We start from the raw sequence: 195,618 nt of genomic DNA on the forward strand, positions 1-195,618 counted from the left end.
CGTCGGCTACGAGATGGCCCTGCTCGTCGACCGCGCCGGCGCCGTCCTCACCCCCGCACTCCGCGCGGAACTCCAGGGCAGTCTCCTGCACTGACCTGGGCCCGAGCGGCATCCATCCCCCGTCCCACCTCCCCCGCCGGGTCCGACCCGACCGGTCCCGGCGTCTCACCCTCAGCTACCCTCAGGCAGCTGATCCCGCCTCAGCTGGCACCGCCCCAGCTGGAACCGGCTGCCCAAGGCTGCAGCACAAGGAGGACCCATGACCCCGCCCTCGACACCCGCCGGCTACGGCAACGGGTACGGCAGCGGCTACGGCGGGCAGCAGTCCGACGGCTACGAGCAGCAGCCGCTGGTCCGCCCGTACGCGATGACCGGCGGCCGCACCCGACCGCGGTACCAGCTCGCCATCGAGGCCCTGATCTCGACGACCGGCTCGGCCGAGCGGACCGGCGGCCTGCTGCCCGAGCACGCCCGGATCGTCAACCTCTGCCGTGAGGTCAAGTCCATCGCGGAGATCTCCGCACTGGCCGGTGTGCCGCTCGGTGTGGCCCGCATCCTCGTGGCCGACCTGGCCGAGGCCGGTCTCGTCGCCATCCACCAGCCCGCCGCCGCGGGCGAGTCGGGCGGAACGCCCGATGTCACGCTGCTCGAAAGGGTCCTCAGTGGACTTCGCAAGCTCTAACGGACCCGCCCGTGCCACGACGTCGGCCAAGATCGTCGTGGCGGGCGGCTTCGGTGTCGGCAAGACCACGCTCGTCGGCGCCGTCTCCGAGATCAACCCCCTGCGCACCGAAGCCGTCATGACCTCGGCCTCCGCCGGGATCGACGACATCAGCCACGTCTCCGGCAAGACGACCACCACCGTCGCCATGGACTTCGGCCGCATCACCCTCGACGAGGACCTCATCCTCTACCTGTTCGGCACCCCCGGACAGGACCGCTTCTGGTTCATGTGGGACGACCTCGTCCGCGGAGCCATCGGCGCCGTCGTCCTCGTCGACACCCGCCGCCTCGCCGACTGCTTCCCCGCCCTCGACTACTTCGAGAACAGCGGACTCCCCTTCGTCGTCGCCCTCAACGGCTTCGACGGACACCAGCCCCACACCCCCGACGAGGTCCGCGAGGCCCTCCAGCTCAGCGCCGACACCCCGGTCGTCACCCTCGACGCCCGCCGGCGCGACAGCGCCAAGAGCGCCCTCATCACCCTCGTCGAACACGCCCTCCTCGCCCGCCTCCGCTGAGGCCGACGAGGGGTGCGGAGCAGGCCGCACGCCCCGGGGGTCCGTCACCGCGACGGACCCCCGGGGTGGCCGCGCTTACCGGGCGGTGTCGTCCGGGGGCACCGCGCAAGACCCGTGTATAAGCAGCGGATAACAGTTCGGTAGGCATTTTGTGATCAACAGTGACTCTCCGTGGTGAATTAGCGTCACTCAGCGCCAGATGACCACGGTTTTGCTCCGTCATGTCGGTGAATGTCCAGATTGTGCCGACGCGGGTGCCATCCGACGGCTGTTTGTCCCCCATCCCTGCACGTGCTGAAATTCCAGCTACCCCTGATTGCTCTCGTGCCGGCCCACCCGGTGACGGGCCAGGGCCCGGGGGTAGCGCTGGATTGATCCATGGCCGGCAGTCGGCCGAGAGGTAGTTGTCGAGTGAGGCGTAAGCAGCAACCCGCCCCGCAGCGGCGCTCCGAGCCCCGCCAGAGCGAGCCGAACGGTACCGCAAAGGACCCGGCCGGATTCTCCGCGTTCACGCCCACCGAGGAGCGCTCACCCGCCTCCCCGGTGCTGCAGCCCGCGGCCGCGTCCAAGGAACCGCCGGGCGGCGGCCAGGACGGCGACGGCGGCTCCGGTCGCTACGACTTCCTCCGCCCGCGGAACTGGCGCGTGCCGACCCGCCTGATCGCGATCCTGCTGATCCCCGTGATCATCAGTCTCGTCTTCGGCGGCCTCCGCGTGAACACCTCGGTCGACGGCTACATCAAGGCCTCCCGCGCCGAGAAGACCGCCGAGCTCGCCAAGGCGGCCACCGAACTCGCCGAGGCGCTCGAGAACGAGCGCGACAAGACGCTGATACCCCTGCTCACCAAGCAGGACCCGGCCGGCCTGGTCGCCAAGGCCCGGTCCGACACGGACACGGCGCTGAAGGCGTACAACGCGGCCTACGCGGCCTCCGACAAGTCCGGTGAGCTGCCGCGCCGCCACGAGGCCTTCGAGAACCTCGTGGTCAACCTGCCGCACCTGCGCGCCAACGCGTACGGCCCCGAGCTGTTCGCCAGCGCCACCGCCAGCGCCTACTCGGTGATGTTCGCCCCGCTGCTGTCCTACGACAACTCGGTCGGCATGGGCTCCACCAACGCCACCAGCAAGGGCCGCGCGATCTACGCGATGTCGCTGGCCAAGGCCTCCGCGTCGACGCAGCGCGCGCTGATGCTGCACCTGCTCGTCGGCATCTCCGCCGGGACCACCACCCGGTACGAGAACTCCGACATGATCCAGCAGATCCTCGTCGCCGAGAAGCTGGAGCAGGTGTCGCTCACCGAGTTCAACACCGGTAGCGCCCCCGAGGACGCCAAGAAGTACTCCGACGCGCAGGTCGCCCAGGCCGCCGCGCAGGAGCGCTCGGCGTACAAGATGCCCAACGGCTCCGCGCCCACCATGCAGAGCCTGCTCGCCCTGGGCGCCGCCTACAGCCAGGCCGCCGCCGAGGGCCAGAGCAAGGGCAAGGCCGCCGCCGACGCCGCCTACGCCGAGGCCAAGGGCGCCGGTCTGACCCCGGACAACTGGAACCAGGCCGCCAACACCCACATCCAGGCCCTGCGGAGCACCGAAGTCGTCCTGCTGGACGACGTCCTCACCGACTCCCGCAACCTGAAGGACAACGCGCTCTACGACGCCGTCCTCAACACGATCATCGTCGTCGCGGCGCTGATCCTGGCCGGTCTGCTCACCGGCTACGTCGCCCGCTCGATGATCCTCGGCATGCGCACCCTGCGCAGCGCGGCCCTGGAGATCGCCGACCACCGCCTGCCGGACCTGGTCGAGAAGCTCTCCAAGACCGACCCCGACCGGGTCGACACCTCCGTCGCCGCGATCCCGCTGCACGGCAAGGACGAGATCGGCGAGGTCGCCCGGGCCTTCGACCAGGTCCACCAGCAGGCCGTGGCGCTCGCCGCCGAGCAGGCCCTGCTGCGAGGGAACGTCAACGCGATCTTCACCAACCTGTCGCGCCGCAGCCAGGGCCTGATCCAGCGCCAGCTGGCGCTGATCACCGACCTGGAGAACAACGAGGCCGACCCGGACCAGCTGGAGAACCTCTTCAAGCTGGACCACCTCGCCACCCGTATGCGCCGCAACGGTGAGAACCTGCTCGTCCTCGCGGGCGAGGAGGCCGGCCGCCGCTGGAACACCCCGGTCCCGCTGGTCGACGTGCTCCGCGCCGCCGCCTCCGAGGTGGAGCAGTACGAGCGCGTCGAGCTGTCCGGCATCCCGGAGGTCGAGGTCGTCGGCGCCGCCGTGACCGACCTCGTCCACCTGCTCGCCGAGCTGCTCGAGAACGCCACCTCGTTCTCCAGCCCGCAGACCCGGGTCCTGGTCAACGCGACCCGCCTGCCGGACGGCCGCGTGCTGGTCGAGATCCACGACAAGGGCATCGGCCTCACCGCCGACGACTTCGCCGAGATCAACGAGAAGCTGGCCGAGCCGCCGACCGTCGACGCCACCATCTCCCGCCGCATGGGCCTCTTCGTGGTCGGCCGGCTCTCCCAGCGGCACGACGTCCGCGTCCAGCTCCGCCCCTCCGGCGAGTCCGCCGGGACCACCTCGCTGGTCATGCTCCCGCCGTTCGTCACCCAGTCGAACGCCGCCCCGGAGCCCGAGGAGCAGTTCACCGTCTCCCGGATCTTCGCCGAGCAGGAGCCGACCTCCGAGTGGGCGCCCGACGGCCGCCCGCGCAGCGCCGCCGAGCTGGGCTTCGACGACCACCTGACCGGCACCGGCCAGGCCGGCTCCTCCGGCTTCAGCCCGGCGCTGGAGGCCGTCCAGCGCTCGCAGCGCCTGGACCAGGTGCGCCGCGCCGCGGCCCTGGAGGGCGGCCCGAACACCTCCGAGATGCCGGTGCTCGACGCCGAGGTCGAGGAGGAGTACCAGCAGGGCTACGACCAGTACGCCCCGCAGGGCTACGAGCAGTCCGGCTACGCCGACGACCAGTACGGCTACCAGCAGGGCTACGACCAGCAGGACGAGTACGGCCAGGACCAGTACGGCCAGTACCCGCAGCAGGGCTACGAGCAGTCCGGCTACGCCGACGACCAGTACGGCCGCCAGGACTACCAGGGCCAGGACTACCAGGGCTACCAGGACGGCTACGGCGGCGACCAGTACGGCCAGCAGGCCGCGGAGGCCCCCGCCGGCCACCCGTACGCCCCGGAGCCCCCGGCCCTGCCCGCCGCCGAACCCGCCGCCACCCTGCCGTCCGGGCTGCCGCAGCGCCGCCCCGGCCAGCAGCTGGCCGGCGGCAGCTTCACCGCCCCGGCCACCCCGGCGGACGGCGGAGCCGGTGGCGAGACCCCGAACTGGTTCGCCGGTGCCAAGGACACCTCGTCGGTCGACGAACCGCGCGGCCACGACGTGTCGGGGCTCGGCGGGTACGGCCCGACCGGCCCGACGACCTCCCCCTGGCAGTCGCCCAATGACGGCGCCTGGCAGCGGGCCGAGCAGACCCGCGAGCCCGCCTCCGGCGGCACCACCGGGGCAGGCCTGCCCCGGCGCGTGCCCAAGCAGAACCTGGTGGCGGGCAACGCCAAGCCCACTCCGCAGGAAGGGCCGCAGGTCTCCCGCAGCCCCGAGGAGGTCCGCGGGCGGCTCACCAACCTGCGCCGCGGCGTGGAGCAGGGCCGCAGCGCGGGAAACACCGGAAGCTTCCGGATCGACCCCGATCAGGTAGACCCGTCCGGCAACGGACAGCAGAACCGAAGCACCGATCTCTTCGGCGGCTCGAACCACCAGGAGCGTTGAGTTGACTCAGATGAGCCAGGCCGCACAGAACCTGAACTGGCTGATCACCAATTTCGTGGACAACACCCCCGGGGTGTCCCACACCGTGGTGGTCTCCGCCGACGGCCTCCTGCTGTGCATGTCCGAGGGCTTCCCCCGTGACCGCGCCGACCAGCTCGCCGCCGTGGCCTCCGGCCTCACCTCCCTCACCTCCGGCGCCAGCCGGATCTTCGAGGGCGGCGAGGTCAACCAGACCGTCGTCGAGATGGAACGGGGCTTCCTCTTCCTCATGGCCATCAGCGACGGCTCCGCCCTCGCCGTCCTGGCCTCCCCCGACTCCGACATCGGCCTCGTCGGCTACGAGATGGCCCTGCTCGTCGACCGCGCCGGCGCCGTCCTCACCCCCGCACTCCGCGCGGAACTCCAGGGCAGTCTCCTGCACTGACGGTTCGTCGGATACCGTCCAGGTATTCGAAGTACCTCCGCGTCCCTCCCGGGCCCGCTTCGGCGGGCTCGGGTTCGGACGTTGTACGGCCTTCGCACCACCGGCTCCGGACCTGCGCCGAAGCTCGCACCGCACCGCCGCACCCTGTGAGGAGAGGAACCGTGACACCGCCCGACGACCGTAGCGGCCAGTACGGCGTTCCGTACCCCGGCACAGGCCATGACGCCTTCGGAGCACCTGGCGTCGGCCACGGTCAGCAGTACGGCCGGCCGCAGCACGCCGAGCAGTACGACCAGCACCAGTACGGGCAGCCCCAGCACCCGTACGGCCGGCAGGAACAGTACGACCCGCAGGGCCGGCAGGGGCCGTGGGGCCAGCCCGGCCCCTACGGACAGCCGCAGCCCTCCTACGGCACGCCGCAGCCCGGCCCGCCGGTCCCGACGCCCGAACCGGCCCCCGGCTACCAGCCGGCCCAGGAGCCCGGGCACGTCGAGGAGTTCGAGGACGAGACCGACTCCGGCCCGCTGATCCGGCCCTTCGCGATGACCGGCGGCCGCACCAGACCGCGCTACGAACTCGCGCTGGAGGCCCTCGTCTCCGCCGACGTCGACCCGCAGCGGCTGGCCACCCTGCTCCCCGAGCACCAGCGGATCTGCACGCTGTGCACGGAGGTCAAATCCGTCGCGGAGGTGTCGGCGCTGCTCTCGCTTCCCCTGGGAGTGGCCCGCATCCTCGTGGCCGACCTGGCCGAGGCCGGCCTGGTCGCCATCCACCAGCCCGCTTCCGGCGGCGAATCCGGAAACCAGCCCGACGTCACGCTGCTCGAAAGGGTCCTCAGTGGACTTCGCAAGCTCTAACGCGGCCGCCCCCACCCGCGCCACCACCTCCGCGAAGATCGTCGTCGCGGGCGGCTTCGGTGTCGGCAAGACCACGCTCGTCGGCGCCGTCTCCGAGATCAACCCCCTGCGCACCGAAGCCGTCATGACCTCGGCCTCCGCCGGCATCGACGACATCAGCCACGTCTCCGGCAAGACGACCACCACCGTCGCCATGGACTTCGGCCGCATCACCCTCGACGAGGACCTCATCCTCTACCTGTTCGGCACCCCCGGACAGGACCGCTTCTGGTTCATGTGGGACGACCTCGTCCGCGGAGCCATCGGCGCCGTCGTCCTCGTCGACACCCGCCGCCTCGCCGACTGCTTCCCCGCCCTCGACTACTTCGAGAACAGCGGACTCCCCTTCGTCGTCGCCCTCAACGGCTTCGACGGACACCAGCCCCACACCCCCGACGAGGTCCGCGAGGCCCTCCAGCTCAGCGCCGACACCCCTGTCATCACCCTCGACGCCCGCCGGCGCGACAGCGCCAAGAGCGCCCTCATCACCCTCGTCGAACACGCCCTCCTCGCCCGCCTCCGCTGAGGCCGGTGAACGGTGCCCGTGGACCCTCCGGCGGAGGGTCCACGGGCCGGGGGCGCGTGGCGCGGGGGCGCGCTACTCGGCCGGGTCCAGGCCGGCCCTGATCAGGCCGTAGGTGTAGGCGTCCTCCAGGGCCAGCCAGGAGGCCGCCACCACGTTGTCGGCCACCCCGACGGTGGACCAGGTGGTGGTGCCGTCGGTGGACTCGATCAGCACCCGGGTCTTCGAGCCGGTGCCGTGCTGGCCCTCCAGGATGCGGACCTTGTAGTCCACCAGCTCGAACCTGGCGAGCTGCGGGAAGGTCCGCTCCAGCGCGGCACGCAACGCCTGGTCGAGGGCGTTCACCGGGCCGTTGCCCTCACCGGTGGCGATCCGGCGCTCGCCCTTCGCCCACAGCTTCACCGTGGCCTCGTTCCCGGTGAAGCCGTTCGGGCCCTGCTCGCTGATGGTCCGCCAGGACTCCAGGGTGTAGAAGCGGTCGCGGCTGCCGCGCACCTCGTCGCGCAGCAGCAGTTCGAAGGAGGCGTCCGCGGACTCGTAGGTGTAGCCGAGGTTCTCCTGCTCCTTCACCCGGGCGACCACCCGGCCGGCGAGGTCCCGGTCGGAGGAGAGGTCGTAGCCGAGCTCCTTGCCCTTGAGCTCGACCGAGGCCCGGCCGGCCATGTCGGAGACCAGCATCCGCATGGTGTTGCCGACCCGCTCGGGGTCGATGTGCTGGTAGAGGTCCGGGTCGACCTTGATCGCGGAGGCGTGCAGGCCCGCCTTGTGCGCGAAGGCCGAGTAGCCCACGTACGGCTGGTGGGTGGAGGGGGTCAGGTTGACCACCTCGGCGATCGCGTGCGAGATCCGGGTCATCTCGGCCAGCCGGCCCTCCGGCAGCACCCGCCGGTCGTGCTTGATCTCCAGCGCCCCGACCACCGGGAACAGGTTGGCGTTGCCGACCCGCTCGCCGTAGCCGTTGGCGGTGCACTGCACGTGGGTCGCGCCGGCGTCCACCGCGGCCAGGGTGTTGGCCACCGCGCAGCCGGTGTCGTCCTGGGCGTGGATGCCCAGCCGGGCCCCGGTGACGGCCAGCACGTCGGCGACGATCTCCCGGACGTCCGAGGGCAGCATCCCGCCGTTGGTGTCGCAGAGCACCACCACGTCCGCCCCGGCCCGGTGCGCGGTGCGGACCACGTCCAGCGCGTAGTCGCGGTTCGCCCGGTAGCCGTCGAAGAAGTGCTCGCAGTCGATGAACACCCGCCGCCCCTGGGCCCGCAGGAACTCCACGCTGTCCCGGACCATCTCCAGGTTCTCGTCCAGGGTGGTGCGCAGCGCCAGCTCCACGTGCCGGTCGTGCGACTTGGCGACCAGCGTGATCACGGGGGCGCCGGAGGCGACCAGTGCGGCCAGCTGCGGGTCCTCCGCGGCCCTGCCGCCGGCCCGACGGGTGGCCCCGAAGGCGACCAGCTGGGCGTGCCGCAGGTCCAGCTCCGCGGCGGCACGGGCGAAGAACTCGGTGTCGCGCGGGTTCGCCCCGGGCCACCCGCCCTCGATGAAGCCCACCCCGAACTCGTCCAGGTACCGGGCGATGGCCAGCTTGTCCGCCACCGTCAGGTTGATGCCCTCCCGCTGCGCGCCGTCGCGCAGGGTGGTGTCGAACACGTGGAAACTGTCGTCGGTACGGCTGACCTCGGTCATGACCCCTGGTTCTCCGTTTCGGGGAGGTTGTACTGCTCTGCCGGATCTCGAGTCCCGGCTCCACTGTCCAGCATCCCGCGCGCGCCCCGGTGTCCCCGAGCCCCTTGTGGGGGCTCCCGGCCGGTCCGGGGTAAACAAAAAGACCCCTCGCGGGTGCGAGAGGTCTGCGCGCGGGTCTGGACGCTGGTGGTCGCTCCGCATCGGGTCCTGCGGGAGCGGTCACTGCGGACCGGCGCGCCTGCTGCTAATAATCAGCGACAGCGAGGACACGCTGGCAGTCTGGCACAGCCCCCGCGGTCCGGCCCGCCCGTCTCGCGATGCGAAACGCGGCAGGCCGGCGCGGGTGCGGAATCAGACGATCTTGTGCAGCCAGCCGTGGGTGTCGGGGGCCTGGCCGCCCTGGATCGCCAGCAGCGCCCGGCGCAGCTCCATGGTGACCGGGCCGGGCTCGCCGGCGCCGACCGTCCAGTCGGCGGCGGCCGACTTCACCGAGCCGACCGGGGTGATCACGGCGGCGGTGCCGCAGGCGAACACCTCGGTGAGGGTGCCGTCGGCGTTGGCCCGCTGCCACTCGTCGGTGGAGATCTTGCGCTCCTCGACGGCGTAGCCGAGGTCGGCGGCGAGCTGCAGCAGCGAGTCGCGGGTGATGCCGGGCAGCAGGGCGCCGGACAGCTCCGGGGTGACGATCTTCGCGTCCGCGCCCTCGCCGAAGACGAAGTACAGGTTCATGCCGCCCATCTCCTCGACCCACCGGTGCTCGGCGGCGTCGAGCCAGACCACCTGGTCGCAGCCCTTGGCGGCGGCCTCCGCCTGGGCGATCAGCGAGGCGGCGTAGTTGCCGGCGCACTTGGCGGCGCCGGTGCCGCCGGGCGCGGCCCGGACGTACTCCTTGGACAGCCACACCGAGACCGGCTTGACGCCGCCCGGGAAGTAGGCGCCGGCCGGCGAGGCGATGATCATGAACAGGTAGGAGTTGGCCGGCCGGACACCCAGACCGACCTCGGTGGCGAACATGAACGGGCGCAGGTACAGGCTCTGCTCGGGCTCGTTCGGCACCCAGGCCTGCTCCTGCTGGACGAGCAGCTCGACGGCCTCGACGAAGGTCTCCACCGGCAGCTCCGGCATCGCCAGGCGGCGGGCCGAGGCCTGGAAGCGGGCGGCGTTGGCCTCCGGGCGGAAGGTCGCGATGGAGCCGTCGGCCTGGCGGTAGGCCTTGAGGCCCTCGAAGATCGCCTGGCCGTAGTGCAGCGTCATGTTCGCCGGGTCGATCTCCAGCGGCGCGTACGGCGCCAGCTGGGCGTCGTGCCAGCCCACGCCCTCGGTCCAGCGGATGGTGACCATGTGATCGGTGAAGACCCGGCCGAAACCGGGGTTGGCCAGCCGGGCCTCGCGCTCCGCGGCGGGCAGCGGGTGGGCGGAAGGCTTGAGGTCGAACGAGATGGGCGCCTGGGTGGGCGTGCTCATGGCTGTTTCCTTCACCGTGGGGTTGGTTCGGGTCGCCACCGCCGGTGGACGTCACGGCGAACGATCACCGGAACGAACGCACGGCGGCACGACCCACTGTCGATACTCGCATCCAGAGGGCCGTGCCGAACAGTCGCCCGCTCCTTGGGGAGCTGCAAGCTGCGGTTATGCGGTCGGGCCCACCGGGCCGGACCTTGTCGGACCCGGCTCGTCGGCCGGACTCCGTCCTTCGGATCCGGCCCGTCAGCCGGCTACTCGGTCGGCGAGCGCGTCGCCGACCTCGGAGGTGCTGCGGGTGCCGGTGCGCTCGGCCAGGTCCGCGGCGACGGCGGCCTCCACGCGGGCCGCCTCCGCGGCGAAGCCCAGGTGCTCCAGCAGCATGGCGACCGACAGCACGGTGGCCGTCGGGTCGGCCTTGCCCTGGCCGGCGATGTCCGGCGCCGAACCGTGCACCGGCTCGAACATCGACGGGAACTCGCCGCTCGGGTTGATGTTGCCGCTCGCGGCCAGGCCGATCCCGCCGGTCACGGCGGCGGCCAGGTCGGTCAGGATGTCGCCGAACAGGTTGTCGGTGACGATGACGTCGAAGCGCTCCGGCTGGGTGACGAAGAAGATCGTCGCCGCGTCGACGTGCAGGTAGTCGGTGGTGACCTCGGGGAACTCCTCGCCGACCGCGGCGAAGATCCGCGACCACAGGTGCCCGGCGTGCACCAGCACGTTGTTCTTGTGCACCAGGGTGAGCTTCTTGCGCGGCCGCGCCTGGGCCCGGCGGTAGGCGTCGCGCACCACGCGCTCGATGCCGAAGGCGGTGTTGAGGCTGACCTCGGTGGCCACCTCCTGCTCCGTCCCGGTGCGCAGCGAACCGCCGTTGCCCACGTACGGGCCCTCGGTGCCCTCGCGGACCACCACGAAGTCGATGTCCGGCTCGCCCGCCAGCGGGGACTTCACCCCGGGGAACAGGCGGCCGGGGCGCAGGTTGATGTGGTGGTCGAAGGCGAAGCGCAGCTTCAGCAGCAGCCCCCGCTCCAGCACGCCCGACGGCACGCTCGGGTCGCCGATGGCGCCCAGCAGGATCGCGTCGTGGGACTTCAGCTCCGCCAGCACGGAGTCCGGCAGCGTCTCCCCGGTCCGGTGGTAGCGCCGGGCCCCGAGGTCGTACTCGGTGGTCTCCAGCTTGACGTCGGCGGGAAGCACCGCGCCCAGGACCTTCAGACCTTCGGCCACCACTTCCTGGCCGATGCCGTCACCCGGGACTACTGCGAGACGAATCGTGCGAGACATGCTCGGACCCTACTCCGCCGTCCCAGGGGCTGACACCTGGCGTCCACCATCCGGACGCGCCGGGCCGGGACGGGCCGGCTCAGGTCAGGTCGACCTCGACCGGGAACGGGCGCTCGACCTTCAGCTGCTTGTGGTGGATGCCGGTCAGCCCGTAGCCCCTGGTCGCCGGGTCCAGCTCGTACGTGTGGACGACCGGGCGGCCCTCGTCGCACTCGACGCGCCAGAAGTGGCGGATGCCGGCTGCCGCGTACTTGCGCGGCTTGGTCTCACGGTCACGCTCGCGAGACTCCTCCGAAACGACCTCGACCGCCAGCAGGACGTGCTCGGCGGAGAAGCCCGTCTGGCGGTAACCGGTGTCCGAGTCCTCGTGGACCACGAGGATGTCCGGCTCCGGCCGGTTCCTCCGGTCCAGGGTGACCGTCATTTCCGGCCACACCTCCCAACCCGCCGGAACCGCCTTCTCCAGCCCACGCTCCAGCATGCGCTTCGCCCGGACATGGAATTTCGTCTGCGGACTCACGAAGACCAGGCTCCCGTCGAGCAGTTCGGTGTGCGGCGGGAGATCAGGCAGCCGGTCGAGATCCTCTGCGGTGTAGCCGCCGACCGGAGGCCGGATCCAGTCGGGGTACGGCGAGATGCTCATGGTTCCTCCCATACGGGCATCCTGGCGGCGCTCCCAGGCTACTGGGCAAGGCCGTCCGGAACGCCACCCCTTCGAAGGAGCGCGTACGTCGTTTTCCGCGCCGGGGGCGCAATGATGGTGGCGGATCCGGGGTCACTGGCAGAACGGGGCGCGTGCGTGAGGGCCGAGCGGCGGCGGGAGGTGCTGGTCTGCGGGGGTGCGGCGGGGCTGGCGGCGGGCGGGTACGCGCTCGCCGCAGGACTGCACGGGGCGTGGCCGACCGGAGCCGGCGAGGTCGCCGTGCCGTACCACGCGCACCTGTGGGACCTGCTGCACGGCCGGGCCGCCGGGGACCTGCTGTTCAACTGGAACAGCGGCTACGGCGTGCCGTTCCTGGCCGACTTCTTCGCCTACCTGATGAACCCGTTCTCCTGGCCCACGGCGCTCCTCCCCCGCGACCAGGGGCGGCTCGCCGTGTTCCTGGTCGTGCTGGCCAGCATCGGCCTGGGCACCGCCCTGATGGCCCACCTGCTGGGCCGGCTGCACACCGGCCCGCACTGGCTGCGGGCGCTCGCCGCCGTCGGCTACGGGCTCTGCGCCTGGGTGCTGGACGTGGGCGGGGCGGCGCCGATGTGGCTCTGGGGGCTGGTCTCGCTGCCGCTGCTGGGCCTGGCCGCAGACTGGTGCCTGCACGAGCGGCGCTGGGTGGCCGGCTCGCTGTGCGTCACCCTCGCCTGGGCCGGCAACCTGTACACCGCCGCGCTGGCCACCCTGGCGGCCGGCCTGTTGCTGGCCGTCCGGCTGTTCACCGCCCCGCGGCCGCTGCGGCAGCGGGTCCGGGTCACCGGGCGCGCGGTCACCGTGGCCACCGTCGGGATCCTGCTCGCCGCGCCCGTGCTGTTCGTCGCCGTCCGCGCCGCGCACACCGCCCAGCCGGAGTCCCCGGTGCAGCCGCTCGGCCCGTCGGGGCTCGGCGGGCGCCTGGCGCAGCTGCTGCCGGCCGCCCACGGCGGTCTGCCGCTGCCGGACGTCGCGATCGGCGTGCTGGGGCTGCTGCTGGTGTGCGGGCTGCCGTTCAACCGGCGGGTCCGGGTGCGGGAGCGGGCGGTGTGGTGCGGGGCGCTGGTGCTGGTGGGGCTCGGCTTCGTGTGGACCCCGACGGTGCTGGTCTGGCACGGCCTGGCGATCCCGGCCGGCGGGCCGTACCGGGTGGCGTTCGTGCTGAGCGGCCTGCTGGTGCTTGCGGGCTGGGTGTCGCTGGCGCACCGGCCGGACGGGGTGACCCTGCTGGGCGGCGCCGCGGTGGTCGCGCTGATCGCCGGGCTGGCGGCGGGCCGGCACTCGGTGCGCGCCTCGACCTGGCTGCTGCTGGCCGTCGGCGGTGCCGTGGTGCTGGCCGCGCTCCGGGTCCTCGACCGCCGGCACGCCGACCGCCGGGCGGGCGCCGTGGCCACCTGGGTGCTGGGCGGCGCGGTGCTCGGCAACGCGGTCTGGTCCGGGTACGCGGCGCTGGGCGCCGTCCCGCCCGGGGGCGCCCCGGAGTCCGCCGTCCGGGCCGGGTACGCGGCGGTGCGGGGCGCCGCCGACTGGCCGCTGGGCCGCAGCGACCCGGGGCCGCACGCCTTCACCACCAACGACCCGCTGCTGCTCGACGGGCAGGGCGGCGGCTACTTCAGCGGCTACCTGCCGACGGTCGTCGCCCTGCTGCTGCACGACCTGGGCGCGGGCTGGACGGCCGGCGGCCGGCAGACGGCCAGCGTCACCGACCCGGTCGGGCAGGCGCTGTTCGCCGTCCGCGCGCACCTCGACGACGGGCCGCCCCCGGACGGCTTCGTCCAGGGCCGGGCCGCCGCGCCGCCGCTGGTCACGGTGCTGCCGCCGGGCGCCCGGACGGACACCGGCTCGGTCTGGTCCCGGCAGGAGTCGCTGCTCGGGGAGCGGGTGTACGAGGCCCCGCTGCCCGTCCCGGCGGGCGGCCCGGCACCCACCCTGCACGGCAGCAGCGGCTGGTCGCTGCCCGGCGGCGCCGAGGGCACGGTCCTCACCGTGGCCTGCACCCCGGGCGGGACGGCCTACTTCCACGGCGTCTGGTACCGAGGCACGGTCAGCGGCCTCGGGACGACCTTCGAGAGCGACGGCGAGCAGCCCACCACCGCCGTCGCCGTCCACCGGCTGGGGCCGGTCCCGGCCGACGGGACGGTCCGGGTGACGCTGCGCTCCGACACGGTGAGCCAGCTCCCCGCCCGGCCGGTCGGCTGCCTGCGGGCCGGCGCCCTGGAGGCGGCCGTCGCCCGGCAGACCGCCACCGGTGCCACCCGGGTGACGGCGGGCGGGCACACGCTGTCCGCGGCCCTCCCGGCCGGGTCGACGGGCACCGCGCTGGTCTCCGTCGCGGCCACCGACGGGTGGGGCTGCGCGGCCGGCGGCGGTCCGCGGGTGGCACCGACGCCGGTCCTCGGCATGATCGGCGTCCCGCTGGGCGGCGGCGCCGACCGGGTGGACTGCTCCTTCCGCCCGCCCGGTCTCACCGAGGGCCTCACCGTGGCCTCCGGCACCGCCGGCCTGCTGGCGCTGGTGCTCGTCTTCGCCCGTCTGACGCACCGGCCCGCGCGCCCGTCCCGCGGCGCCCGGCGGCGGGCCGCCGCGGACTGACCGGACGGCCTGGGCGAACGTCCGACGGGCCGCGGCGGCGGGGGACCACACGGAGGGGCGGTCCCGCCGCCCGGCGGGACCGCCCCTCCACGGTGTCCGGTCGTCAGGGGAGGGCGATCACCTGCGCGCGGCGGTCCGCCGGGTTGAGGTGGTGCAGCAGGAGCAGCCGGGACCGGTCGCCCACGGCGCGGTGGACGGCGAGCACGGTGCCGGAGTGGACGGGGGCGGCGAGGGCGACCGGTCCGGTGGTGCCGACGTGGACGTCCAGCGCGGGGTGCAGGACGTCGATGGCCACGGTGGGGCGGGTGCCGCGCAGCCCGACGGCCGAGTAGGCCTCCGCCGGGTCGGGCTTCCCGGGGCCGGCGGCGCCCGTCCAGACGCCGTAGTGGACGGTGCTGTGGCCCTCCCGGACGCCGGGGAGCACGCTCAGCCGGACGGGGAGCACCAGGACGTCGCTGTCCAGCAGGTCGGTGTCGGTGTCGCCCCAGTGGGCGTCGAGCGGCTGGACGTCGAGTTCGGCACCGGTGCGGGCGTCCAGGGCGCGGGAGACCAGGACGTCGCTGCCGCGCTGCCGGTCGGCCTTGAGGATGACGTCGGTGGTGCCGTCCCCGTCGGTGTCGAGGGAGGCCCGGACGCCGAAGAGCCCGACCGGGGTGGCGGCGGGGGCCCAGAGCCTGGCGCCGACGTAGAACAGGTCGGCGGTGGCGCCGGCCCCGACGGCCCGCAGGTTGGCGACCCGTTCGCCGGGGTGTTCGACGCAGACGTCCTGCGCCGGGTCGGCCGCCTCGGTGGCCTCCTCCGGCCCGATGCCGGCGCCCGGTCCGGCGGCCGCGCCGCTGCCGGACGGGCAGTCGGCCCAGCGGGCTCCCTCGCCGCCGAGGGCGAGCGCGGTGACGAGTCCGGGCCGGTTCCCGGGGGCGTCGCTGCCGGCGACCGCGAGCAGGGTGCCGTCCCGGGTGGTGCGGGCGGCGGTGGTGGCCGCGTGGTCGGTGGCGGCGCGCGGCGCGGCGAGCACCGGGACCCGCAGTTCCGGCAGGGCCCGGTCGGTGACGGGGGTGAGCAGGACGCGGCCGGAGAGCTCGCCGCGGTAGCTGCGGGCCAGGCCGCCCTGCACGGTGTCCAGGGTGGGGTCGGGGGTTCGGCCCAGCTCGCCCGGGACGGCCAGCGTCACCCGGATCCGCGCCGTCCCGCCGGCCGGGACGTCCACCCGGGCGGGCGTCACCTCGAAGGCGGCGCCGGGCAGTTCGGTGGCGGCCGCGTAGCCGGTGCGGTAGCTCAGCGGCCGGTCGGCGTGGTTGCTGACCTCGATCTCGCGGTCGAGGGCGGTCGGCCCGCCGATCTCGACCGGTCCGAAGGAGACGCCGACGGCGCCCTCGGGCGCCCCCTCGCCGGTCGCGTAGGCGACGACGGGGGTCCGCACGGCGCGGTCGGCCTGGGCGCGCCCGGCGCCGGTGCGCTCGGGGCCGTACACCGGCCCGCCGTGGTCGTCGCCGAGCCAGGTGTCGACGCTGGTGTTCATCAGCGCGGCCTTGAGCTGCTCGACCGGCCAGTCGGGGTGCACCGCGCGGACCAGCGCGGCGAGGCCGGCGACGTGGGGGGTGGCCATCGAGGTGCCGTCCTCGCGCTGACCGCCGCTGCCGCTGCCGACGAGGGCGGACCAGATGGTCTCGCCGGGGGCGGCGAGGTCCGGCTTGACCAGGCCGGGCACGCCGATGCCGCGGGAGGTGAAGTCGGTCAGGGTGTCGGTGCGGCCCGGCTGGTCCTGGGAGACGGAGCCGTGCAGCGGGTTGCCGGGAGCGGCGAGCCGGATCCGGACGGGGCCCGCGGCGGCGGCCTGCCGGAGCCGTTCGCCGTCGGCGCGGGCCAGCAGGGCGGCCGGGATCCGCTCGTTCCCGGCGATCTCGGCGAGGTGGTCGGTGTCGGCGGCGTAGAGGACGCCGATGGCGCCGGCGTCGGCGGCGTGGTCGGCGCGCGGGCCGGAGTTGCAGGCCCGGTCGGGCTCGCGGGTGCGCCAGGTGAGGACGGCGACGCGGCCCTCCAGGCGCTGCCGGTCGGCCTCGCTGAAGGCGGCGCAGCCGTCGGACTGGTCGGCGGGCAGCCCGAGCAGGCCGCTGACGTCGGCGGTGGCCCAGCCCTGGTAGCGCTCGCTCCAGTGGGCGGGGACGACGCCGGCGAGGTCGGCGGGGGCGAGCACGGTGAGGCCGTCGGCGTCGCTGTGCGGGTCGACGGAGGCGGCGACGGTGACGGCCCGGGCGGCGGTGCCGGGGCTGCCGCCGACGCCGTAGACGTCGCCGTCGTTGCCGGCCGCGGCCACCACGACGGTGCCGAGGGCGGCGAGCCGGTCGACGGCGAGGGCGTCGGTGTCGTCGGGGTTGCCGAAGTGGCTGCCCAGGGAGAGGTTGACGACGTCGAGGCGGTCGGTGAGGTCGCCGTCGCCGTTCGGGTCGGCGGCGAGGTCGAGGGCCTGGGCGAGGCGGTCGGTGGAGCCCGCGCAGCCGAAGACCCGGATCGCGTAGAGCTGGGCGCCGGGGGCGGTGCCCGGGCCGATCCTGAAGCCGGCCGGGTCGAGCCCCGGCCGGTAGGGGCCGGTGTACGGGCGGCCGTCGGCGGTGACGCCGTACCCGGCGGCGGTGCCGGCGACGTGGGTGCCGTGCCCGTTGCGGTCGCAGTCGATCGGGTTGTCGCTGGGGTGCGGGACGGGCTGGTGGTTCGGGGAGGACGGGTCGGGGTCGTAGTCGTCGCCGACGAGGTCCTTGCCGCCGATCACCTTGGCGTTGGGGAAGAGCTCGGGCGGCGCGGGCTTCCCGCGTTCGACGGAGCGGAAGGCGGCCTCGGTGCCGGGGCCGCCGAAGTCGGCGTGGGTGTAGTCGATGCCGCTGTCGACGATCCCGATCCGCACCCCCCGGCCGGTGGTCCCGGCGGCGCCGGCCTGGTCACCGCCGGCTCCGGCCCAGACCTGCGGGGCGCCGGTGAGCGGCACGGAGTGCGCGTTGTCCCGCTGCTTGCGGACGATCGGGTGGACGGCCAGCACGCCGGGCAGCGCGCGCAGGGCGGGCAGCCGGCCGGCGGGCACGTCGACGGCGAGGCCGGTGAGCAGGGTGCGGGTGCGGTAGAGCTCCCGGGTGGCGGGTGCCGCGCGGTGCACGGCGGCGGCGGCGCGGTCGAGGGCCTCGGCGGCCCTGGCCTGCTGGGCGGCTCCGGCGTCGGCGGCCTCGCGGCGGACGGCCTCCGGGGAGCGCCGGGCCCGGCGGGCTCCGTCGGCGGCGCGCCGCCAGGCGGGGCCGGCCGCCTCGGTGGTGAGTTCGAGCAGGACGGAGGCGGTTCGCCCGGCTCCGGCGGGCGCCGTCGGGGGGTGCGGCGGGCCGCCGGAGGCCGGGGCGGCGGCGAGCGCCGCGGTCCCGGCCAGCAGGGCGAGGGTGAGGCCGATCCTGGCGACGGTTCGGCGGACGGGTGGCAGGCGCACTGGGCCCTCTCCCCCGGGAGGGGGACTGATCCGCACACCGTGTCGCTGACGCCCGCCCGCGCGGCCGTCGATCACCCTTCCGGGGGCCCCAAATTAGGATGATCGCGCCGGGCAGGGCGAGCAACTTCCCCCGGACGGAGGCCGGTTGCACTCGACCGGGTGAACCGGCGTCAGCCCGGGCGGCCCATTAGGCGGATGAACGCCGACGGCCGCCCGGCCCGGCGGGGCGATCCCGCCGGAGGGCCGGCCCGACCCGTCAGAGGTGGCCGGTCACGCCGCCGTTGTCGCGGCGGTCCAGCGAGCGCTGCAGCGCGGCGGCGGCGAAGGAGTTCCGCTCGGCGGTCCGGCGGCGGCGCGGGGCGCGGACGGGGGTGGCGGCGGGGGCGGGGGTGGCGTGGCGGTCTGCGGTGGTAGGCATACCGGGCTCCTTGGGGGCATGCGTGCAGGGGCACGCAGAGGGTTGGGGAGGGGTACGCGCGGAGCAGGGGTCTCCTGCCGTGGGGGCGCACGCTCACACGGGCCGCGCGCCCTGGCTACAGGGGCGGCACATCGTGTGGCTCTTCCACGGTACGACCAGGTCGGGGCCGTGTCTGCACGAATACTTGGATTTCCTAGTATCTGAGACGCGGCTCACCCCGAGGAACGCAGCGGGGCCCGGACCGCCGGCGAACGGCGGTCCGGGCCCCGTGGGCCTTCGGGCTCAGGCGCCCAGGTCGACCGAGCGGGCGAAGCGGGCGCCGATCTCGGCGGCGATCGCCGACAGCACGTCCTGCGGGATCTGGCTGTCCACGGTGATGGAGGCGAGCGCGCCGCCGCCGTCCCGCGCCACCTGCATGCCGGCGATGTTCACGCCGGCGTCGCCGAGGTGGCGGCCGAGCACGCCGACCACGCCCGGGCGGTCCTCGTACTTGAAGAACGCCATGTGGTCGGTGAGCGCGACGTCCACGTCGAAGGCGTCCACGCCGACGATCTTCTGGGTCTGCTTCGGGCCCGCCAGCGTGCCGGAGATGGCGATCTCCTCGCCGTTCGCGAGCGTGCCGCGGACGGTGATCACGTTGCGGTGCTCGGGGCTCTCGCTGGAGGTGGTCAGGCGGACCTCGACGCCGCGCTCCTGGGCGAACAGCGGGGCGTTGACGTAGGACACCGTCTCCGCCACCACGTCCTCGAACACGCCCTTCAGCGCCGACAGTTCGAGCACCTTGACGTCGTGCTGGGTGATCTCGCCGCGGACCTCGACGTCGAGCCGGACGGCCACCTCGCCGGCCAGCGCGGTGAAGATCCGGCCGAGCTTCTCGGCGAGCGGCAGGCCCGGGCGCACGTCCTCGGCGATCACGCCGCCCTGGACGTTGACGGCGTCCGGTACCAGCTCGCCGGCGAGCGCGAGGCGCACCGACTTGGCGACGGCGATGCCGGCCTTCTCCTGGGCCTCGTCGGTGGAGGCGCCCAGGTGCGGGGTGGCGACCACGTTGTCGAAGGCGAACAGCGGGGAGTCGGTGCACGGCTCCTTGGCGTACACGTCCAGGCCGGCGCCGGCCACCCGGCCGTCGCGCAGGGCGCTGGCGAGCGCCTCCTCGTCGACGATGCCGCCGCGGGCGGCGTTGACGATGCGCACGGTCGGCTTGACCTTGTGCAGCGCCTCGTCGCCGATCAGGCCGATCGTCTCGGGGGTCTTGGGGAGGTGGACGGTGATGAAGTCCGAGACCTCGAGCAGCTCCTCGAGGGTGACCAGCTTGACGCCCATCTGAGCGGCGCGGGCGGCCTGGATGTAGGGGTCGTACGCGACGATCTTCATGCCGAAGGCCGACATCCGCTGCGCGACCAGGACGCCGATCCGGCCGAGGCCGACCACGCCGAGGGTCTTCTCGCTCAGCTCGACGCCGGTGTACTTGTTGCGCTTCCACTCGCCCTGCTTCAGCGCGGCGTTGGCCGGGGCGATGTTGCGGGCGACGGAGATCAGCAGGCCGCAGGCGAGCTCGGCGGCGGTGACGATGTTGGAGGTCGGCGCGTTGACGACCATCACGCCGGCCTTGGTGGCGGCGGAGACGTCCACGTTGTCCAGGCCGACGCCGGCCCGGGCGACCACCTTGAGCTTGCGGGCGGCGGCCAGCGCCTCGGCGTCGACCTTCGTCGCGGAGCGGATCAGGATCGCGTCGACGTCGGCGATCGCGGTGAGCAGCTCGGTGCGGTCGGCACCGTTGCAGTGGCGGATCTCGAAGTCGGGACCGAGGGCGTCGACGGTGGCGGGCGACAGCTCTTCGGCGATCAGAACGACGGATTTGCTCACGACAGTGTGTCCTTAACTGTCCGGTTCTCCCCGGCACGGAGGTGGCGTGGAGGCGGGGGGAAGGTGGCATGCCGCGTAGGTAGACGCACGACGCTGTGGGCCTGACGCGCACTCGGAAGTGTATCGACGGGCTGGGTACCAGGCTGCTCCCGTCCGGCGAAATCACCCGGACGGGAGCAGCCTACTTGTACAAGGGAGTTGCGGAACGGGAGCGGACTCCCGCGCGGGGTCAGGCCTTCTCGTTGACCCAGCTCATCAGCGAGCGCAGCTTCTTGCCGGTGGTCTCCAGCAGGTGGTCCTCGTCGGCCTTCTTGTACTCGTTGTACTTGGGCAGACCGGCCTTGTACTCGGCGATCCAGGTGTTGGCGAAGGTGCCGTCCTGGATCTCGGCGAGGACCTTCTTCATCTCGGCCTTGGTGTCGGCGGTGATGATCCGCGGGCCGGTGACGTAGTCGCCCCACTCGGCGGTCTCGGAGACCGACCAGCGCATCTTCTCCAGGCCGCCCTCGTACATCAGGTCGACGATGAGCTTCAGCTCGTGCAGGCACTCGAAGTAGGCGATCTCCGGCTGGTAGCCGGCCTCGACCAGGGTCTCGAACCCGGCCTTCACCAGGGCGGCGGTGCCACCGCAGAGGACGGCCTGCTCACCGAACAGGTCGGTCTCGGTCTCCTCGGTGAAGGTGGTCTTGATGACGCCGGCCTTGGTGGCGCCCAGGCCCTTGGCGTAGGACAGCGCGAGGGCGAAGGCGTTGCCCGAGGCGTCCTGCTCGACGGCGACGATCGCGGGGACGCCGCGGCCCTCCTCGTACTGGCGGCGGACCAGGTGGCCCGGGCCCTTCGGGGCGACCATGCAGACGTCGACGTCCGCCGGGGGCTTGATGAAGCCGAAGCGGATGTTCAGGCCGTGACCGAAGAACAGGGCGTCGCCGGACTTCAGGTGCGGGGCGATGTCCGCCTCGTAGACGTCGGCCTGGATCGGGTCCGGCACCAGGATCATGATGACGTCGGCCTCGGCGGCGGCCTCGGCCGGGGTGACGACGCGCAGGCCGGCCTCCTCCGCCTTGGCGCGGGACTTGGACTCGGGCTTCAGGCCGACGCGGACGTCGGCGCCGGAGTCGCGCAGGGACAGCGCGTGGGCGTGGCCCTGGCTCCCGTAGCCGATGACCGCGACCTTGCGGCCCTGGATGATGGACAGGTCGGCGTCGTCTTCGTAGAACAGCTCGGCCACGGGGGCACATCTCCTTGCGTGGTGGTTGCCGGGTGCGCACTACCTACGGTAGGCGCACCGGCGGGGGTGTGGGGTTGCGCTTCAGCTGGTGAGACGGCCCGCGTCTCGGGGGTTTCAGGCGCTGCGGTCGAGGGCGCGCAGCGAGCGGTCCGTGATCGAACGGGCGCCGCGCCCGATGGCGACCAGGCCGGACTGGACCAACTCCTTGATGCCGTACGGCTCCAGCATCCGGAGCATGGCCTCCAGCTTGTCCGAGCTGCCGGTGGCCTCGATGGTCACCGCGTCGGGGGACACGTCGACGGTCTTGGCACGGAACAGCTGGACGATCTCGACGATCTGCGACCGGGTCTCGTTGTCGGCGCGGACCTTCACCAGGACCAGTTCCCGCTGGATCGCAGCGGACTGGTCGAGCTCGACGATCTTTATCACGTTCACGAGCTTGTTGAGCTGCTTGGTGACCTGTTCCAGCGGGAGGTCCTCGACGTTGACCACGATGGTCATCCGGGACACGTCCGGGTGCTCGGTCGGGCCGACGGCGAGGGAGTCGATGTTGAAGCCCCGACGGGAGAACAGCGCGGCGATGCGGGCGAGCACGCCTGGCTTGTTCTCGACCAGGACGGAGAGGGTGTGCTTGGACATGGGGTTCCTCAGTCGTTCCCAGAGGGGCCCGGCGTAGCCGGACGAACGAAGGGTGGGGTCGGGTGGCGGGGCGGGCTCAGTCGAGGTCGTCGCCGAAGTCGGGCCTCACGCCCTTGGCGAACTGGATCTCGTCGTTGCTGGTGCCCGCCGCGACCATCGGCCAGACCATGGCGTCCTGGTGGACGATGAAGTCGATGACGACCGGGCGGTCGTTGATCTCCATCGCCTGCTTGATCACCGCGTCCAGGTCCTCGGGGCGCTCGCAGCGCAGACCGACGCACCCCATCGCCTCGGACAGCAGGACGAAGTCGGGGATCCGGGTGCCCTGGGCCGGCGGCTCGATGCCGTCGTGGTCGGGGCCGGAGTGCAGCACGGTGTTGGAGTAGCGCTGGTTGTAGAACAGCGTCTGCCACTGGCGGACCATGCCGAGCGAGCCGTTGTTGATGACCGCGACCTTGATCGGGATGCCGTTCAGGGCGCAGGTGACCAGCTCCTGGTTGGTCATCTGGAAGCAGCCGTCGCCGTCGATGGCCCAGACCGTGGCCTCCGGCCGGCCGGCCTTGGCGCCCATCGCCGCCGGGACGGCGTAGCCCATGGTTCCCGCGCCGCCCGAGTTCAGCCAGGTGCCCGGCTTCTCGAACCGGATGAACTGCGAGCTCCACATCTGGTGCTGGCCGACGCCCGCCGCGTAGATCGCGTCCGGGCCGACCAGCCGGCCGATCCGCTCGATGACCTGCTGCGGGGAGAGCTGGCCGCCGGGGGCCTCCTCGTAGCCCAGCGGGTAGGTCTTCTTCCACTCGTCGAGCTTCTCCCACCACTCGGCGTAGTCGCCCTTGTGGCCGGCGTCGAACTCGGCCTGGACGGCCACGATCAGGTCGGCCAGCACCTCGCGGGCGTCGCCGACGATCGGCACGTCGGCCGGGCGGTTCTTGCCGATCTCGGCCGGGTCGATGTCCGCGTGGACGACCTTGGCGTACGGGGCGAAGCTGTCCAGCTTGCCGGTGACGCGGTCGTCGAAGCGGGCGCCGAGGGTGAACAGCAGGTCGGCCTTCTGCAGCGCGGTGACCGCCGGGACGGTGCCGTGCATGCCGGGCATGCCGAGGTGCTGCGGGTGGCTGTCGGGGAAGGCGCCGAGGGCCATCAGGGTGGTGACCACGGGGGCGCCGGTCAGCTCGGCGAGGATCCGCAGCTCGGCGGTGGCCTGCGCCTTGATGACGCCGCCGCCGACGTACAGCACCGGGCGCTTGGCGCTCACCAGCATCTTCGCGGCCTCGCGGATCTGCTTGGCGTGCGGCTTGGTGACCGGGCGGTAGCCGGGCAGCGAGGTCTCCACCGGCCAGCGGAAGGTGGTGGTGGCCTGCAGCGCGTCCTTGGCGATGTCGACCAGGACCGGCCCGGGGCGGCCGGTGGCGGCGATGTGGAACGCCTCGGCGATCACCCGGGGGATCTCGGCCGGGTCGGTGACCAGGTAGTTGTGCTTGGTGATCGGCATCGTGATGCCGCAGATGTCCGCCTCCTGGAAGGCGTCGGTGCCGATCGCCTTGGAGGCGACCTGGCCGGTGATCGCGACGACGGGCACCGAGTCCATGTAGGCGTCGGCGATCGGGGTCACCAGGTTGGTCGCCCCGGGGCCGGAGGTCGCCATGCAGACCCCGACCCGGCCGGTGGCCTGGGCGTATCCGGTGGCGGCGTGCCCGGCACCCTGCTCGTGCCGGACCAGGATGTGGCGCACCTTGGCGGAGTCCATCAGCGGGTCGTACGCGGGAAGGATGGCCCCGCCCGGGATGCCGAAGACGGTGTCCGCGCCCACGGCCTCCAGCGAGCGGATGAGCGACTGGGCGCCGGTCATGGTCTCGACGACGTGCTGGGGAGCGGGAGCGTGGGCGGCCGGGTTGTCCCCGCGGCGGGGGGATGCGGCGTGCTCGGTCATCTGCCTGTCTCTTCTCGGGTTTTTGCCGGCCCGGTGGCTGCGGGCCCCGGTGGTACGAGGGTGGGGTCCCGGTTCCGGGCCGATCGCCGGCTCTGCCTCAATCGTCCCGCGCTCCCCGGTGGATCGGGGTGGTCCGGAGCGTTTGGGGCCAGGGTTTTGCGGTGGTGGAACAGCGTCAGTGCAACAAAAAACCCCTCGTGCCCAGGGCATGCGAGGGGTGGCGCGTCGGTCTGTCACGAGCAGGGCCTACGAGCCCGCTCAGCCGACGCGCCCGCCAAGTACGAGAATTCGGGTGCGCATGGCAACGACCCTCCTCCTGCACGGGGGCGCATGTCAAGCAGGTGGGATCGCCGTCTCACCATGCGAGCCGGAGCCCGGGCCGGTCACCGCGCGGTGTTCGGGCAGGTCGGGGGCCCCGTGGCGGTGCGCGACCCGCCCGGCACCGCCCTCCCCGCGGACACCCGGACGGGTGTCCGCGGCCAGGTACGCCCGCCGGGCCGAGACCGAGCCCAGCGGTCTCGGCAGCGGGTAGCCGCGGCGCACCAGCGCCCGGCGCAGCCGGGTCTCGTCCAGCGGGGGCGCGAAGGCCGAGCCCTGGCCCTGCCGACAGCCCAGCTCCTGCAGCGCGGCGACCTGCCGGGGCAGGTCCACCCCCTCCGCGGCGGTGACCAGCCCGAGGTCGCGGCCGAGCCGCAGGGCGTGCCCGGCGAGGGTGCGGCTGAGCGCGGACTCGCCGAGGTCCCGGACCAGCGAGCGGTCCAGCTTGAGACCGTCCAGGGGCAGCCGGGCCAGCGCCCCGAGCGAGCCGCTGCCGGCGCCGTAGCCGGCCAGCACGGTGGTGACCCCGAGGCGGCGGAGCGCGGCCAGCCGGCGGCCCAGCTCGTCGGCGAGCGGGTCCGGGCCCATCCGGGCCACCTCGATCACCAGCTCGCCGGCCGGCAGCCGGCTGTCGCGCAGGGCCGCGGCCACCGTCTCGTACAGGCCGGGTGAGCAGAGCCGCTCGGTGGAGAGCCGGACGGCCACCGGGACGCAGGCCGGCCCGGTGCGGCTGCGGCCCGGCCCCCCGCGCCGGGCCGCGGCGGCCGTCACGGCCTCCTGGACCAGCCAGCGGGAGAACCGGGTGGCCGCGTCGCCGTACTCCGCCGAGCGCAGGAACTCGGCCGGGGTGAGCAGCAGGCCGCCCGCCGAGCGCCAGCGGGCCTGCGCCTCGACCCCGGTCACCGCACCGCTGGCGAGGTCCACCACGGGCTGGTGGAGCAGGGTGAAGCCGCCCTCCCGGACGGCGACCCGCAGCCGCTCCTCCAGCTCGGTGCGGCGCTCCAGGTCGGCCCGCATGGCGGGGGCGTAGAGCACCACGCGCCCCTTGCCCTCGGACTTGGCGCGGTACATCGCGAGGTCGGCGTTGCGCATCAGCTCGTCGGTGGCGGCCTTCGGGTCGGCGGCCGGGCCCCGCTCGGGGGTGCCGAAGGCGATGCCGATGCTGGCGGCGACCCCGAGTTCGGCGCCGCCGATCCAGTACGGCGCCGAGAGCGCGACCCGCAGCCGCTCGGCGAGCTCCTGGACCTGGAGGCGGCCGAGCGGGCCGCAGACCAGGGCGGCGAACTCGTCGCCGCCGAACCTGGCCACGGTGTCCCCGCAGCGGACGGCCCCCTGGAGGCGGCGGGCGGCCTGCACCAGCAGCTCGTCGCCGACCTGGTGGCCGGCCGTGTCGTTGACGGCCTTGAAGCCGTCCAGGTCGAGGAAGAGCACCGCGACCCCGGCGCCGGCCTCGCCCTGCTGCCCGCGGGCGGCCAGGGCGGCCCGCAGCCGCTGCGCGAACAGCGCCCGGTTGGGCAGGTCGGTCAGCGGGTCGTGGAAGGCGTTGTGCTGCAACTGCGCCTGGAGCATGACCCGTTCGGTGACGTCCCGGCTGTTGAGGATCAGGCCGTCGCGGTGCCGGCTGACCGTCGACTCGACGTGCAGCCACTCGCCGCCGCCGGAGCTGATCCGGCACTCCACCCGGGCGGACGGCTCGGCGGTGCCCGGGCAGCGGTGGGCGGTGAGCCGGACCCGCGCCAGGTAGCGGCGGACCTCGGCGAGCACCCGGTCGACGTCCTCGGGGTGGACCAGGTCCAGCAGGTTGCCGCCGACCAGCTCCTCCGGGTCCCGGCCGTAGACGCCGAGCGCGGCCGGGGAGACGTAGGAGAGCACCCCGTTGGCGCCGGCGATCATGATGACGTCGCTGGAGCCCTGCACCAGGGAGCGGAAGTGCGCCTCCTTGTGGCCGAGCTCCTGGGCGAGCGACAGGTTGTCCAGCAGCATCACCCCCTGGCGCAGGATGAGCGCCAGCCCCACGGTGCAGGCGGCCGCGGCCACCACCCGGTCCAACTGCCGCCCGCCGAGGGCGTTGTAGAGGATCCCGGCGGTGCAGACCGCGGCGGCCGCGTACGGGGTCAGCGCGCTGAAGGTGGTGGCCACCCGGCGGCGCGGCGGGCCGCCGGCCGAGGGGTGCTCGCGCAGCGGACGGCGCCAGCGCTGCGACCACGGCGCCCAGGCCAGCAGCAGGCTGCCGGAGAACCAGCCGGCGTCCAGCAGTCCGCCCGAGTGGTAGGTGCTGCGCAGCTCCGGGGAGGTGAACAGGGCGTCGCACAGCACGGTGACGGCGAGCGCCACCATCGCGGTGTGCACCGCGGCCCGGTTTCCGTCCCGGCCGCCGAAGCGCAGCCCGACCACGAGGCTGACCAGCAGGATGTCCAGCACCGGGTAGGCGAGGTTGAGCGCCAGGCGAAGCGGCGAGCCGTCCTCGCCGGCGGCGATCCGGCCGAGCGCCAGGCTCCAGCTGAGGGTGAACAGCGAGCCGGCGATCAACCAGCCGTCGAGCAGCAGGCAGAGCCAGCCGGCGGCGGAGCGCGGGCGCTGGGCGAGCACCAGGAGGCCGGTGATGGCGAGCGGGGCGAACATCAGGAAGGCGTACTCGGCGAGCGAGTCCTTCGGCAGGTCCGTCCCGGCGACCAGTTCGTACCAGCCCCAGGTGCCGTTGCCGAAGGCGACCATCAGCGAGGAGAGGCCGAACAGCAGCCAGGCCGGGCGGGCGTGCCCGCCGACGGTGCAGCCGTACACGAGACAGGACAGCGCGGCCGCGAGGGCTGCCGCGGCCAGTCCGAAGTCCCCCATGAAGTTGGAGACTTGGCGGGATCCCCAGCCGGCCGCCGCGCCCAGGGCGTAGGCCAGGCAGAGGGCGCCGAGGGCGAGCCCGGGCAGCGCCCGGCTCTCCCGGAGCCGGCGCAGCGGGCGGCTGCGGGCCGGTCCGGCCGGGTCGGTGCCGGACGCGTCGGCGGGCGGCGCACCCGACCGTCCGGCTCCGGGCAGCACCGTATCGGTGGAGCTCACTCGGCCTCTCCCCCTCCGGCGCGGGGCCTGGCGCCCCGGCCACGGGCCACCGGCCGCGCACCTCTCGGCCGTACGCGGCGGCCTGGCGCCCCGTCAGGACGGTGGCCCAGGGGGCGGGCGGCCTTCCGGCCGCCGCACCGCACCGATGTTCCCAGTCGGGACCCTACACCAAATCCGTCACTCAATGACACGCACACTCAACTTAGAGTAATGGCGAGGAGGAGGGGTAAAGCACCTTAATCCGGCGGATCGGCCCGGTTGGCGGCGGCGCGCGGGGAGGGGCTCACGCGGCGCGCACGGGAGCACGTGACGGCGCCCGGCCGCCGGACCGCCCGGACCGCGGCGGTCGGGGGCCCGGCGGCCGGGCGTGGATCAGCGGCCGGCCGGGGTCAGGTCGTCCGGGAACAACCGCAACCGGTGCGCCAGCGCGGCCGCCTCGCCCCGGCCGCCGACCGCGAGCTTGCCCAGGATGTTGGACACGTGCACGCTCGCGGTCTTCGGAGATATGTACAGCTCCTCGGCGATCTGCCGGTTCGTCCAGCCGCGCGCGAGCAACCGGAGCACGTCCCGCTCACGGGGGGTGAGCCCGAAGGACTCCCCGGGCACGGGCACCGCCACCGATGCCGCCGGGGCCGCTCCCCCGGCCGCGGCCGGCGCCAGCGCCAGCCCGGCCCGGTCGGCCAGCCCGGTGATCTCCGCCAGCAGCGGGCGGTCCCCCCGGGCCGCCGCCAGCTCCCGCGCCTCGCGCAGCAGTTCGGCCCCGGCCTCGCGCCGCCCGGCCTGCACCTCCGCCTCGCCGGCCCGCAGCAGGGCCGCCGCGAGCGGGTACGGCAGACCGGTCGGCCGCAGCACGGCGACCGCGGCCGCCCAGTGCTCCGGGGTGTCGGCGCCCTCCGCACGGGCCAGCTCACCCGCCAGCAGCAGCGCCCAGCCGTCGTGCAGCGGTGCCCGCGGGCGCAGCCGGGCCGCCGCGGCGGCGATCGCGGCCAGCACCCCGGCCCGGCCGGGCCCGGCCTCCGGCAGGCCCCGGCTGTCCGCCTCCACGGCGGCGGCCTCCACCAGCAGCGGGTAGACGTCGGACTCGTACCCTGGCCGGGCGTCCTCGGCCAGCGCCGCGAGCAGTTCGGCCCGGGCCTCCAGCGGCCGCCCGCCGAGCGCGGCGACCCGCACCGCCAGCCGGCTGATCGGCACGCTGTGCTGCAGCTGGCCGACCCGGTTGGCCGCCCGGGCCTGCGCCAGCATGGTCGCCGCCCCGGCGAGGTCCCCGCGCAGCAGGGCGAGCTCGCCGCGCATCCGGTCCAGGAACTCGGCGTGGGTGCCGCTCAGGCTGGTCAGCTCGCAGGCCGACAGCACCTCGTCGGCCTCCTTCACCCGGCCCAGGTCGGTGAGCGCCTCGGCCAGGTTGCCGGTGAGGATGGTGCCGATGTTGCGCAGCAGCCCGCTGCCGTCCGCGTAGTCCAGGCCCTCGCGGGCCAGCGCCACCGCCTCCTCGGACCGGCCCAGCCCGCGCTGCAGACTGGCCAGGTTGTTGATGCCGCGCAGCAGCAGGTCGGGCACGCCCAGCAGGCGGGCCCGCTCGACCGCGCCGGCCAGCTCGGCCAGCCCGCCCTCGGCGTCGCCCTCGACGTCGTAGCGCAGGCCGCCGAGCGTCATCCGGGCGTGCACCTCGACCGAGTGCGCGCCGACCTCCTCGGCGATCCGGATCGCCCGCCGGGCGAGCTCGATGTGCTCGGGGCCGGGCTTCTTGAGCATCGCCACCCCGGCGCCGAGCGCGAACACCTCGGCCTGGACGGCGGACGGCGGCAGGTGCTCGACCAGCCGGTGCGCGTGCAGGATCTCCTCGTCGTCGCCGGAGCGGCGCAGGTTGCCCAGCATCCGGGCCCGGTTGATCCGGAACCAGGCCGCGCGCACCGGGTGCACCGACTCGTCGACCAGCCGCAGCCCGCGTTTGGCCAGGCTCAGGCCGCGCTCGCGGTCACCGCAGCGCCGGGCCGCGACCACCGCCTCGGCCAGCACGTCGATCAGCTGGATCCGGTCGCACTCCGGGTCGGCGGCCCCGTGGTCGCAGGAGCCGGGCGGGTACGTCTCGGCCCAGTCGTACGGGCGCAGGGTGTGCGCCAGCACGTCCTCGGAGACCATGTCCCACAGCTCCAGCGCCCGCTCCAGCATGCCCAGCTGCTCGGCGAAGGCGTTGCGGCGGCGGGCGGCCCGGGCCGCGTCCAGCGCGGTGGGCAGCGCCTTCGCCGGGTCGTGCGCGTGGTACCAGTAGTTGGCCAGCCGGGCCGGCAGCGCGTCGCAGGAGACCAGGTGCCGCTGCGCCTCGACGGCGAGCGCGAACTTGCGGTTGATCCGGTGCCGCTCGCCCGGCAGCAGGTCGTCCGAGACCGCCTCGCGGACCAGCGCGTGCCGGAAGCGGTAGCCCTCGCCGTCGCCGTCCGGGCGCAGGATGTTGGCCCCGACGGCCGCCCGCAGCGCCTCGATCAGCGCCTCCTCGTCGTCGTCCAGGACGGCGGCCAGCAGGGCGTGTTCGACGTGCGAGCCGCCCTCGGCGGCGATCCGCACCACCCGCTGGGCCTCCTCGTCCAGGGTCTCCACCCGGACCAGCAGGATGTCCCGCAGCGAGTCGGTGAGCCCGGCGCCGCAGCCGTCCTCGAAGGCGGTGGCCAACTCCTCGACGAAGAACGGGTTCCCCTCGGAGCGGCGGTGGATGCGGTCCACCAGCTGCCGGTCGGGGACGGCGGTGCCGAGGATGCCGGCCAGCTGGGCGGCGACCTCGCGGCGGCCGAACCGGGCCAGCTCCAGGCGCTGGACGGTGCGCAGCCGTTCCAGCTCGGCGAGGAAGGGCCGCAGCGGGTGCCGGCGGTGCAGGTCGTCGGTGCGGTAGGTGGCGATCAGCAGGACCCGGGACCGGTGCAGGGTACGGACCAGGAAGGCGAGCAGCTCGCGGGTGGAGCGGTCGGACCAGTGCAGGTCCTCGACGGCGAGCACGAGGGTACGCTCCGCGCCGAGCCGCTCGAACAGCCTCGCGGTGTGCTCGAACAGCCGGGCCCGGCCGTACTCGTCGTTGGGTTCGCCGTCGGCCTCGCCGAACTCGGGCAGCAGCCGCGCCAGGTGGCCCTCGCTGCCGGCCGCCGCGGCCTCCAACTCGGCGCCCAGCGCACGGTGCAGCCGGCGCAGCGCGGTGGCCAGCGGGGCGTAGGGCAGGCCTTCGGCCCCGACCTCCAGACAGCTGCCGAGCGTGGTGAGCGCCCCGCCGTCCGCGGCCCGCTGCAGGAACTCCTCCAGCAGCCTGGTCTTGCCGACGCCTGCCTCGCCGCCGATCAGGACGGCCTGCGGGCTGCCGGTGCCGGCCCTGCGCAGGGCGACGGTCAGTTCGGTGATCTCGCTGCCGCGACCGACGAAGACGGGACTCACCGATATCTGCTGCATGGAGGCGAGCATGCCATAGCCGGACCCGGCGGGCCGAGGGGATATCCCGCCCGCTGGAAGCCCGGAGGGGGAGGCGCTCGTCTGCGGCGCCTCCCCCTCCGGAATCCCTTCGGCACCGACGTGGTGCCGGTCCGTCAGCATTCGCGCTGGCGCACGGCGCGCCGCTGGAAGCGGGCGGCCACCGGACGCTGCCGCAGACGGCGCGCCTCCTTGGCCTCGCGTACCAGGCGCTGGTGCTCGGCGCGGGCGGCAAGCTCGAGGCCCTGCTGCTGGATGAGCTCGTACTCGATCACTTCGGTTCCCCACTTCGGGTTTCGCACTGCGTTTCGCTGTCGAGTAAGAGCTTCCTCCCCCAGCGGGGGTCGCCACATCGGAAGCCTGACCGATCTTCCGGGCCCCGGATGCCTTAGACGGGCCCCTGGAACACGGCAAAGGCCCGGCCTCACTCCGATTCGGAGGTGAAACCGGGCCTTAGACCCTACTTAGGGGGCCTTAGACGCCTTAGATGCCTTAGGAAGTCCCTAGGGTCCTCTAGGCGGAGACGCCGAGGCGCTCCAGACAGTGCCTACTGACCTTCCACGCCGAGGCGCTCCAGACAGTGCCTACTGACCTTCCACGCCGAGGCGCTCCAGGATCAGGTCCTTCACGCGGGCGGCGTCGGCCTGGCCGCGGGTGGCCTTCATGACCGCGCCGACCAGCGCGCCGACGGCCGCGACCTTGCCGTCGCGGATCTTGGCGGCGATCGCCTCGTTCTCGGCGATGGCCTGGTCGACCGCGGCGCCGAGCGCCGAGTCGTCCGAGACGACGGCCAGGCCGCGCTTCTCGACGACCTCGTCCGGCTCGCCCTCGCCGGCCAGCACGGCCTCGATGACCTGACGGGCCAGCTTGTCGTTCAGCTTGCCCTCGGCGACGAGCGCGGTGACCCGGGCGACCTGCGCCGGGGTGATCGGCTGCTCGCTGAGCTCCGTCCCGGTCTCGTTGGCGCGGCGGGCCAGCTCGCCCATCCACCACTTGCGGGCCTGGTCGGCCGGGGCGCCGGCGGCGATGGTCTCCTGGATCGGCTCGACGGCGCCGGCGTTCAGCACCGCCTGCATGTCCTTGTCGGACAGGTCCCACTCGGCCTGCAGCCGGGCGCGGCGCACCCGCGGCAGCTCGGGCAGGCCCGCCCGCAGCTCCTCGACCCACGCCCGGGCGGGCGCGACCGGCACCAGGTCCGGCTCGGGGAAGTAGCGGTAGTCCTCGGCGTTGTCCTTGATCCGGCCGGAGGTGGTGCTGCCGTCCTCCTCGTGGAAGTGACGGGTCTCCTGGACGATGGTGCCGCCGTCGGTCAGCACCGTGGCGTGCCGCTGGATCTCGAAGCGGGCCGCCCGCTCCACGCTGCGCAGCGAGTTGACGTTCTTGGTCTCCGAGCGGGTGCCGAAGGTCTCGGTGCCGTTCGGGCGCAGCGACAGGTTGACGTCGCAGCGCATCTGGCCCTTGTCCATCCGGGCCTCGGAGACGCCGAGCGCCTTGATCAGCTCGCGCAGCTCGGCGACGTACGCCCGGGCGACCTCGGGGGCGCGCTCGCCGGCGCCGACGATCGGCTTGGTGACGATCTCGATCAGCGGGATGCCGGCCCGGTTGTAGTCCAGCAGCGAGTGGGTCGCGCCGTGGATGCGGCCGGTGGCGCCGCCGACGTGGCTGGACTTGCCGGTGTCCTCCTCCATGTGGGCGCGCTCGATCTCCACGCGGAAGGTCGAACCGTCCTCCAGCTGCACGTCGAGGTAGCCGTTGAAGGCGATCGGCTCGTCGTACTGCGAGGTCTGGAAGTTCTTGGGCATGTCCGGGTAGAAGTAGTTCTTCCGCGCGAACCGGCACCACTCGGCGATCTCGCAGTTCAGCGCCAGGCCGATCTTGACGGCCGACTCCACGCCGATCGCGTTGACCACCGGCAGCGAGCCGGGCAGGCCCAGGCAGGTCGGGCAGGTCTGGCTGTTCGGCTCGGCGCCCAGCTCGGTCGAGCAACCGCAGAACATCTTGGTCTTGGTGCCCAGCTCGACGTGGACCTCAAGGCCCATCACCGGGTCGTACGACGCGAGAGCGTCCTCATAGGAGACCAGGTTCATGACGCTCACAGCGTCCCCTTCACTAAAAGTCTTGGGAGGTACGGGCCCGGCCGCCGCTCGCGCGGGGCCGGGCCGGGGCGCTCAGCTCAGCCCAGCAGCACGTCGTCGGAGCCCAGCCGGCGCAGCTCGCGCACCAGCAGGGCGGTGCCGGTGATCAGCGCGGCGGCGCCGACCAGGGCGTTGACCAGCTTGAGGGTGTCGCTCTCCTCGCGGGCCTTCCGGACGTCCTTGGCCACGGAGATCGCGCCGAAGGCGCTGGTGCCGATGGACAGCCACAGACCGGGCTTCGAGTGCTTGAAGCCCTTGGCCTTCTCGATCTTGCTCACAGTGCCGGTGCCTCCTCCAGCAGGGGGTGCCCCCACTTGTCGTTGAGTGCGGCCTCGACGGCGCCGCCCACGCGGTACAGGCGGTCGTCCGCCATCGCGGGTGCGATGATCTGCAGGCCGACCGGGAGATTGTCCTCCGGCGCCAGGCCGACCGGCAGCGACATGGCCGCGTTGCCCGCCAGGTTCGACGGGATCGTGCACAGGTCGGCCAGGTACATCGCCATCGGGTCGTCGGCGCGCTCGCCGATCGGGAAGGCGGTGGTCGGCGTGGTCGGCGAGACCAGCACGTCCACGCCGGCGAAGGCCGCGTCGAAGTCGCGCGAGATGAGCGTGCGGACCTTCTGCGCCGAGCCGTAGTAGGCGTCGTAGTAGCCCGAGGACAGCGCGTAGGTGCCCAGGATGATGCGGCGCTTGACCTCGTCGCCGAAGCCGGCCTCGCGGGTCAGCGCGGTGACCTCCTCGGCCGAGCGGGAGCCGTCGTCGCCGACCCGCAGGCCGTAGCGCATCGCGTCGAAGCGGGCCAGGTTGGAGGAGCACTCGCTGGGCGCGATCAGGTAGTACGCCGGCAGCGCCAGAGTGAAGGACGGGCAGGAGACCTCGACGACCTCGGCACCCAGCTCGCGCAGCAGCTCCACCGACTCGTCGAAGCGCTGCATCACGCCGGACTGGTAGCCCTCGCCGGAGAACTCCTTGACGACGCCGATCCGCATGCCGCGGACGTCGCGCATCCTCGCGGCCTCGACCACGGCCGGGACGGGCGCGTCGATCGAGGTGGAGTCCAGCGGGTCGTGCCCGGCGATGGCCTCGTGCAGCAGCGCCGCGTCCAGCACGGTGCGGGCGCACGGGCCGCCCTGGTCCAGCGAGGACGAGAAGGCGACCAGGCCGTAGCGGGACACCGCGCCGTAGGTCGGCTTGACGCCGACGGTGCCGGTGACGGCGCCCGGCTGGCGGATCGAGCCGCCGGTGTCGGTGCCGATCGCCAGCGGGGCCTCGAAGGCGGCCAGCGCGGCGGCCGAACCGCCGCCGGAGCCGCCGGGGATCCGGGAGAGGTCCCACGGGTTGCCGGTCGGGCCGTAGGCCGAGTTCTCGGTGGAGGAGCCCATCGCGAACTCGTCCATGTTGGTCTTGCCGAGGATGACGACGCCGGCGTCCTTGAGACGGCTGGTCAGCGTGGCGTCGTAGGGCGGGATCCAGCCCTCGAGCATCTTGGAGCCGCAGGTGGTCGGCACGCCCTTGGTGGTGAAGACGTCCTTCAGGGCGAGCGGGACACCGGCCAGCGGGCCCAGCTCCTCGCCCCTGGCGCGCTTCTCGTCGACGGCCCGGGCCGCGCTCAGCGCACCCTCGGTGTCGACGTGCAGGAAGGCGTTGACCTTCTTGTCGACGGCGTCGATGCGGTCCAGGTGCGCCTGCGCGACCTCGACCGCGGACACCTCGCCGGTGGCGATGGCGGCGGCCGTCTCGGCGGCCGTCCACCTGATGATCGGAGTGGGGGTCATCTCGGTCATCTCGGTCAGTCCTCCCCGAGGATCTGCGGCACACGGAAACGCTGCTCCTCGGCGGCCGGGGCGCCGGACAGCGCCTCGTCCGGGGTGAGCGACGGGCGCACCTCGTCCGCGCGCATGACGTTGGTCAGCGGGAGCGGGTGGGAGGTCGGCGGGACGTCCTGTCCGGCGACCTCGGAAACGCGGGCGACCGCGCCGATGATCACGTCGAGCTGCTCGGCGAAGTGGTCCAGCTCTTCGGGCTTCAGCTCAAGACGCGACAGCCGGGCGAGGTGGGCGACCTCCTCGCGCGTGATGCCAGGCATGCAGCGATCCTCAGGGTGAGTTCTGGTGAGGCCCGCCGCCACCCTCAGGCGGCACCGGGCCCGGGCAGGAGCAGCCGGTCCCGGCGCTCCTTCCTCATGGTCTTGGGACCCCATCCTATGGGGCCCGGCCCGGCCACCGGCCAACGAGTGAGCCGCGCGGCCGTCACTGCGGCCCGCTGCGGGCCCAACTCTGCGCCCCCGGCGCCTTGATCTCCCGCGGTGCGCCGGGCATCTGGTGCGGCACGGGCGCGGTCTGGACGGCCTGCGCGGCGGGCATCGGATGGACGACGGGCACCGGATGGACGGCGGCCGCGCCCTGGACCGCCTGCGCGGCCGGCGGCAGCACCGGGGGGAGGGCCGGCGGCAGCACCGGCGGCACGGCGGGCTGGACGGCCGGCGGCACGACCGGGACGGCCTGCGCGACCGGGACGCCCTGGACCGCGGGGACGCCCTGCACGACCGGCACCGGGTGGACGGCCTTGCGGGCCGGCGGCAGCACCGACTGGCCGGGCAGCGCGGACCCGCCCTGGACCGCCTTCAGTCCGGACGGCAGCTGACCCGACGGGGTGGCCAGCCGCTCCACCGGCGGGGCCCCGGTGCGGTGCACCCGCAGCCAGGCGGTGGCCTGCTCGGCCGGCAGCGCGGCCGACACCAGCCAGCCCTGGACGGCGTCCACGCCCATGCAGTGCAGCCGCTCCCAGGTCTCGTCGTCCTCGACGCCCTCGGCGACCACCGTCAGGCCCAGCGAGTGCGCCAGCTCCACCGAGCAGCGGACCACCGCCGCGTCGTGGTCGTCGGCGACCATCCGGGAGACGAACGAGCGGTCGATCTTCAGCTCGCCGACCGGCAGGCTGCGCAGCCGCACCAACGAGGAGTGGCCGGTGCCGAAGTCGTCCAGGGACATCCCGACGCCGTAGCCGCGCAGTTCGGCGAGGGTGTCGGCGGCCCGCCGGGAGTCGTCCAGCAGCAGCCGCTCGGTGATCTCCAACTGGAGCGCGTGGGCCGGCACCTGGTGGCGGACGAGGTGGCCGGCCACCCGCTGGGCGAAGCCCGGGTTGAGCACGTCGCGCGGCGAGACGTTGACCGCGACCTGCACCTGCAGGCCCTGGTCCCGCCAGTAGGCGAGCTGGCCGACCGCCGCCTCCAGCACGTAGTCGGTGAGCCGCGGCATCAGGCCGCTGGACTCGGCGAGCCCGACGAACTCGTCCGGCGAGACCCGCCCCTGGCCGGGGCGCTCCCAGCGCAGCAGCGCCTCCAGGCCGACCACCCGGCCGTCGAAGGCCACCTTCGGCTGGTAGTGCAGCTGCACCTCGCCGGTCTCCAGGGCCCGGCGCAGGTCCCCCAGCAGCCCTATCCGGTAGGGCGTGTCGGCGTCCTGGGTCTCGTCGTACTGGGCGACGCCGCTGCAGCCGCGCTGGGCGTGGCCCATCGCCACGTCGGCCCGGCGCAGCAGCGACTCGGCGTCCTGGGCGTGCTGCGGGTAGACGCAGACCCCGGCGCTGGCCTCCAGCACCAGCAGCAGCCCGTCCAGTCGGATCGGTGCGGCGAGTTCGGCGATCAGCGCCTTGGCGACCCGCTCCAGGCTGTCCGGGCAGTTGATGCCGGGCAGCAGCACGGCGAACTCGTCGCCGCCCATCCGGGCCACCATCGGGCGGCCGCGCCGGTAGTGCCGGGGCAGGCCGGCGAAGACGTCGTCGATGGACTCCCGGGTGGCGCTGCCGGCCGGGCCGCCGGAGCGCAGCGCGCGGTGCAGCCGGCGGGCGATGTGCACCAGCAGCCGGTCCCCGGCGGTGTGGCCGAGGGTGTCGTTGAGCGACCGGAACCGATCGAGGTCGAGCAGGATGAGACCGACGCTGTAGCCGTCCTCGCGCTCCGCGATCGCCTCCTGTGCCGCCATCAGCAGGGCCTGACGGTTGGGCAGGTCCGTCAGCGGGTCGGTCAGCTGGTCGCGGGCGCGGTCGCGGGCGATCCGCCAGGCGGCGACCAGCACCGCCAGCGGCACCGCGAACAGCGGCAGCAGTTCGGGTTCGTACCGGTAGACCAGGACGGCCAGCGGGATGAGCGGCGCAGCACCGGCCAGCAGCACGCCGAGCAGCAGGACCGCACCCGCCACCCCCTGCGGCGGGCGTGTGGGCGCACCGCCGGTCGTACGATCCATAAGCCCTGTCCTCCGTCGGGCCCGCCCCGTCAGGCCGCCTTACGGTGAGGCACCGTGCCGGTACCGACAGCTGCCGGGCATGGAGCGACCCCGCGGAGTACCGGCTCAGCCGGTGCCCCCACCCCTGCTGACACTCTGTTGCGCTCCAGGGTATGCCGGGGCCCACCCGGTGGGCAGACTTTCGGACAACCGGAAACGCGCCACCGCGCCTGGATGTCGCACAGTGACACAATGCCCGCTTTCACGGCGCGACACCCGGTGACGTTGCATCAGGACGATAACAAGACGGATTCGGTCACCCGGCGCTCGGGGCGGCCTCCTCCGCGGCCCCGGCGGGGGCCTCCCCGGCCTCGGGCAGGCCCAGGTGGGCGCGGGCCGCGGCCGGGCCGTCGGCGAGCAGCACCGCGAAGCCCGCGTCGTCCAGGACGGGCAGGCCGAGCTGAACGGCCTTGTCGAACTTGGACCCGGGGTTGTCACCGGCGACGACAAAATCGGTCTTCTTCGACACCGAGCCGGTCACCTTCGCACCACGCGAGGTCAGCGCCTCCTTGGCGCCGTCCCGGGTGTGCCCGGCCAGGGTGCCGGTGACCACCACCGTCAGCCCCTCCAGCGGGCGCTCCGCCTCCTCCTCGTCCGCGAACTCCTCGGTGAAGCGGACGCCGGCGGCACGCCACTTCTCCAGGATCTCCCGGTGCCAGTCCTCCTGGAACCACTCGACCACCGAACGGGCGATGATCGGCCCGACGCCCTCGACCGCGGCCAGCTCCTCCTCGGTGGCCGAGAAGATCCGGTCCAGGTCGCGGAACTCGCGGGCCAGCTCCTGGGCCGCGACCGGGCCCACGTGCCGGATCGAGAGGCCGTTGAGGAACCGCCAGAGCGGACGGTCCTTCACCCGCTCCAGGTTCTCCAGCAGGATCCCGGCCGTCTTCTTGGGCTCGCCCTTCTGGTTGGCGAAGAAGGTGGCCCGCTTCTCCTCGCCGGTGCGGTCGTCCAGCTTGGGCATGCCCGTCTTCTGGTCCCGCACCAGCACCTGGATCGGCAGCAGCTGCTCCATCGACAGCCCGAAGATGTCGCCCTCGTCCTTCACCGGCGCCTCGGCCGGCTCCAGCGGCTGGGTCAGCGCGGTGGCCGCGACGTAGCCGAGGCCCTCGACGTCCAGCGAGGAGCGCCCGCCCAGGAAGGCGATCCGCTCGCGGATCTGGGCCGGGCAGAACTGGGCGTTGGGGCAGCGCAGGTCGATGTCCCCCTCGGCCATCGGGCGCAGCTCGGCCCCGCACTCGTGGCAGTGCGAGGGCATCACGAACTCCCGCTCGGTGCCGTCCCGCAGGCTCTCCACCGGGCCGAGGATCTCCGGGATGACGTCACCGGCCTTGCGCAGCACGATCGTGTCGCCCAGCAGCACGCCCTTGGCCTTCACCACCTCCTGGTTGTGCAGCGTCGCGTACTGCACCATCGAGCCGGCCACCTTCACCGGCTCGGCCAGCACCGCGTACGGGGTGGCCCGGCCCGTCCGGCCGATGCCGACCTTGATCTCGGCGAGCTTGCCGGTGACCTCCTCCGGCGGGTACTTCCAGGCGATCGCCCAGCGCGGGGACTTGGAGGTGGCGCCGAGCCGGCCCTGCAGGGCGATCTCGTCCACCTTGACGACCACGCCGTCGATCTCGTGCTCGACCGAGTGCCGCTGCTCGCCGAAGTGCTTGATGAACGCCCGCACCTCGTCGAGCGTCCCCACCACCTCGTTGTGCCGGGCGGTGGGCAGGCCCCAGTCGTGCAGCAGCCGGTAGGCGTGCGACTGGTCGTCGATGTCGAAGCCGACCCGGGCGCCGATGCCGTGCACCACCATGTGCAGCGGGCGGGAGGCGGTGACCAGCGGGTCCTTCTGGCGCAGCGAGCCGGCGGCGGCGTTGCGCGGGTTCATGAACAGCCGGATCAGGGCCCGGGGCCGCTTGCCCTCCCGGGCGCGCTCCTCGTTCTCCAGGCGCCGGCGCTCGTTCTCCGCCACGAAGGAGGCGTTCAGCGCCTCGAAGGCCTCGGTCGGGAAGTAGACCTCGCCGCGGATCTCCACCAGCTCGGGGACGTTCTCGCCCTTCAGCTGCTGCGGGATCTCCTTGATGGTCCGGACGTTCGCGGTGATGTCCTCGCCCACCCGGCCGTCGCCGCGGGTCGCCGCCTGCACCAACTGGCCGTTCTCGTAGGTGAGGTTGACGGCCAGGCCGTCCACCTTGAGCTCGCACAGGTAGTGGTAGTCGATGCCGTGCAGCTCGGTGGCGACGCGCTCGGCCCAGGCCGCGAGCTCCTCGTCGTCCATCGCGTTGTCGAGGCTGAGGAGGCGCTCGCGGTGCTCGACCGCGGCGAACAGCCCGGTGGGCGCGCCGCCGACCCGCTGCGTCGGGGACTCCGGGGTGACCAGGGCCGGGTGCTCCGCCTCCAGCGCCTCCAGCTCGCGCATCAGGACGTCGAACTCGGAGTCGCTGACGACCGGGGCGTCCTGCTCGTAGTAGCGGACCCGGTGGTCGGTGATCTCCTGCGCCAGCTCGGCGTGCCGGCGGCGCACCTCCGCCGCGACGTCCTCCCAGCCCTCGACAGCCTCCACCGCAAGCCCTCCTACGATCTCATTCCGGGTTGTCCACCAGGCTCTGCGCCGCCCGCACGCTCTGCGACAGCGCACTGCGCGCGTACGCCGGGGAGGCCCCGGCCAGCCCGCAGGTCGGCGTCACCAGCACGCGGCGGCCCAGGAGCTCCGGGGCGAACCCGAGCCTGCGCCACAAGGTCCTGACACCCTGGACACTACCGGCCGGGTCGGACACTCCCTGGTCAGTGGAGGGGACGACACCGGCGAGGAAGGTCGTGCCCGCCTCCACGGCCTCGCCCAGGTCGTCGTCCGAGCGCTCGGTGAGGAGGGAGAAGTCCAGCGAGATCCCGGCCACTCCGGCGCGGCGCAGCAGCGGGATCGGGACGTCGGGCGCGCAGCTGTGCACGACGACCGGTGCGTCCAGGGCGCGGACCACCTCGCGCAGCACCTCCTCGGCGACCTGCCGGTCCACCGAGCGCAGCCGCTGGAACCCGCTGGCCGTCCTCACCGAACCGGCCAGCACGGCCGGCAGCGACGGCTCGTCGAGCTGGAGGACGACCTCAGCGCCCGGGATCCGCTTGCGGACGTCGGCCAGGTGGCGGCGCAGGCCCTCGGTCAGCGATCCGGCGACGTCCCGGCAGGCGCCGTGGTCGGAGAGCGCCTTCTCGCCGTGCTTCAGCTCGATGCTCGCCGCCAGCGTCCACGGGCCGACGGCCTGCACCTTGAGCGCGCCCCGGTAGCCCTGGGTGAACTCCTCCAGGGCGTCCAGGTCCTCGCCCAGCCAGGAGTGGGCCCGCCGGGTGTCCCGGCCGGGGCGGTCGGTGAACCGCCAGCCACTGGGCTCGGTCTGCGCGAACAGCTCGACCAGGAAGCCGGCGCCGCGGCCGATCATGTCGGCGCCCGGGCCGCGCGCCGGCAGCTCGGGCAGGAACGGCAGGTGCTCCAGCGCCCCGGTGGAGGTCTTGGCGGCCTCCCGGGCGTCGGTGCCGGGCAGCGAACCGACGCCGGTGGCGGCGCCGCGCAGGTCGGGGAAGGGGTGTGGGGTGCTCACCCGTCCGAGCCTAGGGCGTGTCTTTCGGATCACGCCAGGCGGTCGCCGCCGGGGCACGCACCTCGCCGGCTTCTCGTCAGTCGCCGATGCTCCGCATGGACTCCCTCCTCGGCGCCGCCGATGCACGCACCCCAACGACGCCCGCTGATCCGACGTGATCCGAAAGACACGCCCTAGTGCGCGGCGCCGGCCCCGCGGTCAGCGCCCGGGGCGGACGGTGATGTCGGTGATCTCCGCGTCCCGGGAGGCGTCCAGGGCGGCCAGCACCGCCCTGGCGACGGACTCCGGCTCGATCCAGCGGCCGGCGTCGTACTCCCGGCCCTCCTGCTGGTGCACCTTCACCTGCATCGCGGTCGCGGTGCGGCCCGGGTAGACGGAGGTGACCCGGACACCGCCCGCGTGCTCCTCCTGGCGCAGCGCGTCGGCCAGCGCCTTCAGGCCGTGCTTGCTCGCCGCGTACGCCGACCACTCCGCGTGGGCGTTCAGGCCGGCGCCGGAGTTGACGAAGACGACGTGGCCCTTGGCCAGCCGGAGCGAGGGCAGCAGCAGCCTGGTCAGCTCGGCGGGGGCGACCAGGTTGACGTTCAGCGTCTCCTGCCAGGCCTTCACCGGCAGGTCCCCCACCGTGCCCAGCTCGACGACGCCCGCCACGTGCAGCAGCGAGTCCAGCTCGCCGGGCAGCGCCTGGTGGCCGAAGGCCCAGGACAGCTTCGCCGGGTCGCCGAGGTCGCCGACCAGGGTCCGCGCCCCGGGGAAGCGCTCCCGCAGTTCGGCGGCCCGCCGTGCGTCACGGGCCAGCAGCCAGAGGTCGTCCCCGCGCTCGGCGAGCTTCCCGGCCAGGACGGCGCCGATGCCGGAGCCGGCGCCGGTGATCAGATGTGCAGCCATGGCCCGATCCTCTCAGGCCTTGAGCTGCTCGAAGACCTGCGCCGGGGTGTCGGCGAAGCCGATCAGCTCGGCGAGCGGGCGGGGCAGGAAGCCCTCGGCGTCCATCCGCTCCAGCTGGGTCCGCAGGCCCGTGTAGAAGCCCTCGGTGTCCAGGACGACCACCGGCTTCTCGAACATGCCGTGCTTCTTGAGCTCCAGCACCTCGGTGACCTCGTCCAGCGTGCCCAGCCCGCCCACCAGGACGACGATCGCGTCCGCCCGCGCGGCCAGCTCCGCCTTCCGCGCGGCGAGGTCGGCGGTCATCACCAGCTCGTCCGCACCGACGTAGCCCTTGTGCTTCAGCATCTCGACCATCACGCCGACCAGCCGGCCGCCGGCCGCCTTCACCTCGTCGGCGAGCAGCCCCATCAGCCCGGCGTTCGACCCTCCCCAGACGAGGGTGTGCCCGCCCTCCCCCAGGAGCCGGGCGAACTCGGCGGCGGGGGCCGAGTAGCGGTCGTCGAGCGAGTACGCGGAGCAGAAGACGGTGATGTTCATAGTGCTCCCTGGTCTATCACGGCCCGCGGCCGGGGCTCACCGGCATTACCCGCCGACGGCGGCCCACCCGCCCTGCCGGTCGGCGCGACCGCCGGTGCACCGCCGCTGGGCGAGGTGCGCTGGCGGCCGCGGCCGGAGGTCAGTCCTCGTGCGCGACGCGGGTGAACGCCCGGCGGTAGGTGCGGGGCGGGACTCCGCGGCGGCGGACGAACTGCTCGCGCAGGACGGCCGCGCTGCCGTAGCCGACCCGGCGGGCGACCTCCTCGACCGGCAGGCCCGTCGTCTCCAGGAGTTCCTCGGCGGCGCCCAGCCGCAGCTCCCGCAGCCAGGCATGCGGGGTGGTGCCGGTGGCCGCGGCGAATCGGCGGGCGAAGGAACGCTTGCTCATCATCGCCCGCCGGGCCAACTCCGCCACCGGCAGCGGCTCGTGGAGGTGCTCCCGGGCCCAGGCCAGCACCCCGGCCAGGCGTTCGTCCTCGCCGTCCTCCGGGACGGGGGCCGCCAGGTACTGGGCCTGCCCGCCGTCCCGGTGCGAGGGCAGCACCATGTCGCGGGCGATGCGGTTCGTCCCCGGCCACGGCGCCCCGTTCACGGCCGACGCCAACCCGCCGCTCTGACCGTGCCGCCCCGGAGGGGAACCCCCGCGCCCGGGAGGCCCGCCTACGCGGTGACGGCCGGGCGTTCGGTGGTGGCGATGGTGGCGGAGCCGACGACGCGGGTGCCGTCGTAGAGCACCACGGCCTGGCCGGGGGCGATGCCGCGCACGGCGGTGTCGAGGCTGACCCGGAGTTCGCCGTCGACCACCGAGGCCGAGACCGGCACCTCCTCGCCGTGGGCGCGCAGCTGGGCGGTGTAACGCCCGTCCGCGAGCGGCTCGGTGCCGCACCAGCGGGGGCGGATGGCGGTGAGGCCGGTGACGTCGAGCCCCTCGACCGGGCCGACGGTCACGGTGTTGTTCACCGGGGAGATGTCGAGGACGTAGCGCGGCTTGCCGTCGGCGGCCGGGCGGCCGATCCGCAGGCCCTTGCGCTGGCCGATGGTGAAGCCGTACGCGCCGTCGTGCTCGCCGAGCTTGGTGCCGTCGGTGTCCAGGATGTCGCCGGTGGCGGTGCCGAGGTGCTTGGCCAGGAAGCCCTGGGTGTCTCCGTCGGCGATGAAGCAGATGTCGTGGCTGTCGGGCTTCTTCGCCACCGCGAGGCCCCGGCGCTCGGCCTCGGCCCGGATCTCCTCCTTGGTGGTGTCACCGAGCGGGAAGAGCGAGTGGGCGAGCTGGTCCGCGTCCAGCACGCCGAGGACGTAGGACTGGTCCTTGGCGCCGTCGACCGCCCGGTGCAGCTCGCGGGAGCCGTCCGGCAGGTCGACGATCCGGGCGTAGTGGCCGGTGCAGACGGCGTCGAAGCCCAGGGCCACGGCCTTGTCCAGCAGCGCGGCGAACTTGATCTTCTCGTTGCAGCGCAGGCACGGGTTCGGGGTCCGCCCGGCCGCGTACTCGGCGACGAAGTCGTCGATGACGTCCTCGCGGAAGCGCTCCGCGAGGTCCCAGACGTAGAACGGGATGCCGATGACGTCGGCGGCCCGCCAGGCGTCCCGGGAGTCCTCGATGGTGCAGCAGCCGCGGGCGCCCGTCCGGAAGGACTGCGGGTTGGCGGAGAGCGCCAGGTGGACGCCGGTCACCTCGTGACCCGCTTCGACGGCGCGGGCGGCGGCGACGGCGGAGTCGACTCCGCCGGACATCGCCGCGAGCACGCGCAGGCGGCCGGTGGACGGTGTGGTCGGGGCACCCGGGAAGTCAGTCATGGTGACTACAAGAGTACGGGGCCGCCGAACATGCCCGGCCGGGAACGCCCGCCCGGGAACGCCTACCTGCGCACCGACGCCAGCCCGGCGTTGCGCGCCCGCTGGACGACCGGCCCGATGGCCTCCGCCAGTGCCGTCACGTCCTCCCGCACCGAGGTGTGCCCGAGCGAGAAGCGCAGCGAGGCGCGGGCGAGCAGCGGGTCGACGCCCATGGCGAGCAGCACGTGGCTGGGCTGGGGCACCCCGGCCGAGCAGGCGGAGCCGGTGGAGCACTCGATGCCCTGGGCGTCGAGGAGCATCAGCAGCGCGTCGCCCTCGCAGCCGGGGAAGGAGAAGTGGGCGTTGGCGGGCAGCCTGCCGCCGGCCGACGGGTCGCCGTTGAGGACGGCGTCCGGCACGGCGGCGAGCACCTCGGCGACGAGTTCGTCGCGCAGCGCGCCGAGCGTCGCCGCGTGCTCCTCGCGGTGCTTCACGACCGAGACCGCGGCCGCGGCGAAGCCGGCCGCGCCGGGCGCGTCCAGGGTGCCGGAGCGGACGTCGCGTTCCTGGCCGCCGCCGTGCAGCAGCGGGACGGGCGAGGCGCCGCGGGAGAGCAGCAGCGCGCCGATGCCGAACGGGCCGCCGATCTTGTGCCCGGTGACGGTGAGCGCGGTGAGCCCCGACTCGGCGAAGGAGACCGGGACCTGACCGAGCGCCTGCACCGCGTCGGCGTGCATCGGGATGCCGTACTCGCTTGCGACGGCGGCGAGTTCGCGCACCGGCTGGACGGTGCCGACCTCGTTGTTCGCCCACATCACGGTGACCAGGGCGACGGACGCCGGGTCGCGCTCGATCGAGGCGCGCAGCACCTCGGGGTGCACCCGGCCGTACGCGTCGACCGGCAGGTACTCGACGTCGGCGCCCTCGTGCTCGGAGAGCCAGTGCACCGCGTCCAGCACCGCGTGGTGCTCGACCGGGCTGCACAGCACCCGGGTTCGGCCCGGGTCGGCGTCGCGGCGGGCCCAGTACAGGCCCTTGACGGCCAGGTTGTCGGACTCGGTGCCGCCACCGGTGAGGACGATCTCGCTCGGGCGGGCGCCGAGCGAGTCGGCCAGCGACTCGCGGGCCTCCTCGACCACCCGGCGGGCGCGGCGGCCGGCCGCGTGCAGGGCCGAGGCGTTGCCGACCACCCCCAGGTGCGCCGTCATCGCGGCGAACGCCTCGGGCAGCATCGGCGTGGTCGCCGCATGGTCCAGGTATGGCATAACCCCCCGATTGTAGTGGGCCCGCCCGCGGGCCCGTCCCGGTGTGCGCACCTATCGGCCACCCGCGTGCGCACCGATCCGGCCACCTCCGCGCCGGCCCGGGCGGCCGCGGCCAGCGGACGGTGGCGTCCGGTCCCCGTTTGACCCGTTGTGTGCCCGAGCGGTTAGCCTGACGGACACCTCCCGCGGACGGTCCGACGGACGCGTCGCGGGGCACTTCACCATCGGCGCGGAACCATCGGCGCGGACAGGAGCGGGGGCGCCATGTCGCAGTCGGTCGATCGCGCCCTGACGCTGCTCGGGTCGCTCGGCGACGGCCCGGTCACCCTGGAGCAGGCGGCGACCAGCATCGGGGTGCACAAGTCCACGGCGCTGCGGCTGCTGCGCACCCTGGAGGAGCACGGCTTCGCCCAGCGCCTGCCGGACCTGCGCTACCGGGTCGGCGGCCGGGTGCTCTCGCTGGCGCACCGGGCGCTGGAGGAGATCGACGTCCGGCAGGTCGCCGCGCCGTACCTGGCCGCGCTCAACGCGCGCTGCGGGGTCACCGTCCAGCTGGCCGTGCTGCAGGACGGCGAGGTGCTGTACCTGGACGAGGTGGCCGGTGACTGGGCGGCCCCCGGCGCCGGGTGGACGTCCCGGATCGGGCGCCGGGCGCCGGCCGGCGGGACGGCGATCGGCCGGGTGCTGCTGGCCGGGCTGCCGGAGGACGGCACCCCCGAGGAGGAGCTGCCGGCCGAGCTGGCGGCGGTCCGCCGGCGGGGCTGGGCGGCCGAGTCGGCCGAGCACCGGGAGCCGGTGACGTGCGTGGCCGCGCCGGTGGCGGGCAGCGGCGGCCGGACGGTCGCGGCCTGCGCGCTGAGCGCCCCAGCCAGCCGGGTGCCGCCGGCCGAGCTGGCCCGGATGGTGCCGGAGCTGCTCTGCACGGCGGAGGCGATCTCGCTCGCGTACGGCGGCTCGCCTACTCCTCGCTGGTGCGAGAACCGTTGCGGTGCCACGCCCGCGGGGCGCGCCAGCCGTACTTCAGGGCGAGCATCCGCAGCACGAAGGCGGTGAGCGCGGCGGCCGTGCCGGTGAGGCCGGTGAGCCGGTCGGCGCCGATCAGCACCGCGACGAGGGCGGCGCCGACGAGGGCGGGGACGGCGTAGATCTCGCGGTCCCAGCGCAGCAGCGAGGGGATCTCGCCGGCCAGCACGTCGCGGATGACGCCGCCGCCGGCCGCGGTGACCATGCCGAGGGCGACGGCCGCGACGGCGCCGAGGCCGTAGTCGTGGGCCTTGGCGGTGCCGGTGACGCAGAACAGGCCGAGGCCGAGGGCGTCGAGGGTCTGGACGGCCCGGTTGATCCGCTCGACCTCGGGGTGCAGGAAGAACACCACGGACGCGGCCACCAGCGGCGTGACGAAGTAGCCGAAGTTGCTGAAGGCGGCGACCGGCGTCGCGCCGATCACCAGGTCGCGCATCACGCCGCCGCCGAGGGCCGTGACCTCGGCCAGGACACAGATGCCGAAGATGTCCATGTTCTTGCGGACGGCGAGCAGCCCTCCGGAGAGGGCGAAGACGAAGATGCCGGCGAGGTCGAGCGACTGCTGCACGTCGGAGGGGAAGATCTGCGAGGTCACGGGAACAACTATGACCTGTGCGGAACCCTCCCCTCCGCGGGCGGGTGCGGGAACGGCCGGCAGGGGGGGGCGGGCCCCGGCCGGCCGTTCCCCTCGCCCTGCTCGGGACCCCGCTACTCGTTCCCCTCGCCCTGCTCGGGACCCCCGCTAGTCGTTCCCCTCGCCCTGCTCGGGACCCCCGCTAGTCGTTCCCCTCGCCCTGCTCGGGGAAGTGACACGCCACCTGGTGCCCGGTCTTCAGCGCGGTCAGCGGCGGTTCCTGGCTGGCGCAGACGTCCTGCGCCTTCCAGCAGCGGGTGCGGAAGCGGCAGCCGCTGGGCGGGTTGATCGGGGAGGGGACGTCGCCCGTGAGCAGGATCCGCTCGCGGCCGGCGCGCTGGCGGCGGCGCGGGTCGGGGACCGGCACCGCGGACATCAGCGCGTTGGTGTACGGGTGCATCGGGCTGCGGTAGAGCGAGTCCCGGTCGGCGATCTCCACGACCTTGCCGAGGTACATCACGGCGACCCGGTCGGAGACGTGCCGGACCACCGAGAGGTCGTGCGCGATGATCAGGTAGGTCAGGCCGAGCTCCTGCTGGAGGTCGTCCAGCAGGTTGACCACCTGGGCCTGGATGGAGACGTCGAGGGCGGAGACCGGCTCGTCCGCGACGATCATCTTCGGCTTGAGGGCGAGCGCCCGGGCGATGCCGATGCGCTGGCGCTGGCCGCCGGAGAACTCGTGCGGGTAGCGGTTGTAGTGCTCGGGGCTGAGGCCGCACAGCTCCAGCAGCTCCTGGACGGCCTTCTTGAGCCCGCCCGCGGGCACCGCGTTCTGCAGCTTGAACGGGGCGCCGACGATGGTGCCGACCGTGTGCCGCGGGTTCAGCGAGGAGTACGGGTCCTGGAAGATCATCTGGATGTCGCGGCGCAGCGGCCGCATCGCCCCGACGCTCAGGTGGGTGATGTCGGTGCCCTCGAACTCGATCTTCCCACCGGTCGGTTCGTCGAGCCGGGTGACCAGTCGGCCCATGGTCGACTTGCCGCAGCCGGACTCGCCGACGACGCCGAGCGTCTCGCCGGCGTTGACGGTGAAGTCGATGCCGTCGACGGCCCGGACCGCACCGGTCTGGCGCCGCATCAGCCCGCTGCGGATCGGGAAGTGCCGGGTCAGGCCGGTCACCCGGAGCAGCGGCTCGCGGTCGGGGGCGGGGGCCGGCGACGGGATCGGCGCCGTCTGGGTGTCCGTCATCGGTTCTCTCCAGAAAGGTGGTACGAGGCCGGGCTCACAGCCGGGGCGCGATCTCTTCGGCGAAGATGCGGTGCCGCTCGGCGGCCGGCAGGTGGCAGGCCGCGTAGTGCCCGGGCGCGGCCTCGGCCAGCACCGGGAGCTCGCTGCCGGAGCGCCCGTCGGTCAGGGCGGCGTACGGGCAGCGCGGGTGGAAGGCGCAGCCCGTCGGCACGTTGATCAGGCTGGGCGGGGTGCCCTTGACCGGGACGAGCCGGTCCTGCAGCTCCCGGTCCAGGCGCGGCATCGAGCCCAGCAGGCCCCAGGTGTAGGGGTGTTCGGGCGCGTCGAAGAGGGTTTCCGCCGGTCCGCGCTCGACGCACTTGCCGCCGTACATGACCAGGATGTCGTCGGCCAGTTCGGCGACGACCCCGAGGTCGTGGGTGATGATGATGACGGCGGAGCCGAACTCCTCCTGGAGGTCGCGGATGAGGTCCAGGATCTGCGCCTGGACGGTGACGTCCAGGGCGGTGGTGGGCTCGTCGGCGATCAGCAGCGAGGGGTCGTTGACCAGGGCCATGGCGATCATCGCGCGCTGGCGCATGCCGCCGGAGAACTGGTGCGGGTAGTCGTCGACCCGGCGGTCGGGCTGCGGGATGCCGACCCGGTCGAGCATCTCGATCGCGCGGGCCCGGGCCTGCCTCTTGCTGGCCTCGGGGTGGTGCACCCGGTAGGCCTCGACGATCTGCTGCCCCACCGTGTAGTAGGGGTGCATCGCGGTCAGCGGGTCCTGGAAGATCATCGCCAGTTCGCGGCCGCGCAGTTGGCGCACCCGGTCCGGGCCGGCGGCGATCAGGTCCTCGCCGTTGAGCAGGATCTCGCCGCTGATCCGGGCCCGCTTGGAGCGGTGCAGGCCCATGATGCCGAGCGAGGTGACGGACTTGCCGGAGCCGGACTCGCCGACGATGCCGAGGGTGCGCCCCTTGTGCAGGTCGAAGCTGACCCCGTCGACCGAGCGGACCAGGCCGTCGTCGGTGTCGAAGTGGATCCGCAGGTCGCGCACGGACAGGAACGGGTCGCCGGTCGGTGCCGACTGCGGGGCGGCGGCTGCCGTGGTCTTCTGGAGCTCGGTCACGAGAGCCTCACCCGGGGGTCGACGAGGGCGTACAGGAGGTCGACCACGAGGTTGCAGGCGACGATGAAGAAGGCGGCCAGCAGGGTGACGCCGAGGATCTTGGGCAGGTCGTTGTCGGAGATCGCCTGGACGGCGAACTGGCCGACGCCCTGGAGCGAGAAGACCTGCTCGGTGATCAGCGCGCCGCCGAGCAGCAGCCCGAGGTCCATGCCGAAGATGGTGACGATCGGGGTGAGCGCGGCGCGCAGCCCGTGCCGGGTGACGACCTTGCGCTCGGCCAGACCCTTGGCCCGGGCGGTGCGGATGTAGTCCTCGCTCATGGTCTCCAGCATTCCGGCGCGGGTGAGCCGGGCGTAGAGCGCGGAGTAGAGGAAGGCCAGCGAGATCCAGGGGAGGATCAGGTTGCGGGCCCACATCAGCGGGTTGTCGGTGAAGTCGACGTACTGCAGGTTGTCCAGGATCGGCCACTCGTAGCTGAACAGCGTGAGCAGCAGCGCGCCGGTGAAGAAGACCGGCAGCGAGACGCCCGCGAGGGCGACGCCCATGGAGAGCCGGTCGAAGATCGACCGCGGCTTGAGGGCGGAGACGACACCGGTGGCGACGCCGGAGACCAGCCACAGCACGGCCGCGCCGGTGGCGAGCGAGATGGTGACCGGGATCCGCTTGGACAGCTCGGGCCAGACCTCCAGGTGGTTCTTGAAGGAGTAGCCGAAGCAGGGGACGTGGCAGGTGGCCGGTTCCGGCCCGAACTTGTACTCGGCGCCGCTGACGAGGCCCTTGAGGAAGTTCCAGTACTGGGTGTACAGCGGCTGGTCGAGGCCGAGGTTCTGCTTGACCGCCGCGATCGCCTCCGGGGAGGGGTTCTTCCCGATGTACTGGGCGGCCAGTTGGTCGGCCGTCTCGCCGGCGATGCGCGGGAGCAGGAAGAAGATCGCGAAGGTGACGGCGCTGACGACCAGCAGCAGAATCACCGCCGCGAGGATCCTGCGGATGATGTAGGCAAACACAGTTGGGCGGCTCCGGCGGCCCGCCGCCGTCCGGGATCCTCCGGACGGCGGCGGGCGCCGCTGCCTTCACCTGCCTTCAGGGATGCGGAGCCAGGCTCTTACTTGGTGGTGCCGATGTTCAGGTAGTCGTACTCACCCGAGAACGCCGGGGTGGAGGCGATGTTGGTGGCGTTGTCCGGGCGGTACAGGAAGACCTTGAAGTAGGTCAGCGGGACGATGACCGCCTGCTCCATGACCTTCTTGTCGATGTCGCCGTAGATCTTCTCGCGGGCGTTCTTGTCCGGGTTGATCGCGGCGTCGTCGATCATCTTGTTGACGGCCGGGTCGTCCAGCTGGGACAGGTTGCTGTTGCCGGACGGCTTGATCGCGCGGCCGTCGACGACCTGCTGCAGGAAGCCGTAGCCGGTCGGCCAGTCCGCACCCCACTGCATCATCATCAGACCGATGTTGTGGTCCTGGGTGAACTGCGGGGCACCGGCGCTGTCGGTGAGGTACTTGCCCTGCGGGTACTGCTGGATCTCGGCGTTGATGCCGACCTTCTTCAGCGCGGCCTGGATCGAGGTGGCGGCGGCGACCTCGGTGGCGCGCTCGGTGCGGGCCGAGATGACGGTGTTGATGCCGTCCTTGCCGCAGGCCTTCAGGGCGTCCTTGGCCTTGGCCTCGTCACCCTTGTTGTCCTTGGTCTCGTACAGGTTGAAGTCCTGGTGGCCCGGGATGTCCGGCGGGAGCACCGTGTTGGCGATCTGGCCGCGGATCGGGCCGCCCTCGGCGGTCTGGACCGAGACCTTGTCGATCGCGAACTGGACGGCCTTGCGGCAGTCGACGTTGTCGAACGGCGCGACCTTGGAGTTGATCGCCAGGTAGACCAGACGGCCGCCGTAGGCGTTGTCGGTGCTGGCCTTCAGCTTCGGGTTCTGCAGGATCTGCGCCTGGGTCTGCGGGTCGACGCCGCCGCCCACCAGGTCGACCTGGGCGTTGCCGGCCAGCAGGTCCTTGTCGATGGTGGCCTGGTCGATGTTCATCTTGAGCTGGATCTTGTCCGGCAGCTGCTTCCGGATCGGGTCCGTGCTCTTGTCCCAGTTGGTGTTCGGGACCAGGACGGCCTGCTTGCCGTCCTCGTAGGACTCGAACTTGAAGGAGCCCGAGGACACGATGTGCTTGACGTAGTCGGCACCGGTGTCCTTGGCCTGCGGGACCGGAGCGGTCTGCGGGGCGCTCACCAGGTAGTCGAAGTCCGCGAACGGGTGCTTCAGGTGGAAGACGATGGTGGTGTCGTCCGGCGTCTCGATCGACTTCAGGTCGCCGGTCTTGTCCTTGTACGGGCCGGCGTACGGCGTGTCGTTGTCGACCAGCAGGTCGTGGAAGTACGTCGGGCCGTTGGAGTTCACGTCCGGCGCGAAGTTGGAGCGCTCGACGGCGTACTTGACGTCCTTCGAGGTGATCGGGGTGCCGTCGTCGTACTTCAGACCCTTGCGGATCTTGTACGTCCAGCTCAGGCCGTCCGCGCTGGGCGCGCCGAGCGACTCGGCGAGGTCCGGGACGAGCTTGTTGCCCTCCTCGCCGGCGGCCGGGTTGAAGGTGGTGAGCGGACGGGCGTACAGGCGCGAGAAGTTGTAGATGTACGCGTAGTACGTGTTGCCCGGGTCGAGCGAGTCCGGGGTGCCCTTCATCTCGAAGGTGACCGTCCCGCCCTTCTTGTCCGAGGCGTTGACGATGTTCTTGGTGGCCGCGTTGGCTCCGCCGCCACCGGAGGAGGAGGACGAGGAGGAGGAGTCGCCGCTCTTGGAGGAGCTGGAGCAACCGGTGACCACCAGGACCGCGGCGGCGGCCGCCGCGGTCAGGGCGACGGTACGGGACCTACGCATGGGTGAGATCAACCCCTTGAGGATGTGGAGGAGGGAGGGTCCTGACGCAACGTCAGTTGCTCTTGGGATCGAGGGCGTCGCGCAGCCCGTCGCCGAGCAGGTTGAAGGCGAGCACGGTGATGAAGATCGCCAGACCGGGGACCACCATGTACTGGGGGTCCACCTGGTAGTACCGGATCGCGTCCTGGAGCATCCCGCCCCAGGAGGCTTGCGGAGGCTGGATGCCGACACCGAGGAAGCTCAGCCCCGCCTCGAAGAGGATGTTGGTCGGGATCAGCAGGGTCGAGTAGACCAGGATCGGACCGACCAGGTTCGGCAGCAGCTCCTTGAACAGGATGAACGGGCCGCGGGCGCCGAGGCTGCGGGCCGCGTGGACGAACTCCCGCTCGCGCAGCGAGAGCGTCTGTCCGCGCACGATCCGGCCCATGTAGGGCCAGTTGAAGAAGCCGATCACGAAGATCAGCACCAGGATGTGCAGCGGCAGGCCGTGCAGGCCGAACGCGCCGCCCTGGAGCGAGGTCGAGATCGCGATGGCGAACAGCAGCAGCGGGAAGGCGAGGAAGACGTCCATGACGCGGCTGATCAGCGTGTCCACCCAGCCGCCGTAGTAGCCGGCCATGATGCCGAGCACGGTGCCGATGGTGTTGGACAGCACGGTCGCGCCGAAGGCGACCAGCAGGGAGACCCAGGAGCCCTCGATGACGCGGGTGAGCAGGTCACGGCCCTGCAGGGGGTCGACGCCGAGCGGGTGGTCCCAGCTCATGCCGCCCCAGTCGCCGAACGGCAGACCGCCGAGGTCGGCGTCCAGGAGGTCCTGGTGGAGGGCGTCCGGGTCGAGCCCGAACAGCGACTCGATCGGCTTGGCCAGTACGGCGAGGAGGATGAGCAGGATCACCACGACGCCGCCGACGACGGCGGCCTTGTCCCGCTTGAAGCGGGTCCAGGCGATCTGACCGAGGGAGCGGCCCTCGATCTTCTTGGCCGGGCCGGCGGGGGCTGCTGCCTCCGGTTCGTTCCCGGCGGTGGTCACGGATGCGGTCATGGTCAGTTGGTCCCCTCGCCGACGGTGGCCGGCCCACGGGTGCCGGTCGCCGGCTTCGGCGGTGCGGCTGCGGACGTGCGAAAGGTGCTAGCAGGAGCGGGTGTTCGCGGCAGTGCGTCGTGCACAGGCACTGCCACCACGCGGGATGGGCTTCGCGTGGACGAGCGGGTCGGCGTACGCGCTCACCTTTGTGGGGTTCCAATGCGCGGTGCGTTGCGCAGAACTCTCTGCCATGCGACTTGGCTTACGCCAGACCTGACAACCGACAGATGCCCAACTGTGATCTGCTGGCATGCACGTCATCGATCTGCGGCATATCGCTCTTCACACGACTGCAGCAGGCATGTCAAGATGACCGGACGGCCGAATCGGAAATTCGTCCGGAAAGCATCGAAGCCGACTTGACGGACAATCAAGTCGGCTTCGCGGAAATGACTTCGACCGGAGTCGCTGACCGCAGTCGCTCCGGCAATCAGCGCCCGGGGTAGCCCGGCCACGGCTGCTGCGGCTGCCCGTGCCAGCCCGGCCCGGGCGGCTGGGTGCCGTAGCCGTAGCCCGGCGCCTGCTGCGAGTGGTACGCCGGGGGCGGCACCGGCGGGTACGGCCCGGTCGCCGCCGGCGGCCGGCCGCCCTCGCGGTCGTAGAACGGGCGGGCGTTGGCCCGCATCCAGAGCGCCACCGGGTCGTACTCGTCCGCCATCGCCACGGTGGACACCGCCAGCCCCTCCGGGGCCACCGCGATCGCCCGCTGCATCAGCGCGCGCACCGCCTCCACCGCCGGCGGCGAACTCTCGTACAGGTCCAGACCGATCGCCAGGTACGGCTCCCCCACCGCCGGCTGCACCCAGGCCCGGCGCAGCGCGCGCACCGCGCGCACCTCACCCGCCTGGCGCTCCAGCAGCGCGAAGAACGGCTGGGCGTTCACCTGCGGCTCGCTCAGCTTCAGCGGACCGGCCGGCAGCCGGTCCAGGCCCGCCGCGATCCGGCGCAGGTCCGCCCACGGCACGCCCACCCCGCCGCCGGGCGCGTGCGGGTTCAGCCACAGACCCCAGCGCGTCCGGTACAGCGAGGCCGCGATCTCCCGCCCGGAGATGACCTCGTGGGCCCGGGCCCAGCCGGAGGCCGCCAGCTGCTCGGGCGAGGTGACGGCCGGCGCGTAGCCGTGGCCGCTGATCTCCATGTTCCCGTACTGGGCGTCCGGGCTGCCCGGCGTGCCGTGCCAGAGCAGCATCCACACCTGCCCGTCGGCCAGCGCGTGCAGCAGCTGCTCGTACGCGTCGTAGCGCTCCGGCACGACCTCGCGCAGGGCACGCTCCAGCGCGCCCGGATCCGCCCCGGGGCGCCCGGCGGACGCCTGGCCCCAGGGCCCCGGTGCACCGCCCGCTACCGCTCCCGCACTCATGCGCCCACCTCGCCGCGCCTCTTTCCTCAACCCAGCCGGCCCGTCGGCCGTCTGCACGCACCCTATGGCGCGGCACCGGCCACCGCCACGGCGACGTGCCTACGAACGAACGCCGCTCACACCCGCGCGTAGAAAGGCAGTACCCGGGCGAGCAGCCACTCGACCACCGGATCGTCGGCGAGATCGAGCAGTACGAGGTGGACGCCCCCCGGCAGCGGTGCGGTTCCCAGGGCCCGGCCGAGCGCCTCGTTGACCGCGGCCGGGTCGGCCGGGGCCGCCGGATCCAACTGGACGCCCACGAACATCACGGTCGGCTCGCCCTCGATGCTGGCCAGCGCCCGGCGGGCGGTCAACACTCCGGGGAGGAGCGACAGTTCCGCGCGGCAGGCGGCCAGGAAGTGCTCCGGGTCCTCGCCCGGCACCGGCTCGCGCAGCGCCACCCGGCCGCCGGTGGGGGCCAGGGCCTCGCCGGCGGCGTCCCAGCGGTCCTCCCGCGGACCGCGGCGCAGCTCCGCCACGCCCTGCGGCGGCACCGGGATGCCCACCGCGGCCTCCGGGTTGACGGCGATGCCGACGCCCAGCGGCAGGCCGCGGGCGAACTCCCAGGCCGGTGCCACCGCGAACGCCATCCCCGGCGCCTGCTGCAGGAACACCTCCTGCGAGGAGAAGACCGGGACGTACGGGTCACCGGCCAGCTCGACGGTCGGCAGGTCCAGCGACTGCCCCTGCGGGTCGCCGCCGGCCGGCAGCGGGATCCACACCTGGCTGCGGGCCAGCACCTCGATCACCCGGGGCGTCGCACCCGGGTCGCCCAGCGCGGCGGTCAGCACCTGCTCCAGCTCGTTGGCCGGCCACCCGCCGCCCGGCGGCGCCGACTCCGGCCCGCCCCACCCCTGCTGCTGCTCCACCGGGTACCCCATGCGCGCCTGATCCGCCCTCTGCCGCTCGGCCGCCCTGTGCTACGCCGACGCGGAGCAGTTTAGGGCCCGTGTTCGGTATCACGCGGCGTGACCGGGGCCCCTCTCCCGCCCGCGGCCCGGACGTGCCATGATGTGCGCGTTCGACGGCGCAGTGGGCCGCCGGGCCCCACAACTCCATACCGGCCGCTCGAACCCGCGCGGGAGAGCCCGGAGTACCCCCTCAGGTGGTACAGCCGGCGCCGAAGGAGCAAGTCCTCCCCGGAATCTCTCAGGCCCCCCTACCGCACGGGTTAGGCACATCTGGAAAGCGGCGCACGGCCCTGTCGCGCGCCCACCCACGGTGCAAGCCGCCATGCTGTCCTGGATGCTGGAAACAGCTGCGGGCAGGTGGGCGGTGAAGCTCTCAGGTTCGACGACAGATGGGGAGACCCACGCCGCCGCATGCCCGCGCGCAGGGGTCGGTCCCCGAGCGGGCCCGGTTCCGGCGCGTGCACCCCTGAGTGCCCCGACCGAGGAGTTCCTGGCCATGTCGTCCCTCCGCCTGACCGCGCTCGACGCGCTGCACCGCGCCCTCGGCGCGACCATGACCGACTTCGCCGGCTGGGACATGCCGCTGCGCTACGGCAGCGAGCGCGAGGAGCACCTCGCCGTCCGCAACCGCGCCGGTCTGTTCGACCTCTCCCACATGGGCGAGATCACCGTCACCGGCCCGCAGGCCGGCGAGATGCTGGACCACGCGCTGGTCGGCTTCGTCTCCGCGCTGGGCGTGCTGCGCGCCCGCTACACCATGATCTGCGCCGAGGACGGCGGCATCCTGGACGACCTGATCGTCTACCGCCTGCGCGAGGACGCCTTCCTGGTCGTCGCCAACGCCTCCAACGCCCAGCTGGTGCTGGACGAGCTGATCGCCCGCGCCAAGGGCTTCGACGCCGTCGTCACCGACGACCGCGACACCTACGCGCTGATCGCCGTCCAGGGCCCGGAGTCCACCGCGATCCTGGCGAAGACCACCGAGGCCGACCTGCCCGGCCTGAAGTACTACGCGATCCTCCCGGCCCAGGTCGCCGGCCGCGACGTGCTGCTCGCCCGCACCGGCTACACCGGCGAGGACGGCTTCGAGATCTTCTGCAACCCGGGCGACGCCGAGGCCGTCTGGCAGGCGCTGACCGCCGCCGGCGAGGGCCACGGCCTGGTCCCCTGCGGCCTGTCCTGCCGGGACACGCTGCGCCTGGAGGCGGGCATGCCGCTGTACGGGCACGAGCTCTCCACCGACCTGACCCCGTTCGACGCCGGCCTGGGCCGGGTCGTCCGCTTCGACAAGACCACCAACGAGGGCGCCTTCGTCGGCCGCAAGGCCCTGGAGAAGGCCGCCGCCGAGGCCGAGGCCAACCCGCCGCGGGTGCTGGTCGGCCTGGTCTCCGAGGGCAAGCGGGTGCCGCGCGCCGAGTACACCGTGGTCTCCGCCGACGGTGCGCCGATCGGCCGGATCACCTCGGGCGCGCCGTCCCCCACCCTGGGACAGCCGATCGCGATCGCCTACGTGGACGCGGCCCACGCCGCCCCGGGCACCACCGTCGCGGTGGACGTGCGCGGCAAGCACGAGCCGGTCCAGGTCGTGGCGCTGCCGTTCTACAAGCGCGCCCGCTGAACCCCCACTCCCCCGAAGACCCACGTCGAAGCCGTCCGCGCGGCGGCCCGCTTCGTCGTACCCGCTTCCCATCCTGGAGAATGACGCCATGAGCAACCCCCAGCACCTGCAGTACACCGAGGAGCACGAGTGGCTGACCGCCGCCGAGGACGGTGTCTCCACGATCGGCATCACCCAGCACGCCGCCGACGCGCTCGGTGACATCGTCTACGTGCAGCTGCCCGAGGTCGGCGACGAGGTGACCGCCGGCGAGACCTGCGGCGAGCTGGAGTCCACCAAGTCGGTCAGCGACCTGTACTCCCCGGTGACCGGCGAGGTCGTCGAGACCAACCAGGACGTCCTGGACGACAACGGCCTGGTCAACAGCGCCCCCTTCGAGGGCGGCTGGCTGTTCAAGGTGCGCGTCGCGTCCACCGGCAAGCTGCTCACCGCGGACGAGTACAACGCCTTCATCAAGGCCTGACCCGCTCGTGACCGGGCGGGCCGCAGCGCGGCGGCCCGCCCGCGCCGACCACCCGTCGCCCGCCACCCTTCCGAGGGCGCGCTCCGCACGGCACCCCTGATCCTCCTCCACCGGGAAGACCACACCATGACGGTTCTCAACCAGTCCCTGCACTCCCTCGACCCGGAGATCGCCGCCGCGGTCGACGCCGAGCTGCACCGCCAGCAGACCACGCTGGAGATGATCGCCTCCGAGAACTTCGCCCCGGTGGCGGTCATGGAGGCCCAGGGCTCGGTGCTCACCAACAAGTACGCCGAGGGCTACCCCGGCCGCCGCTACTACGGCGGTTGCGAGCACGTCGACGTGGTCGAGCAGATCGCGATCGACCGGATCAAGGCCCTGTTCGGCGCCGAGCACGCCAACGTCCAGCCGCACTCGGGCGCGCAGGCCAACGCCGCCGCGATGTTCGCGCTGATCCAGCCGGGCGACACCATCCTGGGCCTGAGCCTGGCCCACGGCGGTCACCTGACCCACGGCATGAAGATCAACTTCTCCGGCAAGCTCTACAACGTGGCCGCGTACCACGTGGACGAGAAGACCGGCCAGGTCGACATGGCCGAGGTCGAGCGCCTCGCCAAGGAGCACCAGCCGAAGCTGATCATCGCCGGCTGGTCCGCCTACCCGCGCCAGCTCGACTTCGCCGAGTTCCGCCGGATCGCCGACGCCGTCGGCGCCCTGCTCATGGTGGACATGGCGCACTTCGCCGGCCTGGTGGCCGCCGGGCTGCACCCCAACCCGGTGCCCTACGCGGACGTGGTCACCACCACCACCCACAAGACCCTGGGCGGCCCGCGCGGCGGCGTCATCCTGTCCAAGGCCGAGTGGGCCAAGAAGATCAACTCCGCGGTCTTCCCCGGCCAGCAGGGCGGCCCGCTGGAGCACGTGATCGCCGGCAAGGCCGTCGCCTTCAAGGTCGCCGCGTCCGAGGAGTTCAAGGAGCGCCAGCAGCGCACCCTGGACGGCGCCCGGATCCTCGCCGAGCGCCTGCTCCAGGCCGACGTCGCCGAGGCCGGCGCCTCGGTGCTGTCCGGCGGCACCGAGGTCCACCTCGTCCTGGTCGACCTGCGCAACAGCCAGCTCGACGGCCAGCAGGCCGAGGACCGGCTGCACGAGGTCGGCATCACGGTCAACCGCAACGCCATCCCGAACGACCCGCGCCCGCCGATGGTTACCTCCGGCCTGCGCATCGGCACCCCGGCCCTCGCCACCCGCGGCTTCCAGGCCGAGGACTTCCGCGAGGTCGCCGACATCATCGCCGAGGCGCTCAAGCCCGCCTTCGACGAGACCGTCGCCGCCGCGCTCAAGGCCCGCGTCACCGCGCTGGCCGAGAAGTACCCGCTGTACCCGAACCTCTGATCACTCCGGTGATCGCCCGGGCGGGGTGACCGGCCTCACCCCGCCACGGCACCTGGGACCCCGGGGCACCGCGCACACTGGTAGGTGCGCGCGGTGCCCCGACCCGTGTCGTCCCCCGCCCGCCCGTACTTCCACGAGACCAGACAAGGACGTCCCCCGTGGCCATCAGCGTCTTCGACCTCTTCTCCATCGGCATCGGCCCGTCGAGTTCCCACACCGTCGGCCCGATGCGCGCGGCCCGGATGTTCGCCCGCCGCCTGCGGTCCGAGGGCATGCTGGACGGGGTGACGAGCGTGCGTGCCGAGCTGTACGGCTCGCTGGGCGCCACCGGCCACGGACACGGCACGCCGAAGGCCGTCCTGCTGGGCCTGGAGAACAACTCCCCCCGCACGGTCGACGTCGACCAGGCGGACAAGGACGTCGAGCGGATCACCGCCGAGAAGCGGATCAACCTGCTCGGCGACCACCCGATCGACTTCGACCCCGACACCCAGCTCGTGCTGCACCGCCGCCGCTCGCTGCCCTACCACGCCAACGGCATGACCCTCTGGGCCTTCGCGGCGGACGGCACCACCCTGCTGGAGAAGACCTACTACTCGGTCGGCGGCGGCTTCGTCGTCGACGAGGACGCCATCGGCGCGGAGCGGGTCAAGCCCGACGACACCGCGCTGCGCTACCCCTTCCGCACCGGCGAGGAGCTGCTGCGGCTCACCCGGGAGACCGGGCTGTCGATCTCCGGCCTGATGCTGGAGAACGAGAAGGCCTGGCGCTCCGAGGAGGAGATCCGGACCGGCCTGCTGGAGATCTGGCAGGTCATGCAGGAGTGCGTGCGGGCCGGCATGTCCCGCGAGGGCATCCTGCCCGGCGGCCTCAAGGTCCGCCGCCGGGCCGCCGCGGCCGCCCGGGCGCTGCGCGCCGAGGGCATCGGGCCGGCCAACGCGATGGAGTGGGTGACCCTCTACGCGATGGCGGTCAACGAGGAGAACGCCTCCGGCCGCCGGGTCGTCACCGCGCCGACCAACGGCGCGGCCGGGATCATCCCCGCCGTCCTGCACTACTACCTGAACTTCATCCCGGGCGCCGACGAGGACGGCATCGTCCGCTTCCTCCTCGCGGCCGGTGCCATCGGCATGCTGTTCAAGGAGAACGCCTCCATCTCCGGTGCCGAGGTCGGCTGCCAGGGCGAGGTCGGCTCCGCCTGCTCGATGGCCGCCGGCGGCCTCGCCGAGGTCCTCGGCGGCACCCCCGAGCAGGTCGAGAACGCCGCCGAGATCGGCATCGAGCACAACCTCGGCCTCACCTGCGACCCGGTCGGCGGCCTGGTCCAGATCCCCTGCATCGAGCGCAACGGCATGGCCTCGGTCAAGGCCGTCACCGCGGCCCGGATGGCGCTGCGCGGCGACGGCCGCCACCACGTCTCGCTCGACAAGGCGATCAAGACCATGAAGGAGACCGGCGCCGACATGAAGATCAAGTACAAGGAGACCTCGCGCGGCGGCCTCGCCGTCAACGTCATCGAGTGCTGAGCGGCTTACCACCGCAGCGCCGAGCCCCCGGACGGGAACCGTCCGGGGGCTCGGGCGTTCCGGGGGCTCCCTCGCCCTCTCTCTTGCCAGAGTCTCTCGTGGGCTCCTCGTGGGCTCCTCGTGGGCTCCTCGTGGGCCGCTCACGGGTGTCTCGCCGGTTCTCGCGGGCCTCTGGTGCGCTGCCGGAAATACCGCCGTACCGCTGGCCGGCCGAGGACAACTGGGCCATAATCTGCGCGAGTTGGTTCACCACCGGGGGGAGTGGATGACCTACCAGCCGTACCACGCCGCCGCGCAGGCCACCGCGACCGCACCGGCCACCACAGCCGCGCAAGCCGCCACAGCCACGCAGGGGCCGCCCGGCCACGCAGGGGCCGCCCGGCCACGCCTTCTCCGAGGCCACCAGACTGCTGTCCGCCGGGGTGTACCTGGCCCCGGAGCTGCGCCGGCGCGTCGTCTCCGAACTGGTCGAGCACGAGGAGCGCTCCGTCCCGCCTTCGCTGGGCTTCGACCTCGTCACCGTCCTCGCCCACGCGCTCCGGGCCCGGGCGCTGGAGTTCCGCACCGGCGCCGTCCTGGCGGCCGTCTGGGCCGGCTTCTTCGTCACCGCCTACCTGCCGCTGCTCACCCACCCGCCGTCCTCCGGCTACGGCTCCTCCCGCCCGTACCGCGTCGTCGGCGACTCCTCCGCGGGCAACACCTTCGACGACCTCACCCGGTACGCGACGCCCTACCTGGCGAACACCGCCCTGCTGTACGCCCTCGCCTGCCTGCTGTCCTGGTACGCCAAGTCCCCGGACGTCCGCGAGGACGCCCTGTACGCGCCCGCCGCCCCCGCCGTCGCCCGGCCCGCCGCCCGGCGCCCCGCCAACGGGCTGCTGTCGCTGGCCGCCGGCGTCGCCCACGCCCTCTACTGGGTGGTGGCCCTGCTCGCGCTGCGGGACTCCCACCTCCTCGGCGTGCTCTTCCCGCTGGCGCTCGCCGCCACCGTCTGGGTGCACCGGCTGCTCGTCGCCGGCACCGTGCGCCGGGAGCTCAACCGCGAGGACTTCCTCCGGCTCCGGCCACGACAACTACCCGCCGGACCGCGCTACGCCCGGATCGGCGCCGCGATCGGCGCCGAGCAGTACTCGCCGCTCGTCGTCTACGACCCCGCCGACCCGTTCCTCGGCGCGGGGACCCCGTACCAGCCCTGGTCGTTCGTCCTGGAGCTGAAGCGCCGCAGGACCGGGCCCGCCGCCGCCCCGACCGCTCCCGCCACGGCCGCTCCCGCCCCGACCGCTGCCGCCGCGGCCTCCCCGGCCGGGGAGCTCACCGCCCGCGCCGTCCTCGACCTGATCGTCCCGCGGCTGCTCGCCCTGCGGCAGGCCGCCGCCTCGACCAGCCTGGACCGGCTGCGGGACATGGAGGTCCAGGAACTGGTCTTCCTGCCGTACGGCCCGCGCCGCGCCGACGTCCCGCGCGACCAGGAGACCGTCGCCCGGCACCTGGCCGCGGCGGTCGACGAGGGCGCCGAACGGCGCCGGCACTTCCTTCGGGTGCGGGTCGGCGCCTGGGACGAACAGGTCGTGCTGTCCGTCCTGCTCCGGGTGCACACCCAGGGCCGGCTGCTGGTGCTGGAGGTCGTGCCGCACGTCCTCGGCCCCGTCCGCCGCGACTACGAGCTGCTCGCCGACGCGGCCGCCCTGCGCGGCACCCGGCTGAACGGCGGACGCCCCGCCGTGTCGGCGTTCACCGCGGGGCCCGCCGCACTGCGCGCGCTCCGGCACCCGGGCGGCGCGGCCGGCGGGGACGGCGAGGCCGTGGTGGCCGCCCGGCCGGTCGTCTCCGTGCGTGAGCTCGCCGCCGAGCCGACGGTCTCGCTCTTCCAGGAACTGGACGTCAACCGGTACGTGAAGACCATCGAGGAACGGATCATCGACGGCGTCCGCGAGGCACTGCACTCCGAGGGCTACGAGACCGGACGCTTCGAACAGACCGTCGTCCAGGTCCTGGACGGCGGGATCCACATCGGGTCGATGAGCGGCGGCGCGGTCGCCTCCGGCCCCGGCGCCACCGCCCGGCACAGCCCCACGCCCGAGGCACCGCACGGGGAGAAGACCGCGTGACGCGTGGACAGCGTGACGAGGGAACGGCTTGACGAGTGGACGGCTTGACGAGGGAGCGGGGAGACTGGCGATGAACGGTGGAACGGACGGGGGACAGCCCGGGCAGGCCGAGCAGGGCGGGGTGAGCGGCGGGGTGTCGATCGGGCACCTGTCCGGCGGGGCCGTCGCGGCCGGCGACCGGGCGAGTGCGGAGGACCGGTCCCAGCACTCCGGAGCGGCCGCACCCGCAGCCGGGCCTCCGGCGGGCGTGGAGGTGCCGACCGCGGTCCCCGGCGGGATCGCGGTCGGCGCGATGAGCGGCGGCGCGGTCGCCTCCGGCCCCGGCGCGCGGGCCGTCGACTCCTCCGTCCACCTCGACCCGCAGACCCGCCTGCTGCTCACCTCCGTCCGGCAACTGAGCGCCCAACTCCCCCTGCTCGCACGGGCCGAGGGCGACGGCGTGGACGAAGTGGCACACGAGCTCGACGCCGTCCGCACGGCCGTCGAGGAGACGGGCACCGCCCCCCGCACCCGCCTGGAACGGCTGCGGGACCTCCTTCGGGGCTCGGCCACCGTGGTGTCCGGCCTCGCCTCGGCGCTCGCCGTCGTGCAGGCGATCGAGGGACTGCTGGGCTGAACCGGGACGAGGGACGACGGGGGGAGCGGGCGTGGGGATCCACTGGGACGCGGACCGGCAGCAGTGGGTGACGGTGCCCGACGGGGGTGCGCCATCGCCACCGCCACCACCACCACCGCCACTGCCTCCGCAGGCGCCGGCCGAGCCTCCCCCGCTGACGACGTCCGGGCCTTCGAAGTCGCCGACCGTGCCGAAGCCGCCGAAACGCCGTCCGCGCGCCGAGGGCGGCGGGCCCCCGGGGCTGCGGAAGCGGCGGACGATCGTGCTGGCGGCCGTCCTCGGGGTGCTGATCGGAGCGCTCGGGGGCGGCGCCGGGTACCTGTTGACGCGGCACGAGGGTTCGGGCGCGGCTGCCGGGCCGGGCTCGGCCACGACCGCGGCACCGGCGGCGCCCGCCCCGTCCACGCCCTCCCCGTCGGCAGCCTCCCCGTCGGCGGCCTCCCCGTCGGCGGCGCCGACCGACCCGGCCACCGCCACACCAGCTCCCACGCCGACCCCCACCGGACCGCAGCTCAGACTCGTCCAGGACCCGGCGGGCTTCGACCTCCTCGTACCGGACGGCTGGAAGCGGCGCACGAAGGACCCCTCGGTCTTCTACGACTCCCCCGACGGCACCGGCCTGATCCAGGTGTTCCCGATGGGCGAGTTCACCCCGTACGACCGGGCCGTGGCCACCGACGCCGACCTCGCCCGGAACCCGTCCGGCTTCCCGGGCTACCACCGGATCCGGCTGGAGCAGACGCCCGGCGGCGGGGCCGAACTCGAGTACGCCTACAACCTGGGCGGCGGAGTGCGCCGCGTGGTCGACCACATCCTGGTCGGCCCGGACGGGCAGGCCCACGCCCTGCTGGTGGCCGGGCCTGAGGCGAGCTGGCCCAGCCCCTCCGGGGACCTCCTACACTCCGTGGTCGGCTCCTTCTGCCTCACGGGGCACTGCCCGTCGGGCTGACTCCCACCGCCGTCAGGTGCCCGAAGAAGGCCCTGATATCGGCGATCACCAGGTCCGGCTCCTCCACCGCAGCGAAGTGGCCGCCCCGGTCCGGCCCCGTCCAGCGCGTCCGGTCGAGGCGGTGGAGGCCGTGGAGGCGGTGGAGGCGGTGGAGGCGGTGGAGCGGGTCCCCCGGAACGGCGTCCGGAACGGCGATGCGAAACGGGTGGGTGCCCGCGGACACGCCCCCGAGTCCCGGCGCCGCCGAAAACTATGTAGACCGGTCGACATATTCCCCCTCAGCCACCCCAGGCCCACCATGCGGCACCACGCCCCGCCCCACACGTAGACGGCCTACACATCACCCTCGCAGCGCAGGAAGTCGGCCGGCCCGACTTCCTGCGCACCGAACCCGCCGCCCGGGAGCTTTTCTCTAGACCGGTCTACATATTCCTCCCACCAAGCCGCCGGGCAACCGCACGGAAAGTCGACCTGACCGACTTCCCGCACAGGACGGCCGGGCCAAGACGCCGAGACCACAGACCCAGGCGCCGGCGCGCCCGACGCCTCGACGAGACATCGGCACACGCCGACAGCGCCAGAAGTCGGCCCGCCCGACTTCCTGCGCACCGCCCTTCCGCCCAGACGGTCCTCTCTAGACCGGTCTACATATTCCCCCCACCCTCCCACCAAGCCGCCAGGCGGCCACACGGGAAGTCGACCCGGCCGACTTCCCATGCAGAGCGGGCGGGCCACGACCTCACGGACGCCGGGGCCATGGGCCCAGGCGCCGGCACGCCCGATGCCTCGGCCGACGACGCGGCCGAGGCCCGTCGGCGCGCGCCGACCGTGCAGGAAGTCGGCCGGGCCGACTTCCTGTGCGGCGCCGCGACCTGCCGCACAAGGCCCCACCCCACATGTAGACCGGTCTGCATATTTCACCCCTGGCGTGCACGGGAAGTCGGCTGGGCCGACTTGCCGTGCACGTCGATCTCCGCTGGCGGCAGTCTTTCTCTAGACCGGTCTACATATTCTTTCCGCCCTGCCCGCCTGAGCCGACAGGCGGCCGCATGGGAAGTCGATCAGTCCGACTTCCCATGCTGGGGCCTCACGGGCGGGGCGGGGTCACGGCCGGGGGCGCGCCGGGACCGGCGGCGGAGGCGGGGAGGAGGTCACGGCCAGGCGCGCGCCAGCGGCGGGAGGCGGTCAGGTGGTGGGTGAGCGGTCGGGGCTGCGCCGGCGGCCGGAGGTGGGGAGGGTGAGGACGGTGATGGCGACGGCGAGGATGGCGAGGCCGGCCCAGGAGGCGGCGGGGAGGCGTTCGCCGAGCGCGACGACGCCGAGGAGCGCGGCGACCGCGGGTTCGGCGAGGGTGAGGGTGGTGGCGGTCCGGGCGGAGGTGTGGCGCAGGCCGTGACCGAAGAGCCGGTAGGCGAGGAAGGTGGTGACGACGCCGAGGTGGAGCACCACCGCCGCACCCCGAGCCGTGGCGAGCCACCCCAGGTCACCGAGCAGCAGCACCGGCAGGACCAGCAGCGCCGCCCCGCCGAACATCGCCCCCATCACACCGGCGGACGGGTGGCCGCGGGTGATGAGCTCGCTGCCGACGAGCGAGTAGGCGGCGTAGGAGAGCCCGGCGAGTGCGGCCAGCAGCACGCCGACGAGGTCCACGGTCGTTGCGCCGCCGTCGAGTTGGGGCCCGAGGACGAGGACGGCGCAGCCCAGGACGGCGGTGGCCGTGGCGCCGGCCCAGCGGCCGCTCGGCCGCCCCTGCCGGGCGAGCCAGCCGAGGAGGCCCGCGAAGACGGGTGCGCTGCCGAGGGCGATCACGGTGGCCACGGCGACGCCGGTCCGGGTCACCGCCGGGTAGAAGCCGACCGGGTACCCGACGACGGCCACCGCACCGAGCGCGAGCAGCCGGCGTTCGCGGCGGTCGCACGCCCGGGGCAGGTTCCTGGCGCTGCGAGTGGAGAGGAGGAGCAGCAGTCCGCCGAGGACGAGCGCGGCGGCGCCGATGCCGACCGCCGAGGCGCCCGCGGGGGCCAGCGAGGCGGCGGTGCCGGTGGTGCCCCAGATCAGGGCGGCGGTCAGGATCGGCAGCGGCCCGTCGAGGGGCCGGTTCCGGCGGGTGGCGCCGGTGCGGGAGGTGCGGGAGGTGCGGGAGGTGCGGGAGGTGCGGGAGGTGCGGGAAACGAGGCGCGCGGGAGCGCTGGTGCGGTTCGGCACGATCGTGAACTTCCGTCGTCGGAATCCGTCAGGAGGAGTCGGATGCGGAACGGGCGCACGTCGTCGACCCGGCGCCGGCGGAGGCCGGGCACGGGGTTTCGTCGGGCTGGGACCACCAGCGCGGGCGCCCGCTCAGGCGGACAGCGGTGGCAGCGAGACGCGCCAGTACGGGTTCACGGGCCCGATGCTACCCAGTCGACGGTCGCCGGGCGGCAGGAGTGGGTCGATCATGAATATTCACAGGTAACAGCGTTAACCTATGCAAAATCCAAAGGTGAACTAGGTTACAAACCTTGTAATCCAAGACGCCCGGTTTGCCCACATGCTGAGATCCGTGCGATAGTCAGGGCATCGAACTTCGACTGGCCCGACCTGGCGCAGTCGACGCCCATCGCGCGGCACGCACCCCCTTGGCCGGCGCGATGACTTGCAGGGGCCCCCACACGCCGGACCACGGCGACGCAGGGGGCCCCGCGTGTTTTCCGGCTCGAGCGCTCCGCCCCACGCGCCCTCGCGCAGCCCCCGCACGCCCGTCCGGCCGTGCCGGACACGGGACCAGGACCAGGACCGGCTCAGTGCCGCTCGCGGACCTTCAGCTCGAACCAGACGCCCTTGCCACGCGGCAGCAGGTCGGCGCCCCAGCGGTCGGCGAGGTCGTCGATGACTCGTAGCCCCCGCCCCCGCTCGTTCACCGGCCGCGGCTCGGCGAGGATCATGCAGGGCAGGGCCCGGGAGGAGTCGCGGACCTCGACGCGCAGCCAGCCCGGCTTGCGGCTGACCTGGAGGCCGATGGTGCGGCCGGCGGCGTGCCGGACGGCGTTGGAGACGAGTTCGCTGGTGAGTAACTCACCGGCTTCCAGGTGCTGGTGGAGGTCCCAGGCCTCCAGGGCCGAGAGCACCAGCCGGCGGGCCACCGGGCCGGACTCGGGCCGGGACGGCAGCCGCACCTCGTTCGGCGCGGACGGGTCGCACAGCCTGCCGCAGTACATCTCCTCGAGCTCCTCGGAGCTGAGCCGCTCGAGTGCCGCCAGCGCGCCCTGGACATCGATCCACGACGTCTCGGCGACCAAGCCGGCCCCGGGAACCGATGACTGATCTGTTTCGCCCCAACCCGCCATGCGGTCCATCATTGCGGAACGCAAGCAGCCGCGTACGGACAATGAGCAAACGATCTCCCCCGCGTCGGCATATGCCGGGTGCAAGCCGACGGCCGGACGGGGGGCGCCGCACCGCCGGGAGGAGACCCGCGGCCCCTGGCCGCCCCGGCCGCCCCGGGCCGGTGGAGCGGGCGACCCGGGCCGCTCGCGCGTCAAGCCCGGGTTGCCACGAACGCACTCCGGCCAGGCAGTTCCGACCGGGACGTTGCCCACCGGCGGGTTCCTGCCGGCGCTGCTACCAGGCGCTCCAGGCGAGGTTCCAGCCGCTCAGGCCGTTCGCCGGGTCGAGCGTCTCCTTCTTGGTGGAGTTCTTGACGATCACCACGTCGCCGACGATCGAGCTGTCGTAGAACTTGCCCATCGACGTGGAGTCCCCGCCGCCCTTGACGTCCTTGAGGCCGACGCAGCCGTGGCTGACGTTGTCCTCGCCGAAGGCGTCGCTCCAGTAGTTGCCGTGCACGTAGGTGCCGGAGGTGGTCAGCCGCATGGAGTGCGGGACCTGGAGGTCGTAGGGGGCGCCGGTCATGCCGGGGAGGGTGCTGGACTGCATCCGCACCACGCCCTCCTTGGCCATGACGACCATGGTCCCGTTCCAGGTGGGGTGGTCGGGCGAGCCGGAGGTGATGTCGATCCGGGACGGCTGGCCGTCGCCGTGGTCGACGGTCATCGTGTGCGCGGCGGCGTCAACCGTCGAGACCTGGGATCGCCCGATCGTGAAGGGCTCGTCCCGGTCGGTGCCGTACACCCCGGGGGCGATCTCGACGTTCTTGAGCCGGTAGTGCACGACCACCTTGGTGCCGGGCTTCCAGTACTTCTCGGGGCGGAAGTCCAGTCGGCGGTCGTCGAACCAGTGGCCCTTCACCTCGGTGCCGTTGTCGGTCTCGAAGGTGATGCCCTTGGCGACGTCGGCCTTGTTCTTGACGTCCTTGCTGAAGTCCACCGAGACGATCATGCCGACGCCGTACGTCGCGTTGTCGTCGACGTTGTCGGAGGCCTTGGCGAGGGCCGTCGGCGTCAGCGTGGTGAAGCTGCTGTCCGCGGTGGCGACCGCGCCGTCGGTGTCCGCGGCCATCGCGCTCACCTGGTAGGCGGTGCCGACCGCCAGGGCGGCCGACGGGGTCCAGCTGGAGCCGTCGGCGGCGATGGTGCCGGGCACCTCCTTGCCGGACTTGTCGCTGACCTTGACGGTGGTGAGCTTGCCGCCGGTCGCCCCGATCTTCAGCGCGTTCGGCGCGACGTCCACCGAGCCGGCCTTGGGCTGGATGTCCACCACGGCCCTGGACACCTTCGGCACGGTGCTGGTGGGCGCCGCCGCGGACGGGGAGGCGGCCGCGCCGGCCCCCAGGTCGGCCTTGGCCGCGCTGCCCGCGGCGTTCCCGCCGCCCCCGCCGCCGCACGCGGCCGTCAGGGCCATCGCCCCGCCGACCAGACCGACGGCGGCCACCCTGCGCATTCTGCGTATCGACCTCAACGTCGATCCCTCCCTCTGAAACCCCGCGATGAAGACCCCGCACCCGGAGCCACGGCCCGGGAGACCCCGGAGCCACCGGCCCCGGAGACCCCGGGCCGGAAGGCCCCGAGCCTGACACCCCGTACGCACGGCGGAAGCCGCGCGAACACGACGGACCTGACCACTACACGCACCGGCCACCGGAAAGGTTGCGCCATCCGGGGGCCGGTGCGCCCCGGGAACGCGAGCGGCCCGACCCCAACGGGTGAGGATCGGGCCGCTCGTCCGAACTGTGCTGACGAACCGGGACTACCCGGCCCGCCGGCGGGCAGGAGTTACCAGTTCGCCCAGCTGACGTTCCAGCCGCCCAGCCCGTTGGAGGGCGAGACGGTCTTCTCCTTGGTGTTCACGATCTTGACGACGTCGCCGACCATCGAGTCGTTGAAGAACTTGCCCGCGACGGAGGCGTCGCTGCCGCCCTTCTCGTCCGCCATCGAGACGCAGCCGTGGCTGGCGTTGGTCTTGCCGAACGGGTTGGCCCAGTAGTTGCCGTGCACGAAGGTGCCGGAGGTGGTCAGCCGCATGGCGTGCGGGACGTCCTGGATGTCGTACTCGCCGCCGAGACCGACGGTCTGCGAGTTCATCCGGGTGACCTTCTCCTTGGACATGATCACCATCGTCCCGCCCCAGGACGGCGTGGCGTCCGCGCCCAGGGTGACCGGGACGGTGGTGGACTTGCCGTCCCGCTCCACGGTCATCTGGTGCGACTTGGCGTCCGCGGTGGAGATCTGGGAGCGGCCGATGGTGAACGGCTCGTCCTTGTCCACGTCGCCGTAGACGCCCGGGGCGACCTCGACGCTCTTCAGCCGGTACTTGATGGTGACCTTGGTGCCCGGCTTCCAGTACTCGGCCGGACGGAAGTCCAGCCGGTTGTCGCCGAACCAGTGGCCCTTCACCTCGGTGCCGTTGTTGGTCTCGAACGTGATGCCCTTGAGGACGGCGTCCTTGTTCTTCACGTTCTTGCTGAAGTTCACCGAGACGATCATGCCGACGCCGTAGGTGGAGCCGTCGCTGATGTTGTCGTTGGTGGAGACCTTCTTGTCCGGCGTCAGCGTGGTGAACGAGGTGGTGGACGCGGCCACCAGGCCCTCGGCGTCCTTGGCCTGCGCGTTCACCTTGTACGCCATGCCGACGGCGAGCGTCGCGGCGGGCTTCCAGCCGGTGCCGTCCGGGGTGATCGCGCCCTCGACCGGCTTGCCGTTCTTGTCGGTCACCTCGACCGTGGTGAGCTTTCCGTTCGAGACGGAGACCTGCAGGGCGTTGCTCGGGGCGACGTCCTGGGCACCGTCCTTCGGCTCCACGGCGAGCACCGCGGCCGAGGTCTTGGGCTCCGCGGAGGAGCCGGCCGGCGCCGCCGTCCCGTTCGCGCCCGCGGTCGCCGCGGGCGCGGCGTTGTCGCCGCCGCCCCCCGAACCGCCCGAGCCGCCCTTGTCGTCGTTGCAGGCCGCGGTGAGCAGCAGCACCCCGCCCATGACCAGCGCCATCGCCCCCCTGCGCCCGTAGCGGCTGGCGGTGCGTATCGCGGCGTCGGCCGTCTTACCCGTCTTCACGGTTTCTCCCCTCCCGGTGTCCACTCTCTTGACGCGCTGAGTGCCCCCATGAGTTGCACCGGACGCCGATCTTTCGCACCGGTGTGCGGTGCGCCGGAGCAGGATAGCCGGGCCGTATGAGGGAATCCCGAGCGGAGGTGGGTGGAGACGCGGTGAACCGGCGGTGACGATCGTCCGAAGCCACCGGCACGGCGCCGTGCCCGGCCGCGGCACCCGGGCGCCCGCAGGCCCACAAGCCCGCAGGCCCGACAGCCGGACCACCGAGGGCGCCACCGGGCGGACACGCGCATCCCGACCGCCATCCGCCGGTAAGCCGCCGTTCAGCTGCTTCCGATCAGCGCAATCCGGGAAAGAGGAAGTGCACGGGGTCCGGGACACCCCGCCAGGGAGGGTACGGCCATGGCGTCAGGGCAGGAGCTGGAAGCCGGTGCGCGGCCGTCCGGCGGGGTCGCCGCCGAACCACCGTGGCCCGGCAGCTGGCAGCCGCTCGGCGCCCGCCACCGCACCGACCACCTCGGCCGCCGCGGCACCAACTTCGCGCTCTGGGCGGCCGGCGCCGAGGCGGTCGACCTCTGCCTGTTCGACGAGGAGGGCCGGGAGAGCCGCCACCGCCTGGCCGAGCAGGACTTCCAGATCTGGCACGGCTTCCTGCCCGGCGTGCTCCCCGGCGCCCGGTACGGCTTCCGCGTGCACGGCCGGTGGGACCCGTGGACGGGCGCCCGCTGGAACCCGGCCAAGCTGCTGCTCGACCCGTACGCCCGCGCCGTCGACGGCTGTTACACCAGTCACGACGCGGTCTGCGCGGCGGTGCGCAACTGGCCCGAGCGGGACGTCGCCGACACCGTCCGGGACAACCGCGACTCGGCCCGCTACGTGCCCAGATCCGTGGTCGTCCACGACGACGACGACTGGTACGACGACCACCGCCCCAAGACGCCCTGGGCCGAGACGGTGCTCTACGAGCTGCACGTGCGCGGCTTCACCATGCGCCACCCCGACGTCCCGCCGCAGCTGCGCGGCACCTACGCGGGCCTGGCCCACCCCGCCGCGATCGCCCACCTGACCGGACTCGGCGTGACGGCCGTCGAGCTGCTGCCGGTGCACCAGTTCGCCAGCGAGGACCACCTGCAGTCCCGCGGCCTGGTCAACTACTGGGGTTACAACACGGTCGGCTACTTCGCCCCGCACGCCGGCTACTCCGCCTCGGGCTCGCGCGGCGGCCAGGTCGGCGAGTTCAAGCGGATGGTGCGCGCGCTGCACGCCGCCGGGATCGAGGTGATCCTCGACGTGGTGTTCAACCACACCGCCGAGGGCGCCGAGCTCGGCCCGACGCTCTCGCTGCGCGGCATCGACAACGCCGCCTACTACCGGACGGCCCCGCACCGGCCGCGCGGCTACGCCGACTACACCGGCTGCGGCAACACCCTGGACACCCGCCGACCGCAGGTGGTCCGGCTGGTCACCGACTCGCTGCGGTACTGGGTCACCGAGATGGGCGTGGACGGCTTCCGCTTCGACCTGGCGGCGGCCCTCGTCCGCGGCACCGACGGGGTGGACATGGACCACCCGTTCCTCGCCGCCGTCTCCCAGGACCCGTTGCTCAGCCGGGTGAAGCTGATCGCCGAGCCGTGGGACGTCGGCCCGGGCGGGTACCAGGTCGGCGGTTTCCCGCCGCTGTGGGCCGAGTGGAACGACAAGTACCGGGACACCGTCCGGGACTTCTGGCGCGGCGCCCGCCCGGACGTGCGCGAGCTGGGCTACCGGCTGTCCGGCTCCTCCGACCTCTACCAGCGCGGCGGGCGCCGCCCGTACGCCTCCGTCAACTACGTGACCGCGCACGACGGCTTCACCCTGCGGGACCTGGTCAGCTACGACCGCAAGCACAACGAGGCCAACGGCGAGGCCAACCGGGACGGCACCGACGACAACCGCTCCTGGAACCACGGCGCCGAGGGCGAGACCACCGATCCCGAGGTCAACGCCCTGCGGCTGCGCCAGTTGCGCAACCTGATGGCCACCCTGCTGCTCTCCACCGGCGTCCCGATGATCACGGCGGGGGACGAGCTGGGCCGCACCCAGGGCGGCAACAACAACGCCTACTGCCAGGACAACCCGACGAGCTGGCTGGACTGGTCGCTGCTCGCCGAGGACGCCGATCCCGGCTGGCGGGAGCTGTGCGGGCTGACGGCCCGGCTGATCCGGCTCCGCCGGGCCCACCCCGTCCTGCGGCAGCGGGCGTTCTTCTCCGGCCGGGCCACCGCCCCGGGCGGCCAGCCCGACCTCGCCTGGTTCACCCCGCTCGGCAAGGAGATGACCGAGGCCGACTGGTTCTCCCCGACGGCCTGCCTGGGCATGCTGCTGTCCGGCGCCGCGATGTCGGAGCGGGACGGCACCGGGTGCCCGGCCCGGGACGACAGCTTCCTGCTGCTGCTCAACGCCGGCCACGAACCGGTGGTGTTCACGCTGCCCGGGGAGCCCTGGGCCGCCCCGGAGGAGGCGTACGAGACGGTGGTCGACACGGCCGCCGCGGGCTCCGGCGAGCCGTTCCCGCGGGGCGCGGTGGTGCTGGGCGGGCGCTCGCTGCACCTGCTGCGCGCCCCCGCCCCGCACGCGTAGCGCCGGTCGTCGGCGTCCGGCGCCCCGTGCCCGCGGGCACGGGTGGCCGGTTCTCGCCGCACCGCCCTGACAGGGGTGAAAAACCGGATGAGAAATGACGCCGCCTCGTCCTACCCTCACGACGATGGCCGAGAACAGACAAGACGACGACACCACGACCGGGCGCCGCCGCTCCACGGTCCGTTCCCTGCTGCGCCTGTGGCCCTACGCGCGGGCCGTGCGGCGCCGGTTGGCCTTCTCGGTGGGCTCCGCCGTGCTGGCCATGCTGAGCGTCCTCGCCGTCCCGCTGGTCCTCGGCCGGATCGTCGACGGACCGCTCGCCCACCACGACCTCGCCGGGCTCTGGCCCCTGGTCGGCCTGCTGCTGCTCCTCGGCCTGGTCGAGGCCGCGCTGTTCTACACCCGCAGGGTGGTCCTGGCCCGCCCGCTGGCCGGGTTGGAGACGGCCATGCGCGGCGACCTCTTCGCCAAGCTCCAGCGGCTGCCGATCTCCTTCCACGACCGGTGGGGATCCGGCCAGCTGCTCTCCCGGGCCACCGCCGACATGTACACCATGCGGCTGTTCCTGGCCTTCCCGCTGGTCTTCCTGATCGTCAACTCGGTGATGTTCCTGGCCGGCACGGCGGTGATGTTCACCCAGGACTGGCGCCTGGCCCTGATCACCCTGCTGCCCGCCGTCCCGCTGTTCCTGCTGACCCGGCGCTTCGAGCACGGCTACTCCGGCGCCTCCCGGCTCGCCCAGGACCAGAACGGCGACCTCGCCACCGTCGTCGAGGAGTCCGTCCTCGGCATCCGCATCCTCAAGGCCTTCGGCCGGCACCGCTCGATGGCCGAGCGCTTCCGCGCGCAGTCCCACGAGCTGCGCCGCACCGAGCTGCGCAAGGCGGGGCTGCTGGCCAACCTGTGGGCGGTCATCGTCGGCCTGCCGGAGCTCGCCCTCGGCTGCGCCCTCGCCGCCGGCGCCTACCTGGTCGCCCACGACGAGCTGAGCGCCGGCACCCTGGTCGCCTTCCTCTCCACCGCGCTCGCGCTGCGCTGGCCGGTCGAGTCGCTCGGCTGGCTGCTCGCCTACGCCAACGAGGCCGCCACCGCCACCGACCGCTTCTTCGAGGTGCTGGACGAGCCCGAGGACGCCGACCGCCACACCGCCGACGGCCCCGGCCCGACCTCCGGACAGGGCTCCGGCCCCACCGCCGACGGCATCCGGTTCAGCGGCGTCCGCTTCCGCTACCCCGACGCCCCGGACGACACCCCCGACCTGCTGGCCGGCATCGACCTGCACGTCCGCAGCGGCGAGACGATGGCCCTGGTCGGCGCCACCGGCAGCGGCAAGACCACGCTCACCGCACTGCTCCCCCGCCTCTACGAGGCCACCGGCGGCACCATCACCCTGGACGGCCGGGACATCCGCGAGCTGTCCCGGGAGCGGCTGCGCGAGCTGGTCGCCGTCGCCTTCGAGGAGCCCACCCTGTTCTCCGCCACCGTCCGGGAGAACGTCCTGATGGGCGCTCCCGGCGCCGGCGAGGAACGGCTGCGCTCCGCCCTGTCCACCGCCCAGGCCGGCTTCGTCGACAAGCTCCCGGCCGGGGTGGACACCGAGGTCGGCGAGCAGGGCCTGAGCCTGTCCGGCGGGCAGCGCCAGCGGCTGGCGCTGGCCCGCGCCGTGGTCGGCGACCCGGCCTTCCTGGTGCTGGACGACCCGCTCTCCGCGCTCGACGTGCACACCGAGGCGCTGGTCGAGCGGGCGCTGCGCGAGGTCCTCGGCTCCACCACCGCCCTGGTGGTCGCCCACCGCCCGAGCACCGTGCTGCTCGCCGACCGGGTCGCGGTGCTCGCCGACGGCCGGATCGAGGCCGTCGGCACCCACCAGGACCTGCTGCGCGACTGCGCGCACTACCGCGAACTGATGTCGGGCGAGGCCGCCCTCCTGCCGGACGGCCCCCTCGTGCTGGAGAAGGGGCCTGCCCGATGACCACCACCGTCGAGCCCGCGCCGGTCGCGGAGGAGGAGCTGCCGCCTCCCCCGGCCGACGAGGAGGACATCCCCGTCCCGCCCGGCGCGCCGGGGGCACTGCTGCGCTCGCTGCTGGGCCCGCACCGGGCCCGGATCGCCGTCGCGATGGTGGTGATCCTGGTCCAGCAGGCCGCCCTGCAGTCCGGCCCGCTGCTGGTCGCCGTCGCGATGGACCGCGGCATCCCGGCGCTGCGCGGCCACGACGCCGGGCCGCTGGTCGCGGTGGTCTGCGCCTACCTGGGCTGCGCGCTGCTCAGCCCGCTGCTGCAGTGGGCGTTCATCAAGATCAGCGCCCGGGTCAACCAGGACATCCTGCTGGAGCTGCGCGGCCGGATCTTCCGGCACGCCCAGCGGCTCAGCCTGGACTTCCACGAGCGCTACACCTCGGGCCGGATCATCTCGCGCGCCACCAGCGACGTGGACGCGCTGCGGGAGCTGCTCTCGGAGGGCCTGCAGGAGCTGCTGACCGTCTTCCTGTCGCTCTGCTACATCTCGGTGCTGCTGCTGGTGCTGGACTGGCGCCTCGGTCTGGTGTCCCTGGTGTCGATCCTGCCGCTGGCCCTGATCGCCCGGTCCTTCCGCCGCCGCTCCCGCCGGGTCTACCGCCGCTCGCGCACCTCGGCGGCCTCGCTGATCGTCCGCTTCACCGAGACCATGAACGGCATCCGCCCGGTGCAGGCCTTCCGCCGCGAGCGGGCGAACGACGCGGCCTTCGCCGTGGTCAACGAGCGCTCCGCCACCGCGACCGCGGACGGCCTGCTGGAGATCGCCCGGTACGTCGGCCTCTCCCGCGCCACCGCCAACGTGTGGACCGCCGGCATGGTGCTGCTCGGCGCCTACCTGGTCACCGACGGCACGCTGGAGCTGGGCGTGCTCACCGCCTTCGTGCTCTACCTGCGCCGGCTCTACGACCCGATCGACCAGCTGGCGATGTTCCTGAACAGCTACCAGTCGGCCGCCGCCGCGCTGGAGAAGATCGCCGGTCTGCTCGCCCACGAGCCGACGGTGGCCGAGCCCGCCGAGCCCGCCGACCTGCCGCCGGCCGCCGGCAAGGGCCGCGAGGTCCGCTTCGAGCGGGCCCGCTTCGCCTACCGCACCGGCAAGGAGGTGCTGCCGCCCTTCGACCTGCTGATCCCGGCCGGACAGACGGTGGCGGTGGTCGGCGCGACGGGCGCCGGCAAGTCGACGGTCGCCAAGCTGCTGGCCCGCTTCTACGACCCGACGGACGGCCGGATCCGGCTGGACGGCGTCGACCTGCGCGACCTCGCCACCCCCGAGCTGCGGCGCGGGGTGGTGATGGTGACCCAGGAGTCCTTCCTGTTCTCCGGCACCGTCGCCGAGAACATCGCGATCGGCCGCCCCGGCGCGACCCGCGAGGAGGTCGAGCAGGCCGCCCGGGACATCGGCGCGCACGAGTTCGTCGCCGCGCTCCCGGACGGCTTCGACACCGACGTGCGCAAGCGCGGCGGCCGGATCTCCGCCGGCCAGCGCCAGCTCGTCGCCTTCGCCCGCGCCCTGCTCGCCGATCCCGCCGTGCTGATCCTCGACGAGGCGACCAGCTCGCTGGACGTCCCCGGCGAGCAGGCCGTCCAGCGGGCCATGCGCACGGTGCTGGCCGGGCGGACGGCCGTGATCATCGCGCACCGGCTCTCCACGGTGGAGATCGCCGACCGCGTCCTGGTGATGGACCAGGGCCGGATCGTCGAGGACGGCTCCCCGCAGGAGCTGGTCGACGGATCCGGCCGCTTCGCCGCCCTCCACCGGGCCTGGCGGGACAGCCTCGTCTGAGGTGTGCCCGGTGCCGCCGGACGCACCGGGGGCGTGCCCCGTGCGCGTCCGCGGCGCCGGGGCACGCCCTCGGGCGGCTCGCTAGCGCAGCACGCCCGCGTCCATGCCCACCGACTCGGCGGGCAGCGCGACCAGTCCCGGCTCGGCCGGGGAGGCGAGCCGGGGGTGGGTCGGCAGCACCCGGACGGTGTAGCCGAACGGGCCGGTCCGGCAGAGCTCCAGCGAGCCCTCGTAGCGGGTCCGCCCGTCCAGGTCGGGCCCGCCGACCGGCTTGAGGGCGAGCACGCAGGCGTCCGAGATGCCGTCCGACTCGTCGACCCGCCCGGAGACCGCCTGCACCTCGACGTCGCCCGGCGCGAGCGCCCCGAGCGCGACCTGCACCCGCAGCGCCAGCGAGCTGCCGAGCTCCTGCGCCTCGTCCGGGCAGTCCGCCTCGACGTGCTCGACCCGCACGGCCGGCCAGGCCTCGCGGACCCTGGCCTTCCAGGCGGCCAGTTCCTGGGCGCCGCGGTGGGCCGAGCCCGCCAGCTCCCGCTGGGCCAGCGCCGCCGGGGTGTACAGCCGGTCGACGTACTCGCGGACCATCCGCCCGGCCAGCACCTTGGGCCCGAGGGTCACCAGGGTGTGCCGGACCATCGCGATCCAGCGGTGCGGCAGCCCGTCCGCGCCGCGGTCGTAGAAGCGGCCGGCGACCTGCTCCTCGATCAGGTCGTACAGCGCGGCGGCCTCGATGTCGTCGCGCCGCTCGGCCTCGCCGCTGTCCGGGTCGAGCACGCCGCCGGTCTCGTCGGCGGTCGGGATCGCCCAGCCGTTCTGGCCGTCGTACCACTCGTCCCACCAGCCGTCCAGGACGGACAGGTTGAGGCAGCCGTTCAGCGCGGCCTTCATCCCGGAGGTGCCGCAGGCCTCCAGCGGGCGCAGCGGGTTGTTCAGCCAGACGTCGCAGCCCGGGTAGAGGAGCCTCGCCATCGCCATGTCGTAGTCCGGCAGGAAGACGATCCGGTGCCGGACGGCCGGGTCGTCGGCGAAGGCCACCATCTGCTGGATGAGCCGCTTGCCGCCGTCGTCGGCCGGGTGGGCCTTGCCGGCGACCACGATCTGAACCGGCCGGGTGGGGTGCAGCAGCAGCGCCCGCAGCCGGTCCGGGTCGCGCAGCATCAGGGTGAGCCGCTTGTAGGAGGGCACCCGGCGGGCGAAGCCGATGGTGAGCACGTCGGGGTCGAGCACCGAGGAGACCCAGCCGAGCTCGGCCTCGCCGGCGCCGCGCTGGCGCCAGGAGGCGCGCAGCCGGCGGCGGGCCTCCTCGACGAGCTGGGCCCGCAGGCTGCGGCGCAGGTCCCAGATCTCGGTGTTGCCGATCCGCTCCAGGCCCGTCCAGCGCTTGGCGTCGCCGGTGGTCATGGCGTCCTCGGCGCGCTCGGCGCCGATCTCGGCCGCGCCGAGCCGGACGACCGCCGGGTCGATCCAGGTGGCGGCGTGGACGCCGTTGGTGACCGAGGTGATCGGCACCTCGGCGGCGTCGAAGCCGGGCCAGAGTCCGTTGAACATGGAGCGGCTGACCTCGCCGTGCAGGGTGGAGACCCCGTTGGCGCGCTGGGCGAGCCGCAGGCCCATGGCGGCCATGTTGAAGAGCTTCGGGTCCCCGCCGCGCCAGGTCTCGGCGCCGAGCGCGAGCACCGGGTCGACCGGGACGCCGGGGAGCGCGGCGTCGCCGCTGAAGTGCCGGGCGACGAGCTCGCGGTCGAAGCGGTCGATGCCCGCCGGGACGGGCGTGTGGGTGGTGAAGAGGGTGCCGGCCCGGACGGACTCCAGGGCGGCGGCGAAGTCGAGGCCGGCGCCCTCGGGGGCGGCCGGGCCGGCGGCGACCAGCTCGCGGATCCGTTCGACGCCGAGGAATCCGGCGTGGCCCTCGTTGGTGTGGAAGACCTCGGGGGCGGGGTGCCCGGTGAGCCGGCAGTAGGTGCGGACGGCGCGGACGCCGCCGATGCCGAGGAGCATCTCCTGGAGCAGCCGGTGCTCACTGCCGCCGCCGTAGAGGCGGTCGGTGACGTCGCGTTCGGCGGGCGAGTTGGCCTCGATGTCGGAGTCGAGGAGCAGCAGCGGGACGCGCCCGACCTGGGCCTTCCAGACGTGCGCGGCCAGGGTGCGGCCGCCGGGCAGGGCGAGGTCGACCCGGGCGGGCGTGCCGTCGGCCTCCCGGAGCAGGCTGACCGCGAGTTCGTCCGGGTCGAGCAGCGGGTAGCGCTCCTGCTGCCAGCCGTCCCGGTTGAGGGACTGCCGGAAGTAGCCGTGCCGGTAGAACAGTCCGACGCCGATGATCGGGACGCCGAGGTCGCTGGCGGCCTTGAGGTGGTCCCCGGCCAGGATGCCGAGCCCGCCGGAGTACTGGGGCAGCGCGGCGGCGATGCCGTACTCGGGCGAGAAGTAGGCGATCGCGGCGGGCGGCGGGGTGGGGCCGGCCTCCTGTTGGGCCTGGTACCAGCGCGGGCCGGTGAGGTACTCGCGCAGGTCCTCGGCGAGGTCGCCGAGTCTGCGCAGGAAGCGCCGGTCGGCGGCGAGCGCGGCGAGCCTGGCGGCCGGGACCTCCCCGAGCAGCCGCACCGGGTCCTCGCCGGTCGCGGCCCAGACCTCCGGGTCCACGGACCGGAAGAGGTCCCTGGTCTCGGGGTGCCAGGACCAGCGCAGGTTGAGGGCCAGCTCGTGCAGCGGCTGGAGTTGTTCGGGCAGGACGGTGCGGACGGTGAATCTGCGGATTGCCTTCACGGCGTGAAGCGTAGCCGTGACGGCCGTCGCGGCAGTGCGTCAAGTGGCCTATTGGGCATCCGTTCGGGCTATTGATGAGATCGCATTCGGCGCATTGGTCTGCACAGGGGGCGCGCGAGGCGCACATTCCGGGGGTCCGCGCTACCAATGCGTGAACACTGCGGAACAGGTCCATTTCCGATGGCGCATCCACTCAGGACAAAGCCCGAAACTACTGTCGTACCGCTGCAAAAGTCTTGTCGCCGGTGCGAGGATGACCCAGGGTCGTAGCTGCTGCGGGGAGTACGGCGACGGGTGGCGTCCCCCTCGAAGCAGCACGTCCGAATCCTTTTCGCGTTGATCGTTCCCCTTCCCTCTTAGCCCGTTCGGCGCTCACCGCGCACCGACGCGTGTCCTCGTGCTCGGGCTGCTCGTTCACGGGTGGACCGGGTCGCCCAGGGGCGTGCCCCTGGAGGCGTGCGCCGGGACGCGCGCGGGCTCCGGGGCCTCCCGCCGCGGGCTCGGCGGGCGCCGGGCGGTTGCCGGGGACGGCGGCGCGGGCAGGCTTCCGGTCGCACGTCCTCCCCACCCAGCAGTCCTCCGGTACTCCCCTGGCCCAGCCCGGCCCGCGGGAGTTGCCGCCGATCTCGGGCAGGAGTTTGGCATGCACGGCGACACGCGGGACCAGTCCACACCGGTGGCCGAAACCATCGACGCAGCGGTCGCGGAATCCGCCGGACGGACGGATTCTGACACTCGGACAGACCCGGCGATGCCGGCGCCCCGGGCCGGGGCGGTCCGGACCGAGCCGGCCGACGCGGCCCGACAACCCGGGGCCGAGGACGGCCGGACGGCGGCTCCGCGCAGGCGCACCACCACGACGCGCCGCACCGCCGCCACCGCGAGGAGCGCGGCGGAGCCCGCCGCCACGGCGGCCGTCACCCCGAAGGCCGCCACCCCGAAGGCCGAGGCTGTGCCGCGCAAGGCCGAGGCCGCGCCGCGCAAGGCACCCGCCCGCAAGCCAGCCGCCCGCAAGACGACAGAGAGCGACACCGTGATCGGCCGCATCCCCGTCCTGGACGTCAGCCCCCTCGTCGACTCCGGCCGCCGCCCGGCCAAGGCCGTCGTCGGCGAGACCTTCCTGGTCACCGCCACCGTGTTCCGCGAGGGCCACGACGCCGTCAACGCCAACGTGGTGCTGCGCGACCCGCGCGGCCGCAGCGGCCCCTGGACACCGATGCGCGAGCTCGCCGAGGGCACCGACCGCTGGGGCGCCCACGTCACGCCGACCGCGCCCGGCCGCTGGTCGTACCTGGTCGAGGCATGGAGCGACCCGATCGCGACCTGGCGGAAGACCGCGGCGGTGAAGCTGCCCGCCGGCATCGACACCGCGCTGGTCCTGGAGGACGGCGCCCGGCTGATGGAGCAGGCCGCGGCCGGGGTGCCGAAGAAGGAGGGCCGCGCGCACGTGCTGGCCGCCGCCGACGCGCTGCGCGACCCGGGCCTGCCGCCGCTGTCCCGGCTGGCCGCCGCGCTCGCCCCCGAGGTGCTGGACCTGCTGGCCCGCCACCCGCTGCGCGAGCTGCTCAGCGCCTCCCGCCCGCTGCCGCTCCAGGTGGACCGCGAACGCGCCCTGTTCGGCTCCTGGTACGAGTTCTTCCCCCGCTCGGAGGGGGCGGTGGTGGACCCGAACGGGGTCGAGCCGCCGCGCTCGGGCACCCTGCGCACCGCCGCGGAGCGGCTGCCGGCCGTCGCCGCGATGGACTTCGACGTGGTCTACCTGCCCCCGGTCCACCCGATCGGACGAGCCTTCCGCAAGGGCCCCGACAACACCCTGACGGCCGGTCCGCACGACGTCGGCTCGCCCTGGGCGATCGGCTCCCCGGAGGGCGGCCACGACGCCGTCCACCCGGACCTCGGCACCATCGAGGACTTCGACCACTTCGTCGCCGAGGCCCGCGCGCTGCACCTGGAGGTGGCGCTGGACTTCGCCCTGCAGTGCTCCCCCGACCACCCGTGGGTGAACAAGCACCCGGAATGGTTCAGCCACCGCTCGGACGGCACCATCGCGTACGCCGAGAACCCGCCGAAGAAGTACCAGGACATCTATCCGATCAACTTCGACCAGGACATGGACGGAATCGTCAAGGAAACCGTCCGCCTCCTCCGGTTCTGGATGTCCCACGGCGTCCGGATCTTCCGCGTCGACAACCCGCACACCAAACCGGTCGTGTTCTGGGAGAAGGTGCTCGGCGACATCGCCCGCACCGACCCGGACGTCGTCTTCCTGGCCGAGGCCTTCACCCGCCCCGCGATGATGCACACCCTGGCGAAGATCGGATTCCACCAGTCGTACACGTACTTCACCTGGCGCACCACCAAACCGGAACTCACCGACTACCTCACCGAACTCACCGGTGACGCCGCCGCCTACATGCGGCCCAACTTCTTCGCCAACACCCCGGACATCCTGCACGGCTACCTGCAGCACGGCGGCCGGGCCGCCTTCGCCGTCCGCGCCGTGCTCGCCGCCACCCTCGCCCCCAGCTACGGCGTCTACGCCGGCTACGAGCTGTTCGAGAACGAGCCGGCCCACCCCGGGTCGGAGGAGTACCTGCACTCGGAGAAGTACGAGCTGCGCCCGCGCGACTGGACCCGCGGCGACTCCCTCGCCCCGCTGCTCACCGTGCTGAACCGGCTGCGCCGGCGCCACCCCGCCCTGCAGCAGCTGCGCGACCTGCGCTTCCACCCCACCGACAACGACCAGGTGCTCGCCTACTCCAAGACCGCGACCACCCCCGAGGGCATCACCGACCAGGTCATCACCGTGGTCAACCTCGACCCGCACCACGTGCAGGAGGCCACCGTCACGCTCGACGGCGACGGCCCGTTCGCGGTGCACGACGAGCTCACCGGCGCCGTCTACACCTGGGGCCGGCACAACTACGTCCGGCTCGATCCCTCAGCCGAGCCGGCTCACCTCCTCACGGTTCGGAGGAACCCAGCGTGACAGTGAACGAGCCCGTCCCCGACACCTTCCCGGAGACCTCGAAGAAGAACCTGGACCCGGAGTGGTTCAAGCGTGCGGTCTTCTACGAGGTGCTGGTGCGGTCCTTCCAGGACAGCAACGGCGACGGGGTCGGGGACCTCAAGGGGCTCACGGCCAAGCTCGACTACCTGCAGTGGCTCGGGGTCGACTGCCTCTGGCTCCCGCCGTTCTTCGCCTCGCCGCTGCGCGACGGCGGGTACGACGTGGCCGACTACAAGTCGGTGCTGCCGGAGTTCGGCGACATCGCCGACTTCATGGAGTTCGTCGACGCCGCGCACGCCCGCGGCATGCGCGTGATCATCGACTTCGTGATGAACCACACCAGCGACCAGCACCCGTGGTTCCAGGCCTCCCGGGCGGACCCGGACGGCCCGTACGGCGACTTCTACATGTGGGCCGACGACGACAAGCAGTACCCGGACGCCCGGATCATCTTCGTCGACACCGAGACCTCCAACTGGACCTACGACCCCGTCCGCAAGCAGTACTTCTGGCACCGCTTCTTCTCCCACCAACCGGACCTCAACTACGACAACCCCCGGGTCCAGGACGAGATGATCGCCGGGCTGCGGTTCTGGCTGGACCTCGGCATCGACGGCTTCCGGCTGGACGCGGTGCCGTACCTCTTCGCCCGCGAGGGCACCAACTGCGAGAACCTCCCGGAGACCCACGAGTTCCTCAAGCGGGTCCGCAAGGAGATCGACGCCGACTACCCCGACACCGTGCTGCTCGCCGAGGCCAACCAGTGGCCCGAGGACGTCGTCGACTACTTCGGCGACTTCACCGCGGGCGGCGACGAGTGCCACATGGCGTTCCACTTCCCGGTGATGCCGCGGATCTTCATGGCGGTGCGGCGGGAGTCGCGCTACCCGGTCTCGGAGATCCTCGCCAAGACCCCGCAGATCCCCAACGGCTGCCAGTGGGGCATCTTCCTGCGCAACCACGACGAGCTGACCCTGGAGATGGTCACCGACGAGGAGCGCGACTACATGTACGCGGAGTACGCCAAGGACCCGCGGATGCGCGCCAACGTGGGCATCCGCCGCCGGCTCGCCCCGCTGCTGGAGAACGACCGCAACCAGATCGAGCTGTTCACCGCCCTGCTGCTCTCCCTCCCCGGCTCGCCGGTGCTCTACTACGGGGACGAGATCGGCATGGGCGACAACATCTGGCTGGGCGACCGGGACGGCGTGCGCACGCCGATGCAGTGGACCCCGGACCGCAACGCGGGTTTCTCCTCCGCCGACCCGGGCAGGCTCAGTCTGCCGCCCATCATGGACCCGGTGTACGGCTACCAGGTGACCAACGTCGAAGCGCAGCAGAGCAGTTCGAGTTCGCTGCTGCACTGGACGCGTCGCATGATCGAGATCCGCAAGCTCAACCCGGCGTTCGGCCTCGGCACCTACACCGAACTGCCCTCCAGCAACCCCGCCGTGCTCGCCTTCGTGCGCGAGCACGAGGGGGACCTGGTCATGTGCGTGAACAACTTCTCGCGGTTCGCGCAACCGACCGAACTGGACCTGCGGCAGTACGGCGGACGGTACCCGGTCGAACTGATCGGCGGGGTGCGCTTCCCCTCGATCGGCGAGTGGCCCTACCTGCTCACCCTGGCCGGCCACGGCTTCTACTGGTTCCAGCTCCGGCAGCCCCCGCGCCTGAGCGGGACCAGGCGCTCGAAGTAACGATCCGCCGCACCCGGCCCGCACCGCACCACCAGACCCTCCGGGGGCGCGAGTTGAACCCCCGCGCCCCCGGAGTTCTCTGCACCACCGCGTACGGAGAACAGCCCAACGGCCACCCACACGAAGGCGTGACACCTGAGCCCCGCTCGCGTGCCGTCGCCGCCGCGCCGCCGAAATCCGGAAGACTGACGGACCCGGCCAGACCCGTCGGGCAGTCCGCCCGCTTCCGGGGAAAGGGAGTCATGTCCGAAACCTCCCGTTCTCAAGCCCACGTGCAGCACGACGCCCCGGCCGGCTCCGCCGCGCCGGCCGCCGCGCGGAGCACCGGGGCCCGGAGAACCGCCCTGGGGGTCAGCGAACTCGTCCAGGCGGCCCTGCCGCTGATCGCCGAGTGGCTCCCCACCCAGCGCTGGTACGCCGGGAAGGGACGGCCCATCACCGGCCTCACCCCCGTGGTCGGCACCCCGCTGCAGGTCGGCGACCCGGCCCTGCTGCACCTGCTGCTGCGGGTCGAACACGCCACCACGGCCGGCGCCCCGCACGGCGACATCTACCAACTACTGCTCGGCATCCGCTCCCACGGCTCCGCGGACATCGACCCCGGCGCCGTGCTCGGCCGGCTCAGCCAGGGCCCGTACGACGGCGCGGCGCTCTACGACGCGGTGCACGACCCGGAGCTCACCGGACGGCTGCTGGAGCACCTCGCCACCGGCGACCGCTTCGGCTCCCTCGCCTTCCGCCGCACCCCCGGCTCCGGGCTCCCCGCCAACCTCCCCGGCCGCGCCTCCACCGCCGAGCAGTCCAACAGCTCCGTCATCTACGGCACCTCCTACATCCTCAAGCTGTTCCGGCGCATCCACCCCGGCACCAACCCCGACCTCGAACTCTCCCTCGCCCTCTCCCGGGCCGGCTCCACCCGGATCCCCCGGGTCGCCGCCTGGTTCGAGAGCCGGATGGAACGCGCCGAACCCGCCACCCTCGGCCTGCTGCAGCGCTACCTGCCGGACGCCGAGGACGGCTGGGAGCTCGCCCTCGACCAGGTCGGCCGGCTCAAGGGCGACCCGTCCCCCGGCAACTTCGCCATCGAGGCCCACCGGCTCGGCCGCGCCACCGCCGAGGTCCACCGGGTACTGGCCCGCTCCATGCCGGTCGCCCGCCTCGACCGCACCCAGACCCGCATGCTCGCCACCACCATGGCCGACCGGCTGGACAGCGCCGTCGCCGCCGTCCCTGGCCTGCTGCGCTACCGGGCCGCGCTGCGCAGCGCCTTCCAACAGCTCGCCGACGCCCACCCCGACGGCCTGCCCGTCCAGCGCATCCACGGCGACCTGCACCTGGGCCAGGCCATGCGCACCCCGCACGGCTGGGTGCTGCTGGACTTCGAGGGCGAACCCGCCAAGTCCGTCAACGAACGTCGCGAACCGCAGCCCGCGCTGCGCGACGTCGCCGCCATGCTCCGCTCCTTCGACTACGCCGCCGCCCACCTGCTGGCCGGCGGCCCCGTCGACCCGGAGCTCGCCCACCTGGCCGCCGCCTGGGCCCAGCGCAACCGCACCGCCTTCTGCGCCGGCTACACCGCCGGCGGCGGCGCCGACCCGGCCGCCTCCCCCGAGCTGATGCGGGCGCTCGAGATCGACAAGGCCGTGTACGAGGTGGTGTACGAGGCCCGGCACCGCCCGAGCTGGCTGCCGATCCCGCTCGCCGCGATCAACCGGCTCGCCCTCACCGTCTGACCCGCCCGACCCCGGTTCCGCCGCCCAGGAGCTCAGCCCACCCCCGCCGCAGGAGGACCCAGCCGTGACGCCGCTCGACCCGCCCGGCCGCACCACCCGCCCCGTACCGGCCACCTTCCTGGCCGGCCCGCCCCGTGCCGGGGCGCGCAGCGCCGCCGACGAAGACGGCGACGGCGAGCGACGCACCGACGGCGCAGACCCGGCCGGCGCGGATCCGGGCTGCGCGGATCCGGGCGGCCCGGAGCGCGCCGACGCGGTGGCGGCGCCCGCCGGGCCCGGCGGGCGCGCCGCGGTGCTGCGGCTGCCCGAGGCGCCCCTGCCCCCGTCCGAGGTGGACCGGCTGGTCGGCGGACAGCACCACGACCCGCACGCCCTGCTCGGTGCCCACCCGGTGCACGGCGGCACCGCGATCCGGGTGCTGCGCCCCTTCGCCGACCGGGTGGTCGTCGAGACCGACCAGGGCCCGGCCGAACTCACCCACCAGCAGGGCGGCCTGTTCACCGGCCTGGTGACCGGCGGCAGCGTCCCGGACTACCGGCTGCTGGTCGGCTACCCCGGCGGCGAACCGCTGCTCCAGCACGACGGCTACCGCTGCCCGCCCACCCTCGGCGAGCTCGACCTGCACCTGATCTCCGAGGGCCGGCACGAGCAGCTCTGGCAGGCCCTCGGCTCGCACCTGCGCACCGTCGACGGCGTCGCCGGCACCGCCTTCGCGGTCTGGGCCCCGAACGCCGTCGGGGTCCGGCTGATCGGCGACTTCAACCACTGGAACGGCACCGGGCACCCGATGCGCTCGCTCGGCTCCTCCGGCGTCTGGGAACTCTTCGTCCCCGGCCTCGGCGAGGGTGCCGCCTACAAGTACGAGATCCACACCCGGCAGGGCTGGGTGCTCGACAAGGCCGACCCGCTGGCCCGCGCCGCCCAGTGCCCGCCCGGCACCGCCTCGGTGGTCACCGCCTCCCGCCACACCTGGCAGGACGGCGAGTGGATGGCCCGGCGGGCCCGCGCCGCGCACCACCGGGCGCCGATGTCCGTCTACGAGCTGCACCTGGCCTCCTGGCGGCCCGACCTCACCGGCTACCGCGAGATCGCCGAGGAGCTGCCGCGCTACCTCAAGGAGCTGAACTTCACCCACGTGGAGTTCATGCCGGTCATGGAACACCCCTTCGGCGGCTCCTGGGGCTACCAGGTGTCCGGCTACTACGCCCCCACCGCCCGGCTCGGCAGCCCCGACGACTTCCGGTACCTGGTCGACACCCTGCACCAGCACGGCATCGGCGTGATCGTCGACTGGGTGCCCGCCCACTTCCCCAAGGACGGCTTCGCGCTCGCCCGCTTCGACGGCGAGCCGCTCTACGAGCCCGCCGACCCGCTGCGCGCCGAACACCCCGACTGGGGCACCCTGGAGTTCGACTACGGCCGCACCGAGGTGCGCAACTTCCTCGTCGCCAACGCGGTCTACTGGTGCGAGGAGTTCCACATCGACGGCCTGCGGGTCGACGCCGTCGCCTCGATGCTCTACCTCGACTACTCCCGCGAGGGCGGCGCCTGGACGCCCAACCAGTACGGCGGCCGGGAGAACCTGGACGCGGCCGCGTTCCTGCAGGAGATGAACGCCACCGTCTACCGGCGCTGCCCCGGGGTCGTCACCATCGCCGAGGAGTCCACCGCCTGGGACGGCGTCACCCGCCCCACCGACGGCGGCGGCCTCGGCTTCGGCCTCAAGTGGAACATGGGCTGGATGCACGACTCGCTGGTCTACATGTCCAAGGAGCCGGTGCACCGCAAGTACCACCACAACGAGATCACCTTCTCGATGGTGTACGCCTACTCGGAGAACTACGTCCTGCCGATCTCCCACGACGAGGTGGTGCACGGCAAGCAGTCCCTCGTCTCCAAGATGCCCGGCGACTGGTGGCAGCAGCGCGCCAACCACCGCGCCTACCTGGGCTTCATGTGGTCCCACCCGGGCAAGCAGCTCCTCTTCATGGGCCAGGAGTTCGCCCAGGGCGCGGAGTGGGACCACGAGCAGGGCCCGCAGTGGTGGGTGCTCGACGAGCAGTGGCCGGCCCACCGGGAACACCTGGGCGTGCGTCGCCTGGTCCGCGACCTCAACCGGCACTACCTCGACACCCCCGCCCTCTGGGAGCGCGACACCACCCCGGACGGCTTCCGCTGGCTCGACGGCGGCGCCGCCGAGGACAACCTGCTGTCCTTCGTCCGCTACGCCGCCGACGGCTCCCCGCTCGTCGCGGTCTGCAACTTCTCCCCCGTCGTCCGGCACGGCCACCGGGTCGGCCTGCCCGCCCTGGACGGCCGCGACCAGCTCTGGGAGGAGCTGCTCAACACCGACGACGAGGCCTACGGCGGCAGCGGCATCGGCAACTCCCACCCGGTCAAGGCCGAACCCGTCGCCCGCGACGGCCAGCCCCGCTCCGCCGAACTCGTCCTCCCCCCGCTCGCCACCCTCTGGCTCCGCCCGGCGTGATCGCCTAGGCTCCCCGCCTGGGACAGATCGTCAGCAGGCGGGGGGCTTGCAGGTGTTGCTGGTACTGGAACTGCTCTATCTTCTGTTGCCCACGGTCTGCTGGGCGTTCCTGGTCCGCACCCGGACGGTCGGGGTGGCCGTCTTCGCCATCCTCGCCGGTCTGGCCCTCGCGCTCGTCGGCCTGGCGCAGGACTGGTACTTCACCCGCGCCGCCGCCGAGGTCGAGGCCGGCTATCCGATCGCCGCCGGCCTGGTGGTCCTCGCGGGCGGGCTGGCCGAGCGGCGTCTGCGCGGCCCCCGGCCCGCGAAGGAGTACGACCACCCGGTGGCCGGATCGGCCGTCGCGATCACCGCCCACGCCCTGGCGGGCTCGGCGATCGCGTTCGGATACGGGGCTTTCGCCCCAACCGCCTTCCTCCCGAGCGCCGCCGAGATGCCGCTGCCACCCGGGGTGACCGTCGAGCACGACGACGGGGGCTACTGCGGCTCGAACTTCTGCTCCCGGACCCTCACCATCGGCAGCCCCGCAGGCGTGACGGCCGACCAGGTGGAGGCCCGCCTGCGGGCCGCGCTCGCCGCCGACGGCTGGACCCCGGGCCGCAACGGCGCCCTCGTGCACCCGCACGGCTGGCTGGTGGACCGGCGCGTGTCGGAGGCCTTCGTCAGCGGGCGGACGGTGGAGCTGGGCGGCTCGGAAATCACCAACGCCGGGTACTGACCACCGGCGCCCCCTGCAGGACCTTCGTCCCTTGCCGCTCCGGCCCGCCTCTGCTCGCGGGCGGGTGTTCGTGGTGCGAAGGTATGGTCGACATGACCACCAGCTGAGACGACGGGACGGAGAATCCGGCGTGGCGCGCAGCGTGTACGTGACCGGGATCGACCGGGGGGACGGCCGCCAGGCCGTCGAACTCGGGGTCATGGAACTGCTCACCCGCCAGGTGGACCGGGTCGGGGTGTTCCGGCCGCTGGTGCACGCGCACGCGCCCGGGGCGGTGGGCTCGGACCACGTGGTGGAGCTGCTGCGCGGGCGCTACCGGATCGACCTGCCGGCGGCCGAGCTGTACGGGCTGACGTACGAGGAGGCGGCCGCCCTGCAGGCCGCGCAGGGGCAGGACGAGCTGGTGTCCACGCTGGTGGACCGGTTCCGCGCGCTGGAGCGGCGCTGCCAGGCGGTGCTGGTGCTCGGCACCGACTTCGCCGACACCAACATCCCGGACGAGCTGGCCTTCAACGCCCGGCTGGCGAACGAGTTCGGCGCGGCCGTGCTGCCGGTGGTCGGCGGGCACGCCGAGGACCCGGAGGCCGTGGTCGCCGAGGTCCGCAACGCCCACCGGGCGTACACCGACCTGGGCTGCGAGACGCTGGCGATGGTCGCCAACCGGGTCGCCCCGGGCGCCAAGCAGCGGATCCAGCGCAAGCTGACCGAGAAGCTGCCGATCCCCGCCTACGTCATCCCGGAGGAGCCCGCGCTGGCGGCGCCGACCGTCGCCCAGCTGGTCGAGGCGACCGGCGCCGAGGTGCTGCTCGGGGACGCGGCCGGCCTGGCCCGCGACGTCCGCGGCTTCGTCTTCGGCGGCGCCATGCTGCCGACCTTCCTGGACGCGCTGACCGAGGGCGCCCTGGTCGTCACCCCCGGGGACCGCGCCGACCTGGTGATCGGCTCGCTGGCCGCGCACGCCGCCGGGGCACCGCCGATCGCCGGCGTGCTGCTGACGCTCGGCCAGCACCCCGGCCCGAACGTGATGGCGCTGGCCGCGCGGCTCGCCCCGGGCACCCCGGTGGCGGTCGTCCCGGAGGGCAGCTGGCCGACCGCCGCCACGCTGACCCACCTGGAGGGCAAGCTCACCGCGGCCAGTCCGCGGAAGGCCGAGATCGCCCTGGGCCTGTTCGAACTGCACGTCGACACCGTCGAGCTGACCAGCCGGATCGAGGTCGGCCGGTCCGAGCGGGTCACCCCGATGATGTTCGAGCACGAGCTGCTGGAGCGGGCCCGGGCCGGCCGGCGGCACGTCGTCCTGCCGGAGGGCACCGAGGAGCGGGTGCTGCGCGCGGCGGAGATCCTGCTGCGGCGCAACATCTGCGACCTCACCCTGCTCGGCGAGGTCGACGCGGTGCGCCGCAAGGCCGCGGGGCTCGGGATCAACCTCCCGCAGGAGCAGCCGGACGCCGACCGGGCGCAGGTCCGGGTCGTCGACCCGACCACCAGCCCGCTGCGCCGCCAGTTCGCCGAGCTGTACGCCCGGCTGCGCGCGCACAAGGGGATGACCGTCGAGCTGGCGCTGGACGTCGTGACGGACGTCTCCTACTTCGGCACCCTGATGGTGCAGGAGGGCATCGCGGACGGGATGGTCTCCGGCGCGGTGCACTCCACCGCGGCCACCATCCGGCCCGCGTTCGAGGTGATCAAGACCTCGCCGGGCGCGGCGATCGTGTCGAGCGTCTTCTTCATGTGCCTGGCGGACCGGGTGCTGGTGTACGGCGACTGCGCCGTCAACCCGGATCCGGACGCCCAGCAGCTGGCGGACATCGCGATCCAGTCCGCCGCCACGGCCGCGCAGTTCGGGGTGGAGCCGCGGGTCGCGATGCTCTCGTACTCGACCGGCACGTCCGGCTCCGGCGCCGACGTCGACAAGGTCCGCAAGGCCACCGAGCTCGTCCGCGAGCTTCGGCCGGACATCCTGGTCGAGGGCCCGATCCAGTACGACGCGGCGGTGGACGAGCACGTCGCGGCGACCAAGCTGCCCGGCTCGCCGGTGGCCGGCCGGGCCACCGTGCTGATCTTCCCGGACCTCAACACCGGCAACAACACCTACAAGGCGGTCCAGCGCTCGGCGGGCGCGGTGGCGGTCGGGCCGGTGCTGCAGGGCCTGCGCAAGCCCGTCAACGACCTCTCCCGCGGCGCACTGGTCGAGGACATCGTCAACACCGTCGCGATCACCGCCATCCAGTCCCAGGACCGCAAGGAGCCGCAGGCATGACCGAAGGTACCCGCGTCCTCGTGCTGAACGCCGGCTCCTCGTCGGTGAAGTACCAGCTGATCGACATGCTGGACGGCGCCCGGCTCGCCTCCGGGCTGGTCGAGCGGATCGGTGAGCCGAGCGGCCGGCTGGTGCACACCCCGCGCTCGGGCGGGCCGCGCGAGGCCGTGCAGGTCTTCCCGGACCACTCGGCCGCGCTGAAGGCCGTCGCCGAGGAGCTCGCCGCCGACGGGGTCGGGCTGGACTCCCCGGAGCTGGCCGCGATCGGCCACCGGGTGGTGCACGGCGGCAAGCGGTTCACCGAGCCGACCGTGATCACCGACGAGGTGCTCCGGGAGGTCCGCCGGCTGATCCCGGTCGCCCCGCTGCACAACCCGGCCAACATCACCGGCATCGAGGTGGCGCGGGCGCTGCGCCCGGACCTCCCCCAGGTGGCCGTCTTCGACACCGCCTTCCACGCCTCGATGCCCGAGTACGCGGCCCGGTACGCGATCGACCGTGGCGTCGCGGACGAGCACCGGGTGCGCCGGTACGGCTTCCACGGCACCTCGCACCAGTACGTCTCGCGGGCCACCGCCCGGCTGCTCGGCAAGGACCCGGCCGAGGTGAACGTGATCGTGCTGCACCTGGGCAACGGCGCCTCCGCCTCGGCAGTCGCCGGCGGCCGGTGCGTGGACACCTCGATGGGCCTCACCCCGCTGGAGGGCCTGGTGATGGGCACCCGTTCGGGTGACATCGACGCGGGCGTGGTGTTCCACCTGCACCGGGTCGGCGGACTGTCCGTCGACGAGATCGACGACCTGCTCAACCGCCGCAGCGGCCTGCGCGGCCTGTGCGGCGACAACGACATGCGCGAGATCATGCGCCGGGCCGAGGCCGGGGACGCGGACGCCCGGCTGGCCTTCGACGCGTACGTGCACCGGCTGCGCAAGTACGTCGGCGGCTACTACGCGGTGCTCGGCCGGGTGGACGCGATCGCGTTCACCGCGGGTGTCGGGGAGAATGCGGCGCCGGTGCGCGCGGCGGCCACCGCAGGGCTGGACGAGCTGGGCATCGCGGTCGACCCCGAGCTGAACTCGGTGCGCTCCGCGGAGCCCAGGATCATCTCGCCGGCGTACTCCCGGGTGGCGGTCGCCGTGGTGCCCACCGACGAGGAACTGGAGATCGCCCGCCAGGCCTTCGCCCTGGTGCACCAACGGTCCGAGGGGTGAGACGGTCCGGGGACTGACACACCGTCGTCTCGCTCCGCGGAATCCTTCGTCGGCGATTCCTCGCGATTCGTGCCGAATGCACCTATAACACGAACGGATAGACTGACCCATATGCGCCGAGCGAAAATTGTCTGCACCCTGGGTCCGGCGACGGACTCCTACGAACAGCTGAAGGCCATCGTCGAGGCGGGCATGAACGTCGCCCGACTGAACATGAGCCACGGCAACCACGCGGACCACGAGGAGCGGTTCCGCAAGGTCCGCCAGGTCTCGGAGGACACCGGCAAGGCCATCGGCGTCCTGGCCGACCTCCAGGGTCCCAAGATCCGTCTGGCGACCTTCGCCAACGGCCCGGTGACCGTCGACAACGGCGACGAGTTCACCATCACCACCGAGGACGTCCCCGGTGACCAGCACATCTGCGGCACCACCTACAAGGGCCTGCCCGGCGACGTGAAGCCCGGCGACCCGATCCTGATCAACGACGGCGTCATCGCCCTGGAGGTCGTCAGCGTCGACGGCCCGCGGGTGAGGACCGTGGTGGTCGAGGGCGGCGTGCTCTCGAACAACAAGGGCATCAACCTGCCCGGCGCGGCCGTGAACGTGCCCGCCCTGTCCGAGAAGGACAAGGACGACCTGCGCTTCGCGCTCCGCCTGGGCGTCGACATGGTCGCCCTGTCCTTCGTCCGCAACGCGGCCGACATCAAGGACGTCCACGAGGTCATGGACGAGGTCGGCATCCGGGTGCCGGTCATCGCCAAGATCGAGAAGCCGCAGGCCGTCGAGGCCATGGAGGAGATCGTCCTCGCCTTCGACGCCATCATGGTCGCCCGCGGCGACCTGGCGGTCGAGTACCCGCTGGAGCGGGTGCCGCTGGTCCAGAAGCAGCTGATCACCCTGGCCCGCCGCAACGCCAAGCCGGTCATCGTCGCCACCCAGATGATGGAGTCGATGATCCACGCCTCGCGCCCGACCCGCGCCGAGGTCTCGGACGTCGCCAACGCCATCCTGGACGGCACCGACGCGGTGATGCTCTCCGCCGAGTCCAGCGTGGGCAAGTACCCGGTCGAGACCGTCCGCACCATGAGCCGGATCTGCGAGAAGGCCGAGGAGGAGCTCGTCTCCCAGGGCCTGCAGCCGCTCAACCCGGGCCGCAAGCCGCGCACCCAGGGCGGCTCCATCGCCCGCGCCGCGTGCGAGCTCGGCGACTTCCTGAACGGCCAGGCACTGGTGGCGTTCACCAAGTCCGGTGACACCGCCCGCCGCCTGTCCCGCTACCGCTCGCCGATCCCGGTGATCGCGTTCACCCCGGACGCCGCCACCCGCAGCCAGCTCTCGCTGAGCTGGGGCGTCGAGGCGCACGTCACCGAGCAGGTCGAGACCACCGACGAGATGGTCGCCCAGGTCGACCGCGAGCTGCTGAAGATGGGCCGGCTCGCCGAGGGCGCGACGGTCATCGTCACCGCCGGCTCCCCGCCCGGCATCCCCGGCAACACCAACATGGTCCAGGTGCACCACCTGGGCACCCGGAGCGAGTGAGCACCCGGTAGCGGAAAACGCCCGTGGGGCGGCCCTCCCGTGCGGGAGGGCCGCCCCACGGGCGTGTCCGGGCCCTACTTGTCGCTGTACGGCGCGTTGTCGTTGAACAGGTGCATCCCGGGGATGGTCAGCGTGCCGCCGAACTGGCCGGCCTGCTTGGCGGTGACCCCGGTGAGCTCCAGGTCCAGCGGGATCGGGATCGAGCCGATCAGGTCGTACAGCCAGCGCGGCAGGGTGTCCGGGGTGAGGGTGATCTCGCCCAGGTCGATCGGGAGCGGCAGGCCGAGCACCTTGGCGAGGTGGCCGGACAGCCGCTCCACGTACATGGTGACCGGGCCGTTGCGCATGGTCGAGGTCGAGCCCGGGGCGCCCTGGACGTGGAAGGTGACGCCGTTGCCCTCCAGGGTCGACATGTCGAGGTTGTCGATGTCGACGCTCGACACCACGAACTTCAGGACCCGCTTGCTGCCGGTCGGCGTCCTCACGTCGTAGACGCCGTGGAAGGCCGCGCCGTGCAGCGCCAGCCGGCTGGTCAGCAGCGTCCAGTTCTGCTCCGGGACGACCTGCCCGCCGGCCGGTGCACCGGCCGTCAGACCCCGGGTGTCCACCGCGCAGTTGGGGTTGGCGGACGGCGAGCCGGACGGCGTCGCGGAGGCCCCGGCGGACGGCGCGGCCGTGCCGGAGGCGCCCGCGGAGGGCGCCGCCTTCGGGCTCGCCTTCCCGGTGGCCCTGCCGGTGGCCCCGGCGCCCGCGGACGGCGCGGCGGCGGGCGAGGGCCGGCCGCCCGGGCCGCCGGAGGACGAGGCGACGGGCGGCTGCGCGGCGGGCGCCGGGTCCGTCGCCGCACCGGAGGCCGGGGTCTGCGGCGGGGTGGGCTGGGCCGGCGTCCCGATCCGCGGGGCGGCCGGGGCGGGGGCCTGGGTGGTGGCCGGCGCCGGGGTGGTCGGCTGGGCGCTCGGCGTCGCGCTCGGCGAACTGCTCGGGTTCAGCAGGTGGTTGATGCCACCCACGATGTCGTCGATCAGCCCGGCCTGACTGGCCGTGCCGGTGCCGGCACCGGTGCCCTGGTAGACCGCGCTCACCGCGCCCGGGCCGCCGCCGGTGGCGGCGGTGCGGGCGGCCGGCGGCGTCACCGGGGTGGTGGCGCTCGGCGTGGCGCTCGCGCTCGGCGTGCCGGCCGGCGCGGAGGGCTGCGGGGCGGGCGTGCCGCTCGGCGTCGTGGTCGGGAGCGCGCTCGGACCGGTCGAGGGCGGCGTCGACGGCGGTGCCGCGGGCGTCGTCGCGGGCGCGGAGGGCGCCGTGGACGGGCCGGGCGGCGGCTCGGGCAGCTCGCTCTTGGGGACGGGTGTCTCCACCGGCGCGACGTCCGGCACGGCGGCGGGCGCGGTGCCGCAGGGCTTGCCCGCCGACGACTCGGCGACCGCCGGATTGGGGGTGTACGCGGCGGCCATCAGCAGCGCCGTCGGCACCGCGGCCATCGCCAGCGCCCGGCCTCTCAGCCGGACCCGGACCGGGGTGCGCGGCGCCGCGTGCCGGCCGGAGCGCTGCGCGGGGACGGCCTGGCCGCCCGGCTGCTCCTCCGACGTGGTCACCGCGCCTCCTCGGAGTCCCCGGCGGCCTGGCGCGGGACGGTGGCCGTGGCGGGGCCGGCGGCCGGCCCGGGCGCCCCGCCCTGGACGGGCAGCTCGGCGGTGGGCGCCGCGGTGGCGCTCTCGGCCGCCGCCTCGGCCTCGGCCGTGCCGGCGGGGCCGGCGGTGGTGGTCCCCGCGGGCCCGGCGGTGGTCGCCGCCGCGTTCCCGGTCCCGGTCTCGGGCGCGGTCTCGGTGGCGACGCTCTCCGCGACGGCGTTCCCGGCGGCCTCGGCGCCCTTGCCCCGGCGCCGGCGCGAGCCCTTGGCCGACTCGGCCGTCGGCTCCGGAAGGGGCGCCCAGGAGACCAGCAGCCCGCCGCCGATCAGGCCCGGCAGCAGCGCCAGGCCGAAACCCGCCAGGTTGGAGACGGGGATGGAGACCAGGGTGAGCAGGATCGTCGCGATGCCCGCGAAGACCCGCACGGCGGGCTGGAACCAGCCGGTCAGGCCGAGGATGATCATCAGGACCCCGATGATCAGCGACCCGGCGCCCGCGGTGGTGGACATCGCGATGGTCACGCCGCCGAGCGACAGGTGGGCGTACGGGAAGTAGAGGATCGGAGCGCCGGCGATCATGGCCAGCAGGCCGCCCCAGAAGGGCCTGGTGCGGCGGAATTCTCGGAAGTGCCGCCAGAGCCAGGCGATCGGGTTCTGGTGGCCGGTCCGGGGTTCGACCGTTGCGCTGGACATGGTGCAGCTCCTCGACGTCTCTACGAGGGGGAAAACAAATGGGGGTGAGGCCGGGAACGGCGGTCGCCCGCCGCCCCCGGCCCCGGGAGGACCCGTCGATCGGGTGCGCCGCCCGGCGCACCGTCAGTCAGGGCTCAGAAGCACTCGTTGCCCGCACCGTCACCGTGCTTGAGCGACAGGTTCAGGCCGCTGAGCACGAAGTTGCCGGCCGAGGTGGCGCGCGCGGTCTGCTGGACGTTGTCCAGGATGGCCGAGTCGGCGGCCTGGGCGAAGCCGGTGGCGCCGGTCGGCAGACCCTTGCCCCCGCCCGCCTTGGTGACGGCGCCGTGCGGGGCCCAGCCCTGGGTCGCCGAGCCCGAGAGGGTGGAGGCGTCCTGGCCGATGTTGATGTTCTTGAAGGTCGCGTCGGCCTTCAGCTGCTCCAGGTCGATGAGCAGGTTGTCGGCGTGCACCGGCTTGCTGCCCGCGCCACCGGCGTTCAGCTGGAGGGTGATCTTGCCGAGGCCGAAGGCCGACAGGTCGGTCACCACCGACTGGCACAGGTTGGTGATGTCGGCCGAGTCGAAGGCCGAGACGGCGACCGGGTGCGGCGTGCCGTTGGCCTCGATGTCGACGGTGCCGAACTGGGCGAAGTGGGTGCCCTCGAGGTGAGTGGTGCTCACCTTGAACTGCTGGCCGGAGATGCTGAACGAGGCGGCGAGCGCGCTGTTGGCGATCGAGACGCCGACCATCGCGGTGGCCGCGACGCTCGGCACCATCACCAGTGCGAAGCGCTTCCAGCGGGTCTTGCCGTGGGTCTGGGACATGCGAGTCCTCCTTCTAGGACGTACATCTCCGGCTCCCCGGCGGCGCGTCCCGCGCCGGTGGGGGCCTGGGATGGGAGAGAGCTACGTCCTCGGTAGCGGAGAGCGCCTTGGGCGTCGTCGGACGCGGGAGCGGCCTGCGTGCTGCGGCACTCCCGTCCCTTCACCGACCGTCCTTGTGGGGCGGCGGGCAGGACCGACGACATCGGCGATCACCCCCGAGCGACAACCAGCGACCGCGCAGGGCCGCGCGGCCGGAAAAAGGACAGGAACCGCCGTGGGACCGCGGATACCCCCCTGCCCTCCCTACCGCCGGCCGGGGCCGGCGGATCACCCGGTGGGGATCCCGCGCTCCTCGTGACCGACCGGTGTGTCGGGGGCCGTGGAGTCTGGGACCGGGCGTCGCCGATCGTGCTCGAATCCCGGGCGAAGCACAAGAGGTTCCTTACTGACGGGTAATGCAACACCCGGCGGCGTCGATCATGGAATCGGCGCCTCGCGCACCGTGCGTGACGCCTTGAAGGAAACGTGACGGTGAAATCTGCCGGAAACAGCAGTGAAACACCCGTGGACGGTCACCAGCTGTGACCATCCACGGGTGTTGTCAAGATTTGGTAAACCTCTGTCCGGTTGACCGGATTGTCGCCAAATCACCAGGCGACACCGCAGGTCATCCGACGTGCCACGGCACGCCCGGGGCGGGCCCGGAACCGGCCGGGGCGGGCCCCCGCGAACCACCCGGGGCGAACCCCGGAACCGGCGTCAGAACAGCACGCGCGCCAGCGCCGTCCGGGCCGCGGTGACCCGCGGGTCCTCCGGGCCGATCACCTCGAAGAGCTCCAGCAGGCGCACCCGCGCGGTGTCCCGGTCCTCGCCCGCGGTCCGGCCGACGGTGTCCACCAGCCGTCCGAACGCGTCCTCGACGTGACCGCCCACCAGGTCCAGGTCGGCCGCCCGCAGCTGGGCCGCGACGTCCTTCGGGTCGGCCGCGGCCGCCGAGCGCACGGCCTGCGGGTCCAGGCCCTCGATCCGCTGCAGCAGTTCGGCCTGGGCCAGGCCCAGCACGGCCTCGGTGTTGCCCGGCTGGTCGGCCAGCACGTTCCGGTAGGCCTGGATGGCGCCGCCCAGGTCGCCGCTGTCCAGCGCGTCGTGCGCGGCGGCCAGCGCCGGGTCCTCGGGGCGCTGCGGGGCGGCGGCCGGGGCCTCGCCCGGGGCCGCGGCGCCGCCGACCACGCCGAAGCGCTGCTCGGCGACGAGGATCAGCTGGTCCAGCACCTTGCGGACGTTGGCCGCGCTCTCGGCGCCCTGGAACAGCGGCACCAGCTGGCCGGCCACCACGGCCATCACGGCCGGGATGCCCTGGATGCCGAACTGCTGGGACAGCAGCGGGTTGGCGTCCACGTCGATCTTGGCGAGCACGAAGCGGCCGGCGTACTCCTCGGCCAGGCCCTCCAGGACGGGGCTGAGCTGCTTACAGGGGCCGCACCACTCGGCCCAGAAGTCGATGACGACCGGCACCTCGGTGGACCGCTGGACGACCTCGGCCTCGAAGGTGTCCTCGGTGACGTCGATGACGAGCGCGTGGGCGGGCTGGGCGGGGGCGACTCCGGCCGCCTCGGCGGCGGCCGCCTGACGGGCCCGCTCGACCCGGGCCTGCTCGGCCTTCTGGGCAGCCTCGCCGGCTGCCTTCACTGCGGCGAGGTCGACCGCACCGCGCAGGGCGGAGCTGTTGAGACGCGAATTCCGTGGCTGCATGGCACCATCCTCCCCCGTCCGCGCTGCTCGCGGGCACCAACCTCCGGAAAGTCGCCCCGCGCGGGCCGCGCGGCGCGGGTTCCCGGGCGCCGTGCCCCTCCCCCGGTAGCCTGAACCGTTCGGCGCGGATCCCCACCCGCGCCCGCGCCGCCCCGTCCCACGGGTGCGGCGCCTGGTTGTCACTGCTTTCGCTACGAGTCGTAGCGTAACTGGAGCCCGACCCCCGCCCGCAAGCCCCTCCGGCGGTTCGGGGACGTGACCTGCCCCACTTTCGCGGGCGGCCCGACTGCCCGAATCGGCCGACAGCCGCTACCGTTACCAGCCCCGCCCAAGTTACTCACCAGTAAAGCGCAAGGAGGCCCGGTGCCGGCCGCCCAGCCCCCCGCCAGCCCGGACGTCGCCGCCCCGGAGCCCGCGGACGACCCCGCCCCCGCGGCCGGCGCCGCGGCCAGGGCCAAGGGGAGACCGCGCAGCGCCGCCGCCGACCGCGCCATCCTCGACGCCACCCGCGAGGCCCTCGCCGAACTCGGCTGGGGCGGGCTGACCATGGGCCACGTCGCGACCCGGGCCAAGGTCGCCAAGACCACGCTCTACCGCCGCTGGCCGTCCAAGAACGAGCTGGTGGTCGACGCCGTCGCCAGCCTCTTCGACGACCTGGTGATGCCCGACCTCGGGAGCCTGCGAGCCGACATCGAGGCCGTGGTCGCCCAGTTCGCCGACCTGCTGGCCCGCCCCGAGACCCAGGCCGCGCTGCTCGCGCTCTTCGCCGAGGGCACCCGGGACCCACAGCTGCGCCGCCGGATCCGGGAGGCCATCGTCGACCCGCAGAAGCGGCTGGTCCGGCAGGGCCGGGCGGCCGCCCAGACCCGCGGCGAACTCGCCCCGGACACCGACCCGGAGACGGCCTGCGAGGAGATCGACATCATCTTCGACACCATCGCCGGGACGGTCGAGCACCGCGTCCTGGTGAGCGGCGAGCCGATCACCGCCGACTGGACCCGCCGGTTCACCAACCTGCTGCTCGGGCCGTTCCCGAGCCTGGTGACCGACTGAGGACCGGCTGAGGACCGACTCGAGACAGGCTCGGGACCGACCGGGGGAGGACACGGCGGAGCCGCCCCGCACCGGGGTGCGTGCGGGGCGGCTCCGCCGGCGTCCGAGGGGCGCCGGGCCCGGTGGCCGTCAGAAGGCGGCGTTCTCCTGGTAGGTGCCCCACTCCTGGCGCAGCGCGTTGCAGATCTCGCCCAGGGTCGCCTCGGCGCGCACCGCGTCCAGCATCGGCGGGATCATCGACTCGCCCGAGCGCGCGGCCGCCAGCATGGCGTCCAGCCCGGCCCGCACCGCCGCGTCGTCCCGGCCCGCCTTGCGCTCCCGCAGCACCCGCACCTGCTCGCGCTCGACCTCGTGGCTGACCCGCAGGATCTCCAGCTCGGGGGTGACGCTGCGCGGGTGGCAGTTGACGCCGACGACGCGCTTGTCGCCCTTCTCCACCGACTGCTGGTACTGGAAGGCCGCCTCGGCGATCTCGCCGGTGAACCAGCCCTCCTCGATCCCGCGCAGGATGCCGGCGGTGATCGGGCCGATCCCGTGGTCCTCGTGCCCCTTGTCCAGGATCCGCTGGAAGATCGCCTCGGCCTGCTGCTCGATCCGGTCGGTGAGCGCCTCGACGTACCAGGAGCCCCCCAGCGGGTCGGCCACGTTGGCGACGCCGGTCTCCTCCATCAGCACCTGCTGGGTGCGCAGGGCGATCTCGGCGGCCTGCTCCGAGGGCAGCGCCAGGGTCTCGTCCAGGGCGTTGGTGTGCAGCGAGTTGGTGCCGCCCAGCACGGCCGACAGCGCCTCGACGGCGGTGCGGACCACGTTGTTGTACGGCTGCTGCGCGGTGAGCGAGACGCCGGCGGTCTGGGTGTGGAAGCGCAGCCACTGCGCCTTGTCGGTCTTGGCGCCGAAGCGGTCGCGCATCCAGCGGGCCCAGATCCGGCGCGCGGCGCGGAACTTGGCGATCTCCTCGAAGAAGTCGAGGTGCGCGTCGAAGAAGAAGGACAGGCCGGGCGCGAAGACGTCCACGTCCAGGCCGCGGGAGAGGCCCAGCTCGACGTAGGCGAAGCCGTCGGCGAGGGTGTACGCCAGCTCCTGCGCGGCCGTCGCCCCGGCCTCCCGGATGTGGTACCCGGAGACAGACAGCGGCTTGTAGGCGGGGATGCCCTGGGCGCAGTAGGCCATCAGGTCGCCGATCAGCCGCAGGTGCGGCTCGGGGGCGAAGAGCCACTCCTTCTGGGCGATGTACTCCTTGAAGATGTCCGTCTGCAGGGTGCCGTTGAGCACCGCCGGGTCGACGCCCTGGCGCTCGGCGGCGACCAGGTACATGCAGAAGATCGGGACGGCCGGGCCGCTGATCGTCATCGAGGTGGTGACCTCGCCGAGCGGGATGCCGTCGAACAGCACCTCCATGTCGGCGGCCGAGTCGATGGCCACGCCGCAGTGGCCGACCTCGCCGAGCGACTTCGGGTCGTCGGAGTCGTAGCCCATCAGGGTGGGCATGTCGAAGGCGACCGAGAGGCCTCCGCCGCCGGCCTCCAGGATCATCCGGTAGCGCTCGTTGGTCTGCTGCGCGTTGCCGAAGCCGGCGAACTGGCGGATGGTCCAGGTGCGGCCCCGGTAGCCCGTGGGGTGCAGCCCGCGGGTGAACGGGTACTCGCCCGGCCAGCCGATCCGCTCGAAGCCCTCGACGGCCTGCCCGGGGGCGGGCCCGTAGACCGGCTCGACCTCGTCGCCGGACAGGGTGGTGAAGTCGGCGTCCCGCGTGCGGGCCTTGTCGTACCGCTGCTGCCAGCGCTGCCGTCCGCGCTCGATCTCCTCGGCGTCCATGACCCCGAACTCCGCTCCGTACGGCCGCCACGGCACCGGGGCGGCACAGCTATTAGGACGTCCTACTAATTTACTCGGACGTCCTACCACCTGTCGACGGCCACCGGGGCCGAACGGCGGATCCCCGCCCCGGAACGCCGAGAGCGCCCCTCCCCGGGCGGGGAGGGGCGCTCTCGGCGGACGAACGCGCGGGTCAGACTCCGGCGGGCTGGCGGGCCCCGGTGCCCGGCTCGAGCAGCTCGGCGGCCTCGCGCGCCACCTTGCGCTCGAAGACGAACGAGGCGAACGGGATGCAGCCGGCGGCCAGGGTCAGGACCATCCGGCCGAGCGGCCACTTCAGCTTCTGCCCGAGCAGGAAGGTCACCACGAAGTACCCGATGTACAGGTAGCCGTGCAGCATCGCGACGTAGGTGGTCAGGTCCTCGGCGGTGTCGAAGCCGTACTTCGCGACCATGAAGCCGCAGAACACCAGCAGCGCCGTACCGGTCGCCACGGCCAGGGCCCGGTACCAGCCCAGCAGGGGGGTCGCCTTCATACTTCGCATCGCCTCGCTCGGCAGGATCGGAGGGCACGCCCGGATCCGCGCACCGCTCCCACGAGGGTAGCCGCCCTCACGGCCTGGCCCGCGCAGCCCCCTCGCCGCCCTCCTCGGCGAAGTCGCCGGCGGCGACCCGCAGCGGCCTGAGCAGCTCGAAGACCTGGCGGCACTGGTCGGCGCCGTACTCCTCCAGCCCGAACTCCATCGCCATGAGCTCCCGGGTGGCCTCCTCGACCACCTCGCGGCCGCGGTCCGTGATCGCGGCGAGCACGCCGCGGCCGTCCAGCGGGTTGGGGCGGCGGGCGACGAGTCCGGCCCGCTCCAGCCGGTCGACGGTGTTGGTGACGCTCGTCGGGTGCACCATCAGGCGCTCGCCGATCTTGGAGAGCGAGAGCTCGCCGGTACGGCTGAAGGTCAGCAGCACCAGCGCCTCGTACCGGGCGAAGGTCAGTCCGTACGGCTTGAGCACCGCGTCGACCCGGGAGAGCAGGATCTGGTGGGCCCGCATGATCGAGGTGATCGCCGCCATCGAGGGCACTCCGCCCCAGCGGCGGGTCCAGAGTTCGTCGGCGCGGGCGATCGGGTCGAAGTCGAGCGCGAGGGGCTTGGGCACCTCCTTACCGTACCGGCGGAAGGGACGTGTGCTACCAGCTGTCCTGATGGTGGACAAGCGCAACACGTGGCGGGATCCCGCCAGTCGGGCGCCCAGGTCCGGACCAGGACGTTGCACGGGTGTGAACGCGGGGCAACGAACCCCCGTCCGGACGGAGTTGGGGAGGCGTTCGCCCACCGCCGCACCAGCAGGCCTCGGTTCGGGCGGTAACCCGCCGCACGTCGGGGTGTTTCACCCCTTTTGTCGGCCTGTTCACATTCACCACCACTGGCGGGACCTGGCCAATTCCTGAGCAAGACCTGTCATTTGACGTGATCGATTGTCATGCTTTCCGCCAACCCAGTCCGGCAGCCACCACCCCCACCCACCGGTGGCCAGCCGCTCGATCGGGCCCCCGCACGCCAGTGCCCGTTCCGCCCCAAGGTGCCGACCCCGGCCCCCGGAGCGAGGTGCGCCCGCGCCCACACGCGGTTTCCCGGAAGGACCCGTCCGTGAAGCGAAAGCTCGCAGCAGTCGCCGTCATCTCCGCCACCGCCCTGCTCTCCGGTGTCGTCCAGGCGAGCGCCGCCCAGGCCGGCCCGGCCCCCGTCCCGCCGGGGCAGGCCGCCGACCAGCAGGCCGCGGCGATCGCCCTGGCCGGCGGTCAGTCCGGTCCGCTGGCGGGCGCGCTGGCGCTCGGCGGCCAGGAGAAGCTGGTCGCGAAGGACGCCGTGGTCGACCAGGACGGCACCCGCCACCTGCGCTTCGAGCGCACCTACGCCGGCCTGCCGGTGCTCGGCGGCGACCTGGTCGTCCACGAGAGCGCGGGCGGCTCGGTGAAGTCGGTCGACAAGGCCGTCACCGCGCAGCTGAGCCTGTCGAGCCTCACCCCGCAGATCCCGGCCGACAAGGCGGCCGCGCAGGCCACCGGCGCGGTCCAGGCCACCGTCGGCGTGGCCGCCGACAAGGACGAGTCCCCGCTGAGCGCCGTGCACCAGACCGGCAAGGCCGAGCTGGTGGTCTGGGCGAGCGACGGCAACCCGCGCCTGGCCTACCGCACCACCGTCGAGGGCGTGCGCGCCGACGGCACCCCGAGCAGCCAGCTGCTGGTGACCGACGCCGCCTCCGGCGAGGTGCTCTCCACCCACGAGCAGGTGCAGACCGCCGCCGGCACCGGCAAGGGCGTCTTCGTCGGCACCGTGCCGCTGACCACCACCCAGAGCGGCAGCTCGTACACGCTGAAGGACGCCACCCGCGGCGGCCAGTCGACGGTCAACATGAAGAACCGGACCTCCGGCTCAGGCACCCTCTACAGCAAGTCGTCCAACACCTGGGGCACCGGCTCGGTCTCCAGCGGCGAGTCCGCCGCCGTCGACGCCCAGTTCGGCGCGGCCGCCACCTGGGACTTCTACAAGAACACCTTCGGCCGCAACGGCATCAAGAACAACGGCGTCGGCGCCACCAGCCGCGTGCACTACGGCTCCAACTACGTGAACGCGTTCTGGAACGACTCCTGCTTCTGCATGTCCTACGGCGACGGCTCGGGCAACACCCACCCGCTGACCGAGATCGACGTGGCCGGCCACGAGATGAGCCACGGCGTCACCTCCGCCACCGCCAACCTCAACTACTCGGGCGAGTCCGGCGGCCTCAACGAGGCCACCTCGGACATCTTCGGCACCATGGTCGAGTTCTCCGCCAACCTGCCCTCCAACCCGCCGAACTACTGGATCGGCGAGCTGATCGACCTCAACGGCGACGGCACCCCGCTGCGCTACATGGACAAGCCCTCCAAGGACGGCGGCTCGGCCGACTCCTGGTACTCGGGCGTCGGCAACCTGGACGTCCACTACTCCTCCGGCGTGGCCAACCACTTCTTCTACCTGCTCTCCGAGGGCAGCGGCGCGAAGAGCATCAACGGCTTCAGCTACAACAGCCCGACCTCCAACGGCTCGACGCTCAGCGGCATCGGCCGGGACAAGGCCGCGCAGATCTGGTACCGCGCGCTGACCGTGTACTTCACCTCCACCACCAACTACGCGGGCGCCCGCACCGGCACCCTGAAGGCCGCGGCGGACCTGTACGGCGCCACCAGCGCCGAGTACAAGGCGGTCGCGGCGGCGTGGAGCGGCGTCAACGTCAACTGACGCACACCGCACGGTGAACAGGACGCCCGGGGCCTCCGTGGAGGGCAGGCCCCGGGCGTCCGGCACGTCCGGGGCCCGGCGCGCGGAGGGCCGGCCCCGGGCGCGCGCCGCGTCCGGGGCCCCCGGCGCGGTGGGTAGCAGCGCTCCCGCAACCCGGCAAGACCGCCCGCTGGCGAGGTCCCGCCAGGGGGACGAACCCGCCCGTACCGGGGCACGGATCGGCAGCCGAACCACCCGCACCAGCGCTGGCGGTTCCTGGCCAATCCCGGTGGGCGGCCTGTCATTTCCTGCCACCGATTGTCATGCTTCTGACCAAGCCCCGTCCGACGGCCCGTCACACCCCCACCCATCGACGGACCGCCAGTGACCGCACGGGAGCGGCACGTCCGCGCCCTACCGCCCCCAAGGCGCCAACCCCGGCGCCCCGGTACGCGGCGCAACCGCGCGCACACCGCGGTTTCGTGGAAGGAACCCCCGCACGTGAAGCGAAAGCTGACAGCCGGCGCCGTACTCTCCGCCACCGCCCTGCTCGCCGGCGTGATCCAGATCGCCGTCGTCCCCGCCGCCCAGGCCGCCGCCCCCGCGCCGGAGCAGCGCGCCGAGCTGCTCGCCCTGGCCGCCGGGCAGAGCGCCCCGGTCGCCCACGCCCTGGCCCTCGGCGGCCAGGAGCAGCTCGTCGTGAAGGACGTCATCGCGGACCGGGACGGCACCCGCCACCTGCGCTACGAGCGGACCTACGCCGGCCTCCCGGTGCTCGGCGGCGACCTGGTCGTCCACCAGAAGGCCGACGGCTCGGTGAAGTCCGTCGACCGGGCCTTCGACGGCCGGCTGTCGGTGCCGAGCCTGACCCCGGGCATAGCCGCCGGGCAGGCGGCCGAGCGCGCCACCGCCGCCGTGCGGGCCACCGTCGGGCTCGCCGCCGACGAGGACGAGGCGGCGCTCGCCAGGGTCGACGGCGCCGGCGCGGCCGAGCTGGTGGTCTGGGCCGCCGACGGCGCCCCGCGGCTGGCCCACCGCACGGTGGTCACGGGCGAGCGGGCCGACGGCACCCCGAGCCGCCAGGAGGTCGTCACCGACGCCGCCACCGGCCAGGTGCTCTCCAGCCAGGAGCAGGTGCAGACCGCGACCGGCACCGGCAAGGGCGTCAACGTCGGCACCGTCACGCTGACCACCACCCAGAGCGGTTCGACCTACCAGCTCAAGGACGCCTCCCGGGGCAACCAGTCCACCACCGACCTCAAGGGCGGCACCTCCGGCAGCGGCACGCTGTTCAGCAACACCACCAACTCCTGGGGCAACGGCTCGCCGTCCAACCGCGAGTCGGCCGCCGTGGACGCCCAGTACGGCGCCGCGGCCACCTGGGACTACTACAAGAACACCTTCGGCCGCAGCGGCATCAAGAACAACGGCGTCGGCGCCGCCAGCCGGGTCCACTACAGCACCAACTACGTGAACGCGTTCTGGGACGACTCCTGCTTCTGCATGACCTACGGCGACGGCTCCGGCAACACCCACCCGCTGACCGCGATCGACGTCTCCGGCCACGAGATGAGCCACGGCGTCACCTCGGCCACCGCGAAGCTGAACTACTCGGGCGAGTCCGGCGGCCTCAACGAAGCCACCTCGGACATCTTCGGGACGATGGTCGAGTGGTCGGCCAACCTGCCCTCCGACCCGCCGGACTACCTGATCGGCGAGAAGCTCAACATCAACGGCAACGGCACCCCGCTGCGCTACATGGACAAGCCCTCCAAGGACGGCGCCTCGGCCGACTACTGGTCCTCCACCGTCGGCAACAAGGACGTCCACTACTCCTCCGGCGTCGCCAACCACTTCTTCTACCTGCTCGCCGAGGGCAGCGGCGCCAAGGTCATCAACGGGGTCAGCTACAACAGCCCGACCTCCAACGGCTCGACGGTCACCGGCATCGGCCGGACCAAGGCGGCCGCCATCTGGTACCGCGCGCTGACCGTCTACATGACCTCCACCACCAACTACAAGGCCGCCCGCACGGCGACCCTGAAGGCCGCGACCGACCTGTACGGCGCCACCAGCACCGAGTACAAGGCGGTCGCCGCGGCCTGGAGCGGGGTCAACGTCAACTGAGCGCGCCCGACGCGCCCCGACCACCCGGTAGGACCTGACCACCCCCGGTAAGAACGGCGACAGGCTGCCGCGGCCCTTTGGGAGAGGAGGCCGCGGCAGCCTGTCGACCGTCGCGTTCGGGGGGAGCGGCTCAGGCGGCGGCCGGCTCCAGCTCGCCGCGCTCCTCCTTGCCGAGCATCCGCTCGGCGACCAGGCCGCCGAGCGGGATCACCGAGAGGACGAACAGCAGGGCGCCGCGCTTGACGTCCCACTTCTGCGCCTGCCACGCCTGGATCCAGAAGACCACGTAGAGCACGAACAGCACGCCGTGGACCATGCCCATCACCGGGACGGCGTCGAAGGACGTGGTCCGCTTCAGCACGGAGCAGATCAGCAGCAGGACGAAGGAGACCCCTTCGGGGCCGGAGACCAGGCGCAGGCGGTGGACGGCGCTGCTGTTCACGTTGGGTACCTCAATACGGGGGTCGGAGGCGCGGACACGCTTGTGAAGCGACGCACAAGCCTTGGCCATTATCACCGAGCACACGTCCGGAGCCCGGCCCGGGGTGCCCCCCGTGAGCGGTCTCACACCGGCCGGCCCGATGTCACAGCTGTGCGCCAGAACCCGCCTGGCGCGGGCGGCCCGTCACCCGCTGCCCCTATCCTGCTGCCCGCGCGCCCACCGGACCGGGGGCCGCACGCATCGGACGACCGGGGGTAGCCACTCATGTTCAAGCGGGACTGGGACCGAAGGACCTGCGCCAAGCGCGGCCACGTCACCTACGCGCCGACCGAGCCCGAGCTGGCCGCCCGGCTGCACGCCGCCACCGCCCTCGGCGACGCCTGGCGCTGCCTGCGCTGCGGCGACTTCGCGCTCGGCGCCCCGCACGGCTCCGGCCCCGCGCAGGACGCCCCGCTGGTGCCCCGCGGCAAGGCGCTGCGCGACCTCTTCATCCTGCGCTTCCTGGCCGTCGAGCGGGTGCTGCGCGGGCTGCTGATCATCGTGGTCGCCTGGGCCGTCTGGAAGTTCTCCAACAGCCAGGACGCGGTGCACCGGATCTTCGACGAGAACCTGACGGTCTTCCGGCCGGTCACCGACCACTTCCACTGGGACCTCGAGCACTCCCCGATCGTCGACACGATCCGGAAGACCTTCGACTACCACAAGAACACCCTGCTGATCGTCGCCGGCGCCCTGCTGGCCTACGCGCTGATCGAGATCGTCGAGGCGGTCGGCCTCTGGCTGGGCCGGCGCTGGGCCGAGTACCTGACGGTGGTCGCCACCGCGGCCTTCCTGCCGCTGGAGGGCTACGAGCTGAGCGAGCACGTCAGCGCGGTGAAGATCTGCACCCTGCTGCTGAACATCGCGGCCGTCCTGTGGATCATGCTCTCCAAGCGGCTGTTCGGGCTGCGCGGCGGCGTGGTGGCCTTCGAGGCGGAGCGCCACTCGGCCTCGCTGCTGGAGGTCGAGGAGGCCGCCGGCACCGTCGCGCCCGCGCACGGGGCGCACGCGCGCGCGTGACCGGCGCGAATGTCGCAGACCGGTACCAGTTCCCACCCCGCCCCTCCCCCTGCCACGGCCGCTGCCAGTAGATTGCGGCCGTGGCACAGTTCAGACTCCAGGGAACCCGGGTACTCGCGGTCGAGTTGGCCGGCGAGGCCGTCAAGGCCAGACACGGCTCGATGGTCGCCTACACCGGCCAGATGAGCTTCAAGAAGCTGACCGGCGGCGGGGACGGCCTGCGCGGCATGGTCGCCCGCCGACTGACCGGCGAACAGATGACCGTCATGGAGGTCAAGGGACAGGGCACCTGTTACTTCGCCGACAAGGCGACCGAGATCAACCTGGTCAGACTGAACGGCGAGACGCTGTTCGTCGAGGCGGACAACCTGCTCTGCACCGAGGGCTCGCTGCGCACCGGCACCACCTTCACCGGGCTCAACGGCATGTCCTCCGGCAACGGCCTGTTCACCACCAAGGTGGAGGGCCACGGCTGGGCCGCCGTCACCTCGAACGGGCCGGCGATCATCCTGCGGGTCGGCAAGGACCAGCCGCTGCGGGTCGACCCCGGCGCCTACGTGGCGCACACCGGCAGCCTGCAGCGCAGCCTGAAGTCGGGCGCCGGCTGGACGACGGTGATCGGGGAGGGCGGCGGCGAGGCCGTCCAGGTGGAGTTCTCCGGAGAGGGACTGGTCTACGTGCAGCCGTCGGAGAAGGTCACCATCGGGGGCGACGTCTGATGGCCTTCACGAAGATCAACGGCAAGATGGTCGAGGCCGTCGTGGTGCCCGGCCAGCGGCTGTTCAGCCAGCGCGGCGCGATGCTCGCGTACACCGGGGACGTCCGCTTCACGCCGAACATCACCGGCGGGCAGGGCGGCGTGATGTCGATGATCGGCCGCCGGGTGGCCAACGAGGACACCCCGCTGATGACCGTCGAGGGTCAGGGCCGGGTCATGTTCGGCCACGGCGGCCACCACGTCCACGTGATCGACCTGGTCGGCGACACCCTGTACGTCGAGGCGGACCGGCTGCTGGCCTTCGAGGGCACGCTGCAGCAGTCCACCATGTTCATGGGCTCGCAGGGCGGCGTGATGGGCATGGTCCGCGGCCAGGTCACCGGCCAGGGCCTGTTCACCACCAAGCTGGACGGGCAGGGCTCGGTCGCGGTGATGGCGCACGGCGGCGTCTTCGAGCTGCCGATCGTCCCGGGCCAGTCGGTGCACGTCGACCCGCAGGCGTACGTGGCGCACCGCGGCCAGGTGCAGAACAAGCTGTCCACGGCGCTGGGGTGGCGCGACATGATCGGCCGCGGCTCCGGCGAGGCGTTCCAGCTGGAACTGTCCGGACAGGGTGCGGTGTACGTCCAGGCGAGCGAGGAGAAGCTCTGATGTCCTACCCGCCGCAGCCGCCCCACGGGCAGTCCCCGTACGACCAGCCGACCCAGCCCGGCTTCGCCGTCCCCCCGCCGCCGCCCCCGGGCTACGGGCCGCAGGGCGGCTACCCGCAGCAGGGCGGGTACCCCCAGCAGGGGGGCTACCCCCAGCAGGGCGGGTACCCGCAGCAGGGCGGCTACCCGCCGCCGCCTCCGCCGCAGCCCCAGCAGGCCTACGCCCAGGAGCAGTTCGGCGGGCCGCAGGCCCCGCTGCCGAGCGCCCACGGGGGCGGCGCCGGCCCGGTGGTGTACGACGCCCACAGCCTGCCGGCGAACGACAACGTCAACCCGTACGCCTTCTCGGTCGACCTGAACGGCTCGTACTTCCTGCAGAAGGGCAAGATGGTCGCCTACTACGGCGACATCAGCTTCAAGGGCGTCGGCGCCGGCGTGCTGGACCGGATGATCGGGCAGCACTTCAACTCGCCGATGCACGCGGCGGACTGGGTGGTCGCCCAGGGCCGCGGCAAGCTGCTGCTGGCGGACCGCGCCTTCGACCTCAACTCCTACGACCTGGACGAGGGCAACCTGACCGTCCGCTCGGGGAACCTGCTGGCCTTCGAGCCGACGCTGCGGCTCAAGCAGTCGATCATCCCGGGCTTCCTCACCCTGATCGGCACCGGCAAGTTCGTCGCCGCCTCCAACGGGCCGGTGCACTTCGTCGAGCCGCCGATCCGGGTGGACCCGCAGGCGCTGGTCGGCTGGGCGGACTGCCCGGCGCCGTGCCACCACTACGACCACGACTACATGCACGGCCTGATCGGCGGCATCCGCCGGCTGACCGGGCTCGGCGGGGCGTCCGGCGAGGAGCACCAGTTCGAGTTCATCGGCGCCGGGCAGGTGCTGCTGCAGTCCAGCGAGAAGCTGATGGCCGAGCGCTCGGTCGGCCAGGTGGGCGCCGAGGCGGGCATCCCGATGGGCGGCGTGCCGTCCCAGCCGGGCGCGGCCGGCCACGGCGGGCACGGCGGGGGCAACCTCAACGTGCCGGGTCTCGGTAACCTGGGCGACCTGGGACGGCGTTTCGGCCTGTAAACTTGTACAAGATTTAACTAAATCGGGTATGCTGTCCCCATGGATGCGCACACGATCGACACCGCGGACACCCCTCCGTCGCAGCCGGAGGGGGAAACCCCCTGGCTGACCGCCAGGGAGCAGCGGATGTGGCGCGCCCACCTGGAGGTCGCCAAGCTGCTGGACTACCAGCTCAGCCGCGAACTCCAGCCGCACAACCTGGCCATCAACGACTACGAGATCCTGGTCGTCCTCTCCGAGGCCCCCGACCGCCGGATGCGGATGACCGACCTCGCGACGGCCACCCTGCAGTCCAAGAGCCGCCTCTCGCACCAGATCACCCGCATGGAGACGGCCGGCCTGGTGCTGCGCCAGGAGTGCCCCGGCGACCGCCGGGGCCTCTACGCCCACCTCACCGAGCAGGGCTGGGACACCATGCAGCGGGTCGCCCCCGACCACGTGCGCAGCGTCCGGGCGCACTTCATCGACCGCTTCACCCCGGAGCAGCTGGACGCCATGTACGAGGCCCTCGCCCCGGTCGCCGAACACCTCCGCGGCCTCCGCGGCCGCTCCTGACCCCTCCCCGACACGTCCAAGGGCGGGCCCGTGCGCGTGCGCACGGGCCCGCCCTTGGACGTGCGTCAGGCCTGGGTCAGGCCGGCGACGAGGCGGTCGGCGGCGCCGTAGGGGTCGAGCTCGCCCGACACCACGCGCTCGGCCAGGCCGGCCAGGTGGCGGTCCCCGTGCAGGTCGCCGATCCGGGCGCGCAGTTCGGCCAGCGCGATCGCCTCGATCTCGTCGGCGGCGCGCCGGCGCCGGCGCGCGGCCAGCTCGCCGTGCTCCTCCAGCCAGGCGCGGTGCTTCTCCAGCGCCTCGACGACCTCGTCCACGCCCTCGCCGCGGGCCGCGACGGTCTTGACGATCGGCGGGCGCCAGTCCCCCGCCCCGCGGGCCTCGCCGAGCCCCAGCATGTGGTTGAGCTCGCGGGCCGTGGCGTCGGCGCCGTCCCGGTCGGCCTTGTTGACCACGAAGAGGTCGCCGATCTCCAGGATCCCGGCCTTGGCGGCCTGGATGCCGTCGCCCATGCCGGGGGCGAGCAGCACCACGGTGGTGTCCGCCTGGGCGGCGACCTCCACCTCGGACTGGCCCACGCCGACGGTCTCGACCAGGATCACCTCGCAGCCGGCGGCGTCGAGCACCCGCAGCGCCTGCGGCGCCGCCCAGGACAGCCCGCCGAGGTGGCCGCGGGTGGCCATCGAGCGGATGAACACCTCGGGGTCGGTGGCGTGGTCCTGCATCCGGACCCGGTCGCCGAGCAGGGCGCCGCCCGAGAACGGCGAGGACGGGTCGACGGCCAGTACGCCGACGCGCTTGCCGAGCCGCCGGTAGGCGGAGACCAGGGCGGAGGTGGAGGTGGACTTGCCGACCCCGGGCGAGCCGGTCAGGCCCACCGTGTAGGCCCGACCGGTGTACGGCGCGAGGGCGGCCATGGCCTCGCGCAGCTCCGGGGCGGCGTTCTCGACCAGCGTGATCAGCCGGGCGACCGCCCGCGGCCGTCCCTCGCGGGCCTGTTCGACCAGCGTGGCGACATCGATCATCAGGAGCTCCTAGCGCAGATGCCGACGGGGCTGCGGAACCGCTTGTGGCGGTCCGCAGCCCCGAAGGTATGTCAGATGATCAGGCCTTCGGAACGCGCACGATGAGCGCGTCGCCCTGACCGCCGCCACCGCACAGCGCGGCCGCACCGACACCGCCGCCGCGGCGCTGCAGCTCCAGCGCCAGGTGCAGCACCACGCGGGCGCCGGACATGCCGATCGGGTGGCCGAGCGCGATCGCGCCGCCGTTGACGTTGACGATGTCCGCGGAGACGCCCAGGTCCTTGGTCGACTGGTGGGCAACGGCCGCGAAGGCCTCGTTGATCTCGATCAGGTCGAGGTCGGAGACCTCCAGGCCCTCCTTGCCCAGCGCGTGCTTGATCGCGTTGGACGGCTGCGACTGCAGCGAGTTGTCCGGGCCGGCCACGTTGCCGTGCGCGCCGATCTCGGCGATCCAGCTCAGGCCCAGCTCCTCGGCCTTGGCCTTGCTCATCACGACCACCGCGGCGGCGCCGTCGGAGATCTGCGAGGAGGTGCCGGCGGTGATCGTGCCGTCCTTGGCGAACGCCGGGCGGAGCCGGGCCAGGCCCTCGACGGTGGTGTCGGCGCGGATGCCCTCGTCCTGGGAGAACAGCACCGGCTCGCCCTTGCGCTGCGGGATGGCGACCGGGACGATCTCGGCGTCGAAGACGCCGTCGGCCTGCGCCTTGGCGGCCCGCTGGTGGGAGGCGGCCGCGATCTCGTCCTGCACCTCGCGGGCGATGCCCAGCCGGGTGTTGTGCTTCTCGGTCGACTCGCCCATCGGGATGTTCTCGTAGGCGTCGGTGAGGCCGTCGTGGGCCATCGCGTCGAGCAGCTCGACCGCGCCGTACTTGTAGCCCTCGCGGGACTTCGGCAGCAGGTGCGGGGCGTTGGTCATCGACTCCTGGCCGCCGGCCACCACCACGTCGAACTCGCCGGCGCGGATCAGCTGGTCGGCCAGCGCGATGGCGTCCAGGCCGGAGAGGCACACCTTGTTGATGGTGAGCGCCGGGACGTTCATCGGGATGCCGGCCTTGACGGCGGCCTGGCGGGCCGGGATCTGGCCGGCGCCGGCCTGCAGCACCTGGCCCATGATCACGTACTGGACCTGGTCACCCGTGATGCCCGCCCGCTCGAGTGCGCCCTTGATCGCGAAGCCGCCGAGGTCGGCGCCGGAGAAGCCCTTGAGGGATCCGAGCAGGCGGCCCATCGGGGTCCGCGCACCGGCAACGATCACAGAGGTGGTGTTGGTCATGGGACGAGCCCCTTCGCACGTCGTGGCCAGGTGAGGATGCGCTCAATGTACTGACCTGCTACCCGCCCGTCACCGGAGCGACGGTGTGATCGAGCGCACTGGCACCCTCCAGTCAACACCGTGTCAACGCGGTCCGGGTGAAACGCGACCGTGTGAGCAGATTCGCACCTCCGGCGCTGGCGCCGCTCAAGACCGATGCGCTGCACTGGTGCCACCGCTTTCCCACCCCCGACCCGCCTCCCGGAGGTCGCCGTGCTGACCCGTATCGACCACATCGGCATCGCCTGCCGCGACCTCGACCGGACGGTCGAGTTCTACCGCTCCACCTACGGCTTCGAGGTCTTCCACGAGGAGGTCAACGAGGAGCAGGGCGTCCGCGAGGCCATGCTCAAGATCAACGACACCGGGGACGGCGGCGCCTCCTACCTCCAGCTGCTGGAGCCGACCCGGCCCGACTCGACCGTCGCCAAGTGGCTGGAGAAGAACGGCGAGGGCGTGCACCACATCGCCTTCGGCACCGCGGACGTCGACGGCGACGCCGAGGCCATCCGGGGCAAGGGCGTCCGGGTCCTCTACGACGAGCCGCGGATCGGCTCGATGGGCTCGCGGATCACCTTCCTGCACCCCAAGGACTGCGGCGGCGTGCTGACCGAGCTGGTCACCTCCGCCCGACCGGGCGCGGACGGCGCCCACTGAGGGCCCCTCGGTGCCGCCCGCCGGGGCCTCCCGGTGCCGCCCGCCAGGGCGGCACCGCCCCGGCCGACGGTCATGACCCGTCAGTAACCTCGCCCGGAGGCCGGAAAACCCCCACGCGGCCATTCCCCCGCCCTGCCGTCCCACTACAATGCCCAGGTGCGCGAAGGCTCCGGGTGACGGAGGCGACGGGCACGGCCGATGACAGGCCCGTCCGCCCCCCGGTGGCCGGCCCGTCGCAGGGGAGTCCAGTACGCGGGCACGGCTGAACCGTCGCAACACGGATCTGTCACCATTCTCCACAAGGCAAGAGTTCGCCCAGGAGTCCACCCGGACGGGGGAACGCGGAACCACCGCGCTTCCACGCCGAGGGCTCCGACGACCGCGGCGGGCGCCCCCGGACAGACCGGCGGGCCGTCCACCGGCTGCGGATGCAAGGAGCCAGTCGGACCGACCCCCGGACAACGGGGACCCCGGACCGGCCGGGTCGAGGACGCGACCAGGAGATGGATGGGACCGCGGAGTGCGGGGCAACGACCGCTACGAGGTTGACGATCACCTCTCCCAGTTCGAGGCCGAGATGGGTCGGACTCGAAAGGAGCGGGACAAAGCAGTCGAGCATGCCGAGGACCTCGCCTACCAGGTGGAGGTGCTCCGGGCCAAGCTGCACGAGTCCCGGCGCATGCTCGCCCAGCCGCGCGCCTTCGACGCCGTCTCCGGCCAGGCCGAGCAGATGCTCCGGACCGCCGAGATGCAGGCCCAGCAGCTGCGCGCCGACGCCGAACGGCAGCTGCGCGACTCCCAGGCCGCCACCCAGCGGATCATGGCCGAGGCCGCCGAGCGCACCGCCCGGCTGGAGGCCGAGCTCACCGCCCGCCGCCGCCAGCTCGAGGACGAGCTCACCGAGCTGCGCCGCACCGCCGAGCAGCACGTCAACGGCTGGGCCGAGCAGACCCGGGCCGGGTCCGAGCAGGAGGCGCAGCGCCTCCTGCAGGAGGCCCGCGTCGAGGCCGAGCGGATGGTCGCCGCCGCCCGCGCCGAAGCCGTCGCCCTCTCCGACCAGGCCCGCGCGCAGACCGCCGCGGACGTCGACGCCGCCCGCGGCGAGGCCCATGCCGCCGCCGAGGCCGCCATCCAGCGCGCCCAGAGCGACGCCGAGCGCCTGCTGCGCGCCGCCTCCGAGCAGGCCCAGCAGGCCGGCGCCCAGGCCGCTGCCGAGGTCGGCGCGGCCCGCGGCGAGGCCCAGCAGCAGCTCGCCGCCGCCCATGCGGCCGCCGAGCAGCAGCTCGCCGCCGCCCGGGCGGAGATCAACCGGCTCAAGGAACAGGCCACCGCCGAGCAGACCCGCGCCGAGCAACAGCTCGCCGCCGCGAAGGCCGAGATAGAGCGGCTGCGCGCGGAGGCGATCGCCGAGGCCGAGCGCACCCGCCGCGAGGCCGCAGAACTCCGTGCCCAGGCCGAGCAGGCCGCCGAACAGCTCCAGGCCGACGCCGAGGCCGCCGCCGAGCGCAAGGTCGCCGACGGCGAGGCCGCCAACGAGCAGCGCTCGCAGACCGCCCGCGCCGAGGTCGCCCGGATGGTCGCCCAGGCCACCAAGGAGGCCGAGGCCATCCGCGCCGAGGCCGCCACCAAGCAGGCCCAGGCGGACGCCGCCAAGGCCGCCGCCGCCGAGGAGAGCGAGCGGCTGCGGGCCACCGCCGAGTCCGTCGCCGGCGAACTGCGCGCCGAGGCCGAGGCCGCGATCGCCGAGCTGCGCGCCCAGGCCGAGCGGGACGTCGCCGAGCTGCGCGCCCTCGCCGAGGCCGAGGCCCAGCGCCTGCGCAACGAGGCCGAGGAGGAGGGCCGGGCGGCCGGCGCCAAGGACGCCACCGTCCACCTCGCCAAGGCCGCCAAGACCGCCGAGGAGGTGCTCGGCCGGGCCGACCGGGACGCCGAGACCGCCCGCACCGAGGCCGCCACCGAGGCCGAGCGGATCCGCACCGAGGCCGCCGCCGAGGCGCAGCGCCTGCGCGAGCAGGCCCAGGCCGCCGTCGAGCAGGCCCAGAACGCCGCCCTGGACGACGCCGCCGCGATCCGCGAGCGGATCGAGCAGATGCAGGACGAGGCGGCCCGGCTGCGGGCCGAGGCCGAGGAGCTGCGCGCCCACGCCGCCGCCGAGGCCGACCGGGTCCGCGGCGAGGCCCGCCGCCAGGCCGTCATGCAGATCGAGGAGTCGGCGAAGAACGCCGAGGAGCTGCTCACCAAGGCCAAGGCCGACGCCGACGAGCTGCGCGCGGGTGCGGCCGGCGAGGTCGAGCGGCTGCGCGAGCAGGCCCAGCAGCAGGCCGCCGAGACCCAGGGCCGGGCCGAGCAGACCCTGGCCCGGGCCCGCGCCGAGGCGGAGAAGACCACCGCCGCCGCCGAGCAGCAGGGCCAGGACGCCCTCGCCGCGGCCAAGGCCGCGGCCGCCGAGAACCGGACCGCCGCCGAGCGCGAGACCGCCGAAATGCGCCGGGAGGCAGCCGAGTTCGACCAGCGGGTGCGGGCCGAGGCGACCGCCGCCGCGGACGCCCTGACCGCCGCCGCGCAGGCCGGCGCCAACGCCGTCCGGGACGCCGCGGTGGCCGACGCCGAGCGCGTGCGCACCGAGGCCGACGCCGAGGCCGTCCGCACCAGGGGCGAGGCCGAGGCCGCCGCCGAGGCGCTGCGCCAGGAGAGCCTGCGCGCCCACGAGGAGGCCGCCGCCGGGCTGCTGCGTGAGCGCGAGGAGACCGCCGAACAGCTGGCCGCGGCGCGGACCGCCCGCGAGCAGGCCGAGCAGGCCGCCGCCGAACTGACCGAACGCACCGCCGCCGAGACGGCCGCCCGCCGCTCCGAGGCCGAGGCGTACGCCGACCGCGTCCGGACCGAGGCCGAGCAGACCGCCACCGAGCTGCGCGAGCTCGCCGAGCGGGAGACCGCCGAGCAGCGCGAGGCCGCAGACCGCGAGACCGCCCAGCAGCGCGAGCTGGCCGAGCGGGAGACCACCGAGCAGCGGGCCCTCGCCGAGCGGGAGACCGCCGAGCAGCGCGAGGCCGCCGAGGCGCACGCCGCCGACGTCCGGGCCGTGGCCGAACAGGCCGCCGCCGAACTGACCGAGCGCACCGCCACCGAGACGGCCGCCCTGCGCGCCGAGGCCGAGGAGCTGCTGGAGAACGCCCGCAGCGCCGCCGAGCAGCGGCAGGCCGAGGCCGCGCGGGACGCCAAGGCCGTCCGCGAGAAGGCCGCCGCCGACCTGACCCTGGCCGCCGAGCAGGCCGAGACGGTCCGCGCCGAGGCCGGCCGTGAGCTGTCCGAGGCCCGCGCGACCGCCGACGGCATCCGCGCCGAGGCCACCGCCGTCCTGGAGCAGGCCCGGATCGACGGCGACGAGCTCGTCGCCGCCGCCAGGGCCGAGGGCGCCGGTCTGGTCGAGGCCGCCGAGGAGGAGGCCGCCGAGGTCCGCCAGTCGGTGGCCGGCATGCACGAGGCCGCCGCGGAGCAGATCGCCGAGCGGAAGGCCGCCGTCGAGCGCGAGGCAGCGGAGGTGCTCGGCCAGGCCGAGCAGGCCGCGGCCGAGCTGCGCGAGCTCGCCGAGCGGGAGACCGCCGAGCAGCGCGAACTGGCCGACCGCGAGACCGCCGAGCAGCGGGCCCTCGCCGACCGCGAGACCGCGCAGCTGCGCGAGCTCGCCGAGCGGGAGACCGCGGAGCTGCGCGAGCTCGCCGAGCGCGAGACGGCCGAGCTGCGGGCCCGCACCGAGGCCGAGACCACCGCGCTGCGCGAGCGGACCGAGCTGGAGCTGGCCGCCGAGCGCGAGGCCCACGAGGCCGAGCTGGCCCACGAGCGCGCCGAGGCCCAGGCCTACGACGAGCAGCTGCGCACCGCGGCCGACGCCGAGCTGCGCGCCGCCCAGGACGCCGCCGACCAGCTGCGCACGGAGGCCGAGAACCAGGCCGTCCGCACCGTGGCCGCCGCCGACGAGCGCTCCGCCGCCCTGGTCGCCGACGCCGAGGAGCTGGCCGCCGCGCTGCGCGCCGAGGCCGAGGAGTACGCGCTCGCCACCCGCACCCTCGCCGACGAGTACGACGCCGCCACCCACAGCCGCGCCGACGCGTACGACGCGGAGACCCGGGAGGCCGCCGAGCAGTTCGACCGGGCCACCCGCGAGCAGGCCAACTCCGTCCTGGAGAAGGCCTTCGCGGACGCCGAGGCGCTCGGCGAGGACGCCCAGACCACCGCGCTGGCCACCACCGCCGCCGCCGAGGAGCAGGCGGACGCGATGGTCGCCGCCGCCCGCAAGGAGGCCGACCGGCTGGTCGCCGCCGGCGAGGCGGCCGGCCAGGGCGAGGTCGAGAAGGGCCGCTCGGACGCCGACGCGCTGCTCGCCGAGGCCCGCCGGGACGCCACCGCGATCCGCGAGCGCGCCGAGGAGCTGCGCGAGCGCACCGACGCCGAGGTCGAGGCGCTGCACGAGCGCGCCCGCAAGGAGAACGCGGCGGCCATGAAGTCGGCCGGCGAGCGGGTGGACGCGCTGGTGACGGCCGCCCAGGAGCAGCTGACCGAGGCCGAGGAGCAGGCGGTGAACACCGTCGCCGAGGCCGAGGACCGCGCCGCGGCGCTGGTCGCGGCCGCCGAGGACCGCGCGAACGAGCTGACCTCGGAGGCGTCCGCGGAGGCCAGCAAGGTCCGGATCTCGGCCGTCCGCAAGGCCGAGGGCCTGCTGAAGGAGGCCGAGACCAAGCTGTCCGACTCCACCGACCGCGCCGAGGCGCTGATCGTCAAGGCCGAGGCCAAGCTGCAGTCGGCCGAGACCGAGGCCGAGGAGCGGCTGGAGAGCGCGGCCGCCGAGGCGGAGAAGCGCCTGCAGGACGCCGACCGCAGTGCGGAGGAGCAGGTCGAGCTGGCGAAGGCGGAGGCGGAGCGGCTGCTCGCCGATGCTCGGGCGGAGGCGAAGCGGATCACCGACGAGGGCCGGCGCGAGCTGGACGAACTGGTGCGCCGCCGCAAGGACATCAACACCGAGATCTCCAGGGTCCAGGACGTGCTGTCCGCCCTGGAGGCCTTCGAGGCACCGTCACCGGTCGCACAGGCAAACGGGGGAAGCAACACCAAGAAGGACGGGGGCGCCAAGGCAGGTGCCGGAATCGGCTCCCCCCGGTCGGGTGGCAATCGCTCCAAGAACGCACCACCCGATTGAGCGGACATTGTCCGCGGGACAACGGCATTTCGCCGTCGACACTCCGGTACCGTGTCAGGATTCCCTCAACCACCTCAGCGGTTTGACGACAGGAAGCCCAGAACCCCATGAGCGACAGTCACTCCCCTCACGGCTTCGACCTGGTGCGCCGTGGGTACGAGCGTGCCCAGGTCGACGAGCGGATCACCAAGCTGGTGGCCGACCGTGACAGCGCACTGACCCGGATCAGCGCGCTGGAGAAGCGCATCGAGGAGCTCCACCTGGAGACCCAGACCGCGCAGGCCGCGGTCACCGAGGCGGAACCGTCCTACGCCGGTCTCGGCGCCCGGGTCGAGAAGATCCTGCGCCTCGCCGAGGAGGAGGCCAAGGACCTGCGCGACGAGGCGCACCGCGCCGCCGAGCAGCACCGCGAGCTCGCCGAGGCCGCCGCCCAGCAGGTCCGCACCGAGGCCGAGAACTACGCCAAGGACCGCAAGGCCAAGGCGGAGGACGAGGGTCTGCGGATCGTCGACAAGGCGAAGAGCGACAGCGCCCAGCTGCGCGCCGAGGCCAACAAGGACGCCCAGAACAAGCGCGAGGAGGCGGACGCCCTCTTCGAGGAGACCCGCACCAAGGCCGCCCAGGCCGCGCTGGAGTTCGAGACCAACCTGGCCAAGCGCCGCGAGCAGTCCGAGCGGGACCTCGCCGCCCGTCAGGCCAAGGCCGAGAAGCGCCTGGCGGAGATCGAGCACCGGGCCGAGCAGCTGCGCCTGGAGGCCGAGAAGCTGCGCACCGACGCCGAGCGCCGCGCCCGCCAGACCGTCGAGACGGCCCAGCGCCAGTCCGAGGACATCGTGGCCGACGCCAACGCCAAGGCCGACCGGATCCGCAGCGAGTCCGAGCGCGAGCTGGCGGCGCTCACCAACCGCCGCGACAGCATCAACGCCCAGCTGACCAACGTCCGCGAGATGCTGGCGACGCTGACCGGCGCGGCCGTGGCCGCCGCCTCGCTGCCGGGCGACGACACCATGGGCGTGCCCGCCCAGCAGTCGCGCTGACGCCGTGTCCCGCACCCCGCGGGACGACGACAGGCCCTCACCCGCCCGGGTGAGGGCCTGTCGTCGTGTGCGGCTTCATCACCTCGGGTAGGCCCCGTCGGGCCGCTGGTGCCCGCTGCTGAGCTGGTTGCCCTCGTCGTCGGAGACGGTGCCGAACCACGAGGTGCACCAGACCGAGACCGAGTCGGGCCAGTACTGCACCTCGAACGGGTGACCGGATCCGTGGTCGCCGTAGGAGGTGACGATGAAGGTCTCCCCCGGGCGCAGCCAGTAGTCCTCGCCGAGCGGCTCCAGGGTCAGTTCGACCAGGCCCTCGCCCCGGTTGGTCACGGGCATCCGGCCGGTCACCTCCAGTGCGGAGAAGTCCCAGCCGGCCGAGTCGTCCCTCATCCGGCCGCCACCCGGGCCAGCAGCTTGCGGACGGCGGCGTCGAACGCCTCCGGCGCCTCCAGCGCGCTCAGGTGACCCACCCCGGGGATGACGGTCAGTTCGGCGTCCGGGCGGGCCCGGACCATCAGCTCGGCCTCCTCCGGCGCCACCAGGGCGTCCTGCGCGCCCGCGACGACCGCCACCGGCACCCGAAGCCCGGCGAGCACGTCCAGGGCGTCCGGGCGGGCCGCCATGGCCCGCTGGGCCCAGGCGACGGCGGCCGGCGCAGCGGCGGCGACGAGCGCCTGGACCCGCTCCACCAGGTGCCGCGAGTCCGGGCCGAGCTGCCCGGCGGCCACCTCCTCGTCGAGCAGCAGCTGGACGCTGGCGCGGGCCGTGACGGCGGCCGCGATGCGCTCCCGGTTGGCCCGCACCGCGTCGGTGTCGGCGGTGGCGCGGGTGTTGGCCAGCAGCAGGCCGGCCAACCGCTCCGGGTGGCGGCGGGCGAAGGCCAGCGCCGCGTAGCCGCCCATGGAGAGCCCGCCGACCACCGCCCGGTCGATGCCGGCCGCGTCCAGCAGCAGCGCGAGGTCGTCGGCCACCAGGTCCAGCGAGGGCTCGTCGGCGCCCAGCTCGGTGCCGCCGAAGCCGCGCTGGTCCGGGGCGATCACCCGGGCCTCGTCACCGGTGCGACCGGGCAGCGCGTCCAGTTGGGCGGACCACATCGAGGCGTTCAGCGGGAAGGCGTGCAGCAGCACGAGTGGGGTTCCGGTACCGCTCTCGCGGACCGACACTGCGGAGGGGAGCTGGGTCATGGGCCCACCGTATTCCGGCACGCCCGGCGGGCCCACTCAGCGGGCCGCGATATCCCCTTTGTCCTAGCCTGACTGAGAGTAAGGGAGCGCGAATGATCGAGTTGCACGACCTGACAAAACGTTACGGCAAGACACTCGCGGTGGACCGGCTCAGCTTCCGGGTCCCCCAGGGCGTGGTGACCGGCTTCCTCGGCCCCAACGGCGCCGGCAAGTCGACCACCATGCGCATGATCCTCGACCTCGACCGCCCCACCGGCGGCCGCGTCACCATCGACGGCAAGCGCTACGGGCAGCTCAGCGAGCCGCTCAAGTACATCGGCGCGCTGCTGGAGGCCAAGGCCGTCCACCCCGGCCGCACCGCCCGCGACCACCTGCTCTGGCTCGCCCAGAGCAACCGGATCCCGGAGCGCCGGGTGGACGAGGTGCTCGGCCTGGTCGGCCTCACCCCGGTCGGCCGCAAGCGGGCCCGCGGCTTCTCGCTCGGCATGGGCCAGCGCCTGGGCATCGCCTCGGCGCTGCTCGGCGACCCGGAGATCGTGATGTTCGACGAACCGGTCAACGGCCTCGACCCGGAGGGCATCCTCTGGATCCGCAACCTGATGAAGCGGCTCGCCTCCGAGGGCCGGACGGTCTTCGTCTCCTCGCACCTGATGAGCGAGATGGCCGTCACCGCCGACCACCTGGTGGTCATCGGCCGGGGCCGGCTGCTCGCGGACCTGCCGATGCCGGAGTTCATCCGCCGCAACTCCCGCTCCGCCGTGCGGCTGCGCAGCCCGCACCCGGAGCGTCTGCTCGACGTCCTGGCCGACGCCGGGATCCGGCACGAGCCGGGCCCGGAGGGCTCCTACGAGGTGGTCGACGGCGATCTCGCCAGGATCGGCGACCTGGCGGCGGCGCACGGCGTCGTGCTGCACGAACTCAGCCCGCAGCAGGCCTCGTTGGAGGAGGCGTTCATGCAGATGACGGCCGACTCGGTGGAGTACCACGCGGGTGACGGCCCGGGCCGCGACGCGGCCGGCGCGCCCGGCACGTGGGGTGCCGGGTGGAAGGCGGACGGCGCCCGGCAGGCCGCGGCGGCCCGGCAGGAGGAGAACTGAGATGACGTCCTTCCCCGCGATCCTGCGCTCCGAGTGGACGAAGATCCGCAGCGTCCGCTCGACGGTCTGGACGCTCGCGCTGGCCTTCGTCGTCACGGTCGGCATCGGTGCGCTGCTGTCCCTGCTCACCAACAACAACTTCTCCGAGTTCCGGCGCAACGAGGAGTCCCCGTTCGACGCCACCGGCACGGCCTTCTCCGGCATCATGCTCGGCGAGCTCGCCATCATCGTGTTCGGCGTGCTGGCGATCGGCAACGAGTACAGCAGCGGCATGATCCGGGTCACCCTGGCGGCCGTCCCGCAGCGCGGCACCCTGCTGGCAGGCAAGGCCGCGGTGCTCGGCGGACTGGCCCTGGCGGTCTCGCTGGTGACGGCCTTCGTCACCTTCTTCGTCGGCCAGTCGCTGCTCGGCTCGCACTCCACCGGCCTCGGTGAACCGCACGTGCTGCGCGCGGTGTTCGGCGCCGCGCTGTACCTGACGATGCTCTGCCTGTTCTCGGCCGGCGTCACCACGATGCTGCACAACCAGACGCTCGCCCTGGGCGTGCTGGTGCCGTTCTTCTTCCTGCTGTCGCCGATCCTCTCGGCGGTGCCGAAGGTCAAGACGCTGGCCCACTACTTCCCGGACTACGCGGGCTCCCGGATGCTGCTGGTGTACGAGCAGCACGGCCAGCCGTACGGGCCGTGGGCCGGCTTCGCGATCTGCCTGGCCTGGACGCTCGCGGCCCTGCTCGGCGGTGCGCTGGTGCTCAAGAAGCGGGACGCCTGAACGGGTTCAGTAGCGGGGGGCGCCGCGGCCGCGCAGCACGTTGGAGGCCCGGCGCTCGCGCGCCCCCCAGCAGGCCCGGTGCCAGTGCCGACGGTCGTCCACGCCGGCGCCGTGCATCGGCCAGGCCACCACGTGGCCCACGCCGGGCGGGATCTCCTGGTCGCAGCCGGGGCAGCGGTAGTGCCGCCCGGCCGTCCCGGCCACCGTCTGGACCACCCAGTCGTCGCCCTGGTAGCTCTCGGTGCGGCGCAGCGATCCGCCGAGCGGTGCGGCCGGTTCGGCGCTGTCGCGGGGGTCGGCGGTCTTGATCCGGTTGCGGCGCGGCGACACGTCGGCATACCTCTCTTCCGGGGGGATCGGGCCGTTCCAGCCTACGGCCGCCCGGCCCTCCCGGAGGCCTCTATCACGGCATCGCCCGGTGGTCCCGGGTTTTTGCCGAGATCCACCCGATCTTCGGGGAAATTCGGGTTTCCGCGTGCCGTTGGCACATGACATCGGATACCCACGAGGGGAACAGGCGGGGCCCGCAAACCCTGCGTGCACCCGAGGAGGCCCCATCCATGACCAAGACCAGCGCCCGCGCCGAGACCCGTCGCCCCGTCGGGGTCCGGCCGCCCGCAGCCGGCGCGGCCCTGACCGCCGTCACCCCGGTGGCGGCCGCCGGCGAGCCGTTGCCGCTCCCCCAGCGGGCCGGCGCGCTGCCGGCGGACACCGCTCCGGTACGGGTCGGCGCGTTCCTGCTGTCCGCGCAGTTCCCCGGGCAGACGCACGGCGAGGTGCTGGACCGCACCGTCCGGGCCGCCGTCGAGGCCGAACGGGCCGGCCTGGACAGCGTCTGGCTGGCCGAGCACCACTTCGTCCCGTACGGCGTCTGCCCCAATGCGGCCACGATGGCCGGGCTGCTGCTGGGCCGGACCCGCCGGATCGGTGTCGGCACGGCGGTGAGCGTGCTCTCCACCACCCACCCGGTGGCGCTCGGCGAGCAGGCCGCGCTGCTGCACCTCACCTCCGGCGGGCGGTTCACGCTCGGGGTGGGCCGCGGTGGGCCGTGGATCGACCTGGACGTGTTCGGCAGCGGTGTGGAGGCCTTCGAGAACGGCTTCGCGGAACGGCTGGAGCTGCTGCTGCGCTGGCTGCGCGGCTCCCGGGTGGGCGCGGACGGCCCGCAGTTCTCCTTCCCCGAGGTGGCGGTGGTGCCGCGGGCCGCCGAGCCCCTGCGCCGGTCGGGCCTGGGGAGTTGGCTCGGCCTCGGCGAGACCGCCGGCCCGGTGCGCCTGCCGCGCCAGCGCCAGGACGTCGAGGGCCTCGGCGGTGAGGGCCCCGGCGAGGAGCTGACCGCGTCCGGGCGGCCGGTGGCGGGGCCGCCGGTGGTGGTCGCCTGCACCTCGCCGGGCGGGGTGCGGCTCGCGGCCGAACGCGGCCTGCCGATGCTGCTCGGCATGCACTCGGGCGACGAGGACAAGCTGCAGATGCTGGAGCTGTACCGCACCGCCTGGCTGGCCGCGGGGCGCAGCGAGGAGCAGCTGCGCCGGGTCGGCCGCCAGCACGTCGCGGCCGGGGTGGCGCAGGTCGACGACCGCACCTCGGCGGCGAGGGCCACCCTGCTGAACGCGATGCCGGGGTGGTTCGAGTACGGGCTCGGCGCCCACCGCACCGTGGACGGCCGGGAGCGCAAGATGCGCGATCCGCGCCAGTACACCGAACTCCTCTGCGACCTGCACGCGGTGGGCACCCCGCGGCAGTGCGCCGACAAGCTGCTGGCCACCGCCGAGCGGACCGGCATCCGCCGCTTCGCGCTGCTCGCGGAGGGCAGCGGGGACAACGAGGCCACCCTGCACAACATCGCCCGGCTCGGCTCCGAGGTGCTGCCGCAGCTGGCGTGAGCCCGCCCGGGCCGCCTCCCCTCCCCCCGCACCGGGGGACGGGGGCGGCCCGACGGCGTGCCCGGTCCTGCGACCGGTCAGCAGTCCCGGAGTTCCTCGGACTGGTTCAGCAGCTGCTCCCGGACCGAGGTGAAGCGGGTGTGCCGCGCCTCGTTGGCCTCCGACGGCAGGAAGACCGCCACCCGGTGACAGTTCTGGAAGGCCAGCCGCACCCCGAAGTGCCGCTGCAGGGCACCCCGGATGGCGTCGCTGGCGAGCGCGCGCAGGAGCTGGCCGCGGGCCTGCTCGCTGGGCGGCGGTACCTGGTTGTCGGCGAAGTCGGTGCCGTCGACCTTCGCCTGGGCGACCAGCGAGCTGATCAGGTCCCAGGCGTACGGCAGGGAGACGCGGACGCAGTCGACGAATTCCCGCTCGTCGACCTCGCCCCGCTCGGCCTTCTCGAGCAGGGCCGGTGAGACGTCGAGCGACATGGGTTCTCCTCTCGCGGTCCACCCGTGCGGCGCCCGGGTGGTCATGCGTAGTCCAAAGCTCACAGTGAGGGTGGGCGGTCGCGCGTGGTGTCCGGAACACCGTGGGACGGGAGTTTCCGGCACCCGGGCGAGGGCGGTGGCGCAACGGGACGTGACGCCCCGAACACCGACCGCGCTCAGAACAGCGTGGCAGTCAACGGCGGACCGGGTCGGTCATTCCTGGGGATTGCTTGGGAAATACGCCGTGGTGCACCAGATTGGCCGGATCCCGTCGGATCGTTCATCTGAAGTCTCCATCCCCGTTGACAGCGATCCCGCAAGCGTGCCGTCACACACGGTAGCTACCCCAGGGTGCGGGCGCCAGACCGCGGCGTGCGGTACCGGGATTGCCGAACCTCCATGTTCGCGGGGTTCGCGGTTTCTTCACCCGGTCGTCGTGGAATCGCATCAACTGGCCCCGGTGGGCTAGCGTGGTCGACCGTGCGTCTCGTAATTGCCCGCTGCTCAGTCGACTATGCCGGTCGGCTCTCCGCCCATCTGCCCTCCGCCACCAGGCTCATCCTGGTCAAGGCCGACGGCAGCGTCAGCATCCACGCCGACGACCGCGCCTACAAGCCGCTCAACTGGATGTCCCCGCCGTGCGCCCTCAAGGAGGCCGACGGGGTCTGGACGGTGGAGAACAAGGCCGGCGAGAAGCTCATCATCACGCTGGAGGAGGTGCTGCACGACTCGTCCCACGAGCTCGGGGTCGATCCGGGCCTGATCAAGGACGGCGTCGAGGCGCACCTCCAGGAGCTGCTCGCGGACCGGATGGAGGTGCTCGGCGCCGGCTGGTCGCTCATCCGCCGCGAGTACCCGACCGCGATCGGCCCGGTCGACATCCTCTGCCGCGACTCCGACGGCGCCACGGTCGCCGTCGAGATCAAGCGCCGCGGCGAGATCGACGGCGTCGAGCAGCTCACCCGCTACCTCGAACTCCTCAACCGGGACCCGCTGTTGGCCCCGGTCAAGGGCGTCTTCGCCGCGCAGGAGATCAAGCCCCAGGCCCGTGTGCTGGCCACCGACCGGGGCATCGGCTGCGTGGTGCTGGACTACGACGAGCTGCGCGGCATCGACGACGACAAGCTCAAGCTGTTCTGACCGGTCACCCCTACGGCGGGCTCGTCGTCCCCGTCGGGCTCGCCGTACCGGACGGGCTCGGCGTTCCGCTCGGACCAGCGGTGGGCGGCGAGGACGGCGTGCCGGTCGGGCTCGGCGAGCTCGAACTGCTCGACGGCTTCGGCGGCCCGGGCGTCGGGCCCCCGCCCGGCTGCGGACCGGTCGGCGGGGCCGGCGGCTGCGACTGACCGGGCGTCGGCTGCTGGGACGGCGGCTGCGACGGCTGCGCGCTCTCCGAGGCACTGCTGCTCGGCCCGCGGCTCGGCTTCCGGGAGGGCGACGCGCTCGGGGAGCGGGACGCACTGCCGCTCGCCGAGGGCTCCGGGCTGGTCCCGTCCGCCGCCGGGCTGCTGCTCGCGTCCGTCCCCGTCGCGCCGGGCGTGGCCGGGGAGCCGCTGGTGTGCGGCACCGGCAGCGGCGCGTCCTGGGCCCCGCCGGGCTCGTCGAGCCGGCTGTGCGGGTCGTTGCCCTGGTGCTGCTCCGGCCCGGTGGCGCTCAGCGCCACCGCCGTGGTGAGCGCCCCGAGCGCGAGCACGGCCGCCGACGCGGTGATCACCCGGCGCCGGCGGCTGGCCCGCAGGCGCGACGGCACCTTGTTGGCGATCGCCCGGATGACGGGTCGCCGGGTGGGCGCGGGGGCCGGCGCCGCCTCCAACTGCCGCCCGTCGGCACGCAGCAGGTCCAGCATCCGGCGCGCCGCCGCCACACCGCGCTGCTCCCCGGCGGTGGCCCGCAGGGTGAGCGCGGTCTCCAGCTCGGCCATCGCCCTGGACGGCTCGCGGACGCAGAAGGCGTGCACGCCCGACTCGTGGTGGAACCAGGCCTGGTCGGTCGCCGAGCCGGAGCGGCGGGCCGCCTCCAGCCCCAGTTCCAGGACCCGCTCCCAGGCGCCCCAGCGCAGCGAGAGCGCCAGGGCCGGCGCGGCGGCCCTGGCCAGCCGCACCACCGCCTCGTGCCGCCCGGCCTCCCGGTCGGCGAGCAGGACGCCGATCAGCACCTCGGCCTCGGCCGCGACCTGCTCCAACGACACCGAGCTGTGGCCGACCCACCAGGCGAAGTGCTGGGCGGCGCCGTCCAGACAGCCGCGGGCCGGCCAGTGCGGGGCGAGCAGTTCGAGCACCCCGGCGGTCAGCCGGTGGTGCCCGCCGATGGACACCGCCAGTCCGGCGTCGACGAGTTCGGCGAGCGCGCTCTCGGCCTGCCCGACGTCGATCAGCGCGGGCAGGTGCGGTGCGGTGGGGCACTCGCCGCCGAGCGCCACGGCGAGCCGCAGGACGGCCTGTGCGGGCTCGCTCAGCCCCTCGGCGAGCCGGACGGCGGGCGAGGCGGTCTCGGCGACGGAGGGCAGCGGGACGGTCCGCCGCAGCTCGTTCTCGCGGACCGCCGGGTCGGGGTCGTGGACGGGCTCCTCGACGGCGCCGAAGACCCCCATCCGGTCCTCCTCGGCGGCGACCAGGGCGTCCACCGAGACGTCCCGCTGGCGCAGCAGTGCGGCGGCCTGGACGAAGCGCAGCGGCAGGCCCTCGGACTCGAACCAGAGGTCGACCGCCCAGGCCTTCTCGGCGACGTCCAGCGGCCGGCCGGCCTGCCGGGCGGAGAGCGCGAGGCAGGCTGCGCGGGAGAGCCCGGCGACCAGGTGGTCCTGCAACCGGGAGCCGATCGGCAGCGCCGCGCTGCCGGGGGCGACGCAGACCAGGAAGGCGCAGCCGGGGGCGGCGGCGAGCAGCTCCTCCAGTTCGGCGGCGGACTGCTCGGCGTCGTCGACGACCACGATCGCGCGGACCTCGGCGAGGTGGGCGGCCGACTGGCCCGGGTCCGGCCGGAAGCCGGGGGCGTGGTGGGTGGCCGCGAAGAGGTCCTGGAGGAGGTCCGCGGGGGTGCGGCGGTGTCCGCAGAGCTGGACGACGCCACCGGGGGCGAGGTCGGCCGCGGCTTCGGCGACGGCCGACAGCAGCGCGCTGCGGCCCGAGCCTGCCTGGCCGACCAGGCGTATCGAGCGGCCCTCGGCGAGCAGGCCGAGGAGTTCGGCGATGTCGGCCTCGCGGTCGAGCAGCGGCAGGTCGGCCGGGCCGGTGCCGAGGGCGAGCGGGCCGACCGCGCGGCCGACGCCGCCGACCGGGCCGCGCGCGGGCTCGCTGCGTTCGATCCGGCGCGGGCGGGGGCGCCACTCCTCGGGGCAGGGTCTGAACTCGGAACCGTCCGGGGCGCCGACGCCGACCAGCAGGCCTCCGGAGACCAGTTCGCCGCCCCGGGTGCGGACGGCCTCCTGCCGGAACTCCCCGGTTGGCTGTGCCACGTTCTGCTCCGCCTCGTGCTCGGCCGCCGGCGCCCGCTCCGGCCGGCTGACGTCTCGGTCGCGGCCGCGCGCGGGCGTGGGGGCAGTCGTGCGGGAAGCAGTCGTGCCGGGGCGGCCGTCGTTTCTGACGGGCAGACTCTCGCACATCCGGGCCCGCCCGTGCAGGGCGGACCCGTGCGGGGACCGTGCGGGAACCGGAGGACGACCCCGCGCGGGGACCGTGCGGGAACTAGAGGACGACCCCGTGCGGCTCGGCGATCCCGCCGTCGACGGCCAGGATGCGGTGCAGTTTGGTGGCCACCAGCAGCCGTTGGAGCTGGGCCGGAACGGAGCGGAGCACCAGGCGTCGGCCGATCCGGCCGGCCCGGCGGTGGGTGCCCATGATGACGCCGAGTCCGGTGGCGTCCCAGAACTCCAGCCGGGCGAGGTCGAGCACGAGGTCGCCGAGGCCGCCGTCCACGGCCTGGTGCAGCTGGACGCGCGCGTCGGCGGCGGTGCGCACGTCGAGGCGGCCTTCGATGGCCAGCGCCGTGTGGTCGCCGGTGATGCGCATGCTCTCCTCCTTCGCCTGGCTGGCCCGGTACGGGATGGTTCCGCCCCGGCCGTGCCGGTCCGGGGGTCGCAGGGGTCCGTCCGGGCGGATCGCGGCCGGTGGGCCGCTCGGCTCGCGCGCCGCGCCCGGGCCCGGTCGGAATGCCGGGTTCCCCCTCATCTGACGGCGGATCAGCATCGCGGGTTGCTGGTTCCGGTCAGATCTGAAGCAACTTCACTCGTCCGAGGGAATATACGCAGGAAGTCTCCACACCTACGCTCGATTACCGCCCAAATCACCCGTCTGCGGCACCCGGCGTGAGGAAACTCACCCGGCCCCGAGCGGCCGGGTCGTACGATGCTCCGACCGCACGGCCCGCCCGCTCGCCCGGCCCGTGGTTCAGGCGCGGCGACGGCTCACTTGCCCGGGTACGGGTAGAACCCGCGGCCGCTCTTGCGGCCGAGGTCGCCGGCGGTGACCATGCGCGCCATGATCTCCGGGGCGGCGAACTTCTCGTCCTGGGTCTCCTCGTAGATGTTGCGGGCGGCGTGCAGCAGGATGTCCACGCCGGTCAGGTCGGCGGTCTCCAGCGGGCCCATCGGGTGACCGAAGCCGAGGCGGCAGGCGGTGTCGATGTCCTCGGCGGTGGCCACGCCGGACTCGTAGAGCTTGGCGGCCTCGACGACCAGGGCGGTGATCAGCCGGGTGGTGACGAAGCCGGCCACGTCGCGGTTGACCACCACGACGTCCTTGCCGACGCCCTCGGCGAAGGCCCGGGCGGCGGCCAGCGTCTCGTCGCTGGTCTTGTAGCCGCGCACCAGCTCGACCAGCTTCATCAGCGGCACCGGCGAGAAGAAGTGCACGCCGACGACCGACTCGGGGCGCTGCGTGGCGGCGGCGATCCGGGTGATCGGGATGGCGGAGGTGTTGGAGGCCAGCACCGCGCCGTCCTTGGCGAGCTTGTCGAGCTCGCGGAAGACGCCCTCCTTGACCTCCAGCTTCTCGAACACGGCCTCGACCACGATGTCGGCCTCGGCGACGGCGCCCAGGTCGGTGGTGGTGGTGATCCGGCCCAGCGCGGCCTCGGCGTCCTCGGCGCTCAGCCGGCCCTTGGCGACGAACTTCTCGTAGGAGGCGCGGATCCCCGCGAGACCCCGCTGCAGCGCCTCCTCGGTGACGTCCCGCAGCACCACCGGGTGACCGGCCTGCGCGGACACCTGGGCGATGCCGGCACCCATCAGGCCGGCACCGATCACGGCGATCTGCTTGCTGGACGCATTGCTCATGGCTGGGTCTCCCGATGCCGTCGCCGCCCTGGGGGCGGGCCCTGAAGGCGGCTCAGGGCAGGGGTCACCGCCGCAGGAGCCGCGTCGCTCGTTGCCCGGACTCTAATGCCGAATCCGCCCCCGTGGTGGCAATCGGGAGTGTGATCTGTGACCGACCTGGTCGGTCGAACCAGATGCTCCCCGGCTCGTCAGACGGTCAGTCCGAGGTCCTGGGCGAGGATCGCCGCCTGCACCCGGCTGCGCAGCCCCAGCTTCGCCAGGATCCGGCTGACGTGCGTCTTGGTGGTCGCCTCCGCCATCTCCAGCCGCGCCGCGATCTCCCCGTTGGACATCCCGGCCCCGAGGCAGGCCAGCACCTCCCGCTCGCGGGGGGTCAGCCCGGCCACCGCGCCCCGGGCCTCCGGCGCCACCGGCCGCTCAGGGCGGGCGAAGGCCCCGATCAGCCGCCTGGTCACCGAGGGCGCCAGCATGCCGTCCCCGCGCGCCACCGTCCGGACGCCCTCGACCAGGGTGTCCGCCTCCAGGTCCTTCAGCAGGAAGCCGGCCGCGCCGGCGCGCAGCGCGCCGTAGACGTACTCGTCCAGGTCGAAGGTGGTCAGCACGAGCACCTGGGCGGCTCCGGCGTCGACCACCCGGCGGGTCGCCGAGACGCCGTCCAGGCGGGGCATCTGCACGTCCATCAGCACCACGTCCGGGCGCAGCTCCAGCGCCATCCGGACGGCCTCCTCGCCGTCGGCCGCCTGCCCGACCACCTCGACGTCCGGCTCCGCCCGCAGGATCATCACCAGCGCCGCCCGCACCGCGGCCTGGTCCTCGGCCACCAGCACCCGGATCGTCATTCCCGTCCCTCCGTCCGCCCGTCGCGCGGCAGCACCGCGCGCACGCTCCAGTACCCGTCCCGCGGCCCGGCCTCGAAGCTGCCGCCGAGCAGCCCGGCCCGTTCCGCCATGCCGACCAGCCCGGCCCGGGCCCCGGGCAGCGCACGGCCGGCCCCGCCCCGGTACGGGCTGTCCACGGCGATCGCCAGCTCCGCGGGGCCGAACTCCAGCCGCAGGCTGACCAGCCCGGGGCCGGCGTGCTTGAGCGCGTTGGTCAGCGACTCCTGGACGATCCGGTACGCGGCCAGGCCGACCGGTACCGGGACGTCCCCGCGCTCGCCCTGCTCGGTCAGCTCGAAGTCCAGCCCGACGGCGTGGCCGGCCGCCCGGGCCTTGGCCAGCAGCGCGTCGACCGCGGCCAGGTCCGGCGCCGCGTACGACTCGTCCGCCTCGCCCCCGCCGCTGTCCCGCAGCAGTCCGATCATGCGGCGCATTTCGGCCAAACCCTGGACGCTGTTCTCCCGGATCACCGCCAGCACCTCGACCAGCGGATCGTCGGCGGCCAGCCGCCGGCGCCGGGCCACCGACTGCGCTCCCGTCGCGTGGATCGCGATCGCGGACAGGTGGTTGGCCACCACGTCGTGCAACTCCCGTGCCATCCTGGCCCGTTCGGCCACCACCGCCTCGCGGCGGTCCATCTCCGAGAGCAGTGCGGTCTGTTCGGCCCGCAGCCGTTCGGCCTCCGCCTCCTGCCGGTGCTTGCGCACCACGTCACCCGTCCACACCGGCGCCAGGAAGACCAGCGAACTGACCACCGCGACCAGCAGCCCGGCCGAGGTGCCCTGGTAGACCGCCGTCAGCGTGGCGAGCACCAGCACCGTGGACCCGCCGGTCAGGTGCAGCACCCGCGACATCCGGCGGTTGCCGTAGATCACCGCCGCGTACAGCAGGTCGGTGTACATGATCAGGGTCGCCAGCAGGCTCCCCGCGAACAGGCTCGCCACGAAGGCCAGACCGCCCACCGACACCGCCAGCACCGGCCTGGTCCGCCGGACCAGCTCCAGCCCCGCCATCACCAGCATCGGCGGCAGCACCGCCCACAGCGGCACCCGGTCGGCGCGGTCGTACACCCCGAAGGCGATCAGCACCGCGCCGCCGACCAGCCCGCACAGGGCGATCAGCCGGTCAAGCAGGTGCGGGGGCAGGGAAGGTCGCGGCACACCCCCATCCCACCATCCCGGACGGCCCGCCCGGCTCCGGTGCGGGGAGGAGCCGGCTACATCGAAGGATGCAGTCGGGGACGGCACCCGGCGACGACGACACGGCCGCGCACCCCCGCGAGGCTGGGGACACCGCCGACCGACCGGGAGCAGAACGTGATCATCACCCTCATCGTCGCGGCCGAGGTCTCGTGGTGGATCGTGCTCGGCCTCGCCCTCGCCACCCGCTACCTGCTGCGGTGGCGCCGCGCCAGCACCGCGCTGCTGCTCGGCCTGCCGACCGTCGACCTCGTCCTCTACGCGCTCGCCGTCCTCGACCTGCGCGGCGGCGCCACCGCGAGCTGGACGCACGCTCTCGCGGCGAGCTACACCGGGTTCTCCGTCGGCTACGGGCCCTCCCTGGTCCGCTGGGCCGACCAGCGCTTCCAGCACCGCTTCGCCGGCGGCCCCGAGCCGCTGCCCGCGCCCAAGTACGGCCCCGAGCGGACCAGGCACGAGTGGCGGATCGCCGGCCGCACGGTGGTCTCGGCGGCGATCACGCTGGGCCTGATCACCCTGCTCGTACCGCTCTCCGCGGGCTCCGCGCACTTCGGCACCTTCACTCAGTGGTACGTGAAGCTGGGCATCGCGGCCGTCGTCAACCTCGTCGTCGCCGGCTGCTACTCGGTGTGGCCGAAGGAGGCCCCGGCCGGCGTCCTGGTGGTCGACGGCCGGGCGGTCGAGCGGCCCGTCCCGGAGAAGCGGCCCTGAGGCGCTCCGCCCGTCGTCGTCAGCGGTTCTCGCCGGGCACCCAGAGCACGTCGCCGCGCTCCTTGTTGGCCGCGCGGGCCAGGATGAACAGCAGGTCGGAGAGGCGGTTGAGGTACTTCGCGGTCAGCGGGTTGACGGTGTCGCCGTGCTCCGCGATGGCCGCCCAGGTGGACCGCTCGGCCCGCCGCACCACGGTGCAGGCCAGGTGCAGGTGGGCCGCACCGGGGGTGCCGCCGGGCAGGATGAAGCTCCTCAGCTTCTCCAGCTGCGCCAGGTAGTGGTCGCAGTCCCCCTCCAGCCGGTCGATGTACGACTGGAGCACCCGCAGCGGCGGGTACTGCGGGTCCGGCACGACCGGCGTGGAGAGGTCCGCGCCCACGTCGAAGAGGTCGTTCTGGATCCGGACGAGCACGGCCACGACGTCCTCGGGCAGCGCGCCCGCGGCCACCGCCACCCCGATCGCCGCGTTGGCCTCGTTGGCGTCGGCGTACGCCACCAGCCGCGGGTCGGTCTTGCTGGTCCGGCTCATGTCGCCGAGCGCGGTGGTGCCGTCGTCGCCGGTACGGGTGTAGATGCGCGTCAGATTGACCATGCGGACACCCTAGCCCCGGACGTTAGGCCGCGTTAACTCCCCCAGCCGTCGCTCCGCGACGGTGACTCCCCGGCCTCCGGCCGGGAGGTACCCCCACCCCGAGGGTCTCGTCGCTACGCGACGTTGACCCTCTGCCCGGGCGGGGCGGCTTCGAGCCAGGCGAGGAAGCCGGTGAGCGCGTCCTCGCTCATCGCGAGCTCCAGCGGCGCCCCGTTGTGCAGGCAGCGCAGCACCACCGAGCCGGAGAGCAGCGCGAGCTCCTCCTGGCCCTCGGGGTAGCGCCGGCCGAGGACCTCGATCTCCCGGCGGGGCAGCACCTTGCGGGGGCGGGGGGCGTAGGAGAAGACCCGGAACCACTCGATCGAGTCGCCGCTGTAGCGGCCGATACCAAAAACCCACCCCTTGCCGTCGGTCTGGGGGACCGGGGCCGAGGTGGGTTTGCCGTTCTCGTCGAGGTCGGGCTGCGTCGAGGCGTCGGCGGGCATTTTGAGGCGGTAGCTGCAGTCGAACGTGCCACCGACGCGCTGGATCAATCGGCGGCGTACCGCGAACGCCACCAGGCCGATCACACCCAGTGCCACGACCGCCGCACACACCACAAGCGCGAGGACCATGCTCACCTACCTCCTCGCTACCCGCGTTCCCCGTATCGGTCGTATCAAGCGACCGCGTTGACCTACCAACTACGACGACAGTCCCGGGGTCACGCTCACGCGTCCCCGGGACCGTCGGTCGACCCCGCTGAAACCGGGGTCCGGCGTACTCAGACGTGCGCCTTGAGGCCGTTCGCCGCGAACAGCCGGACCTCGGCGCGACGCTCGGCGTGCGCGTCCAGGTCGGACTTGGCCTGCTCCAGTGCACGCTCGGCACGCGCGACGTCGATCTCGTCCGCCAGCTCGGCGATCTCCGCGAGCAGAGACAGCTTGTTGTCGGCGAAGGAGATGAAGCCGCCGTGCACAGCGGCGATGACGGTGCCGCCGTCCACCGTGCGGATGGTGACCGGACCGGTCTCCAGCACGCTCAGCACCGGGGTGTGGCCCGGCATGATGCCGGTGTCACCGGAGGCCGTACGGGCGACGACGATGGTGGCCGCACCGGACCACACCTTGCGGTCGGCTGCGACCAGCTCGACGTGCAGCTCAGCCAACGTGGGCTCCTAGGCTCATGCAACCCCCGATTACTCGGGAGTTTCGGTAAGAATAACGGCCCCGCACCTCCGGCATGAAACCGGCGGCGCGGATTTGACCGGAATCACAGCCGATGCGACGCGAGGGGTGGGCCCCAGACTCGGGGGCCACCCCTCACGGTCACTCGGCTGCTACCGGCCGCGACTACTTCTTCGCCAGCTCGGCGGCGTTCTTCTCGAGGTCCTCGATGCCACCGCACATGAAGAAGGCCTGCTCCGGGACGGAGTCGTACTTGCCGTCCGCGATCGCGTTGAACGCCTCGATGGTCTCCGACAGCGGAACGGTCGAGCCGTCGACGCCGGTGAACTGCTTCGCCACGTAGGTGTTCTGCGAGAGGAAGCGCTCGATGCGACGGGCGCGGTGCACCGTGATCTTGTCTTCCTCGGACAGCTCGTCCATACCGAGGATGGCGATGATGTCCTGCAGGTCCTTGTACTTCTGCAGGATCCCCTTGACGCGGACGGCCGTGTCGTAGTGGGTCTGCGCGATGTACCGCGGGTCGAGGATGCGGGACGTGGAGTCCAGCGGGTCGACGGCCGGGTAGATGCCCTTCTCCGAGATCGGGCGCGACAGAACGGTCGTCGCGTCCAGGTGGGCGAAGGTGGTGGCCGGGGCCGGGTCGGTCAGGTCGTCCGCGGGGACGTAGATCGCCTGCATCGAGGTGATCGAGTGACCGCGGGTCGAGGTGATGCGCTCCTGCAGGAGGCCCATCTCGTCGGCCAGGTTCGGCTGGTAGCCCACCGCGGAGGGCATGCGGCCGAGCAGGGTCGACACCTCGGAACCGGCCTGGGTGAACCGGAAGATGTTGTCGATGAAGAGGAGCACGTCCTGCTTCTCGACGTCACGGAAGTACTCCGCCATGGTCAGCGCGGAGAGCGCGACGCGCAGACGGGTGCCCGGCGGCTCGTCCATCTGGCCGAAGACCAGCGCGGTCTTGTCCAGAACGCCCGAGTCGACCATCTCGTGGATGAGGTCGTTGCCCTCACGGGTGCGCTCGCCGACGCCGGCGAACACGGAGACACCACCGAAGTTCTCGGCGACGCGGTAGATCATCTCCTGGATCAGAACGGTCTTGCCGACACCGGCACCACCGAACAGACCGATCTTGCCACCCTGGACGTACGGGGTGAGCAGGTCGATGACCTTGATGCCGGTCTCGAACATCTCGGTCTTCGACTCGAGCTCGGCGAAGTTCGGGGCCTTGCGGTGGATCGGCCAGCGAACCTCGACCTGCGAGTCGAACTCCGCCTTGTCGACGTTCAGCACCTCACCGAGGGCGTTGAAGACCTTGCCCTTGGTGATCTGGCCGACGGGGACGGAGATCGCCGCACCGGTGTCGGACACCTGCGCGCCGCGGACCAGGCCGTCGGTCGGCTGCATCGAGATGCCGCGGACCAGGCCGTCGCCGAGGTGCTGGGCGACCTCGAGGGTGAGGGTCTTCTTGCCCGAGCCGTCGGGGTTGTCCACCTCGACGTGCAGGGCGTTGAACATGTCCGGAATAGCGTCGACGGGGAACTCCACGTCGACGACCGGGCCGATGACCCGCGCGACGCGGCCCGTCGCCGTGGTCGGCTCAACAGTGGTAGTCATACTCATTCGCTCCCGCGGCTAGCGTCAGCGAGGGCGTTGGCCCCGCCGACGATCTCGCTGATTTCCTGGGTGATCTCGGCCTGACGGGCCGAGTTGGCAAGCCGCGTGAGCGACTTGATGAGCTCGCCGGCGTTGTCGGTCGCGCTCTTCATCGCACGCCGTCGCGCGGCGTGCTCGGAGGCGGCCGACTGCAGGAGAGCGCTGTAGATCCGGCTCTCGACGTACCGCGGGAGGAGCGCGTCCAGGACGCCCTCCGCCGACGGTTCGAAGTCGTACAGCGGGAAGATCTCCGGCTTGGCCGACTGCTGGACCTCGTCCAGCTTCAGCGGCAGCAGCCGCGCCTCGACCGCGGTCTGCGTGAGCATCGACTCGAACTCGGTCGAGACGAGGTGGATCTCGTCCACACCGCCGGTCTCGGCGGTGAAGGCCGCGATCAGCTCGGCCGCGACGGCCTTCGCGTCACCGTAGCTCGGCTTGTCCGAGAAGCCCGTCCACGACTGGCCCACCGCGAGGTCGCGGAAGGTGTAGTACGACAGACCCTTCCGGCCGATGATGTAGGTCACCACGTCCTTGCCCTCGCCGCGCAGGCGCTCGGTGAGCACCATGGAGGCCTTGATGGCGTTGGACGAGTAACCGCCGGCCAGGCCGCGGTCCGCCGTGATCAGCAGGACGGCGGCGCGCGAGGCCGAGGGGTTCTCGGTGGTGAGCGGGTGCTTGGCGTTGGACCGGGTGGCCACCGCCGTCACCGCCCGGGTGAGCTCGTCGGCGTACGGAGTGGAGGCGGCCACCGCGCGCTGCGCCTTACCGATGCGCGCCGCGGAGATCATCTCCATCGCCTTGGTGATCTTCTTCGTCGCGGTGACAGAGCGGATCCGGCGCTTGTAGACCCGAAGCTGTGCTCCCATGGGTCGTTACGTCCTTTCCCTCGTTACCGGACTCAGGCCTGCTCGCCGAGGAGCTTGCCGTCGGCGGTGGTGAAGCCCTGCTTGAAGGCGGCGATCGCGCTGGTGAGAGCGTCGATGGTGCCGTCCTCCAGCTTGCTGGTCTCGACGATGCCGGCCAGCAGGTCCTTGTGCTGCAGGCGCAGGTGGTCCAGGAACTCGCGCTCGAAGCGGCGGATGTCCGCGACCGGGACGTCGTCCAGCTTGCCGGTGGTGCCGGCCCAGATGGAGACGACCTGCTCCTCGACCGGGAACGGCTGGTACTGGCCCTGCTTCAGCAGCTCGACCATGCGCGCACCGCGCTCCAGCTGGGCCTTGGAGGCCGCGTCCAGGTCGGAGCCGAAGCCGGCGAAGGCCTCGAGCTCGCGGTACTGGGCCAGGTCCAGGCGCAGGCGGCCGGCGACCGACTTCATGGCCTTGATCTGGGCCGAGCCACCGACGCGGGAGACCGAGATGCCGACGTTCACGGCCGGGCGGATGCCGGCGTTGAACAGGTCGGACTCCAGGAAGCACTGGCCGTCGGTGATGGAGATGACGTTGGTCGGGATGTACGCCGAGACGTCGTTGGCCTTGGTCTCGATGATCGGCAGACCGGTCATCGAGCCCGCGCCCAGCTCGTCGGAGAGCTTCGCGCAGCGCTCCAGCAGGCGGGAGTGCAGGTAGAAGACGTCACCCGGGTAGGCCTCGCGGCCCGGCGGGCGGCGCAGCAGCAGGGAGACGGAGCGGTAGGCCTCGGCCTGCTTCGACAGGTCGTCGAAGATGATCAGGACGTGCTTGCCGTCGTACATCCACTCCTGGCCGATGGCCGAACCGGTGTACGGGGCGAGGTACTTGAAGCCGGCCGGGTCGGAGGCGGGAGCAGCCACGATGGTGGTGTACTCCAGCGCGCCGGCCTCCTCCAGGGCGCCGCGGACGGACGCGATGGTGGAGCCCTTCTGGCCCACGGCGACGTAGATGCAGCGGACCTGCTTCTTCGGGTCGCCCGAGCGCCAGTTGTCGCGCTGGTTGATGATCGTGTCGATCGCCACCGCGGTCTTGCCGGTCTGGCGGTCGCCGATGATCAGCTGACGCTGGCCACGGCCGATCGGGGTCATCGCGTCGATGGCCTTGATGCCGGTCTGCATCGGCTCGTGGACCGACTTGCGGACCATGACGCCGGGGGCCTGCAGCTCCAGGGCACGGCGGCCGGTGGAGGCGATGTCGCCCAGGCCGTCGATCGGGTTGCCCAGCGGGTCCACGACGCGGCCGAGGTAGCCGTCGCCGACCGGAACCGAGAGGACCTCGCCCGTGCGGCGCACGGTCTGGCCCTCTTCGATGCCACCGAACTCACCGAGGATGACGACACCGATCTCACGGGTGTCGAGGTTCAGCGCGAGGCCGAGCGTGCCGTCCTCGAACTTCAGCAGCTCGTTCGCCATGACCGAGGGCAGGCCCTCGACATGCGCGATGCCGTCCGCTGCGTCAGTGACCGTGCCGACCTCTTCCACAGAAGCGGCGTCCGGCTGGTACGACTGGACAAAGTCGGCCAGCGCGTCCCGGATCTCCTCCGGACGGATCGTAAGCTCCGCCATCAGGCTTCCCTGCTCTCCTAGTTTGCGATCCTCGGCCCGCCATTGAGGGCCGCAAGTATTCGACTCTCGGCCGGGTCTGCCGAACCGGCCGTCCGATGTGCCGGCTCCTGGGGGAACCGGTTTCCCGACCGAGGGTCGGATGTACTGCTTCGGTGCTCAGCCTTCGAGCGACTGGCGAGCGCCTTCGAGGCGGCTCGACACGGTGCCTTCGATGATCTCGTCGCCGATCTGCACCCGGACGCCGCCGACGACCTCGGGGTCGACGTCGATGTTCAGGTGGACCTGGCGGCCGTACATCCGGCCCAGAGCACCGGACAGGCGCTCCTTCTGGGTGTCCGACAGCGGCACCGCGGTGGTGACCAGGGCCACCACGCGGCCGCGGCGAGCGGCGGCGAGCTTGGAGTAGGACTCCAGGCCCTGCTCCAGGCTACGACCACGCGGCGCGTTGACGAGGGCCGTGACGAGTCGCACGGTGCCCGCGTGGGCGCGGCCGCCGAGCAGCTTGCCGATCAGCTCCGCCTTGGCGACGGCACCGGCCTTCGGCTCGGTCAGCGCGGCGCGCAGCTCGTGCGAGCCGCTCACCACCCGGCCGAACCGGAACAGCTCGTCCTCGACGTCGTCCAGGGCGCCGGCCTTGTCCGCACCGATGATCTCCGCGTACGCGGCGAGCTGCTCGGTGGCGTCGACCAGGTCGCGCGAGCCCGACCAGCGGGACCGGGCCAGGCCGGACACGAGGTCGACGGTCTCGCCGGAGACCTGGCCGGTCAGCAGCGAGGAGACCAGCTGGGCCTTGTCCTGGCCGGACCGGGACGGGTCGGTCAGGACACGGCGCAGCGACACCTCACGGTCCAGCAGGGCCGTGACGGCGGTGAGCTCCTCGGCGAGCTTGGCCGCGTCCACCGAGGTGGAGTCGGTCAGGCTCTCCAGGTTCTGCCGGCCGGCGGCGAGGGCCTCACGGCTGGCGCCGATCACTTGGCCGCACCCTGAGCAACGGCGGCCTTGGCCTCCAGCTCGTCCAGGAAGCGGTCGATCACGCCGCTCTGCCGGGCGTGGTCCTCGAGGGACTCACCCACGATGCGGGAGGCCAGCTGGGAGGCCAGCGAACCCACGTCCTGGCGCAGGGCGGCAGTCGCCTGCTTCTTGTCAGCCTCGATCTGGGCGTGACCGGCGGCGACGATGGCCTCGCGCTGGCGCTGGCCCTCCTCGCGCATCTCGGCGAGCTGGGCGGCACCCTGCTCGCGAGCCTGCTCGACGATGCGGGCAGCCTCGTGGCGCGCCTCGGCGAGCTCGGCGCGGTACTGCTCAAGCAGGGCCTGCGCCTCTGCCTGGGCGGCCTCGGCGCGCTCCATCCCGCCCTCGATCGCGTCCCGGCGCTCCGACAGCACCTTCTCGATGCTGGGGAGGAGCTTCTTGCCGAGCAGACCGAAGACGATGAAGAAGCAGAGCAGGCCGATGATGATCTCGGGCCACGCGGGGAGGAGAGGGTTCATCTTCTCCTCGGCCGCGAGCTGGACGATCGCCATGCTCATATCTGGACCTTCCTCAGAAAGGGTCTACGGCGATTACTTGTTGCCGAAGACGAACGGCATGACGATGCCGATGAGGGCGAGCGCCTCGGTCAGCGCGAAGCCGATGAACATGTTGGAGCGGATGAGACCGGCGGCCTCGGGCTGACGGGCCATGGCCTGGACACCGTTACCGAAGATGAGACCGACGCCGATGCCGGGGCCGATGGCGGCGAGGCCGTAGCCGATCGAGGCGACGGAACCGTAGACAGTGCCCTCAGCGAGGATGCTCATTGACGTTGTCCTTTGCAGGGTGGTGAACCGGTGGTGATTGGCCACCGGGCGATCCGGGAGGTTGGTTCAGGGGTGGGGCCGAGGCCCCCTGGCTCAGTGCGACTCTTCGAGGGCACCGGCGATGTAGCTGCTGGCCAGCATCACGAAGATGTAGGCCTGCAGGAACTGGACCAGCAGCTCGAAGGCGGTCAGCGCGACGGCGACGACGAACGAGGCCGAGCCGTACAGCGCGCCCAGGGTCGGGCTGAGCAGGTACCAGGAGGCGATGGAGAACATCACGATCAGCAGGTGGCCGGCGAACATGTTCGCGAAGGCTCGGACCGCGAGCGTGAAGGGGCGCACGAAGATGTTCGAGAAGAACTCGATCGGCACCAGGATGAACATGACCCAGCCGGGGATGCCCGAGGGCCAGCAGAGGTTCTTGAAGCCGCCGACGAAGCCGTGCTTCTTGAAGGTCAGCGTCATGTAGGTGATCCACACGACGCCGGCGAGACCCGCCGGGAACGCGATCGCCGCCGTCACGGGGAACTGCGCGAACGGGATGATCGACATGATGTTCATCAGCCAGATGAAGAAGAACATCGAGACCAGCATCGGGACGTACTTCTCGCCCTTCTTGCCGATCGTCTCCAGCACGATGGAGCGCTTGACGAAGTCGTAGCCGATCTCGGCGACGAGCTGCATCTTGCCGGGGACCAGGCGCGGCTTGGCGAACGCGGCCCAGAAGAAGACGACGACAAGCACTGCGACGATCATCGACAGCAGCATCGGCTTGTTGAAGTAGAAGCTGCCGATCGAGAAGATCGGCTTGAAGTCGAACTCGTTCAGGCCAGGAGCCGGGAAGCCGCAGCCGGCGTCCCCGAAGTGGCAACTGCCTGAGGCGAGGTACGTGAGCTTTTCAGCACTCACCACGGACTCCTTCGTCGTGACGCATGGTTACGGCAACCTCGGTGTGTCGGCGCGGCCTGCGGCCACGGTGCGGCACTGGAACTTGATGGGTTTCTCGCCGACCCCGTCCGGCAGTGCGCTGCACCGCTGCGGGATCATCGAAGACTGCGCGGGTCCGGGGGGCGATCCGTCCACTGTCCGGACAGACCTGGCCGCTTCCCGTACTCCGTTGTTGCGACGGACGATAGCAGTCCGTCAGTGCGGCATAAACACCGCCCCCCTCGTTGGGGGGACAGTGAGGCCTCGTCACTGTTGACGCCCGGAGTCGGAGGGCTTGTCGCCCTTGTTTTCCGAGGCGTCGGGGTCCACGTAGAAGGTCTTGGCCTTCAGCGCGCCGCGCACCTGGAACCCCGTCCAGATCAACGCGCAGCCGAGCAGTGTGAAGGCGAAGGCCTGCCGGTTGAAGAGGTCGGTGTCCTTGAACACCGCGAGGACGATGCCGACCAGCAGGATCTGCGTGGTGTACACCAGGAGCGCCGCGGCCATCATGATCTGCGGGTTCGACCTGGTCAGCCGGTCGAGCGCGATCTGGCCCGAGCTGAAGAAGGCCATCACCAGCAGTACGCCGAAGAGGGCTCCGAGCAAACCCTTCCCACCGGCGACGGCGAAGGAGATCGCCATGGCGATGATCCCGGCGACCGCAGTGGGAATCGCGGCGCCTCGGAGGATCCGGGCGTCGGTGGACGGCATGTCGGCAGCTCCGGCGGCATGTCGATGTGGCGGGGGACGGGGCACAGAAGGTGGTGGGTGACACCGACCGAGAGGCCGCCGCCCGGGCCGCCCGCTGCGGCGGGCCCGTCGAGGGAGGCCGACAGGGACGGAAGGCATCCACCTGTCAGGTCTTTCGGCGTGTTCTCGGTACTCGTGAACGGTATCACAAACTATTTGATGAGAGCTTTACCATGAATGTGTGGTACCTGTCACACCGACGGCCCAACCGTGCCGCCGAACGGGTGAGGCCGTTTGACCTAACGTCAACTCGCTTGCTACCGGCGGCCGGTGGTCCGGTCCTGGGTGCCGAGCGCCGAGGCGCCCCGGCCCGCGTCCTGGCCGGCTTCACCGAGAAGTTGCTTGTCCTTGGCCGACAGTTCAGCCATCGGGGCGGACTGCTGGCGGCGGTAGCGGGGCGGGACGAAGGACTGCACGGCCTTCGGCGCGCGCGGCCGGAACCGCGGCGTCAGCAGCACGACCAGGCCGACCAGGCAGAGCCCGGCGAGCGTCAGCACCACGGTGCGACCGGTGTTGGTCACCGAGAAGGCCACCGTGCCGAAGGCGATCAGCGCGGCCCAGAAGTACATGATCAGCACCGCACGGCTGTGCGAGTGCCCGACCTGCAGCAGCCGGTGGTGCAGGTGGCGCTTGTCCGCGGCGAACGGCGACTGGCCGGCCCAGGTGCGGCGGACCACGGCGAGCAGCAGGTCGGCCAGCGGCAGCGCGATGACCGTCAGCGGCAGCAGCAGCGGGATGTAGATCGGCACCAGGGCGTGCACGGTGGCGGTCTGCGAACCGGTCTCGCTGGTGATCAGGTCCGGGTCGACGCGGCCGGTGATGGAGATCGCGGCGACGGCCAGCATCAGGCCCAGCATCATCGAGCCGGAGTCGCCCATGAAGATCCGCGCGGGGTGCATGTTGTGCGCCAGGAAGCCCAGGCACATGCCGATCAGCAGCACGCTGAACAGCACCGCGGGGGCCGCGTCGGTGATCGTGTAGCCGTACCAGAGGCGGTAGCTGTACAGGAAGAACGCGATCGCGGCGATGCAGACCATGCCGCCGGCCAGGCCGTCGAGGCCGTCGATGAAGTTGACCGCGTTGACCATGACGACGACCAGGGTGACCGAGATGACCATGCCCTGGGTGGGGCTCACCGCGACGGCGCCGACGCCGGGCACCGGGAGGGTGATCACCGTGACGCCCTGCCAGACCATCACACCGGCGGCGATCATCTGGCCGCCGAGCTTGACCAGCGCGTCCACGCCCCACTTGTCGTCGAGCACGCCGAGCAGCCACATGATCCCGGCGCCGGACAGCAGGGCCCGGATGTCGGTGCCCTGGGAGAACACCTTGCTCAGGTTGTCCAGCTGCGAGGCGACCAGGATGCCCGCGCAGAGACCGCCGAACATGGCGATCCCGCCGAGCCGCGGGGTGGGCTCGCGGTGCACGTCACGGGCGCGCACGGGCGGCATCGCGCCGGCCGCGATGGCGAACTTCCGGACCGGGCCGGTCAGCAGGTAGGTGACGGCGGCGGTGCAGAACAGCACCAGCAGATACTCACGCACCACTGGCCTCCTGCATCACTGTCCGACGGGAAGGTACCGAAGGTACTCCCCTGCCTGTCCGGGTTTCGAGGTGCGTCGCCACGGCACACACCTTATTGAGTCGGACGCCTCGGGCGTGCATCGCGGTTCGCCCTCCCGGGTAGGAGATCTCGATGCCCGCGGCCGCCCGGGCCGCTCACGGCCGGTCGGCGAAGGCCAGCGCGAGCTCCCGGACCCGTTCCGCCACCGGCACGACCGTTCCGTCCACGAGCAACCGTGCGATCAGCCGGGCGACCTCGGCGAGTTCGGCCTCGCCCATCCCCTGGCTGGTCACCGTGCCGGTGCCCAGCCGGATGCCGGACGCCTCGGCGGCGGGCGCCGGGTCGTACGGCAGTGCGCACTTGCCGAGCAGCAGCCCGGCCGCCGCGCAGCGCCGCTCGGCCTCCGCGCCGGTGACGCCCAGCGGGCTCACGTCCACCGTCACCAGGTGGGTGTCGGTGCCGCCGGTCAGCGGGCGTGCACCGGCCTCCGCGAGCCCTGCCGCCAGCACCCGCGCCCCCGCCACCGTCCGGTGCGCGTAGGCCCGGTAGCCGGGCGTGGACGCCTCCGCGAGGGCCACCGCCTTGCCCGCCACCTCGTTCATCGCCGCGCCGCCCTGGCTGAACGGGAACACCGCCCGGTCGATCCGCTCGGCCAGCTCCGCGGTGGACAGCAGCAGACCCCCGCGCGGGCCCCGCAGCAGCTTGTGGGTGGCCGCCACGGTGACGTCCGCGTACGGCACCGGTGAGGGCGCCACGCCGGCCGCGACCAGGCCGGTGGTCTGCGCCGCGGAGGCGATCAGGTAGGCGTCCACCTCGTCGGCGATCTGCCGGAACGCCGCCCAGTCCGGGTGCCGCGGGTAGGAGATCGAACCGGCCACGATCGCCTTCGGACGGTGCCGGCGGGCCAGGTCGCGCACCTGGTCGAGGTCGATCAGGCCGTCGGCCTCGCGCACGCCGTACCCGGTGAAGGCGAACCAGCGGCCGGAGAAGTTCGCGCGCGAGCCGCAGCTCAGGTGGCCGCCGTGCTCCAGCGACATCGCCAGCACCCCGTCGCCGGGCCGCAGCAGCGCCGCGTAGGCCGCCAGCATCGCCGAAGTCGCCGACCGGGGCTGGACGTTGGCGTGCGGGGCGGCGAACAGCTGGCGGGCCCGGTCGATCGCCAGCAGCTCGGCGGCGTCCGCGAGGGCGCAGCCGGTGTGGTGCCGGCGGCCCGGGTAGCCCTCGGCGTACTTGTCGATCAACGGCCCGGTCAGCGCCGCCAGGACGGCCGGGGAGGTCAGGTTCTCGCCCGCCAGCAGCTGGATCGACTCGGCCCGTCGTTCGGCCTCGGCCGCCAGCAGGTCGGCCAGCTGCGGATCCGCCCGGTGCAGCGCCTCGGACGCCCAGGGGCGCCCGCTCGTCGCTCTCGGACCGGTCGGGGCGTCGGTGACGGTCATGGCGGGGCTCCCGGGCCGCGTGGGGGCGCCTCCCGGCGCGCGGGCCGGGAAGGATCGATTCCTCCAGCGTAGGACCGGCCCGGCCGGGTGGCGCGCCGACGCGGGGCCATTCGGCGCCTTCGTTCCGGCGGTCGCCCGGGTGGTCGCCCCGGGCGGGGGCTCAGCGCAGCGCGGACACGCCGGTGAGTGCGGTGACCACCGGGTCGACGGCGTGGAATATCTCCTCGCCGCAGTTGCGGAACATGCCGATCGGCGCCCCGTACGGGTCCTCCAGCTCGTCCGACTCCGGGGTCGCGGCCAGCAGCCAGCCGCGCAGTGCGGCGGCGGCCCGGACCAGGGCGCGGGCGCGCTCGGTGACGTCGGCGCCGCGCCGCGGGTCGGGCAGGGTGCCCGGGTCTATCGTCCGGACCAGGCGGGTGAACTCCTTCAGCGTGAAGGTCCGCAGGCCCGCCTCGTGCCCCATCGAGATCACCTGCGCCCGGTGGTCGAGCGTCGCGGTGAGGACCAGGTCGGCCTCCACGACGTGCTCGTCCAGCAGCTCGCGACCGGTGAAACCGCCGCTGTCGGCGCCGTACTCGTCCAGGACGGTCGCCGCGTGGTCCTCCATCGGCGCGCCGACGTGGCCCCAGGTGCCGGCGCTCTCCACCAGGATCCGCCCGGCCACCCGCGGGCTGAGCCGGGTGTCCAGCTCACGCCGGGTGAGCCGCTCGGCGATCGGCGAGCGGCAGATGTTCCCGGTGCAGACGAACAGGATCCGGAAGTGGTCCAGCGGCCTGGGGCCCACGGCCAGGTACGGTGCTATGCCCGGCCCGGCGTGGAGCGAGGCGGTCGGCGTCAACTGCCGGCCTCCAGGTCGGGGACGACCTCCCTCAGCTGCTCGACGCTGATCGCGCCCGCCCGCAGCAGGACCGGGACCTTGCCCGTGACGTCGACGATGGACGAGGCGGTGGCGTGGTCCGCCTGCCCGCCGTCCAGGTAGACCGAGATGGCGTCGCCGAGCTGCGCCTGCGCCTCGTCGCAGGTCGCCGGGGACGGACCGCCGGTCTTGTTGGCGCTGGAGACGGCCAGCGGGCCGGTGGCGTTCAGCAGCTCGATGGCGACCGGGTGCAGCGGCATCCGGACGGCGACGGTGCCGCGGGTCTCGCCGAGGTCCCAGCGCAGCGAGGGCTGGTGCTTGGCGACCAGGGTGAGCCCGCCCGGCCAGAACGCGTCGACCAGCTCCCAGGCCTGCTCGGAGAAGTCGGTGACCAGGCCGTGCAGGGTGGTCGGCGAGCCGACCAGCACCGGCGAGGGCATGTTGCGGCCGCGGCCCTTGGCGGCCAGCAGCTCGCCGACGGCCTCCGGGGAGAAGGCGTCCGCGCCGACCCCGTACAGGGTGTCGGTCGGCAGCACGACGAGTTCGCCGCGGCGGATGGCGGATGCGGCCTCGCGCAGGCCGGTGGCACGGTCCCCGGCGTCGGCACAGTCGTAGCGGCGGCTCATCGGTGCGGTCCCCTTCCGGAACGGCTCATCACAGCGGTCACAGCACGGCCTCGTGCACGGCGGTCCGGCACGGTGCCGGACCGCCCAGCACGACGCCCTGCGGGCGGTCGTACGGTGCCGGACGGTTCACAGCGAGGCCCTTCGGGCCGTCGTGAAGCGCGGCCGGTTGTTCAGGTCGCGGTGGTCGGCGGTGTCCGTCCACCCGCGTTCCTCGTTGAAGATCCACGGCACCTGGCCGCCCTGCTGGTCGGCGTGCTCGACCACCACCGCGCCGCCCGGGCGCAGCAGCCGGGCGGCCACCCGCTCGATGCCGCGGATGGTGTCCAGGCCGTCCTCGCCGGAGAACAGCGACATCTGCGGGTCGTGGTCGCGGGCCTCCGGCGCGACGTACTCCCACTCGGTGAGCGGGATGTACGGCGGGTTGGAGATGACCAGGTCGAAGCGGCCGTCCCAGGAGCGGTCGTCGGCGAAGGCCAGGGTGGCGTCACCGGCGTGCAGGGTGACCCGGGCCCGGTCCGGGCTGGCCTCGATGTTGCGCCGGGTGTACTGCAGCGCGCCCTCGTCGAGTTCGAAGGCGTGCACGGTCGAGCGCGGCAGCTCCTGGGCCAGGGCGAGCGCGATGGCGCCGGAGCCGGAGCACAGGTCGACGACCAGCGGCTCGGCGACGTCCATGTCGCGGACGGCGTCTATGGCCCACTCGACGACCGTCTCGGTCTCCGGCCGGGGCACGAAGACCCCGGGGCCGACCTCGAGCTCCAGGTAGCGGAAGAACGCCCGCCCGGTGATGTGCTGGAGCGGCTCGCGCGCCTCGCGGCGGGAGACGGCCTCCCAGTAGCGGGCGTCGAAGTCCGCGTCCTGCACGGTGTGCAACTGGCTGCGCTTGACGTCGTGGACGTAGGCGGCGAGTTCCTCCGCGTCGAAGCGCGGCGACGGCACGCCGGCCGCGGCCAACCGCTGGGTGGCCTGGGCCACCTCGGCGAGCAGCAGGTTCATCCGTACGACCTCTTGTTTCTGCGCTCCGGCTTCTGGCTTTCGGGCTGGGGCGCGCCGGTCTCAGTTCTGTTGGGCCGCGGCCAGCTTGGCCGCCGCGTCCGCGTCGACGCAGGACTGGATCACCGCGTTCAGGTCGCCGTCCAGGACCTGGTCCAGGTTGTACGACTTGAACCCCGTGCGGTGGTCCGAGATGCGGTTCTCGGGGTAGTTGTACGTCCGGATCCGCTCGGAGCGGTCCACCGTGCGGACCTGGCTGCGACGCGCCTCCGAGGCCTCCCGCTCGGCCTCCTCCTGCGCGGCGGCCAGCAGCCGCGAACGCAGGATGCGCATCGCCTGCTCCTTGTTCTGCAGCTGGCTCTTCTCGTTCTGGCAGGACGCCACGATACCGGTCGGCAGGTGGGTGATCCGGACCGCGGAGTCGGTGGTGTTGACCGACTGGCCGCCGGGGCCGGAGGAGCGGTAGACGTCGATCCGCAGGTCGTTGGCGAGGACCTCGACCTCGACCTCCTCCGCCTCGGGGGTGACCAGCACGCCCGCCGCGGAGGTGTGGATTCGGCCCTGCGACTCGGTGGCGGGGACGCGCTGCACGCGGTGCACGCCGCCCTCGTACTTCAGCCGGGCCCAGACGCCCTGGCCGGGCTCGGCGTTGCCCTTGGTCTTCACGGCCACCGAGACGTCCTTGTAGCCGCCGAGGTCGGACTCGTTGGAGTCGATGATCTCGGTCTTCCAGCCGATCCGCTCGGCGAAGCGCAGGTACATCCGGAGCAGGTCGCCGGCGAACAGCGCGGACTCCTCGCCGCCCTCGCCCGCCTTGATCTCCAGGATGACGTCCTTCTCGTCGCTCGGGTCGCGCGGCACGAGCAGCAGTCGCAGCTCCTCGGTCAGCTCCTCGCGGCGGTGCTCGCCGTCCTTCACCTCGGAGAGGAACTCCGGGTCCTCGGCCGCGAGTTCACGCGCGGCCTCGATGTCCTCGCCGGCCTGCCGCCACTCCCGGAAGACCCGGGTGATCGGGGTCAGCTCGGCGTACCGCTTGGCCAGCTTGCGCGCGTTGGCCTGGTCGGCGTGGACGGACGGGTCGGCCAGCCTCTTCTCGAGGTCGGCGTGCTCGACGAGGAGCTCTTCGACTGCCTCGAACATGGGGGTGGCCTTCTTCCCGGAGATCGGTTGGTGTGGTGGGACGCGAACGGCGCCGGTCCCCAGCGCCCCCGGAACGAGTACGGGGGCACCGGGAACCGGCGCCGAGGGAGCGCTAGGCCTTCGCGCTGTGCTGCTTGCCGAAGCGGGCCTCGAAGCGGGCCACGCGGCCACCGGTGTCGAGGATCTTCTGCTTGCCGGTGTAGAACGGGTGGCACTGCGAGCAGACCTCGGCGCGGATCTCGCCACTGGTCTCGGTCGAGCGGGTCACGAACTCGGCGCCGCAGGTGCAGGTCACACGGGTGACCACGTACTCGGGGTGAACGTTGGGCTTCAAGGGGTTCTCCTAGGTTTCGGGAGGGCACCGGGTCGGCGGCTGGAGCGCCGCACGTGAACCGGGACCGACGGACCAGTCTGCCAGGACCGGCCGCATCTTCCCAAACCGGGGCCCGCTCCGGGATATTCCGCGCGCCGCCGCGGGCCCGTCGCGCGCCCGCCCCGACCGTGCCGCGCCGGCCGTGCCGCGGCCCGGCGCCCGGTCAGCGCCTGGCCGGGGCCTTCGCCGCGCCCGTCGCGGGGCCCGTGGGGGCCGTGGGGGCGGCCTGGGCGGGGTTCTCCGGCTGCGCCGAGACGACGGACTGCGGGAGCGGCTGGTCGGCCTTGAGCGCGGCCCAGAGCTGGTCGGCCTGCGGCTGCTGTTCGACGACCCGGTTGGGGTCGCTGGGTGCGGTCACCACCGGCAGGGTCACCATGCCGAGCTGGTCCGGCCCGATGCCCTTGAGCTCCTGGACGAGGCCCACCAGGGCGTTCACCGAGCCCAGTGCGGAGTCGGTGGTGACGCTGCTGGTCATGGTGTCGCCGATCGACCACAGCTTGACCGGGTTGGAGAACAGCCCGAGCCCGCCGGCCTGCTGCAGCAGCGACCGCACCATCTGCTTCTGCAGTTCGATCCGGCCGAGGTCGCTGCCGTCGCCGACGCCGTGCCGGGTGCGGACGAAGGCCAGGGCCTGCTGGCCGTCCAGGTGGTGCTCGCCGGGGGCGAGGTCGAGGCCGCTGTCCTTGTCGTGGATGGCCACCGTGGTGGTCACGGTGGCCCCGCCCAGCGCGTCCACGACCCGGGCGAACCCGGCGAAGTCGATCTGCACGTAGTGGTCCATCCGCAGCCCGGTGAGCTGTTCGGTGGTCTTGACCGCGCAGGCGGCGCCGCCGGTCTCGAAGGCGCTGTTGTACATGGCGCGCTTGGCACCGGGCACCGTCCGGCCGGTCGCGTCGGTGCAGTCGGGCCGGGCGACGAGGGTGTCGCGCGGGATCGAGACGACCTCGGCGCGCGAGTGGTCCTGGTTGACGTGCACCACCATCGCGGTGTCCGAGCGGGCGGTGTCGCCGGTGTCGCCGCCGGCCAGGTCGCCGTTCCGGCCGTTCCGCGAGTCGGAGCCGAGCACCAGGATGTTGAAGGACCCGTCGGTGGCCGCCGGCGGACGGGCGTCGCCGAGCCGGGCGTTGATGTCGACGCTCTTGATGTTGCCGTTGAGCTTGTAGTACGCGTACCCGGCCGCTCCGGCACCGAGGACGACGAGTGCGGCGAACGCGCAGGCCGCCGCCCGCAGGACCTTGCGGCGGCGGGTCAGGACCCTCTTGTGTTCGGCCATACGGTCCAGAGTAAATCGGACAAGATGATCTAAAGGCCCCGGGATGTCCCAATCCTGGAACAAAGGCCCGGCCGGACGCACGGAACCCCGGACCGCTCGCGCGATCCGGGGTTCCGTGTCCGACTGCCGTCCGGCTACCGTCAGTCGCTGGAGCCGGGGGTGGTCTTGGCGATCTGCATCAGGAACTCGGCGTTGCTCTTGGTCTGCTTCATCTTGTCCAGGAGCAGCTCGATCGCCTGCTGCGAGTCCAGCGCGTGCAGCACCCGGCGGAGCTTCCAGACGATGGCCAACTCCTCGCTGCCGAGCAGGATCTCCTCCTTGCGGGTGCTGGAGGCGTCCACGTCGACGGCCGGGAAGATGCGCTTGTCCGAGAGCTTCCGGTCGAGCTTGAGCTCCATGTTGCCGGTGCCCTTGAACTCCTCGAAGATCACCTCGTCCATGCGCGAGCCGGTCTCGACCAGCGCGGTGGCCAGGATGGTCAGCGAGCCGCCGTTCTCGATGTTGCGCGCGGCGCCGAAGAACTTCTTCGGCGGGTACAGCGCGGTCGAGTCGACACCACCGGACAGGATGCGGCCGGAGGCCGGCGCCGCCAGGTTGTAGGCGCGGCCGAGACGGGTGATCGAGTCCAGCAGGATGACCACGTCGTGGCCCAGCTCGACCAGGCGCTTGGCGCGCTCGATGGCCAGCTCGGCGACGGTGGTGTGGTCCTCCGCCGGGCGGTCGAAGGTCGAGGAGATGACCTCGCCCTTCACCGACCGCTGCATGTCGGTGACCTCTTCCGGACGCTCGTCGACCAGGACGACCATCAGGTGGCACTCGGGGTTGTTGTGCGTGATCGCGTTGGCGACCGCCTGCAGCACCATCGTCTTGCCGGTCTTCGGCGGCGCGACGATCAGACCGCGCTGGCCCTTGCCGATCGGCGACACCAGGTCGATGATCCGGGTGGTCAGCACGCCCGGGTCGGTCTCCAGGCGCAGCCGCTCCTGCGGGTACAGCGGGGTGAGCTTGTTGAACTCGGGGCGGCCGCGGCCGCTCTCCGGGTCCATGCCGTTGACGGAGTCCAGCCGCACCATGGCGTTGAACTTCTCGCGGCGCTCGCCGTCGCGGGGCTGGCGCACCGCTCCGGTGATGGCGTCGCCCTTGCGCAGGCCGTTCTTGCGGACCTGGGCGAGCGAGACGTAGACGTCGTTCTGGCCCGGCAGGTAGCCGGAGGTGCGCACGAACGCGTAGTTGTCGAGGATGTCGAGGATGCCCGCGACCGGGATCAGGACGTCGTCCTCGCCGATCTGCGGCTCGGCGGGGCCGGCCTCGAAGCCCTCGCGGCGGCCGCGGCCACGGCGGTCGCGGTAGCGGCCGCGACGGCCACGACGGCCGTCGCCGAACTCGTCGTCCTCGTAGCCGCCCTGCTGGGCCTGCGGCTGCTGGGTCTGCTGGCCGCCCTGGCGGCTCTGCTGGCCCTCGGCCTGGCCGCCCTGCTGCTGGCCGCCGCCCTGCTGGGGCTGGCGGTCGGCGCGCTCACGGCGGTTGCGGCGGTCGCGGCGCGACTCGCGGCCCTCGCCGTCCTGGGCCTCGCCGGTCTCCTGGCGGTCGGTGCGCTCGGGGCGCTCGCCCGCCTCGCGGCGGTCACGACGGTCGCGGCGGTCGCGGCGGGTCTCGGTGCGGCCCTCCTCGCGGCCCTCGAAGGCGCGGGTCTCGGCCTGCTTGGGCTCGGCCTGCTTGGGCTCGGCCACGACCACCGCGGCGTCGGCGGCGGCGGCCTCGGCGACCGGGGCACCGGCGGCGGAGGTGGCGCGGCGGCGGGTGCGCTCGGCGCGGGCGGGCGCGGCGGTCTCCGCAGCGGCCTGGACCGGGATGTCGATCTGGGCCTGGGGCTCGGCGGCCTTGGCCTCGGCCGCGGCGGCGGCCTTGGTGCGGCGGGCGGGCTTCTCGGCCGGCGCCTCGGCGTCCGCCTTGGCGGCGGTGCGCTTGGCGGCGGCCGGGGCGCCACCGGCGGCGAGCAGCGGGTCCCCGCCGCTCTTCTCCTTGATGGTCTCGATCAGCTGGCTCTTGCGCATGCGTCCGGTACCGGTGATGCCCAGGTCCGCGGCGAGCTTCTGCAGCTCGGCCAGGACCATGCCGTCCAGGCCCGCGGCGGCGGTGCGGCGGCGCCGCGCCGGGGCCGCGGGTGCGGCGGCTGCGTCCGACGCTTCGGCGTCCGGGCGCGCGCCCATCAGATCGGTGGAGTCGCTCACTAAGGGTCCTTCCCTGGAGCGGACGTCGGCCTGTCTGGCTCGGCGACCGGTTGTGCTGTCCTGACCAACGCTCGACTGCGTCGGTCCGAGGCGGTGATCCCCCGAAAGGCGGAAGCCGGTCGAGGGAGAGCTGCGAGGTGCGGTGCTTGAAGCACGGTGGTGCTGAGTGGCGCGGTGGGCCGGTCGTGTGCCGACCGGGCGTACCCCCACGCTGCCTGCGAATCCCGGGCCCCCGTCGCGTGACGGTGGCCCGCGCTCCGCCCGTCCTGGCCTCGAGGTGGGAGGCCGCGGGTGGGAGTCAGGTGCCGTCACGGCTTCGGGATGCGGCCGCATGTCGCGCAGGCAGGCTGCGTACGCGCTGCGGTGGGCTCCCGGAGAATCGTCGCCCCGTGCATCGCCGCGACTCCACGGCAGTGGAGAGCTGGGATCGGGACGCGGCGCACCGAGCCCCGGAGGGCACCTGGTGCAGCAATGAGGTTAACACTACCGACCCCCTCAGACATTCCCCAGCCTTGCGCTTGCCAATCGTGTCCGGAGCACCCGGCTCGGCGCGGTGCCGAGCCGGGCCCCGGCGAGCGGCCCGAACGGGCTGCTCAGACGTCCAGCGGGAGCACGGTGGCCCCGGTCCGGTCGAGCTCCAGGCGGTGCGCGGCGAACGCCGGGTCACCGCCGTGGCCGTGGTGCCCGGCGAAGGAGAGCACCTTGTCGGCACCCGCCTCGTCGGTGAGGGCGAGGACGGTCGGGCCGGCCCCGGAGATGACCGCCGGGACGCCCTCCGCGCGCAGCGCGCCCACCAGCGCGGCGCTGTCCGGCATCGCGGAGGAGCGGTAGTCCTGGTGCAGCCGGTCCTCGGTGGCGGCGAGCAGCAGCTCGGGCCGCCGGGTCAGCGCCTCCACCAGCAGCGCGGCGCGGCCGGCGTTGACCGCGGCGTCGGTCAGCGGGACGGTCTTCGGCAGCAGGCCGCGGGCGGTCTCGGTGAGCACCTCGCCGGCGGGCACGAAGACGATCGGGACGACCTGGCCGGAGGGCTCCAGGGTGACGGCCTTGGCCGACTCCTCGTCGGTCCAGGCGATGGTGAAGCTGCCGCGCAGGCAGGCCGCGACGTTGTCGGGGTGGCCCTCCAGCTCGGAGGCGAGGGCCAGCAGCGCGTCGTCGTCCAGGGCGGACGGGCCGCCGATGGTGACGGCGCGGGCGGCCACGATGCCTGCGCAGATGGCGGCCGAGGAGGAGCCCAGGCCGCGGCCGTGCGGTATCCGGTTGGCGCAGACCACTTCGAGGCCGCGCGGCTGGCCGCCGAGGCGGTCGAAGGCGGCGCGCATCGAGCGGACCAGCAGGTGGCGCTCGTCGCGGGGCAGCGTCTCGGCGCCCTCGCCGGCGATGTCGACCGAGAGGCCGGAGTCGGAGACCCGGACGACGACGTCGTCGTACAGGCCCAGCGCGAGCCCGAAGGCGTCGAAGCCCGGGCCGAGGTTGGCACTGGTCGCGGGAACCCGGACCCGGACGGCGGCGGCACGGAACGCGGGACCGGCCATGCGGTGGACTCTCCTGGGGAAATCGGGCGGCGCGGAGCGCGTCGTCGGTGCAGGGGCGGGAACGGACCGCGGGCCCCGTCCGGGGCGGGCGGTCACGGTCGTCGGTTCGGCCCGGAGGGCCAGGACCCGGGGCATGTGCCACACGGCCGAACCCAGAGTATCGAAGAGAGGTTCCCCAGTGGTACACCCCATGGGCCTTCGATCTGGTGTGTTGCCGCTTCTGGCCGGAATGCGCACCGGATTCGGTTCGGAATGCGAAGCGTAATTGACACAAAAGTGTCACCGGAGAACGTCGACGGGCCGACCCCCGAAAGGGTAGGCCCGTCGAAGCGTCAGACCCGGTGACCGGCCCGGTCCCGGGTCAGTCGAGCAGGCCCAGGCGCCGGGCCGCGGCCTCCGGGTCGATCGGGACGACCTGCGGCTGCGGCGCGCCCGCCACCGCCCAGTCCGGGTCCTTGAGGCCGTTGCCGGTCACGGTGCAGACGATGCGCTGGCCCGGGTCGACCAGGCCGGCCTCCGCCTTGGCCAGCAGGCCGGCCACCGAGGCGGCCGAGGCGGGCTCCACGAAGACGCCCTCCTGCGAGGCCAACAGCCGGTAGGCGGCGAGGATCTGACGGTCCGTCACCTTGTCGATGAGGCCGCCCGACTCGTCCCGCGCGGCGAGCGCGAAGTCCCACGAGGCCGGGTTGCCGATCCGGATCGCGGTGGCGATGGTCTGCGGCTTGAGCACCGGCGCGCCGTCGACGATCGGGGCCGAGCCGGAGGCCTGGAAGCCCCACATCCGCGGCGTGCGCGCCGCGAGGCCGTCGGTGGCGTACTCGCGGTACCCCTTCCAGTACGCGGTGATGTTGCCCGCGTTGCCGACCGGCAGGACGTGGATGTCCGGGGCGTCGCCGAGCATGTCGACGATCTCGAACGCGGCGGTCTTCTGACCCTCGATCCGCACCGGGTTCACCGAGTTGACCAGGGCCACCGGGTACTTCTCGGACAGTTCACGCGCAAGGGTGAGGCAGTCGTCGAAGTTCCCGTCCACCTGCAGGATCTTGGCGCCGTGCACCAGCGCCTGGCCCATCTTGCCGAGGGCGATCTTGCCCTGCGGGACGAGCACCGCGGAGACCATCCCGGCCCGCACCGCGTACGCGGCGGCGGAGGCCGAGGTGTTGCCGGTGGAGGCGCAGATGACGGCCTGGGCGCCCTCCTCCTTGGCCTTGGAGATGGCCATCGTCATCCCGCGGTCCTTGAAGGAGCCGGTCGGGTTGGCGCCCTCGACCTTGAGGTAGACCTCGCAGCCGGTGCGCTCGGAGAGCACCTGGGCGGGGACGAGCGGCGTGCCGCCTTCGAGCAGGGTGACCACCGGGGTGGAGTCCGTGACCGGCAGGCGGTCCCGGTACTCCTCGATCAGGCCGCGCCACTGGTGGGTGTGCGCGCCTCGGACGACGTTCTCGGCAACGGCGTTCATGGCTGTTCCTTACTCCCCTTCGACCCGCATGATGCTGGCCACGTCCCGCACGCTGTCCAGCGCGCGGAGCTTGTCGACCGTCGCCGACAGGGCGGCGTCGGTGGCACGGTGGGTGACCACGACGAGCGAGGCGTCGCCGTCGCGGCCCTGCTGGCGCACGGTGTCGATGGAGACGCCGTGCTCGGCGAAGACGGACGCCACCTGGGCGAGCACGCCCGCGCGGTCGTCCACGTCCAGGCTGACGTGGTAGCGGGTGACCACCTCGTCCATCGGCTTGGCGGGCAGCTGCGTGTACACCGAGTCACCGGGGCCGGGGGCGCCCGCGAGCTTGTTGCGGCAGACCGCGACCAGGTCGCCGAGCACCGCGGAGGCGGTCGGCGAGCCGCCGGCGCCGGGGCCGTAGAACATCAGCCGACCGGCCGCCTCGGCCTCGACGAACACCGCGTTGTAGGCCTCGCGGACGGAGGCCAGCGGGTGCGACAGCGGGATCATCGCCGGGTGGACCCGGGCGGTCACCGAGGCGCCGTCGGCGGCCCGCTCGCAGATCGCGAGCAGCTTGACCACGCAGCCCATCGCCTTCGCGGAGGCGATGTCGGCGGCGGTCACCTCGGTGATGCCCTCGCGGTAGACGTCCGCGGCGGTCACCTTGGTGTGGAAGGCGATGCCGGCCAGGATCGCGGCCTTGGCGGCGGCGTCGAAGCCCTCGACGTCGGCCGTCGGGTCGGCCTCGGCGTAGCCCAGCGCGGTGGCCTCCTCCAGCGCCTCCGAGTAGCCGGCGCCGGTGGTGTCCATCTTGTCGAGGATGAAGTTGGTGGTGCCGTTGACGATGCCCAGCACCCGGTTGACCTTGTCCCCCGCGAGGGACTCGCGCAGCGGCCGCAGCAGCGGGATCGCGCCCGCCACGGCGGCCTCGTAGTACAGGTCCACCCCGGCCGCCGCGGCCGCGGCGTGCAGCTCGGCGCCGTCCTGGGCGAGCAGCGCCTTGTTGGCGCTGACCACCGAGGCGCCCTGCGCGAACGCCGACAGGATGTGGTGTTTGGCGGGCTCGATGCCACCCACCACCTCGACCACGACGTCGATGTCGCCCCGGTTGACCAGGGCCTCGGCGTCGGTGGTGATCAGGTGCTCGGGGACGCCCGGGCGGGTCCGGCCGGCCCGGCGGACCGCGATGCCGGCGAGCTCCACCGGGGCGCCGATGCGCGCGGCGAGGTCGTCGGCCGTCGTCGTCATGATGCGCGCCACCTCGGAGCCCACCACACCACAGCCCAGCAACGCCACCTTCAGCGGGCGCGTACGCATCATCCGACTCCGCTCTGCATTCATCGTGCTTCGGTAATTCCGGCGGGATTCTCGGGGCCGCCGGGAACTTCGGTCCGTACCAGTCTCGGGGACTTTCCGCACGGATCTACGGTCGTTCCATGATCTGAGACGAGAATTTCGTCATCCGATATCGAGACGCAGGAGATCCTCCTCCGTCTCGCGCCTGACGATCACCCGCGCCGCACCGTCCCTGACGGCCAGCACGGGGGGCTTCAGGGCGTGGTTGTAGTTGCTCGCCATCGAGCGGCAGTACGCGCCGGTGGCGGGCACCGCGATCAGGTCGCCCGCGGCCAGGTCGGCCGGCAGGAAGGCGTCCCGCACCACGATGTCGCCGGACTCGCAGTGCTTGCCGACCACTCGCACCAGCATCGGCTCCGCGTCGCTGCGGCGCGACACCAGGGCCACCGAGTACTCGGCGTCGTACAGCGCGGTGCGGATGTTGTCGGACATCCCGCCGTCCACGCTGACGTAGGTGCGCAGGCCCTCCAGCGGCTTGACGGTGCCGACCTCGTACAGCGTGAACGCCGTAGGGCCGACGATCGCCCGGCCGGGCTCCACGCTCAGCCGGGGGGCCCGCAGGTCCGCGGCGGCGCACTCGCGGCGCACGATCTCGCCCAGCGCCGCCGCGATCTCGGCCGGCTCGCGCGGGTCGTCGTCGCTGGTGTAGGCGATGCCGAGGCCGCCGCCCAGGTCGATCTCGGGCAGCTCGACGCCGTGCTCGTCGCGGATGCCGGCCAGCAGGCCGACCACCCGGCGGGCGGCCACCTCGAAGCCCGCGGTGTCGAAGATCTGCGAGCCGATGTGCGAGTGGATGCCGCGCAGCTCCAGGCTGTCGTGGGCGAGCACCCGGCGCACCGCCTCGGCGGCCGCGCCGCCGGTCAGCGAGAGCCCGAACTTCTGGTCCTCGTGCGCGGTGGCGATGAACTCGTGGGTGTGCGCCTCGACGCCGACGGTGATCCGGATCAGCACCTGCTGGCGGACGCCGTGCCGGGCGGCGATCGCGGCCAGCCGCTCGATCTCCTCGTAGGAGTCGACCACGACGTGCCCGATCCCGGACTTCACCGCGTGCTCGAGCTCGTCCACCGACTTGTTGTTGCCGTGCAGCGCGATCCGCTCGGCCGGCATGCCGGCGGCCAGCGCCACGGCCAGCTCGCCCGGGCTGCAGACGTCGAGGTTCAGGCCCTCCTCGTGCAGCCAGCGCACGATCGCCTTGGAGAGGAACGCCTTGCCGGCGTAGTAGACGTCCGCCCCGGTGCCGAAGGCGTCCCGCCAGGCGCGGGCCCGGGTCCGGAAGTCCTCCTCGTCGAGCACGTAGGCCGGCGTGCCGAACTCGGCCGCCAGCGTCCGCACGTCGATGCCGCCGACGGTGACCGCACCCGCGGCGTCCCGGGCGACGGTGCGCGACCAGACCTTGGGGTCGAGCGCGTTGAGGTCCGCCGGCGGGGCCTGGTAGTGGCCCTCGGGCAGGACGTCGCCGTGACGGGGGCCCGCGGGGTGTGCTGAGCGAGACATGTCCTTGTTCCTTGACCTATGGCGAGGGGCGGCGACGGTCCCCGTTGACCGTCAGCCGCCCCCGCTGTGCGCGATGGGGGTGGTGCCTACATCCGCTCGGGCGCCGTGACGCCCAGGAGCGTCAGCCCGTTGGCCACGACCGTGCGCGTCGCGTCGGCCAGCCACAGCCGGGCGCGCGTGAGGTCGGTGACCTCCTCGTCGCCGCGCGGCAGGATGCGGCAGTTGTCGTAGAAGCGGTGGTACTTGGCCGCCAGGTCCTCCAGGTACGTGGCGACGCGGTGCGGCTCGCGCAGCTCGCCGGCCGAGGCCAGCACGCGCGGGAACTCGCCGAGGTGGCCGAGCAGGTCGGACTCCCAGTCGGTGGCCAGCAGCTCCGGTTTGAAGTCCTCGGCCGCGCCGCGCGAGATGCCCTGGTCGTCGGCGTTGCGCTGGACCGCGCACATCCGGGAGTGGGCGTACTGGACGTAGTACACCCGGTTCTCGTTGGTCTGGCTGGTCAGGACGTTGATGTCGAGCGTGATGGTGGAGTCCGTGGAGGACCGCGCCAGGGTGTAGCGGGCGGCGTCGACGCCGATCCACTCGACCACGTCGTCGATCGTGATGATGTTGCCGGCCCGCTTGGACATGCGGACCTCCTCGCCGTCGCGAAGCATCTTCACGAACTGGCCGATCTTCACCTCGATGTTGTGGTTCATGTCGTCGCCCGCGCAGGCCGAGATGGCCTTCAGGCGGTTGACGTACCCGTGGTGGTCGGCGCCCAGCATGTAGAGCGCGACCTCGGTGCCGCGGTCCCGCTTGGACAGGTAGTACGCGGCGTCGGCGGCGAAGTAGGTGGTGTCGCCGTCGGCCTTGATCAGGACGCGGTCCTTGTCGTCGCCGAAGTCGGTGGTGCGCAGGAAGACCGCGCCGTCCTGCTCGAAGACGTGGCCCTGCTCGCGCAGCCGGTCGATGGCCTGCCCGACGGCGCCGGACTCGTGCAGCGACCGCTCCGAGAACCAGACGTCGAAGTGGGTGCCGAACTCGTCCATGGAGCGCTGGATCTCGGCCACCATGAGCTTCAGGCCCTCGGTGCGGAAGACCTGCAGCTGCTCGTCCTCGGGCAGGTCGAGCACGCCCGGGACGGCGTCGGTGAGCGCCTTGGCGATGTCGACGATGTACTCGCCGACGTACCCGCCCTCCGGCACCTCCCGGCCGTTCGCGGCGGCCTGCAGCGAGGCGGCGAACTTGGAGATCTGCACGCCGGCGTCGTTCAGGTAGTACTCGGTGGTGACGTCGGCGCCGCAGGCCCGCAGCACGCGCGCCAGGGAGTCGCCGACGGCCGCCCAGCGGACGCCGCCGATGTGGATCGGGCCGGTCGGGTTGGCGGAGACGAACTCCAGGTTGATCTTCAGGCCCGCGAGGTCCCGGTTGCGGCCGTAGCCCTCGCCGGCCTCGACGATGGTGCGGGCCAGCGCACCGGCGGTGGCGGTGTCCAGGGTGATGTTCAGGAAGCCCGGGCCGGCGATGTCGACCTTGGCGACGCCGGTGATCCCTCGCAGGCGGTCGGCCAGCAGCTCGGCGACGGCTCGCGGCGGCTTGCCGGCCGCCTTGGCGAGCTGGAGGGCCACGTTGGTCGCGTAGTCGCCGTGGTCCCTGTTCTTGGGCCGCTCGACCGTCACGTGCTCGGGCACGGCGACGGCCAGCTCGCCCGCCTCGACGGCGGCGCTCACTGCGGCCTGGACTGCCTGGGAAAGCTCTGCGGGGGTCACGACGCCAAGCGTAGGCGAGACGGGGTGCCCGCCCGCCACCCGGTTTACCGGTTGAGACGCCGTCGCGCCGTCCGGGCCGGGGTGTCAGCCGCGATCGGTGCGCTCTGTTCGCTCAGGGCGAAACGCGCTCGGCCGGCCGCCGAGCTCCATCAACCGCCGCACCAGCGCGACCAGGTCGGCCGGGTCGAAGGGCTTGCCGAGGTAGCCGTCCACGCCGACCGCCTCGCCCAGGTCGAGGTCCGCCGGGGTGCAGGCGCTCACGATCGCGATCGGCAGTCCGCTGGTCGCCGGGGTCGCCCGCAGCCGGGCCGCCGTCCGCAGGCCGTCCAGCCGCGGCATCATCACGTCGAGGGTCACCACGTCCGGCTTCACCCGGCGGACGACCTCCAGGCACTCGGCGCCGTCGGCGGCGGTCACCACCTCGAAGCCCTCGAGCTCCAGGTTGACCCTGATCAGCTGGCGGATCACCTCGCTGTCGTCCACCACGAGGACCCGCCCGGACACTCCCGACACCTCACCGAGGGTATCGGCGCCCCCGCCGCCCCGTCCGGCCTTTGGGCACTTCCACCGCCCCCGGCACCCCTCCCCCTCGACTCCTCCGCACCGCCCGCGACGGCTCCCCGGGAAACCCGTGCACGGAGCACGCCCGGAGCCTGGTAGTGTTCTTCACGTCGGAGGCGCCAGCGCCGAGGACACCAGCCAGGCCCCCGTAGCTCAGGGGATAGAGCACCGCCCTCCGGAGGCGGGTGCGTAGGTTCGAATCCTACCGGGGGCACTTCGCAGGAAGTGCAACTGAGGCCCAGATCAGTGGAGTTGATCCACGGATCTGGGCCTTCGTCATGTCCGGCCCCGGGTGGGGCCGGACACGCCGGGCGGCCGGGCCCGGGGCCGGGCCGGTCAGGAGGCCGCGGCGGCCTCGGCCTCGGCGTAGAGCCCGGCGATGGTGTGGTCGAAGTAGGCGCTGTAGGAGACGTCGTCGGAGTCGCCGCCCTGCTGGAAGCCGCCGATGGCACCGACCACGTCGCCCGTCGCGACGTCGATCCACGGGCCGCCGCTGGTGCCCGCCGGGTAGGCCGGGCAGGAGACGACGCGCTGGTAGGTGCTCTGCTTGCCGGTGCTGTTGGTGCAGAGGCTGGGCGTCTCCGCGTCGCCGGGGTACCCGTACAGGTGGACGGTGGCGCCGAACGGCTCGTCGGTGCCGAGGTGGTTGCCGCCGACCACGTCCTCGACGTTCCGGCCGTTGCTGGGGGCGGTCTCCAGGATCGCGAAGTCCTCGTCCTGGTCGCCCTTCCCGGACCAGCCGGAGGTGGTGTGGACGGCGGTGACCCGCCAGCTGCCGAACGGGGCGGAGCCGTCGCGGTAGCCCGGGACGAAGGTGACGCCGTCGGCGCTGTTGAGGCAGTGCGCGGCGGTCAGCAGCAGGTTGCCGGTGGGGCTGTGCAGGACGCTGGCGGTGCAGAAGTGGTTGCCGGCCGCGATGCCGCCGCTGAACAGGGCGCCGACGGTGGCGGCCTCCGGGTCCGTGGACGCGGCGACCGTGGTGGTGCCGAGGACGGCGGTCCGGGTGCTCGCCTTCGCACCGGCGGACGCCGTCGGCGTCCCGGCGGGCACCGCGTCCTCGCTCGGGGAGTCGGTCGGGGTCTCGCTCGCGGTCCCGGTCGGCGCCGGCTCCGGGGACTCGGCGGGGCTCGCGGCCGGGCTCCCGGTCGGGCCCTGGGCCTGGTCGGTGCCGTCGGTCGGCGCCGCGGCGTCGAGCGCTCCGGGCGAGGCGGTGGCCTGCGCGACGGCGGCCCGGGGGCTGCGGGCCGCCTTCCCCGCGGCGGTCGCGTCGGACAGGCTCAGCCCGTGCGTGCCGGTCACCACGGCGGCCACCACCACCGCCGAGAGCGCGGTGAACAGGGTCGGGGCCAGCAGGCGGTGGCGCTTCGTGTGGCGGCGGTGCTGAGCCATGCCCGTGTCTCCTACCGGTGTCGGTGGCGGTGTCCGGTCAACGACTATGACGCCTCCGCCTCGAAACGTCGTTACCGGTGTCTGGGAGCAGGATGAGAATCCGTCACCCCTCGCCCAACAGGCGCTCCAGGTCCGCGGGTCCGAGGAACGCGCTGTGCGTCCCGGCCCGGGTGCAGGCGAAGGCGCCGGCGGCCGTGCCGACCCGGGCGCAGTCCAGCGGTGCGAGGCCCCGGAACCAGGCGGCGAGGAAGCCCGCGACGAAGGCGTCGCCGGCGCCGTTGGTGTCCACCACCGGGCGGCCCGGGTCGACGGCCGGCAGGTGGTGCACCGCGCTCCCGCCCCGGGTGAGCTGGTAGCAGCCGTCGGCGCCCGCGGTGGCGGTGACGACGGTCGCGCGGCCTTCGGCGAGGATCCGGCGCATCACCTCCTCGTGGCGGCCGCGGCAGCCGGCCGTGGAGAGGAACACCAGGTCGGAGCCGAGCGCGTAGTCGAGGTGGTGCGGGTCGGCGCCGTCCCAGTCGTGCAGGTCGGTGGAGGTGGTGCGGCCGAGCCGGTGCAGGTCGGCGTACATGTCCCGGTTGACGCCGGTGATGGAGAGGTGGACGTGCCGGCTGCGCTCCGCGTAGGGGAGGTAGAACGCGCGCGGCAGCCGCAGGTCGGCGGGGTGGCGGCCGTCGTAGAAGGAGAACCGGCGGCCGGCGGCGTCGACCAGGTTGACCCCGCGCGGGGTGCCGTGCGGGCTCACCAGGTGGGCGAGGTGCAGGCCGTGGCGCTCGTGGGCGGCGCGGACCAGGTCGCCCTGCGGGTCGTCGCCGAGGAAGTCGAGGAGGGCGGTGCGCAGGCCGAGGTGGTGGGCGCCGAGGGCGACGCCGTTGCCGGTGTGGCCGAGGTGGTCGTGGACCGGTCCGACGGACAGGGAGTCGCCGGGCGGGACCTCCAGGCGCTCCACCCGGACGATGGTGTCCACGCCGGCGCCGCCGACGACGAGCAGGTCGAACTCGGGCAGCGCCACGGCGCCTCCTTGATCCCTGGGCAGTGGCCAGGAGTCAAGCAGGCGCCGGAGGTCGACTGCAAGACCTTGCTGAAGGGTTTCAGGTGGCCCGTTGGCGTTCCGTCGGGGCGGTCGCCCCGGCGCCGGCGGCGGGGCCGGACTGAGCGTCCGCGGAGCGCGCGGCAGCGGCCGGTTCCTCGGCGGGCCGCGACGCCCCGCCCTCGACGGCGGTGGCCTCACCGGGCGCCGGCCGGTGGTCGATCATCAGGAAGGCGACCAGCGCGGCCAGCAGCAGGATGCCCATCGCCACCCAGGTGGCGACCACGTACCCGTGCACCGCGCCCTGGGCCTGGACCGCCGGGTCGGAGGCGATCCGGGTCGCGAGGAAGCTCGCGGTGGCACTGGCCGCGATGGTGTTCAGCAGCGCCGTACCGAAGGAACCGCCCACCTGCTGGGCCGAGTTGATCGTGGCCGAGGCCGCTCCGGCCTCGTTCGGGGCGACCCCGAGGGTGGCCAGGCTCATCGACGGCATGAAGACCAGGCCCATGCCGAAGCCCAGCAGCAGCTCGGCGGGCAGCACCATGCCGGCCCACGGGCTGTCCACCTTCATCTGGGTCAGCCAGGCCATGCCGGCCCCGGCGAGCAGCAGGCCGGGCCCGATCAGGTTCCGGGACGGCACCCTGGTCATCAGCCGGGCCGCGATGCCCGTCGAACTGATCACGATGGCGGCCGTCATCGGCAGGAAGGAGAGGCCGGACACGATCGGCGAGAAGTGCTTGATGGCCTGCAGGTAGTAGGTCAGGAACAGGAACAGGCCGAACATGCCGACCATCGCCAGGCCCACCGAGAGCGCGCCACCGCCGCGGTTGCGGTCGGCGACGATGTGGATCGGCAGCAGCGGGTGCGCGCTGCGCCGCTCGACCAGGACGAACGCCGCGAGCAGCAGCACGCCCAGGACCAGCGAGCCGAGCACCAGGGCGTCGCCCCAGCCGCGGGTCACGGCCTCGGAGGTGCCGAAGACGATCGCCAGCAGGCCGCCGCAGCCGAGCAGGGCGCCCGGCAGGTCGAGTCGGATCCGGTTCCCCTTGGCGACGTGGTCGCGCTGGAGCACGGAGAACGCGGCGAAGGCGGTGGCGATGGCGATCGGGGTGTTGACGAACAGGCACCAGCGCCAGTTCAGGTACTCGGTCAGCAGGCCGCCGGCGATGAAGCCGATCGCGGCGCCGCCGCCGGCGATCGCACCGAAGATGCCGAAGGCCGTGCTGCGTTCCTTCGGATCGGAGAAGGTCGTGGAGAGCAGCCCCAGCGCGGAGGGGGCGAGCAGGGCGCCGAACGCGCCCTGGAGGGCGCGGGCGCCGAAGAGCATGGCCGGGTCGGCCGCGGCGCCGCCGAGGGCGGAGGCCAGGGCGAAGCCCAGCAGGCCGATGGTGAAGACGCGCTTTCGGCCGAAGAGGTCGCCCAGCCGGCCGCCGAGGAGCAGCAGGCCGCCGAAGGCGAGCGTGTAGGCGGTGATCACCCATTGCCGGTCGGCGTCGGATATGCCCAGGTCCCGCTGGGCCGACGGCAGTGCGATGTTCACGATGGTGATGTCGAGGACGATCATGAGCTGGGCGATGGCGATGACCGCCAGGGCCCACCAACGGCGGCTGTCCGCGTTCTCATGACCGGTGGCAGGTTGCGCAGACACTGGTCGAGCCTTCCGGAGGGGACGGAGAGGTCACGCAGTCGCCTTCCAGCCAAACTCCCGGGCGGGCGATTGGCAAGGAAAAACCTCAGCAAATCGACATTTTCGGGACGAAAGGACTAGGGCGTGTCTTTCGGATCACGTCGGATCAGCGGGCGTCGTTGGGGTGCGTGCATCGGCGGCGCCGAGGAGGGAGTCCATGCGGAGCATCGGCGACTGACGAGAAGCCGGCGAGGTGCGTGCCCCGGCGGCGACCGCCTGGCGTGATCCGAAAGACACGCCCTAGGGCCCCGGGTCTCGCGGACGAGACCCGGGGCCCTACGGTCCTGCAGCGCGGACGGTCCAGGCGCACGGGCGGTCCCGGCGCCCGGACGGTCCTAGAGCGCGGAGAGCTCCTCGACCAGGTCGTCCAGGCCGAGCGAGCCCTGCGAGAGCGCCGCCATGTGCCAGGCCTTGAGGTCGAACTCCTCGCCGCGGGCCTCGTGCGCCGCCCGTGCCGCCGCCCGGCCGCGCAGCCAGGCGCGCTCGCCCAGCTTGTAGCCGATCGCCTGGCCGGGCATGCCCAGGTAGCGGACCAGCTCGCTGTCCAGGTAGTCCGGGGTGAGGCCGCAGTAGAGGCCGAAGAACTCGCGGGCGGCCTCCGGGCTGACCCGCTCGCCCGGCTTGTACGGGGAGTCCGCGGGGAAGTCCATGTCCGCGTGCATGCCGATGTCGACGATGACCCGAAGCGCCCGCATCATCTGGGCGTTGAGGTAGCCGAGGCGGTGCCCCGGGTCGGTGAGGTAGCCGAGCTCGTCCATCAGGCGCTCGGCGTACAGCGCCCAGCCCTCCAGGTTGGCGCTCACCCCGCCGATGCTGACCTGGTAGGTGGAGAGCCGGTCGGCGACGTAGTTCCACTGCGCGAGCTGCAGGTGGTGGCCCGGGACGCCCTCGTGGTACCAGGTGGAGACGAGGTCCCAGACCGGGAAGCGCTCCCGGCCGAGCGACGGCAGCCAGGTCCGGCCCGGGCGGGTGAAGTCCAGCGAGGGCGCCGTGTAGTACGGGGCGGCCGCACTGCCGGGCGGGGCGATCCGCGACTCGACGCGGGTGACCGGCTCGGCCAGGTCGAAGTGGGTGCCCTGGAGGTCCCGGATCACCTGGTCCATCAGGCCCTGCAGGTACAGCCGGGTCGCCTCGGCGCCCTCGACGACCGGGCCCTCGACCTCCAGCCACTTCATCGCGGCCATCGGGCCCTCGCCGGGGAGGACCTTCTCCGCCTCGGCCTCCATCTGCGCGGCGAGGTCGTGGAACTCGCTCCAGGCCCAGGCGTAGGCCTCGTCCAGGTCCAGGTCGGCGCCGGTCCACAGGCGGACGAGGCGGCGGTAGCGCTCCCGGCCGGTGGTGTCGGGGGTGTCGGCGGCCGCGGGCCCGTAGACGTCGCGCATCCAGTCGCGCAGCTCGGCGAGCGCCTCGGCGGCGGCCACCGCGGGCCCGGTCAGCTCGGCGCGCACGCCCTCCGGCGCGTCCTGGACGAACTCGCCGAACCAGCCGCCGGGCACGTCCCCGGCCAGCCACTCGCCGAACTGCCCGACCACGGTGGAGACCTGGCGGGGGCCGGAGAGCAGCCCGCTCGCGATGCCGGCGGCCAGGGTCTCCCGGTACTGCGCGAACGCCACCGGCACGCGGGCCAGCCGGCGGCCGACCACCCGCCACTCGTCCTCGGTGCCGGTGGCCATCAGGGTGAAGACGTCGCGGAGCTCGTGCACCGGCGAGCCCAGGTTGCGCACCGCGCGGAGGTGCTCGCCCGCCTCGTGGACGGCGAGCTCGGCGGTCAGCCGCTCGCGCAGCAGTCGGGCGCAGCGGCGCTCGGCCTCGTCCTCGGCGGCCCCGGCCCGCTCCGCCCCGTCGAGGGCGGCCAGGGTGCGGCGGGCGAGGTCGGCGATCGCCTCGGCACCGGCGGGCGAGAGGTCGGGGAGGCGGTCGTCCTCGGGGTTGAGTCCCAGGTAGACCGCGGCGAGCGGGTTGAGTTCGGCCAGGGCGTGGACGTAACCGTCGGCGATCCGGCGCGGGGTGGTGCCGTCGGAGGTGATCAGTTCTTCAACCATTCGGACATCATTTCGTGGCACGGGGGGATTGCAAGCCCTTGACCGAGATCGGTGACATGCACCGGTCGAATGTTCGTCACAGGCCGCCCGGTCAAACGCACGTTCGGCGAACCGCCGCGCGCGACAGGATCCGATCGGGTCGACGCCCATTACGCTGACCGCCATGGAAGCCCGCCCCACCACGGCAACCGGCCCGCTGCCCGAACCGGCCGCACCCGACCCGCGCCCGCGGCGCGCCGGCTACCGGCGGCTGCCGGTCCAGCAGCGGCGCGACCAGCTGATCGCGGTCGCCCTGGAACTGTTCGCCGTCCGGCCGCCCGAGGAGGTGAGCCTGGACGACGTCGCCGAGGCCGCCGGGGCCTCCCGCCCGCTGGTCTACCGCTACTTCGCCGGCGGCAAGCAGCAGCTGTACGAGGCGGCCCTGCGCACCGCCGCCGACGAGCTGACCAGCCGCTTCGCCGTCCCGCTGGCCGGAACGCCGTCCGAGCAGCTGGCGGCCGTCCTGGACGGCTACTTCGCCTTCGTGGCCGAGCACGACGCCGGCTACTCGGCGTTGCTGCGCGGCGGTTCGGTGGTGGAGACGGCCCGCACCTCGGCCATCGTGGACGACGTCCGGCGGGCCGCGCTGAAGCGGACCCTGCGGCACCTGGGGGTGCGGGAGGCCGGGCCGCGGCTGACGCTGCTGGTGCGCTCCTGGATCGCGGTGGTCGAGGGCGCGTCGCTGAGCTGGCTGGACGAGGGGCGCACACTGCCGGTCACGGAGCTGCGCGACTGGCTGGTGGACCAGTTCACGGCGATGGCGGCGGCGACGGCCCTGCACGATCCGCAGACCGCGGGGGTGCTGGCCACGCTGCTGGCGCTGGAGGGGCCGCGGGCGGAGCGGGCGGACCGGCTGCGCGAGGTGCTGGCGGCGCGGTAGCGCGGGAGTGCCGCCGGGGCCTGCGGGTGCGTTCCGCCTGGGGCTGCGACGACGTGCTGCCGGGGGCCTGCGACCGGCGTGCTGCCGGGGCCCCTCGGGTGCGCGGGTGCCGGACGGACGGCGTGGCCGGCCTCGGGCGGCGCGGGCCCTCCCGACCCCCGTGCCCGGGGTCGGGGCGGCCGGAACGCCGCGGTGGTCGGCGGGCGGGCGGCCGGGGAACGGCCGGGGGCGCCCGTCGGGCGGCTCAGGCCTTGCCGAACACCTGGCGCTGGCGGCCGAGACCGTCGATCTCGATCTCGACGATGTCGCCCGCGGTCAGGAACGGCGTCCCCGGGTGGCCCAGGGTGACGCCGGCCGGAGTGCCCGTGACGATCACGTCGCCCGGCTCCAGCACCATGAACTGGCTCGCGTAGCGGACCAGTTCGAGCACCGGGAAGATCATCTTCGCGGTGTTGCCGTCCTGCCGCAGCTCGCCGTTGACCCAGAGCCGCAGCGGCAGCTGCTGCGGGTCGGCGACCTCGTCCGCGGTGACCAGCCAGGGCCCCAGCGGCGTGAAGGTCTCCGCCGACTTGCCCTTGTCCCACTGACCGCCGCGCTCGAACTGGAAGGCCCGCTCGGTCACGTCGTTGGCGATCGCGTAACCGGCGATCACCGCCGCCGCCTCCTCGTGACCGCCCAGGTAGCGGGCGGTCCGGCCGATCACGACGGCCAGCTCGGCCTCGTAGTCGGTCTTCTCGCCGCCGCGCGGCACCAGCACCTCGTCGTACGGGCCGACCACCGTGTAGCTCGGCTTGAGGAAGATCACCGGCTCGTCCGGTGCCACGGCCCCGGCCTCGGCGGCGTGGTCGCGGTAGTTGAGCCCGATGCCGACCACCTTGCCCGGGCGGGCGACCGGCGCGCCCACCCGCAGGCCGGCGAGGTCCACCCGGGGCAGCAGCCCCGCGGCCACGTCGCGCGCCAGCGCGGCGGCGTCCAGCCCGGCCAGGAAGGCCCCGTCGATGTCCCGGGCGCGCCCGGAGAGGTCGTACCCGGTGCCGTCCTGGCCCAGCACGACCGGGCGCTCGGCGCCCGGGGGTCCGACACGGAGGAGCTTCATCGATCCGTCACCAGCCTTTCGTCGCAGCTCACCGGGGGCGGCAGACACCGCACCCGAGTCTGGCAACGAGGTATATCAACGCCGACGGCCGTGGAACCAGACCGTCCCGGTGGGCGGATTCCTATCAATTCGCACAGCCCCCGGACGCCCCGAATCGGCGAGCCGTACGGTTGACAGCCCCCGGCCGGGGCGGCGGCCCGCCCGCCTCAGCCGTGCTGCGGACCGCCTCCGAGCAGGCCGGCCAGACTCAGCGCCCGCGGCTCGCCCGGACCGGACCGGGTGACCACCCGGTGCCAGCGGTCGAGGTCGCGCAGCACGTCGGCCCGCGCGCCGGGCTCGGCGGCCAGCGCCGTGACCAGCTCCCGCAGCAGGGCGACGGCGGCGCCCGGACTGCCGTCCTCGGCCAGCCAGAGGGCCAGGTCGTGGCAGGTGCGCAGGGTGCGCGGGTCACCCGGACCGCAGATCCGGGCGAGGTCGGGGACGAGCGCGGTCAGCATCCCGACGGCCTCCCCGGGGGCGCCCTGCGCGCCGCACTGCCAGGCCCGGTCCGCCCGGCGGCGCAGCTGCTCCGGGCTCGGGTCGTCCGGGCGCAGCACCCCGGGGCGGATCCGGCGCAGCCGCTCCAGCACCTCGGCGGCGGTGGCGGGCCGGTCCTCCGGGCGCTTGGCGAGCAGCCGGGCGATCAGGTCGGCCAGCGCCGGGTCGGCGGTGCGCACCCGGGGCGGGACCTCCTCCAGGTGCTTGTACATGTACTCGGCGGCCGAGGCGGCGCGGAACGGCCGGCGCCCGACGCAGAGCTGGTAGAGCATGACGCCGAGTGCGTAGAGGTCGGCCCGGCCGTCCACGGTGGCGCCGGACCAGCACTCGGGCGCCAGGTAGGGGACGGTGCCGACGACGTTCCCGGTGGAGGTGAGCACGGCGGACTGGGAGAGCAGCCGGGCGATGCCGAAGTCCAGCACCTTGGCCTTGCCGCCCTCGTCGATCATCACGTTCTCGGGCTTGATGTCGCGGTGCACGACCCCGCAGCTGTGCGCGGCGTCCAGCGCCTTGCAGACCTGGCGCATCCACTTGAGCGCGGCCTCCTGCTCGGGCAGGCCGTCCTTGAGGATGTCGGACAGGGCCCGGCCGCGGACCAGCTCCAGGACCAGGTAGTGGGTCTCCCCGGATCCGGCCGCGACCCGGCCGTAGTCGTGCACGGTGACGATGTGCGGGTTGGAGAGGCCGCCGGCCGTCCGTGCCTCGCGGACGAACCGGCTCACCGCCTCCCGGTCGGTGGCGTGCTCCTCCAGCAGCACCTTGACGGCGACCGCGCGGTCGAGCCGCAGATCGGTCGCCCGCCAGACCACGCCGAACCCGCCCCGGCCCAGCCCCGCCTCCAGCCGGTAGCGGCTGTCGAGCACCTCCCCCTCGTGCATGGCCTCCCCCAACTCCAGCTCCTCCGGACGGCGTTCGCCGTCGGCGGGGTCACCTTAGCGGCGGGGGGAGGCCGGCGGGTGAACGGGTTCGGGGCATCAGGGCTTGGGCTTGGGCAGGCCGGGCGGGTTGACCTCGGAGGTCGGCACGGCCTCGTTGTCCAGGCCCCAGCGCTTGAGCACCTGGGCGTACGTCCCGTTCCCGATCACCTCGTTGAGCGCCCCGCTCAACGCCTTGACCAGCCCGTTGTCCTTCCGGGTGGTCGCCGCGATCTTGCCGAGCACGTCGGCGCCGCCGCCCGAGTAGGTGCCGACCACCTCCGTCTCGCCGGTCTGCACGGCGTGGAACGACAGGCTGGGGTTGGGGCCGACGTAGGCGTCGATCCGGCCGGAGGAGAGCGCCAGGTAGAACTCGGTGCCCTGGAAGTACTTGATGTCGATCGGCTTGAGGCCGTTGCGGACGTTCTCCTCGCTCCAGGAGATCAGCAGCTTCTCCTGGTTGGTGCCGGAGGCGACGCCCACCGACCGGCCGGCCAGGTCCTTGGCGCCGGCGACCTTGAGGCCGCTGCCCTTCCGGGCCTCGAAGCCGAGCACGTCCAGCCGGTAGGTCGCGAAGTCGTACTTCTCCTTGCGGGCCTCGGTGACGGTGATGTTGGAGATGCCGACGTCGTACTTGCCGCTGTCCAGGCCGACGAAGATGTTCTCCCAGGAGACCGGGTTGAACTCGACCTTGAGGCCGAGCACGTCGCCGATCAGCGAGGCGACGTCGGGCTCGACGCCGATGATCGTCCTGTCGTCGTTCGCGTAGAAGTCCAGCGGCGGCGTGGTGCCGATGGCGTCCACGACGGTCAGTGTGCCCCGCTTCCTGATCTCCTCCGGAACGAGCGCCGCGACGGCGTCGACCTTGGGCGTGGTCACCCGCTTCTGGTCGGCCGTCAGGTTGACCACGGCGCCGTTCGGCGCGGTGCTGCCCTTGGCCGGGGCGAGCTCCGCCGAGGCCCCGGTGGCACCGCTGCCGCAGGCGGCGAGGGCGAGGGCGGCGGTGACGGCGGCGGCGGTCACCAGGGCGCGACGGGGTAGGGACATGGCGGAACTCCTGCTCGTGAAGGGGTCGTTCGGCGGTTCGCGGGGTGGTTCGAGGGAGCGGCGGTCCGGGAGGTCCGCCGCCCGGGGGATTCAGAGGACCTTGGCGAGGAAGGCCCTGGTGCGCTCGTGCCGGGGGTGGTCCAGGACCTCGGCCGGCGGGCCCTGCTCGACCACCACACCGCCGTCCATGAAGACCACGGTGTCGGCGACCTCGCGGGCGAAGCCGATCTCGTGGGTGACCACGATCATGGTGGTGCCGGTGCGGGCGAGGTCCTTGATGACGTCCAGCACCTCGCCGACCAGCTCCGGGTCCAGCGCCGAGGTGGGCTCGTCGAACAGCAGCACCTTCGGCTCCAGCGCCAGCGCCCGGGCGATCGCCACCCGCTGCTGCTGGCCGCCGGACAGCTGCCGGGGGTAGGCGGCGGCCTTGTCGGCCAGCCCGACCCGCTCCAGCAGCGCCAGCGCCGACGCCCTGGCCTCGGCCCGGGGCCGGCGCAGCGCGGCGATCGGCGCCTCGACCAGGTTCTCCAGCACGGTGAGGTGCGGGAACAGGTTGAAGTTCTGGAACACGAAGCCGATGCCGGTGCGCTGGCGCAGCACCTCGCGCTCCCTGAGCTCGTGCAGCCGGTCGCCGACCCGGCGGTAGCCGATCAGCTCGCCGTCGATGGAGACGTGGCCGCCGTCCAGCCGTTCCAGGTGGTTGATCGCGCGCAGCAGGGTGGACTTGCCGGAGCCGGACGGACCGAGCACCACCGTCACCGAGCCGGCCGGGACGTCCAGGTCGACCCCGCGCAGCACCTCCAGCTGCCCGAAGCTCTTGCGCAGGCCGCGGACCCGCACCACCGGTGCGGCCGCCGGGTCGGGCCCGGCGGGCCGCGCGGCCGGGTCGGTCTTGGCGAGCGTGGTCACGGGCGTCCTCCGGTGGTGCGGGTGTCGGGCGTGCGGGCGGGCGCCGGGCGGGCCGGCAGGCTCCGGACGAAGGCCCGGGCGCGCTGGAGCGGGGTGGGCGGCCGGCTGCGCTGCGAGCCGCGGGAGAAGTAGCGCTCGACGTAGTACTGGCCGATCGACAGCACGGTGGTCAGCAGCACGTACCAGACGGTGGCGACCATCAGCAGCGGCACCACCCGGCCGGTCCGGCCGTAGACCACCTGCGCCTGGTAGAAGAGCTCGCCGATGGCCATCACGTAGACCACCGAGGTGCCCTTGAGCAGCGAGATCACCTCGTTGGCGGCGGCCGGCAGGATCCCGCGCATGGCCTGCGGCAGCACGATCCGCCAGGCCTGCCGCCAGCGCGGGATGCCCAGCGCGGCGGCGGCCTCCCGCTGCCCGGCGTCCACCGCGACGACGCCGCCGCGGATGATCTCGGCGGCGAAGGCGGCCTGGTGCAGGCCGAGGCCGAGGACGGCCGCGCCGAGCGCGCTCAGCACCCCGACCGTCTCGAAGTCGCCGAAGGTCGGGCCGAACGGGATGCCGAACCCGAACCGCTTGTACAGGTACGACAGGTTGAACCAGAACACCAGCTGGACGATCAGCGGGATCGAGCGGAACACCCAGACGTACGCCCAGGCGATCGACTGCAGGATCGGGCTGCGGGACAGCCGCATCGCGGCCACCACGGCACCCAGCAGGAAGCCCAGCACCGTCCCGTAGAAGGTCAGTTGGAGGGTGCGGCCGACCGCCTGGACGATCGTGTCGGCGGTGAAGTAGATCCGGAAGGTGGCCCAGTCCCAGCCGGGGTTGGTGGCCAGGCCGTGGGCGAACTGGGCGAGCACGACCAGGGCGGCGATCCCCAGCGCCCAGCGCCAGGGGTGCCGGGCGGGGACGGTCCGCAGGCCGGCCAGTTCGTCCAGGTCGGGGGCCGGGGCCGGGGCTCCGGCTGTCGTGTCGGCGACGGCTTTTCCCGGGGCTGCCGGGGCTGCCGGGGCTGCCGGGTCGGCATCGGGTCTGCCGCGGTGCGGGGGCGCGGGCGGCTCGGTGGTGACGGTCATCGGGGGCTCCTTCGACCGGCCCGGGGAGCGGGTCCGGCGGGCCGGCGGGTCACGGGTGTTCGGGCGGACTGATCAGGGACTCCTTGACGGCGGAGTCGGCGACCCCCCACTTGCGGAGGATCCGCTCGTACGTCCCGTCCTTGATCAGCTGGTTGACCGCCGCCTGGAAGGCCGGGGTGAGCTTCGAGCCCTTCCTGAACGCGAAGCCGACGTCCAGCCGGTGGAACTCGCCGAGGAAGCGCGTCCCGGAGGCCTCCTGCGCGGCCTGGTAGCGCAGGCCGTTGATGGTCGACATCAGCACGTCCACCCGGCCCTGCTGGAGGCTGGTGAGCACGGCGCCGCTGTCGCTGAACGCCTTCACCTCGTACGGCTTCCTCCCGGCCGCGGCGCAGACGTCCTTCCTGGCGTTCAGCGTGGTCTCGAACGTGGTGCCGGCGCCGGTGCCGACGGTCAGCCCGCAGAGCTGGACCAAGTCGGTGACCGGCTCGGTCCGGGTGTCGTCCCTGCGGACCGCGAAGCCCTGGCCGTCGTCGATGTAGGTGACGAAGTCGATGGTCCTCAACCGGGCCGTGGTGACGCCGAAGTTGCCGGTGCCCACGTCGAACTTGCCGCTGTCCAGGGCGGGCAGGATGGTCTCGAAGGCGGCCTCCTCGCGCTGCACGGTCAGTCCGAGCACCCTGGCCACCGCGTCGGTGAAGTCCACGTCGATCCCGGCCGGCTTCTTCGTCGCCTGGTCGGCGTAGAAGGCGGTGGGCGGCGCGCCGAAGGAGGCCCCGAACGTCAGGGTGCCCGCCGCGCGCACCTCCTCGGGCAGCAGCGCGGCGGCGGCGTCCGACTTCGGCACGCCGGAGACGACGTCCTGGGCGGCGGCCGTGACGGCTCCGCCCGCGCCCGCCGGGCCCGTGGTGCCCGGGTCCGAGCCGCACGCGGCCAGCGCCAGGACGGGCAGCAGGGCGGCGGCCGACAGGCGGCGGGCGGTGGTGGTTCTCACGGGGGGCCTTTCAGGTGGTGGTCAGCACCGGCAGGTGCTGCTCGGACGGCACCGGCAGGTGCTTCTCGAAGGGGAGCGGGCCGATGGTCAGCGGATCGGCGGCGAGGTCGAACAGCGGGGTGTAGCCGGCGGCCAGGTAGAGGCCCCTGGCCTCGGGCTGGCGCGGGCCGGTGGTCAGGTGGATCCGGGCGTAACCGGCGGCGGCGGCCGTGCGCTCCAGCTCGGCCAGCACCCGGCGGGCCAGGCCGCGGCGGCGGTGCGCGGAGTGCGTCCACATCCGCTTCAGCTCCGCGGTGCGCTCGTCGTACCACTTGTACGCACCGCCGGCGACCGGCTCGCCGTCCTCCAGCAGGAGGATCAGCACGCCGTGCGGCTCGGCGAAGGCGTCCCGCGGGTAGCGGGTCATCTCCTGGTGCGCCTCGGGGCCGTAGCGGCTGACGTACTCGTGGGTGAGTTCGCGCAGCAGCGGCTCGACCAGCGGGTCGTCGACGTCGACCCGGCGGAACTCCGGCACCGGGGCGGGGTCGCTCACGCCTGGACCGCGATCAGCTGGTGGCGGTCGCGCTCGGCCCGTTCGGCGGCCTCCGCGGCGGCCTTGGCGGCGTCCCGCCGGGCGACCTCCGCGCGGACGAGCGGGATGACGTGGCGGCCGAAGTCGATCGCGTCGTCGAGCAGGTGGTAGCCGCGGGCGGACAGGATGTCGACGCCGAGGTCGTAGTAGTCGAGCAGGGCCTCGGCGACCGTCTCCGGGGTGCCGACGAGGGCGTTGGAGTTGCCGGCCCCGCCGGTGGCCGCGGCGGTCGGGGTCCACAGCGCCCGGTCGTAGCGCTCACCGGCCTCGGCGATCTCGATCAGCCGCCGCGAGCCGGTGTTCTCGGGGGCCGCGGCCGGGGCGTCGCCGAGCGGGCGGCCGCGCCGCCGGGCCTCCCCGGTGGCCCGGCGGGCCTTGATCGCGTCCACCGTCCGGTGCGCCTTCTCCCAGGCCAGCTCCTCGGTCGGTGCGATGATCGGCCGGAACGCCACCTGGATCCGCGGCACGTCGGTGCGCCCGGCGGCCCGGGCCGCCTCCTTCACCCGCTCGATCTGCTCGGCGGTGCGGGCCAGCGGCTCGCCCCAGAGGCAGTAGACGTCCGCCTCGGCGCCGCCGGCCGCGTAGGCGGCGTCCGAGGAGCCGCCGAAGGAGACCCCGGGGCGCGGCTGCTGGACGGGGAAGACGTCCGACACGAAGTCGTGGAAGCGGTAGTGGGTGCCCTCGTGGTCGAAGGGCTCCCGGCTGGTCCACGCCTTCTTCACGATGCCGATGTACTCGCGGGTGCGCTCGTAGCGCTCGTCCTTGGACAGGAAGTCGCCCTCCCGCCGCTGCTCGTGGTCGTTGCCGCCGGTGATGAAGTGCACGGTCAGCCGGCCGTCGCTGATCTGGTCCAGGGTGGCGAAGGTCTTGGCGGCGAAGGTCGGGTAGGAGACGTTCGGCCGGTGCGCGAGCAGGATCTGCAGCCGGTCGAGGTGCGCGGCGAGGTAGGCGGCCGCGGCCGCGGGCTCCGGGGAGCCGGCCCCGTAGGCGAAGAGCACGCGGTCCCAGCCGTGGTCCTCGTGGGCGCGGGCCAGCCGCAGGGTGTAGTCGCGGTCGAAGGCGGCGGTGGTGCGGGCGGTGGTCTCCGAACCGTCGCCGGTGGCGGCGATGCCGAGGAACTCGACGGGCATGGCGGAACCTTTCGGGGTGGGTGGAACGCCCGGACCGCAGATGGGCGGGCGGGCGGGCGGACGGGCAGGCAGACGGGCGGGCGGACGGCCGGACGGCCGGGCAGACCGGAGCCGGCCCGGGCGCGGGGCGGCACGGGCGGCCGGGAGCACGGGTACGTGACGGTGGTGCGGGGAGGGGACTGCCGGAGCGCAGGGCGGGGTCAACGGCGGCGGCCGGCACCCGGGGCGCCGCCGGTCAGGGGCGGCGGTCCGGGCCCGCGACGGGGCGGACCGAGGGATGGTCCCCCGAAGGGATCAGGGCCGGGGACGTGCGGCCCGCTGCCGGGTCAGCCGTGACACGCCGCGGACCACACCCGACCGAAGTCGATGTGGTCGCGGGTGACCAGGGGCTGCTCGGCGTACATGGCCTCAAGTTGAGCAGTCGGCCGATCGGTCCGTCAACCATCCATCATTGCCGCTCTGTTGCGATCTCCTGTCGCCCTGCGACCGGTCCCGGCGGGCGGCCCGGCGGGCCCGTCCCACCCTTGACAGCCGTCGATCGCGCATGCGTACGATCACCGCGGAGTGCAGTGCACAGCGCCGGCCGTGTTGAGGGACGCGGGCCGGTGCGACGGCCGTACGTGACCACACCCGTACCTCCCCGCCCGCCCGCACTCCCGCCAGGAGCCTCCGCCATGGCCACCCCGCCGGACGTCCTGCCCGCCCCCGACCGCACGGCCCCCGGCCGCCCCGCCACGCCACCGGACCCCGACCCCGGCCCCGACCCCGGGGCGCGGATCGTCGCCCGCCGCCGCCCCGGCCAGTGGCTCGCCGCCGGCGTCGCCCTGCTGCTGGCCGCCATGGCCGTCAACTCGATCGCCCGCAACGAGGCCTTCCAGTGGGGCGTGGTCGCCGACTGGTTCACCGCACGGTCGGTGCTCGACGGCCTCACCCTGACCCTGTGGCTCACCGCCGTCACGCTCGCCCTCGGCTTCGTGCTCGGCACCGGCCTCGCGACCATGCGGCTGTCCGCCAACCCCGTCCTGCGCGCCCTCGGCTGGGGCTACGTCTGGGTCTTCCGCGCCACCCCGCCCCTGGTCCAGCTGCTGTTCTTCTTCAACATCGGCGCGCTGTACCCGACGCTCGGCCTCGGCATCCCCTTCGGCCCCGAGTTCGTCACCGTGCGGACGGTCAACCTGATCGGCCCCACGCTGACCGCCGTCATCGGCCTCACCCTGCTGGAGGGCGCGTACGCCGCCGAGGTGATCCGCGGCGGCATCCTCTCCGTCGACCGCGGCCAGCTGGAGGCGGCGGCCGCGCTCGGGCTCGGCCGGTGGCGGGTGCTGCGCCGGATCGTCGTCCCGCAGGCGATGCGCTCCATCGTGCCGACCGCAGGGAACATGCTGATCAGCGCGCTCAAGGGGACGAGCATCGTCAGCGTGCTGGCCGTCTCGGACCTGCTCTACTCGGTGCAGCTGGTCTACCTCCAGTCGTACCGGGTCATCCCGATGCTGGTGGTCGCCACCCTCTGGTACCTGGTGATCACCACGCTGCTGTCCGTCGGCCAGTACTACGTCGAGCGGCACTACGCCAGGGGTGCCACCCGGGAGGCCCTGCCGCCCACCCCGCTGCAGCGGGCCCGGGCCGCCCTGCGCCGGCTGCGCGAGGTGACGGCATGACGGCGCTGGTGATCGTCGGAGCCGGCCCGCGCGGGACCGGCCTGCTGGAGCGGATCGCCGCCAACGCCGCCGAACTCCTGCCCCGGGAGCGACCCCTGCACGTCCACCTGGTCGACCCGCACCCGCCCGGTGCGGGCCGGATCTGGCGCAGCGAGCAGTCCCCGCTGCTGCGGATGAACTCGATGGCCGAGGACGTCACCATGTTCACCGACGAGCGCTCGACCATCGACGGCCCGGTCCGCCCCGGCCCCTCGCTCGCCGAATGGGCGCCCCGGCAGGAGGAGTTCGCACCGTACCGGGAGGTCGCCGACCCCGCCGTACGGGACGAACTGGCCACCCTCGCGCCCACCGACTTCCCCACCCGGCGGGCCCAGAGCGCCTACCTGGACTGGGTGTTCCGCCGCGCGGTCGCCGACCTCCCGCCGCACGTCACGGTCACCGTCCACCGGGACACCGTCCAGGGCGTCGACGGCCCGGCGGACGGCCCGCAGACCGTCCGGCTCAGCGACCGCACGCTCACCGCCGACCACGTCGCCCTCACCCTCGGCCACCTCGACTCCGCCCCGCACCCGCGGTACGCCGCCGACGCCGCCTTCGCCGCCCGGCACGGCCGCTTCCACCTCCCGCCCGCCTACTCGGCCGACGCGGAGGCCCGGCTGGCGGGCATCGCCCCGGGTGAGCACGTCGTGCTGCGCGGCCTCGGCCTCGCCTCCGTCGACCTGGTGGCCCTGCTCACCGAGGGGCGCGGCGGCCGCTTCGAGCCCGCGGGCGGCGGGCTGCGCTACCGCCCGTCCGGCCGCGAGCCGGTGCTCCACCTCGGCTCCCGGCGCGGCGTGCCCTACCACTCCAAGACCGGCTACCGGCTCCGGGGGCCGCGCGCCCCGCTCCCCCGGTACTTCGACGCGGCCGCCGTGGACGCCGTCCTCGCCACCGACGGCCCGCTCGAACTCCGGCGCGACTTCTGGCCGTCGATGGCCAAGGAGATCGCCTTCGGGCACTACCACGAGCTGTTCCACGCCCACCCCGAGCGCACCGCGCTGCCCTGGCCGGTCTTCCTCGAACGCCTCGACCGGCTCGACTGGTACTCCCCCGGCCTCGCCGCGCTGGTCGCCGAGGCCGTCCCCGACCCGGCCGACCGGATCGACTTCGAACGGCTCGACCACCCGCTGGCCGGTCTCGAACTCGGCTCCGCCGAGGAGCTCCAGCAGCACCTGCGCGACTACGTCACCGCCGACGCCGACCGCCGCGCCGATCCCGCGCACAGCGCCGACCTCGGCGCCTTCCTCGCCCTGCTCTCGCTGTTCGGCCAGCTCCCCCGGATCCTCGCGACCGGCCGGCTCACCGCCCGCTCGGTCGCCGAGGAGGTGGACGAGTGGTTCTTCGGCTACTTCAGCCACCTCGCCTCCGGCCCGCCCGGCTTCCGGCTGCGCCAGCTGCTCGCCCTCTCCGAGGCCGGGGTGGTCCGCTTCCTCGGTGCGGGCGTGCGGGTCGTGCGGGACGAACCGACCGGCACCTGGCGGGCCTCCGGCGCCACCGTGCCCGGCCACACCGTCACGGCCACCGCGCTGATCGAGGCCTACCTGCCCAAGCACCAGCTGTCCCGCACCCTCGACCCGGTGCTGCGCGGGCTGCACCGCGCCGGCCGGATCGTGGAGGAGGTGGTCGCGGACGAGGAGTTCACCCACCGCTCGGGGCTCGTCACCATCGCCCCCGGCGACAGCGGACTGCTCGATCCGGCCCTGGGCGGCGCCCCGCACCCGCGGCGCACCGCGCTCGGCCCGCACACCAGCCTGCGGGCCGCCGCCGCCTTCGCCCGCCCGCGCACCGACTCCCCGGGGTTCCGGCAGAACGACGCCGCCGCCCGTGCGCTGCTGCGGGCGCTGGCCGCCCTGCCGGCGGCGGCGCTGGCGGCCTAGGTGTGTTGTCCGACCGAGCTCCGGCGGGGGCTCCGGGCGCCGCGGGGTCAGGGCCCGAAGATCTCCTCCACCAGGTCCTCGTCGGAGACGTGGTCCGGAGCTTCGAAGACCAGGTCGGCGACGCCCTTCAGGCCGGTCCCGCGGTCCAGCGCGTCCATGCACGCGCGGGCCTGCCGGTCGTCGGCGAAGTCCCACAGCCGCAGCCGCCGCACCAGCACCAGCGCCTCCATCGGGCTGATCCGCGGCGTCCGGCCCCGGCGCGGGCCGGACCCCGGATGCCGCCCCGCCTGGGCGAGCCGCTGCTGGTAGCCGGCCAGGTCCTGCCAGGCCTGCAGGGTGCTGGGGTGGCGCTCGCCGAGCGCCTGGACGAGCTCCGGCAGCAGCCCGTGCAGCTGGAGGACGGCGCCCTGCAGGTCGCCCCGGTTGGCCCGGTGGAGCGCGAGGTCGTGCCGGGCCTTCAGGACCCGGGTGTCCTGCGGCCCCCAGGAGACGTGCAGGTCGGGCAGCAGCTCGGAGAGCAGCCGGATCGCGGTCACCGTCGCGCCGCTCTCGCCGACGCACCACGCCAGGTGGTAGCGGGCGCCGAGGGTGTCCGGGTCGGCCGGGCCGAGCGCGGAGCGCATGTCCTCCACCAGGGTCGACAGCAGCCGGATCGCGCCGTCCAGGTCGCCCGCCCGGCTGAGGTACCAGGTGAAGTCCCGCCAAGTGCAGAGGGTGTCGCGGTCGGCGGCGCCGAGGACGGCGACGCACTCCTGGGCGAGCGCCTGGAGCTGGATCACCGACTCGCCGGCGGTCGCCGCCCGGAAGGCCGCCGAGCGCCGCTCGCGCAGGGCGGCCCGGACGGCGTCGGGCACGGCCGCGGCGACCACCGGCGGCGTGGTGAGCGGGGACAGCACCGGCGCGGGCGGGGCCGGGACGACGGGCGGTGCATCGACGGGCGGCGCGGTGACGGGCGGTGCATCGACGGGCGGTGCACCGACGGCAGGTGCACCGACGGCAGGTGCCACGACGGCGGGCGGCGCGGCGGGCGGCACGGGCGGGGCGGTCGCCGGCACGGGCGGGGGTGCGACGGGCGGCGCACTCGGCGCTCCGGCCGGCGGAGCACTCGGCGGCGCACTCGGCGGCACGCTAGGCGGCGCCGGGAGCTCGGCCGGGGCCGGCCGGTCCGGCACCGTGGGCACCACCGCCGGCCCGGCCGCCGCGCCGACGGGGCGCCCGGCCAGTTCGCGGAGCCGGCGCTCGACGGTCCGCGCGTCGGCCGGCCGGTCGGCCGGGTCCTTGGCCAGCAGCTCCGCGACCAGCCCGGCGACCTCCGCCGGCAGCCCGAACCGGACCGGGTCCAGCGCCGGCGGCGGCTCGTTGAGGTGCTGGTACATCAGCACCGGCGTCGAGTCCCCGCCGAACGGCCGTGCCCCGGTGAAGAGTTCGACCAGGACGCAGCCGAGGGCGTACAGGTCCGTCCGGCCGTCCACCCGCTGTCCGGTCCAGCGTTCGGGCGCCATGTAGGCGGGGCTGCCGACGATCGTCCCGGTGGTGGTCAGACCGCCCGCGCCGGTGTCCAGCTGGGCGATGCCGAAGTCCAGCACCTTGAGGTGCCCGGCGTCGGTGATCATGATGTTGTCGGGTTTGACGTCCCGGTGCACCATGCCCGCGTCGTGCGCCACCGCCAGCGCCTCGCAGAGCTGCCGCGCCCAGCGCAGGCTCTCCTCCGGGGCGGGCAGGCCGGCCCGCAGCACCTCGGTCAGGGTGCGGCCGGTCAGCAGTTCCATCACCAGGAAGGTCACCTGCTGGTCGCCGAGCGCGCTCTCGCCGAGGTCGTGCACCGTGACGATGTGCGGGTGCGAGAGGTTCCCGGCCGCACAGGCCTCCCGGACGAACCGCAGCGCCGCCTTCGCCCGGTCGCCGCCGTGGTGCCCGATGACCTTGACCGCCACCGGCCGCCGCATCCGGTTGTCGAGCGCCCGCCACACCACCCCGAAGCCGCCCTGGCCGAGCTTCTCCACCAGCTCGTACCGGCCGTCGAGGACATCACCGACTCGCACGCGCCCCTCCCCCACCCTCCTGGACCCCCCGACTCTACCGACGCCGGCGGCCGCCCCTCCCCCCGGCTTCGACCAGGTGTAAGGATGGGCACCGGGCCCCCGCGACGGCGCGGCGGCCACGGCGGCACGGCCGTCGGACGAGCAGAGCCGAGGAGAAGCGGTCATGGCCAAGCAGGCCCCGCAGAGCGACCCGGCGCAGGACGCACCCGAAGTGTCCGCGCCCCAGCACGCCGCGGCCGGGTTGCCCGCGGTCGGCCACAGCCTGCGGATGGCGGCCGAGCAGATGGGCCCGCGCCGGACCCTGGCCACGCTGCGCAAGGTCAACCAGCCCGACGGCTTCGACTGCCCGGGCTGCGCCTGGCCGGAGCCCGGGAAGACGCACACCGCGGAGTTCTGCGAGAACGGTGCCAAGGCCGTCGCCGAGGAGGCCACCGAGCGCCGGATCCGGGCCGAGTTCTTCGCCGCCCACCCGGTCGCCGAGCTCGCCGGGCGCTCCGGCTACTGGCTGGGCCAGCAGGGCCGGCTCACCCAGCCGATGCTGCTCGACGAGGGCGCCACCCACTACACGCCGGTCTCCTGGGACGACGCCTTCGCGCTGATCGCCGAGGAGCTGCGCGCCCTGGACACCCCGGACGGCGCCGCCTTCTACACCTCGGGCCGGACGAGCAACGAGGCCGCGTTCGCCTACCAGCTGTTCGCCCGCCGGCTCGGCACCAACAACCTGCCGGACTGCTCCAACATGTGCCACGAGTCCTCCGGCTCGGCGCTCTCCGAGACCCTCGGCGTCGGCAAGGGCAGCGTCAGCCTCAAGGACCTCTACCAGGCCGACCTCATCATCGTGGCCGGCCAGAACCCGGGGACGAACCACCCCCGGATGCTGTCCGCGCTGGAGCGCGCCAAGCGGGCCGGCGCCACGATCGTGAGCGTCAACCCGCTGCCGGAGGCGGGCCTGGAGCGGTTCAAGAACCCGCAGAACGCCCGCGGCCTGGTCGGCCACGGCACCAAGCTGACCGACCTGTTCCTGCAGATCCGCCTCGGCGGGGACCTCGCGCTGTTCCGCGCGCTGAACCGGATCATCGTGGAGCAGGACGGCGTGGACCGCGACTTCGTCGCCGAGCACTGCCACGGCTACGAGGACTTCGAGGCGCAGGTCCGGGCGACGGAGCGCGCCGAGGTGCTCGCCGCGACGGGCCTGCCGTGGGAGCAGATCGAGGAGCTGGGCCGGCTGGTGCTGGCCTCGGAGAAGGTCATCGTCTGCTGGGCGATGGGCCTCACTCAGCACAAGCACGCCGTGCCCACCATCCGCGAGGTGGTCAACTTCCTGCTGCTGCGCGGCAACGTCGGCCGCCCGGGCGCCGGCGTCTGCCCGGTGCGCGGGCACAGCAACGTCCAGGGCGACCGGACGATGGGCATCTTCGAGCGGCCCTCGAAGGCCTTCCTCGACGCGCTGGAGAACGAGTTCCGCTTCGAGCCGCCGCGCGAGCACGGCCTGGACTCGGTGGACACCATCCGCGCGATGCGCGACGGCAAGGTCAAGGTGTTCTTCGCGATGGGCGGCAACTTCGTCGCGGCGACCCCGGACACCGAGGTCACCGAGGCCGCGATGCGCCGCTGCCGGCTCACCGTGCACGTGTCCACCAAGCTCAACCGCTCGCACGTGGTGACCGGCGCCCGCGCGCTGATCCTGCCCACGCTGGGCCGCACCGACCGGGACGTCACCAGCGCCGGCGCCCAGTTCGTCAGCGTCGAGGACTCGATGGGCCAGGTGCACTCCTCGCGCGGCGGCCTGCGCCCGCCCGCGCCGGGCCTGCTCTCCGAGACGGCGATCGTCTGCCGGCTGGCCCGCGCCGTGCTGGGCCCGCAGGACAGCCTGCCGTGGGAGGACTTCGCGACGGACTACGACACGCTGCGGGCCCGGATCGCCCGGGTGGTGCCGGGCTTCGAGGACTTCAACGAGAAGGTGCGCCGCCCCGGCGGCTTCACCCTCCCGCACGGCCCGCGCGACTCCCGGAGCTTCCCCACCGCCACCGGCAAGGCCAACTTCACCGTCAACCCGCTCACCGCCCCCGAGGTCCCGCAGGGCCGGCTGCTGCTCCAGACGCTGCGCTCGCACGACCAGTACAACACCACGATCTACGGCCTGGACGACCGCTACCGCGGCATCAAGGGCGGCCGCCGGGTGGTCCTGGTGAACCCGGCCGACGCCGCCGAACTGAGGCTGACCGAGGGCGCGTTCGTGGACCTGGTGAGCGAGTGGAAGGACGGCGTCGAGCGCCGCGCCCCGCACTTCCGGGTCGTCCACTACCCCGTCGCGCGCGGCGGTGCGGCGGCCTACTACCCGGAGACCAACGTGCTCGTCCCGCTGGACTCCACGGCCGACATCAGCAACACCCCGACGTCCAAGGCCGTGGTCGTCCGCTTCGAGCCCGACAGCGGGGAGTAGCGGCGCAGGCCCCGGAACGGAACGGGACGGCCGCCCGGCGCAGCGTGCGCCGGGCGGCCGTCCCGTTCCTCGAAGCGTCCCGTTCCCCGGACCGTCCCGCCGGTGGACCACCGTGCTCAGTGGCCGCCGAGCGGGAGCGTCGCGCTGGCGCTGCCCGGGGCCGGGGCGCTGGCCGAACCGCTGGTGGTGGCGGTGCCGGTGGAGCTCGGGGCGCCGGTCCCGGTGCCGGTCGGCGTCCCGGTGGGCGTCGGCGTGCCCGTGCCGGTGGGCGTCGGGGTGCCGGTCGGCGTCGTGGTCGGCGTGCCGGTCGGCGTCGTGGTCGGCGTGGTGGTCGGCGTTCCGGTGGGCGTCTGGGTGGGCGTGGTGGTCCCGGTGCCGCTCGGCGTGCCCGGGTCGGTGGGCGTCCCCGTGCCCGACGGCGTGCCGGTGCCGGTGGGCGTGCCCGGGCCGGTGGACGGCGTGCCCGGGGTGGCGCCGGGCGGGGTGGCGGGCGTGCCGGGGGCCGGGGTCACCGGGGCCTGGTTGGCCGGGCTGGGCGCGATCGGGGTGACGGCGTCCCAGCCGGCGGGCAGGGCGGGCACCTTCCAGGCGCCGCCGGCCTCGTCCGCCGCGCCGGACGGGTCGGGCCGGACGGCCCCGAGGATCGGCATCGAGCCGATCGGCGACACCTTGATGACGGCGCCCGGCCGGGGCGCCTGGACGACCAGGCCGCCGCCGATGTACATCGCCACGTGGGTGGCGCCCTCGAAGTAGATGATCAGGTCGCCGGGGCGCAGCTGGTTCAGCGGGATGTGCGGGAGCTGGGCCCACTGCTCCTGGCTGGTGCGCGGGATCGGGCGGCCGGCGTGCAGCCAGGCCTGCGAGGTGAGGCCCGAGCAGTCGTAGGCCTCCGGGCCCGTCCCGCCCCACAGGTAGGGCTTGTTCAGCTGGGCGAGGGCGAAGGCGACGGCGGCGCGTCCCTCCAGCGAGGGGGTGCGCTCGCCCTGGCCGAGGGCGCCGGAGGCGAGGAAGGCGAGCTGGGCCTCGTCGGCCTTCTCCTTCTCCAGCTTCTCCAGTTCGGTGCGCTGGGCGCCGGTGAGCGAGGAGACCAGCTGCTCGACCGAGGCGAGGTCGGCGGCGACCTTGGCCTTGGCGGCGTCCTGCTCGGAGACGAGCGTCTGGGAGGTCTTGAGGGCCTCCTCGGTCTGCTGCTTCAGGCCGGTGAGGGCCTCGCGGTCGCTCTTCAGCCGGTCGAGGAACTCGGACTGGGAGCGGCTGGCGGCGGCGAGCAGCTCGGCGATGGTGACGGCCTCGTACGGGTCCTTGGACAGCAGCAGTTCGGCGTAGGCGGAGCTGGCGCCGTTGCGGTACTGGGCGGCGGCGAGCTGGGAGGCGATGTCGGTGCCGGCGTCGACCTGCTTCTGCTGGCGGTCGAGGCGGCCCTGGAGGTCGGTGAGCGCGGCCTGCTGTTCGGCGACCTTGGCCACGGCGCCGTTGTACTGCTCGGTGGCGGCCTCGGCACTCTGGTAGAGCCCGTGCAGCTTGTCGAGCAGCGGGCCGAGGGTGGCCTTGGCGGCGGCCAGCGGGTCCTCGCCGGGGCTGGCCGCGATGACCGGCGCGCCCGGGTCGGGGGCGGCGTACGCGGCCTGCGCGGCGAACGGGAGCGCGAGCGCGGCCGCGGCCAGGGCCGCTCCGCAGCGCAGTGCCGCCCGCACCCAGGGCCGTACGCCCGCCGACTCCGTGCGCTGTGCAGCCCCGCCCATGGGTTCGTCCTCCCCGCCCCGCCCGTGCCCCGGGTTCCCCGGATCCCGCCGATCCTCCCACGGGTTACTCGCCGGAAACAGGGCGCACCCGGACTGGGAGGTTAATTCTCGATTGATGTGTGAGACAGGTCTCAGCAAACCGGAGCGAACCGGGGCGTTCTTCGCCGATGCCCAGCTCAGCACGGCCCGGGACACCCCCACGAAAGCTGTTGGACACCGTGGGGCCACCATCGGAACCACGATTCCCGGTCCAGTTCACCTTCCGTTTACCAAGCCGACCTACGGTCGCGACGACACCAACGTCCGTGCGACAACTACGACGATTGTTTGGGTATGGAACACATCTCGTTCCTGGTGGCCGTTGTGATCATCACGGCGCTCGCCTTCGACTTCACCAACGGGTTCCACGACACCGCCAACGCGATGGCCACCTCCATCGCGACGGGAGCCCTCCGGCCGAAGGTCGCGGTCACCATCGCGGCCGTCCTCAACTTCGCGGGCGCGTTCCTGTCCGTGAAGGTCGCCACCACCATCTCCGGCGGCATCGTCAACGAGAAGACGGGCGTCCACCCCGAGATCATCTTCGCCGCACTGGCGGGCGCGATCCTGTGGAACCTGCTGACCTGGCTGCGCGGCCTGCCGTCCAGCTCCTCGCACGCGCTGTACGGCGGTCTGATCGGCGCCACCGTTGTCGGGGTCGGCATGAACGGCGTCAACTTCGACACCGTCGTGTCGAAGATCCTCATCCCGGCGATCGCCTCGCCGCTGGTCGCCGGCCTCGCCTCCTGGGGCGCCACCAAGCTGGCCTACGCGATCACCCGCAAGGGCGACTCCGGGATCGCCACCAAGGGCTTCAAGACCGGCCAGATCTTCTCGTCCTCGCTGATCTCGCTGGCGCACGGCACCAACGACGCCCAGAAGACGATGGGCATCATCACCCTGACCCTGGTCTCGGTCGGCGCCCTGCCCAAGGGCGCGCTGCCCCCCACCTGGGTGATCGTCTCGGCCGGTGCCGCGATCGCGCTCGGCACCTACATGGGCGGGTGGCGGATCATCCGCTCGATGGGCAAGGGCCTGGCGGACATCCAGGCGCCGCAGGGCTTCGCCTCCGAGTCGGCCGCCGCGACCGTCATCCTGACCTCCTCGCACATGGGCTTCGGCCTCTCCACCACCCAGGTCTGCTCCGGCGGCATCATGGGCGCCGGCCTCGGCGGCCCGAAGGCCCAGCTGCGCTGGAGCATGGTGCGCCGCATGGTCTACACCTGGGCGCTGACCCTGCCGGCCGCCGCGCTGGTCTCCGGCGGCGCCGCGCTGCTGGCGCGCCAGGGCACCTGGGGCGTCGTCCTGGTCGGCGCCGTGCTGGTGGCCGGTTCGGGCGCCATGTGGCTGATCTCCCGCCGCCAGCCCGTCGGCGCGGACAACGTCAACGACGCCGCCCCGGTGGAGGTCCCGCAGGCCGTCCCCACCGCCAACGCCCCCACCCCCGCCTCGACCACGGTCGCGGCCTGAGCGCCGCAGGCTGAGGAGCACACGCCATGCACATCAAGTGGAACGCCCTGGCCCAGACCGCCGGTGCCAGCTTCGGGATCACCGTCGCCGTGGTCGCGGTCTTCGCGCTCGGCATCCTGGCCCTGTCCCGTCGCGAGGCCACCCTGGCCGCCCGCGAGGGCGAGGCCTCCGGCGGCCCGGGCGGCGGCCGGCTCGCCCTGGTCGGCGCCTACGCCTGCTTCGGCCTCTGCGCCGCGGCCGTCGTCTACGGGCTGACGCTGATCGCCGGGAAGTGACCGGCGGGACCCGACCGACCGCGTGACCGGCGGGACGTGACCGCCGGGAGAGCCCGAACGGGCCGGGGAGTGCATCGACACTCCCCGGCCCGTTCGCGTGCGTGGGCGCCGCCGGTCAGCCCTGTCGGGTCTTCAGCGCGGTCTCCCGGATGAACAGGACGGTGACGAAGGCCAGCAGCGAGAAGGGCGCGGCCACCAGGAAGACGTCGCCGACGCCGTGCCCGAAGGCGTCCGTCACCAGCGGGACGACCGGGGCCGGCAGCCGGTGCAGGTCCGGGATGCCCCCGCCGCCGGCCGCGGGCCCGGCCGGGACGTGCGCGGCGGCGAGGTTCTCCGCCAGGTAGTGCGTCACCTTGTTGTTCATCAGCGCGCCGAGCGCGGAGACGCCCATCGCGCCGCCCATGGTGCGGAAGAAGGTGACCACCGAGCTGGCCGCGCCGAGCTCGTGGCGGGGCACGGTGTTCTGCACCGCGAGCACCAGGTTCTGCATGGTCAGGCCGAGGCCGACGCCGGTGATCGCCATGTAGACGGAGAGCAGCCCGTAGCTCGTGTCGACCCGGGCGGTGCCGAGCAGGCCGAAGCCGACGGCGAGCAGGAAGGTGCCGGAGACCAGGTAGGCCTTCCACTTGCCGTACTTGGTGATCAGCCGGCCGGCGACGGTGGAGGAGAGCGCCAGGCCGAGGATCATCGGCAGGGTCATCAGGCCGGCCATGGTCGGGGACTTGGCGCGGGCCAGCTGGAAGTACTGGCTGAGGAAGGTGGTCGCGCCGTACATCCCGACGCCGACCAGCACGCTGGCGAGCGCGGCGAGGGTGACGGTGCGGTAGCGGAAGAGGTCCGGCGGGATGATCGGCTCGGCGGCGCGGCGCTCGATCACCACGGCGAGCGCGCCCAGCAGCAGGCCGCCGCCGACCATCGCGGCGGTCTGCCAGGACACCCAGTCGTAGTTCTTGCCGGCCAGCGTGATCCAGATCATCAGCAGGCTGACCGCGGCGGTGATGACCAGCGCGCCGAGGTAGTCGATCCTGACCTTGCGCCGGACCACCGGCAGCTTGAGGGTCCGCTGGACCACCAGGATCGCGGCGATCGCGAACGGGATGCCGACGTAGAAGCACCAGCGCCAGCCCAGCCAGGAGGTGTCCACGATGACGCCGCCGATGAGCGGGCCGCCGATGGTGGCCAGCGCGAAGACCGCGCCGAAGTAGCCGCTGTAGCGGCCGCGCTCGCGCGGCGGGACCATCGCGGCCAGGCAGATCTGCGCCAGCGCGGTGACACCGCCGGCGCCGATGCCCTGGAGGGCGCGGCAGGCGATCAGCTGGCCGGTGTTCTGGGAGAGGCCGGCCAGCGCCGAGGAGGCGATGTAGATCACCAGGGCGATCTGCAGCAGCAGCTTCTTGCTGGCGAGGTCGGACAGCTTGCCCCAGATCGGGGTGGAGGCGGTGAGGGTGAGCAGCGTCGCGGTGATCACCCAGGTGTACGCGGACTGGCCGCCGTGCAGGTCGGTGAGGATGTGGGGCAGGGCGTTGGAGACGACGGTCGACGAGAGCACGGCCACGAAGAGGCCGAGCAGCAGGCCGGACAGCGCCTCCATCACCTGCCGGTGGGTCATCGGTCGGTCGTCGACGGCGGCGGCGCCGGTCGCGGCCTCGGTGGTCATGGTCATCCGGATCCTTAAATATCGTTGCCTTAAGCAACCATAGGACTAATGGTTGACTAAGGCAACTTTCTTCAAGGACAAGTAAAGCCCGGCCGGAACCCGCCTCCTGCGGGCCCACCGGGCTCACCACCGCTCCGGCCGCGGCCGGGTCACTCCACCGTGGGCTCGTCGAGCACGTCGTTGAAGCGGTGCAGCAGTTCCGCGAAACGGTCGACGTCCTCCCGGGACCAGTCACCCAGCAGCTCGCTCACCCGCCGCATCCGGACGTCCCGGGCGGCCAGGTAGCGCCGGCGCCCGTCCGCGGTCAGCGAGACCAGCGCGGCCCGCCGGTCCAGCGGGTCCGCCTCCCGGGACACCAGACCCAGCTCCTCCAGCGCCCGGATCTGCCGGCTCACCGTCGCCTTGCCCACCGTGAAGTGGGCGCCGACGTCCGTCACCCGCACCCGCCCGGCCTGCTCGATGTAGCCGAGCATGCTGTACGCCGCACCCTCCAGCTCGGGGTGCACCCGGCGTGAGAGCTCCGCCACTCTGGCCCGGCCCCGCCGGAACATCAGCGCGACCTCGCGTTCCACCGCCAGCAGGGCGTCCTCGTCACTCACGGCGTCAGTATCCCGCAGCCGCACCGGCCGGAATGCGGCGCGTGGGGTACGACAACCCAACTACTTCATGGTATGAAGTATCCGTTTTTCCCCTATACGCAAGGAGATGTGGATGGCCGCCCCGGGGCAGGGTTTCGTCGCCGAACTGAAGGGAGCGGTCACCCCGCGCGCCGCGCTGCTCGTGATCGCCGTACTGCTGCTCCAACTCGGTTTCATCACCTCGTACGTCGGGGCGCTGCACCACCCGGCCCCGCACGACCTGTCGATCGCGGTGGTCGCCCCGCCGCAGGTCTCCCCCAAGTTCGTCCAGGCGCTGGAGTCGGTCCCGGACGACGCCGTCAAGGCCGTCACCGCCCCCGACGCCGAGACCGCCACCCAGCAGATCAAGGACCAGAAGATCTACGCCGCGCTGGTGGTGAACACCGCCGGCACCGAGGACACCCTGCTGGTCGGCGGCGCCCGCGGCCCGTCCGCCGCCAAGGCCGCCGAGAGCATCACCACGGCGCTGGAGAAGTCCCAGAACCGCACGGTCAAGGTCGAGGACGTCGTGCCGCTCGCCAAGGGCGACACCAACGGCCTCTCCGGCTTCTACCTGGTCATCGGCTGGTGCGTCGGCGGCTACCTGGTCGCCTCGATCCTCGGCATCAGCGCCGGCTCCAAGCCCGCCAACGCCCAGCGGGCGACGATCCGGCTCGGCGTGCTGGCGCTGTACTCGATCGCGGCCGGCATCGGCGGCACGGTGATCGCCGGGCCCGTCCTGGACGCGCTGCCCGGCTCGATCCTGGGCCTGTCCGCCCTCGGCGCCCTGGTGGTGTTCACGGTCGGCGCGTTCACCATGGCGCTGCAGTGCCTGTTCGACATCGTCGGCATCGGCGTCGCGGTGCTGGTCTTCGTCGTGCTGGGCAACCCGAGCGCCGGCGGTGTCTACCCGCCGCCGATGATGCCGCCGTTCTGGCGGGCCATCGGCTCCTGGATCCCGAACGGTGCCGGCACCTCGGCCGCCCGCTCGATCGCCTACTTCGGCTCCACCAACCTGCTGCTGCCGATCGTGGTGCTGCTGGTCTGGGCGGTGCTCGGCGTCGCCGTCACCTTCCTGGCCGTCCTGCGCCGCCCGCGCACCGTCGGCCGCGAGCTGGTCGACCAGGCCTGAGCCTCCCGGCCCCGCCGTTCCGACCCCCACGCCCGTGCCCCGGCCCTCCCGGCCGGCGCACGGGCGTCGCCGTGCGCGGCCCGCACCCGCCCTGGGGTCGACTTCCGGCCAATCCGTCAGCCGGCCGCCAGCCTCCCCGGATCGGCGACGACGGCGCGCACCACGCCCACCGCGGCGCCCAGCAGCGGCCCGCGCCGGCCGAGCCGGGAGACCGTCAGCCGAGCGTCCGACCAGGGGCGCACCGTCACCCGGGCGGACAGCTCGGCCTGCATCGCCGGCAGCAGCCAGGGCGCCAGCCGGGCGTAGCCCCCGCCGAGCACCACCCGCTCCGGGTCCAGCAGGTTGACCGCCCCGGCGGCCGCGGTGCCGAGCGCCGTACCGGCCCCGGCCAGCGCCGCCAGCACCCTCTCCCGCCCGGCCTCGGCGCGCTCCGCGAGCAGCGCCACCCAGTCGCCGGGCAGCCCGGTCAGCCCGGCCGCCCGCAGCACCGCGGCCTCGCCGGCGTACTGCTCCAGGCAGCCGTTCGCGCCGCAGGCGCAGCGGGGGCCGTCCGGGTGGACCGGCAGGTGGCCGAACTCGCCCGCGTAGCCGCGCGCCCCGCGCAGCAGCCGCCCGCCGACCACGATCGCCGCACCGACGCCGGCCTCGGCGGAGACGTACAGGAAGTGCTCCGGCCCCTCCCCCAGCCAGCGCTCGGCGAGGCCGCCCAGATTGGCCTCGTTGTCCGCCTCCACCGGCAGTTCGGCGAGGTCCGCCGCGCCGGCCGCGCGCAGCTCGGGGCGCAGCCCCGCCGCCAGCGGCACGTCCTCCCAGCCCAGGTTGGCGGCCCGCTGGAGCACCCCGCCGGAGATGCCGACCAGCCCGGGGACGGCCAGCGTGATCCCGGCCGGTCGCAGGCCCGACTCGGCGACGGCCGAGCCGAGCAGCTCGGCGAGGTCGGCCATCACGGCGGCGGGCCGGCGGCCGCGGTTGCGGACCTCCCGGCGGCGCCAGGCCCGGACCTCGCCGCGCAGGTCGACCACGCAGGCCCCGAGGTGTTCGACGCCGATCTCGGCGCCGAGGCCGCCCGGCCCGAGCGGGTTGAGCCCGAGTGCGGTGCCGGGGCGGCCGACCTTCCCGCTGGGGGCGGCCGGTCCCGCCTCGACGACCAGGCCGGCGGCGATCAGCTGTTCGGCGAGCGAGGAGACGGCGGCCCTGGTCAGGCCGGTCTCGGCGGCCACCTCGGCGCGCGAGCGCGGGGCGAGCGCGATCACCCCGAGCACCAGGGCCAGGTTGGCGCGGCGCATCCCGCGCTGGCTGGCGGGCCCGGGCAGGACGCCCTCCGGCTCGCGCATCGCACTCGCGCTCATGCACCCACTCCCGCCTGCGTGCCGACGGGCGCCGCCGGGTCCGTCGCCGGGCTACGGCATGTCCGGTGGCATCCCGCGGGGCACCTCCGTTGCAGCGTAACCGGGTTCCGGGGGCGGCGTCCTGAGCAGGGCGGAGCCGGCCGTCGGGGCGGCGGCCGGGCCGGCACCGGGGCGCGCGGCGGGCCGGGTGAAGACCCACCGGCGCATCGCCCAGTACCGGAACAGCATGGCGACGAAGGTCCCGAGGACCATCCCGCTGAGGAAGTCGGCGGCCTCCTGGACGACCGGGCCCACGAAGGGCTCGCGCAGGTCCAGGACGTAGCGCGAGACCACCAGCGGCACGTCGTTCACCGCGATCGCCACCGCGCTGACCAGGAGGAACAGCAGCGCCTCGCGCCGGTGCCCGTCGGCCCGGAAGGACCAGCAGCGGTTCAGCACGTAGGAGACGGCGGTGCCGATCACCGTGGCGACGGTCAGCGCGACCACCGGCTTGTGCTCCAGCACGGTGGCCTTCAGCTGGACGTCGACCACCAGGGTGAGCACGAAGCAGAGGCCGCCGACCAGCAGGAACTTCACCAGCCTGCGGTGCCGGACCAGGAACGGCCGCAGCCGGACCGGCACCCGGGCCAGGGCGCGCTGCGTGGGGGACGGCATCTCCGCAGTCTCGCACGGGCGGTGCCGTCCCTCCCGTTCACTGCGCGGTGATCCGCGGGATCCCGGTGGTGGTGCCCGGGTAGACCACCCCGCCGGGGGCGATGGACCCGACCGTCTGCAGCGTGTCGAAGAGGAACCCGGCGCCCAGGTAGGCGGTTCGGGTGACGTCACCGGTGCGCGGGTCGATCTCGGCGTAGTAGGGGTCGAGGACCGAGGTGGCCGAGGCGCCGGGGGCGGCCGGGCGGATCACCGCGTCAGAGCGCGTGGTGACAGATCGCGGAGCAGGCGTACGCCAGGTCGCCTACTGACAGTTTGTTACACAATGCCCGGAGGGGCGGGGGGGCGCCCCGCCCGCCCCCCCCCCCCCCCGGGGGCCCCCCCGCCGGCGGGGGCCCCCCCCCCCCCCGCGCCCCCCCCCCCGCCCCCCCCCCCCGCCCCGCCGCC

At 73.2% G+C, this 195,618-nt stretch carries 150 protein-coding genes, 1 tRNA gene, 2 pseudogenes and 1 riboswitch; of the genes and pseudogenes, 51 read left to right on the forward strand and 102 right to left on the reverse strand.

The genetic code is table 11. From position 1 onward, the window contains the following. The 7 genes and pseudogenes from ACFYUY_RS20265 to ACFYUY_RS20295 form a co-directional block, all read left to right on the forward strand. Positions 1-94: pseudogene (locus ACFYUY_RS20265) on the forward strand (roadblock/LC7 domain-containing protein); the annotation flags it as partial. A 165-nt stretch (positions 95-259) separates the two neighbouring features. After that, a complete protein-coding gene (locus ACFYUY_RS20270; protein ID WP_030257834.1) occupies positions 260-682 on the forward strand; it encodes a DUF742 domain-containing protein in 423 nt (140 codons plus the stop codon). Continuing rightward, positions 663-1,241, forward strand: coding sequence for an ATP/GTP-binding protein (locus ACFYUY_RS20275; RefSeq protein ID WP_387902151.1), 579 nt, complete (start codon positions 663-665; stop codon positions 1,239-1,241). Before ACFYUY_RS20270 ends, ACFYUY_RS20275 begins: the two co-directional genes overlap by 20 nt. Positions 1,242-1,652: 411 nt before the next feature. Continuing rightward, entirely contained in the window at positions 1,653-5,015 is a 3,363-nt protein-coding gene (locus ACFYUY_RS20280) for a nitrate- and nitrite sensing domain-containing protein (protein WP_387902153.1), read from the forward strand. A 10-nt stretch (positions 5,016-5,025) separates the two neighbouring features. Then, on the forward strand, positions 5,026-5,439 hold the full coding sequence (locus tag ACFYUY_RS20285) for a roadblock/LC7 domain-containing protein (protein WP_097236138.1): 414 nt from the start codon (positions 5,026-5,028) through the stop codon (positions 5,437-5,439). A 161-nt stretch (positions 5,440-5,600) separates the two neighbouring features. Continuing rightward, on the forward strand, positions 5,601-6,296 hold the full coding sequence (locus tag ACFYUY_RS20290) for a DUF742 domain-containing protein (protein WP_360223521.1): 696 nt from the start codon (positions 5,601-5,603) through the stop codon (positions 6,294-6,296). After that, the gene (locus ACFYUY_RS20295; RefSeq protein ID WP_387902156.1) at positions 6,277-6,861 is read left to right on the forward strand and encodes an ATP/GTP-binding protein; all 585 of its coding nucleotides are present in this window, start codon (positions 6,277-6,279) and stop codon (positions 6,859-6,861) included. Before ACFYUY_RS20290 ends, ACFYUY_RS20295 begins: the two co-directional genes overlap by 20 nt. A 72-nt stretch (positions 6,862-6,933) precedes the next feature. On the opposite strand, the gene cimA is transcribed toward ACFYUY_RS20295, so the two are convergent. The 4 genes from cimA to ACFYUY_RS20315 form a co-directional block, all read right to left on the reverse strand. Beyond that, positions 6,934-8,538, reverse strand: a complete 1,605-nt coding sequence (gene cimA / locus ACFYUY_RS20300) for a citramalate synthase (RefSeq protein WP_387902159.1) — start codon at positions 8,536-8,538, stop codon at positions 6,934-6,936. Positions 8,539-8,889: 351 nt separating this feature from the next. Next, entirely contained in the window at positions 8,890-10,002 is a 1,113-nt protein-coding gene (locus ACFYUY_RS20305; RefSeq protein WP_360204837.1) for a branched-chain amino acid aminotransferase, read from the reverse strand. A 243-nt stretch (positions 10,003-10,245) separates the two neighbouring features. Beyond that, the gene (locus ACFYUY_RS20310; RefSeq protein WP_360204835.1) at positions 10,246-11,283 is read right to left on the reverse strand and encodes a 3-isopropylmalate dehydrogenase; all 1,038 of its coding nucleotides are present in this window, start codon (positions 11,281-11,283) and stop codon (positions 10,246-10,248) included. A gap of 79 nt (positions 11,284-11,362) precedes the next feature. Beyond that, entirely contained in the window at positions 11,363-11,926 is a 564-nt protein-coding gene (locus tag ACFYUY_RS20315) for a Uma2 family endonuclease (protein WP_387902162.1), read from the reverse strand. Between the two features lie 156 nt (positions 11,927-12,082). Between ACFYUY_RS20315 and ACFYUY_RS20320 the strand changes: the two genes are divergently transcribed. After that, on the forward strand, positions 12,083-14,557 hold the full coding sequence (locus ACFYUY_RS20320; RefSeq protein WP_387902164.1) for a YfhO family protein: 2,475 nt from the start codon (positions 12,083-12,085) through the stop codon (positions 14,555-14,557). Between the two features lie 103 nt (positions 14,558-14,660). Here ACFYUY_RS20320 and ACFYUY_RS20325 read toward each other — a convergent pair whose 3' ends face one another. From ACFYUY_RS20325 to ACFYUY_RS20425, 21 genes and pseudogenes are all read right to left on the reverse strand, one after another. Then, positions 14,661-18,020 carry a S8 family serine peptidase gene (locus ACFYUY_RS20325; protein ID WP_387902167.1) on the reverse strand — a complete coding sequence of 1,120 codons (3,360 nt, stop codon included), beginning with the start codon at positions 18,018-18,020 and terminating at the stop codon, positions 14,661-14,663. 256 nt (positions 18,021-18,276) lie between these two features. Further along, complete coding sequence (locus ACFYUY_RS20330; RefSeq protein ID WP_387902170.1) at positions 18,277-18,438, reverse strand: hypothetical protein; 162 nt, start codon at positions 18,436-18,438, stop codon at positions 18,277-18,279. A gap of 282 nt (positions 18,439-18,720) precedes the next feature. Next, a complete protein-coding gene (gene serA, locus ACFYUY_RS20335; protein WP_360204821.1) occupies positions 18,721-20,304 on the reverse strand; it encodes a phosphoglycerate dehydrogenase in 1,584 nt (527 codons plus the stop codon). A 229-nt stretch (positions 20,305-20,533) separates the two neighbouring features. Further along, positions 20,534-21,532 carry a ketol-acid reductoisomerase gene (gene ilvC, locus ACFYUY_RS20340; protein ID WP_360204818.1) on the reverse strand — a complete coding sequence of 333 codons (999 nt, stop codon included), beginning with the start codon at positions 21,530-21,532 and terminating at the stop codon, positions 20,534-20,536. A 114-nt stretch (positions 21,533-21,646) separates the two neighbouring features. Continuing rightward, positions 21,647-22,171, reverse strand: a complete 525-nt coding sequence (ilvN, locus tag ACFYUY_RS20345) for an acetolactate synthase small subunit (RefSeq protein ID WP_030302941.1) — start codon at positions 22,169-22,171, stop codon at positions 21,647-21,649. Positions 22,172-22,247: 76 nt separating this feature from the next. After that, the gene (locus ACFYUY_RS20350) at positions 22,248-24,101 is read right to left on the reverse strand and encodes an acetolactate synthase large subunit (protein WP_360204813.1); all 1,854 of its coding nucleotides are present in this window, start codon (positions 24,099-24,101) and stop codon (positions 22,248-22,250) included. 333 nt (positions 24,102-24,434) lie between these two features. Next, on the reverse strand, positions 24,435-27,368 hold the full coding sequence (locus tag ACFYUY_RS20355; protein ID WP_360204873.1) for an EAL domain-containing protein: 2,934 nt from the start codon (positions 27,366-27,368) through the stop codon (positions 24,435-24,437). A 474-nt stretch (positions 27,369-27,842) separates the two neighbouring features. Then, positions 27,843-30,899: an AAA family ATPase gene (locus ACFYUY_RS20360; RefSeq protein ID WP_387902174.1), complete on the reverse strand. Its 3,057-nt coding sequence runs from the start codon at positions 30,897-30,899 to the stop codon at positions 27,843-27,845. 134 nt (positions 30,900-31,033) lie between these two features. Continuing rightward, positions 31,034-31,192 carry a hypothetical protein gene (locus tag ACFYUY_RS20365; protein ID WP_360204809.1) on the reverse strand — a complete coding sequence of 53 codons (159 nt, stop codon included), beginning with the start codon at positions 31,190-31,192 and terminating at the stop codon, positions 31,034-31,036. Positions 31,193-31,501: 309 nt separating this feature from the next. Beyond that, a complete protein-coding gene (gene gatB / locus ACFYUY_RS20370; RefSeq protein WP_360204806.1) occupies positions 31,502-33,013 on the reverse strand; it encodes an Asp-tRNA(Asn)/Glu-tRNA(Gln) amidotransferase subunit GatB in 1,512 nt (503 codons plus the stop codon). A gap of 77 nt (positions 33,014-33,090) precedes the next feature. Then, positions 33,091-33,330, reverse strand: coding sequence for a hypothetical protein (locus tag ACFYUY_RS20375; RefSeq protein ID WP_360204803.1), 240 nt, complete (start codon positions 33,328-33,330; stop codon positions 33,091-33,093). Further along, entirely contained in the window at positions 33,327-34,826 is a 1,500-nt protein-coding gene (gatA, locus tag ACFYUY_RS20380; protein ID WP_387902331.1) for an Asp-tRNA(Asn)/Glu-tRNA(Gln) amidotransferase subunit GatA, read from the reverse strand. Before gatA ends, ACFYUY_RS20375 begins: the two co-directional genes overlap by 4 nt. Before the next feature lie 14 nt (positions 34,827-34,840). Further along, positions 34,841-35,137, reverse strand: a complete 297-nt coding sequence (gene gatC, locus ACFYUY_RS20385; RefSeq protein ID WP_360204798.1) for an Asp-tRNA(Asn)/Glu-tRNA(Gln) amidotransferase subunit GatC — start codon at positions 35,135-35,137, stop codon at positions 34,841-34,843. A 163-nt stretch (positions 35,138-35,300) separates the two neighbouring features. Continuing rightward, positions 35,301-37,295: a putative bifunctional diguanylate cyclase/phosphodiesterase gene (locus tag ACFYUY_RS20390; protein WP_387902177.1), complete on the reverse strand. Its 1,995-nt coding sequence runs from the start codon at positions 37,293-37,295 to the stop codon at positions 35,301-35,303. Between the two features lie 295 nt (positions 37,296-37,590). After that, positions 37,591-39,888, reverse strand: coding sequence for an NAD-dependent DNA ligase LigA (gene ligA / locus ACFYUY_RS20395; protein ID WP_387902180.1), 2,298 nt, complete (start codon positions 39,886-39,888; stop codon positions 37,591-37,593). Positions 39,889-39,907: 19 nt separating this feature from the next. Continuing rightward, complete coding sequence (locus tag ACFYUY_RS20400; protein ID WP_387902182.1) at positions 39,908-40,918, reverse strand: methionine synthase; 1,011 nt, start codon at positions 40,916-40,918, stop codon at positions 39,908-39,910. Positions 40,919-41,116: 198 nt separating this feature from the next. Next, complete coding sequence (locus ACFYUY_RS20405; protein ID WP_360204788.1) at positions 41,117-41,806, reverse strand: SDR family oxidoreductase; 690 nt, start codon at positions 41,804-41,806, stop codon at positions 41,117-41,119. A gap of 12 nt (positions 41,807-41,818) precedes the next feature. Next, positions 41,819-42,343: a TIGR00730 family Rossman fold protein gene (locus ACFYUY_RS20410; protein WP_360204786.1), complete on the reverse strand. Its 525-nt coding sequence runs from the start codon at positions 42,341-42,343 to the stop codon at positions 41,819-41,821. A 139-nt stretch (positions 42,344-42,482) separates the two neighbouring features. Continuing rightward, positions 42,483-42,908: pseudogene (locus ACFYUY_RS20415) on the reverse strand (GlxA family transcriptional regulator); the annotation flags it as partial. Positions 42,909-43,003: 95 nt separating this feature from the next. Next, positions 43,004-44,140: a tRNA 2-thiouridine(34) synthase MnmA gene (gene mnmA / locus ACFYUY_RS20420; protein WP_360204783.1), complete on the reverse strand. Its 1,137-nt coding sequence runs from the start codon at positions 44,138-44,140 to the stop codon at positions 43,004-43,006. 62 nt (positions 44,141-44,202) lie between these two features. After that, complete coding sequence (locus tag ACFYUY_RS20425) at positions 44,203-45,384, reverse strand: cysteine desulfurase family protein (RefSeq protein WP_387902186.1); 1,182 nt, start codon at positions 45,382-45,384, stop codon at positions 44,203-44,205. Between the two features lie 264 nt (positions 45,385-45,648). On the opposite strand from ACFYUY_RS20425, the gene ACFYUY_RS20430 reads away from it, so the two are divergent. Beyond that, a complete protein-coding gene (locus ACFYUY_RS20430) occupies positions 45,649-46,437 on the forward strand; it encodes an IclR family transcriptional regulator (RefSeq protein WP_360204777.1) in 789 nt (262 codons plus the stop codon). On the opposite strand, the gene ACFYUY_RS20435 is transcribed toward ACFYUY_RS20430, so the two are convergent. From ACFYUY_RS20435 to ACFYUY_RS20470, 8 genes are all read right to left on the reverse strand, one after another. Beyond that, the gene (locus ACFYUY_RS20435; protein WP_360204775.1) at positions 46,343-47,002 is read right to left on the reverse strand and encodes a trimeric intracellular cation channel family protein; all 660 of its coding nucleotides are present in this window, start codon (positions 47,000-47,002) and stop codon (positions 46,343-46,345) included. The genes ACFYUY_RS20430 and ACFYUY_RS20435 overlap by 95 nt on opposite strands. A 181-nt stretch (positions 47,003-47,183) precedes the next feature. Then, positions 47,184-48,230, reverse strand: coding sequence for a dipeptide ABC transporter ATP-binding protein (locus ACFYUY_RS20440; protein WP_360204772.1), 1,047 nt, complete (start codon positions 48,228-48,230; stop codon positions 47,184-47,186). 34 nt (positions 48,231-48,264) lie between these two features. Next, a complete protein-coding gene (locus tag ACFYUY_RS20445; protein ID WP_387902190.1) occupies positions 48,265-49,341 on the reverse strand; it encodes an ABC transporter ATP-binding protein in 1,077 nt (358 codons plus the stop codon). Continuing rightward, positions 49,338-50,348, reverse strand: a complete 1,011-nt coding sequence (locus tag ACFYUY_RS20450; protein ID WP_360204770.1) for an ABC transporter permease — start codon at positions 50,346-50,348, stop codon at positions 49,338-49,340. Before ACFYUY_RS20450 ends, ACFYUY_RS20445 begins: the two co-directional genes overlap by 4 nt. Positions 50,349-50,446: 98 nt before the next feature. After that, on the reverse strand, positions 50,447-52,213 hold the full coding sequence (locus ACFYUY_RS20455) for an ABC transporter substrate-binding protein (protein WP_360204767.1): 1,767 nt from the start codon (positions 52,211-52,213) through the stop codon (positions 50,447-50,449). Between the two features lie 52 nt (positions 52,214-52,265). After that, a complete protein-coding gene (locus ACFYUY_RS20460; protein ID WP_360204765.1) occupies positions 52,266-53,255 on the reverse strand; it encodes an ABC transporter permease in 990 nt (329 codons plus the stop codon). A 472-nt stretch (positions 53,256-53,727) separates the two neighbouring features. Continuing rightward, a complete protein-coding gene (locus ACFYUY_RS20465) occupies positions 53,728-54,657 on the reverse strand; it encodes an enhanced serine sensitivity protein SseB C-terminal domain-containing protein (RefSeq protein WP_360204763.1) in 930 nt (309 codons plus the stop codon). A gap of 116 nt (positions 54,658-54,773) precedes the next feature. Next, a complete protein-coding gene (locus ACFYUY_RS20470) occupies positions 54,774-55,577 on the reverse strand; it encodes an enhanced serine sensitivity protein SseB C-terminal domain-containing protein (protein ID WP_360204760.1) in 804 nt (267 codons plus the stop codon). Between the two features lie 188 nt (positions 55,578-55,765). Further along, positions 55,766-55,871, forward strand: a riboswitch (glycine riboswitch). Positions 55,872-56,103: 232 nt separating this feature from the next. Here ACFYUY_RS20470 and gcvT point away from each other — a divergent pair. From gcvT to ACFYUY_RS20505, 7 genes are all read left to right on the forward strand, one after another. Further along, positions 56,104-57,225: a glycine cleavage system aminomethyltransferase GcvT gene (gcvT, locus tag ACFYUY_RS20475; RefSeq protein WP_360204757.1), complete on the forward strand. Its 1,122-nt coding sequence runs from the start codon at positions 56,104-56,106 to the stop codon at positions 57,223-57,225. 88 nt (positions 57,226-57,313) lie between these two features. After that, positions 57,314-57,688, forward strand: a complete 375-nt coding sequence (gcvH, locus tag ACFYUY_RS20480) for a glycine cleavage system protein GcvH (protein ID WP_360204755.1) — start codon at positions 57,314-57,316, stop codon at positions 57,686-57,688. 126 nt (positions 57,689-57,814) lie between these two features. After that, a complete protein-coding gene (gene glyA, locus ACFYUY_RS20485) occupies positions 57,815-59,083 on the forward strand; it encodes a serine hydroxymethyltransferase (RefSeq protein WP_360204752.1) in 1,269 nt (422 codons plus the stop codon). Positions 59,084-59,241: 158 nt separating this feature from the next. Further along, positions 59,242-60,609: an L-serine ammonia-lyase gene (locus ACFYUY_RS20490; protein WP_387902195.1), complete on the forward strand. Its 1,368-nt coding sequence runs from the start codon at positions 59,242-59,244 to the stop codon at positions 60,607-60,609. 422 nt (positions 60,610-61,031) lie between these two features. Then, complete coding sequence (locus ACFYUY_RS20495; protein ID WP_387902198.1) at positions 61,032-62,717, forward strand: hypothetical protein; 1,686 nt, start codon at positions 61,032-61,034, stop codon at positions 62,715-62,717. Positions 62,718-62,787: 70 nt separating this feature from the next. Continuing rightward, positions 62,788-63,333 carry a hypothetical protein gene (locus ACFYUY_RS20500; protein WP_387902200.1) on the forward strand — a complete coding sequence of 182 codons (546 nt, stop codon included), beginning with the start codon at positions 62,788-62,790 and terminating at the stop codon, positions 63,331-63,333. 187 nt (positions 63,334-63,520) lie between these two features. Further along, positions 63,521-64,282, forward strand: a complete 762-nt coding sequence (locus tag ACFYUY_RS20505; RefSeq protein WP_387902203.1) for a hypothetical protein — start codon at positions 63,521-63,523, stop codon at positions 64,280-64,282. Between the two features lie 1,185 nt (positions 64,283-65,467). Here ACFYUY_RS20505 and ACFYUY_RS20510 read toward each other — a convergent pair. From ACFYUY_RS20510 to ACFYUY_RS20525, 4 genes are all read right to left on the reverse strand, one after another. Beyond that, a complete protein-coding gene (locus ACFYUY_RS20510; protein ID WP_387902206.1) occupies positions 65,468-66,487 on the reverse strand; it encodes a DMT family transporter in 1,020 nt (339 codons plus the stop codon). Positions 66,488-67,059: 572 nt separating this feature from the next. Further along, positions 67,060-67,557, reverse strand: a complete 498-nt coding sequence (locus ACFYUY_RS20515) for an ATP-binding protein (RefSeq protein ID WP_360204735.1) — start codon at positions 67,555-67,557, stop codon at positions 67,060-67,062. Between the two features lie 322 nt (positions 67,558-67,879). Next, positions 67,880-69,097 (reverse strand): Ig-like domain-containing protein, encoded by a 1,218-nt coding sequence (locus ACFYUY_RS20520; RefSeq protein WP_360204733.1) that lies wholly within the window; start codon positions 69,095-69,097, stop codon positions 67,880-67,882. A 332-nt stretch (positions 69,098-69,429) separates the two neighbouring features. Continuing rightward, positions 69,430-70,704, reverse strand: coding sequence for an Ig-like domain-containing protein (locus tag ACFYUY_RS20525; protein WP_360204730.1), 1,275 nt, complete (start codon positions 70,702-70,704; stop codon positions 69,430-69,432). Between the two features lie 399 nt (positions 70,705-71,103). Between ACFYUY_RS20525 and glgX the strand changes: the two genes are divergently transcribed. The 3 genes from glgX to ACFYUY_RS20540 all read left to right on the forward strand — a co-directional run bounded on the left by glgX (position 71,104) and on the right by ACFYUY_RS20540 (position 77,121). Further along, a complete protein-coding gene (glgX, locus tag ACFYUY_RS20530; RefSeq protein ID WP_387902210.1) occupies positions 71,104-73,320 on the forward strand; it encodes a glycogen debranching protein GlgX in 2,217 nt (738 codons plus the stop codon). Between the two features lie 124 nt (positions 73,321-73,444). Further along, a complete protein-coding gene (locus ACFYUY_RS20535; RefSeq protein ID WP_387902213.1) occupies positions 73,445-75,292 on the forward strand; it encodes an ABC transporter ATP-binding protein in 1,848 nt (615 codons plus the stop codon). Next, positions 75,289-77,121: an ABC transporter ATP-binding protein gene (locus tag ACFYUY_RS20540; RefSeq protein WP_387902215.1), complete on the forward strand. Its 1,833-nt coding sequence runs from the start codon at positions 75,289-75,291 to the stop codon at positions 77,119-77,121. Before ACFYUY_RS20535 ends, ACFYUY_RS20540 begins: the two co-directional genes overlap by 4 nt. Before the next feature lie 81 nt (positions 77,122-77,202). Here ACFYUY_RS20540 and glgP read toward each other — a convergent pair whose 3' ends face one another. Continuing rightward, complete coding sequence (gene glgP, locus ACFYUY_RS20545) at positions 77,203-79,884, reverse strand: alpha-glucan family phosphorylase (protein ID WP_360204721.1); 2,682 nt, start codon at positions 79,882-79,884, stop codon at positions 77,203-77,205. Positions 79,885-80,917: 1,033 nt separating this feature from the next. Between glgP and ACFYUY_RS20550 the strand changes: the two genes are divergently transcribed. From ACFYUY_RS20550 to pyk, 8 genes are all read left to right on the forward strand, one after another. Further along, positions 80,918-82,873, forward strand: a complete 1,956-nt coding sequence (locus ACFYUY_RS20550; RefSeq protein WP_360204868.1) for an alpha-1,4-glucan--maltose-1-phosphate maltosyltransferase — start codon at positions 80,918-80,920, stop codon at positions 82,871-82,873. After that, a complete protein-coding gene (treS, locus tag ACFYUY_RS20555; RefSeq protein ID WP_360204719.1) occupies positions 82,870-84,594 on the forward strand; it encodes a maltose alpha-D-glucosyltransferase in 1,725 nt (574 codons plus the stop codon). Before ACFYUY_RS20550 ends, treS begins: the two co-directional genes overlap by 4 nt. 242 nt (positions 84,595-84,836) lie before the next feature. After that, positions 84,837-86,327, forward strand: a complete 1,491-nt coding sequence (locus ACFYUY_RS20560) for a phosphotransferase (protein WP_360204717.1) — start codon at positions 84,837-84,839, stop codon at positions 86,325-86,327. A gap of 64 nt (positions 86,328-86,391) precedes the next feature. Further along, a complete protein-coding gene (gene glgB / locus ACFYUY_RS20565) occupies positions 86,392-88,815 on the forward strand; it encodes a 1,4-alpha-glucan branching enzyme (RefSeq protein WP_387902219.1) in 2,424 nt (807 codons plus the stop codon). Positions 88,816-88,867: 52 nt separating this feature from the next. Next, positions 88,868-89,533: a hypothetical protein gene (locus ACFYUY_RS20570; protein WP_387902222.1), complete on the forward strand. Its 666-nt coding sequence runs from the start codon at positions 88,868-88,870 to the stop codon at positions 89,531-89,533. 130 nt (positions 89,534-89,663) lie between these two features. Beyond that, on the forward strand, positions 89,664-91,793 hold the full coding sequence (gene pta, locus ACFYUY_RS20575; RefSeq protein WP_360204709.1) for a phosphate acetyltransferase: 2,130 nt from the start codon (positions 89,664-89,666) through the stop codon (positions 91,791-91,793). Next, positions 91,790-93,004 carry an acetate kinase gene (locus ACFYUY_RS20580; RefSeq protein ID WP_360204706.1) on the forward strand — a complete coding sequence of 405 codons (1,215 nt, stop codon included), beginning with the start codon at positions 91,790-91,792 and terminating at the stop codon, positions 93,002-93,004. Before pta ends, ACFYUY_RS20580 begins: the two co-directional genes overlap by 4 nt. A 111-nt stretch (positions 93,005-93,115) precedes the next feature. After that, entirely contained in the window at positions 93,116-94,543 is a 1,428-nt protein-coding gene (gene pyk, locus ACFYUY_RS20585; protein WP_360204703.1) for a pyruvate kinase, read from the forward strand. A 74-nt stretch (positions 94,544-94,617) separates the two neighbouring features. Here the strand turns inward: pyk and ACFYUY_RS20590 are convergent, their stop codons facing one another. The 4 genes from ACFYUY_RS20590 to ACFYUY_RS20605 form a co-directional block, all read right to left on the reverse strand. After that, the gene (locus ACFYUY_RS20590; RefSeq protein WP_387902226.1) at positions 94,618-96,135 is read right to left on the reverse strand and encodes a hypothetical protein; all 1,518 of its coding nucleotides are present in this window, start codon (positions 96,133-96,135) and stop codon (positions 94,618-94,620) included. Then, entirely contained in the window at positions 96,132-96,863 is a 732-nt protein-coding gene (locus tag ACFYUY_RS20595; RefSeq protein ID WP_387902229.1) for a DUF6114 domain-containing protein, read from the reverse strand. The genes ACFYUY_RS20590 and ACFYUY_RS20595 overlap by 4 nt, the downstream gene beginning before the upstream one ends. A gap of 134 nt (positions 96,864-96,997) precedes the next feature. Further along, complete coding sequence (locus ACFYUY_RS20600; protein ID WP_360204698.1) at positions 96,998-97,669, reverse strand: DUF6230 family protein; 672 nt, start codon at positions 97,667-97,669, stop codon at positions 96,998-97,000. Between the two features lie 759 nt (positions 97,670-98,428). Next, a complete protein-coding gene (locus ACFYUY_RS20605) occupies positions 98,429-99,421 on the reverse strand; it encodes a tetratricopeptide repeat protein (protein WP_360204695.1) in 993 nt (330 codons plus the stop codon). Positions 99,422-99,784: 363 nt separating this feature from the next. On the opposite strand from ACFYUY_RS20605, the gene ACFYUY_RS20610 reads away from it, so the two are divergent. Continuing rightward, on the forward strand, positions 99,785-100,474 hold the full coding sequence (locus ACFYUY_RS20610; RefSeq protein WP_387902232.1) for a TetR/AcrR family transcriptional regulator: 690 nt from the start codon (positions 99,785-99,787) through the stop codon (positions 100,472-100,474). A gap of 129 nt (positions 100,475-100,603) precedes the next feature. Here ACFYUY_RS20610 and ACFYUY_RS20615 read toward each other — a convergent pair whose 3' ends face one another. From ACFYUY_RS20615 to ACFYUY_RS20625, 3 genes are all read right to left on the reverse strand, one after another. Then, positions 100,604-102,289, reverse strand: coding sequence for a methylmalonyl-CoA mutase family protein (locus ACFYUY_RS20615; RefSeq protein WP_360204692.1), 1,686 nt, complete (start codon positions 102,287-102,289; stop codon positions 100,604-100,606). A gap of 193 nt (positions 102,290-102,482) precedes the next feature. Beyond that, the gene (locus tag ACFYUY_RS20620) at positions 102,483-102,824 is read right to left on the reverse strand and encodes a DUF3817 domain-containing protein (RefSeq protein ID WP_360204689.1); all 342 of its coding nucleotides are present in this window, start codon (positions 102,822-102,824) and stop codon (positions 102,483-102,485) included. 76 nt (positions 102,825-102,900) lie between these two features. Next, positions 102,901-103,440, reverse strand: a complete 540-nt coding sequence (locus ACFYUY_RS20625) for a MarR family winged helix-turn-helix transcriptional regulator (protein WP_387902236.1) — start codon at positions 103,438-103,440, stop codon at positions 102,901-102,903. A gap of 491 nt (positions 103,441-103,931) precedes the next feature. Between ACFYUY_RS20625 and ACFYUY_RS20630 the strand changes: the two genes are divergently transcribed. Continuing rightward, positions 103,932-105,566, forward strand: a complete 1,635-nt coding sequence (locus ACFYUY_RS20630; protein ID WP_360204684.1) for a M4 family metallopeptidase — start codon at positions 103,932-103,934, stop codon at positions 105,564-105,566. A gap of 480 nt (positions 105,567-106,046) precedes the next feature. Next, positions 106,047-107,672: a M4 family metallopeptidase gene (locus ACFYUY_RS20635; protein WP_360204682.1), complete on the forward strand. Its 1,626-nt coding sequence runs from the start codon at positions 106,047-106,049 to the stop codon at positions 107,670-107,672. Positions 107,673-107,802: 130 nt separating this feature from the next. Here ACFYUY_RS20635 and ACFYUY_RS20640 read toward each other — a convergent pair whose 3' ends face one another. Next, positions 107,803-108,114 carry a DUF3817 domain-containing protein gene (locus tag ACFYUY_RS20640; RefSeq protein ID WP_360204679.1) on the reverse strand — a complete coding sequence of 104 codons (312 nt, stop codon included), beginning with the start codon at positions 108,112-108,114 and terminating at the stop codon, positions 107,803-107,805. Positions 108,115-108,378: 264 nt separating this feature from the next. Between ACFYUY_RS20640 and ACFYUY_RS20645 the strand changes: the two genes are divergently transcribed. The 5 genes from ACFYUY_RS20645 (at position 108,379) to ACFYUY_RS20665 (ending at position 112,173) form a co-directional block, all read left to right on the forward strand. Next, positions 108,379-109,173: a DUF2127 domain-containing protein gene (locus ACFYUY_RS20645; protein WP_360204676.1), complete on the forward strand. Its 795-nt coding sequence runs from the start codon at positions 108,379-108,381 to the stop codon at positions 109,171-109,173. 80 nt (positions 109,174-109,253) lie between these two features. Beyond that, complete coding sequence (locus ACFYUY_RS20650) at positions 109,254-109,892, forward strand: AIM24 family protein (protein ID WP_360204673.1); 639 nt, start codon at positions 109,254-109,256, stop codon at positions 109,890-109,892. After that, positions 109,892-110,542: an AIM24 family protein gene (locus tag ACFYUY_RS20655; protein WP_360204671.1), complete on the forward strand. Its 651-nt coding sequence runs from the start codon at positions 109,892-109,894 to the stop codon at positions 110,540-110,542. Before ACFYUY_RS20650 ends, ACFYUY_RS20655 begins: the two co-directional genes overlap by 1 nt. A gap of 254 nt (positions 110,543-110,796) precedes the next feature. Next, positions 110,797-111,618 carry an AIM24 family protein gene (locus ACFYUY_RS20660; RefSeq protein WP_360204862.1) on the forward strand — a complete coding sequence of 274 codons (822 nt, stop codon included), beginning with the start codon at positions 110,797-110,799 and terminating at the stop codon, positions 111,616-111,618. A 39-nt stretch (positions 111,619-111,657) separates the two neighbouring features. After that, positions 111,658-112,173, forward strand: a complete 516-nt coding sequence (locus ACFYUY_RS20665; RefSeq protein ID WP_360204668.1) for a MarR family transcriptional regulator — start codon at positions 111,658-111,660, stop codon at positions 112,171-112,173. Between the two features lie 65 nt (positions 112,174-112,238). On the opposite strand, the gene meaB is transcribed toward ACFYUY_RS20665, so the two are convergent. Both meaB and ACFYUY_RS20675 read right to left on the reverse strand, forming a co-directional pair. After that, positions 112,239-113,195, reverse strand: a complete 957-nt coding sequence (meaB, locus tag ACFYUY_RS20670; protein WP_360204665.1) for a methylmalonyl Co-A mutase-associated GTPase MeaB — start codon at positions 113,193-113,195, stop codon at positions 112,239-112,241. A gap of 79 nt (positions 113,196-113,274) precedes the next feature. Next, the gene (locus tag ACFYUY_RS20675) at positions 113,275-114,468 is read right to left on the reverse strand and encodes an acetyl-CoA C-acetyltransferase (protein ID WP_360204663.1); all 1,194 of its coding nucleotides are present in this window, start codon (positions 114,466-114,468) and stop codon (positions 113,275-113,277) included. 252 nt (positions 114,469-114,720) lie between these two features. Here ACFYUY_RS20675 and mce point away from each other — a divergent pair, with 252 nt between their 5' ends. The 3 genes from mce (at position 114,721) to ACFYUY_RS20690 (ending at position 121,395) form a co-directional block, all read left to right on the forward strand. Beyond that, on the forward strand, positions 114,721-115,164 hold the full coding sequence (gene mce / locus ACFYUY_RS20680) for a methylmalonyl-CoA epimerase (protein WP_360204660.1): 444 nt from the start codon (positions 114,721-114,723) through the stop codon (positions 115,162-115,164). Positions 115,165-115,684: 520 nt separating this feature from the next. Then, positions 115,685-120,358: a hypothetical protein gene (locus ACFYUY_RS20685; protein WP_387902243.1), complete on the forward strand. Its 4,674-nt coding sequence runs from the start codon at positions 115,685-115,687 to the stop codon at positions 120,356-120,358. Positions 120,359-120,465: 107 nt separating this feature from the next. Next, the gene (locus ACFYUY_RS20690) at positions 120,466-121,395 is read left to right on the forward strand and encodes a cellulose-binding protein (RefSeq protein ID WP_360204654.1); all 930 of its coding nucleotides are present in this window, start codon (positions 120,466-120,468) and stop codon (positions 121,393-121,395) included. Positions 121,396-121,473: 78 nt separating this feature from the next. Here the strand turns inward: ACFYUY_RS20690 and ACFYUY_RS20695 are convergent, their stop codons facing one another. Continuing rightward, positions 121,474-121,785 (reverse strand): hypothetical protein, encoded by a 312-nt coding sequence (locus tag ACFYUY_RS20695; protein WP_360204652.1) that lies wholly within the window; start codon positions 121,783-121,785, stop codon positions 121,474-121,476. Further along, positions 121,782-122,579 (reverse strand): alpha/beta hydrolase, encoded by a 798-nt coding sequence (locus ACFYUY_RS20700; RefSeq protein ID WP_360204650.1) that lies wholly within the window; start codon positions 122,577-122,579, stop codon positions 121,782-121,784. Before ACFYUY_RS20700 ends, ACFYUY_RS20695 begins: the two co-directional genes overlap by 4 nt. Before the next feature lie 92 nt (positions 122,580-122,671). On the opposite strand from ACFYUY_RS20700, the gene ACFYUY_RS20705 reads away from it, so the two are divergent. Together ACFYUY_RS20705 and ACFYUY_RS20710 are read left to right on the forward strand one after the other, a co-directional pair. Beyond that, positions 122,672-123,676 (forward strand): ABC transporter ATP-binding protein, encoded by a 1,005-nt coding sequence (locus tag ACFYUY_RS20705; RefSeq protein WP_360204648.1) that lies wholly within the window; start codon positions 122,672-122,674, stop codon positions 123,674-123,676. 1 nt (position 123,677) lies between these two features. Beyond that, entirely contained in the window at positions 123,678-124,445 is a 768-nt protein-coding gene (locus tag ACFYUY_RS20710; protein ID WP_360204645.1) for an ABC transporter permease subunit, read from the forward strand. Positions 124,446-124,451: 6 nt separating this feature from the next. Here the strand turns inward: ACFYUY_RS20710 and ACFYUY_RS20715 are convergent, their stop codons facing one another. After that, positions 124,452-124,775 carry an ATP/GTP-binding protein gene (locus ACFYUY_RS20715; protein WP_360204643.1) on the reverse strand — a complete coding sequence of 108 codons (324 nt, stop codon included), beginning with the start codon at positions 124,773-124,775 and terminating at the stop codon, positions 124,452-124,454. A 230-nt stretch (positions 124,776-125,005) separates the two neighbouring features. On the opposite strand from ACFYUY_RS20715, the gene ACFYUY_RS20720 reads away from it, so the two are divergent. Beyond that, on the forward strand, positions 125,006-126,328 hold the full coding sequence (locus tag ACFYUY_RS20720) for an LLM class flavin-dependent oxidoreductase (protein WP_360204640.1): 1,323 nt from the start codon (positions 125,006-125,008) through the stop codon (positions 126,326-126,328). A gap of 77 nt (positions 126,329-126,405) precedes the next feature. Here the strand turns inward: ACFYUY_RS20720 and ACFYUY_RS20725 are convergent, their stop codons facing one another. Continuing rightward, positions 126,406-126,798 carry an SCO5389 family protein gene (locus ACFYUY_RS20725; RefSeq protein ID WP_360204637.1) on the reverse strand — a complete coding sequence of 131 codons (393 nt, stop codon included), beginning with the start codon at positions 126,796-126,798 and terminating at the stop codon, positions 126,406-126,408. 480 nt (positions 126,799-127,278) lie between these two features. On the opposite strand from ACFYUY_RS20725, the gene nucS reads away from it, so the two are divergent. After that, entirely contained in the window at positions 127,279-127,938 is a 660-nt protein-coding gene (gene nucS, locus ACFYUY_RS20730; protein ID WP_030057515.1) for an endonuclease NucS, read from the forward strand. Positions 127,939-127,948: 10 nt separating this feature from the next. Here the strand turns inward: nucS and ACFYUY_RS20735 are convergent, their stop codons facing one another. From ACFYUY_RS20735 to ACFYUY_RS20755, 5 genes are all read right to left on the reverse strand, one after another. Then, the gene (locus ACFYUY_RS20735) at positions 127,949-130,252 is read right to left on the reverse strand and encodes an ATP-binding protein (RefSeq protein ID WP_387902247.1); all 2,304 of its coding nucleotides are present in this window, start codon (positions 130,250-130,252) and stop codon (positions 127,949-127,951) included. 229 nt (positions 130,253-130,481) lie between these two features. Further along, positions 130,482-130,805 (reverse strand): STAS domain-containing protein, encoded by a 324-nt coding sequence (locus ACFYUY_RS20740; protein WP_360204629.1) that lies wholly within the window; start codon positions 130,803-130,805, stop codon positions 130,482-130,484. 395 nt (positions 130,806-131,200) lie between these two features. After that, the gene (locus ACFYUY_RS20745; RefSeq protein WP_360204626.1) at positions 131,201-132,070 is read right to left on the reverse strand and encodes a 3-hydroxyacyl-CoA dehydrogenase family protein; all 870 of its coding nucleotides are present in this window, start codon (positions 132,068-132,070) and stop codon (positions 131,201-131,203) included. 188 nt (positions 132,071-132,258) lie between these two features. Next, positions 132,259-132,909 carry a response regulator transcription factor gene (locus ACFYUY_RS20750; protein WP_360204623.1) on the reverse strand — a complete coding sequence of 217 codons (651 nt, stop codon included), beginning with the start codon at positions 132,907-132,909 and terminating at the stop codon, positions 132,259-132,261. Further along, positions 132,906-134,108, reverse strand: coding sequence for a sensor histidine kinase (locus tag ACFYUY_RS20755; RefSeq protein ID WP_387902252.1), 1,203 nt, complete (start codon positions 134,106-134,108; stop codon positions 132,906-132,908). Before ACFYUY_RS20755 ends, ACFYUY_RS20750 begins: the two co-directional genes overlap by 4 nt. Before the next feature lie 156 nt (positions 134,109-134,264). On the opposite strand from ACFYUY_RS20755, the gene ACFYUY_RS20760 reads away from it, so the two are divergent. Beyond that, the gene (locus ACFYUY_RS20760) at positions 134,265-134,858 is read left to right on the forward strand and encodes a hypothetical protein (protein ID WP_360204617.1); all 594 of its coding nucleotides are present in this window, start codon (positions 134,265-134,267) and stop codon (positions 134,856-134,858) included. A gap of 19 nt (positions 134,859-134,877) precedes the next feature. Here ACFYUY_RS20760 and ACFYUY_RS20765 read toward each other — a convergent pair whose 3' ends face one another. The 26 genes from ACFYUY_RS20765 to ACFYUY_RS20890 form a co-directional block, all read right to left on the reverse strand. Next, a complete protein-coding gene (locus tag ACFYUY_RS20765) occupies positions 134,878-135,450 on the reverse strand; it encodes a cob(I)yrinic acid a,c-diamide adenosyltransferase (RefSeq protein WP_360204614.1) in 573 nt (190 codons plus the stop codon). Positions 135,451-135,563: 113 nt separating this feature from the next. After that, complete coding sequence (locus ACFYUY_RS20770; RefSeq protein WP_218201846.1) at positions 135,564-136,064, reverse strand: DUF2550 domain-containing protein; 501 nt, start codon at positions 136,062-136,064, stop codon at positions 135,564-135,566. A 149-nt stretch (positions 136,065-136,213) separates the two neighbouring features. Next, positions 136,214-136,597, reverse strand: a complete 384-nt coding sequence (locus ACFYUY_RS20775; protein ID WP_360204611.1) for a F0F1 ATP synthase subunit epsilon — start codon at positions 136,595-136,597, stop codon at positions 136,214-136,216. A gap of 184 nt (positions 136,598-136,781) precedes the next feature. Continuing rightward, positions 136,782-138,227, reverse strand: coding sequence for a F0F1 ATP synthase subunit beta (gene atpD, locus ACFYUY_RS20780; protein ID WP_360204608.1), 1,446 nt, complete (start codon positions 138,225-138,227; stop codon positions 136,782-136,784). Positions 138,228-138,229: 2 nt separating this feature from the next. Next, a complete protein-coding gene (locus ACFYUY_RS20785) occupies positions 138,230-139,132 on the reverse strand; it encodes a F0F1 ATP synthase subunit gamma (protein WP_360204606.1) in 903 nt (300 codons plus the stop codon). 32 nt (positions 139,133-139,164) lie between these two features. After that, positions 139,165-140,739: a F0F1 ATP synthase subunit alpha gene (atpA, locus tag ACFYUY_RS20790; RefSeq protein ID WP_360204603.1), complete on the reverse strand. Its 1,575-nt coding sequence runs from the start codon at positions 140,737-140,739 to the stop codon at positions 139,165-139,167. 156 nt (positions 140,740-140,895) lie between these two features. Continuing rightward, entirely contained in the window at positions 140,896-141,711 is an 816-nt protein-coding gene (locus tag ACFYUY_RS20795) for a F0F1 ATP synthase subunit delta (RefSeq protein WP_360204600.1), read from the reverse strand. Continuing rightward, positions 141,708-142,268 (reverse strand): F0F1 ATP synthase subunit B, encoded by a 561-nt coding sequence (locus ACFYUY_RS20800; RefSeq protein ID WP_329927974.1) that lies wholly within the window; start codon positions 142,266-142,268, stop codon positions 141,708-141,710. The genes ACFYUY_RS20795 and ACFYUY_RS20800 overlap by 4 nt, the downstream gene beginning before the upstream one ends. A 33-nt stretch (positions 142,269-142,301) precedes the next feature. After that, positions 142,302-142,538: an ATP synthase F0 subunit C gene (gene atpE, locus ACFYUY_RS20805; RefSeq protein ID WP_030282059.1), complete on the reverse strand. Its 237-nt coding sequence runs from the start codon at positions 142,536-142,538 to the stop codon at positions 142,302-142,304. A 93-nt stretch (positions 142,539-142,631) separates the two neighbouring features. Beyond that, entirely contained in the window at positions 142,632-143,447 is an 816-nt protein-coding gene (gene atpB, locus ACFYUY_RS20810) for a F0F1 ATP synthase subunit A (protein WP_360204597.1), read from the reverse strand. Positions 143,448-143,732: 285 nt separating this feature from the next. Continuing rightward, entirely contained in the window at positions 143,733-144,176 is a 444-nt protein-coding gene (locus tag ACFYUY_RS20815; RefSeq protein WP_360204594.1) for a hypothetical protein, read from the reverse strand. A gap of 296 nt (positions 144,177-144,472) precedes the next feature. Beyond that, complete coding sequence (locus ACFYUY_RS20820; RefSeq protein ID WP_360204592.1) at positions 144,473-145,762, reverse strand: MraY family glycosyltransferase; 1,290 nt, start codon at positions 145,760-145,762, stop codon at positions 144,473-144,475. Positions 145,763-145,937: 175 nt separating this feature from the next. Next, positions 145,938-147,218 carry a serine hydroxymethyltransferase gene (glyA, locus tag ACFYUY_RS20825; RefSeq protein ID WP_387902258.1) on the reverse strand — a complete coding sequence of 427 codons (1,281 nt, stop codon included), beginning with the start codon at positions 147,216-147,218 and terminating at the stop codon, positions 145,938-145,940. A 160-nt stretch (positions 147,219-147,378) separates the two neighbouring features. Further along, complete coding sequence (locus tag ACFYUY_RS20830; protein ID WP_360204860.1) at positions 147,379-148,020, reverse strand: protein-tyrosine-phosphatase; 642 nt, start codon at positions 148,018-148,020, stop codon at positions 147,379-147,381. A 32-nt stretch (positions 148,021-148,052) separates the two neighbouring features. Further along, the gene (locus ACFYUY_RS20835; protein WP_360204586.1) at positions 148,053-148,700 is read right to left on the reverse strand and encodes an L-threonylcarbamoyladenylate synthase; all 648 of its coding nucleotides are present in this window, start codon (positions 148,698-148,700) and stop codon (positions 148,053-148,055) included. A gap of 126 nt (positions 148,701-148,826) precedes the next feature. Next, a complete protein-coding gene (gene prmC, locus ACFYUY_RS20840; protein ID WP_360204583.1) occupies positions 148,827-149,693 on the reverse strand; it encodes a peptide chain release factor N(5)-glutamine methyltransferase in 867 nt (288 codons plus the stop codon). 60 nt (positions 149,694-149,753) lie between these two features. Next, positions 149,754-150,830, reverse strand: a complete 1,077-nt coding sequence (gene prfA, locus ACFYUY_RS20845) for a peptide chain release factor 1 (RefSeq protein ID WP_360204580.1) — start codon at positions 150,828-150,830, stop codon at positions 149,754-149,756. Between the two features lie 112 nt (positions 150,831-150,942). Continuing rightward, entirely contained in the window at positions 150,943-151,164 is a 222-nt protein-coding gene (gene rpmE / locus ACFYUY_RS20850) for a 50S ribosomal protein L31 (RefSeq protein ID WP_153462614.1), read from the reverse strand. A 202-nt stretch (positions 151,165-151,366) separates the two neighbouring features. Further along, positions 151,367-152,476 (reverse strand): LCP family protein, encoded by a 1,110-nt coding sequence (locus ACFYUY_RS20855; protein WP_360204577.1) that lies wholly within the window; start codon positions 152,474-152,476, stop codon positions 151,367-151,369. A gap of 140 nt (positions 152,477-152,616) precedes the next feature. Next, the gene (gene rho, locus ACFYUY_RS20860) at positions 152,617-154,707 is read right to left on the reverse strand and encodes a transcription termination factor Rho (RefSeq protein ID WP_360204575.1); all 2,091 of its coding nucleotides are present in this window, start codon (positions 154,705-154,707) and stop codon (positions 152,617-152,619) included. A 593-nt stretch (positions 154,708-155,300) separates the two neighbouring features. After that, entirely contained in the window at positions 155,301-156,239 is a 939-nt protein-coding gene (gene thrB, locus ACFYUY_RS20865; protein WP_360204572.1) for a homoserine kinase, read from the reverse strand. 361 nt (positions 156,240-156,600) lie between these two features. Then, a complete protein-coding gene (gene thrC / locus ACFYUY_RS20870) occupies positions 156,601-157,698 on the reverse strand; it encodes a threonine synthase (RefSeq protein ID WP_387902265.1) in 1,098 nt (365 codons plus the stop codon). A gap of 9 nt (positions 157,699-157,707) precedes the next feature. Further along, positions 157,708-159,000, reverse strand: coding sequence for a homoserine dehydrogenase (locus ACFYUY_RS20875; protein WP_360204566.1), 1,293 nt, complete (start codon positions 158,998-159,000; stop codon positions 157,708-157,710). Between the two features lie 138 nt (positions 159,001-159,138). Beyond that, on the reverse strand, positions 159,139-160,530 hold the full coding sequence (lysA, locus tag ACFYUY_RS20880; protein ID WP_360204563.1) for a diaminopimelate decarboxylase: 1,392 nt from the start codon (positions 160,528-160,530) through the stop codon (positions 159,139-159,141). Between the two features lie 86 nt (positions 160,531-160,616). Beyond that, positions 160,617-162,278, reverse strand: a complete 1,662-nt coding sequence (gene argS / locus ACFYUY_RS20885; protein WP_360204560.1) for an arginine--tRNA ligase — start codon at positions 162,276-162,278, stop codon at positions 160,617-160,619. 84 nt (positions 162,279-162,362) lie between these two features. Further along, entirely contained in the window at positions 162,363-162,782 is a 420-nt protein-coding gene (locus ACFYUY_RS20890) for a response regulator (protein ID WP_387902335.1), read from the reverse strand. Between the two features lie 199 nt (positions 162,783-162,981). On the opposite strand from ACFYUY_RS20890, the gene ACFYUY_RS20895 reads away from it, so the two are divergent. Continuing rightward, positions 162,982-163,053, forward strand: a tRNA-Arg gene (locus tag ACFYUY_RS20895). Between the two features lie 122 nt (positions 163,054-163,175). On the opposite strand, the gene ACFYUY_RS20900 is transcribed toward ACFYUY_RS20895, so the two are convergent. The 4 genes from ACFYUY_RS20900 to ACFYUY_RS20915 form a co-directional block, all read right to left on the reverse strand. Beyond that, positions 163,176-164,228, reverse strand: a complete 1,053-nt coding sequence (locus ACFYUY_RS20900; RefSeq protein WP_387902270.1) for a trypsin-like serine protease — start codon at positions 164,226-164,228, stop codon at positions 163,176-163,178. A gap of 103 nt (positions 164,229-164,331) precedes the next feature. After that, positions 164,332-165,240 (reverse strand): carbohydrate kinase family protein, encoded by a 909-nt coding sequence (locus tag ACFYUY_RS20905; RefSeq protein WP_360204551.1) that lies wholly within the window; start codon positions 165,238-165,240, stop codon positions 164,332-164,334. A 79-nt stretch (positions 165,241-165,319) separates the two neighbouring features. Then, positions 165,320-166,906, reverse strand: a complete 1,587-nt coding sequence (locus ACFYUY_RS20910; RefSeq protein ID WP_387902273.1) for an MFS transporter — start codon at positions 166,904-166,906, stop codon at positions 165,320-165,322. A gap of 374 nt (positions 166,907-167,280) precedes the next feature. Beyond that, positions 167,281-168,987, reverse strand: coding sequence for a DUF885 domain-containing protein (locus ACFYUY_RS20915; RefSeq protein WP_360204545.1), 1,707 nt, complete (start codon positions 168,985-168,987; stop codon positions 167,281-167,283). A gap of 163 nt (positions 168,988-169,150) precedes the next feature. On the opposite strand from ACFYUY_RS20915, the gene ACFYUY_RS20920 reads away from it, so the two are divergent. After that, complete coding sequence (locus ACFYUY_RS20920; protein WP_360204542.1) at positions 169,151-169,906, forward strand: helix-turn-helix domain-containing protein; 756 nt, start codon at positions 169,151-169,153, stop codon at positions 169,904-169,906. A 244-nt stretch (positions 169,907-170,150) separates the two neighbouring features. Here ACFYUY_RS20920 and ACFYUY_RS20925 read toward each other — a convergent pair whose 3' ends face one another. From ACFYUY_RS20925 to ACFYUY_RS20960, 8 genes are all read right to left on the reverse strand, one after another. Then, the gene (locus ACFYUY_RS20925; RefSeq protein ID WP_360204539.1) at positions 170,151-171,002 is read right to left on the reverse strand and encodes a fumarylacetoacetate hydrolase family protein; all 852 of its coding nucleotides are present in this window, start codon (positions 171,000-171,002) and stop codon (positions 170,151-170,153) included. 206 nt (positions 171,003-171,208) lie between these two features. After that, positions 171,209-172,429 carry a serine/threonine-protein kinase gene (locus ACFYUY_RS20930; protein ID WP_387902277.1) on the reverse strand — a complete coding sequence of 407 codons (1,221 nt, stop codon included), beginning with the start codon at positions 172,427-172,429 and terminating at the stop codon, positions 171,209-171,211. A gap of 84 nt (positions 172,430-172,513) precedes the next feature. After that, positions 172,514-173,500 carry an ABC transporter substrate-binding protein gene (locus ACFYUY_RS20935; RefSeq protein ID WP_387902279.1) on the reverse strand — a complete coding sequence of 329 codons (987 nt, stop codon included), beginning with the start codon at positions 173,498-173,500 and terminating at the stop codon, positions 172,514-172,516. A gap of 90 nt (positions 173,501-173,590) precedes the next feature. Beyond that, positions 173,591-174,343, reverse strand: coding sequence for an amino acid ABC transporter ATP-binding protein (locus tag ACFYUY_RS20940; protein ID WP_360204858.1), 753 nt, complete (start codon positions 174,341-174,343; stop codon positions 173,591-173,593). A gap of 62 nt (positions 174,344-174,405) precedes the next feature. Beyond that, positions 174,406-175,488, reverse strand: coding sequence for an amino acid ABC transporter permease (locus tag ACFYUY_RS20945; protein ID WP_387902282.1), 1,083 nt, complete (start codon positions 175,486-175,488; stop codon positions 174,406-174,408). Between the two features lie 49 nt (positions 175,489-175,537). After that, positions 175,538-176,479, reverse strand: a complete 942-nt coding sequence (locus ACFYUY_RS20950) for an ABC transporter substrate-binding protein (RefSeq protein WP_387902285.1) — start codon at positions 176,477-176,479, stop codon at positions 175,538-175,540. A 10-nt stretch (positions 176,480-176,489) separates the two neighbouring features. After that, on the reverse strand, positions 176,490-177,011 hold the full coding sequence (locus ACFYUY_RS20955; protein WP_360204524.1) for a GNAT family N-acetyltransferase: 522 nt from the start codon (positions 177,009-177,011) through the stop codon (positions 176,490-176,492). Then, positions 177,008-178,180, reverse strand: coding sequence for an LLM class flavin-dependent oxidoreductase (locus ACFYUY_RS20960; RefSeq protein WP_360204521.1), 1,173 nt, complete (start codon positions 178,178-178,180; stop codon positions 177,008-177,010). The genes ACFYUY_RS20955 and ACFYUY_RS20960 overlap by 4 nt, the downstream gene beginning before the upstream one ends. 674 nt (positions 178,181-178,854) lie before the next feature. On the opposite strand from ACFYUY_RS20960, the gene ACFYUY_RS20965 reads away from it, so the two are divergent. Together ACFYUY_RS20965 and ACFYUY_RS20970 are read left to right on the forward strand one after the other, a co-directional pair. Continuing rightward, entirely contained in the window at positions 178,855-179,838 is a 984-nt protein-coding gene (locus ACFYUY_RS20965; RefSeq protein WP_387902288.1) for an amino acid ABC transporter permease, read from the forward strand. After that, positions 179,835-181,754, forward strand: a complete 1,920-nt coding sequence (locus ACFYUY_RS20970; protein WP_387902291.1) for an FAD/NAD(P)-binding protein — start codon at positions 179,835-179,837, stop codon at positions 181,752-181,754. Before ACFYUY_RS20965 ends, ACFYUY_RS20970 begins: the two co-directional genes overlap by 4 nt. Positions 181,755-181,801: 47 nt before the next feature. Here ACFYUY_RS20970 and ACFYUY_RS20975 read toward each other — a convergent pair whose 3' ends face one another. Beyond that, positions 181,802-183,796: a protein kinase gene (locus tag ACFYUY_RS20975; protein ID WP_387902293.1), complete on the reverse strand. Its 1,995-nt coding sequence runs from the start codon at positions 183,794-183,796 to the stop codon at positions 181,802-181,804. A gap of 163 nt (positions 183,797-183,959) precedes the next feature. Here ACFYUY_RS20975 and ACFYUY_RS20980 point away from each other — a divergent pair, with 163 nt between their 5' ends. Beyond that, positions 183,960-186,239 (forward strand): FdhF/YdeP family oxidoreductase, encoded by a 2,280-nt coding sequence (locus tag ACFYUY_RS20980; protein WP_387902296.1) that lies wholly within the window; start codon positions 183,960-183,962, stop codon positions 186,237-186,239. Between the two features lie 116 nt (positions 186,240-186,355). Here ACFYUY_RS20980 and ACFYUY_RS20985 read toward each other — a convergent pair whose 3' ends face one another. Next, complete coding sequence (locus ACFYUY_RS20985) at positions 186,356-187,981, reverse strand: C40 family peptidase (protein WP_387902299.1); 1,626 nt, start codon at positions 187,979-187,981, stop codon at positions 186,356-186,358. Between the two features lie 333 nt (positions 187,982-188,314). Here ACFYUY_RS20985 and ACFYUY_RS20990 point away from each other — a divergent pair, with 333 nt between their 5' ends. Together ACFYUY_RS20990 and ACFYUY_RS20995 are read left to right on the forward strand one after the other, a co-directional pair. Continuing rightward, positions 188,315-189,490, forward strand: coding sequence for an inorganic phosphate transporter (locus ACFYUY_RS20990; RefSeq protein ID WP_360204504.1), 1,176 nt, complete (start codon positions 188,315-188,317; stop codon positions 189,488-189,490). A 26-nt stretch (positions 189,491-189,516) separates the two neighbouring features. Further along, positions 189,517-189,765: a hypothetical protein gene (locus ACFYUY_RS20995; RefSeq protein ID WP_360204502.1), complete on the forward strand. Its 249-nt coding sequence runs from the start codon at positions 189,517-189,519 to the stop codon at positions 189,763-189,765. A 115-nt stretch (positions 189,766-189,880) separates the two neighbouring features. Here ACFYUY_RS20995 and ACFYUY_RS21000 read toward each other — a convergent pair whose 3' ends face one another. Together ACFYUY_RS21000 and ACFYUY_RS21005 are read right to left on the reverse strand one after the other, a co-directional pair. After that, entirely contained in the window at positions 189,881-191,428 is a 1,548-nt protein-coding gene (locus ACFYUY_RS21000) for an MDR family MFS transporter (protein WP_360204500.1), read from the reverse strand. Between the two features lie 143 nt (positions 191,429-191,571). Next, positions 191,572-192,021, reverse strand: coding sequence for a MarR family transcriptional regulator (locus ACFYUY_RS21005; RefSeq protein WP_360204498.1), 450 nt, complete (start codon positions 192,019-192,021; stop codon positions 191,572-191,574). 112 nt (positions 192,022-192,133) lie between these two features. On the opposite strand from ACFYUY_RS21005, the gene ACFYUY_RS21010 reads away from it, so the two are divergent. Continuing rightward, positions 192,134-193,171, forward strand: a complete 1,038-nt coding sequence (locus ACFYUY_RS21010) for an ABC transporter permease (protein WP_387902303.1) — start codon at positions 192,134-192,136, stop codon at positions 193,169-193,171. A 116-nt stretch (positions 193,172-193,287) separates the two neighbouring features. On the opposite strand, the gene ACFYUY_RS21015 is transcribed toward ACFYUY_RS21010, so the two are convergent. The 3 genes from ACFYUY_RS21015 to ACFYUY_RS21025 are packed head-to-tail and all read right to left on the reverse strand — an operon-like array spanning position 193,288 to position 195,424. After that, positions 193,288-194,520, reverse strand: a complete 1,233-nt coding sequence (locus ACFYUY_RS21015; protein WP_387902306.1) for an ROK family protein — start codon at positions 194,518-194,520, stop codon at positions 193,288-193,290. 51 nt (positions 194,521-194,571) lie between these two features. Further along, entirely contained in the window at positions 194,572-195,174 is a 603-nt protein-coding gene (locus ACFYUY_RS21020) for a GtrA family protein (RefSeq protein WP_387902308.1), read from the reverse strand. A 37-nt stretch (positions 195,175-195,211) separates the two neighbouring features. After that, positions 195,212-195,424, reverse strand: coding sequence for a hypothetical protein (locus ACFYUY_RS21025; RefSeq protein ID WP_387902311.1), 213 nt, complete (start codon positions 195,422-195,424; stop codon positions 195,212-195,214). Between the last annotated feature and the right edge of the window lie 194 nt (positions 195,425-195,618).

The sequence above is a fragment of the Kitasatospora sp. NPDC004745 genome, from assembly GCF_042873275.1.
In the GTDB taxonomy this organism is placed as follows: Bacteria; Actinomycetota; Actinomycetes; order Streptomycetales; family Streptomycetaceae; genus Kitasatospora.

What these genes read in the sequence shown, in the direction of transcription:
- ACFYUY_RS20330 (WP_387902170.1), bottom strand. Translation starts at nt 18,438, where the DNA reads ATGCCTACCACCGCAGACCGCCACGCCACCCCCGCCCCCGCCGCCACC.
- ACFYUY_RS20470 (WP_360204760.1), bottom strand. Translation starts at nt 55,577, where the DNA reads ATGGGGTACCCGGTGGAGCAGCAGCAGGGGTGGGGCGGGCCGGAGTCG.
- ACFYUY_RS20440 (WP_360204772.1), bottom strand. Translation starts at nt 48,230, where the DNA reads ATGACGGACACCCAGACGGCGCCGATCCCGTCGCCGGCCCCCGCCCCC.
- ACFYUY_RS20410 (WP_360204786.1), bottom strand. Translation starts at nt 42,343, where the DNA reads ATGAACATCACCGTCTTCTGCTCCGCGTACTCGCTCGACGACCGCTAC.
- ACFYUY_RS20360 (WP_387902174.1), bottom strand. Translation starts at nt 30,899, where the DNA reads ATGCAGCAGATATCGGTGAGTCCCGTCTTCGTCGGTCGCGGCAGCGAG.
- meaB (WP_360204665.1), bottom strand. Translation starts at nt 113,195, where the DNA reads ATGATCGATGTCGCCACGCTGGTCGAACAGGCCCGCGAGGGACGGCCG.
- ACFYUY_RS20560 (WP_360204717.1), top strand. Translation starts at nt 84,837, where the DNA reads ATGTCCGAAACCTCCCGTTCTCAAGCCCACGTGCAGCACGACGCCCCG.
- ACFYUY_RS20690 (WP_360204654.1), top strand. Translation starts at nt 120,466, where the DNA reads ATGAGCGACAGTCACTCCCCTCACGGCTTCGACCTGGTGCGCCGTGGG.
- ACFYUY_RS20655 (WP_360204671.1), top strand. Translation starts at nt 109,892, where the DNA reads ATGGCCTTCACGAAGATCAACGGCAAGATGGTCGAGGCCGTCGTGGTG.
- ACFYUY_RS20785 (WP_360204606.1), bottom strand. Translation starts at nt 139,132, where the DNA reads ATGGGAGCACAGCTTCGGGTCTACAAGCGCCGGATCCGCTCTGTCACC.
- ACFYUY_RS20900 (WP_387902270.1), bottom strand. Translation starts at nt 164,228, where the DNA reads ATGGCTCAGCACCGCCGCCACACGAAGCGCCACCGCCTGCTGGCCCCG.
- ACFYUY_RS20770 (WP_218201846.1), bottom strand. Translation starts at nt 136,064, where the DNA reads ATGGTCCTCGCGCTTGTGGTGTGTGCGGCGGTCGTGGCACTGGGTGTG.
- ACFYUY_RS20455 (WP_360204767.1), bottom strand. Translation starts at nt 52,213, where the DNA reads ATGCGTAGGTCCCGTACCGTCGCCCTGACCGCGGCGGCCGCCGCCGCG.
- ACFYUY_RS20615 (WP_360204692.1), bottom strand. Translation starts at nt 102,289, where the DNA reads ATGGACGCCGAGGAGATCGAGCGCGGACGGCAGCGCTGGCAGCAGCGG.
- ACFYUY_RS20270 (WP_030257834.1), top strand. Translation starts at nt 260, where the DNA reads ATGACCCCGCCCTCGACACCCGCCGGCTACGGCAACGGGTACGGCAGC.
- glgX (WP_387902210.1), top strand. Translation starts at nt 71,104, where the DNA reads ATGGCGTCAGGGCAGGAGCTGGAAGCCGGTGCGCGGCCGTCCGGCGGG.
- ACFYUY_RS20580 (WP_360204706.1), top strand. Translation starts at nt 91,790, where the DNA reads ATGACCGAAGGTACCCGCGTCCTCGTGCTGAACGCCGGCTCCTCGTCG.
- ACFYUY_RS20745 (WP_360204626.1), bottom strand. Translation starts at nt 132,070, where the DNA reads ATGAGCAATGCGTCCAGCAAGCAGATCGCCGTGATCGGTGCCGGCCTG.
- ACFYUY_RS20970 (WP_387902291.1), top strand. Translation starts at nt 179,835, where the DNA reads ATGACGGCGCTGGTGATCGTCGGAGCCGGCCCGCGCGGGACCGGCCTG.
- ACFYUY_RS20595 (WP_387902229.1), bottom strand. Translation starts at nt 96,863, where the DNA reads ATGTCCAGCGCAACGGTCGAACCCCGGACCGGCCACCAGAACCCGATC.
- gcvH (WP_360204755.1), top strand. Translation starts at nt 57,314, where the DNA reads ATGAGCAACCCCCAGCACCTGCAGTACACCGAGGAGCACGAGTGGCTG.
- ACFYUY_RS20620 (WP_360204689.1), bottom strand. Translation starts at nt 102,824, where the DNA reads ATGAAGGCGACCCCCCTGCTGGGCTGGTACCGGGCCCTGGCCGTGGCG.
- ACFYUY_RS20985 (WP_387902299.1), bottom strand. Translation starts at nt 187,981, where the DNA reads ATGGGCGGGGCTGCACAGCGCACGGAGTCGGCGGGCGTACGGCCCTGG.
- ACFYUY_RS20750 (WP_360204623.1), bottom strand. Translation starts at nt 132,909, where the DNA reads ATGACGATCCGGGTGCTGGTGGCCGAGGACCAGGCCGCGGTGCGGGCG.
- ACFYUY_RS20695 (WP_360204652.1), bottom strand. Translation starts at nt 121,785, where the DNA reads ATGAGGGACGACTCGGCCGGCTGGGACTTCTCCGCACTGGAGGTGACC.
- ACFYUY_RS20430 (WP_360204777.1), top strand. Translation starts at nt 45,649, where the DNA reads ATGTCGCAGTCGGTCGATCGCGCCCTGACGCTGCTCGGGTCGCTCGGC.
- pyk (WP_360204703.1), top strand. Translation starts at nt 93,116, where the DNA reads ATGCGCCGAGCGAAAATTGTCTGCACCCTGGGTCCGGCGACGGACTCC.
- ACFYUY_RS20425 (WP_387902186.1), bottom strand. Translation starts at nt 45,384, where the DNA reads ATGCCATACCTGGACCATGCGGCGACCACGCCGATGCTGCCCGAGGCG.
- ACFYUY_RS20645 (WP_360204676.1), top strand. Translation starts at nt 108,379, where the DNA reads ATGTTCAAGCGGGACTGGGACCGAAGGACCTGCGCCAAGCGCGGCCAC.
- thrB (WP_360204572.1), bottom strand. Translation starts at nt 156,239, where the DNA reads ATGGCCGGTCCCGCGTTCCGTGCCGCCGCCGTCCGGGTCCGGGTTCCC.
- ACFYUY_RS20405 (WP_360204788.1), bottom strand. Translation starts at nt 41,806, where the DNA reads ATGGCTGCACATCTGATCACCGGCGCCGGCTCCGGCATCGGCGCCGTC.
- ACFYUY_RS20875 (WP_360204566.1), bottom strand. Translation starts at nt 159,000, where the DNA reads ATGATGCGTACGCGCCCGCTGAAGGTGGCGTTGCTGGGCTGTGGTGTG.
- ACFYUY_RS21020 (WP_387902308.1), bottom strand. Translation starts at nt 195,174, where the DNA reads ATGCCGTCCCCCACGCAGCGCGCCCTGGCCCGGGTGCCGGTCCGGCTG.
- ACFYUY_RS20310 (WP_360204835.1), bottom strand. Translation starts at nt 11,283, where the DNA reads ATGTCTCGCACGATTCGTCTCGCAGTAGTCCCGGGTGACGGCATCGGC.
- ACFYUY_RS20710 (WP_360204645.1), top strand. Translation starts at nt 123,678, where the DNA reads ATGACGTCCTTCCCCGCGATCCTGCGCTCCGAGTGGACGAAGATCCGC.
- ACFYUY_RS20740 (WP_360204629.1), bottom strand. Translation starts at nt 130,805, where the DNA reads ATGCGCATCACCGGCGACCACACGGCGCTGGCCATCGAAGGCCGCCTC.
- ACFYUY_RS20285 (WP_097236138.1), top strand. Translation starts at nt 5,026, where the DNA reads ATGAGCCAGGCCGCACAGAACCTGAACTGGCTGATCACCAATTTCGTG.
- glyA (WP_387902258.1), bottom strand. Translation starts at nt 147,218, where the DNA reads ATGACCGTCACCGACGCCCCGACCGGTCCGAGAGCGACGAGCGGGCGC.
- thrC (WP_387902265.1), bottom strand. Translation starts at nt 157,698, where the DNA reads ATGAACGCCGTTGCCGAGAACGTCGTCCGAGGCGCGCACACCCACCAG.
- ACFYUY_RS20460 (WP_360204765.1), bottom strand. Translation starts at nt 53,255, where the DNA reads ATGACCGCATCCGTGACCACCGCCGGGAACGAACCGGAGGCAGCAGCC.
- cimA (WP_387902159.1), bottom strand. Translation starts at nt 8,538, where the DNA reads ATGACCGAGGTCAGCCGTACCGACGACAGTTTCCACGTGTTCGACACC.
- prmC (WP_360204583.1), bottom strand. Translation starts at nt 149,693, where the DNA reads ATGAACCTGCTGCTCGCCGAGGTGGCCCAGGCCACCCAGCGGTTGGCC.
- ACFYUY_RS20520 (WP_360204733.1), bottom strand. Translation starts at nt 69,097, where the DNA reads ATGCGCAGGGTGGCCGCCGTCGGTCTGGTCGGCGGGGCGATGGCCCTG.
- gatC (WP_360204798.1), bottom strand. Translation starts at nt 35,137, where the DNA reads ATGCCTGGCATCACGCGCGAGGAGGTCGCCCACCTCGCCCGGCTGTCG.
- atpA (WP_360204603.1), bottom strand. Translation starts at nt 140,739, where the DNA reads ATGGCGGAGCTTACGATCCGTCCGGAGGAGATCCGGGACGCGCTGGCC.
- ACFYUY_RS21010 (WP_387902303.1), top strand. Translation starts at nt 192,134, where the DNA reads ATGGCCGCCCCGGGGCAGGGTTTCGTCGCCGAACTGAAGGGAGCGGTC.
- ACFYUY_RS20855 (WP_360204577.1), bottom strand. Translation starts at nt 152,476, where the DNA reads ATGGCCGAACACAAGAGGGTCCTGACCCGCCGCCGCAAGGTCCTGCGG.
- ACFYUY_RS20535 (WP_387902213.1), top strand. Translation starts at nt 73,445, where the DNA reads ATGGCCGAGAACAGACAAGACGACGACACCACGACCGGGCGCCGCCGC.
- ACFYUY_RS20350 (WP_360204813.1), bottom strand. Translation starts at nt 24,101, where the DNA reads ATGACCGAGCACGCCGCATCCCCCCGCCGCGGGGACAACCCGGCCGCC.
- ACFYUY_RS20925 (WP_360204539.1), bottom strand. Translation starts at nt 171,002, where the DNA reads ATGAAGCTCCTCCGTGTCGGACCCCCGGGCGCCGAGCGCCCGGTCGTG.
- ACFYUY_RS20990 (WP_360204504.1), top strand. Translation starts at nt 188,315, where the DNA reads ATGGAACACATCTCGTTCCTGGTGGCCGTTGTGATCATCACGGCGCTC.
- ACFYUY_RS20390 (WP_387902177.1), bottom strand. Translation starts at nt 37,295, where the DNA reads ATGGATCGTACGACCGGCGGTGCGCCCACACGCCCGCCGCAGGGGGTG.
- ACFYUY_RS20720 (WP_360204640.1), top strand. Translation starts at nt 125,006, where the DNA reads ATGACCAAGACCAGCGCCCGCGCCGAGACCCGTCGCCCCGTCGGGGTC.
- ACFYUY_RS20920 (WP_360204542.1), top strand. Translation starts at nt 169,151, where the DNA reads ATGGAAGCCCGCCCCACCACGGCAACCGGCCCGCTGCCCGAACCGGCC.
- ACFYUY_RS20835 (WP_360204586.1), bottom strand. Translation starts at nt 148,700, where the DNA reads ATGAGCCGCCGCTACGACTGTGCCGACGCCGGGGACCGTGCCACCGGC.
- ACFYUY_RS20725 (WP_360204637.1), bottom strand. Translation starts at nt 126,798, where the DNA reads ATGTCGCTCGACGTCTCACCGGCCCTGCTCGAGAAGGCCGAGCGGGGC.
- ACFYUY_RS20315 (WP_387902162.1), bottom strand. Translation starts at nt 11,926, where the DNA reads ATGAGCATCTCGCCGTACCCCGACTGGATCCGGCCTCCGGTCGGCGGC.
- ACFYUY_RS20500 (WP_387902200.1), top strand. Translation starts at nt 62,788, where the DNA reads ATGAACGGTGGAACGGACGGGGGACAGCCCGGGCAGGCCGAGCAGGGC.
- ilvN (WP_030302941.1), bottom strand. Translation starts at nt 22,171, where the DNA reads ATGTCCAAGCACACCCTCTCCGTCCTGGTCGAGAACAAGCCAGGCGTG.
- ACFYUY_RS20605 (WP_360204695.1), bottom strand. Translation starts at nt 99,421, where the DNA reads ATGCAGCCACGGAATTCGCGTCTCAACAGCTCCGCCCTGCGCGGTGCG.
- ACFYUY_RS20540 (WP_387902215.1), top strand. Translation starts at nt 75,289, where the DNA reads ATGACCACCACCGTCGAGCCCGCGCCGGTCGCGGAGGAGGAGCTGCCG.
- ACFYUY_RS20800 (WP_329927974.1), bottom strand. Translation starts at nt 142,268, where the DNA reads ATGAGCATGGCGATCGTCCAGCTCGCGGCCGAGGAGAAGATGAACCCT.
- ACFYUY_RS20965 (WP_387902288.1), top strand. Translation starts at nt 178,855, where the DNA reads ATGGCCACCCCGCCGGACGTCCTGCCCGCCCCCGACCGCACGGCCCCC.
- ACFYUY_RS20915 (WP_360204545.1), bottom strand. Translation starts at nt 168,987, where the DNA reads ATGGTTGAAGAACTGATCACCTCCGACGGCACCACCCCGCGCCGGATC.
- glyA (WP_360204752.1), top strand. Translation starts at nt 57,815, where the DNA reads ATGACGGTTCTCAACCAGTCCCTGCACTCCCTCGACCCGGAGATCGCC.
- ACFYUY_RS20665 (WP_360204668.1), top strand. Translation starts at nt 111,658, where the DNA reads ATGGATGCGCACACGATCGACACCGCGGACACCCCTCCGTCGCAGCCG.
- ACFYUY_RS20815 (WP_360204594.1), bottom strand. Translation starts at nt 144,176, where the DNA reads ATGCCGTCCACCGACGCCCGGATCCTCCGAGGCGCCGCGATTCCCACT.
- gatA (WP_387902331.1), bottom strand. Translation starts at nt 34,826, where the DNA reads ATGACCCCCACTCCGATCATCAGGTGGACGGCCGCCGAGACGGCCGCC.
- ACFYUY_RS20945 (WP_387902282.1), bottom strand. Translation starts at nt 175,488, where the DNA reads ATGACCGTCACCACCGAGCCGCCCGCGCCCCCGCACCGCGGCAGACCC.
- ACFYUY_RS20980 (WP_387902296.1), top strand. Translation starts at nt 183,960, where the DNA reads ATGGCCAAGCAGGCCCCGCAGAGCGACCCGGCGCAGGACGCACCCGAA.
- prfA (WP_360204580.1), bottom strand. Translation starts at nt 150,830, where the DNA reads ATGTTCGAGGCAGTCGAAGAGCTCCTCGTCGAGCACGCCGACCTCGAG.
- ACFYUY_RS20960 (WP_360204521.1), bottom strand. Translation starts at nt 178,180, where the DNA reads ATGCCCGTCGAGTTCCTCGGCATCGCCGCCACCGGCGACGGTTCGGAG.
- mnmA (WP_360204783.1), bottom strand. Translation starts at nt 44,140, where the DNA reads ATGACTGACTTCCCGGGTGCCCCGACCACACCGTCCACCGGCCGCCTG.
- ACFYUY_RS20600 (WP_360204698.1), bottom strand. Translation starts at nt 97,669, where the DNA reads ATGTCCCAGACCCACGGCAAGACCCGCTGGAAGCGCTTCGCACTGGTG.
- ACFYUY_RS20305 (WP_360204837.1), bottom strand. Translation starts at nt 10,002, where the DNA reads ATGAGCACGCCCACCCAGGCGCCCATCTCGTTCGACCTCAAGCCTTCC.
- ACFYUY_RS21000 (WP_360204500.1), bottom strand. Translation starts at nt 191,428, where the DNA reads ATGACCATGACCACCGAGGCCGCGACCGGCGCCGCCGCCGTCGACGAC.
- atpE (WP_030282059.1), bottom strand. Translation starts at nt 142,538, where the DNA reads ATGAGCATCCTCGCTGAGGGCACTGTCTACGGTTCCGTCGCCTCGATC.
- ACFYUY_RS20675 (WP_360204663.1), bottom strand. Translation starts at nt 114,468, where the DNA reads ATGACCAACACCACCTCTGTGATCGTTGCCGGTGCGCGGACCCCGATG.
- ACFYUY_RS20935 (WP_387902279.1), bottom strand. Translation starts at nt 173,500, where the DNA reads ATGTCCCTACCCCGTCGCGCCCTGGTGACCGCCGCCGCCGTCACCGCC.
- gcvT (WP_360204757.1), top strand. Translation starts at nt 56,104, where the DNA reads ATGTCGTCCCTCCGCCTGACCGCGCTCGACGCGCTGCACCGCGCCCTC.
- ACFYUY_RS20995 (WP_360204502.1), top strand. Translation starts at nt 189,517, where the DNA reads ATGCACATCAAGTGGAACGCCCTGGCCCAGACCGCCGGTGCCAGCTTC.
- lysA (WP_360204563.1), bottom strand. Translation starts at nt 160,530, where the DNA reads ATGTCTCGCTCAGCACACCCCGCGGGCCCCCGTCACGGCGACGTCCTG.
- ACFYUY_RS21015 (WP_387902306.1), bottom strand. Translation starts at nt 194,520, where the DNA reads ATGAGCGCGAGTGCGATGCGCGAGCCGGAGGGCGTCCTGCCCGGGCCC.
- ACFYUY_RS20765 (WP_360204614.1), bottom strand. Translation starts at nt 135,450, where the DNA reads ATGGTCAATCTGACGCGCATCTACACCCGTACCGGCGACGACGGCACC.
- ACFYUY_RS20705 (WP_360204648.1), top strand. Translation starts at nt 122,672, where the DNA reads ATGATCGAGTTGCACGACCTGACAAAACGTTACGGCAAGACACTCGCG.
- atpD (WP_360204608.1), bottom strand. Translation starts at nt 138,227, where the DNA reads ATGACTACCACTGTTGAGCCGACCACGGCGACGGGCCGCGTCGCGCGG.
- ACFYUY_RS20465 (WP_360204763.1), bottom strand. Translation starts at nt 54,657, where the DNA reads ATGAGTGCGGGAGCGGTAGCGGGCGGTGCACCGGGGCCCTGGGGCCAG.
- ACFYUY_RS20700 (WP_360204650.1), bottom strand. Translation starts at nt 122,579, where the DNA reads ATGACCCAGCTCCCCTCCGCAGTGTCGGTCCGCGAGAGCGGTACCGGA.